Annotated in this window: 230 protein-coding genes, 1 tRNA gene and 1 other RNA gene (1 of these 232 cut by a window edge); 135 read left to right on the top strand and 97 right to left on the bottom strand. The window is 32.7% G+C overall.

Translation table 11 applies throughout. The features are described from left to right. A protein-coding gene (locus tag NZ853_07720; protein ID MCS7205570.1) for a hypothetical protein crosses the window boundary here: on the top strand, positions 1 to 417 show its 3' portion. Its footprint begins 48 nt before the window's first position; the window shows 417 of its 465 coding nt (coding positions 49-465); its start codon lies off the left edge, out of view; its stop codon occupies positions 415 to 417. Then, the gene (locus NZ853_07715) at positions 414 to 1,280 is read left to right on the top strand and encodes a hypothetical protein (GenBank protein MCS7205569.1); all 867 of its coding nucleotides are present in this window, start codon (positions 414 to 416) and stop codon (positions 1,278 to 1,280) included. The genes NZ853_07720 and NZ853_07715 overlap by 4 nt, the downstream gene beginning before the upstream one ends. A 3-nt stretch (positions 1,281 to 1,283) precedes the next feature. Here NZ853_07715 and NZ853_07710 read toward each other — a convergent pair whose 3' ends face one another. Then, on the bottom strand, positions 1,284 to 2,012 hold the full coding sequence (locus NZ853_07710; protein MCS7205568.1) for a hypothetical protein: 729 nt from the start codon (positions 2,010 to 2,012) through the stop codon (positions 1,284 to 1,286). Between NZ853_07710 and NZ853_07705 the strand changes: the two genes are divergently transcribed. After that, the gene (locus NZ853_07705; GenBank protein ID MCS7205567.1) at positions 1,987 to 4,182 is read left to right on the top strand and encodes a hypothetical protein; all 2,196 of its coding nucleotides are present in this window, start codon (positions 1,987 to 1,989) and stop codon (positions 4,180 to 4,182) included. The two genes, NZ853_07710 and NZ853_07705, sit on opposite strands and share 26 nt — an antisense overlap. Here NZ853_07705 and NZ853_07700 read toward each other — a convergent pair. Beyond that, positions 4,157 to 5,359, bottom strand: a complete 1,203-nt coding sequence (locus tag NZ853_07700; GenBank protein ID MCS7205566.1) for an ATP-grasp domain-containing protein — start codon at positions 5,357 to 5,359, stop codon at positions 4,157 to 4,159. The genes NZ853_07705 and NZ853_07700 overlap by 26 nt on opposite strands. A gap of 42 nt (positions 5,360 to 5,401) precedes the next feature. On the opposite strand from NZ853_07700, the gene NZ853_07695 reads away from it, so the two are divergent. Beyond that, positions 5,402 to 6,262: a flagellar hook-basal body protein gene (locus NZ853_07695; GenBank protein ID MCS7205565.1), complete on the top strand. Its 861-nt coding sequence runs from the start codon at positions 5,402 to 5,404 to the stop codon at positions 6,260 to 6,262. 9 nt (positions 6,263 to 6,271) lie between these two features. Here NZ853_07695 and NZ853_07690 read toward each other — a convergent pair whose 3' ends face one another. The 18 genes from NZ853_07690 to NZ853_07605 all read right to left on the bottom strand — a co-directional run bounded on the left by NZ853_07690 (position 6,272) and on the right by NZ853_07605 (position 22,784). Next, entirely contained in the window at positions 6,272 to 7,579 is a 1,308-nt protein-coding gene (locus NZ853_07690) for a PQQ-binding-like beta-propeller repeat protein (protein ID MCS7205564.1), read from the bottom strand. Further along, on the bottom strand, positions 7,525 to 9,837 hold the full coding sequence (locus NZ853_07685; protein MCS7205563.1) for a transglutaminase domain-containing protein: 2,313 nt from the start codon (positions 9,835 to 9,837) through the stop codon (positions 7,525 to 7,527). The genes NZ853_07690 and NZ853_07685 overlap by 55 nt, the downstream gene beginning before the upstream one ends. A 3-nt stretch (positions 9,838 to 9,840) precedes the next feature. After that, positions 9,841 to 11,091, bottom strand: coding sequence for a DUF58 domain-containing protein (locus NZ853_07680; GenBank protein MCS7205562.1), 1,251 nt, complete (start codon positions 11,089 to 11,091; stop codon positions 9,841 to 9,843). Further along, positions 11,091 to 12,086 (bottom strand): MoxR family ATPase, encoded by a 996-nt coding sequence (locus NZ853_07675; protein ID MCS7205561.1) that lies wholly within the window; start codon positions 12,084 to 12,086, stop codon positions 11,091 to 11,093. The genes NZ853_07680 and NZ853_07675 overlap by 1 nt, the downstream gene beginning before the upstream one ends. Position 12,087: 1 nt before the next feature. Further along, on the bottom strand, positions 12,088 to 12,288 hold the full coding sequence (gene rpmE / locus NZ853_07670) for a 50S ribosomal protein L31 (GenBank protein MCS7205560.1): 201 nt from the start codon (positions 12,286 to 12,288) through the stop codon (positions 12,088 to 12,090). A 73-nt stretch (positions 12,289 to 12,361) separates the two neighbouring features. Beyond that, a complete protein-coding gene (locus tag NZ853_07665) occupies positions 12,362 to 13,756 on the bottom strand; it encodes an MFS transporter (protein ID MCS7205559.1) in 1,395 nt (464 codons plus the stop codon). A gap of 45 nt (positions 13,757 to 13,801) precedes the next feature. Then, complete coding sequence (locus tag NZ853_07660) at positions 13,802 to 14,302, bottom strand: hypothetical protein (GenBank protein ID MCS7205558.1); 501 nt, start codon at positions 14,300 to 14,302, stop codon at positions 13,802 to 13,804. Then, the gene (locus NZ853_07655) at positions 14,274 to 15,734 is read right to left on the bottom strand and encodes an acyl--CoA ligase (GenBank protein MCS7205557.1); all 1,461 of its coding nucleotides are present in this window, start codon (positions 15,732 to 15,734) and stop codon (positions 14,274 to 14,276) included. The genes NZ853_07660 and NZ853_07655 overlap by 29 nt, the downstream gene beginning before the upstream one ends. Position 15,735: 1 nt before the next feature. Then, entirely contained in the window at positions 15,736 to 16,176 is a 441-nt protein-coding gene (locus NZ853_07650) for a PAS domain-containing protein (protein ID MCS7205556.1), read from the bottom strand. Between the two features lie 9 nt (positions 16,177 to 16,185). After that, a complete protein-coding gene (locus NZ853_07645; protein ID MCS7205555.1) occupies positions 16,186 to 16,401 on the bottom strand; it encodes a hypothetical protein in 216 nt (71 codons plus the stop codon). A gap of 209 nt (positions 16,402 to 16,610) precedes the next feature. Next, on the bottom strand, positions 16,611 to 17,060 hold the full coding sequence (locus NZ853_07640; GenBank protein MCS7205554.1) for a PAS domain-containing protein: 450 nt from the start codon (positions 17,058 to 17,060) through the stop codon (positions 16,611 to 16,613). Between the two features lie 6 nt (positions 17,061 to 17,066). After that, on the bottom strand, positions 17,067 to 17,339 hold the full coding sequence (locus NZ853_07635) for a hypothetical protein (protein MCS7205553.1): 273 nt from the start codon (positions 17,337 to 17,339) through the stop codon (positions 17,067 to 17,069). A 94-nt stretch (positions 17,340 to 17,433) separates the two neighbouring features. Beyond that, positions 17,434 to 17,877 carry an SRPBCC family protein gene (locus tag NZ853_07630; GenBank protein ID MCS7205552.1) on the bottom strand — a complete coding sequence of 148 codons (444 nt, stop codon included), beginning with the start codon at positions 17,875 to 17,877 and terminating at the stop codon, positions 17,434 to 17,436. Further along, positions 17,837 to 18,607: a hypothetical protein gene (locus NZ853_07625; protein MCS7205551.1), complete on the bottom strand. Its 771-nt coding sequence runs from the start codon at positions 18,605 to 18,607 to the stop codon at positions 17,837 to 17,839. The genes NZ853_07630 and NZ853_07625 overlap by 41 nt, the downstream gene beginning before the upstream one ends. After that, on the bottom strand, positions 18,591 to 19,880 hold the full coding sequence (locus NZ853_07620) for a cyclopropane-fatty-acyl-phospholipid synthase family protein (protein MCS7205550.1): 1,290 nt from the start codon (positions 19,878 to 19,880) through the stop codon (positions 18,591 to 18,593). Before NZ853_07620 ends, NZ853_07625 begins: the two co-directional genes overlap by 17 nt. Then, a complete protein-coding gene (locus tag NZ853_07615; GenBank protein ID MCS7205549.1) occupies positions 19,849 to 20,697 on the bottom strand; it encodes a DUF1365 domain-containing protein in 849 nt (282 codons plus the stop codon). The genes NZ853_07620 and NZ853_07615 overlap by 32 nt, the downstream gene beginning before the upstream one ends. Then, a complete protein-coding gene (locus NZ853_07610; GenBank protein ID MCS7205548.1) occupies positions 20,672 to 21,964 on the bottom strand; it encodes an FAD-dependent oxidoreductase in 1,293 nt (430 codons plus the stop codon). The genes NZ853_07615 and NZ853_07610 overlap by 26 nt, the downstream gene beginning before the upstream one ends. 10 nt (positions 21,965 to 21,974) lie before the next feature. Further along, positions 21,975 to 22,784 carry a MerR family transcriptional regulator gene (locus NZ853_07605; protein ID MCS7205547.1) on the bottom strand — a complete coding sequence of 270 codons (810 nt, stop codon included), beginning with the start codon at positions 22,782 to 22,784 and terminating at the stop codon, positions 21,975 to 21,977. 111 nt (positions 22,785 to 22,895) lie between these two features. On the opposite strand from NZ853_07605, the gene NZ853_07600 reads away from it, so the two are divergent. Next, a complete protein-coding gene (locus NZ853_07600) occupies positions 22,896 to 24,311 on the top strand; it encodes a DNA photolyase family protein (GenBank protein MCS7205546.1) in 1,416 nt (471 codons plus the stop codon). Next, entirely contained in the window at positions 24,298 to 25,788 is a 1,491-nt protein-coding gene (locus NZ853_07595) for an aromatic amino acid ammonia-lyase (protein MCS7205545.1), read from the top strand. The genes NZ853_07600 and NZ853_07595 overlap by 14 nt, the downstream gene beginning before the upstream one ends. Here the strand turns inward: NZ853_07595 and NZ853_07590 are convergent. Both NZ853_07590 and NZ853_07585 read right to left on the bottom strand, forming a co-directional pair. After that, positions 25,778 to 26,797 carry a class I SAM-dependent methyltransferase gene (locus tag NZ853_07590; protein ID MCS7205544.1) on the bottom strand — a complete coding sequence of 340 codons (1,020 nt, stop codon included), beginning with the start codon at positions 26,795 to 26,797 and terminating at the stop codon, positions 25,778 to 25,780. The genes NZ853_07595 and NZ853_07590 overlap by 11 nt on opposite strands. Continuing rightward, positions 26,794 to 27,615: a DUF1295 domain-containing protein gene (locus NZ853_07585; GenBank protein ID MCS7205543.1), complete on the bottom strand. Its 822-nt coding sequence runs from the start codon at positions 27,613 to 27,615 to the stop codon at positions 26,794 to 26,796. Before NZ853_07585 ends, NZ853_07590 begins: the two co-directional genes overlap by 4 nt. A gap of 181 nt (positions 27,616 to 27,796) precedes the next feature. Here NZ853_07585 and uvrA point away from each other — a divergent pair, with 181 nt between their 5' ends. Then, on the top strand, positions 27,797 to 30,583 hold the full coding sequence (gene uvrA / locus NZ853_07580) for an excinuclease ABC subunit UvrA (protein ID MCS7205542.1): 2,787 nt from the start codon (positions 27,797 to 27,799) through the stop codon (positions 30,581 to 30,583). A 1-nt stretch (position 30,584) separates the two neighbouring features. Here uvrA and NZ853_07575 read toward each other — a convergent pair whose 3' ends face one another. Then, the gene (locus NZ853_07575) at positions 30,585 to 31,619 is read right to left on the bottom strand and encodes a M23 family metallopeptidase (GenBank protein MCS7205541.1); all 1,035 of its coding nucleotides are present in this window, start codon (positions 31,617 to 31,619) and stop codon (positions 30,585 to 30,587) included. A gap of 217 nt (positions 31,620 to 31,836) precedes the next feature. On the opposite strand from NZ853_07575, the gene tpx reads away from it, so the two are divergent. After that, positions 31,837 to 32,334: a thiol peroxidase gene (tpx, locus tag NZ853_07570; GenBank protein ID MCS7205540.1), complete on the top strand. Its 498-nt coding sequence runs from the start codon at positions 31,837 to 31,839 to the stop codon at positions 32,332 to 32,334. Between the two features lie 69 nt (positions 32,335 to 32,403). Here tpx and NZ853_07565 read toward each other — a convergent pair whose 3' ends face one another. From NZ853_07565 to NZ853_07555, 3 genes are all read right to left on the bottom strand, one after another. Further along, on the bottom strand, positions 32,404 to 33,345 hold the full coding sequence (locus tag NZ853_07565; GenBank protein ID MCS7205539.1) for a site-specific DNA-methyltransferase: 942 nt from the start codon (positions 33,343 to 33,345) through the stop codon (positions 32,404 to 32,406). After that, positions 33,330 to 33,974 (bottom strand): ThaI family type II restriction endonuclease, encoded by a 645-nt coding sequence (locus NZ853_07560; GenBank protein ID MCS7205538.1) that lies wholly within the window; start codon positions 33,972 to 33,974, stop codon positions 33,330 to 33,332. Before NZ853_07560 ends, NZ853_07565 begins: the two co-directional genes overlap by 16 nt. Positions 33,975 to 34,063: 89 nt before the next feature. Continuing rightward, positions 34,064 to 34,315: a hypothetical protein gene (locus tag NZ853_07555; GenBank protein MCS7205537.1), complete on the bottom strand. Its 252-nt coding sequence runs from the start codon at positions 34,313 to 34,315 to the stop codon at positions 34,064 to 34,066. A 94-nt stretch (positions 34,316 to 34,409) separates the two neighbouring features. On the opposite strand from NZ853_07555, the gene galE reads away from it, so the two are divergent. The 4 genes from galE (at position 34,410) to NZ853_07535 (ending at position 39,401) form a co-directional block, all read left to right on the top strand. Further along, positions 34,410 to 35,387, top strand: a complete 978-nt coding sequence (gene galE / locus NZ853_07550) for a UDP-glucose 4-epimerase GalE (GenBank protein ID MCS7205536.1) — start codon at positions 34,410 to 34,412, stop codon at positions 35,385 to 35,387. Continuing rightward, on the top strand, positions 35,380 to 36,252 hold the full coding sequence (locus NZ853_07545; GenBank protein ID MCS7205535.1) for a hypothetical protein: 873 nt from the start codon (positions 35,380 to 35,382) through the stop codon (positions 36,250 to 36,252). Before galE ends, NZ853_07545 begins: the two co-directional genes overlap by 8 nt. A 287-nt stretch (positions 36,253 to 36,539) precedes the next feature. After that, a complete protein-coding gene (locus NZ853_07540; GenBank protein MCS7205534.1) occupies positions 36,540 to 37,706 on the top strand; it encodes a MaoC family dehydratase in 1,167 nt (388 codons plus the stop codon). A gap of 3 nt (positions 37,707 to 37,709) precedes the next feature. Next, the gene (locus NZ853_07535) at positions 37,710 to 39,401 is read left to right on the top strand and encodes a glycerol-3-phosphate dehydrogenase/oxidase (GenBank protein ID MCS7205533.1); all 1,692 of its coding nucleotides are present in this window, start codon (positions 37,710 to 37,712) and stop codon (positions 39,399 to 39,401) included. Here the strand turns inward: NZ853_07535 and NZ853_07530 are convergent. Beyond that, entirely contained in the window at positions 39,391 to 39,687 is a 297-nt protein-coding gene (locus NZ853_07530) for a 4a-hydroxytetrahydrobiopterin dehydratase (GenBank protein MCS7205532.1), read from the bottom strand. The two genes, NZ853_07535 and NZ853_07530, sit on opposite strands and share 11 nt — an antisense overlap. A gap of 102 nt (positions 39,688 to 39,789) precedes the next feature. Here NZ853_07530 and rpsP point away from each other — a divergent pair, with 102 nt between their 5' ends. From rpsP to NZ853_07475, 11 genes are all read left to right on the top strand, one after another. Continuing rightward, positions 39,790 to 40,122, top strand: coding sequence for a 30S ribosomal protein S16 (gene rpsP / locus NZ853_07525; protein ID MCS7205531.1), 333 nt, complete (start codon positions 39,790 to 39,792; stop codon positions 40,120 to 40,122). Continuing rightward, positions 40,103 to 40,369, top strand: a complete 267-nt coding sequence (locus NZ853_07520) for a KH domain-containing protein (GenBank protein ID MCS7205530.1) — start codon at positions 40,103 to 40,105, stop codon at positions 40,367 to 40,369. Before rpsP ends, NZ853_07520 begins: the two co-directional genes overlap by 20 nt. Position 40,370: 1 nt before the next feature. Beyond that, positions 40,371 to 41,006, top strand: a complete 636-nt coding sequence (locus NZ853_07515; GenBank protein MCS7205529.1) for a PRC-barrel domain-containing protein — start codon at positions 40,371 to 40,373, stop codon at positions 41,004 to 41,006. Then, a complete protein-coding gene (gene trmD, locus NZ853_07510; protein MCS7205528.1) occupies positions 41,006 to 41,755 on the top strand; it encodes a tRNA (guanosine(37)-N1)-methyltransferase TrmD in 750 nt (249 codons plus the stop codon). The genes NZ853_07515 and trmD overlap by 1 nt, the downstream gene beginning before the upstream one ends. Next, positions 41,748 to 42,197: a 50S ribosomal protein L19 gene (gene rplS / locus NZ853_07505; GenBank protein ID MCS7205527.1), complete on the top strand. Its 450-nt coding sequence runs from the start codon at positions 41,748 to 41,750 to the stop codon at positions 42,195 to 42,197. Before trmD ends, rplS begins: the two co-directional genes overlap by 8 nt. Then, positions 42,198 to 42,941, top strand: a complete 744-nt coding sequence (locus NZ853_07500) for a ribonuclease HII (protein MCS7205526.1) — start codon at positions 42,198 to 42,200, stop codon at positions 42,939 to 42,941. Positions 42,942 to 42,989: 48 nt separating this feature from the next. Then, the gene (locus NZ853_07495) at positions 42,990 to 43,190 is read left to right on the top strand and encodes a hypothetical protein (GenBank protein MCS7205525.1); all 201 of its coding nucleotides are present in this window, start codon (positions 42,990 to 42,992) and stop codon (positions 43,188 to 43,190) included. Between the two features lie 25 nt (positions 43,191 to 43,215). Beyond that, positions 43,216 to 43,491 (top strand): hypothetical protein, encoded by a 276-nt coding sequence (locus NZ853_07490; protein MCS7205524.1) that lies wholly within the window; start codon positions 43,216 to 43,218, stop codon positions 43,489 to 43,491. Next, the gene (locus NZ853_07485) at positions 43,439 to 44,647 is read left to right on the top strand and encodes an HD domain-containing protein (protein MCS7205523.1); all 1,209 of its coding nucleotides are present in this window, start codon (positions 43,439 to 43,441) and stop codon (positions 44,645 to 44,647) included. Before NZ853_07490 ends, NZ853_07485 begins: the two co-directional genes overlap by 53 nt. After that, positions 44,644 to 45,075 (top strand): YraN family protein, encoded by a 432-nt coding sequence (locus tag NZ853_07480; GenBank protein MCS7205522.1) that lies wholly within the window; start codon positions 44,644 to 44,646, stop codon positions 45,073 to 45,075. Before NZ853_07485 ends, NZ853_07480 begins: the two co-directional genes overlap by 4 nt. An 86-nt stretch (positions 45,076 to 45,161) precedes the next feature. Continuing rightward, entirely contained in the window at positions 45,162 to 45,401 is a 240-nt protein-coding gene (locus NZ853_07475; protein MCS7205521.1) for a hypothetical protein, read from the top strand. Here NZ853_07475 and NZ853_07470 read toward each other — a convergent pair. After that, entirely contained in the window at positions 45,382 to 46,878 is a 1,497-nt protein-coding gene (locus NZ853_07470; protein MCS7205520.1) for an ATP-binding protein, read from the bottom strand. The two genes, NZ853_07475 and NZ853_07470, sit on opposite strands and share 20 nt — an antisense overlap. A 14-nt stretch (positions 46,879 to 46,892) precedes the next feature. Between NZ853_07470 and NZ853_07465 the strand changes: the two genes are divergently transcribed. The 15 genes from NZ853_07465 (at position 46,893) to NZ853_07395 (ending at position 59,205) form a co-directional block, all read left to right on the top strand. Beyond that, positions 46,893 to 47,297 carry a type II secretion system-associated lipoprotein gene (locus tag NZ853_07465; protein ID MCS7205519.1) on the top strand — a complete coding sequence of 135 codons (405 nt, stop codon included), beginning with the start codon at positions 46,893 to 46,895 and terminating at the stop codon, positions 47,295 to 47,297. A gap of 21 nt (positions 47,298 to 47,318) precedes the next feature. After that, positions 47,319 to 48,383 carry a M23 family metallopeptidase gene (locus tag NZ853_07460; GenBank protein ID MCS7205518.1) on the top strand — a complete coding sequence of 355 codons (1,065 nt, stop codon included), beginning with the start codon at positions 47,319 to 47,321 and terminating at the stop codon, positions 48,381 to 48,383. Positions 48,384 to 48,390: 7 nt separating this feature from the next. After that, positions 48,391 to 49,251 (top strand): hypothetical protein, encoded by an 861-nt coding sequence (locus tag NZ853_07455; GenBank protein MCS7205517.1) that lies wholly within the window; start codon positions 48,391 to 48,393, stop codon positions 49,249 to 49,251. A 37-nt stretch (positions 49,252 to 49,288) separates the two neighbouring features. Beyond that, entirely contained in the window at positions 49,289 to 51,079 is a 1,791-nt protein-coding gene (locus NZ853_07450) for a type II secretion system protein GspD (protein ID MCS7205516.1), read from the top strand. Positions 51,080 to 51,097: 18 nt separating this feature from the next. Beyond that, complete coding sequence (gene gspE / locus NZ853_07445; GenBank protein ID MCS7205515.1) at positions 51,098 to 52,759, top strand: type II secretion system ATPase GspE; 1,662 nt, start codon at positions 51,098 to 51,100, stop codon at positions 52,757 to 52,759. Further along, positions 52,759 to 53,985, top strand: coding sequence for a type II secretion system F family protein (locus NZ853_07440; protein ID MCS7205514.1), 1,227 nt, complete (start codon positions 52,759 to 52,761; stop codon positions 53,983 to 53,985). The genes gspE and NZ853_07440 overlap by 1 nt, the downstream gene beginning before the upstream one ends. A 26-nt stretch (positions 53,986 to 54,011) precedes the next feature. Continuing rightward, positions 54,012 to 54,470 (top strand): type II secretion system protein GspG, encoded by a 459-nt coding sequence (locus NZ853_07435; protein ID MCS7205513.1) that lies wholly within the window; start codon positions 54,012 to 54,014, stop codon positions 54,468 to 54,470. Beyond that, positions 54,455 to 54,991 carry a prepilin-type N-terminal cleavage/methylation domain-containing protein gene (locus NZ853_07430; GenBank protein ID MCS7205512.1) on the top strand — a complete coding sequence of 179 codons (537 nt, stop codon included), beginning with the start codon at positions 54,455 to 54,457 and terminating at the stop codon, positions 54,989 to 54,991. The genes NZ853_07435 and NZ853_07430 overlap by 16 nt, the downstream gene beginning before the upstream one ends. Next, positions 54,975 to 55,499, top strand: a complete 525-nt coding sequence (locus NZ853_07425; protein MCS7205511.1) for a hypothetical protein — start codon at positions 54,975 to 54,977, stop codon at positions 55,497 to 55,499. Before NZ853_07430 ends, NZ853_07425 begins: the two co-directional genes overlap by 17 nt. Further along, complete coding sequence (locus NZ853_07420) at positions 55,462 to 56,100, top strand: type II secretion system protein GspJ (GenBank protein MCS7205510.1); 639 nt, start codon at positions 55,462 to 55,464, stop codon at positions 56,098 to 56,100. The genes NZ853_07425 and NZ853_07420 overlap by 38 nt, the downstream gene beginning before the upstream one ends. Positions 56,101 to 56,163: 63 nt before the next feature. Further along, positions 56,164 to 56,814, top strand: a complete 651-nt coding sequence (locus tag NZ853_07415) for a hypothetical protein (GenBank protein MCS7205509.1) — start codon at positions 56,164 to 56,166, stop codon at positions 56,812 to 56,814. 61 nt (positions 56,815 to 56,875) lie between these two features. Beyond that, entirely contained in the window at positions 56,876 to 57,142 is a 267-nt protein-coding gene (locus NZ853_07410; GenBank protein MCS7205508.1) for an EsaB/YukD family protein, read from the top strand. Further along, complete coding sequence (locus NZ853_07405) at positions 57,126 to 57,569, top strand: hypothetical protein (protein ID MCS7205507.1); 444 nt, start codon at positions 57,126 to 57,128, stop codon at positions 57,567 to 57,569. The genes NZ853_07410 and NZ853_07405 overlap by 17 nt, the downstream gene beginning before the upstream one ends. Next, complete coding sequence (locus NZ853_07400) at positions 57,570 to 58,706, top strand: ThiF family adenylyltransferase (GenBank protein ID MCS7205506.1); 1,137 nt, start codon at positions 57,570 to 57,572, stop codon at positions 58,704 to 58,706. It abuts the gene before it with no gap. Further along, positions 58,657 to 59,205, top strand: a complete 549-nt coding sequence (locus NZ853_07395; GenBank protein ID MCS7205505.1) for a Mov34/MPN/PAD-1 family protein — start codon at positions 58,657 to 58,659, stop codon at positions 59,203 to 59,205. Before NZ853_07400 ends, NZ853_07395 begins: the two co-directional genes overlap by 50 nt. Here NZ853_07395 and ppcA read toward each other — a convergent pair. Beyond that, positions 59,202 to 60,680, bottom strand: coding sequence for a phosphoenolpyruvate carboxylase (gene ppcA / locus NZ853_07390; protein ID MCS7205504.1), 1,479 nt, complete (start codon positions 60,678 to 60,680; stop codon positions 59,202 to 59,204). The two genes, NZ853_07395 and ppcA, sit on opposite strands and share 4 nt — an antisense overlap. A 496-nt stretch (positions 60,681 to 61,176) precedes the next feature. On the opposite strand from ppcA, the gene NZ853_07385 reads away from it, so the two are divergent. Genes NZ853_07385 through NZ853_07375 form a run of 3 tightly spaced genes read left to right on the top strand, consistent with a single transcriptional unit; the run spans position 61,177 to position 64,964 of the window. Then, positions 61,177 to 62,439 (top strand): cyclopropane-fatty-acyl-phospholipid synthase family protein, encoded by a 1,263-nt coding sequence (locus NZ853_07385; GenBank protein MCS7205503.1) that lies wholly within the window; start codon positions 61,177 to 61,179, stop codon positions 62,437 to 62,439. Next, positions 62,436 to 63,488: an NAD(P)/FAD-dependent oxidoreductase gene (locus NZ853_07380; protein MCS7205502.1), complete on the top strand. Its 1,053-nt coding sequence runs from the start codon at positions 62,436 to 62,438 to the stop codon at positions 63,486 to 63,488. Before NZ853_07385 ends, NZ853_07380 begins: the two co-directional genes overlap by 4 nt. 3 nt (positions 63,489 to 63,491) lie before the next feature. Next, positions 63,492 to 64,964 (top strand): UDP-N-acetylmuramoyl-L-alanyl-D-glutamate--2,6-diaminopimelate ligase, encoded by a 1,473-nt coding sequence (locus NZ853_07375; protein MCS7205501.1) that lies wholly within the window; start codon positions 63,492 to 63,494, stop codon positions 64,962 to 64,964. Here NZ853_07375 and NZ853_07370 read toward each other — a convergent pair. The 3 genes from NZ853_07370 to NZ853_07360 form a co-directional block, all read right to left on the bottom strand. Beyond that, positions 64,951 to 69,330, bottom strand: a complete 4,380-nt coding sequence (locus NZ853_07370) for an NAD-glutamate dehydrogenase (protein ID MCS7205500.1) — start codon at positions 69,328 to 69,330, stop codon at positions 64,951 to 64,953. The two genes, NZ853_07375 and NZ853_07370, sit on opposite strands and share 14 nt — an antisense overlap. Positions 69,331 to 69,382: 52 nt before the next feature. After that, complete coding sequence (locus NZ853_07365) at positions 69,383 to 71,539, bottom strand: SpoIIE family protein phosphatase (GenBank protein ID MCS7205499.1); 2,157 nt, start codon at positions 71,537 to 71,539, stop codon at positions 69,383 to 69,385. 70 nt (positions 71,540 to 71,609) lie between these two features. Continuing rightward, positions 71,610 to 72,779 (bottom strand): aminotransferase class I/II-fold pyridoxal phosphate-dependent enzyme, encoded by a 1,170-nt coding sequence (locus NZ853_07360; protein MCS7205498.1) that lies wholly within the window; start codon positions 72,777 to 72,779, stop codon positions 71,610 to 71,612. Positions 72,780 to 72,915: 136 nt separating this feature from the next. Between NZ853_07360 and NZ853_07355 the strand changes: the two genes are divergently transcribed. The 7 genes from NZ853_07355 to NZ853_07325 are packed head-to-tail and all read left to right on the top strand — an operon-like array spanning position 72,916 to position 76,740. Next, positions 72,916 to 73,188, top strand: a complete 273-nt coding sequence (locus NZ853_07355) for a cupin domain-containing protein (protein MCS7205497.1) — start codon at positions 72,916 to 72,918, stop codon at positions 73,186 to 73,188. Continuing rightward, a complete protein-coding gene (locus NZ853_07350; GenBank protein ID MCS7205496.1) occupies positions 73,166 to 73,732 on the top strand; it encodes a lipocalin family protein in 567 nt (188 codons plus the stop codon). Before NZ853_07355 ends, NZ853_07350 begins: the two co-directional genes overlap by 23 nt. Before the next feature lie 11 nt (positions 73,733 to 73,743). After that, complete coding sequence (locus NZ853_07345; protein ID MCS7205495.1) at positions 73,744 to 74,136, top strand: TM2 domain-containing protein; 393 nt, start codon at positions 73,744 to 73,746, stop codon at positions 74,134 to 74,136. A gap of 48 nt (positions 74,137 to 74,184) precedes the next feature. After that, positions 74,185 to 74,517, top strand: a complete 333-nt coding sequence (locus tag NZ853_07340; GenBank protein MCS7205494.1) for a hypothetical protein — start codon at positions 74,185 to 74,187, stop codon at positions 74,515 to 74,517. 9 nt (positions 74,518 to 74,526) lie between these two features. Continuing rightward, complete coding sequence (locus tag NZ853_07335) at positions 74,527 to 74,994, top strand: hypothetical protein (protein ID MCS7205493.1); 468 nt, start codon at positions 74,527 to 74,529, stop codon at positions 74,992 to 74,994. 56 nt (positions 74,995 to 75,050) lie between these two features. After that, positions 75,051 to 75,839: a hypothetical protein gene (locus tag NZ853_07330; protein MCS7205492.1), complete on the top strand. Its 789-nt coding sequence runs from the start codon at positions 75,051 to 75,053 to the stop codon at positions 75,837 to 75,839. Then, positions 75,829 to 76,740 (top strand): patatin-like phospholipase family protein, encoded by a 912-nt coding sequence (locus tag NZ853_07325; GenBank protein ID MCS7205491.1) that lies wholly within the window; start codon positions 75,829 to 75,831, stop codon positions 76,738 to 76,740. The genes NZ853_07330 and NZ853_07325 overlap by 11 nt, the downstream gene beginning before the upstream one ends. Here NZ853_07325 and NZ853_07320 read toward each other — a convergent pair whose 3' ends face one another. The 5 genes from NZ853_07320 to NZ853_07300 form a co-directional block, all read right to left on the bottom strand. Then, positions 76,741 to 77,352 carry a methyl-accepting chemotaxis protein gene (locus tag NZ853_07320; GenBank protein MCS7205490.1) on the bottom strand — a complete coding sequence of 204 codons (612 nt, stop codon included), beginning with the start codon at positions 77,350 to 77,352 and terminating at the stop codon, positions 76,741 to 76,743. Beyond that, positions 77,349 to 77,861: a hypothetical protein gene (locus NZ853_07315; GenBank protein MCS7205489.1), complete on the bottom strand. Its 513-nt coding sequence runs from the start codon at positions 77,859 to 77,861 to the stop codon at positions 77,349 to 77,351. Before NZ853_07315 ends, NZ853_07320 begins: the two co-directional genes overlap by 4 nt. Further along, complete coding sequence (locus NZ853_07310) at positions 77,851 to 78,867, bottom strand: hypothetical protein (GenBank protein ID MCS7205488.1); 1,017 nt, start codon at positions 78,865 to 78,867, stop codon at positions 77,851 to 77,853. Before NZ853_07310 ends, NZ853_07315 begins: the two co-directional genes overlap by 11 nt. 153 nt (positions 78,868 to 79,020) lie before the next feature. After that, positions 79,021 to 79,653: an alpha/beta hydrolase-fold protein gene (locus tag NZ853_07305; GenBank protein MCS7205487.1), complete on the bottom strand. Its 633-nt coding sequence runs from the start codon at positions 79,651 to 79,653 to the stop codon at positions 79,021 to 79,023. Continuing rightward, complete coding sequence (locus NZ853_07300; protein ID MCS7205486.1) at positions 79,650 to 79,781, bottom strand: hypothetical protein; 132 nt, start codon at positions 79,779 to 79,781, stop codon at positions 79,650 to 79,652. The genes NZ853_07305 and NZ853_07300 overlap by 4 nt, the downstream gene beginning before the upstream one ends. A 28-nt stretch (positions 79,782 to 79,809) precedes the next feature. Between NZ853_07300 and alr the strand changes: the two genes are divergently transcribed. Genes alr through pyk form a run of 6 tightly spaced genes read left to right on the top strand, consistent with a single transcriptional unit; the run spans position 79,810 to position 86,830 of the window. Then, positions 79,810 to 80,964 carry an alanine racemase gene (gene alr, locus NZ853_07295; GenBank protein ID MCS7205485.1) on the top strand — a complete coding sequence of 385 codons (1,155 nt, stop codon included), beginning with the start codon at positions 79,810 to 79,812 and terminating at the stop codon, positions 80,962 to 80,964. After that, complete coding sequence (locus NZ853_07290; protein ID MCS7205484.1) at positions 80,961 to 81,929, top strand: ABC transporter ATP-binding protein; 969 nt, start codon at positions 80,961 to 80,963, stop codon at positions 81,927 to 81,929. Before alr ends, NZ853_07290 begins: the two co-directional genes overlap by 4 nt. Beyond that, the gene (locus tag NZ853_07285) at positions 81,922 to 82,971 is read left to right on the top strand and encodes an ABC transporter permease (GenBank protein MCS7205483.1); all 1,050 of its coding nucleotides are present in this window, start codon (positions 81,922 to 81,924) and stop codon (positions 82,969 to 82,971) included. The genes NZ853_07290 and NZ853_07285 overlap by 8 nt, the downstream gene beginning before the upstream one ends. 45 nt (positions 82,972 to 83,016) lie before the next feature. Continuing rightward, positions 83,017 to 84,327 carry a UDP-glucose/GDP-mannose dehydrogenase family protein gene (locus NZ853_07280; protein ID MCS7205482.1) on the top strand — a complete coding sequence of 437 codons (1,311 nt, stop codon included), beginning with the start codon at positions 83,017 to 83,019 and terminating at the stop codon, positions 84,325 to 84,327. Between the two features lie 2 nt (positions 84,328 to 84,329). Beyond that, positions 84,330 to 85,376: a GDP-mannose 4,6-dehydratase gene (gene gmd / locus NZ853_07275; protein ID MCS7205481.1), complete on the top strand. Its 1,047-nt coding sequence runs from the start codon at positions 84,330 to 84,332 to the stop codon at positions 85,374 to 85,376. After that, on the top strand, positions 85,373 to 86,830 hold the full coding sequence (gene pyk, locus NZ853_07270) for a pyruvate kinase (protein ID MCS7205480.1): 1,458 nt from the start codon (positions 85,373 to 85,375) through the stop codon (positions 86,828 to 86,830). Before gmd ends, pyk begins: the two co-directional genes overlap by 4 nt. Here the strand turns inward: pyk and NZ853_07265 are convergent. Then, the gene (locus tag NZ853_07265; protein MCS7205479.1) at positions 86,824 to 87,945 is read right to left on the bottom strand and encodes an aminotransferase class I/II-fold pyridoxal phosphate-dependent enzyme; all 1,122 of its coding nucleotides are present in this window, start codon (positions 87,943 to 87,945) and stop codon (positions 86,824 to 86,826) included. The two genes, pyk and NZ853_07265, sit on opposite strands and share 7 nt — an antisense overlap. Before the next feature lie 101 nt (positions 87,946 to 88,046). Here NZ853_07265 and NZ853_07260 point away from each other — a divergent pair, with 101 nt between their 5' ends. Both NZ853_07260 and rsmA read left to right on the top strand, forming a co-directional pair. Next, entirely contained in the window at positions 88,047 to 89,777 is a 1,731-nt protein-coding gene (locus NZ853_07260) for a ComEC/Rec2 family competence protein (GenBank protein MCS7205478.1), read from the top strand. Continuing rightward, the gene (gene rsmA, locus NZ853_07255) at positions 89,774 to 90,601 is read left to right on the top strand and encodes a 16S rRNA (adenine(1518)-N(6)/adenine(1519)-N(6))-dimethyltransferase RsmA (protein MCS7205477.1); all 828 of its coding nucleotides are present in this window, start codon (positions 89,774 to 89,776) and stop codon (positions 90,599 to 90,601) included. Before NZ853_07260 ends, rsmA begins: the two co-directional genes overlap by 4 nt. Here rsmA and NZ853_07250 read toward each other — a convergent pair. After that, positions 90,588 to 91,202, bottom strand: coding sequence for a DUF2062 domain-containing protein (locus tag NZ853_07250; GenBank protein ID MCS7205476.1), 615 nt, complete (start codon positions 91,200 to 91,202; stop codon positions 90,588 to 90,590). The two genes, rsmA and NZ853_07250, sit on opposite strands and share 14 nt — an antisense overlap. Positions 91,203 to 91,283: 81 nt before the next feature. On the opposite strand from NZ853_07250, the gene NZ853_07245 reads away from it, so the two are divergent. Continuing rightward, on the top strand, positions 91,284 to 91,838 hold the full coding sequence (locus NZ853_07245) for a histidine phosphatase family protein (GenBank protein MCS7205475.1): 555 nt from the start codon (positions 91,284 to 91,286) through the stop codon (positions 91,836 to 91,838). On the opposite strand, the gene NZ853_07240 is transcribed toward NZ853_07245, so the two are convergent. The 3 genes from NZ853_07240 to pgk form a co-directional block, all read right to left on the bottom strand. After that, a complete protein-coding gene (locus NZ853_07240; protein ID MCS7205474.1) occupies positions 91,833 to 92,588 on the bottom strand; it encodes a slipin family protein in 756 nt (251 codons plus the stop codon). The genes NZ853_07245 and NZ853_07240 overlap by 6 nt on opposite strands. A gap of 47 nt (positions 92,589 to 92,635) precedes the next feature. Further along, a complete protein-coding gene (locus NZ853_07235) occupies positions 92,636 to 93,994 on the bottom strand; it encodes a nodulation protein NfeD (GenBank protein MCS7205473.1) in 1,359 nt (452 codons plus the stop codon). 63 nt (positions 93,995 to 94,057) lie between these two features. Then, positions 94,058 to 95,140: a phosphoglycerate kinase gene (gene pgk / locus NZ853_07230; GenBank protein MCS7205472.1), complete on the bottom strand. Its 1,083-nt coding sequence runs from the start codon at positions 95,138 to 95,140 to the stop codon at positions 94,058 to 94,060. A gap of 128 nt (positions 95,141 to 95,268) precedes the next feature. Between pgk and NZ853_07225 the strand changes: the two genes are divergently transcribed. The 8 genes from NZ853_07225 to NZ853_07190 all read left to right on the top strand — a co-directional run bounded on the left by NZ853_07225 (position 95,269) and on the right by NZ853_07190 (position 102,395). After that, positions 95,269 to 95,856 (top strand): DUF3365 domain-containing protein, encoded by a 588-nt coding sequence (locus NZ853_07225; protein MCS7205471.1) that lies wholly within the window; start codon positions 95,269 to 95,271, stop codon positions 95,854 to 95,856. A gap of 6 nt (positions 95,857 to 95,862) precedes the next feature. After that, positions 95,863 to 96,882 (top strand): ferrochelatase, encoded by a 1,020-nt coding sequence (hemH, locus tag NZ853_07220; GenBank protein ID MCS7205470.1) that lies wholly within the window; start codon positions 95,863 to 95,865, stop codon positions 96,880 to 96,882. A 41-nt stretch (positions 96,883 to 96,923) separates the two neighbouring features. Next, complete coding sequence (locus tag NZ853_07215; protein MCS7205469.1) at positions 96,924 to 98,054, top strand: septal ring lytic transglycosylase RlpA family protein; 1,131 nt, start codon at positions 96,924 to 96,926, stop codon at positions 98,052 to 98,054. Between the two features lie 71 nt (positions 98,055 to 98,125). Then, entirely contained in the window at positions 98,126 to 98,935 is an 810-nt protein-coding gene (locus tag NZ853_07210; GenBank protein ID MCS7205468.1) for a M23 family metallopeptidase, read from the top strand. Continuing rightward, complete coding sequence (locus NZ853_07205; GenBank protein MCS7205467.1) at positions 98,932 to 99,801, top strand: HAD-IB family phosphatase; 870 nt, start codon at positions 98,932 to 98,934, stop codon at positions 99,799 to 99,801. Before NZ853_07210 ends, NZ853_07205 begins: the two co-directional genes overlap by 4 nt. Further along, entirely contained in the window at positions 99,794 to 100,486 is a 693-nt protein-coding gene (locus tag NZ853_07200; GenBank protein MCS7205466.1) for an SAM-dependent methyltransferase, read from the top strand. Before NZ853_07205 ends, NZ853_07200 begins: the two co-directional genes overlap by 8 nt. A 21-nt stretch (positions 100,487 to 100,507) precedes the next feature. Further along, complete coding sequence (ruvB, locus tag NZ853_07195; GenBank protein ID MCS7205465.1) at positions 100,508 to 101,467, top strand: Holliday junction branch migration DNA helicase RuvB; 960 nt, start codon at positions 100,508 to 100,510, stop codon at positions 101,465 to 101,467. Next, positions 101,454 to 102,395 carry an energy transducer TonB gene (locus tag NZ853_07190; GenBank protein ID MCS7205464.1) on the top strand — a complete coding sequence of 314 codons (942 nt, stop codon included), beginning with the start codon at positions 101,454 to 101,456 and terminating at the stop codon, positions 102,393 to 102,395. Before ruvB ends, NZ853_07190 begins: the two co-directional genes overlap by 14 nt. 1 nt (position 102,396) lies before the next feature. On the opposite strand, the gene NZ853_07185 is transcribed toward NZ853_07190, so the two are convergent. After that, positions 102,397 to 102,738 carry a hypothetical protein gene (locus NZ853_07185; protein MCS7205463.1) on the bottom strand — a complete coding sequence of 114 codons (342 nt, stop codon included), beginning with the start codon at positions 102,736 to 102,738 and terminating at the stop codon, positions 102,397 to 102,399. Further along, the gene (locus NZ853_07180) at positions 102,714 to 104,777 is read right to left on the bottom strand and encodes a hypothetical protein (GenBank protein ID MCS7205462.1); all 2,064 of its coding nucleotides are present in this window, start codon (positions 104,775 to 104,777) and stop codon (positions 102,714 to 102,716) included. The genes NZ853_07185 and NZ853_07180 overlap by 25 nt, the downstream gene beginning before the upstream one ends. On the opposite strand from NZ853_07180, the gene NZ853_07175 reads away from it, so the two are divergent. The 4 genes from NZ853_07175 to NZ853_07160 are packed head-to-tail and all read left to right on the top strand — an operon-like array spanning position 104,731 to position 110,792. Next, positions 104,731 to 107,751, top strand: a complete 3,021-nt coding sequence (locus NZ853_07175; protein ID MCS7205461.1) for a hypothetical protein — start codon at positions 104,731 to 104,733, stop codon at positions 107,749 to 107,751. The two genes, NZ853_07180 and NZ853_07175, sit on opposite strands and share 47 nt — an antisense overlap. Before the next feature lie 54 nt (positions 107,752 to 107,805). Further along, a complete protein-coding gene (hflX, locus tag NZ853_07170) occupies positions 107,806 to 109,455 on the top strand; it encodes a GTPase HflX (GenBank protein ID MCS7205460.1) in 1,650 nt (549 codons plus the stop codon). A 15-nt stretch (positions 109,456 to 109,470) separates the two neighbouring features. After that, entirely contained in the window at positions 109,471 to 110,547 is a 1,077-nt protein-coding gene (locus tag NZ853_07165; protein ID MCS7205459.1) for a DUF1574 domain-containing protein, read from the top strand. Continuing rightward, positions 110,544 to 110,792 (top strand): hypothetical protein, encoded by a 249-nt coding sequence (locus NZ853_07160; GenBank protein MCS7205458.1) that lies wholly within the window; start codon positions 110,544 to 110,546, stop codon positions 110,790 to 110,792. Before NZ853_07165 ends, NZ853_07160 begins: the two co-directional genes overlap by 4 nt. Here the strand turns inward: NZ853_07160 and NZ853_07155 are convergent. From NZ853_07155 to NZ853_07100, 12 genes are read right to left on the bottom strand one after another with little or no spacing between them, the layout of a single operon-like run. After that, the gene (locus tag NZ853_07155) at positions 110,782 to 111,621 is read right to left on the bottom strand and encodes a hypothetical protein (GenBank protein ID MCS7205457.1); all 840 of its coding nucleotides are present in this window, start codon (positions 111,619 to 111,621) and stop codon (positions 110,782 to 110,784) included. The two genes, NZ853_07160 and NZ853_07155, sit on opposite strands and share 11 nt — an antisense overlap. Beyond that, the gene (locus tag NZ853_07150; GenBank protein MCS7205456.1) at positions 111,572 to 111,859 is read right to left on the bottom strand and encodes a hypothetical protein; all 288 of its coding nucleotides are present in this window, start codon (positions 111,857 to 111,859) and stop codon (positions 111,572 to 111,574) included. Before NZ853_07150 ends, NZ853_07155 begins: the two co-directional genes overlap by 50 nt. Before the next feature lie 29 nt (positions 111,860 to 111,888). After that, positions 111,889 to 112,518, bottom strand: coding sequence for a 3-isopropylmalate dehydratase small subunit (gene leuD, locus NZ853_07145; protein MCS7205455.1), 630 nt, complete (start codon positions 112,516 to 112,518; stop codon positions 111,889 to 111,891). A 40-nt stretch (positions 112,519 to 112,558) separates the two neighbouring features. Further along, positions 112,559 to 113,098: an rRNA maturation RNase YbeY gene (ybeY, locus tag NZ853_07140; protein ID MCS7205454.1), complete on the bottom strand. Its 540-nt coding sequence runs from the start codon at positions 113,096 to 113,098 to the stop codon at positions 112,559 to 112,561. Further along, a complete protein-coding gene (locus NZ853_07135; protein ID MCS7205453.1) occupies positions 113,049 to 114,068 on the bottom strand; it encodes a PhoH family protein in 1,020 nt (339 codons plus the stop codon). Before NZ853_07135 ends, ybeY begins: the two co-directional genes overlap by 50 nt. Beyond that, positions 114,065 to 115,303 (bottom strand): hypothetical protein, encoded by a 1,239-nt coding sequence (locus NZ853_07130; protein MCS7205452.1) that lies wholly within the window; start codon positions 115,301 to 115,303, stop codon positions 114,065 to 114,067. The genes NZ853_07135 and NZ853_07130 overlap by 4 nt, the downstream gene beginning before the upstream one ends. Next, a complete protein-coding gene (locus tag NZ853_07125; GenBank protein MCS7205451.1) occupies positions 115,304 to 115,663 on the bottom strand; it encodes a response regulator in 360 nt (119 codons plus the stop codon). Positions 115,664 to 115,677: 14 nt separating this feature from the next. Then, on the bottom strand, positions 115,678 to 116,523 hold the full coding sequence (locus NZ853_07120; protein MCS7205450.1) for a protein-glutamate O-methyltransferase CheR: 846 nt from the start codon (positions 116,521 to 116,523) through the stop codon (positions 115,678 to 115,680). A gap of 2 nt (positions 116,524 to 116,525) precedes the next feature. Further along, positions 116,526 to 117,599 carry a chemotaxis-specific protein-glutamate methyltransferase CheB gene (gene cheB, locus NZ853_07115; protein MCS7205449.1) on the bottom strand — a complete coding sequence of 358 codons (1,074 nt, stop codon included), beginning with the start codon at positions 117,597 to 117,599 and terminating at the stop codon, positions 116,526 to 116,528. Further along, positions 117,600 to 118,016: a chemotaxis protein CheW gene (locus NZ853_07110; GenBank protein MCS7205448.1), complete on the bottom strand. Its 417-nt coding sequence runs from the start codon at positions 118,014 to 118,016 to the stop codon at positions 117,600 to 117,602. It lies immediately after the preceding gene. Between the two features lie 4 nt (positions 118,017 to 118,020). Continuing rightward, complete coding sequence (locus NZ853_07105) at positions 118,021 to 120,501, bottom strand: chemotaxis protein CheA (protein ID MCS7205447.1); 2,481 nt, start codon at positions 120,499 to 120,501, stop codon at positions 118,021 to 118,023. Then, positions 120,498 to 120,782, bottom strand: a complete 285-nt coding sequence (locus NZ853_07100) for a hypothetical protein (protein ID MCS7205446.1) — start codon at positions 120,780 to 120,782, stop codon at positions 120,498 to 120,500. Before NZ853_07100 ends, NZ853_07105 begins: the two co-directional genes overlap by 4 nt. Before the next feature lie 103 nt (positions 120,783 to 120,885). Here NZ853_07100 and pssA point away from each other — a divergent pair, with 103 nt between their 5' ends. Then, a complete protein-coding gene (pssA, locus tag NZ853_07095; protein ID MCS7205445.1) occupies positions 120,886 to 121,647 on the top strand; it encodes a CDP-diacylglycerol--serine O-phosphatidyltransferase in 762 nt (253 codons plus the stop codon). Here the strand turns inward: pssA and NZ853_07090 are convergent, their stop codons facing one another. Further along, positions 121,648 to 122,916, bottom strand: coding sequence for a hypothetical protein (locus NZ853_07090; protein ID MCS7205444.1), 1,269 nt, complete (start codon positions 122,914 to 122,916; stop codon positions 121,648 to 121,650). An 89-nt stretch (positions 122,917 to 123,005) separates the two neighbouring features. Between NZ853_07090 and NZ853_07085 the strand changes: the two genes are divergently transcribed. From NZ853_07085 to metW, 10 genes are all read left to right on the top strand, one after another. After that, positions 123,006 to 123,554 carry an RNA polymerase sigma factor gene (locus tag NZ853_07085; GenBank protein MCS7205443.1) on the top strand — a complete coding sequence of 183 codons (549 nt, stop codon included), beginning with the start codon at positions 123,006 to 123,008 and terminating at the stop codon, positions 123,552 to 123,554. 312 nt (positions 123,555 to 123,866) lie between these two features. Continuing rightward, the gene (locus tag NZ853_07080; GenBank protein MCS7205442.1) at positions 123,867 to 124,691 is read left to right on the top strand and encodes a FecR domain-containing protein; all 825 of its coding nucleotides are present in this window, start codon (positions 123,867 to 123,869) and stop codon (positions 124,689 to 124,691) included. A gap of 25 nt (positions 124,692 to 124,716) precedes the next feature. After that, entirely contained in the window at positions 124,717 to 125,847 is a 1,131-nt protein-coding gene (locus tag NZ853_07075; protein MCS7205441.1) for a FecR domain-containing protein, read from the top strand. Between the two features lie 32 nt (positions 125,848 to 125,879). After that, positions 125,880 to 126,092 carry a (2Fe-2S)-binding protein gene (locus tag NZ853_07070; protein ID MCS7205440.1) on the top strand — a complete coding sequence of 71 codons (213 nt, stop codon included), beginning with the start codon at positions 125,880 to 125,882 and terminating at the stop codon, positions 126,090 to 126,092. A 57-nt stretch (positions 126,093 to 126,149) separates the two neighbouring features. After that, positions 126,150 to 126,767: a MotA/TolQ/ExbB proton channel family protein gene (locus NZ853_07065; GenBank protein MCS7205439.1), complete on the top strand. Its 618-nt coding sequence runs from the start codon at positions 126,150 to 126,152 to the stop codon at positions 126,765 to 126,767. Next, positions 126,764 to 127,168 carry a biopolymer transporter ExbD gene (locus tag NZ853_07060; GenBank protein ID MCS7205438.1) on the top strand — a complete coding sequence of 135 codons (405 nt, stop codon included), beginning with the start codon at positions 126,764 to 126,766 and terminating at the stop codon, positions 127,166 to 127,168. Before NZ853_07065 ends, NZ853_07060 begins: the two co-directional genes overlap by 4 nt. Further along, positions 127,137 to 127,628: a hypothetical protein gene (locus NZ853_07055; protein ID MCS7205437.1), complete on the top strand. Its 492-nt coding sequence runs from the start codon at positions 127,137 to 127,139 to the stop codon at positions 127,626 to 127,628. Before NZ853_07060 ends, NZ853_07055 begins: the two co-directional genes overlap by 32 nt. A 55-nt stretch (positions 127,629 to 127,683) precedes the next feature. After that, complete coding sequence (locus tag NZ853_07050) at positions 127,684 to 128,976, top strand: O-acetylhomoserine aminocarboxypropyltransferase/cysteine synthase (GenBank protein ID MCS7205436.1); 1,293 nt, start codon at positions 127,684 to 127,686, stop codon at positions 128,974 to 128,976. Position 128,977: 1 nt separating this feature from the next. Continuing rightward, positions 128,978 to 130,138, top strand: a complete 1,161-nt coding sequence (locus NZ853_07045; GenBank protein ID MCS7205435.1) for a homoserine O-acetyltransferase — start codon at positions 128,978 to 128,980, stop codon at positions 130,136 to 130,138. Continuing rightward, positions 130,128 to 130,715, top strand: coding sequence for a methionine biosynthesis protein MetW (gene metW / locus NZ853_07040; GenBank protein MCS7205434.1), 588 nt, complete (start codon positions 130,128 to 130,130; stop codon positions 130,713 to 130,715). Before NZ853_07045 ends, metW begins: the two co-directional genes overlap by 11 nt. A gap of 2 nt (positions 130,716 to 130,717) precedes the next feature. On the opposite strand, the gene dgt is transcribed toward metW, so the two are convergent. Further along, positions 130,718 to 131,869 carry a dNTP triphosphohydrolase gene (dgt, locus tag NZ853_07035; protein ID MCS7205433.1) on the bottom strand — a complete coding sequence of 384 codons (1,152 nt, stop codon included), beginning with the start codon at positions 131,867 to 131,869 and terminating at the stop codon, positions 130,718 to 130,720. A gap of 102 nt (positions 131,870 to 131,971) precedes the next feature. Between dgt and NZ853_07030 the strand changes: the two genes are divergently transcribed. Further along, positions 131,972 to 132,406: a hypothetical protein gene (locus NZ853_07030; GenBank protein ID MCS7205432.1), complete on the top strand. Its 435-nt coding sequence runs from the start codon at positions 131,972 to 131,974 to the stop codon at positions 132,404 to 132,406. Here the strand turns inward: NZ853_07030 and NZ853_07025 are convergent. The 3 genes from NZ853_07025 to NZ853_07015 form a co-directional block, all read right to left on the bottom strand. Then, positions 132,403 to 133,512: a hypothetical protein gene (locus tag NZ853_07025; GenBank protein ID MCS7205431.1), complete on the bottom strand. Its 1,110-nt coding sequence runs from the start codon at positions 133,510 to 133,512 to the stop codon at positions 132,403 to 132,405. The genes NZ853_07030 and NZ853_07025 overlap by 4 nt on opposite strands. 73 nt (positions 133,513 to 133,585) lie before the next feature. Further along, a complete protein-coding gene (locus NZ853_07020; protein MCS7205430.1) occupies positions 133,586 to 133,999 on the bottom strand; it encodes a response regulator in 414 nt (137 codons plus the stop codon). Continuing rightward, positions 134,000 to 136,054, bottom strand: coding sequence for an ABC transporter ATP-binding protein/permease (locus NZ853_07015; GenBank protein ID MCS7205429.1), 2,055 nt, complete (start codon positions 136,052 to 136,054; stop codon positions 134,000 to 134,002). A gap of 246 nt (positions 136,055 to 136,300) precedes the next feature. Between NZ853_07015 and NZ853_07010 the strand changes: the two genes are divergently transcribed. From NZ853_07010 to NZ853_07000, 3 genes are all read left to right on the top strand, one after another. Continuing rightward, positions 136,301 to 137,788: a hypothetical protein gene (locus NZ853_07010; GenBank protein MCS7205428.1), complete on the top strand. Its 1,488-nt coding sequence runs from the start codon at positions 136,301 to 136,303 to the stop codon at positions 137,786 to 137,788. Then, positions 137,785 to 140,136 (top strand): hypothetical protein, encoded by a 2,352-nt coding sequence (locus tag NZ853_07005; GenBank protein ID MCS7205427.1) that lies wholly within the window; start codon positions 137,785 to 137,787, stop codon positions 140,134 to 140,136. Before NZ853_07010 ends, NZ853_07005 begins: the two co-directional genes overlap by 4 nt. Positions 140,137 to 140,169: 33 nt before the next feature. Continuing rightward, positions 140,170 to 140,241 (top strand) — tRNA-Pro (locus NZ853_07000). Positions 140,242 to 140,261: 20 nt separating this feature from the next. Here the strand turns inward: NZ853_07000 and NZ853_06995 are convergent. Beyond that, positions 140,262 to 141,557 carry an ATP-binding protein gene (locus NZ853_06995; GenBank protein MCS7205426.1) on the bottom strand — a complete coding sequence of 432 codons (1,296 nt, stop codon included), beginning with the start codon at positions 141,555 to 141,557 and terminating at the stop codon, positions 140,262 to 140,264. Between the two features lie 131 nt (positions 141,558 to 141,688). On the opposite strand from NZ853_06995, the gene NZ853_06990 reads away from it, so the two are divergent. The 3 genes from NZ853_06990 (at position 141,689) to NZ853_06980 (ending at position 144,063) form a co-directional block, all read left to right on the top strand. Further along, positions 141,689 to 142,234 (top strand): DUF4416 family protein, encoded by a 546-nt coding sequence (locus NZ853_06990; GenBank protein ID MCS7205425.1) that lies wholly within the window; start codon positions 141,689 to 141,691, stop codon positions 142,232 to 142,234. 105 nt (positions 142,235 to 142,339) lie between these two features. Beyond that, positions 142,340 to 142,945 carry a DUF151 domain-containing protein gene (locus NZ853_06985; GenBank protein MCS7205424.1) on the top strand — a complete coding sequence of 202 codons (606 nt, stop codon included), beginning with the start codon at positions 142,340 to 142,342 and terminating at the stop codon, positions 142,943 to 142,945. Between the two features lie 74 nt (positions 142,946 to 143,019). Further along, positions 143,020 to 144,063: a methyltransferase domain-containing protein gene (locus NZ853_06980; protein MCS7205423.1), complete on the top strand. Its 1,044-nt coding sequence runs from the start codon at positions 143,020 to 143,022 to the stop codon at positions 144,061 to 144,063. Here the strand turns inward: NZ853_06980 and NZ853_06975 are convergent. Further along, a complete protein-coding gene (locus NZ853_06975; protein ID MCS7205422.1) occupies positions 144,060 to 145,700 on the bottom strand; it encodes an AAA family ATPase in 1,641 nt (546 codons plus the stop codon). The two genes, NZ853_06980 and NZ853_06975, sit on opposite strands and share 4 nt — an antisense overlap. On the opposite strand from NZ853_06975, the gene NZ853_06970 reads away from it, so the two are divergent. From NZ853_06970 to NZ853_06885, 18 genes are all read left to right on the top strand, one after another. Then, a complete protein-coding gene (locus tag NZ853_06970) occupies positions 145,690 to 146,595 on the top strand; it encodes a hypothetical protein (protein ID MCS7205421.1) in 906 nt (301 codons plus the stop codon). The two genes, NZ853_06975 and NZ853_06970, sit on opposite strands and share 11 nt — an antisense overlap. Before the next feature lie 40 nt (positions 146,596 to 146,635). Continuing rightward, positions 146,636 to 147,607, top strand: a complete 972-nt coding sequence (locus NZ853_06965) for a CHAD domain-containing protein (GenBank protein MCS7205420.1) — start codon at positions 146,636 to 146,638, stop codon at positions 147,605 to 147,607. A gap of 123 nt (positions 147,608 to 147,730) precedes the next feature. Next, a complete protein-coding gene (locus tag NZ853_06960) occupies positions 147,731 to 148,105 on the top strand; it encodes an NADH-quinone oxidoreductase subunit A (GenBank protein MCS7205419.1) in 375 nt (124 codons plus the stop codon). Beyond that, positions 148,096 to 148,617, top strand: coding sequence for an NADH-quinone oxidoreductase subunit B (locus tag NZ853_06955; GenBank protein ID MCS7205418.1), 522 nt, complete (start codon positions 148,096 to 148,098; stop codon positions 148,615 to 148,617). The genes NZ853_06960 and NZ853_06955 overlap by 10 nt, the downstream gene beginning before the upstream one ends. 8 nt (positions 148,618 to 148,625) lie before the next feature. Beyond that, positions 148,626 to 149,177 (top strand): NADH-quinone oxidoreductase subunit C, encoded by a 552-nt coding sequence (locus NZ853_06950; protein MCS7205417.1) that lies wholly within the window; start codon positions 148,626 to 148,628, stop codon positions 149,175 to 149,177. A 1-nt stretch (position 149,178) separates the two neighbouring features. After that, entirely contained in the window at positions 149,179 to 150,420 is a 1,242-nt protein-coding gene (gene nuoD, locus NZ853_06945) for an NADH dehydrogenase (quinone) subunit D (GenBank protein ID MCS7205416.1), read from the top strand. Positions 150,421 to 150,438: 18 nt separating this feature from the next. After that, positions 150,439 to 150,921 (top strand): NAD(P)H-dependent oxidoreductase subunit E, encoded by a 483-nt coding sequence (locus NZ853_06940; protein ID MCS7205415.1) that lies wholly within the window; start codon positions 150,439 to 150,441, stop codon positions 150,919 to 150,921. 10 nt (positions 150,922 to 150,931) lie between these two features. Then, a complete protein-coding gene (gene nuoF, locus NZ853_06935; protein ID MCS7205414.1) occupies positions 150,932 to 152,239 on the top strand; it encodes an NADH-quinone oxidoreductase subunit NuoF in 1,308 nt (435 codons plus the stop codon). A gap of 9 nt (positions 152,240 to 152,248) precedes the next feature. After that, a complete protein-coding gene (locus tag NZ853_06930; protein ID MCS7205413.1) occupies positions 152,249 to 153,919 on the top strand; it encodes a 2Fe-2S iron-sulfur cluster-binding protein in 1,671 nt (556 codons plus the stop codon). A 3-nt stretch (positions 153,920 to 153,922) separates the two neighbouring features. Continuing rightward, complete coding sequence (locus NZ853_06925) at positions 153,923 to 155,224, top strand: NADH-quinone oxidoreductase subunit H (protein ID MCS7205412.1); 1,302 nt, start codon at positions 153,923 to 153,925, stop codon at positions 155,222 to 155,224. 16 nt (positions 155,225 to 155,240) lie between these two features. Then, positions 155,241 to 155,816: an NADH-quinone oxidoreductase subunit I gene (locus NZ853_06920; protein ID MCS7205411.1), complete on the top strand. Its 576-nt coding sequence runs from the start codon at positions 155,241 to 155,243 to the stop codon at positions 155,814 to 155,816. Between the two features lie 98 nt (positions 155,817 to 155,914). Next, the gene (locus NZ853_06915; GenBank protein ID MCS7205410.1) at positions 155,915 to 156,418 is read left to right on the top strand and encodes an NADH-quinone oxidoreductase subunit J; all 504 of its coding nucleotides are present in this window, start codon (positions 155,915 to 155,917) and stop codon (positions 156,416 to 156,418) included. An 11-nt stretch (positions 156,419 to 156,429) separates the two neighbouring features. Then, complete coding sequence (nuoK, locus tag NZ853_06910; protein MCS7205409.1) at positions 156,430 to 156,732, top strand: NADH-quinone oxidoreductase subunit NuoK; 303 nt, start codon at positions 156,430 to 156,432, stop codon at positions 156,730 to 156,732. Between the two features lie 13 nt (positions 156,733 to 156,745). Then, positions 156,746 to 158,734: an NADH-quinone oxidoreductase subunit L gene (gene nuoL, locus NZ853_06905; protein ID MCS7205408.1), complete on the top strand. Its 1,989-nt coding sequence runs from the start codon at positions 156,746 to 156,748 to the stop codon at positions 158,732 to 158,734. 13 nt (positions 158,735 to 158,747) lie between these two features. Beyond that, positions 158,748 to 160,208 carry an NADH-quinone oxidoreductase subunit M gene (locus NZ853_06900; GenBank protein MCS7205407.1) on the top strand — a complete coding sequence of 487 codons (1,461 nt, stop codon included), beginning with the start codon at positions 158,748 to 158,750 and terminating at the stop codon, positions 160,206 to 160,208. A gap of 4 nt (positions 160,209 to 160,212) precedes the next feature. Beyond that, positions 160,213 to 161,637: an NADH-quinone oxidoreductase subunit N gene (locus NZ853_06895; GenBank protein MCS7205406.1), complete on the top strand. Its 1,425-nt coding sequence runs from the start codon at positions 160,213 to 160,215 to the stop codon at positions 161,635 to 161,637. A 3-nt stretch (positions 161,638 to 161,640) separates the two neighbouring features. Then, positions 161,641 to 162,441 carry a 1-acyl-sn-glycerol-3-phosphate acyltransferase gene (locus NZ853_06890; protein ID MCS7205405.1) on the top strand — a complete coding sequence of 267 codons (801 nt, stop codon included), beginning with the start codon at positions 161,641 to 161,643 and terminating at the stop codon, positions 162,439 to 162,441. Positions 162,442 to 162,467: 26 nt separating this feature from the next. Next, a complete protein-coding gene (locus tag NZ853_06885; protein MCS7205404.1) occupies positions 162,468 to 163,631 on the top strand; it encodes an MFS transporter in 1,164 nt (387 codons plus the stop codon). Here NZ853_06885 and NZ853_06880 read toward each other — a convergent pair. From NZ853_06880 to NZ853_06870, 3 genes are all read right to left on the bottom strand, one after another. Further along, positions 163,611 to 164,867: a DUF1574 domain-containing protein gene (locus NZ853_06880; GenBank protein MCS7205403.1), complete on the bottom strand. Its 1,257-nt coding sequence runs from the start codon at positions 164,865 to 164,867 to the stop codon at positions 163,611 to 163,613. The genes NZ853_06885 and NZ853_06880 overlap by 21 nt on opposite strands. Next, entirely contained in the window at positions 164,845 to 166,296 is a 1,452-nt protein-coding gene (locus NZ853_06875) for an MBOAT family protein (protein MCS7205402.1), read from the bottom strand. Before NZ853_06875 ends, NZ853_06880 begins: the two co-directional genes overlap by 23 nt. 144 nt (positions 166,297 to 166,440) lie before the next feature. After that, entirely contained in the window at positions 166,441 to 166,776 is a 336-nt protein-coding gene (locus NZ853_06870; GenBank protein MCS7205401.1) for a hypothetical protein, read from the bottom strand. A 91-nt stretch (positions 166,777 to 166,867) separates the two neighbouring features. Between NZ853_06870 and NZ853_06865 the strand changes: the two genes are divergently transcribed. Genes NZ853_06865 through NZ853_06850 form a run of 4 tightly spaced genes read left to right on the top strand, consistent with a single transcriptional unit; the run spans position 166,868 to position 171,670 of the window. Next, positions 166,868 to 168,079 carry a bifunctional 3,4-dihydroxy-2-butanone-4-phosphate synthase/GTP cyclohydrolase II gene (locus NZ853_06865; GenBank protein ID MCS7205400.1) on the top strand — a complete coding sequence of 404 codons (1,212 nt, stop codon included), beginning with the start codon at positions 166,868 to 166,870 and terminating at the stop codon, positions 168,077 to 168,079. Position 168,080: 1 nt separating this feature from the next. Beyond that, positions 168,081 to 169,949, top strand: coding sequence for a glutamine-hydrolyzing GMP synthase (gene guaA / locus NZ853_06860; protein ID MCS7205399.1), 1,869 nt, complete (start codon positions 168,081 to 168,083; stop codon positions 169,947 to 169,949). Beyond that, positions 169,940 to 170,803 carry an SAM-dependent chlorinase/fluorinase gene (locus NZ853_06855; GenBank protein MCS7205398.1) on the top strand — a complete coding sequence of 288 codons (864 nt, stop codon included), beginning with the start codon at positions 169,940 to 169,942 and terminating at the stop codon, positions 170,801 to 170,803. Before guaA ends, NZ853_06855 begins: the two co-directional genes overlap by 10 nt. Before the next feature lie 3 nt (positions 170,804 to 170,806). Continuing rightward, entirely contained in the window at positions 170,807 to 171,670 is an 864-nt protein-coding gene (locus NZ853_06850; protein MCS7205397.1) for a peptide chain release factor N(5)-glutamine methyltransferase, read from the top strand. On the opposite strand, the gene speE is transcribed toward NZ853_06850, so the two are convergent. Further along, positions 171,654 to 172,520 carry a polyamine aminopropyltransferase gene (speE, locus tag NZ853_06845; GenBank protein MCS7205396.1) on the bottom strand — a complete coding sequence of 289 codons (867 nt, stop codon included), beginning with the start codon at positions 172,518 to 172,520 and terminating at the stop codon, positions 171,654 to 171,656. The two genes, NZ853_06850 and speE, sit on opposite strands and share 17 nt — an antisense overlap. Before the next feature lie 81 nt (positions 172,521 to 172,601). On the opposite strand from speE, the gene NZ853_06840 reads away from it, so the two are divergent. The 3 genes from NZ853_06840 to NZ853_06830 are packed head-to-tail and all read left to right on the top strand — an operon-like array spanning position 172,602 to position 175,958. Beyond that, positions 172,602 to 173,069, top strand: a complete 468-nt coding sequence (locus NZ853_06840; GenBank protein MCS7205395.1) for a VOC family protein — start codon at positions 172,602 to 172,604, stop codon at positions 173,067 to 173,069. Between the two features lie 2 nt (positions 173,070 to 173,071). After that, complete coding sequence (locus NZ853_06835; protein ID MCS7205394.1) at positions 173,072 to 174,328, top strand: DUF1015 family protein; 1,257 nt, start codon at positions 173,072 to 173,074, stop codon at positions 174,326 to 174,328. Between the two features lie 40 nt (positions 174,329 to 174,368). Further along, the gene (locus NZ853_06830; protein MCS7205393.1) at positions 174,369 to 175,958 is read left to right on the top strand and encodes a 2-isopropylmalate synthase; all 1,590 of its coding nucleotides are present in this window, start codon (positions 174,369 to 174,371) and stop codon (positions 175,956 to 175,958) included. Here NZ853_06830 and NZ853_06825 read toward each other — a convergent pair. Beyond that, positions 175,953 to 176,774, bottom strand: coding sequence for a hypothetical protein (locus tag NZ853_06825; protein MCS7205392.1), 822 nt, complete (start codon positions 176,772 to 176,774; stop codon positions 175,953 to 175,955). The two genes, NZ853_06830 and NZ853_06825, sit on opposite strands and share 6 nt — an antisense overlap. A gap of 78 nt (positions 176,775 to 176,852) precedes the next feature. Between NZ853_06825 and NZ853_06820 the strand changes: the two genes are divergently transcribed. Continuing rightward, the gene (locus tag NZ853_06820; GenBank protein ID MCS7205391.1) at positions 176,853 to 178,157 is read left to right on the top strand and encodes an MFS transporter; all 1,305 of its coding nucleotides are present in this window, start codon (positions 176,853 to 176,855) and stop codon (positions 178,155 to 178,157) included. A 15-nt stretch (positions 178,158 to 178,172) separates the two neighbouring features. After that, on the top strand, positions 178,173 to 178,403 hold the full coding sequence (locus NZ853_06815; protein ID MCS7205390.1) for a DUF2905 domain-containing protein: 231 nt from the start codon (positions 178,173 to 178,175) through the stop codon (positions 178,401 to 178,403). Positions 178,404 to 178,416: 13 nt separating this feature from the next. Here NZ853_06815 and ppk1 read toward each other — a convergent pair whose 3' ends face one another. Genes ppk1 through NZ853_06775 form a run of 8 tightly spaced genes read right to left on the bottom strand, consistent with a single transcriptional unit; the run spans position 178,417 to position 189,553 of the window. After that, on the bottom strand, positions 178,417 to 180,675 hold the full coding sequence (gene ppk1 / locus NZ853_06810; protein ID MCS7205389.1) for a polyphosphate kinase 1: 2,259 nt from the start codon (positions 180,673 to 180,675) through the stop codon (positions 178,417 to 178,419). A gap of 52 nt (positions 180,676 to 180,727) precedes the next feature. Beyond that, the gene (locus NZ853_06805) at positions 180,728 to 181,396 is read right to left on the bottom strand and encodes a hypothetical protein (protein ID MCS7205388.1); all 669 of its coding nucleotides are present in this window, start codon (positions 181,394 to 181,396) and stop codon (positions 180,728 to 180,730) included. 48 nt (positions 181,397 to 181,444) lie between these two features. Then, positions 181,445 to 182,170 (bottom strand): SPOR domain-containing protein, encoded by a 726-nt coding sequence (locus tag NZ853_06800; protein ID MCS7205387.1) that lies wholly within the window; start codon positions 182,168 to 182,170, stop codon positions 181,445 to 181,447. Further along, positions 182,167 to 182,847, bottom strand: coding sequence for a dephospho-CoA kinase (gene coaE, locus NZ853_06795; GenBank protein ID MCS7205386.1), 681 nt, complete (start codon positions 182,845 to 182,847; stop codon positions 182,167 to 182,169). Before coaE ends, NZ853_06800 begins: the two co-directional genes overlap by 4 nt. Then, the gene (locus NZ853_06790; protein ID MCS7205385.1) at positions 182,844 to 183,581 is read right to left on the bottom strand and encodes a hypothetical protein; all 738 of its coding nucleotides are present in this window, start codon (positions 183,579 to 183,581) and stop codon (positions 182,844 to 182,846) included. Before NZ853_06790 ends, coaE begins: the two co-directional genes overlap by 4 nt. Then, complete coding sequence (locus tag NZ853_06785; GenBank protein MCS7205384.1) at positions 183,560 to 185,263, bottom strand: phospholipase D-like domain-containing protein; 1,704 nt, start codon at positions 185,261 to 185,263, stop codon at positions 183,560 to 183,562. Before NZ853_06785 ends, NZ853_06790 begins: the two co-directional genes overlap by 22 nt. Positions 185,264 to 185,272: 9 nt before the next feature. Beyond that, entirely contained in the window at positions 185,273 to 186,673 is a 1,401-nt protein-coding gene (locus NZ853_06780; GenBank protein ID MCS7205383.1) for a hypothetical protein, read from the bottom strand. A gap of 9 nt (positions 186,674 to 186,682) precedes the next feature. After that, entirely contained in the window at positions 186,683 to 189,553 is a 2,871-nt protein-coding gene (locus tag NZ853_06775; protein ID MCS7205382.1) for a hypothetical protein, read from the bottom strand. A gap of 47 nt (positions 189,554 to 189,600) precedes the next feature. Between NZ853_06775 and NZ853_06770 the strand changes: the two genes are divergently transcribed. Genes NZ853_06770 through NZ853_06750 form a run of 5 tightly spaced genes read left to right on the top strand, consistent with a single transcriptional unit; the run spans position 189,601 to position 197,420 of the window. Beyond that, positions 189,601 to 190,752, top strand: a complete 1,152-nt coding sequence (locus NZ853_06770) for a glycosyltransferase family 4 protein (GenBank protein ID MCS7205381.1) — start codon at positions 189,601 to 189,603, stop codon at positions 190,750 to 190,752. Positions 190,753 to 190,754: 2 nt separating this feature from the next. Continuing rightward, positions 190,755 to 192,248 (top strand): hypothetical protein, encoded by a 1,494-nt coding sequence (locus tag NZ853_06765; protein ID MCS7205380.1) that lies wholly within the window; start codon positions 190,755 to 190,757, stop codon positions 192,246 to 192,248. A 23-nt stretch (positions 192,249 to 192,271) separates the two neighbouring features. Continuing rightward, positions 192,272 to 194,506: a cation-translocating P-type ATPase gene (locus NZ853_06760; protein ID MCS7205379.1), complete on the top strand. Its 2,235-nt coding sequence runs from the start codon at positions 192,272 to 192,274 to the stop codon at positions 194,504 to 194,506. Beyond that, the gene (locus NZ853_06755; protein MCS7205378.1) at positions 194,503 to 195,429 is read left to right on the top strand and encodes a metallophosphoesterase; all 927 of its coding nucleotides are present in this window, start codon (positions 194,503 to 194,505) and stop codon (positions 195,427 to 195,429) included. The genes NZ853_06760 and NZ853_06755 overlap by 4 nt, the downstream gene beginning before the upstream one ends. Then, the gene (locus tag NZ853_06750; GenBank protein ID MCS7205377.1) at positions 195,426 to 197,420 is read left to right on the top strand and encodes a hypothetical protein; all 1,995 of its coding nucleotides are present in this window, start codon (positions 195,426 to 195,428) and stop codon (positions 197,418 to 197,420) included. Before NZ853_06755 ends, NZ853_06750 begins: the two co-directional genes overlap by 4 nt. Positions 197,421 to 197,676: 256 nt before the next feature. Here the strand turns inward: NZ853_06750 and NZ853_06745 are convergent, their stop codons facing one another. After that, entirely contained in the window at positions 197,677 to 199,422 is a 1,746-nt protein-coding gene (locus tag NZ853_06745; GenBank protein ID MCS7205376.1) for a hypothetical protein, read from the bottom strand. A gap of 61 nt (positions 199,423 to 199,483) precedes the next feature. On the opposite strand from NZ853_06745, the gene NZ853_06740 reads away from it, so the two are divergent. Beyond that, positions 199,484 to 200,713 (top strand): hypothetical protein, encoded by a 1,230-nt coding sequence (locus tag NZ853_06740; protein ID MCS7205375.1) that lies wholly within the window; start codon positions 199,484 to 199,486, stop codon positions 200,711 to 200,713. Here the strand turns inward: NZ853_06740 and NZ853_06735 are convergent. Then, positions 200,708 to 201,598 (bottom strand): hypothetical protein, encoded by an 891-nt coding sequence (locus NZ853_06735; GenBank protein ID MCS7205374.1) that lies wholly within the window; start codon positions 201,596 to 201,598, stop codon positions 200,708 to 200,710. The two genes, NZ853_06740 and NZ853_06735, sit on opposite strands and share 6 nt — an antisense overlap. 157 nt (positions 201,599 to 201,755) lie before the next feature. Beyond that, a complete protein-coding gene (gene thiL / locus NZ853_06730; protein ID MCS7205373.1) occupies positions 201,756 to 202,682 on the bottom strand; it encodes a thiamine-phosphate kinase in 927 nt (308 codons plus the stop codon). 87 nt (positions 202,683 to 202,769) lie between these two features. On the opposite strand from thiL, the gene NZ853_06725 reads away from it, so the two are divergent. Together NZ853_06725 and NZ853_06720 are read left to right on the top strand one after the other, a co-directional pair. Further along, positions 202,770 to 203,198, top strand: a complete 429-nt coding sequence (locus tag NZ853_06725; GenBank protein ID MCS7205372.1) for a Rieske 2Fe-2S domain-containing protein — start codon at positions 202,770 to 202,772, stop codon at positions 203,196 to 203,198. Positions 203,199 to 203,237: 39 nt separating this feature from the next. Then, positions 203,238 to 205,049, top strand: a complete 1,812-nt coding sequence (locus NZ853_06720) for a hypothetical protein (protein MCS7205371.1) — start codon at positions 203,238 to 203,240, stop codon at positions 205,047 to 205,049. 3 nt (positions 205,050 to 205,052) lie between these two features. Here the strand turns inward: NZ853_06720 and NZ853_06715 are convergent, their stop codons facing one another. From NZ853_06715 to ubiA, 6 genes are read right to left on the bottom strand one after another with little or no spacing between them, the layout of a single operon-like run. Further along, entirely contained in the window at positions 205,053 to 206,222 is a 1,170-nt protein-coding gene (locus tag NZ853_06715) for a hypothetical protein (protein ID MCS7205370.1), read from the bottom strand. 22 nt (positions 206,223 to 206,244) lie between these two features. Further along, positions 206,245 to 207,840: a serine/threonine-protein phosphatase gene (locus NZ853_06710; protein MCS7205369.1), complete on the bottom strand. Its 1,596-nt coding sequence runs from the start codon at positions 207,838 to 207,840 to the stop codon at positions 206,245 to 206,247. A gap of 8 nt (positions 207,841 to 207,848) precedes the next feature. Further along, the gene (tyrS, locus tag NZ853_06705; protein ID MCS7205368.1) at positions 207,849 to 209,102 is read right to left on the bottom strand and encodes a tyrosine--tRNA ligase; all 1,254 of its coding nucleotides are present in this window, start codon (positions 209,100 to 209,102) and stop codon (positions 207,849 to 207,851) included. A 14-nt stretch (positions 209,103 to 209,116) separates the two neighbouring features. Beyond that, positions 209,117 to 209,728 (bottom strand): UbiX family flavin prenyltransferase, encoded by a 612-nt coding sequence (locus NZ853_06700; GenBank protein ID MCS7205367.1) that lies wholly within the window; start codon positions 209,726 to 209,728, stop codon positions 209,117 to 209,119. Positions 209,729 to 209,737: 9 nt separating this feature from the next. Further along, positions 209,738 to 210,394, bottom strand: coding sequence for an LON peptidase substrate-binding domain-containing protein (locus tag NZ853_06695; protein ID MCS7205366.1), 657 nt, complete (start codon positions 210,392 to 210,394; stop codon positions 209,738 to 209,740). Positions 210,395 to 210,401: 7 nt separating this feature from the next. Then, positions 210,402 to 211,313 carry a putative 4-hydroxybenzoate polyprenyltransferase gene (gene ubiA, locus NZ853_06690; GenBank protein MCS7205365.1) on the bottom strand — a complete coding sequence of 304 codons (912 nt, stop codon included), beginning with the start codon at positions 211,311 to 211,313 and terminating at the stop codon, positions 210,402 to 210,404. A gap of 56 nt (positions 211,314 to 211,369) precedes the next feature. Between ubiA and NZ853_06685 the strand changes: the two genes are divergently transcribed. Beyond that, on the top strand, positions 211,370 to 211,993 hold the full coding sequence (locus tag NZ853_06685) for a hypothetical protein (GenBank protein ID MCS7205364.1): 624 nt from the start codon (positions 211,370 to 211,372) through the stop codon (positions 211,991 to 211,993). On the opposite strand, the gene NZ853_06680 is transcribed toward NZ853_06685, so the two are convergent. Then, positions 211,971 to 212,777, bottom strand: coding sequence for a menaquinone biosynthesis protein (locus NZ853_06680; GenBank protein ID MCS7205363.1), 807 nt, complete (start codon positions 212,775 to 212,777; stop codon positions 211,971 to 211,973). The two genes, NZ853_06685 and NZ853_06680, sit on opposite strands and share 23 nt — an antisense overlap. Before the next feature lie 85 nt (positions 212,778 to 212,862). On the opposite strand from NZ853_06680, the gene NZ853_06675 reads away from it, so the two are divergent. From NZ853_06675 to NZ853_06660, 4 genes are all read left to right on the top strand, one after another. Continuing rightward, the gene (locus NZ853_06675; GenBank protein ID MCS7205362.1) at positions 212,863 to 213,426 is read left to right on the top strand and encodes a hypothetical protein; all 564 of its coding nucleotides are present in this window, start codon (positions 212,863 to 212,865) and stop codon (positions 213,424 to 213,426) included. After that, a complete protein-coding gene (locus NZ853_06670; protein MCS7205361.1) occupies positions 213,427 to 214,134 on the top strand; it encodes a hypothetical protein in 708 nt (235 codons plus the stop codon). A 68-nt stretch (positions 214,135 to 214,202) separates the two neighbouring features. Continuing rightward, complete coding sequence (locus NZ853_06665) at positions 214,203 to 214,580, top strand: hypothetical protein (protein ID MCS7205360.1); 378 nt, start codon at positions 214,203 to 214,205, stop codon at positions 214,578 to 214,580. 83 nt (positions 214,581 to 214,663) lie between these two features. Next, positions 214,664 to 215,491 carry a rhomboid family intramembrane serine protease gene (locus tag NZ853_06660; GenBank protein MCS7205359.1) on the top strand — a complete coding sequence of 276 codons (828 nt, stop codon included), beginning with the start codon at positions 214,664 to 214,666 and terminating at the stop codon, positions 215,489 to 215,491. Here NZ853_06660 and NZ853_06655 read toward each other — a convergent pair whose 3' ends face one another. The 3 genes from NZ853_06655 to NZ853_06645 are packed head-to-tail and all read right to left on the bottom strand — an operon-like array spanning position 215,492 to position 217,047. After that, positions 215,492 to 215,833 (bottom strand): STAS domain-containing protein, encoded by a 342-nt coding sequence (locus NZ853_06655; GenBank protein MCS7205358.1) that lies wholly within the window; start codon positions 215,831 to 215,833, stop codon positions 215,492 to 215,494. Between the two features lie 12 nt (positions 215,834 to 215,845). Beyond that, the gene (locus NZ853_06650) at positions 215,846 to 216,193 is read right to left on the bottom strand and encodes a hypothetical protein (protein ID MCS7205357.1); all 348 of its coding nucleotides are present in this window, start codon (positions 216,191 to 216,193) and stop codon (positions 215,846 to 215,848) included. Positions 216,194 to 216,201: 8 nt separating this feature from the next. Continuing rightward, a complete protein-coding gene (locus NZ853_06645; protein ID MCS7205356.1) occupies positions 216,202 to 217,047 on the bottom strand; it encodes a hypothetical protein in 846 nt (281 codons plus the stop codon). A 118-nt stretch (positions 217,048 to 217,165) separates the two neighbouring features. Between NZ853_06645 and dapF the strand changes: the two genes are divergently transcribed. From dapF to NZ853_06630, 3 genes are all read left to right on the top strand, one after another. Next, complete coding sequence (gene dapF / locus NZ853_06640) at positions 217,166 to 218,035, top strand: diaminopimelate epimerase (GenBank protein MCS7205355.1); 870 nt, start codon at positions 217,166 to 217,168, stop codon at positions 218,033 to 218,035. Positions 218,036 to 218,101: 66 nt separating this feature from the next. Further along, positions 218,102 to 219,043: a hypothetical protein gene (locus NZ853_06635; protein MCS7205354.1), complete on the top strand. Its 942-nt coding sequence runs from the start codon at positions 218,102 to 218,104 to the stop codon at positions 219,041 to 219,043. Between the two features lie 76 nt (positions 219,044 to 219,119). Next, positions 219,120 to 219,755 carry a hypothetical protein gene (locus NZ853_06630; protein MCS7205353.1) on the top strand — a complete coding sequence of 212 codons (636 nt, stop codon included), beginning with the start codon at positions 219,120 to 219,122 and terminating at the stop codon, positions 219,753 to 219,755. 13 nt (positions 219,756 to 219,768) lie between these two features. Here NZ853_06630 and NZ853_06625 read toward each other — a convergent pair whose 3' ends face one another. Then, positions 219,769 to 220,734, bottom strand: coding sequence for a lauroyl acyltransferase (locus NZ853_06625; protein ID MCS7205352.1), 966 nt, complete (start codon positions 220,732 to 220,734; stop codon positions 219,769 to 219,771). Positions 220,735 to 220,737: 3 nt separating this feature from the next. Beyond that, a complete protein-coding gene (locus tag NZ853_06620) occupies positions 220,738 to 221,625 on the bottom strand; it encodes an ROK family protein (GenBank protein MCS7205351.1) in 888 nt (295 codons plus the stop codon). A gap of 104 nt (positions 221,626 to 221,729) precedes the next feature. Between NZ853_06620 and NZ853_06615 the strand changes: the two genes are divergently transcribed. Then, a complete protein-coding gene (locus tag NZ853_06615) occupies positions 221,730 to 222,212 on the top strand; it encodes an SRPBCC domain-containing protein (protein MCS7205350.1) in 483 nt (160 codons plus the stop codon). A 155-nt stretch (positions 222,213 to 222,367) separates the two neighbouring features. Here NZ853_06615 and NZ853_06610 read toward each other — a convergent pair whose 3' ends face one another. The 3 genes from NZ853_06610 to leuC are packed head-to-tail and all read right to left on the bottom strand — an operon-like array spanning position 222,368 to position 225,460. Next, positions 222,368 to 222,973 (bottom strand): hypothetical protein, encoded by a 606-nt coding sequence (locus NZ853_06610; protein ID MCS7205349.1) that lies wholly within the window; start codon positions 222,971 to 222,973, stop codon positions 222,368 to 222,370. Next, the gene (locus tag NZ853_06605; protein MCS7205348.1) at positions 222,970 to 224,019 is read right to left on the bottom strand and encodes a hypothetical protein; all 1,050 of its coding nucleotides are present in this window, start codon (positions 224,017 to 224,019) and stop codon (positions 222,970 to 222,972) included. Before NZ853_06605 ends, NZ853_06610 begins: the two co-directional genes overlap by 4 nt. Before the next feature lies 1 nt (position 224,020). Beyond that, positions 224,021 to 225,460 (bottom strand): 3-isopropylmalate dehydratase large subunit, encoded by a 1,440-nt coding sequence (gene leuC / locus NZ853_06600; protein MCS7205347.1) that lies wholly within the window; start codon positions 225,458 to 225,460, stop codon positions 224,021 to 224,023. A gap of 156 nt (positions 225,461 to 225,616) precedes the next feature. Between leuC and NZ853_06595 the strand changes: the two genes are divergently transcribed. Both NZ853_06595 and NZ853_06590 read left to right on the top strand, forming a co-directional pair. Then, positions 225,617 to 226,645, top strand: coding sequence for a hypothetical protein (locus NZ853_06595; protein MCS7205346.1), 1,029 nt, complete (start codon positions 225,617 to 225,619; stop codon positions 226,643 to 226,645). A gap of 20 nt (positions 226,646 to 226,665) precedes the next feature. Beyond that, complete coding sequence (locus NZ853_06590; protein ID MCS7205345.1) at positions 226,666 to 227,022, top strand: hypothetical protein; 357 nt, start codon at positions 226,666 to 226,668, stop codon at positions 227,020 to 227,022. A 1-nt stretch (position 227,023) separates the two neighbouring features. Here NZ853_06590 and ssrA read toward each other — a convergent pair. From ssrA to rpiA, 3 genes are all read right to left on the bottom strand, one after another. Beyond that, positions 227,024 to 227,368: a transfer-messenger RNA gene (gene ssrA / locus NZ853_06585) on the bottom strand. Between the two features lie 69 nt (positions 227,369 to 227,437). After that, positions 227,438 to 228,340, bottom strand: coding sequence for a fructosamine kinase family protein (locus NZ853_06580; protein MCS7205344.1), 903 nt, complete (start codon positions 228,338 to 228,340; stop codon positions 227,438 to 227,440). Then, positions 228,333 to 229,025 (bottom strand): ribose 5-phosphate isomerase A, encoded by a 693-nt coding sequence (gene rpiA, locus NZ853_06575; GenBank protein ID MCS7205343.1) that lies wholly within the window; start codon positions 229,023 to 229,025, stop codon positions 228,333 to 228,335. The genes NZ853_06580 and rpiA overlap by 8 nt, the downstream gene beginning before the upstream one ends. Before the next feature lie 87 nt (positions 229,026 to 229,112). Here rpiA and NZ853_06570 point away from each other — a divergent pair, with 87 nt between their 5' ends. Both NZ853_06570 and NZ853_06565 read left to right on the top strand, forming a co-directional pair. Next, on the top strand, positions 229,113 to 230,222 hold the full coding sequence (locus tag NZ853_06570) for a fatty acid desaturase (protein ID MCS7205342.1): 1,110 nt from the start codon (positions 229,113 to 229,115) through the stop codon (positions 230,220 to 230,222). A gap of 184 nt (positions 230,223 to 230,406) precedes the next feature. Continuing rightward, positions 230,407 to 230,686, top strand: a 280-nt coding sequence (locus tag NZ853_06565; protein MCS7205341.1) for an ABC transporter substrate-binding protein, incomplete at its 3' end; no start/stop codon positions are given.

The raw sequence follows: 230,686 nt of genomic DNA, 5'->3' as shown, positions 1-230,686 counted from the left end.
AGTTTGTCTTATTTAGAAGCAGGACCAAAAGAAGGAGTCATGAGTGAGTTTCGAGCAGTAGAAGAAGGGATACGAAGAAAATTCCGCTCCGAAAAAGAACAAATGCAGACTCTACAAAATAATCTTCTTCGTGCCATGAAGATGGCAATTCAAAGAAGATTTTTTTACGAAGGGGACAAATACCTAAAAGACTTGACCATAGAAAACCTAAGTTGGGAAGCACCTCTCGGTCCAAATATTTATTATGTGAAGTATAAATTTTTTATTGTTAGGTTTGATTTTGCAAATGACCCAAGATTTTTCATTCAAGCACCTATTTATGAAAAGTTTTTAATCATGGATGAATTTTCAGAAGAAGACCATGATAAAGAAAAAGATAGAAACACGGCCCCGCCAGCTCCAAACCAAACTCGGTGAAAGTTTTATCTTTGATTGAACCACTTATTATAAATTTAGAAGAAGTTAGTAGAATTTTAGTATCCTTACAAAGAGAGAAAAATTTCAGCATTGATTATAAAGGTAACCACCATCCAATTACGTCTGCGGATATTTTAGTGAATGATTTTTTGAAAGAAAAACTTGGTTCTCTTTTCCCAGAAGCTTATTATTTATCTGAAGAATCGAAAAGTGAAGAAAAAAGATTCGCTTATGATTACTTATGGATAGTTGATCCCATCGATGGAACTCGAGAATTTATGAATCATACCTCTGAATATGCCGTATCCGTTGGACTCGTTTATAGAAATGAAGCCATCTTAGGAGCTGTAGCTTTACCAGCAGAAGGTTGGATTTTTTTAGGTGTTCAAGGAAAACTTTTGGATTCTGAACCTTTTTTGATAAAATACAATTATTTCGAAAAAATGCAAGAGACAATCAAAAGCTTCAATTACTTTAATAAAGAATTGGATCAAGCCAAAATCCTTGTGAGTAAGACGGAGTTCAAAAAGCATGGCTTTTCCCAATTTTCATCAAGCTGGAATATCTTTCCAACAGGCTCAGTAGCAAGAAAGTTAGCCAAAGTCGCGATTCAAGAAGGTGATTTATTGATCTCTTTAGTTCCTAAGAATGAATGGGATATTTGTGGTGGGGTAGCTCTATTAAAGGCAGTTGGACAGGTGGCTTTATCGAAAGTTCACTTATTAGAAAAAGAATTTTCGGAGGTTTTGTTTAATAAACCCAACCTTGTTTCCTATGGTTTAGTGGCTGGAAATCGTTATTTAGTAGAAAAATACCTCGAATTCCACGAAACTCATCAAGTTCTTATTTTTGACTCTTATTAAAGATTAAAAAGTTTCTAATAGGGTTCTTTCGACTTTATAGTTGGCATCTTCTAAATCAATTTTGAATTTCTCTAAAATTTTTGGACGATTAGCTTCTTCTTCTAATCGTAATAAAGTTATGATGCCGATGATTTTCGCATTACGATAAAGTTCTATCGCATCAGCATATTGATGGATTCGAGTCAAGTAATTAGCTGTATGGATTTTATCTTTGAGTACGTTAAGGTTGTGCTCTGAGTTTAAGTAATTAAAACTTCCCATTAAAAATTCTTTTGGATCCTTCAGTAGGATTTTGTTGGAAACTTCATTGGAAATTTCTAAAGCTCTTTTTTGATAAACCTCTCCATATTTTTGTAAGAGTTCATTTGAAATCTTTCGACTTTGCAGGAGGTTTTTATAAGCCTCTAATATATCATTGGAAACAAATGACTCCATTGCTTTTTTATAGTGGTTTAGAGCTTCTTCATATTGCTTTTGGGATTCGGGGATGTCTTTTTCATAATGCTTTAAGATTCGATTGAGTTTTCGTAAGTTTTTTTCTGCATCTTCTTTTACTTTTGGGAACTTCTTGCTTGCGATGTGTCTTTCCAGATAATCTGAAGAATGGATTGCTATTAAGGGGTTTTCTGTTAGAGTGATTTTATCACCAGGATTTGTGGTTTTCTGTTGAGCTTGAGGGAAAATAATATTTAAAGGTAAAATCATAATGAAAAGAAAGATTCTTTTGTTCATTATTTTACTCTCTCTCATTTCTTTTTCTATTACAAGTAATGACTTTTACTTTGAGAATCAAGAAATTTTTAGTTTAAAAGAATACAAAAATCAAAAAAGATTTTCAAAAGAATTTTTAAGAAATTTAATTGCTTACTATTACTATGACAAACCAAAGCAGCTGGAAGTAAAAGAATTCTTACGACAGTTTCCTGAATTTTATTGGATAGTAGAACAGTTATGGGAGCAAAATCCAAAACCTTCCTCTAATCCAGCTTTGAAGGTATGGGAAAAATATCTTTCAGTCCTAAAAACTCAAGAATATGATTACAAAGACTTGATAAATGATTGTCATTATTTCGGGGAGATGTTCTGTTCATGGCTAACATCTTTGCAGGAAATATATACAAAATATTATAAAATCAAAAAACCGTTATCGCTTGAAGATTATACGCAAATCTATATAGTGTTAGAAGATTTTATCAATAAAAATTATTACATTCCCTTTATGTATCAAACCGGGAAATGGCTACCTGATTATCTAAGAAGTATTGGTCTAAACTTGGAGGCAGCTTTGCTCATAAAAAATATGATGTATCGAACTGATCCCAATATCCAAAAACAATTACGTAGTGATTTTTATCTATCGCTGTTATATGCAGGCGATATAGAAAGTTTTATCAAAAAGTATTGGAGTGATCCCAAAGAAAGTTCTCAACAATTTCCTTTGGTCTCTATTTTCAATGTGATGATATTATCAAAAAATTTTTCTTTTTTGATTAAAGTACTTCAAAATGAACAAAATATTGAATTTCTAAAAAAACAAAAGGGAACTGACTTATGGACTGGATTACCAATCACCGAGGGATTGATTCGAATACGTCATGCAGAATTATATTTTTGGGGAACGAAAAACGAGAAAGAAACTTTAATTCTTTTAGATAAGATCCAAAAAAATAAATCCATAACAGAATTAGAAAAACAATATGCACGTTTGATTCAATCCCGAATTCTCTACGGATCCAATATAAATTTGGCTCAAAAAATTGCAGAAGATGTTCAGTTCAAGTCTCAAGAAAAAGGTTTTTATCTTTTAGAATACTATGCCACACTATGGAATGGTTGGTGCCTATACAAAATGCAGAAATACTATCAGTCTACGATTGAGTTTGTCAAAGCCGCCAATATCCATAAAAAACACCTGTCAAACAAAAGTCAATATGGAGTCCTTTTAGGACTACTTTTATCAAAAAGAAAATTTGGTATCACTGAATCAGAAATCCTTGAAACCCTCGAGAAAATTCATCAACAATACATTCCTGATCCTTATTTTTTTAGTGTGATGGAATGGATACCGACAGATATCCATTATGACATCTGGAAGGATATCTATATTGATTTTTTGTATGAGCAAAAAAGATATAGAGAATTATTAAATTTAATTTATAAAGATTATATAAAATCAATTTTCTTTCATGATAATCAAAATCCGAGTTCTGTTTTGGGGATGTATTCTTCTTATTTGTATTGTAAATATCTGCAATGTGCTAATGTTGTTTCTCCAATAAGGTTTTATCAGTCTGAGTCTTTTCCTTCTTTTTCGAATTCTACTCCCATTGTGCTTTTTCTTCAAACAACGAAATATTTACATGGCTTTATAATTCAAAACTCAAAAATCATAAGAAAACGAATAGAAAACAAAGAGAATAAAAAAAATTTCGTTCAAATGATCTTGAACGAAAAACGCCCTTTAATATTCATCTTAAATCCTCATGTGGAGCTGACCCATAAAGAGTTCGATACGAATTCCGATCAACATCGTTTTGTGCTGCTTTATCGAAATCCAGACGGTATCTCAGCCATCAAATCAAAACTTTCTTTTCAACAAGAACAAGAAATTTGCAAACAATCAAGTAAAACAAAAACAGGCATTTTTATATATCAGAATTGGTTTATCAACGAAAACTATCCTTTGTTAAGCAAAATCCAATGTTCTCAAGAAACCATACGCTTATGGGATTTGCAGAGATTTTGGCAGGAAAACCAAGTGTTTTACTACAAAGAAATTTCTCATCCCAAAATGCTTCGAATGTTGTATTATATTTCCATGATAAAAAATTGGTATCTGATTGAACAAACAGATCAAGAGATTATTACTTTCGAACCTATAGAGAATTTTCAGAATAATTGATGATGGTTTTTTTGAGTATGATGTCTTTTTCTTTTTGAAGAATTTCTAAAGGAACCTTTCCACTCAAAACAAAAAATCCTAAACGATCTTGGTTTTTATTTTGGTAATAGGTTTTTGTGTTTGGATCTTTTAGAATTTCAGAATAGTAATAGTAGGGAGACATATAGAGTTCCTTAGGAAAAATCAAGTTTTGAAAATAGCTCTCTTCTTGAAGAATAAATTGTATAAGCATTGATTTTTCTTTTTTTTCTAAAAGTTTTTTATATAAGAGTTCTTTGTAAAAGTTTTTATTCTTAATAGGTTTTTTTGAATAAAGGTCGACAATCATTTCGAAATAAGGTATGTTTAAGATTTCAGGAAACATAAAATCAGGAATACCTTCTCCTCCGATTTCAGGAGCAGCTTCGATGAAAAAAATTTCATTTTTTGAAACCACAAATTCCGCTAAAAAAGGTCCTATTTGGATTTCTGTTTTTTTAACGATATACTGGCAAATTTGAAAGATTTTGTATTTTGTTTCTGGATCCAAATCATTTGGAAAAAAATGAGAAAAATCACAAAAGATTAGTTCACCTTCTAAGATACGTTCTTTTTGGGTTATGAGTAAAGGATAGAGTTGTCCATCGATCACAACTCCAAAAAAAATATACTCACTTCCTTCATAATAGGGTTCAACAATAAAGTTTTCGTTTTGAAGGTAAGGTTGAACTTTGTCCCAGTTTTTTTCGAGAATGATGTTTTTTTTTGCATAGAAGCAATAACTATCTTTGGGTTTGATGATCCATGTTTTTGCGTTGTTTAAGTTTTCTATCATGTTTTTTTGGGTTTTTAGGTCTCTATGATGTAGAGCGATCTTTATGATATTTTTTTTATCTTGATACTGTTGGATAGCATTGATGGGATTATGGGGTAGTTCCAGTAAAAAAGCCAATTCATTTGCTATTTGAATTGCCTTTCCAAAAGAACGTGTATATATCCCTAAAAGTTGATTTTTGTAAGGTCTAAGGAGCTTTATAATCTTTTCTTTATCATAGATGGAATTCTGATAAAATACATCACAATATTTTTTTCCAATGGAGTTGGGATTCTGGTCGATGCCAATCACCGGGATTTGGAGGTTTTTCAGAGCTGTTATGAGAGGGATTTGATTTTTTCCTGCGCCTAAACTGACAAACATAAATCGATTAGCCAAAATGAAAAAACAACCGAAAGAATCAATATGTTAAGAGGTATCTACACCGCAGCAACGGGCATGATTATGAACCACTACAAAATGGATGTGATTGCCAATAATCTTGCCAATGTCGATAAAACAGCCTTCAAAGCAGAAGATGCAATCTTTAAATCCTTTCCAGAGATGTTGATTCGAAGAACGAGGGATGATGGATTAGGTTGGGTTCCCATAGGAAGCTTTGATTTGGCACCTATTGTGGGAAAACTTGGAACGGGTGTGGAGTTGAATGAAGTCTTTATCCGTTTCGAAAAGGGAGCTCTCAAGAAAACCGACAATCATTTTGATCTTGCCATAGATGACAAAAGTATGGAGTCTCCTGCTTTTTTTGTGGTTCTTACGGATCGAGGTGAGAAGCTTACACGAAGTGGAAATTTCACATTAGACAAAGATGGATTTCTTGTGACTCATGATGGTTTTCCTTTGTTGGGGGAAAAAGGACCCATCAGAGTTTCTCGTTGGAACTGGATTGTGAAAGAAAACGGAGAGATTTGGATCAATCGAAAGTATGGAAATGACCCTTTAATTGGCACAAATGAAACACAGAACCAATGGGAAGAACCCGTGCTTCTAGATCGTATCAAAATACGAACAGTGGAATTTCCAAGAGAACTCAAAAAAGAGGGGAATAGTTTTTATTCCATTACTCCTGAATCAGGACCTATGCTTGAATTTAAAGAAGAATTTTTTCCCAAGATATTACAGGGATATTTAGAAGCATCGAATGTCAATATCGTTCGGGAGATGACAAAAATGATCGAGGTCCAAAGGGAATACGAAGCCAATCAAAAATCCATTACAACACATGATAACCTCTTAGGAAAACTTATCAACGAGGTTGCGAGGTGATTATTTCTATTATCTCAAGAAAGGAAAAATCTCAAAATGAAACACTTCCTCCAAAACGTAAAATACGTTTTCATCAGTCCCTAAAATGATTTTCCCATTCGATATCAAAGGTGAGTTTAAAACTGCACCCTCTGTGGGATATTCCCATAGGGTGGTTCCGTCTTTTGCGGAAAGACAAACCAGTTTTGGTGCTTGAACAAACAAACCTGAGTCCGTAGCCTCACTAATCCCATTGACCCCAAAATAAATCCGAGCCCCTGCAACTGTTGGAGCTGAAGAAGAAGGAAAGTCTAATTTTTTGGTCCAAACGAGATCCCCTGAGTTTTTATCAAAAGCACGAACTATCGTATCTCCACTGGTGTAAATCACTAAATTTTCCCATAAAGTTGGAGCCAGATAATCCAAGAGTTCTACGTGATCCAAAAACAAAGTATATTCATTGACAGGATAATACAGACTATGTTGATATGTATCAGTATATTGCCACTTTAGCTCACCTGTAAATCGATTAACAGCATAGTAGTTAAATTCCACTTCATAACCCTTGTAGAAACTCGAGGAAAAATAAATATTTTCATCATCAATCGCAGGGAATGAATACCATAATGGGTAGGGGGCTGTAACATCAACATACCAAAGAAATCTTCGTTGATTGATGTCATAAGCGCCAAATCTTCTTCCTTGAGGTGCCCAATAAACAATATCATCTTGAACTTGAAAAGTATGATGAGACCACACAGGATTAGGGAGTTGAAAGACCGGCTTTCCATCTAAATCCAAAAAATACGTAGCTCCTGTATCACTTGTAAAGATAATATAGTCTTTGTATCGAAGAACTAAGGATTGCACGGTTTTTCCTGTGTAAAAGGACCAAACTTCTTCGCCAGTTTTTCGATTTACGGCATAGACATTTCCATCATTAGAACCGAAGTAAACATTTTGATCATCTGCAAAAGGAACAGAATTCACTGCTCCTTTGGTTTTAAAAATCCACTTCATATAACCAGTGTTCAAATCAAAAGCATAGAAGTTGCCATCAGGAGATCCAAAGTAAATCACATCATCGATCACAATGGGGGGATTAAAAGCCCTTTTGGCTCTCATTCGTTCTTCTTGGATTTTGATCTTCCACTTTAATCCTAAAGGCGGAAAAATGTGTTCGGAAGTATAACCTGAACCTTGATGACCTCGATATTCAATCCAATTGTATTGTTTCGAACAATTTACTATCAATAAAAGAAACAAAATTGAACTTATGGCTTTCATTGCTTGTAGAAAATCCCTTTCAGAGAGAGTAGATACTTGAGTTTTTTCCATATCGTTTTTGGTTTTAGGGTTTGAGAAAGCATTTTGTATTCGTCAAGTAGTTCTTGGTATCGTAGCTCTTTTTCTTGTTGAGGTAGACTGATACGAAACTTTAATTCTGTAATCAATTTTGCAAACCGTTCAGTTTGAGGAACTTTTGAGATATAATCCAATGGAGTTTCATAGATTTTACGCTTGGGGAAACCATAATCATAAAGCTTCATGTAAAGAAGTCGGTTAAGGTAATTCGTAGCTCTGGGGTTGTATCTTCGTGTTGCAAAGAAGAGAAAAGTATATAAAAAGACTTTATAAAAATACAAAACCATTAAAGTCAGAACGATCAAACTTCCAACAAACGTGAAAAATAACGTAAAAGGGAAATCGAATTTTTCTTTTTTGAGAGGGATGGGCTCGTCAATCAACGGGATCACCACATCTTGAGCATTGGGATCAAATTCAGGATCAGGAGGGATAGCAAAAGAAGTAGTTTCAATATCCACCCATCCAAATTTGGGAAAATATACCTGCACCCAAGCATGTCGATGTGCTGTGGTTACTAAATAAAGATCTTTTAATTCATATTTCTGCAAAGAAGGGATCTTTTTTCTTAAATGATAGACTCCTCCTACATGAGCTGGGGTTTGTAAATCCCGGGAAGCAATCCAACCATGAACTACTCTTGCTGGGATGTTGGCACTGCGAAGTAGTAGAGCTGTTGCTGCTGAGAATTCCGTGCAGTCGCCTTCTTTTGTCTTGAAAAGAAAATCTTTGATTTGATTGAAATCAGTTTTTTCTTGGAAACCTAATTTGTATTTATAAGTTCGATAACTTTCTAAGATGGAATTCAAAACATCAAAATAGTTTGAAGGATTTTTCGAGGCAAGGAGAGATTTAACATGAGATTTCAAAAGTTGTTCCTCTTCTTTGCTTAAATTCAACGATAAATACTTTTCTACTGAGAAGTTAGGTTCTTGGGATAAGTCTTGTAAGGTCAAATTTTTCCAATCCTCAGGTTTGGATATACTGACTCCACTAATAGCGATATAAGAAAACTCAAAAGGGTAGTATCTTTCATCTTTGATTGTAGGTTCGATTTGAAAGGGTCGATAAGCGATAACACGATCCTTTAGAGTTGATAGATAAAAAATTGAATAGGGAGATCGTTTTTCATCCAAAGGTTTTTCTGGATCATTCCATGTAGAAATCAGGTGAAGGTTTTTAAGTTGGTTCAACATTTCTTGTTCATCAATCAAAAATCCAGTTTGGGGTTCATACCTGACTAAATAACTTTCTGCTGCGTAAATGGGTTGGATTTCTGATGCAATCACCATCACAGCTATTTGTTTTCCTTTTGAATGTTGGGAACTTTTGAATTGTTCCCACATCTCAGAAGGAACCCCCTCTAAACGGTTTTTCTCTCTTGGCTGTGGGTTTTCTTGTTCTGATCTTGAGGATTCTCCTCCTTGGTTTTGTTGATCAGGATTAGGATTGTGTAATTCCGAGGGAAATTTTTCTTTGCGTTTTCCAAGTGGTTTTCCGTTGCGAAAGTTCTCTTCTTGACCTCCACCTTGTCTTCTATCGAAGAAACCATCCCCCTCCATCGGAGTTAATGGAGGCTCAGGCTCTAATGGGTTATAGACTACTTGATGTTTTACGAAATCAGGAGGTATCATGAAGGCAATGAACAAAAACAACGGAATCCCAATGACAGCAAAAAGTGAAAGTTCTTTTTTGTATTTCGAAATACTCTTTCCACCAAAAAAACTGATGTATAAAGTCAAAGAATGTAAGATAAAACTAAAAAGTAGTATGGCTATCAGTAAATTATTGATACCTTCACTCGCTTGTGCTACTTCTTCAGAGGATCGACTATATTGTAAGAGCTGATAATAAATCGTTATCAAAAGAAAAATCTCCAAAGTAGCAAAAAAAGGAAACTTTCCTTGAGATTGAAAAATTAACAAGGTGCTAAAATACCCCCATAATACAACAGCAAAAGGAAAAAGTAAGCTCATATCAAAAGGAAAGAAAATGAGAGAAGTCACAAAAAAAATCACCATCAAAGTAATTAGGCTTTTTTTGAAATCCCATCTGGGTGGTATCAAGAAATAACCAAAGATCATCGAAAGGGGAAGAAGAAACAACAACGTAATCTTCGTATAAAGATCATGGGAAACGGCAATGGCAGGATGGAAAAAAGGAAAAATCAATGCGGTTATGTATAAAAAAAACCTTGTGATAAACAGGGCATGTTCTTGTAAAAACTTCATATTCTAAATTATAACAGCTTTTAGGGATTCTTCTATTAATTTTCCTATCATAGGTTTGGGGGGTTGGGAGTTTAATCTTTCCTTACGAAAAACCCACAAACCAGGAAGAACATTCAAACTTGGAGTTTTTAAAACACCTACTTTTCGTTTTTCCCCATACCCAACGTGAAATAGATAGATTTTAGATTTCGCATTTTGAAGATAATCATGAAGATGGATATCAAAACTCGTGGAAAAAATAAATTTCTCTAAGGAATTTGAAGGATCAATCAAGCTTGGCTGAGTTATGTATTCTAACTCTGAAAGCTTTCTTGAGAGGATTTCTATGTCGTTGTCCTCGTTTACGTGTAGGATTTCTTTTCCTGTGTTGACATGAAATTTGTATTTTGGGTTTTGTTGTTTCCATGCTCTTATGAATGAGAGCACCCAGCTCTTTAGGTAATTGATTTGCAGGATGGCGTTAATACCATCTTTGTTTTTGTGATAGTGATAAGGACGGATTTCGATGTGAATGGTTTTTGACTCTTCTGGCGATAAAGGAGAGATTTTCGTGATTAGTTCATTTAACTTGATGGAACTCTTCCAGTTGATGTCTTTTAGTCGATCCCCAGGAATGTATTCCCTCATGAAGTATTTTTCTTCATCTGAAGTTTGTATCTTCTTTGTGCTTTCTAAAGTTGATGAAGGCATGATTTGAATTTGAGGTTTTTCTGAAAACAACGGTGGATGGATGGAAATTTTGATTTCATCGGGTTTTTTCAGGGGAATTTTGATTAGATTCAAAATGTCTTTGATGAAAGCATAACCTTTTAAATTAGCTATCCCACAAAAAGGAAAATAAACAGGAATTGAAACAAAATTCTCAGAGGGAAGTTTTGAACCCTCAAAGTAAAGATAAAAAAAAGCCTTTCTTCCAACTTTGATTTTCCCCTTCAGGATATAATGCATTCTTAAAAAAAAAGGAACGCTGATACTTTCAGCTGAAACTTGGATATGTTGATTGATCAATCGAGAATAAATAGTTTGCTGTAATTCACAAAGAACATAGCTTTCTTGATTTCGGATTTTTGAAATGAAACCTACTATCATCACAAAAACCAGCCAAAAAATCCCCAAAATAGAAAAGATTAAAGCAAACATGTTTAACGTCCCCCACGCAATTCCCAACAAAAATAAACTGATCACTAAAAGAAAAGTGCCATTCCACGTAAAAGGATAGTAAAGAGAAAAACCTTCATAGAGTTTTTGAAACATCACACCTTCGTGGGAACTTCTTTTAGAACCTGAGTAATGATTTCATTAGCATCCATCGCTGGGTCCTCTAACTCCAAACGATGAGCCAGCACTGGAACTGCCATCTCTTTTACAATGTCGATCGATACATAATCCATTCCACGAATGAGGGCCAAGGCTCTACTTGCCCTTGAGAGTTTAATACCCGCTCTTGGACTTGCACCAGTTATAACACCTGGATGATGACGAGTTTTTCGGATGATTCTGGTTATATAGTCGATGACTTCTCTCGATAGGCTAACATGATCCACTAACTTCTGCCAAGCCAGTAGTTCTTTATCTTCAATAACGGGTCCAAATCCATCCCATGAATTTTCTTTTCCGTGTTTTTCGATAATGGAACTTTCTTCGTTTTCTTCTGGATAACCCATAGAGATTCGAATCATGAATCGATCTAACTGAGGAGCAGGAAGTGGAAACAAATGAGCTCCTTTTAGGTTCATGGTAGCAATGATGAAAAAAGGATCAGGGATTTCGTATGTTGTTCCTTCGATGGTGACGGTTTGTTCTTCCATTACTTGGAAGAAAGAACCTTGAGTTTTGGGGGTTAGTAAATTAATTTCGTCCGTGAGGATAAAATGAGCAAAAATAGGTCCTTTGTTGAATCGATATTGATTATTCTTAATGTCAAATTGATTGAAACCCAAGATGTCTTGTGGGAGCAAATCCACTGTGCATTGGATACGAGAAAAACTTTCGATCGGAATGCCCTGACGATTGATGCTTGTGTGATTCCAACGAATTGAACCTGCTAAAGCTTTAGCAAGAGAAGTTTTTCCCACACCATGAGAGTCAGCCAAAATTACATGACCTCCAGCAATCTTAGCAGCTAAAATATATTCCAACTTTTGGGTTTTGATGGTGATAACACTTTTGATGTTCGCCATGAGGCGAAAAATGCCTTCTCTTGCAATCTGAAAGTATTCAGGAGGGATCCTTTCTTCTTTTGGTTGCATGTTATTTGAGTTTGTATTTACGTTTGAATTTTTCTACTCTTCCAGCGGAATCTACAATTTTTTGAGTTCCAGTGTAAAAGGGATGACAATTCGCACAAATTTCAACGTGAAGGTCTCCTTTGGTGGTTTTGGTTTTATAAACAGCTCCACATACGCAACGGATTACCGCATCTTTTAGTTCGGGATGGATTCCTGCTTTCATTTTCCAACTCCAGAGGGATTTTTTTCTAAACAACCAAGAATTTTTGATTTGAACTCTTAGTCAAATCGAATTTTTAAACTATTGATTTGGAAAGGTTTTGGGGAGCTTCTTTCAGCTTTTGGTAAGTTTGTATAATCCGAATCACCTTTTCGTGTTTTTTGCTATCATAATCAAAACTCAAAAAAACTAACGACGACAAAATCAAAAAGAATCCCACTCCATATCCAAAAATATAAGATATGTTTCTTGAGACTTCAAAAGATAAGGGATTCTCATGAAAACCAATAAAACCCAAAGCAAAACTTGAGATCAAAATAGAAACAGCTCGAGAAACTTTAATGATCATTTTTAGAAATCCAAAAAATAAGCCATCTCGTTTTTCTCGAAATCTTAATTTCACGAAATCGTAATTAGTTAAATCAGCAATCAAAGTATCCATTAGAACAATACTTGCTGCAAGGATACCTCCAACCACAGAAGCAATCAAAGGGTAGATCAAATCTCTTTCTGGAAAATTGGGATACCCAAGAACAGTTCCCAAACCTAATGAAAAAATAGCTAAAAGAATTAAGTGTTTTTTTTCAAATCTTTTGGCTAACCAAATCCAAACAGGAACTGAAAAGGTCCAAACCAACAAAAATACTAAAAGAATAAGAGACGTTTCTTGTTCTGAAAACTTTAGAGTATATTCATAATAGAACAACGCAATAGCAGAGTTGATCCCGATACCCACAAAAGCGATAAAATAGCTGAGCACCAAAACAAAAAGATATTGGTTTTTTAGTAGAAATTTAGTTGTTCGAAAAACATCAAAAAAATAAGATTTTGGAGTAAAAGTTTTTTCGTGTGTATCAAGCTGAAAACCAACTAAAGATGATACCCACACACTTATAAGAATTACTGCTGCAAATAAAATATTTTTTATCACACCTTCTTGATTCAAGGAAAAATAAGTGGGAAGAAGAATCCCCAAAATCAATCCAATATTTCCCCAAATTAATCGAAATCCAAAAATCCAATTTCTATCATTGGGATTAATAGAAGCTTCACTGCAAAGAGCTGAATGCGGAACGGACATAATGGTCAGAAATGTATTAAGAAAGAAATAATTAACTAACAAGTAAAAAAATTTCTCAACTTGGCTTCTTTCTTTTATAAAATCCAGAAATAGAACGATAAAAAATAAAGAAGTAAAAAGAGACCCCAGAATCATGTAAAAAACACGCTTCTTCTTCCAAACTTGATTTTTAGTCCTTATCACCAAAGGAAAATGATCAGAAATATAGCCCATAAGAGGATCGGATATAGCATCCCAAAGAAGGGATATTGAAATCGCAATACCTGCTAATTTCGGATCGAGTTTTATCTCATCAGTATAATATTTTAAGAGATAGAGTCGAATTATAATTTCTACGAAAAAGAAACCTAATTCTGCAAAACCCAAAAGAATATAATTAAATTTTGCCATGGATTTTGGGTTATTTAAAGATTGATAATGAAATATTGCAATTTTTTAGCTTCTTTGTTTATTTCTCTTTTTTATAACAACCTTTTTGGGTTCAAAGATTTTGATTTCTTTTGGCTCAATGATGAGATCATTGTGGTTTAAGGTAACCAAAAATAAGCTGGCATTTAGAATCTCATTATAATTAGAAAGAAATGTATCTATAGATTTCTTTTGAGTTAGTTCGAGGTATTTCTCAATAAAACCAATAAACTGGCTCATGATGTAAGCCTTCATAACCAATTCCTCATGGACGGTTCCATATCTCAAGTTATGACTTTGTATTCGATTATTTAAAATTATCCACTTTGATTTCAAGATATTATATTGCAATGCAAGATGGATTTTAATTTCGTCGGTAGATAAAGCATCGTTAATTATATTTTCAATGTCTTTTTTCATTTTTGTAATAAAATTATCATAGTCAAATGATAGATTTTTATAATTTCTTGCTATATCTTGTTTTAATGTTACTTCAAACTCATTTAACTCGGTAATCATGTAATCCATATCGTCCTACAACATATTTATAGATTTTTAATCGGTCATAATCTCCCTTGTTTGTTTTAAAAAATTCTTCTTTCTGTATCGTTATTATAGCTTTTATGTATGGACGAATAGCATACAAAAGCGTTTTTTCAATCAAGGGAATTAGATAAGTTGTTCTTATATCATTAGAAAAAATAACAATCAAACCGACGTGGTTATCATTCAAGATAATACAATGGTCGATTTGATATTCTCTTTTGATTTGCTCTTCTATTAATAATGGATTGAACCACCTGCCATTTTTCAATTTAAAAATATATGATTTTCTTCCTTCGTAATACAATCGATCGTCGATAAGAAAACCCAAGTCTCCTGAGGAAACCCAACGATTGGAATCGTATTTTATAATACTTCCATCTTTTAATTCATATTGGTACACATTATCGCCATGATATAGGATTTCGCCATCTTCAGAAATCATTACATCACATAGAATTCTACCAACATAATTATTTTCCCAATCTCCAGGTTCTCCAATGCTAATGCCTGGTCCTGCTTCTGTTTGACCATAACCAACTCTTAGTTTTGTATTTTTTAGTAGAGGTAAATATTTCGAAGGAATTTTTGCTCCGCCGATAATTCCTGAATTTAGGTGAAATAAAATAGATTCATACCCATTTTCTATTAGTTTTTCTAACGTGAGAGGAACCATGCTTAAGTGGCGGAACAAAAACTTTTCAAAAAGGAAGTCAATATATTCAATGTCTTTTCCATGATTTTCATCAATGATAATATATGACTTTTTTAGAAAAGTAGAAAGTAAATCCAAGATCAATCCAAAAGAATGGAACCAAGGAAGGATAGAAAGAACTATCGAATATTCCTCGAATATTTTACTATGAACATTAATATTAAAAAAAATTTCACGGTTAGTTAAACCAATCCATTTTGGTGAATGAGTTCCAGAAGTCCTTAGAAAAAAAACTACTTCTTCAATATTATTTCCTTCTGGAAGATGTATGATTACAAAGTCTTGGTTTAAAACACGAATAAACTCATATTGTTTTTCTTTCATGAAATGAGAAAAATATTCAAAGTTATTTTTGTCTGTGATGATAATCTTTGGATTTGTTTGTTTTTTGATTTCCCATAAATCCCATTTTGGATTGGCTAAAATCAGAGGATAACTTTGGAAAAGACCGTTGATAATATTCGCTAATAGATGCTCACTTTTTGGAAGGTGAAGTAAGATAGTATCTCCTTTTTTTAGTGAAAATTTAGCAAGAAGCTCTTTCCACAGCCGACTTAAGGTCCAAAGAGAATCGGCTGTGTATATAGTTTCTTTCGTTATCAAAATAGGATTACTTTTATACTTTAATAGATCAAAGAGAATATTTCTCCATGGGTTCATCCAGTTCAAACTATGATGATATATATCGACGTCAAAGAACATTTTATCTCCTTAGGATAAAAATAAAATTTCTTCTTTGTTTAGTTCGATAGAGATGGACTTTTACATGAGTAGGTGCCATACGATATGTAAATGTGTAAGGAAAAAGATGATTTAACTCGTTCTTTTGAACGCCATTTTCAAAAGTTCCTTTGAAGATAAAATTGTTGGTGCATGGTGCTACTTCAGTAAAGAAATTTTTTCCTACTGCTTCTTCTTTGCTCACCCCTGTGAGTTTTGACTCTGTGTTATTGAAGAATATTACTCTTCCTTTATCATCTAACTCAATTATCCCAAATGAAGTATCCTCGAGCTCTGATTTGTTCATGAAATCAATATTCTCGAGTAGTGTATCTGGAACGAACTTTTGGGAAGAATCAGCCCAAAACTTTGCTTGCTTTTGAAGTTTTTCCAAAATTTCATTTTGATATTTTGTAGTTTCCATTAAAACCTCCTATGAACTTTTTTTACGAATGATTATTTTCTTTGCTCCTTGAATGATGATTTGATTGGCATCAATTACTAAATAATTTCTTTTTTCTTCATAAAGTTCTTTTAACTGTCTTTCCATATTCTTAATCATGTGAACAATTAAGATTGGGTTTGATGTATGAATTTCTCTCTCTAAGAATTCTTTTTCTGAATACAAATCAATCAATTGTTTTTCCATACTATCAATATTCATCTTCATTCTATATAAACTCTCTTCAAATGAATTTTTTGTTTCCATAGTTAAAATAAAAAACATTTCTTAATGGTTGTCGATACTTTTTTATAAAGTTTCGACAAAAAAAGAAAATTTTTTTCGAATTTGATAAAAAAACATAAAATTATATTTTTGATTTGTTTTGATAGTTTTATAATATATTGAATGTATTTTTAATCTCTCTTAATCAAGATGAAATTTCTTTTTGTTTTTGTTCGATACAAATGGATTTTTACAAATATTGGATCCATTTTGTAAGTAAAAACATAGGGAAGTAAATGATTCAAATGATTGTCCAATACACCTTGCTCAAATATACTTCGAAATAGGAGATTATTTGTGCATATTGCGACTTCTGTAAAAAAATTCTTATTCAAAACCTGTTCTTTTTTTAATCCAGTTTGTTTAGATTCAGTATCATTAAAGTATAGAATTTTACCTTTGTCATCTATTTCTATGATTCCTATACTTTGTGTATCTAATTCTTTATGATTGATATCCTCTAGTCTCTCTAAAAAATCATCACTGACGAATTTATGTTGATGTTTTGCCCAAAAGGCAGCTTTTTCGTGGATACTTTCGTGGATACTTCTGAAACTTGATAATTTATTGATTTCATTCATATTCTACTAACTATTTTTTCTAACGATTATTTTTTTTGGTCCTTGTATCACAATCTCTTTCGTGTCAATATATATAGCTTCTTGTCTTTCCTTATATAGATCAATGAGTTGCTTTTCCATGTTTCTTATCATTTCTACTATGATAACAGGATCTGATACTCCGATTTCTTTCTCTAAGTATTCTTTTTCAGCATATAAACTCACTAATTGGGCTTCTAAATTTTGGATAATTTCTTTTATAGCATCTGGATTGCCATTAAGTTGTGTTAATATATCCATCTTAATTTCAATTATATCTGAGAGTTTAATTTTTTCAATCATTTTTTTAAAAATTAGCATAGAGAAATTTTTTTTATCGGATTTTTGAATTTTCCTATGGGAAAAGTTCTTTGATCTTATTATAACGATAATTGAAAATTTCCTTTAATCGATTTTCAATCAATGGCAATATGATATTCGAAATTGGTGAAAATGGTAATTCATAATATACAATATCTTTCATTAAAACACCATTATCTTTCTTCTCGAAGATATGAGTATGATGCCATAATTTATAAGGACCAACCTTCTGTTCATCAATAAAATACTCTTTCTCTTTTATATATGATATTTCAGAAATCCATTTTAAGGGAATGTTCAGAAGTGGAGATACTCGATATTCAATCAAAAGTCCTTCATACATTTTCTCAGGCACTTCATTTATGATATCAAATCCCATGTAAGGGGGTGTGATGATTTTTAAATTTCTGGGATTGCTAAAAAAATCCCAGACTTCATCAATATTTCTTGGTATATGTTGAACTCGTTGTAATATCATATCCATCTCCTTCATGGTCAAAAATGATTTTTACTTTATATGGTTTATTGTTTTCATCGTATAAATTGGATATTCCAATGTATTGAACTAATTCTTTTGTTTGTATGTCATAATCGAGGATTACTGGTTCTACGAGAAATCTAAGAAAAAAATTATCAATTTCTAAGATTAGTCTTACAGTTTTTCTCTCTTTTAAAAACCATTCTTTTTGCTTATATAGTCGAAATTGCAAGATATCCAATTGAGAAGGGACAGCAAAATTCAACTTGATTGATTTCCCTTTTAATAGATCATCAAAATGCATTTGTATCTTAGGATGTAATCCAGAGTCTAATGAAATGTTTCTATCAAAGGGAAAGAGTTTAGAAACTTTCTTGGGTTGTCCTTTGTCTTGATAAAAAACCCGAAATCCATTGTCCTCGTACAATGAACCTTCTGTGTAACCATTTCTGTAGTACTCTAGTTGGAACAAAGGTATAGTGGGATATCTTTGGTAATTAGATACTTTTTTTCCAATTACTTGATTCTGGATATCTGTATAGATCACAACGATAGTTGTCAATCTTTGATTTTCATAGGTTACGATATATCTTTCTTTGTATAGAAATTGATTGGTTTTCAAATCAAAAGCATAACCAAAGAATTCTCTTTTCTTCACTTGTGATAAGACGGGATTAGAAATAATCATAAATATCAAAAGACCAAAGCCTAATTTAGAAATAAACACCATCGATAAGATCTTTGTTCATAGGTCTTGATAGAAGAATCTGACTTACATTAACATATCTTTTTCGGAAACCTACTTCACAATAAATCAAGTAATACAACCACATTCGAATGAATTTATCATCAAACCCTAAAGCTTTGATTTTTTCTAAGTTATTCAGGAAATTATTCCTCCAAGACTTTAAAGTTTCAGCATAGCTTAAGCCAAAACTTTCTAAATCATACATACAAAGCTTAGTTTCTTGAAGAGCTTTTAAAACTTCGTAATGTGAAAGTAACTGCCCACCAGGGAAGATATATTTTTGTATAAAGTCCGTTGTTTTTAAATATTTTTTATACGCATACTCAGGATAATTAATATATTGTATTAATGCTAAGCCATCGGACTTAAGCATTTTCTCTATTGTTTTGAAGTATTCTGGAAAGTACTCGTATCCGACAGCCTCCGCCATTTCGATTGAAACTACTCGATCATACAGACCAAATTTTTTTGGATCTAATAAACGATAGTCCAGAAAATAAACACGTATTCTATCAGAAAGAGAATTTCTTTCAATTAACTCTTTTACGAACATATATTGCTTTTCAGAAATAGTAATCGTATCTACATAACAATGATAGTTTTCTGCTACGTATTTAGCAAAACCACCCCAACCCGATCCTATTTCTAAAATATGCATATAGGGTTTGAGGTTGAGCTTTCTACATATTTTCTCATATTTTGATATTTGTGCACTGGTTAAATTTTTTGTATCGTTTGGAAAATAAATACCACTTGAATAAGTCAAAGTCTCATCTAACATCAATTGATAGAATTCATTAGACAAATCATAATGATAAGCAATATTTTCTTTTGATTTTTTTAAAGTATTTTTTCTAAATTTATGGAGAACAAAATTAAAAATTTCAAAGATATTAATAAGTGAGTTCTTAGCATTTGATAAAACAAAGATAGGTATTGAGTCAGCATTATCGAGAAACCACTCTAACAAACGGTACAGGTCATTTGTTTCAAATTCACCATTCATATAGGCTTCGGCAAATCCAATATCACCAAACCACAATACTCTTCGAAAGAAATTGGGATTTTTCACGAATAGAAAAGCTGGCTCTTTTTCATTTTTTTCACCGAAAACAAATCTTTCATTATCATTCAATACTACATGCAACTCACCATTTTTAGCGTATTTTAATGTATGATAAAAAAATTTTTGAGATATGGTTTTAGGCTCTATGATTTTGTATTCATTTTGGACCATAGTTTTTAATAGGTTCATATGTATAACCTCCATTTTTTAAATAAATTTTTCTTAGGATTTGATCGGTTTCTCTTTTTGTGAAATAAGGAGTTTGCTTTAACCAAAGAAGTAGTGCATGGTAATGGATCCCAAAAATGACTTTAAAAGTCACAAAAGGATATTTCATTGTGAGTTTTATCAATTCTTTATCAGTCAATTTCTTTCTTTTCCCATACATTGTAGCTATGACGTGATGTTCTTGTTTGTTTTGATTGAAATAACCTGAATCTACTCTCATAAGTAAAGTTTCAGATGGTTCAGTAAAATAAAAAAGCAAATCAGTATCATATTTTACAAATGGAGAGACATAGAAATCTTTTTTGTTTTTATGAAAGTACAAGAATGCATTTTTCTTCTCAGAATGACTAATAGGGATAAGAATTGGTTTTTGTTCATTAAAGGTATTGTTTACTTCAGAAAGAATATAAAGTAGTTGGTTGTCTTTGTAGCAATAATAAAAAGACACGGGATTAAAAACATAATTCAAAAACCTCAAGTTAGTTAACAAATAGATTTTGTCTGGAATGATGAGTTGCTTTTCTTTGAAGTATCGTTCTAGATTTTCTTTGATAGAAGCTTTTGACTCATAGAAGTAAAAATGATCTTTGTCATATAAAGAATAAATATTTTTTCGATTATATGAGAATAGTTTGATCTTTTTATCTAATTGCTCAATCTCATCAATATCAATATAAAACATGAAAATACGATACTTAAGTAAATGTTGGGTATAACGAACTCTTCGATGGACAATCGTTACCTCGTATAAACTAGATTGAAATTCTTTTAGCTTCATAGACTTCTAGTTTTTTTCTTAAGCTTTCACGGGTTTTGATTCTTTTAACGACATCAAGAGCTGAAATTAATCCATCTTCGTGAAACCCATAACGAAAATATGCTCCACAAAAATAAACTAAACCGTTGGTATTGAGTTCTTGAAGTTTTAATTGGTTTTTCAAAGCCTTGGAGTCAAATACAGGATGTTCATATTCGATTACTTTATAAATGAATTCTTCTCTGATTTCCTGAAATTCATTTACCGAAACGAAGATATCTTCTTTAAGCCATGGTTGTAATTTAGTCATATAGTATGTGGTTGAAGTTTTATTCCCCTTTCCGATTTTGTAATTCCATGCAGACCATATTTTTTTGTTTTTGTTCATTACGCTTACATCTCTGTGGAGAATTGCTATGTTTTTTTGATACTTGAAGTTCTGTAAGACATCTATTTCTTTTGGTGTTGCATCTTGTAAAATCTCAAGAGCTGTAGGAGCATGAGTTGCTATGACCACGTAATCAAAGCGTTCTTTCCGATTTTTCGTTTGAACCCATACATTTTGTTCTTTGTAATTTCTTATGATGGAAATTATTGGCTCATTGAGAAAATAACGAATTTTAGTTTTATTGATGATTTTTTTTATGTAGTTATATGACCCATTTTTTACAGTATACCACTGGTGTTGTCCATTAATACTTGATAATCCGTGGTTATTAAAAAACTGAATCAAAGTTCGGATGGGGAATTCTAAGATTTTTTCAGGGTTGGTCGACCAGATGGCTGAAGTCATAGGTATGAGATAGTTTTCTATGAAACTCTTGCTGAAATGATATTCCTTCAAAAAGTCTCCCAAGGTAAAATCATAATCCCATTCATATATAGATGTGTCATAGCAAATCTTGTTGAATCTTAATATCTCTTTTATGGCAATAAGGAAACTGGGATTAAATAGATTTTTTCTTTGAGCAAAGATGGTACTGAAATTCTTAGTAGAGTAATAAAGGTTTTTGTTTTGATTCCAGACAGAAAAGCTCATATTCGATGGAACTGCTTCTACCTCTAATTCTCGAAAGAGATTTACAAGGTTGGGATATGTTACAAAATTAAAGACGATAAATCCTGTGTCCACAGGGATTACTTCTCGATCATTAGAGATTTCTATCGTATTCGTGTGACCTCCTAAGTAATTTTCTTTTTCGAAAATCGTCACATCGAATTCTTTGCTTAGATAGTAAGCAGCACCTAATCCTGAAATTCCACTTCCAATAACGGCTATCTTTTTCATTTATTACTCCTTAAGTTCGAATGTTTTTTATTGTTTTTTTGGGTTTTTGCGTTTGTTTGAAACCATACCCACCAAATAAAACCTTTGCATTGCTGATTTTCTGAATCTCTTTTCTTAGATTTTCTAACTCTTTCCATTTTTTTGGCAAAACGACGCTGATACTTATTTTTCTATATGAATTTTGTCGGATTTCTCTTAATAGTTCGTGCTTGGGCAACATGCCTACGAATTTAGCTGGAACTTTGTAATATAGCAATTTTGCAAAGTGTAGCATTGCCCCCAACTCATGAGTATCTCCAGGAAATACACAAACCAACCAAACAGGTTTTTCGAATTTCATTTCTTTTAAAAGGTGTTTCGCAATATAACTTCGAATCCAGTTAGAAATACTGTGTTCATCAGCAACGGATAGAAAGTTTTTTTCCCAAGCTCTTCCAACTAAAATCAAAAGATTACGAATCTCGCTTATCCACTTTAGAAATGACTTTTTATAAATTGAGTCTAAATGTTTTTGAATCTCATGGTATTGATAATTTGAAATATAATTGATTAATTCTAATTCCTTTTGTGTGAATTCATGGAGATAGAGATTTTTATTTAATACTTGCTCTCGAGATATGTTGAGTAATTCTTTGAGGGTTTTCCCATTGGAAAGTTGATTTTTTATGAAAAGTAAAACTCGCAAATCGTCGTTGTCGTAATAATAATATCCATTATGAGCTTGTGTAGGTCTTAAAATATTATAGCGTTCTTGCCACTTTCGAATTCTTGCTGGAGAAAGCCCTGTCATTTTAGATAAATCCTTTATCAAGTACTTCATATCTTTATATCTTTCTAAAATAAAATGCAAGAATCAGATTCGTCAAAACTTTTTTGTAAAGATACGACAAAAGTTTTTGACTTATTAAAAGAATTTTTCTTTTTTTGTTTTATGTTTAATCTATTTTGGTTTCGAAGGGACCTACGATTGGATGATAATGTAGGATTATGGGAATGTTTAAAAACTCAAACTCCTTCATTACTATTATTTATCTTCGACACAAATATTTTAGGAGAATTAGAAATCAACGATAAAAGAGTAAGCCTTATCTTTGATAGGGTCTTGTTTTTAAAAACTGAATTAGAAAAAAGAAATTCATCTTTGATGGTTTTTTATGGTGATCCTGTTAAGATTCATCAAAGTATTTTAGAAATCCTTCCAATCCAGTGTCTATATTTCAATCATGATTATGAACCTTATCCATTAGAACGTGATGATAAGGTAAAAAATCTTTACAAAAGTTATAAAAGAAAAGTTTTCACCTTCAAAGATCATGTAATATTTGAAAAAGAAGAAATCCTAAATCCCCAACAAGAACCTTACAAAGTATATTCTCAGTATAAAAAACAATGGTTTAAAAAGTTTGAACTTCAACAACTCAAGATTTATCCTTCTCAAGAGCTTTTGAATTTTGCCATTTCCAAAGAAATGATCAAACAAAACAAAGATTTATTCAAAAAACTCTTCCAGCAACAAAATCAAATCTACGAGGATTTAAATATCATCGATGAGGGTCGATTTCCGAATCCGGTATTAGAAAAAATGCATTTCCAAAAAGTTTCTTATGTTCTTCCTAATCCAAATCTCGATGAAGTTTTATTGAAAAACTACGCAAAGAATCGTGATTTTCCCTTTTTGGAAAGTGGGACTTCAAAAATCAGTGTTCACCTTCGCTTTGGTCTAAGAAGCATTCGAGAAATCATAAAGACAACTTTTAATTTAAGTATCAAATATATCGAAGAATTAGTTTGGCGTGAGTTTTATATAATGATTTTGTATTTTTTCCCTGAGTCAGTAAATAAAGAGTGGAACCCAAAATACCAATACTTGAGGGATATATGGAGAAATCCTGAGTTGGACGAGAAAGCCGAAGAAGATTTTCTTCGCTGGTGTAGTGGAGAAACAGGCTATCCTCTCGTAGATGCGGGAATGAAAGAACTCAATGAAACAGGATACCAGCACAATCGAGTTCGTATGGTTTGTGCCAATTTTCTTGTAAAGGATTTATTGATTGATTGGAAGTTTGGGGAAAGGTATTATGCAAAAAAACTCATGGATTTTGAGTTGGCATCGAATGTAGGAAATTGGCAATGGTGTAGTGGAACTGGTGTTGATGCGGCACCATACTTTCGGATTTTCAATCCCTTATTACAACAAAAGAAATTTGATCCAAATTATCAATACATTAAAAAGTGGATTCCTGATTTTGATGAAAATAATTATCTCAAGCCAATCGTTGATCATGAGGTTTCAAAAGAACAAGTCCTCAAGCTATTCAAAAAAGTAGAACAATATGCTCAACATTGAGGATATATTTCACTGGGAACACATTCGCTATGAGGAATGCATAGAAAATCTTGCTACCCTCAATCAAAAAGAAATCCTAATTTCAAACGAACAAAGAAAAAGAATCCAAGAATCTTTTTATAGGTTTTTGGAGCTCGAGAAAATCCAAAAGATTTACGGGATCCACACTGGCTTAGGACCTTTTGTTAAATTCGATAATCAAATGAGTTCAGTTGAATTTTTAGACCACTTGATTGTAGGAACTGGAAACCCTATCCCAGAGGAGGTTATCGAATATTCTTTGCTTTTTCGTGTGTTAACGATGAGTAGAGGTTTTTCTGGAGTGAGAACTGAGTTTTTGGATTTTATTTTATTTTATTATCACCATAAGGCTTTTCCTGTTGTTTTTGAACGAGGAAGCTTAGGAGCAAGTGGGGATTTGATCCCATTAGCAATGATTCTAAATTCTCTCATTGGAAGGTCTAAAAGTTTCATAAAAAAAAATAACAAAATCTATCCATCAAAAAAGTTTATAAAAAAGTTTCAAATAAAAGTTTTAGAACTTCATAAAAAAGAAGTATTGAGTTTTATTAATGGAATAAGTGTTTCAAAAGCCTATTTCTTTTTTTCTTTATATCGTTTTTTTGAGTTATTAAAAATTATTCATGAGCTTTTTCTTTTGAATTACATTCTTTTGAATGCGAACGAAGAACATTTCGATAACGAACTTTTGAAACTTAATCGCTTTATGCATCATGATCTAATCAAAGAAAAAGATGAACTATGGAGGTTTTATAAACATCAAATATCATTAGATTTTCCAAGACCATTACAAGAAATATATTCTTTACGATGTGGATATCAAATCTTAGGAGCTGTCTGGGAGCAGTTCCAACATGTTGCAACTTCATTCCAAAAAGAACTGTTTTCAATTGATGATAATCCTCTAATCATACGTGATAGGGTAGTTCATGGGGGAAACTTTTTCGGACAAAACTTAGCATTTTTATCGGACCAGTTGAATCTTTTGATGGTTCAATTAGGAGTTTGGATTGAACGTTTGATGAAGACTCTGCTTTATCCTGATATAAACCCAATTACGTTTTTGGGAAGTCATGAACCAAAAGAATCTTTTGGATTGGCAGGTTTGGAGCTCTTGTCATCGTCTCTTATTGCGGAGTTGCGGGCAAAGGGGAATTTTCATTCTACTTATTCTGTTCCTACAAATGGAGGCAATCAAGACATTGTTCCTATGGCTAACCTCAGTGTTCGAAAAACCTACCAACAACTGGATCTACTACTCGATTTAGTGATTTCGTATTTTATCGTGATCTTAAATTTTAATCAACTTTTATCAAAAACCCATTCACAAAAAGTAACTCATTTTTCATTTAGAGTAAATCAATACTTTAGTTATATAATCAAACATTTTGGAAGCGAAAATCTTAGCCATTTAATTCAAAAAGTGAAAAGGAAATTTTATCAAATCACTTCTTAGCAAAAAGATAATGAACCACAAACCATTCGGTTCCTTTGTTAGTTTTGAAAAACTCTGCCACAGCTAAAAAGAAAATTTTCCATCGGATCAACCACAACTCGGGATCATCATAGACTCTACGGAAAATCTCAAGGATTTTATCTTTGTTTTTCGTATAATTTTGAAGCCAAGCTAAAGATGTATAATAGTAGTGCCTACCATTAACATACCATTCTTTTTCAATATATAAATCCTTTTGGAAATAATGGAGTAAGTTCGCCGATGGCATGATGCCATTTGTAAAGAAATATTTTGCCATCCAGTCGGTTTCATCTCGAACCACATAAAAGTAAGGAAATTGACGATGAGCAAAAATATGAACGAAAAGTTTTGCATTTTTGTTCATAAATCTTGAGATTTTTTCTAAAAGTTTTTCGTAATTTCTCATATGTTCAAACATTTCGACAGAGATGACTCGGTCGAATTTTTGTTTTGTTTCAAATACATTCATATCAGCTTTTATGACTTTTAAATTTTTGAGTTTTCGGATTTTTATTTGATTGTCGATGTATTCTTTCTGGAGCTTTGAGTTTGTTACAGCAACCACTTTGGATTTAGGGAACTTCTCAGCTATGTAAAGAGAAAAAGAACCCCAACCACAACCTAGATCTAAAATTGAATGACCATTCTTCATCTCACCACGTTCGATATATAAATCCAACATCTTTTTTTCTGCTTCATCCAATGAAAGATTTGGTGAGTCATAATAACAACAGCTATATTTTTTGTATTTACCTAAGACTAGTTCAAAAAATTCATAAGGTAATTCATAATGTTGTTGATTGGCAAGTTCAGGAGTTAAAGCAATCGGAGACTTTTTGAGTTCATCGATTATTTTTAAGAATTTTTCTTGGTTTTTTTCTAGGTCTTTTAGGTCTTCTTCTCGAATGCGTTTTTTATTCAAGTAGTTGATGATGATTTTTAGTAAAGACTCAGGTAATTTCTCTGCAATGTGGGCTTGATCCTTCATAGCTTACTCCTAAAAAGGGATTTCCATTTTTGGTACTTTTGATACATTGCCGGCGGCATGGGAATTAATGGAGATGTTGTTGCAATATAGTCTAAATATTCTTTTCCTTTGGATTTGAGGTTTTGTTCTTCGGTAGCCGGAATTCCGGTTACATAAAGTATAAAATACAAAATGATAAAAAAAGAAAGAAATCCTAAATACCCCAACGGTGCATTCATATGATAAATTCCATAAGATAGCCAGATTCCTAACTCAAAAAAATAATTTGGGTGTCGTGAGTATCTCCATAGCCCCGTCCTTAGGGTTTTGTTGTGGTTGGAGGGCTTCCTTTTGAAAAGAAATAAATGAAAATCAGAAATTGACTCACCAATCAGGCTCAAAGTAAAAACAAATATTCCCAAGTAATGGTTAAAAAGAAGGCTATTTTCTTGGGAAAAGATCAAAAGAAATGGAATGGAAAGAATCACATTCGTCAGGGCTTGAAATTGATAAAAAAGAAAAAACTTTAAATTAAGATGATCTTTCCAACTTTCTCGAAGTCGGACATACCTTCCTTCTTCTGGCTGGTTGATGATACGAGCAAAAAGGAGATAGAAAGCTAAACGAAGACTCCAAAGGGAAACCATAATTAAGAAAATCCCTTGAACAGGATTGATTTCTTCTAACTTATTGAAAAGATAAACACTAATCAAAAAGAAATTAAAACTCCAAGTAAAATCTACTACGGCAAAATTATGAATAATTTTCCCAACTAGAAAAGAGATCATCATGCTTAATGAACTAAGAATGAAAATTTCTAATAATATTATGTAATCCATAATAATTAAAATAATGATGAAATCTTTAAGGGCGAAGATTTTTAACGCAAATTTAAAAATTTGATTTCGTTTATAAATGATAGTTCTTCTTAATATACTAAGTGTTATATAAGCTTTAAGTTTCAGAAAAAACAAAAAAGTTTACAATCAAATTTAAATTAAAAGATGATAACATCTACCTATGCGAGATTACATCTATATACAAGGAGCAAGGGAACATAATTTAAAAAACATTACGTTAAAGATTCCAAGAAACCAATTGGTGGTTATCACAGGGGTTTCTGGTTCTGGAAAATCTTCTTTGGCTTTTGACACCATTTATGCAGAAGGTCAAAGAAGATACGTGGAATCATTAAGTGCTTATGCAAGACAATTCTTAGGGCTAATGAATAAGCCTGATGTGGATGTGATTGAGGGTTTAAGTCCTACCATTTCGATTGAACAAAAAACCACTCATAACAATCCTCGCTCTACCGTAGGAACCATCACAGAAATTTATGATTATCTTCGCTTGCTATTTGGAAATGTAGGTGTTGCCCATTGTCATTTGTGCGGTCGTGAGGTACAATCGGTATCTGTGGATCAAATCATTGAAAATATTTATAAATTTCCTTTAAATTCCAAGTTGACGGTTCTTGCTCCCTTAGTGATCAATCGTAAAGGAGAACATAAAGAAATCTTCCAAAGTATTAAGAAAAATGGATTTTTACGAGCAAGGGTTGATGGAACCATTTATCAAATCGATGAAATTTTGGAAAATATGAAATTCAAACTGGATAAAAATAAAAAACACAGCATTGACTTGGTGGTGGATCGAGTCATCTTAAAGCATGAGAACCGAAGTCGTTTATATGATAGTGTAGAACTTGCCCTCAAAGAAGGAAATGATACAGTAATACTTTTACATGAACATGACCATCAAATCCACGAAGTTGTGTTTTCATCGAAGTTATATTGCCATCATTGTGAGGTTTCCCTTCCAGAACTAAAACCTGTGAATTTTTCATTTAACTCTCCTTTGGGAGCATGTTCTCATTGTAGTGGTTTAGGGTTTTTGTTGGAATTCGATGAAGAATTGATCATTCAAAATCCCTATAAATCCATCCTTGATGGAGCCATTGAGCCTTTTGGAAAGATTGATGAGTCTCGGTATATCTATGAAAAGTTCGAAATCTTAGCAAAAAAACTCAACTTTCAAATCAAAGAACCTTGGTGTAATCTATCCAAAGACATACAAAAAGCTATTTTGTATGGTTATTTTGAAAAAGGATTTCCTATTTTTGAAGGAGTAATTCCGATTCTACAAAGAAGATTCAAAGAAACCAAATCAGAAGACATTCAAGAATGGTACAAAAGATTCATGGTAGAAAAGACCTGTCCGGTTTGTCATGGGAGGCGACTTCGTCCTGAGTCCTTGGCAGTAAGGTTCCATCAAAAAACCATTTCAGATATCGTGGATATGCCTATTGAAAAATGTTTAGAATTCTTTAAAAATGTTTCTTTGACTGCATATGAAGAAAAAGTTGTTGGAAGGGTTTTACAAGAAATCATCAAGCGTTTGGAGTTTTTAAACAACGTAGGGGTGGGGTATTTGACATTGTCTCGTTCTGCAGGAACCCTATCAGGTGGGGAGCTCCAAAGGATTCGCTTGGCAACTCAAATTGGTTCGTCCTTAACAGGAGTGATCTATATCTTGGATGAACCATCGATTGGACTACACCAACGGGATAATGACAAACTCATTCAAACCTTAAAAAATCTCAAAGAATTAGGAAACACTGTGATTGTGGTAGAACATGACGAAGATACTATGCTCCAATCAGACTATATCATTGATTTAGGACCTGGTGCTGGGATACATGGTGGAAACATAGTAGCTATGGGATCTCCAGAAGAAATCAAAAATCATCCTGAAAGTTTGACGGGGAAGTATCTATCCAAAAGACTGAAAATCGAAGTTCCAAAACAACGAAGAAAAGGGAATGGCAAATTTCTCAAACTCTATGGAGCTCACTTGAATAATTTAAAACATATCGATGTAGAATTTCCGTTGGGTATGTTTATTTGCATCACGGGAGTTTCGGGCTCAGGAAAGTCAACTTTAATCAATGAAGTTTTATATAAAGGTCTAAGAAAAAAACAAGTAGAGGGTGGCGTTGGATTTCGAAAGATTGAAGGGTTAGATCATATCGATAAAGTAATAGCAATTGATCAAGAACCCATTGGAAGAACTCCCCGATCCAACCCTGCAACTTATACGGGGGTTTTTACTCCCATCAGGGAATTATTTGCGAGTCTGCCTGAAGCAAAGCTTCATGGATATAAAGCAGGAAGATTCAGTTTCAACGTCAAAGGGGGAAGATGCGAGAATTGTGATGGTGCAGGAATCATTAAGATTGAAATGCATTTTCTGCCAGATGTTTTTGTGAGTTGTGACGTGTGTGGTGGGAAAAGATTCAACAAAGAAACACTACAAATCAAGTACAAAGGCAAATCTATTTATGATGTGTTAGAAATGACGGTCGAAGATGCTTTTAGCTTTTTTGAAAATATCCCAGTCATCAAAAACAAATTAGAAACCCTAATCAGAGTAGGGCTTGATTATATTAAGTTAGGTCAACCTGCCACTACTCTCTCGGGAGGTGAAGCTCAAAGGATCAAGCTTGCAACAGAACTGTCCAAGCGAAGCACAGGGAAAACTGTGTATATTTTAGATGAACCAACGACAGGACTACATTTTCATGATATCAAAAAGCTTTTGGATGTTTTGCATGAACTTGTAGATCGCGGCAACACCGTGATTGTGATTGAACATAACATGGATGTGATCAAAACAGCGGATTGGGTGATTGATCTTGGACCTGAAGGAGGAGAAAGAGGTGGCTTTGTTGTTGCAAAAGGACAACCCGAAGAAATCATGAATGTCAAAGAAAGCTATACGGGTTTTTATTTGAAAAAATACTTGTGAGTTAATCTTCTTCGAAGTTTCGATTGTATCTTTTACACTTGGAGGTTAACAAATCCGTTAAACAAACAAACGAAATGGGATTGACACGATCTTGGTTTGGGAGTTGAACCTCGTAGTGAAGATGAACTCCTGTGGTTCTACCCGAAAGTCCCATTAGGGCGATTGCCTGTCCTTTATAAACCCTTTGATTGGTTTGAACCAATGCTCGAGAAAGATGAGCATAGAGGGTATAATAACCCGAGGGGTGTTTTAGAATGACGGTATTTCCATAACCGGGATCGTAAAAAACTTTATATACATATCCATCGGCTGTAGCAAGGATGGGATCTCCATAAGAGCCCGCCATATCCATACCTGTGTGAAATTCAAAGTGATTTCTTGTTACAGGATCCAAACGAATCCCATACCCGGAAGTGTCATTCACTCTATAAACGGGTCTACCGTTCGGAATGGAATAAACAAAATCAATCTTTTTGTCTTGGAGTTTTTCGATTTTTCTTAAAACATCGGTTTGAAGTTGAAGGAACTCTTTGATGTTGTAAGCTATATAAGTAGCTTTGATATATTTAAATCCAGTTGGGAGTTCTTTTTTTTCACTTATTTCTTTGTTGATCTTTTCTTCTACGATTTCTGAGATATCAGAAAAATCCACCTTCAACTTAGAAGATGGGATTTGGATGACTTCATAAATATTTTGTATATTTTTATTGATTTGGTGTTTGTTATAGTTTTGGATTTCCATCAATGCTTTTTGTAGATAAAAAATAAACTGATAGTTTTTTCCGTAGAGGTGTTGTAATTCTTCAATTTTTTGAGATATTTCTTTATATCGTAGATAAGCATTCAATCCTACGATAATCAAGAAAACAAATAAACCCAACAAAAAGACGAGAACCAAAAAGCTAATGTGTATGCTATAGATTTTTTCATTTCCATGAGGTATCAACATGATGGTGAGTCTTTCAGAAAATTTCTTTTGGAGACGTTGCTTTATTTGGTCTGGATTAAGTTTGGGAGTTTCAAAATTTTTCCACATAATAGCTAAATGCAAAATTAGAATAAAGATTTTTTTGTCAAACAGATATTGTTTTTTGTGTTTGGGAGATAAAATTCTTTTCCTTTTCATTTTGATTTCAGTTTTTTTCTTTTAAAAAGATTGGAGTTTGACTTATTTTGAGGGTTTGAAAAAAAATCGATTTGAGTTTTATGGCTTTGTTTTTATTTGATTTTTATCCCTACTTTAAGGAGTTTTTATGAGCGCAACTGTAACCCTCAAAGGAAATCCCATACAATTGATTGGAACCCCCCTTAGACCAGGAGATACAGCTCCACCATCAGTGGTTGTTACAAAAGACTTAGAAGAAAAAGTGATTGGTATCCCAAACGGAAAAAAGCAACTTGTGATTACTGTTCCATCGTTGGATACTTCCGTATGCGAAAAAGAAACCAAAACCTTCAATGAGAAAGTAGTGACGTATCCAAATGTTGATGTCTATGTTGTTTCGATGGATTTGCCTTTTGCCCAAAAAAGATTTTGTGATAGTTTCAATATCAAGAATCTTGTTGTGGCATCGGATTTTCGCTATCGAGACATGGAGAAATGGGGTGTTGTGATTGCCGAAGGTGGGTTAAAAGGTTGTTTAGCAAGAGTGGTTTTTATCGTGGATGAAAAAGGAAAAATAACTTATACTCAAGTTGTGCCAGAGATTGGTCAAGAACCTGATTACGATGATGTTCTAAAAAACTTGTGATTTTTTAGAATGCAAATTAGTTTGACATAATTGTATTTTCTAAAGTAAAGAATTGTTGGTTATAATAAGTCAAACAAATAATTCTCTTTGAGCCAATGATGGGTTTTTGAGGAATTCTTTGATTCTTATGTTTGCTAATTCTACATATTCGGGGTGGATTTCATAGCCGACGTAATACCGATTTGTCATGAGGCTGGCAATGGCGGTTTGTCCACTTCCCATGAAAGGGTCAAGAACAACATCTTGAGTGTAAGAGAAGAGCTTGATGAGTCTGACGGGAAGCTCAACTGGGAAAGGAGCAGGATGTCCTATTTTTTTGGCGGATTCGGGTTTTATGTGCCAAACGCTTTTTGTGTAGTTTAAAAACTCTTCTTTGGTTAAAGTGTCTTTTTTGTCTTTTTCTTTTTTTCTTGTGTATTCGCCTTTTGAGAAAACCAATATGTATTCGTGTTCATCTCGAAGAATGGGATTTTTTGCTGACTGCCATGTGCCCCAAGCAGTGGAGGGAGCACCGCCTCCTTCCTTCACCCAAATAATCTCTCCCCGCATCAAAAATCCAAGTTCTAACATATCTTGTATGAGAAATGCATGTAATGGTATGTAGGGTTTTCTACCAAGATTTGCGATATTGATACAAATCCTTCCACCCCATGTAAGAACTCTATAGCATTCCTTAAAGACTTGTTTTAAAAAATTTCTATAATCATCGAAACTTATATCTTGGTCATATTCTTTGCCAACATTATAAGGTGGTGAAGTTATGATAAGATGAATGCTTCGATCTGGTAAATCCTTCATATTTTCTGAGGATTGGTTTAAGATGGTATTTTTCAAAAAGGGAGGTATTAGGTTTTCAGCAACAGAAACATTTTCTTTGAGATTTTCAAAATGATATTTTTCTTTGAAGCTCTCGATGATTTTCCTTGAATAGAAGCTCTGAGAATTGTGGGAGATCCTCCCCTTAGAACCAAAGCTGTGGGTAGAAGTTTTTGTCTTTATTTTTTTTTCCATAATTCTATCCATTTTATATAAGGATTATATTCTAAATCATGTGGTATAAACCAGTTAACAGATATATAGTATCCCATTTGTATAGACTTGTCAACACATATTTTTAATGCATTTGGATTAATTTCAATCCCACGAGGGTTTGTTCCTTTTCTTGGTTTATTAATATACTTGTCTCTACCAAGAGAATTAAAGACTTCGATTTGGTTATCTTTTGGTATATAACAAAACATACCTTCAGAGCACCATTTTATTGTGATTAGTATGATATCGGTTTTGGGTTCATAATTTTCATAAAAGTATTCTACTTTACTCCAGTCTACTGTCCAAATCAACTTAACACTGCGAAACGAAGTATTTGTTTTTGTCTTTATGGATATTGGATTTTGATGCCCTACTATTATTACATCTGTTTCGTGTTGTGTGATTGGAACTTCTTGAACACGTTCGATACCAAATTTATACATTAAAAGAGCAATTATCATTTTTTCTCTTAAAGTTCCTACTTCCATTCCGACTCGTCCACCTTTCGAAACTTCTATTTCAGCAATTTTAAATAAATATGGGAGTTTCTTTTGTATCTTTTGAATTAGCATTTGATCTTTAAAGATTTCAACTAGAAGATTTCCCACTTTAAAAATTTCGTCATCTGTATCTATTGCTTATAGTTTAAAATTTAAAGTTTTTTTTTGTGAGTCTTTTAGTAAGTTTAAATCATTCTTCATAAATCGTGAGGGCGGATGGTGATTCTTTTGTTTGCCTTGGTTCGATATATGGCTTGGTTGATGAGTTCATATACTTTACGATCAATAGCATCGATCGTTTCTTCGCTGATTTCGCATTTTTGTTTTCGTATGTAGTCTTTGATTCGGGAGACATTGATTAACCTTTTACGTTCTTTTCGCACTTTTTCGTTTCTTTCTTCTATGAATTTTTTAAGTTCATCCAAATCAGAGATACCATTTTGTTCCATGATAAAAAAGAAGATTGTTTATTTGCGTTTTCATTTTCAAGCAGAAAAACTTTGACAAAAAATAAGTAAAATTTTTTTTCGGATTTTTGTTTTTATGAAGGCTTTGGTAATTGGAGGAGCGGGTTATATAGGTTCCCATGTAGTTTGGGATTTGTTGGAAAGAAATATTGAAGTGATAGTTTGTGATAATTTTTCTACTGGAAACCGAAAAAACATCGTCCAACATCCTAAGTATTATCTCGTTGAAGGAAATTTCCAAGATTTTGAGGTTTTGCAAAAACTAATCTCGTATAAACCTGATGTGGTTTTTCATTTCGCAGCAAGTAAAGCCGCAGGTGAATCCATGCTCCAGCCCACAAAATACTCAAGCAACAACATTCGAGGTACTTTGACTCTTTTAGAAGCAATGATTGAGAATCATATTCGTTTTTTTATTTTTTCATCGAGTGCAGCAGTTTATGGCGAACCCAAGTATCTACCTGTTGATGAAGAACATCCGCGTGAACCAACGAACTATTACGGCTTTACAAAGAAAATTATTGAGGACAATCTGGAATGGTTTTCAAAATTAACGGATTTACGTTATGCTTCCCTTCGATATTTTAACGCAGCGGGTTATGATGTGAAAGGAAGGGTCTTGGGTTTAGAAAATAACCCTCAAAACCTTCTTCCTGTTGTTATGGAGACTTTGATTGGCAAACGTGAAAAGATGCAGGTATTTGGAAATGATTACCCCACACCCGATGGAACATGTATTCGAGATTATATTCATGTGAATGATTTGAGCTCTGCCCATTTGTTGGCAATGGATTATATCATGAATACAAATCAAAATATTGTCGTTAATTTAGGTTCAGAAAAGGGTATGTCGGTTTTAGAGGTTCTTCAAATCACAGAGAAAGTTACTAACAAAAAAGTTCCTTATGAAATCGGTTCGAGAAGAAAAGGAGATGCAGTAAAACTGCTTGCCTCATCGCAAAAGGCAAAAACCATTTTGAATTGGAATCCACAGTTTTCAGATCCAGAAACTATTATAAGAACAATGTGGGAAACTTATCAAAAAAATGCATAAGTTAATATTCATTTTAATTGTTTTCGTTGTTAGTTGTAGTTTTCAGACTTCTCGAAAACTGGAGATGTATTTTCAAAAAGGAGAGTGGAACAAAATCCTACAAACCATCTACGAAGTGGAACTCCAACAAAAATCTCTCAAAGAAGAAGAATACTTACTATGGAAAGCAAGGATTTACTCTTTGCATAAGGAAACCTATGGTTTGGCGAAGGATTTTTACATTTCTCTGTTAGAGAAAAAACCCCAGCCTGAATATTATTATGAAGCTTTTTTGTTTCTTTTGGACATAAACGATGATGACACGATGAAGTTTTTGTTGAGTGGAGATACCATTCATCCTTCTATTATTTTTGATCCTTTGATCGTTGATCTACGAAATTTTTTGGATTGTAAGCAAACAATCAAAAATCAAATTTGGCTACAAGCAAGCATTAAAACCCAGTCAATTCGAGATCCATTTCTTTCTTTGTTTTGTAAATTTTCGTTAATCAATGGAATGTTGGAAAAAGTTCAGGTAATTACGAAAGAAAATTTCTTTGATATGACAAGGCCTGATCTTTTACAACTGATTGCTCAAGAAAAAGAAAGACTTCTCCAAAAACAAAACGTAAAAAAAGAAGATAGGGAATTGGTGGGTGTTTTTCTTGATACTCTTGAAGGTATCATCACAACTCATCGTAATGATCATAAGATGTTGTGTTTAACCCAACCCCATTTCCATAAGTTAAAAATTTCTTTTTTTTCATCTGAGGATTGTTTGAAGAAATTCCCCCAACTTTTGCCACTTTATAGAGAAAAAGTTTCAAAATCCTTCAAAACCTCAAAAGAAACTCCACTCTTTTCATCGAGTGTTTATCAGCCTTGATTATGTCTTTTTTCTTAACATAAAAATTATGTATATAACCATACCTACCGCGAAGGCAATGGTAAAAAATATAAGTAAATCCACTAAGTCTCCTCTAAACATAATTCACCTCCTTTTAATGATCTAATGCAATTAAAATTGAATTCTCTTAAAAATCAAATCAAATTTTTTTTGTATCATAGTCCATCATAAATTTTATTGAGATTCATAATCATTTTTTTGTTAAATTCTGAAACAAATGTAAATAAAATAATTGATTGTTGAATTACTTAGAAAATTACGCATTTATGATAAAAATAAAATATCCTGAAATCCAAGAAAAATCCAAAAGTGTTCCCTTTTCCAAAGAAAAAATCATACAAAAGGAATATGGAAGGTATTTGGATGATTATCATGATGGGGATGTTTTCATTCATCCAAGAGGAATCACAATAACTAAAAGTTTTGCTATCGAATATGCTACTACCTTTCATGAAGCTTCTCCTCTATTTTTGAGTGAAGTTTATGCGAGAGCTCATGGTTTTCGTGATCTGTTGGTTCATCCTCTTTTGGTGTTTAATATTACTTTGTCGTTGGGAGTTCAAAACGACTCAGAAAAAGCGATTGCTAACTTGGGATACTACAACGTTCAGTTTTTGAAACCAGTATATCCTGGGGATACCCTTCGTGCTAGAACAAAAGTGATCTCCAAAAAATCAAAAGAAGACAAACCCGGAATTGTTCATGTTAAAACAATTGGCATAAATCAGAATGGAGAAGTAGTAATACAATACGAGCGAAAAATCATGGTAGCTCCATCCAAAGAAAAAACCAATATTGTAGAATATCCTAAAGAATTTCCTGAGGTTCTTGATCCACAATTAGAACTACCAGAATTGAAACTTCAGAATATTGATCAAAGCATTATTGCTAATTATACTTTAAATAACACTTATTTTGAAGATTTTGAGGTAGGTCAAATTTTCGTTCATAAAAACATGAGGACGATCACAGAAGAACACATTGCATGGACCTATCGGGTAGGAAATACTCATCCCTTACACTATGATCGCTTATATTCAACAAGTCTGAGTGGACCAATGAGTGGTGAACCGATCGTATATGGAGGATTGGTCTTTGGTTGGTTGGTGGGACTTGCATCCCGGGATCTTACGGAAAACATGATTTGGGATTTGGGTTACACAGAAGGATATCATACCCAACCTTCTTTTGCGGGAGATACCATTGGAGCAATATCACGAATTATAGGAAAAGAAGAAGGACCCATTCCCGGAACAGGAATACTTCAGATACAGCTCATAGGGGTCAAAAACATCAAAACAATCGAAGCTTTAGACAAATATGGAGAAGACTTGTTCATAAAAGAGAATGACAAAAAGGATTTAGGAAAAGAAAAAATCCCCAACAAAATTTTCGAGATTGAAAGAAAAGTTTTGATTAAAAAGCGAATGTAAGTCATGTTTTCTTTGAAAATCAATACGGCTATTCAAGGTTCGGAAGACTTTGACATTTTGATCATTGGTGGTGGGATTTTAGGTTTAGCAATTGCTAGGGAAGCTGCTGAACGTGGGCACTCTGTGGGACTAATTGAGAAAAATGACTTTTACTGCGCAACCAGTGCTTCGACTTCAAAACTCATTCATGGAGGATTACGTTATCTAGAAAATTTTGAGTTTGATCTGGTTCGTGAGTCATTGAAAGAAAGAAGGATTTTGATGCTCTCGGCTTCTCATTTGGTAAAGCCTCTTTCTTTTTTAATCCCAGTGTTGCCTTGGACGAAACCAAATCCTTTTTTTCTCTTTTTGGGATTAAAAACTTATGATCTATTGTCTTTTGATCGAAATCGATATTTACCCGAAGAATCCTACATACCGAATTCAAAATTTCTTGGGAAAAGCGAAATCGACCAAATCCTCCCAGAATTAAGAGAGTTAACTAAGGGAGGGTTTTTGTATTATGATGCCTTGAATATCCATCCAGAAAGACTTGCTTTGGCGTTTCTAAAAAGTGCCCATGAAAAGGGAGCAAAGTTTTATAATCACGTAGAGATTGAAAATTTTCTTGTTGAAAAGAATCATCATCTCTCTCAATTAAGAGGGGTCGAAGTAAAAGATACCCTCACGGGAAAAACTGCTACCTTCAAGGCAAAGGTATTTGTAAATGCGACTGGTCCTTGGGCTGATTTGTTGTTATCAAGAATATTTGGCCAGCCCGTCAAGATTCTGAAAAGATCGACGGGGATACACTTTCTTACAAAACCTATTTGGAACGTAAAATCAGCCGTTTTACTTCGAACAAAGTCCAAAAGGCATTTTTTCATCATACCATGGCTTGATTTTTCGTTGATTGGTCCAACGGATACTCCTTTTGATGGAGATCCTGATGATCTTCAACCGACAAAAGAAGAGATTGAAACATTCATTCAAGAAATCAATCAGACCTTCGAAAAAAAAATGATCACAAAAGAACAAATTCAAGATGTCATCATAGGGATTCGACCTTTACTTTACTCTCAAAATCAAACCTATTTAGCGACAAGAAAACATCAAGTTTTCAGCCACAAAAAAGATGGTTGGAAAGGACTTTTCAGTGTCGTAGGGGGAAAGTGGACCACCGCAAGAAAAATCGGAGAAGATGTTCTTCAAGAAATCTACATGGAATTTCCTGAATTCCAAAGAACATCGAAAAACGTTGATACCTCCATTCTTCCTCTTTTTGGTTCGCCTGGATATTCGAATCCATTTTCAGTATATGAAGATTTTGCTTTGAAAGAATTCAAAATCAAAGAAATTAACTCTGAACAACATAAGTATTTGATCTCTCTCTATGGGACTGAGCATATTGAAATATTGAAGCTCATCCACGAAAATCCAAAATTGGCAAAACCCATTGATGATTCATTTCCCAATCGTGAACTTTATGCTCAGGTCCAGTTTGCTTTTGAATATGAAGGAGCTCGAACCTTAGAAGATATTGTAAGAAGAAGAATAGGCTATGGAACCTACGGAGTCCCCGATAAGAATGTTTTAACGAACATAGCAGAATTTGTAGGAAAATCCCTTAAATGGACCAAAACAAGAGTCAAAAAAGAAGTAGAAAATACCCTAAGTAGTTATCCCACTGAAGTATTAAAGCAAGTCAAGGCATAAACTTTTGATAAACTCCTTCCATATATTTGGCTAATTCGACATCTTTTGAAGAAATTCCATTTAGCGAATGTGTATAAAGTTCTATGAAGACTTTGTTGTAGACATTTTTCCAATCGGGATGGTGATCCATCTGTTCACATTTTAGTCCGCACAATACCATAAAACTCAAAGCATGTTTAAAATCTTTAAAATGATACGTGCGTATTAAACGATCATCTTTCCATTGCCATTGTTTTAGTTCAGTTTGTAAAATTTGTTCTATCTCTTGGTTATGAAGTTTCTCCATGAGTTTAATAAATTAAAAATAAAGAAAAAAACATTCAATTATCATGAAAATACAAATTTGATTTTGTTTGACATAAGATTACCCATATAATCTATGGTTTTTGTGGTAAAGATACGATTGCATAGGTTTGGAAAAAAGAAAAAGCCCATTTATCGAATTGTAGTGGTGGATTCGAGAAAAAGAAGAGATGGAAAATACATTGAATCCGTCGGATTTTATAACCCTTCTGCGAATGAAAAAGAAATTCTTTACAAAGTTCAAAAAGAAAGAGCTGAATATTGGTTAAATCAAGGGGCTTGGCCAACTGAAACGGTATTGGCAATTTTCAAAAAAGCAGGTGTTGTTATCCCCAATTTTGTATTAAAAAAAGAAGAACAAAAATACCAAGCTCGGTTGAAATCCAAAGCAAATCAGAATGAGAAAAATCAATCCTAATGCAGTAAACTTAGAACCCGTAAAGTATTTGGATTACGTAATTAGAGGATTAGTCCAACATCCTGAAGAAGTGAAAATTCAAAAAGTCGAGGGAACACAAGAAACCATCATAGAAATTCGGGTTCATCCCGACGATGTGGGAAAAATCATTGGAAAAAATGGAAGTGTGATTAGAGCCATTCGTATGATTATTCAAGCAGTTAATAATCGGGACAAAAAAAACTATTCTGTTGAAATCATAGACTAAATTGAGCAAAATTGGATTAGAGTCTTTGATCCCTATTGGATTTATCCAAGATTTTTTCGTAAATAAAAACGAACTTATTGTTTCAACCAAAGGTGATTCCCTTCAAGAGATTGAAATTCCTTTTGATGCTTTTGTAGTTCAGTTATTGGGAAAAGGACGAAACTTCAAAACCAAGCAAGAGAAAAAAAACATTCAATATGATGTTTCTTCTGAAGGTTTTATAAGAACTTCTCAATTACTAAAATATCGAATATTTAAAATTCGAATTTTGGAACGTGTTATACGAAAAAAACGCATGGGGTTATTCATCGAGTTTTATGAACCCTTGCCTGATACAATAATTGGAAGTTGGGTTTGTATTCCTATTCAGGTTTTGGAACAAAAGGATGAATTATATTTTTTCAAAATCAAAAATAAAGAGGTTTATGATACAAAAGGGAATCTTATTGGTAATGTATTTGATTACATGGAAACCTCGGCTCATGGCATACTAGAAATCCGACTTATACCACAACTAAAAAAGAAAAATATTTTAGTTCCATTTGTAGATGAATTTTGCCAAATCGTGTTTCATGAAGATACCAAAGGAGTGAGTAAAATCATTATTAAAGATTGGGAATACTTTCTTGAGACTTAATGTTTTTATTTCAAATCATAACGCTTTTTCCGGAACGTTTTGAAGCTTATTTCCATACAGGTCTGCCCAAAAGAGCCCTCAAAAATCAAATCATTAATTATCGCATAGCCAATCTTCTTGATTTTGCCATAGTCAAAAACAAGAAAAAGATCATTGATGGAAAGCCTTTTGGCGGTGGCACGGGGATGATCTTAAGAATTGAGCCAGTAGATCGAGCTCTACGATCATTTGAGAATTCTTACCCAGTGATTGCTATGACACCAGGGGGAATTTTGTTAACCCAGGATTTTATCTTATCTTTGCATGATGAGTTAAAAAAAAACCAAATCCATGGACTTACTTTTTTGAGTGGTTATTATGAAGGTTTTGATCAAAGAATTTTAGATCACTTGGTTGATCTGGAGGTAAGTATTGGTGATTTTGTTTTGAATTCAGGTGATTTAGCAATTCTATGCTTTATCGATGCATTTATGAGGTATTTACCCGGTTTTGTAGGAAAACCTCAAAGCTTAGAAGAAGAAAGTTTTTCTTTAGAATACAAAGAAGAAAAAAAATTGTTGGAATACCCTCAATATACAAAGCCAAGAGAATACAAAGGTTGGAAAGTTCCAGAAATTTTGTTATCTGGAAATCACAGTCTTATTGACAAGTGGCGTAAAGAAAAAAGTTTGGAAAGAACCAACAGAAGAAAACTTCGATGGAATCTCAATCTTAGGGGTCTTAAAAATGAACACAGAACCAATGAATAGTCAACAAGAGGTGAATAACCAAGAACAATTATCTGAAGGAACTCAAGAAGACACTACAAAAGAAAAAACAGAACATTCTAAGATTTTCATCAATGGAAAACCCATCAAAGTTAAAAAATCGCCCTTATTTGAAAAAAAGAAATGGGTTGATTTTCGTCCTGGGGACACTATCAGGGTCCACACCATTATAAAAGAAGGAGACAAAGAACGAATCCAAATATTTGAAGGAACCGTTATTCGCATAAGAGGTGAGGATCTTAACAAAACTTTCACAGTTCGTAGAATATCACATGGTGTGGGGGTAGAAAGAACATTTCCCTATCATAGCCCATGGATAGCTAATATTGAATTAGTAAAAAAAGGAAAAGTCCGAAGAGCAAGACTATATTACTTACGAGAAAAAATAGGAAAATCCGCAAAAGTGAAAGAAGTTTATCAATAATTGAATTTTCATAGTCAACTGACTTTTTCTTTTGAAAAGAGTTTTTTCGAACAATATGACATTGTTATTGGTATTGATGAGGCAGGACGTGGAGCAATTGCAGGTCCTGTTTTCATCGGTGGGGTGGGTTTTTCGAAAAGCTTCTTCGAGAAACCCGATTTTGATTGGGTATCAAAAGTAAGGGATTCAAAAAAATTAACACCTTCAAAAAGAGAAGAACTATACGAAAAAATCAAAAAAACTGCTTTTTTTTCTAAAAGTTATTCTGTCTCATCTGATTATATTGATCAAAACGGGATTAACTCTGCCATCGAAAAGGGTATTCTGTTTTTGATAAATGATGTGATTGAACTTGATGACATAATAAACATTAAATTTCTTATTGATGGTAATTATCGCTTTTCGTTTGGCAAATTACATGAAGATTTAGAAAGTTTAAGAATATCTCAGACTAAATTAGTAAACGAAATCAATTTAGAACTTTATAAAAACACAAAAACGTATCGAATTTCAATTTCTAATATCATAAAAGGGGATGATAAGGTATTTTCCATTGCTTCTGCATCAATCCTTGCAAAAGTATCACGAGATTTGTGGATGATGGAATTAGCCAAACAATATCCCCAATATGGGTTCGAAAGACATAAGGGCTATGGAACAAAATCCCATTTTGAAAAAATACGGATTCATGGGATTTGCGAGTTCCATCGCAAAAGTTTTTTAGGATCATTTAAGGCATATTAAGTTATTTTTTTGAATTCCGTTTTTTTTTCCATGAAAATTCAAGCTTGTGTGAACAATTATTTCAAAGATACTTTATTCCAAAAAGAAACGAACTTAAAACACTTTAGTTTTGAGATCCGAGATATTCAGCTCAGAATTTCTATTTTGTATAATGAACAAAAAATTCACAAAATAATTCTACATGATCCTAAAGAAATACTGAGTGAAAAAACCAAAAAGAAAATTTTATCAATAACATCTGACTTCTGATTTAATTTAACTAAGAGAGTCTCAAATGAAAAGAAAAAAGTTTATTGGATTAAAGTATGAACCCGATGTTGATGTAGCTCCAAGAATTTGCTTTAAGATCCATACATCAAATTCCGATTTTTTTGTTAAAGTGTTAGAAAATTATAAAATTCCCTTAATAAAAGATGAAATCCTAACGTCTATTTTAGATAAGATTCCCTTAAATTGGGAAATCCCGAAGGAATTGTATTTTACAATAGCGAAGATTTATGGTATATTATATAAAGATGGCTACCTCAAAAAGAAAAGTAATCAAAATTGAACAACTAAAATCGGGAATGTCGTTTACTGCACCTGTTTACATTGACGAGAATAATGTATTAGTTCGAGCCTACGAAACCATCAAGAAAAGTGATATTGAAAAACTACTGAAATGGGGTATCGATAAGGTTTATACAGATGGGGAGGAAGTTTCTGTTGTTGAAGAAAAAGTTCAACTACCTCAGGGTGGAGCAAAAGATTTAGAGAACGTAAAGATTTCAAAAGAATTCGAAAAGGCAAAAGAATATCGGGATGAGTTCCAAAAGCAAGTTTTCGAAATTGGAAAAAAGCTACAAAAAAACATTCGTTCTCTTGTAGAAAGAAAGCACTTTAATAATCACGAAGTTCTATCGGATGCGTTGTATCTTGCTGGTGTTGTTATGGATTATCGTTTTTTCCCCATCTTACTATTGGGAATTCGGATATCTGATGATATCTTGATACAACATTCAATTCATGCAGCATTATATGGAGGATATTTAGGCAAGTTGATCAATCTAGGTAAAATTCGAGTGCATGAGCTGATTTTTTCTATGATGATAATGGATGTTGGGATGTTTTTTATCCCTATAGAACTAAGAAAAAAGAATTATCCATTAACTGAAGAAGAAAAAAAGATTTTTTACAATCATACTTTATTTGGTTTTAAAGTTTTAACTCAAGATGCTTATGTTAAGCAAAACTTAGCAATAGTTTCTTTGCAACACCATGAGAACTTCGATGGAACAGGTTATCCAAAAAAATTACAAAAAGAAGATATCAACCTGATGGCTCGCATAGCCGCTATTGCAGATCGTTATACTGCCATGTTGGAGGATCGATACCATCGAAAAGCCAGAATCCCTTATGAAGCCATGAAAATTTTACTTTCAGAAGAAGCCTCTCATCTGGATCCAAGGATTTTACGTTTTATGGTAGGTGGACTTTCCATTTATCCGATAGGAAGTTTGGTGGAATTATCTAATGGTTTTAAGGCAATTGTTGTTGAAGGAAACCTCAAATCCCCACTACGACCTTTAGTGAAATTAGTTTTTGATCCCAAAGGCAAACACATCGAAGAGAATTACTTTTTGGATCTTGCAAAAGAACATCAGATCACCGTTATCAAGGTATTGGATGCAAAAGAAGAAAACATAGACATCCTGAGCTTAATGTGAAGGAAAAAAACTCCTTTAAGCATGAGTCCGAAAAAATAGCGATTGATTATTTAAAAAATCGTCAATATGATGTTTTAAAGCATAATTTTCTGATACAAACTGAAAAAAGAAAAGTTGAAATTGATATCATCGCTTTTCATCAGATGGAGAAAAGACTGCACTTTGTTGAAGTCAAACGTTGGAAAAAGAATTTTTTCATTCATCCGCTTTTGAGAGAAAATTCCAAAAGAAAAGAATTACTTTACGAAGCTTATAAAGTTTTTTTGAAAATGGTTAGGCAGAATTTGGAGATGTATCAAGATTTAAATGAGTTTAAAAATTTTATAAATTTTCTTAAAGAAATGTCGGTTTGGGATGTAGGTGTTTCGTTTGATTTGATTTGGATACAAGATCGAGAAATCAAGCATTACAAAAATATTTTCTTTTAGTTCGAAAAATTCTATTCAAAATCCTACAACAGGTCGAATGATTCAGTAAATCCAAGGATGGAAATCAAGTTACAAGGATGTAACGTATGGAAAAAGCATTACCTCAAAAAACCCATTTTTCTAAAGAATCACAAGAAAATCATTCCCTAGAACCAGAAAAAGATAATTACGAAGATCCCCTTTTACTGAGAAAACAAGGACTAAACTACATAAAGAAAAAAGACATAGAATATTATAGAAAGCTACTTTTGGATGAAAAATATCTAGATCACGCTATTCGAAGAATAGCGATGGAGATCTCTCACTTTATTTTGAAGGATCGGTGATGGTTTTCTGGATTTTGGGCTGTTCAAGAAACAAAAGTGTATTTCGAAAAGAAAAAGCAACTTGTAGATCATCAGCAGTTATCCGAGGATTGCCATTGTAGTCGGCGATGGTTCTTGCAATCCTTCGGATGATATTTTTTTCATTCTCAGAAGAAAGCATTTTTGTTTTTTCTTTCCAAAGTTTTGAGGTTTGTTCGCTATCGAATGACATAAATTCTTCCATTCTTTCATTGGGGGCATGAGAGTTGTAGAAAAAACTTTCTTTTTGGTATCGTTCAAATTGGATTAACATTGCAGATTTGATTTTTTCTTTGTACTGTGTAAATTCATCCATCGTGATTGAGATAACTTCATGATCAACAGGCATGATGATATCAACAAAGTTTTTGATGTAGAGTTCAAACTTACTATGGTATTTTTTGATTTCTTTGTAGCTACAGATACATTCATCCACTGGATGAAGAAAATTTCCACAAGGACAAGGGTAAGAAAAAAACGTCAGCCAAAACGAATTTCTTAGTCGAAAGTTTTCGGAAGGATAATCAATAAATTTTTTTTCTAATAGGTCCTTAAAGATCAATACTTTATCTTTGCTAAATGAAGGAAAATCATCAATCAAAAGAATGCCAAATTGATTACGAAAAAGTAGACTTTCGAGGATGCTTTTTTTTGATCCTATGAGTTCGTTTTTTGTGATATTACTATTGATGATTGCCATAGGGAGTTGATCTTGAAAGTTTTCGTTAGAGTGCAGTTGCTCCCATTCAGTTGGATGAAGAGTGCTAATCAAACGGGAAAAGGCATAAAGAAACTCCCATTTGTGGATTTTGGTTTTTTCTATCAGAAACACAGAATGCTTTCCAGCAATGATTGGCATGATTTCGAAGAGAGCTTTTGGAAGTTGGATTTTGGATGATTTGGTTTCATTTTGAAAAAAAAATACTTTTGGGGCTTCAGGTTCATAAATTTCCCATGTCTTGTTTTTTAAGTCTTTGATGGTTTCAATCAAATAAAATCGAACATCCTTGATGGGATAAAGAAAACTCGAGCAGCGCCTTGATAGGACCATCGTTTCAAAGTTTATTTCTTTTGCGGCAAGAATGATCTTTTTATAGGACTCATCGCATATGACTTCTCCAAAAAGATTCAGCTCTCCTAAAAAAAGAGTATTTTCGAAATCAAACGTATCAAGACCAAGACTAGGATACAAACTTTGAAAAAGACAAACAAATAAACTCAAATCTAAATAATTTTGGTAGTCTATTCCATTTGGAGTAATGTTGATTTGGATGTTTTCGTAGGGTAGTTCGATTTGATTGCTAAGAAAAATGGTTTGTAATTTGATTGCCATATCAGAGCTTTTTTGGGGGGAGATTCCTAAAATCTTGATCTGTGGAATTCCTTTTTTGATGAAGCTCTGGATTGAAATTCTTCTTGATGTTATATTTTTATCGAAGATTAAGGATTTGATTTCCATATATTCTGATTTATATGAAGTTTTTTCAATTTTTACTGATGTTTTTTTTGGTGTATTGGGTTTTTTTCTGTAGGACGACTCTGGTTTCGAAAAAAGAACTTCAAAATTGGAATCAGGATTATCAGAAGCATGTTTATCTTACAACAAGTGAAGTTTTTCTTTCGGATTATGACTTTGAAACAAACTCTTTTGTAAAAGTTCAAGACCAACCCCTAATACAGAAAAATTCAAAAGTCACATTGAAAATTGAAGCTGTGGATGATTGGGTTCGGCTTCGAGTTTTCGAAGAAAATAAAAATCGCATAGATTATTTTGGAGTAGTGGTTCTGTACTTGCATCCCGCAGATGAAAAAAAGAAAAGTAAAGAACTGAAAAAAATCATTGATGAATATATTGAAACTCATTTCAAAAAATTATAAACACAAACCGATATTTTTTTTATGAAAAATTGGGTTTTGTTGATTCTTTTTTTTGTTTTTATTTTTAAGATTCATGCTGATCATGGTACCCAAGAGCTAGATGAAATTGACATTGAATTACAAAAGTATTTACAACTTCTTCAACAACATGATACCGATGAAGAAAAGCTCAATCAAATCTTTGGTTCATCTACAGAAGTAATCAAAAACGGGATTGTGTTTTACAATATATCGGAAGCAGAATTAGGAGAAAAAATCAATAGCCTACAAAGAAAGACGGAGTTATATAGAATTAAAGAAGGAGATACATTATTTTCAATAGCAAAACGCCATCAAATGAACTTGCAAGAAATCATAGAGCTCAATCCAAATCTAAAAGAAAAAAGTTCAATTTTTGTTGGAGATGAGATCAAAGTATACACTCTTGAGGACAATCCAAATAAAGATTCTTTTTGGAGAAACAAAGAAGACGTTCAAATCATAGAAAAAAAATATAAAGTCAAAAAAGGGGACACTTTGACCAAGATTGCAAAAGAAAATCGAGTGGACCTAAAGAGAATTAAAGAACTAAATAAACTTGTGGGTGATAAAATCAAACCTGGGGATGTTTTGATTCTGGATCGCTATAAACTCATTCAGCAGTATCGGATTCGCAATTTATTCATCATGCCAGTGGACGGGTATATCACTTCCCATTTTGGTAGTAGGGTGAATCCTTTTGTTCACAAAATGAGGAGTTTTCATAAAGGGATTGATATAGCTGCTGAAATGGGAACTCCCATACGTGCAGCTCGTGATGGGATTGTGATCTTTTCGGGGAGAATGGAAGGCTATGGTAATAGCATTTTCATACGACATCAGAATCAATACATCACAATCTACGCTCATAACAAAGTGAATTACGTTAAAGTGGGAGAAGTAGTAAGGCAGGGTCAGATCATCGGAGAAGTGGGAAGAACGGGTTATGCAACAGGACCACATCTTCATTTTGAAATCCGAAAGTGGGACAAACCCATCAATCCCTTAACTCTTTTGAATAAAGAAGAAAGAATCCCAATCTCTACTCAGAAAGTTGCATTGAAATAAAATGTCTATGTTGGTTTATTTATACAAAAACACTTTTTTTTTACTTTTGGTGGGAGTCATTTTTTTATCGTTTTCTCTTTCTTATTTTGTTTCTGTTTTATTGAGTTATATATTATCTAATCAAATTCAAAACCAAAAATTACAGAAAGAAGCACCAAGAACTTCCATCACTTTGACTTTGCCAAGCCCCAGACCCTATGAAGAGTTTGATGGAGTGCTTTCGGGTAATTTGTTTCAACTTTCTACTGAAAGACAGATGGCAACAGAAAGTGCTCCAGTGGTAACGAAAGACATTGAACTTTTGGGGGTTTTAGCGGGTTCACCTCAATTTGCGAGAGCTCTTATCAAAATCAAAGATGAAAATCTCATCCAAGAGTATGCCATTGGTGATACACCAGGTGGAAATAAAATTATCAAGATTTTATCTCATTCGATTGTAATTTCTCAAGGAGCTCGAGACATTGAATTAGGGGTAGGTGAAAGTCTATCCAGTGCAAAACAGGAAAAGCCAGCCCAAACAGAGAAACAAGAAAAAAGTTCTCAGAATGTTCAAAAGATTACTATTCCTAGAAGCCGAATTATCCAACTCACAAAAAATCAAACCCAGCTATACGAAAACAAATTTGCTCCCATTACCAAAAACGGAAAAATCTTGGGAATGAAAGCCATCTTTATTCCAAATCATAGTATTTTGTATGAATTAGGGGCAAGAACAGGAGACATTTTTAGAAGAATCAACGGTCAACCCATCAATGACGTAAATAAGCTTTTAGAACTGTGGCAAAATGTTCAAACCTTGAATAAACTGACAGTAGAAGTAGAGCGAAGCGGACGCATTTTTTCTTACGAGATACTCATCCAAGATTAATTTAAAATCAGATATCAAAAACCGATAATTTTTTAAAATGAGAATAAGAGTTTATTTTTTTGTGATTTTTTCTTTTCTCTTTTTAAATCAGCTATTCTCTCAAGAATCAAAAGAAGTTCCAAAGGGGTTTTTTGTTCCGAATTTTCGTGATGTGGAGATACAGGATTTTCTCAAAACCATGGCACAAATAACTAGACATAACATTTTAGTAGACGATACTGTGAGAGGAAAAATCACTATCGTTGCCTACAAACCCATTCCCGTAAGTCGAGCCTTGGAGTTTTTAAGATCGGTTTTGGAAGTTCGTGGATTTACTGTTGTGGAAGATGGTGGTTTATTGAAGGTTTACAAGAAAAAAGAAGCGGAACCCCTTTCAGAAGTAAAAAAACAGGAACCCGCCAAGTCAGAAAATGATATCATCACTATGATTTACAAGGTCCCAAAAGTGATAAGTGTTCGAGAACTTGCGGATTTATTTCGTAAATTGGGAGGTAATGATGTAACAGTTCATGAGTTTCCATCTTCGTATTCTATTATCTTGACTGGGTATGGACCCGTGATCAAAAGAATCCTAGAAGTAGCACAAGAAATCCTTCCTCAAAAAGAAGAACAACTTGGGGCAGATACTACTGACACAGTTCATATTTATCACGTTAAGCATTTGCAGGCTGAAAGTTTAGCGAATGTCTTAGTAAAGCTTGATGCTCCAATTGTGGGAAAAGAAGAAAAACCGACTCCTGCTCCTGTGGGAAAGATCAAAGCTGTTGCGCATAAAGAGTCCAACACATTGATTGTGACTGCCAATCGAGAAGAGTGGGTAGAAATCCGAAGAATCATTGAACAATTAGATATACCCCGAAAGCAGATTCTTTTGGAGGTTCTGATTGCAGAGGTATCAGGTTCTGACATCAATGATTTTGGGATTGATTGGCGTTATATAGGACCTGATGCCGGATATACTCAATTCAATACGGGACTTGCCATAGAAGGCAATCTGATTGATGAAAAAGGAAACATCACAGGAAACAATACTTTGAGTGGTTTTAGCATTGGATTTTTACAAAGAGGAGGAGACCTTTTAGGGATTTTGAATGCTAACGTCTCGAGAAGAAATTTTAATGTTTTATCAGCTCCCCAAATTTTAACGTTAGATAACCAAGAAGCGGAAATCAATGTAGGACAAGATGTTCCCGTGAAAACTCAGGAGAGAACCACAGGTGGTGGAACGGCTGAAGCTACCATCAATTCTTTCGAATATAGACCTGCTGGGATAAAACTCAAGTTTACACCCCACATCAACCCAGAAGGAAAGATCAATTTAGAATTGTTCACGGAAGTTACAAATATCGAAGGAGGGATCACCTTAGGAGTGAACCCTGTTTTTAGTAAAAGAAACGTCAGGACATTTATCACCGTGGATAACAAACAGACAATTGTGATAGGAGGTTTGGTCTCAACAGAAAAATTAAAAGCTATCCAAAAAGTGCCTCTCTTAGGAGACATTCCTTTGCTTGGTTTTTTGTTTCGAAGAACAACCTTCACGACGAAAAAAACCAACTTGATGGTATTTCTTACTCCTACTATTCTTGATAACAAAGAAATTGCGGATCACATAACCAACTCAAAGCGAGAACAGCAAAATTTAGAATACAAAGAAGCAACAGAAAAAATACATCTATGGCCTCAAGATAAGCCCAAAACTGACGAAGAAATTCACCAAAAACAAATCAAAAAAGAAAAAATCCACGTAGACGAAAAAAAGCAAAAAAATAAAGGTCAAACATTTAACCCAAAACCAAAAAATGCTATTGACAAAGCAAATCCCTGATACAGAATTTCTGATGTTATGAAAAGACCCTTAGGAGAGATCTTATTAGAAGAGGGAATCATCAATCAAGAAGAATTAAACGAAATCTTAAAAATCAAAGAAAAGTCTCAATTAAAAATCGGTCAAATCCTCCAAAAAAAAGGCATTGCCACTGAAAACGATATTCTAAAAGTCATAGCGAAACAATATGGCTATGAATTTTTCCCTAAGTTGGAGTTCAAAAACTCCGAGGTCTTCAAAAGACTACCATTGAACTATATCGAAAAGTATAAAATTGTTCCCTTTGAGTATGTTGAGAAGAAACGTTTGATTCGGTTTGCCATATCAAACCCAGAAAACATTCACTTCCAGGATGATATAAGAAATCACTTCAAGGATTACCGAGTCGAATTCGTTTTGGCACCAGAAAGTGAGGTTTTGAGGATTTTTCATACCCATTTTCAAAAAGTGGATGCTTCTGATGTTGTTGAGGGTCTCGAGGAAGAATATTCAGAGTTTGCCCAAATGGAAGATACGTTGGATTTAGCCAATGAAGCTCCCATCATTCGAATGGTGAATGCAATCTTATCGCAGGCTGTTCAAGAAAGAGCTTCGGATATACACATTGAGCCTTTTGAAAAAAACTTTGTGGTTCGTTTTCGGATTGATGGGATTTTACACAAACGAATGACTCCTCCCAAAGTGATCCACTCTGGAGTTGTCTCGCGCATCAAGATCATGGCGAATCTGAACATTGCAGAAAATCGATTACCACAAGACGGAAGAATCAAACTCAAGCTTACGGGGAAAGAAATTGATATCCGGGTTTCTACTCTTCCAACGAAATATGGAGAAAAAATTGTGATGCGTCTTCTCAACAAAAGCGATATTGAATTTCATCTTTATAATTTAGGACTCTATGATGACATCCTACGAGAAATCAAAAAGATCATCGCACAGCCCAATGGAATTGTTTTGGTAACCGGTCCAACGGGTTCAGGAAAATCCACAACGCTATATTCGATTTTGAAAGAACTCAATAAAGAATCAGTCAATATTATGACTGTTGAAGATCCAATTGAATATGAGTTAGAGGGAGTTTCTCAGACACAGGTTCATGAGAAGATAGGGCTTACTTTTGCTAATGTTCTTCGCACCATGCTACGTCAGGACCCTGATATCATCATGGTGGGTGAGATCCGGGATCAAGAAACAGCCCGCATTGCGATACAAGCTGCATTGACAGGGCACTTAGTTTTATCAACTTTACACACAAATGATGCTCCTTCGGCAATCACACGATTAGTGGATATGGGGATTGAACCTTATTTGATCACGAGTAGTGTTCGAGCTGTCATAGCCCAACGACTCGTTCGAGTGATTTGTCCAAAGTGTAAGGTTTCGTACTCTCCTCCTGTAGAAGAGCTGATGGATTTAGGTTTAGATCCTACAAAACAAAAAAGGCTTTATCGTGGGGAAGGTTGTGAGCATTGCGTTCATACGGGGTACTACGGTCGAACTGGAATTTATGAATTCATGAAAATCACACCGGCAATCCAAAGGGCAATCCTAAAAGGACATGATGCCGAAACCCTAAAAGAAGTTGCCCTTAAAGAAGGAATGATCACACTCTTTGAGTATGGAAAGCGAAAAATTTTGGATGGTATCACAACTCCAGAAGAGGTCCTACGAGTCTGCTAATGCCCGTTTACAAATACACAGCCATTGACAAAAAAGGAAAGCAAGTAAAAGGTATTTTAGACGCTCAAAATGTTGCTCATGCAAGAAAACTACTTCGAAACCAAAACTTATACGTAAAAACCCTAAATGAAGACATAGAAAAAAGAGAAAGGGAATTATTTCCTTTCTTGGCAAAGATACTCTACCGAGTTCCCCGAAAGGATGTTGCTATTTTTGCAAGGGAGTTGGGAACGCTTTTGGATGCGGGTATCCCTTTGGATAAGTCATTAACAAACATCATCGAACAAACGGAAAATATTTATCTAAAAAAAGCCATCATACAAATTAAAACCGATATCTTAGAAGGAGATTCGTTGTCCAAGGCAATTTCGAAACACAACCAGATTTTTCCTGAGATCTATCCCAACTTGATCCAAGTAGGAGAACAAACGGGTAATTACGAAAAATCATTACTGCGACTTGCTGACCTCGAAGAAGCCTCCCTGAAGCTCAGAAACAAAGTAACTACGGCTATGTTCTATCCGTTGATTATGCTTTTGTTTTTGGGGGGGATTATGATTTTTCTTTTGTCTGTTGTGATACCGCAAATCCAAGAAATGTTCGTTCAATTGAATATGGAACTCCCTCTGATTACGAAAATAGTGATTGGTGTTTCGAATCTGTTTTTTTCTTATAGGATCTTATTTGTTTTTCTTTTTTTGGGTTTGGTGGTTTTTGGTTTTTTCCGATGGTATCGAACGGAAAAAGGAAGAGAAAAAACAGAAACTTTTTTGCTAAAAGTTCCACTTTTGGGAAGTATCATAAGAAAAGTAATCATTGCGAGGTTTACTCGGAATCTGGGGGTTCTTTTGGAAAACCGAGTATCACTTCTTGTGTCTTTACAAATTATTTCTAAGCTTGTGAATCACAAAATCTTCGAAAAAGAAATCCTGAATGCCATCGAAAAAATCAAAGAGGGAGCAAAGATTTCTGAAGCATTTTCGGACTCGAAGATCCTTACTTTCATGGTAAAGGGTATGATCTCGGCAGGAGAATCCACAGATACCCTAGCCCATATGTTATTGAAAACAGCAGAAATCACCGAAGATGAAATTGATGCCACCATTCAGCGTTTTTCCACCTTGATTGAACCAGCTATGATTGTGATCATGGGGCTTTTGATTGGAGTCATCATGTCTGCTATTTTACTTCCCATCTATAATCTGACCCGATACATTGAGATGTAAAAAAAAGAATTGATTCTTTTGTTAGCATGGTTTTTCTCATAATTATGAAAAAGTTTCGTTATCGTAAAGGCTTGACTCTTTTTGAGTTGGCATTGGTTCTTTTAGTTTTGGGCATCATTATTGGCATCGTCTATGCGAGTTTAGATTTGGGGGTAGTGGATAAGGCAAAAGTTTTGAAAGTTCGTGATGTTCAAGCAAAGCAACTTCCGATTTTGGTTTCTCAATTTGAAGAAGAAGTTTCTCCCTTAAATGAAGGAGATACTCTGGAGCTCCTTACAAAACCTCATCCCGAAACCAGCTGGAAGCCTGTTGATGAAGATACCGTCAAAGATCCTTGGAATCGCTTTTATGTGATATGTAGTGATAATGAAGGAAACTTGCATATTTGTAGCTATGGAAAAGATGGGCAAATTGGAGGAGAAAAAGAAAATCAAGACTTCTATTTAGATGACAAAAATACCTGGCCTGAATGGTTAAGAAAATAACTAAAGGATTAACCATCATTGAACTATCAGTCGTTTTATTGATAATCTCTCTTGTGTTATCGATACTTTTTTCGATGGTGAGTCAGTTTTCTATCTTCAAAACCAAGCAAGATGAAGCAGAGATTTTAAAGGATATTTACCGCTTTGCGAAAAGTTCTTCCACTCGTTCAGGGCAAATCATCTATGTTGAATTTGATTTAGAAAACCAACGATATTCAATCTATCGTAAAGTTCGAAATAAAGAAACTATAGAAAATCAAAATCTTATAGAAAGAGAGTTATTCCTTACAAATCGAATACTTTTCATTCGAAATCCTTATCAAAATGAAGTGAGTTCTGGAATTTATACCATTCAGTTTTTTCCCAATGGAGTCAATGACGAAGTTTATATTTATCTTGGTGGGGGTGATAAAATATCAAAAACCATCATCTTCCCAAGATACGGAAAAGAAGCCATCATCAAAGATCAAAACTATCAGGAACTCCCACAGGAAGCTATTTTGAATGAAAAAGAAAGTTAAAAAAATTTACAAATTTTTTAAAGGATTGTCTTTGATAGAGATTGCTTTTGCCATTGCGGTGGCATCTACTTTTTCTATTAGTGTTCTAAATTTAGTTTCATCTTCATACCGTATGCAAAAGAACTCACAAAATTTGGAGTTAGCATCAACCCTGGCAAGAATCAAAATGAATCAAATTCTATCTCAATTGACGTTAGAACCTACCCAAAAATCAGGAGAGTTAAACGTTGAACTTTATCAAGGCTTTAAGTATGAAATCCTAATCAAAGAAGAACAAGTGGATTTAGCTAAAATTTCCGAAACTGGTAAGATTGAAGCTAATGTGGATGATCTATTACCCACAAGTGTTCAAAATTTCAAAGGAAAAGAAAAACAAGGACAGAATATCACAGAAACGGGAGGACTCATTCCCATTTATCGTATTATTGTAAGAATTCATTATCCCATTGGAAAAAATGAATTAGGAACTTATGAAGTTCAAACTTTCAAAGCTGCGAAGGGGACTTAAACTTCGTGGCTTTACTTTGATTGAACTTGCTTTGGCTATCACAGCTCTGTCGGTTTTATTTGTTGTATTATTTGGGGTGAATTTTACTGTGTCGAGGATTTCCAAAAAAACCTCAACCATAAGTCTAAAGCGTTCAGAAGCAATCCAAGCATTAAACATCCTCCAAGATACTATACGTATGGCTTACTTTTCTCAAGAAATCAATAAAACATTTCTAATAGGAAAAAGCGTAGGAATCACAGGAAACCGAAGAGATCAATTGACCTTGACATCTGTATCAAAAGGTTCTGTTGCAGGTGGGGTTGTGAAAGAGATAGCTTTTTTTGTGAAAGAACAGTTTAATGATACAGGTAGTTTATTCATTAGAGAAGATTTTCCTGATGAAGATCCTTTTGACGGTGGGGTAAGTTATCAATTATTGGAAGGTGTGAGATCCTTTCAAATCCAGTATTCCCTCAATGGAGTAGAATGGAGGGAAGAATGGGATACAAAAAAAAACAAAAGATTGCCTAAGCTCGTTCGAATTCAAATCCAAATCCAAAATGGTGGGAAAATAGAAACCTTTGAGACCGTAGCCATGCCAGGTATGTATATTAGATAAAATTTTATATTCGAAAAAAGAGTTGACGATTTTAGAAATTTTTTTTCTAATTGTGGAAACCCTATGCCCGGTCGCAAAAGAAAAATAACCCATTTTCGAGATCTTTCAAACGAAGAAAACTCAGAACTAACAAAACATCATGAAGAAAAAGAAGAACCAAAAGAGAAACCAACTAAAATCATAAATCCTTGGGAAGACATTTATGATCCATTGACGGGTGAACTTATTGTTTTTGATGGCAGAAAACCAGTATATTACTGCAAAAGGTGTTCAGTTTTTTATCAAGAGGAATCCTATCAGTTTATTTTATCTCAAAATGAGGGTTGTTGTGTCGTTTGCCGCCAAAAAGTGATAATTCCGTATGATAATTTTGAAAAAATACCTGTCATCCAAATGAACCCTGACTTGGTTACCCTTGATGATTTACCTGCATATGTTGGAAGGGTGATTAAATTCAGAGGTATGGTTCAAAAGATTCTTAAAAGTCGTAGGGGGGATTACGCTTTGATGTTCGAAGACAAGCCGTGGGTGGAAGGTTTCAAGCTGGTAATATTTTATAATTTAATAAATAATACAAATACTGGACTTAGCCAAAGTTTTTTAGACTCATTAGACAAAAAGACAATTACGGTCAAGGGATTACTGCAAAACCATGAAATTTTTAGATATGAAATTTTGGTTTTCAATAGGAATATGATTCTTTCCATTGAGTAATTTTTTTTCGATTTTTTGAAACTTTTTTTGGTTTTTTTACCTATTATTATAGGAGGAACATATGACACAACTAATGTGCTACGTTCGAACTGCTGATAAAACAAGAAAAGCGGAAATTGGAATTTCACCTGAGGTAACAGTTGCTGACTTGATTGATACCTGCGTAAATCGATGGTCACTGCCAACGGAAACTGCCTATAACCTTGTGATAGTCGATCGAAATATTGTGCTATCTCCCGATCAAACTTTGATTGAAGTTGGATTGCAAGAAGGAGAAATATTAGAACTTCAGCCAATTTTAGAGGCTGGAAATGAATCCCATCTATAAAAGAAGAGAAAATGATTTAAAAAAAATCCAAGAACTGGAAAAGAAATATAGTTTTTTAAAAATCGTAGAAGTTAAAGGTGAGCCAATCACAGAAATACAAATAAAGCTGGATTTAACGTTGCCTATCTCTGAAAAAGAAAAACAAAAAGAATTCATATTGAAAATTCTTCTGTCGGCTAATTATCCTATGAGCTCACCTCATTTTTCCATTTCTCCGCCCGTTTTTCATCCTCACGTATATGAATCAGGCAATATTTGTCGAGGTGGAAAGTGGTTAGTTTCTACCCCTTTAGATCAAGAAGTAGAAAGAATCATCAAGCTTCTTTTGTTCTATCCTGAGCTCATCAATACGAAATCCGTTGCTAATGAAAAAGCAATCACTTGGTTTCACAAAAAGAAAGCAAAACTCCCTCTCATGAGGATTTAAATGGAACGTATTTTTTTAGATAAATATCTAAGGCACCAATCCATCCATTGGTTGGATCAGAAAGAACTCTTCTCGAAGAAAGTTTTGCTAATTGGAATTGGAGCAATTGGTAATGAGCTTTTAAAAAATATGCTTCTTATGGGTATCGGTGAAATTACGATCGTTGATTTCGATAAAATAGAAATCCATAATCTTACAAGGTCGGTTCTCTTTCGAGAAAAAGACCTTGGCAAAAGTAAAGTGGAAGTAGCAGAAGAAAGGGCAAGGGAAATCAATCCTGACTCAAAAGTTATTTCAATCTATGGAGATTTTTATGACCATTTTGGAATCGAAGAATTAAAAAAATTTGACGGGGTTTTTGCCTTAGTGGATAACTTTGAGGCTCGTATTCGTATCCATAGATTGTGTTATTTGGCGGGGGTGGATTTTTTCAATGTTGCTATGGATAGTCAATTTGTGAGTGTGGAATATTACCCTTATGGAAGTAAAAAACATCTTCTAAATAACTTTGCTTGTTTTGAGTGTGGCTTAAATGAAAAAGTCTACGAACAGATAGAAATACGTTATTCTTGTGGTTGGATACAAAGATCAGCCTATCGAGAAAGAAAAATACCAACGACAATCATTACATCTTCTATCGCAGGGGCTTTTGCTTTGTCGGTGTTTCTTCATAAAAACCATTACGAGAGACCTACTAAATTATTCATCGATACGATTCATGGATCATTACAAAGATTGGATCTTACAAAAAACGATCATTGCCTTTTTTGTCACAACTGGAACTCTCTAAGTATTCTATCATGGGAGGATTTTTTAAAACTCCAAAAAGAATTTGAAAACATTACTTTGTTTCTAAATGAGCCTATTTTGATACAAGGTGTTTGTGGGAAATGTGGCTTTAAAGTTGATTATTATGAACTCTCCAGAAAATACAAAGACTCAGACTTGGTTTGTAGTCATTGTCATGGAACTTTAGAACCATTTGTCAAAGACCATTTTGAATTTTCAGAAATTAAGCACTTAAAAAATATTTCTTTTAAGTATGCATATTTTTTTAAAAATGAACATACGTATTTAGTGGTTAAAAATGATAAGTTGGAAGGAAACGGAATCGGACCTCAAGCTTCAGACGTTTGAAGCTTTACCTTGGGGGAAATTGAAATTATCATATCAAGAAGTCAAAGATTATGTTCAGCAAGGTTATTATATTTTTTTTGATGAGGTATCTTGGGAACTCATGTGGAATTATGGAAAAAGTCATGCAACAGAAGTGGGAGGTTTATTACTGGGCTATTGTTTTGAAGGATTTGGCTTTTATGTTTGGTTGATTGATGATATTGTTTGTTCAGAAGTTTATGAAAGTAGTGAATTCCATTTGGTGATGTATCCTGAGATTTGGCAGGAAGCAAATAAAAAAATCAAGGATACCGAAAGAATCATTCTGGGTTGGTTTCATACTCATCCTAATTTCCAACCCTTTTTTAGTGGAACCGATCAAGCCACACAAAGAGAATATTTTCGTTTCCCTTTTTCACTGGGATTTGTTTTTGATCCTTTTTCAGGGAGTTTTTCAATCTATTATAGTTTTGAGTCTTTGGTTTTTCCTCATAAAGTTCTCGTTAAAAGTTTTTCTTAACCTAAAAACTTACGTATATGCGCAGCTTCGACTAACTTATTTTGTATCTCTGAGGTAGTTCCGCTCAATAGATCGTTAATAATGGAAGATGTAATTTCTTTGTGATTTAGATCTGGTTCATATTCAAAATGATCAATGATTTTCATGATAGATTGAAATTTATTGCCAAGTAGTTTTAATGAATCAGGATTAAAATATCGTAGAGCTGCTTTTGTATCCTCTTCAAAATTTACGTAGATATGTTTAATTTTAGAATAATCTTCCTCATCAACAGACATTATACTTAACAACTCAGGTGGAAACCCAATAGAATACCCACTTGCACAAAATCCAATCACTCTTGGTAATTGGATATCCCCTATACTTCTTGAGTATCCAAATAAACCTGTGTGGGTTTTTCTTCGTCGTCTTCTTGGAACATGTTTGGCAACTTGATTGATTACACTACTAATTTGTTCAAGTTTGGCTCGATATTTGTCTGAGATTTTTTTGATTAGATATGTTGCTTCTTCTTCGTCGATTTCATGAAATGGTCTTCGAGGAAAATTTTTCAATTTCTTGATGGCTTTTTGAACATCCTCAAGGGGGTTATCATACTTGAAGGCTGATTGAACCGTGAATGTATATACTTCTGGGTATTCTTTAATAACATTATCTACGTTGTAGGGTGTGAGGTGTCCTCGGAATGGTGGTGAACCCACGCCTAATATGGGATAAAACTTTACTCCTGTTTCTTCTGAAAGTTTTCTCAGCCTTTGCAGTGCTACTTTATTTGCTAAGATTGCACTGATATGGCTACTATACATGGCTGGATCAGATCGAGCGAAAAAAACTCTATGATAGACAAAATGTTTATTTTCAATGTATTTTCTTATGACATTATGTGAGTTCAAAATATTTTCTACATTCTCAAAAAGAGGTATTACATTGATGGTTTCTGGTAGAAATTCTCCAACCCAGTCTCTGATTAAAATATCCCCGTATGTGATAGGGTAATGTTGTTTTCCTGAAATATAGTTTTTATAGAAATAATAAAGTCGATTTAGTTCAATATCACTTGTTGTCATAGGGAGGATAATTTCAAAAATAGGAGCATAATCCCCATCGCCGTAAAATAACTTGGCAATATCGAAACTACGAGGTATACTTTCTAAAGTCTCGACCACAATTTTGGCTTCGTCCTTTTCAATCGAGGGATTGGGAATTCTAAGAGTAATGAATTTGTCTTTGCCTATACGATTTTTCTTGAAGTAGTTTTGGTATTTTTGTAATAACTTCCGTATGACATATTGATCAATCTCTTTACCTTCACTGTCCCACATTTGTTCGTCACAATTGGCATGAGAAAACATATAATACGCTTCTTGGATTTCATCATCTCCTGAAAAATCAGAGGTTTTACAAAAAAAGGGGACATCAACGTTATCGGGGTGTTGTGTCGACATGACTTTGGGTATTTTTCTTTCTTGTTCCATACGTTATTACCAAAGTGATCAAATATGAATTTAAGAAAACTATAATTTATTTTATTTCCTTACAAATTGATTAAGATTGAAAATTTCTTTACTTTTTCGTATGTAAAGTTAGTATAAATGAAAAAATTTTTTATTTTTAACCTTATCTAGTATTTTACTTACATACATATTCTGCAAAACGCTTCTTTCATTATTTTGATAGTGCTCTCTTGACGAACAATGGATTTCGAAAATAATCTTTGAGATTTGTGAAATTTATCTCATTCATCATTTTTTGTCATTAGTTCATTTGATTTAATGAAAAAAGATTTTGAAAATGTTTCTTTTTTCTTGCAATTAGCTATTTTTTTCCTTTTGTTGGGTATGACAATTATGAAAAAATTCAATTATAATTTTTTTTGTGTAAGTTTAAACAATGGTTGATTTATTGTGAATTCATAATAATAATGAAAAAAAATTATACTTTTCCACTATTAAAATTAAATAGGAGTTTTATATGAATAAAATTGAATTAATACAAAATTTTCTTAAGCAAATTGATTTACAAAAAGTAGATTTTGGGTTTGAAATTCATTTTCCTAATGGAGAAAAGTTTGTTTTTGATCAATTTCCTATAAAACTGAAAATTTATTTCAAAAATGAGCAAGCAATCGATGAGTTTTTGGCAAAAGGAAATTTAGGTTTTGCTGAACAATACATGGAACAAAATATTGATATCGAGGGAGATTTGTATTATCTTACCTATTTAGGTCATGTGATTGAACTTCAGGGGTTTGAACCAAATTTTATTGAAAAACTCAAAATTTTATATCATCGTCTCACCCATAGAAACACACTTGTTGGTTCGAGAAAGAATATCCGACATCATTATGATGTAGGTAATGATTTTTATTCTCTATGGTTGGACAAAAACTTACAATACACATGTGCCTTTTTTCGTAGTCCTAAGGACAGTTTAGAAAAAGCACAACTTCAAAAAATGGATTTGGTTTGTCGCAAACTTCAATTTCGAAAAGGAGATTTCGTAGTTGAGGCAGGATCCGGATGGGGTGGCTTTGCGATATATGCAGTAAAGAAATATGGAGTTCGCATGAGGTCCTATAACATATCAGAAAAACAAGTGGAATATGCAAGAGAATGGCAAAAACGTGAAGGGATCTCAGAAAAACAATTAGAATTTGTCTTAGATGATTATCGTAGTATAAGAAATGATGGGTATAAATACGATAAATTTGTATCAATTGGCATGTTGGAACATGTAGGACCGGAAAACTATGAAAGCTTTTTTGATTTGATTTATCAAAAGATTCCTTCAAAAGGATTGGCATTGGTTCATACGATATCACGAGTTCGACCAAGAGAACCAGATCCATGGATTAATAAATACATTTTCCCTGGAGGTTACATTCCTTCTTTGGGGGAAATCATCACATCCTTAGAAAGAGCCGTAAACAAACCCAAAAAACAATATCTTTTTGTCATGGATATAGAAAACTTGAAATACCATTATGCATTAACTTTAGATCATTGGGCAAAGCGTTTTGAAGAAAACGTAGAAACCATCCGACAAAAATATGGTGAATCTTTTGTTCGTATGTATCGAATGTATCTTCGTGGTTCTGCCAGTGGTTTCAGAAGAGGAGAACTTACTTTGGTTCAAATACTATTAAAGAAAGATCAGAATCCTGATTATCCATTAACTCGTGAACATTTCATTTTACCAACAACAGAAAAACGAAAGGTACAGAAAGTAAAGTGATAGAAAGAGAAGTCATCATCGTTGGTGGTGGTCCCGGAGGAAGTTCTACAGCTCTACGTCTAAGCCTTTTGGGAATCCCATCTACCATTCTTGATAAATCCACTTTTCCAAGAGTAAAATTATGTGCAGGTTGGATCACACCAAGAATTCATTCTCTCCTGAAGATGGAACATTACCCCTATGGCATTTTGGAGCTTCGTAAGATTAATTTTACTTTTTACACTAAGAAACAAAAAGAAATTTCATTTTCTGCCAAGACCAAACAGTATTCCATTCGTCGATATGAGTTTGATCATTGGCTTTTGGAGATGAGCCGAGCAGAATTCTTTCAACATCAGGTAAAAAATATCGAAGTTGATGAAGATGGCTACTTTGTGATTGATAACGAATATCGAGCCAAATTCCTTGTGGGAGCTGGTGGAACTTATTGTCCTGTATATAGAAAGTTTTTTCATGAACAAAATCCAAGATCAAAAGAAGTTCAAATTGCAGCTTTAGAAATCGAATTTCCTTATGAGTATCAAGATCAAAATTGCTACTTATGGTTTTTTGAGAATGGACTACCCGGATATTCTTGGTATGTACCCAAAGCAAACGGTTATTTGAACATAGGGATTGGTGCTTTTTCTCATTTTGTAAAACCATCTTTGCATTGGCATTTTGATCACTTTATCACAAAATTAAAAAAACTAAAATTATTAAATCACTTCGAACAAGAACCCAAAGGGCATACATATTATTTAAGAGAAAAAACAAAAAATATCCAAAACCACCGTGTCTTTCTTGTTGGCGATGCAGCGGGTTTGGCAACGTTTGATTTGGGTGAAGGAATTGGTCCTGCAATCGAAAGTGGTTTTCAAGTAGCTGGTGTCATAGCCAAGCATGACGCTCTGAATTTGAATAAAATTCCTTTTAGTAGCAATCAAGATTTTGGAAGGCTATTTTCTTTTTTGATGAATCAAGAAGTTTATGAAAGGTTTTATGCTTTCCCTTGGAACTGGAAGGAAAAAGTTGTTTATGCTATTTTGAAGCTACTTCAGATCGTTTAAAGAATGGATTTTGATCGATTGATTTCTCAACTCAAAAAACGCTTTCCAAATCACATTCAAGTTTTTCAAATAGAAAATCACAAAGCCCAAGAGCTACTGATTTTACCCAAAAATCAAAAAGTAGAATTAACAGATGACACTCGAAGGATTCAATCAAATAGTTTTTATTTTTCCACTCATTTTGCGAAGCCATATTTATCTGATGCCATCAGTAAAAAACCTTTTGCTATGTTCCTTTCTCGTAAAGAGCTGAGATTTCTAACTGAACATGGTGGATACCAAGGAATAGTGGTTATTGGCAAAAGAATACCTGATTTTTATTTGGGTCATGCTTCTTCAATTTATTATGAAGATCTTTCACAATCCTTGAATCTAATAGCCATCACGGGAACCAATGGAAAAACTACAACTTCGTTTATGATTTATCACCTTTGGAAAAAAAAGAACCTACCCTGCGCTGTAGTAGGAACCTTGGGGATTTTCTATTGGGATGGTCAAAAAGAAATGTATGAACCCTCAGGTTTTACAACTCCTAGAGCATATGAATTACAAAAGATTCTGAAGTATTTTCTTGATAAAAACATAAAAAACATTGTCATCGAAGCTTCTTCGGAGGCATTGGCATTACGTAGGCTCGAAGGACTACATATTCAAAAAGCAGTTTTTACAACTTTTGGAAGGGATCATTTAAATTTTCACATGACACTTTCAGCTTATTTCTTCGCAAAACTCCATCTTTTTTTTCTAACTCTTCGAACCTCAAAACAACGAATGTTCATTGTAGTACCTCAAGATCAAACAAAAATCCTTTTTCAAAAGTTTGAAGAAAAAACAAAGTGTTCTATCCATTACTTAAAAAAAGAAGAATTAAATTCCCCATTCGTGAAAAATCAACCTTTCCCAGTCAAATTTAACCAATGGAATGCTTTGTGTGCGTTCTATGCAACACAAAATCTTTATAACCTAAATGAAACTCCTCTGGAAGATTTTCCTAATGTGCCGGGTAGATTACAAAAAATTTCAGTGAATGCTTTTGTAGATGCCATTATCGATTATGCCCACACCCCTGATGCTCTTGAGGTTGTGTTGAAAGAGTTAAGAAATTTTTATGCGAATATCATAGTTGTATTCGGCTGTGGAGGGAATCGAGATCGAGAAAAAAGACCTCAAATGGGATCAATCGCAGAAAGATTGTCAGACTTAGTCATTTTGACAGATGACAACCCAAGAGACGAAGATCCAGAATTCATCCGTCAAGAAATCAAAGCCGGCATCAAAGATTTTCATAAAGTCTTGGAAATTGGAGATCGAAAAAATGCCATCATCACAGCCCTTAAAATAGCAACAGAAATGAATCAAAAACCTGTATGTGTTTTGGTTGCAGGGAAGGGTCACGAAGAATATCAAATCATAAAAAAGCAAAAACTTCCCTTTTCTGATAAGCAGGTAGTTTTGGAATACCTCAACTCGAAATGAGCTCTTGAATATCAGCTAATAAATTATACATAAATAACAAATCTTTTTGTTCTTGATAAAAAGTTTTTAAAATCAAATGATTCCATTTTTCTTTGTTTTTGTAGAGCATAATTTTCGGAAATAGTTGATAAAAAGTTTTAAGCATCTGGTATTGAAATTTATATTCTTGATGGTTTCTGATATTTAGGTTTAAAAGAGTGTTTTTGATTTCAAGTAAGCTTTTTTCATTAATTGATACATAAAATTCTTTGTATTTCAATCCATTTCCAAAAAAGTCATAAAGTAAACTCAATTCAAAAGCGGATAGAAAACTTTCGTGCTCTTTTTGATTTTTCGAAGGTTGGAGCTTCAGGAATGATTGTAGATGATTTTTGAAATCTTTGATGGATTTGGGGATGAGTTTTTCTTTAGGAATGGGATGAAAGTATATTAAAAGGATTCTTTTGGTTAACTCATACAAAAATTGATATAATTCGACTTTCGGAAGGGAATAAAACTTCTCGTATAACTGGAGAATATCAAATTCAGTTAAATATAAAAAATGAACAAACTCGAGAAGGATTTCAAAAAATGGTCTGTTTGACATCTGGTGTATGAAATAAAGATGTCCACTCCCTAAAGTATTGATCAGCTGATTCAAAAAATAAGCAATGAAAATTTCATATCTCAAAGGATGTTCTATGATAAAGTCAAGGTATTCTTCATATAGAGCTTTAGGAAAATATTTTTTTAAGGCAAATTGAATATAAAAATCAGAAAGTGGAATTCTTTCTTTGTAAAAATGGTTTTTGAAATAAAGTTTTGTCCTTCCCATGATGTAGGCGATTTCAGGATTTGTTGGAGGAAGATTGGGATTTTCTTGATGAGATAAAACATTTTGTTTCGACAAATAATCTAACCATTGTATAAGTAGTTGCGATTCTTTTTGAAGTCGTATTTTTTCTATGGATATAGCTATGTTGTTCATCTTGTTATTCGAGAGAACTCGCTTGATCATTTCGCTTTCAAACTTTCGTATAAGTTCGTTTCTTTTTTTGAGATTGATTACTTTTCTTTGAACAAGAGAATTCAAGAGGATTTTTAGATTGACCTCATGATCGGACATGTCAACTCCACCAGAATTATCAATAAAATCAGTGTTAAGTAAAATCCCTTTCTGTGAAGCTTCGATGCGAGCCTTTTGGGTTAAACCTAAATTTCCTCCTTCGGCTATTACTTTGACTTGTAGATCCTTTGCATCCACTCGAACGTGGTCATTGATGGGGTCCTGAACTTCTCCATGAGTTTCTTGAGAAGATTTGATATAAGTTCCAATGCCACCGTTCCAAAGTAAATCTGCTTTGCTTTTTAGGATATATTGTATGAGTTCTTCTCCTGAAACTTCACTTTTTGGAATAGAAAAACGTTCTTGGATTTCTTTTGAAAGAACAATTCGCGCAGCATCTCTCAAAAAAACACCTCCACCTTGTGAAATCAACTTTGGGTTGTAATGATCCCAGCCTTTGACTTCTCGAAAAAGACGTTCTCTTTCTTTAAAGCTGATTTCGGGATCTGGATTGGGATCAATAAAGACATGTTTATGATTGAATGCAGCGATGAGTTTTATGGTTTTCGAAAGAAGCATTCCATTCCCAAACACATCTCCACTCATATCTCCAATGCCAATCACAGTGATTTCATCTTTTTCGGGATCAATGTTGATTTCTGAGAAATGCTTTTTAACAGACTCCCAAGCTCCTTTTGCTGTAATACCTTGCTTTTTGTGATCATATCCATAAGTTCCTCCTGATGCAAAAGCGTCAAATAACCAATAATGGAATTCTTCTGAAATCTGATTTGCTAAATCGCTAAAAGTAGCTGTTCCTTTATCAGCAGCAACAACCAAAAAGGGATCATCGCTGTCGTAACATATAACCTTTTCTGGTTTTTGGATTTGTTTTTGCTTTAGGTTATCCGTTATGGAAAGTAGGTTTCTTATAAATTTTTTATAAATTTCCTTTACTAATTCTGGTTGTGGTGTTAAAGGTTTTTTGATAATGAATCCTCCTTTGGCTCCATTAGGCACAATCACAGTATTTTTAATCATTTGGGTTTTCATTAGGTCAAAGATTTCTACTCGAAAATCATCTACTCGATCCGAAAATCGAATTCCCCCTCTTGCGATAAAGTCGCTTCGGATATGGACTCCTTCGAAGTTCGAGGAATAAACAAATGTCTCAAAAAGAGGTTTGGGTTCTTTAAGAAAACTTAAGTTTTTTGCTAAAACTTTGATAGTAATTTCTTCGTAATTTAAAAAGTAATTTGTCCTTACGATGTTTTTTAAAATTTCAATCAAATGTAGGGCAATTGTTTGTTCTGAAATGTTTGTGATTTTTAAAGCATATTTATTTAATTGTGTGAGGATTTCATTTTGTTTTGTTTTATCTTGATATTTGTTTGGATTAAAAGAAGTATTTATAAATTCCATCAGCCATTCACAAAACTCAATATGTTTTATGGTAAATTCCTGAAGATAAATTCTTGAATATTGCTTATGGACCTGATAGTAGTATGCTAAGATAGTTTTAATCCATTGGATTTCTCTTATGGTTAGTTTACTAAGAATAAGTAAAGAGTTGGTTTTTTCGATGGTGTGTTTTTGATAAAGAAGTTCTTCTAAACCACTTTCAATTTTTGTCATGTATTCTTTTGGAAACTGATTTTGATAAAAAAGAATCATAAGATAAGTTTTTGTGCCTTGAAATTCAAAATCAAAAGTAACTTCACTTGTGATTTGAAAACCAGCACTTTCCAAAATGGGAAAGACTTCTGATAGATAAAAAGGTTTCAGAGAATAAATATTTAAAGTGATTTCATCATTTTCTGTTATGGGTGAGATGGAATTTCCAAATCTTACATGGAATATTTTGTTTTTCTCTGTTAGGAGATACTCAAAGGTCTTCCAAATATGATAGGCCTCTTTTGGCTTTACGTAATTAGGTAGTGCCTCTGGTAAAATTTTTAGTAAATAATCTATAGAAAGCTTTTTCTTTTTGATGTCCTCATCTCTAAGTAAGATATGATTAATCAAATCATCATACCAAGAATAAAAAATTGTCTTTATGTTAAGGTTAAGAAATTGATAAAGTTGATGTAAAGATAAATCATCGCTTTTAAGAAAAAAGAAAGAGTAATAAAATTGATTGTAAGTTCTACGAAAAAAAGTATGAATTTTGATATTGTGATTTTCTAAATTCTTTTGGATTTTCAATTGTCTTACTGCGTATTTTTGTGGTTCAATTACAATCACCCATATACCTTGATTTTCATAGTCTTTTGAGATATGGATTTTTTGTTCTGAGGTGAACAAGTATCGGAGAAAAAAGCTCATCCATTCCAAAAGGATTTCCTTATTTCTTGTAAATAATATACCCAAAGGAATGAGTTGGGAAATTTTATAAATTTCTTTGTATTTAAAATTATTCACAGGTGCATTCAACTGTTCTGCAATTAGATCAAACTTTTTTTTCATAGGTGGGATTAGATAGCGGGGTGAAATTTCTCCTTTACTCGCAAAACTGCCGATAACAATCAATAGGGAATTTTGATTGTAAAAAAATATCAAAAGAAGTGGCTTAAATCTTTTTACATTACTTATTAAAGAAGATTCTTTAAAATGTATCACTTCATTTTTCAATTTATTATTAAAACTATTATAGTATTGTTGAATCGCATCCGATATATGTCGTTGCTTAATGATACCAAATCGTTCGTTTTGTTTCTTTTTGAAATCAAAAGCCCATAGTCCCATCAATATGAAATGTTCTGAAATCCATTTTTTTTCTATGTTGAATTCTTGAGATTGAAAAGAAAATGACTCGATTCTTGTTTTCATTCTCAAGAAATCGTCAACCATCAAAGTAAGTTCTTTTAGGTTTTCTTGGATCTTCTTTTCAATTTCTTTTAGTTTTTGGTCAGAGATTTTTTCTATTTCAATGTAAATGTAAGACTCTTCTGTTTGGGAATTTTCTTTTTTGTTTGAAAGAGAAATAATTTGCCCTTTTATTCTTTGGATTTCGAAAATAAAATTAAAAAATTCATAGATTTTATATCCCTCGGATTTTAAATAATCCAGAGCTGTATCAACAATAAAAGGAATATTTTTTAAGTTAATTTCAATAACACTCGTATGAAAGGGCCAAACCTCGTATGAATTATAACATCGAACCTGGATTTCATTTTTTCTGAATTTCAAAAAGTTCCATCTTTCATATAAAAATTTTTCTAAATCATGCTGATGAAAAATTTCAGTATACTCTGAAGGAATTGTATTTAACATTAGATTTTTAAAAGTAGAAAATAATTCATGTTCTACTTTTGATTTCATAATGGTTCATTTCTATTTTTCTAAAATTATTTGTTATTTTATAAAAGCTAACTTATTTTTTATTGTTTTGTTTGTTCAGAATTTCGATGTATTTTTTGATTTTTTCTTTTTTGATGTAGTTTTTTATGGGTAATATCCATTCTATGGCTTCTTTGTATTTGTTTAATTTGAAGTAAGAATATGAAAGATAGTAATAATCCATAATGTGATTAATTTCTTTTGTTTTTTTATACAAAGATATGAGTTCTTCGTATTTTTTGTTGTGGAATAATTCTTTGTAGTTTTCGAAATTGCTTTTTATTCTTTTGTTTGTGTATGTAATTTTTAATAAACATATGTCATCCGTTAATTCAGCTATTTTCGTTATTTCTTCATAAATTCTTTGCAGATCTCCTTGTGCACGATTGACAATTTCCAAAAATAAATCATCGTCTTCATTTTTTCTTTGGGTCTCTTTTAGTAATATATCATCTCTTCCGTCCGAACCTACAATCAAGATATCTTGATTTTGTAGAAACGTATGAAGTATTCGAAAGTCCATTTGAAGTGGTGAACCTAATTTGAAATTTAAAAAATCTAAACTTTCTTCCAAAAACATAGTTGTATTATTTCGATAAACGGCAGTTTTAGGGAATTCAAAATTTAAATAGATCAGTTCACCACTATTTTCATTGATAAGCCCTGTAGCTGCACTTATCATCATGCTTCCTTCGAATTTCAAAAACACAGAATGTAATTCAAAACTCAAATCCAAGAGCCATTGTTTTGGTTTTTGCGATAAAATGCGATTTTTCTCTGCTGATCTGGCGATATAGGCATTGATGATAGAACCAGCAGTGAGGACTCCACCAGCTCCTTGTAAAGACTTCCCCATAGCATCTCCAATAAAGAAAAAGATCCACTTATCGATGCTTTTATCTTCATTCAAGAAACGTAGATTCCCCGTAATGGCAAAATCACCACCGATTTGATGGGTTTTATTTTTAAAGTCGAATTCTTTTTTTTGTTTAATCAAGACCTCAGTAGTGATATTTTGGCTTTTATTCCAGTTTTTGAGTAGTGGTTGTAATAATAGGCTTGTGAGGAAATAATCACCATCTTGTTGGATCTTGAGTTTTTTTATGGTTTCTAATGAATCTTGAAGTTCTTTTGTGCGTTTCTGGACAAGCCCTTCTAAGTTTTGTGAATATTCTCTGATTTCGTGAACCATGAAGTTGAAATTTTTGGTTAGTATGCCAATTTCGTCATCAGTAGTCACAGGAAGTTCTTTGATTTGAAAATTTCGATTTGCTATTTCTAAGCTCGCTTCGGTTAATCGAACGATAGGTTTAGTGATGTATTTTGCAATTAAAAATGAAGTTATTCCGATAATAATACTTAATAATGCTGATAATATAAAAAATAGATTTTTTAATTTATTTAAGGTATTATAATCCGAACGAACATCTAAATCCAACCCCATGACTCCATAGAATTGCTCTTTGTAATCAAAGATTGGAATAAAGCACGAAAGCCAAACTCCCCATTCATCTTGATAAAATTTTTCATCACAAACTGGTTTTTGTGTTTGAAAGGTTCTTTGGATATTAATTAATTCTGAAATATTCCAAATTGTGCCAATCTTTAATAACTCTTCATCATTAGAAATGACTCCATCATTGTTGTTATCTAATTCTTCCATATCAGTGTTAAAAGAAAAATAAACTAAGTTGTAATCTTTCTGGTTTGGAAGAGCATTCAGGATGTAAACGAAGGTGATGAAAGGTTTTGATGTATCATCATAGAATTTTTGTTCATAAAAGTCTTTTAGTATGATTGTTTCTGAACTTCCAGCTTTGATTTTCCTTAAAATTTGGATGACACTTTGGTAATCGTTTTCTTGATAAAGTTTTTCGTGTTCTTCAAGAGAAATAATTTCAAAAGTGTTCCAATCTTTTGGAAAGTTAAGTTTATTTTGCTTTTCATAGTCTATGATTCTTTCTTCGATGATTTTTTGATATTTAGTAATAGCTTTGTAATGATTTTCCTGGAAGAATTGCAAGCCTGTAAGACCAATATTTAAGATTTTCTTTTGTAGTGATTGTAGGATTTTCTTCTCAGCAAAATAAAATAGTAACCATAACGCAAAAAAACCTAAAATAAAACTAAAGAAACTATAGAACAAAGATATTTTAAATGCAAAACTCTTTCTCCATTTTTTTATTCTCATTTTTATGATTTTTATATTTTCTTATGGTTTAAATCAAAAAGATAACTACGAAATGTCAATTTATTAAATTCTATTGTAAATTTTTTACTTTCTCCAGAGCTTGAACTAAGTCCTTTATCAAATCTTCTTTATTTTCTAATCCGATAGATAAACGTATTGTGGTTTCTGTGATGTTTAATAATTGTTTTTCATTTTCGGGAATATCCCAGTGAGACATGATGTAAGGTGGATCAATTAAAGATTCTGAACTACCAAAGCTGGGTCCGATTTTGAAAATTTTAAATGAATTACAAAAAGTTTTTAGCGTTTCCAAATTTCCTTCTAATTGAATTGTGATAAGTCCACCGCCACCTCTTAGATATTTTTTTGCTAACTGGAAGTGAGGATGAGATGGCAGAAAAGGATAATAAACTTTTTTTACTTTTGGATGTTTTGATAAAAACTCTGCTATTTCTAATGCTACTTGATTGAGATATTCCATCCGAATACCTAAGGTTTTCATACTTCGTTGAATTTTATAACTAATTTCTGCTGGAAGGATTGATCCTATCTCCCCTTGAGTTTCCCGGATTTTATCAAGAAGTAGTTTAGGTCCTGCAATGACTCCAGCTATCAAATCGTTTTGACCACTAAAATACTTTGTTAACGAATGGATAACTATATCTGCACCCCAGGTTATCGGATTGAAGTTATAAGGGCTTGCTAAAGTAGCATCAACGATTAAAAGAATTCCTCGTGGTTTCAGGTAGTGACTTAGAGCTTCTATGTCAACGATATAAAAAAATGGATTCGTTGGTAGTTCTGTGAATACTATTTTTGTATTCGGTCGAATTGCTTGTTTAATAGCTTCATAATCAGGAAAAACCATCGTATATTCTATTTGAAACTTTTTTAGTTTTTCTATGAAAAATCGTGTCTTCAAGTATATATCCGATGTGAAAACAATATGGTCTCCTGATTGAAGAAATGTCAATAACGGAATTGTACATGCAGACATTCCTGATGATACAAGAAGAGCATCTTCAGTTTTTTCTAAATGAGCGATTGTTAATTCTAAATTTCTGTTCGTGGGGTTCCCGTATCTTCCATATTCGAAACGTGGTTTTTCTTTGGCTTTAACAAATTCAATTAGTTCTTCAATTGAGTTGAAAGTATAAACTGAACTTGGATAAATAGGTGGAATCAAACTGTGATATGGATCTTGGATAGCAGAAAAGTGAATTAGCTCTGTATTAAACATAAAGAAAAAATTTTTCATAAGCTCTTTTCTTTCAAATTTTTTCTTAGAGTAAGAATATAACTTGTGATTTTTAATCATGTGGTTTAAGTTGATTTTTCATTTGACAAATGAAAACGAATTCCATATCGTAATTATCATGAACCTTCAAGAACAAATTGATTATTGGTCAATGAAAGGATATGGGGATTTTTATGTATGGGAAGATTCCCCTGGAACATATTATGATTGGCATACCCATCCATTCGATGAGCTTCGGGTTGTACTAAAGGGAAGCATTTTGATTGGAACGGAAGAAGGACAAGTCTTATTAAAGCAAGGGGATTACTTAGAAGTTCCATCAAATACAAGACACTGGGCAAGAACAGAAACAGGAGTATCTTATCTTTGTGGGACGAAAAGAAATTATTAACACTTTATTAATACTTTTTATTATAGATTGTTCTATTCCCAAAGTTCCACCATTAAAAACGGCTAATTTTGTTTCGTTAGAAAAATACGTTGGGGAGTGGTATGAAGTAGCAAGACTTCCCAATCGTTTCGAAAAGAGATGTAAATCCCAACCTCGTGCTTATTATCAAATAGATAAAGAAAATGTCCTTAGGGTTCGAAATGAGTGCTTTGATGGGAAAAACAAAAAAATTGAAGTCCATGGGAAAGCAAAAGTCGTCGAACCAAACAATTCTAAATTAAAAGTTAGTTTTGTTTTGATTTTCGGGGTTCCTATTTACATTTTTGGTGGGGATTACTGGATTTTGGAAGTTGATCCAAATTACGAATGGGCTATTGTGTCCTCACCTGATCGAGACAATGCGTGGGTTTTGAGTCGAACTCCAGAGATTCAAAACAAAGAAACATGGTACAAAATCGAAGATGTACTAAAAAAACAAAATTTTTTCATCTGTGATTTTCTTTTGGTAGAAAGTTCAGGTAATTTAAAAAAGTTTTGTGAATAGGGAGAAATCTTATGAGGTCGAATACCCATAGTATTGTTTTTGGGTATATCCTGTGGTTGTTTGGTTTTACTGGTTCTCATCGTTTTTATTATGGAAAGCCTATTAGCGGAACTATTTACTTTTTTACTTTTGGATTGTTGGGTATCGGGTGGCTTCTGGATATTTTTTTAATACCTTCATTAGACAAAGGAGCTGATAGAAAATACGTTGGAGGTCCCATCAATTATTCAATTGCTTGGATTTTGTTAACGTATCTTGGTGTCTTTGGATTACATCGTTTTTACTTGCGGAAATGGTTTTCTGGTCTATTGTATCTAATTAGCTTGGGATTATTTGGATTGGGGATTTTATATGATTTTTGGACACTAAATTCACAGATATCTCAGCAAAATCAGTATCTATAGCTAATTTAAAAAAGGATTGATGATTATACTCAAATCAGAATTTTTCAAATGATGTATTACGTGGGGCTATTGTTTGTTTTGATTTTAACATCTTGTGCAACCAAAACCAAAAAGGAAAGGATACAACCAACTCAAGGGGAAACAAAACCGCAAGCTATAATTCTTCAAGAACAAGAAGAGCGGATTGATTGTAATTATTTTTGGGCAGCTCGTCAGGTTCATGTTTGTATAAAAAACATCCCCAAGTCCGAATGTGAGAGTTTATTTGCCTCAGGACAATTCATTCAAGAAAAGGATTGTTATTGTGATGCATATCAGAAGTCCATAAGAAAGATTGAAACCCAAGGCTATATTCAGTATGATTGTCGGCATCAATGGTAAGGAGATGTTATGAAAATATTATTTTGGTTCATGGTTGTTTTGATTTTTGTGAACTACTGTAAAACTACAGAAAAATCACAAAAGAAAGAAATCAAAAAAGTAGAAATTCGCTGTGAGAAAGAAATCCCAATGCGATATCATTATGATACCGAAACAGGGGATATCTTAGAAAAAGGACCCATCATTCTTCCACAGAATCTTTCCTGTGATCAAGCCCGGAAGTTGCCAGAAAACGAAATCATGAAGTTCCAACGAGATGGTTATTGGTATCTATATCATCTGGGAGGAAAAGTCATGGCGGAAGGTATGAACAAAAAAAACAAACGAGAAGGTGAGTGGAAGTTCTATGACGAAAAAGGAAATCTAATCAAGATCATTTTATATAGTGATGGAAAGAAAAATGGCAAAGAAATAGGCTACTTTGCTGGAACAAACATTGTGCGATATGAAGGTCAAAATCAAGACAACAAAAAGTAGGTTTATGGAAAGAATATTCTGACCCTACTCATCAATGCATCACACAAGGAAACTATGTGGATGACATGAAAACCGGCGATTGGATTGAATGTAATTATGACGAAAGGACAAAGGATCATTATGTATTTTTCAAAGGAAGGTATGTAAAAAATTTAAGAGATGGAATGGTGGAAACCTATTATCCAAATGGAAAATTATTATCAAAAGGTGCCTATAAGGCTGATCTTGGTTGTAAAGAAAATCCTCCTCCCGAAGGAGAGAAAGCATGCGAAAAAAAAGTAGGAAAATGGCTCTTTTATTTTCCTAATGGAAACCTCATGGAAGAAGGAAATTACGATGAAAATTCAGGAAAAAGAATTGGAATCTGGAGGGAATACTATCAAACAGGTGAACTACGTGCTCAAGGAAACCGCGAACATACAAGAAAAGATCGATGGACCTTCTATACAAAAGATGGGGATATTTTAGCACAATTTGATTTTCAAGGAAATGATTTCATGGCTAGTTATTGTGTGGAATATCAGCAGAACAAAAAAACAGCAGAAGGTCCTTGCACGGCTAAAATGGTGAAATACGAAATGGAGACCGATAGTATGAAAATCTCTCCGGGCATGAAGCAAGGACGATGGAAAGGGTATCATCCAAATGGTAAATTGGCTTGGGAGGGAGAAATTTTAATGGGCAAACGCCAAGGACCATGGAAAATTTATGATGAAATAGGAAGACTAATCGAAGAAGGAGAATACAACATGGATAAAAAAACGGGAATTTGGAAAGAATGGGAAAACGGAAAATTTGTCCAAAAAGAATACGATATGTTTGGTCGAATCAAAAATGTTCAATAAGCCTAAAAGAGCTCTTATACTGTCAGGTGGAGGTGCGAGAGGAGCTTACCAAGCAGGAGTATTAAAATTTCTCAAAGAAATGAATTGGGAGCCTGATTTGATCTGTGGAACTTCCGTTGGGGCCGTGAATGCTGTGGCACTGGGATGTGGTTTGAACATAGAAGAAATCATTTTACTTTGGAAAGCCATAGAAAAGAAAAAAGTTTATCGAGTTTCTTATTGGAAACAAATTCAGTATTATCTTTTAGAAGATAGTTTTGTTCCCATCATGGATACAACTCCTCTGAGAAATTTATTAGAAGAATACTTTGACATACGAAAACTGCGTTCATCAAAAAAAGAGATCATCATTACTGCTGTGAGTATTTTAAATTCTCAATTAAAGTTTTTCAATAATCATGAAATTGATATAGAACATATCATGGCATCAAGCGCTATACCAATTTTTTTTCCATGGCAGTATATCAATGGAGAGCCCTATTGGGATGGCGGAGTTATGGCAAATACTCCTATTCTTCCTGCATTGGAGAAAGGAGCAAAAGAAATCATTGTGGTGTTACTTTCTCCCGTTGGAGGACAAAGACTTCCCTTACCAAAAAATAGAAAACAAGTTTTAGAGAGAGTTTTTGAACAGAGTTTGATCGGTTCATACCAAGCTTTCCTTGCTCAATTAGCATGGCAGAAAAAGATCCGATGGCAGAAAGGAATATTGGGATTTATAGCAAAAAAGTTATTCAAAGCAGAAGAAATAAAAATTGCTACTGTAGCTCCTGTTCGTATGTTGGGGTTTGGTTCTTTATTACGTTTTACACAACAACAAACAGAAATTCTATTACAAGCGGGCTATAATGATGCTCGATATCAATTGGCAGAATTTTTCGAACTCACGAAAAAGGCATAATTAACTTTTATTATCCAACTCAAATTGATTTAGAAGAGTATTCAATTTTAAAATATTTTGTTTGGAGTTTTCTTCGATGGTTTTCAACTGCTCAATCAAATCTAAGATAGGAATGATTTTTAATGTAATATTTATGGCTTTTATATTCACATTTTGTATGTTTTCTACGTTTTCTTGCATGTGGATTTTTAAGTATTCAAACATTTCTTCTAATTGTTTTAGAACATCATCTGTATTTTCATTGAGTTTTTGAATATGGTCTTTAGATGATACTAACTCTTCAATTACCTCTTGTATAGTATTTGTATTTACCAGGATGCGATTATATCCATGACTGGTTTGAGAAATACTTTCAATGGCTTGAGTACTTGTGTCTTTATTGTTTTGTATGGTTTCCTTGATTTGCTTTAAGTTTACGTTTATGGTGTTTGATAGTTGAGAAATTTCATCAGCTATTACTTCAAAAGCCTTTCCTTGGCTTCCAGCTTTCGCAGCTTCGATTGAAGCATTCAGAGCTAGTAAGCTAACTTTTTTGGAAATATCTTGGAGAAAATCAAAGGTCTTTTGTAATTTTTCTGAGTTTTCTTTGATCTGTGTGATTAATGAATTCAAATGATGAATGAGTTTTTTTCATGAAATATCTCATTTCTGTAATCATGATATAAAGTAGATAATTTTGAGATGGTTTGATTCATAGTATCAATTTCTCTTGATAAACTTTTGAGAACAGAGATAAATTGAGTTGTATAGAAAATTCTGTTTATTATGTTTTTATAATTTTCTTCTAAGTGATCCTTTGAGGATTTGATAATGACATTGATTTGAGCAATTTCTTCTTTGATTTCATCTGAGCTATTGTGAAGATTTTGTGAAATCTGAAGTGAGGAAGTAGTGATGTTTTCTAAAAATTTTCCTACTTCAAAAACCTCTCTGAGAAAAAGAATCACTTTTTTTACAAAGTTATCGAGTTCTAAAATGAGAACCCCTATGATGTTATTTGGGATTTTACCATCGTAAGAAAAGACCTTACCCATGTAAATCTTGTGGATGTAATCTTTGATGGTTCGTATTTCAGAAAGTTCTCTTGCAAAAGAATAAGAAATCATACCATTAATGGACATAGCCACAAAAAAAACCAATAATTATGATGATTGAATACGTTCGATTGATGGGAGCAAGTATATTAGAAATAGGAGTGAGTATCCAATAACTATAAATTTGGGGAAGTGTAGAAATGTGATGATAAACCAAATGAGGTTCTTCATTAATCCATACTGTTGTCTCAGGAAGAAAAAAATTGAATGTTTCTGTAATTCCTTGGGGAGGTTGAGTGTTACTTATCATGGAATTATATAAATAATTCGTATATTTTCGATGTTTTTCGATATTTTCTACTTCGTTTTGCATAAGTAAAGATATCAAATGGATTTCTCTTTGGATTTCTCTTTTATAGGAACTCACGGAAATATTAGTGATATAGATGTAGGATATCGAAATAATGATACCAAAAAAGATCTGAATATAAATAAAAACATAGAAAAAGAGTTTATATCGAAATTTAGGATATTTAATTTTTTCAGGTTCGATATGAAGAAATTGGTTTTTTGATAAAAACTGAGAATGTAATCGATTGATATAGTATTTTTGGAATACAAAGTAAAAACCACTGAAAGTTAAAAAAAGTGCATGAAGCAACGGATAGTAGTAAACAAATACCTTTTTCCATACAACATTTAAAAATATAATCAACAATAAAAACAAAAAGAGTAATTTAAGTAAATAAAAAACAAAAAGAGGGTAATTTATATTCAAAAAGAAATTAAACGAGCGACCTAAGTTTTGACTTTTTGATACGGGATTTTCGTCTTGCTCATTGAAGATTTCATATAATGGCGATAATTTTTTTAAAAAATAAAGTTTCCAACCTCCTTCATGAAAAAGAAATTCAAAAGAAAGAAAAAGAAGGTAAAAAATTAATAGATGAATCCATGGTAAAGAATTGGCAAAATTTTCGATCAGAAAGATGATAAAAACAAAAAGAGAAGAAAAAAGAATAAATATCCCTTCCAAACCAAGACGAATTTTATTTAGATATAAAAAGAAAAATTCTTTATTTTTGTCTTTCATAAATAACTCCTAAATAATTTTTTTACTTTAAAATTGTTTTTAAAAAAATTATTACAAACTAATGAATTTCTTTCTTCTATTTTGATTTTGAGACACAATATCAATTAAAAAATTTAGTGAAACTGCTAAGTTTTATAGTTTTTTTAAAAATTTTCAAAACTTCATAATGGTTTTTAACCAATCACGTAGGTCTTGAATCTCTACGTAAGAAATTGTGTGTTCGATGGGATATTCCTTCCAAGTGATGGTGTAGCCTAAGTGGTTTAGTTGCTCTGCTTGTGTTTTTACCCAATCAAAAGGAATCAAAGGATCGTAAAGTCCATGGGCAAGAAAAATGGGGGTTTGTTTTGATTCTTGGGATAATTCTTTGTAATCTCCATAGAAATACCCAGAAAGTGAGATAATCCCTCCGTAAGCTTCTCTTGAACGTAATCCCGTGAAAAGCGAAACCACACCTCCTTGACTAAAACCGGATAAAATAATTTTGTTTTTTTCGATTTTTAGTTTTGTTTTTAAAATTTCGATGGTTTTTTCTAAAAGGTTTTGTGAGTTTTTTAAACCAATTTCTTGGTTGCCTTCTAAATCATACCATTTCCAACCTATTACGTATGGTTCAGGAGCGTTGAGTAAAATGTAATTCACATTGGGAATGGCTATGAGCTCGGGAAAATCTCTGTAAGACTCCATTTGATCCCCTAATCCATGCATGATGATCAGGGTGTAAGTTTGCCAACCAGAAAAGAAAATGTAATTTCGTAAAGGTAGATCCCAAGATTCAATCTTCATTCTTCTGTGATTTCTTTATAACCGGGTCCACGTCGATGAGTTCTTTTTTGTTTGCTTCGTAAATTCCTTTTTTCTCGCTTTTTTTGGATATTGATTCGGACTTTTCTGGATGTTTTTAGTTTCTTCACGAAATCCAGAAAAAATTGTAGTTATCAAGTGGCAATCCTCTTTTTTGGGTATGTGCTTTCTTGGATTGAGATTGATTCTAAGGCATTAAAATTCAATATCGAGAACTTCAAAAGCATAGTATCAAAAAAAACGAAGCTATATGCGGTTGTGAAGTCCAATGCGTATGGGCATGGGATCAAAGAAGTCGTATCTGTAGTCAAAAATGACGTTGATGGTTTTGCATTGAACCACATCAGTGAGATACAGCCCATTTACGAAATGACGGATCGTCCTTTTTTAATCATGGGAGGTTTTGAAAAAGATGATTTAAAACTTTTACTCGATAAAGATCCAAAAAGAATTTTTCTTGTTGTTTCGAATAAAGATCAAATCCAAATGATAAAGGAATTAGCGCCCGAGGTTTGGGTTTATCTGAAGGTGGATACAGGGATGTCAAGATTAGGTTATCGACCAGATTCAAAAAAGTTCACTCAGACTTTAGAATACCTAAAAGAAAAAAACTTAAATTTTGTTGGATTAATGACTCATTTTTCTAACGTAGAAGATGTAACAGAACAAAACTATGCCTACTTTCAGTTAGAATTGTTTGAAAAAGCAAAAAAGATTTTGTATCAAATCTTTCCAAAAAAAAAGTTTCTTTTTCATACCGCAGCAAGTGCTGCAACGATGTTGATCCCAGAATCACATCAGGATTTGGTCCGAATTGGAATTTCTTTATACGGACTTTGGCCATCACTTCCAACAAAACTCTCAGCCTATAACATTTACCAAGATCGATTTAATTTAAAAAGTGTATTGACATGGAAAACCAAGATTGTTCACATCAACGAAGTTCCTGAGAATTCAAAAGTGGGGTATGGATGCACCTATCAAACATCGACAAAAACCAAAATCGCAGTGCTACCCGTGGGTTATAATGAAGGTTATGATCGTAGTCTCTCAAATCGCTCATCCGTAATCATAAATAATAAAAGAGCAATGGTGATTGGAAGAGTTTGTATGAATATGATCATGGTTGATATCACTCACATTAAAAACGCAAAAGTAGGAGATGAAGTTATCTTGATAGGAAAATCAGAAAATGAAGAAATCACGGCAGATGAATTGGCAGAAATTACAGGAACCATCAACTACGAGATCGTCACTCGAATACATCCAAGTATACCACGCATCGTCATATGAAATATGATATCGAAGCTTATAACATAAAAAAGCTATATCAAAATTTTTGGGCTCTCAAGGGAGTAAATTTTCTTGTTCCAGAAGGTAAATTTGTCTCTTTGCTTGGACCCAATGGAGCTGGTAAAACTACTCTCTTAGAAATTTTAGAAGGTTTACAAACTCCAACAGAAGGAAACGTTAAAATCTTGGGAAGGGAATGGAACCCGAAAAATGAAAGGTTTTTGAAAAGTATGATTGGGATTACATTACAAGAAACAAGATTTCCCGATAAACAAACTGTTAGGGAAATCCTTACTCTTTTTGCCAGTATCCATCAAGTAAAAAAAGAACGCATTGATGAGGTGCTTTATTTACTCGGATTAGAAGAAAAGCAACATACTCTGATTGAACATCTTTCTGGAGGACAAAAACAAAGACTTTCCCTTGCCATTGCCATTCTACATCAACCCAAAATTTTATTTTTGGATGAACCCACAGTAGGCTTGGATCCTGAAGCAAGAAAAAACATCTGGAACATTCTTATCCAACTCAAAAACCAATCCAAAAGTTCCATTGTTTTAACAACTCACTATATGGAAGAAGCTGAAGTTCTCTCGGATTATCTTTATTTGATTAACCAAGGAAAAATCATCGTAGAAGGAACCTTAAGTGAAATCTATTCGTCTTATCAACAATTTACAAGTTTGGTTTTTCAAGTTTCTGATTTTTCTTTTGAAAGCAAACTTCTTCGATACTTAGAAAAAGAAATCCAGATCATTCATCACTTCATGGATAAACAACATGATAAAATCCACTTCATAATAAAGAACGAAAAGGATGTTTTGCCATTGATTAAGAATTTGTTTTCGTTTTTTCAAAAGCATTCCATCGATATTAAAAACTTTGAGATTCATAAACCAAATCTCAATGATGTGTTTTTACAGCTCTCGGGTCGTGGCTTGAAAGATGATAACGAATATGATTAAGTATTTTCATTTCATTTCAATCAATCTTCAACAGGTCTTACAGTTATTTCTTATGAGTATTCGGGAGTTCATAAGAGAGCCTGAGGTTTTGTTCTGGGCTTTTGTGTTTCCCATTGGAATTGCGATAACGTTAGGTCTCGCCTTCGACACCCAAAAAGAAATCCAATATCCAATTGGGGTTTTGAACCATCAGACCAATCCCAACCTCCAACAAGAGATTCTCAAAAAACTTCAAGCCCATAATTTTCATATAAAAATCCTTTCTGAAAATGAAATCGAAGACTCACTGAAAAAAAGAGAAATATTTTTATACCTAGAATTCCATTTGGATCAAATCCTTGTTCATTATGATCAGCAAAATTCAGAAGCAAAGGAAATACTTTTGGAATTATACAGAATTCTTTCACCGAATATTCTAATAGAAAAAGAAATCAAAATCCCTGGCACAAGGTATTTGGACTTTTTAATCCCGGGTTTGATTGCCATGGGGATTATGAATAGTGCCTTATGGGGTATTGGCTGGTTTTTGATCCAAATGAGAATCAAAAAGTTATTAAAAATTTTCAGTACAACACCTTTAAATAAAAATCATTTTTTTATCGCATTTACATTGGCTCGAGGGCTATTGAGTGTGATTGAAAATCTGTTTTTAGTTTTGGTTATACGCATTTTCTTTCCAATTACTTTTGTTGGGAGCTGGTTGGATTTGATTTTTGTGTATTTGGTGGGGTATTTGAGTTTTGCAGGGATTTCGGTTTTAGCCAGTTGTAGAGCAAAAAACACTTCTGTTGCCAATGGGATTATGAATGCCATCACCCTTCCAATGATGTTGCTTTCGGGGATTTTTTTTAGTTATGAGTATTTTCCTCAAGAAATGGTGATCATTATTGAATACCTTCCCTTGACGCTACTTGCAGATTTACTAAGGGAAGTTTTTATACAAGGATCAAGTTTTTTTGATTATTACCTCAAACTCATTACCCTTTTTTTTGAGGGATTGATTTGTTATGTTCTTGGTAAAAGATATTTTCTATGGAAATGAAAAAGAAATTTTGGTTTTGTAATTAACTTTCTTGAGGAGGGAAGTTTGAAAGTCACTATTGTTGGTTCTGGTTATGTAGGGTTGGTTACCGCAGTTTGTTTTTCTGACTTGGGGCATGAGGTTCTATGTGTTGAAAAAGATGAAGACAAACTAAAAAAACTCCAAAAAGGAATGGTTCCCTTTTATGAACCCGGTTTAGATGAATTGTTGAAGAAAAACTTTCAAGGGAAAAGGATTCATTTTTCCCGTTCCATGGAAGAAGGAGTAGAATTTTCTGATGTGATTTTTCTTTGTGTGGGAACACCGCAGGGAGAAGATGGAAAAGCTGATTTGTCTCAGATTGAAGAGGCATCACGACAAATTGCTCAGGCGATGAAAAGCTATAAATTGATTGTAGAAAAATCTACCGTGCCAGTAAATACCCATCAATGGGTAAAGAAAACCATAAAAAGATATTTAACCATAAAAGACATTGAATTTGATGTTGCTTCCAATCCTGAGTTTTTGAGGGAAGGAAGTGCTATCTTCGATTTCATGAATCCCGATAGAATCATTATAGGAGTGGAAAGCCAGCGTGCAGAAAAATTATTAAAAGAACTTTATCAATATTTTATAGAGAATAATTTTAAATTTATGGTCACGTCACCTGCTGCTGCCGAACTGATTAAGCATGCATCCAATTCTTTCTTAGCAATGAAAATTTCTTTTATTAATATGATTGCCGATTTGTGCGAAAAGGTGGGAGCAGATATACAAGAAGTTGCTGACGGCATCGGAGCCGATAAACGAATCGGTCGTTCTTTTTTGAATGCAGGAATTGGTTATGGAGGGAGTTGCTTTCCTAAGGATGTGAAGGCTTTTATCAAAATTGCCGAAGAACATGGGCTTGACTTTGGGCTTCTGAAGGAAACTGAAAAAATAAATAACCAAAGGAGACTCCGATTTATCGAAAAGATTGAAGATGTCCTATGGATCAGCAAAGAAAAAAACATTGCCATATGGGGTCTATCCTTCAAACCCAATACCGATGATATTCGAGAAGCACCATCGATTGATATTGTAAAAGAGCTCAATCGACTGCAAGCGAATTTGTTTCTGTATGATCCCAAAGCCATGGAAAACTTTAAAACAATTTTCCCAGAAAGTGAAAACCTTCATTATGTAAAGGACCCTTATGAGGCAGTTCAAAATTCCGATGCTTTAATCATACTTACTGAGTGGGAGGAATTCCAATCCGCCGATTTGAGAAAAGTCAAAGAACTCATGAGGTTACCAATCATCATCGATGCAAGAAATATTTTTTCAAAATCACTTATGCAAGATTTAGGATTTGAGTACTATTCCATAGGACGGTGAACATGAAAACAGCATTGATCACAGGAATTCGTGGGCAAGATGGGGCATATCTTTCCCAATTCTTGTTGGAAAAAGGATACAAAGTTTACGGAGCGGATCGTAGGAGTGGTGATTCTTCTTATTGGCGATTGAAAGAACTTGGCATAGAAAGAGAAATTGAGATTCTGTATTTGGATCTTTTGGAATTTGATAACATTTACCGGGTTATTGAAAAAATCCAACCTGATGAAGTTTATAATTTAGCGGCTCAAAGTTTTGTTGCCACTTCTTTTGAACAACCTATATTGACCGCAGAAGTAGATGCCATTGGTGTTTTGCGCCTTTTGGAGGTAATCCGAATTGTTAATCCAAAAATTAAGTTTTACCAAGCATCTACCAGTGAGATGTTTGGTAAAGTTCGGGAAATTCCTCAAAATGAAAAAACCTGTTTTTATCCGAGAAGTCCTTATGGGGTTTCTAAGGTTTTTGGACATTGGATTACGGTAAACTACCGTGAAGCTTATAATCTATTTGCATGTTCGGGGATTCTTTTCAATCACGAGTCACCTTTGAGGGGGATTGAATTTGTTACGAGAAAAATTACTTATCACCTTGCCCAAATCAAATATGGCTTAAGGGATAAACTTGTTTTAGGAAACATTAATGCAAAAAGGGATTGGGGTTATGCAAAAGAGTATGTAGAAGGAATGTGGATGATGCTACAGCACGAAAAACCCGATGATTATGTCTTAGCTACAGGGGAAAGTCATAGCATTCAAGAATTCGTTGAATTGGCTTTTTCGTATGCAGGATATGAATTAGAATGGATTGTTGACGGAGATCAAAAAAAAGCGATTGATAAGAAAACAAAAAAAGTATTAGTAGAAACCTCAAAGAAACTTTATCGACCTGCGGAAGTAGATTTCTTGATAGGTGATTATTCAAAAGCGAAAGAAATATTGGGTTGGACCCCAAAAACCACATTCAAAGAATTGGTCTATATTATGGTTGAAGCTGATCTAAAAAGAATTTCCAACGAAGTAAGTTACAAAAACTTAGATTCAAAATGAAGCACATAGAAACCATCACTGATATAAGCTTACAGCGAAGGGATTTTCGTCATACAAAAATCATTTGCACTATCGGTCCTTCAACCAGCAAGCCCAGTGTCATTGAACAATTAGCAAAGGCAGGGATGAATATTGCAAGGATCAATATGTCCCATGGAACCCAAGAAACCCACTTGCAAGTCATCAAAACCATCAAAGGATTGAATCGAAAATTGAATCATCCCATAGCAATACTTATAGATTTGCAGGGACCAGAAATTCGCACAGGAGATGTATCTAATCGAATTCAATTACATCCTGGTGAGATTTTCACTTTTACCATCATACCTAATGTGAATGTAGAAGAAAAAAGTGTTTTCGTAAACTACAAAGATATTATTAAGGATTTAAAAGAAGGAGACCGAATAACCGTTGATAATGGATTAATCAATCTACAAGTTTTGGAAAAAGACCTTCACTTAGGGACTTTGAAATGCTTAGTTTTGGAGGGAGGAGAATTAGGTTCTCGAAAACACATCAATCTTCCTGGAGTTAGGGTCAATCTTCCTTCCATCACAGATAAAGACAAAGAAGACATCCTTTTTGCGGTCCAACAAGATGTGGATTTTATAGCATTGTCTTTTGTTCGTAGAGCTGAGGATGTTCGTCAAGCTAGGGAAATCATTGAAAAAGCAGATGGTCATGCTCAAATCATTGCCAAGATTGAAAATCAAGAGGGGTTGGATCATTTTGATGAAATCCTCGAAGAAGCTGATGGCATTATGGTGGCAAGAGGAGACCTTGGAGTTGAAATTGAAATCCAAGATCTACCCATTGTTCAACGAGAAATAGTTCAAAAGTGTATAAAAAAAGGAAAACCAGTGATTGTGGCTACCCACATGTTAGAATCCATGATTCAAAATCCATTTCCAACAAGAGCAGAAGTTACAGATGTTGCCAATGCCATTTATGAGCAGGTTGATGCCATCATGCTATCAGGAGAAACAGCCGTTGGGAAATATCCCGTGAAAGCCGTAGAGATGTTGGATCGAATAGCAAGAAGGATGGAAAAAGAAAAAAACATTGGTTTTCATTTAGAAAGGGAACCAACTTCAATACGAGAGAGTTTAGCAAAAGCTGCATGTATTTTAGCAGATAATATCAATGCACCTGCCATTGTTGTGATCACCCGTAGAGGTCTATTTGCAAGACAAGTAGCTTCTTTTCGTCCCAAAAAAGCAATCATCTACGCTTTCACTAACATGTCCAGCACTAGAAGAAAATTATGGTTGATACGTTCCGTCGTTCCGTTCGTATTGGAGTTTTCTCAGGACCCAGAAAAAACCATCCGGAAAGCCTTCGAAAAATTAAGGGAACGCAATCGAGTTCTACCAGGTGATCCCATTGTGGTATTATCTGATGTTGAAGCAGGGCACGAAAAAGTAACAACAGTTCAAGTGCGGGTTTTTCAATAATCTTTATAAAGTTTTTCTAATTTTTGTATCCCTTCTTGTAAGACATCTCGATCTACTGCATAAGATATTCGAATCCACTGGGTTTCATTACAAAAAATTCTACCCGGAACCAAAATCAAATTTTCTTCTAATGCTTTTTCAGAGAATTCCATATCAGAATATTTACTTGGTACTCTGGCAAAAACGTAGAATGCACCTTCTGGTTCATAAAAATCTGTTAGCTGTTTTAAATGAGTTTTGAGAAGATCGCGGTTTTCATGATAATACTTGATGTAATCTGATATATCTAAATCAAGGGCGGTTATACCCGCATATTGAACAGGAGTGGGCGCACACACAACTGTATATTGCTGGAGTTTGATCAAACCTTCAATAATGGATTTAGGACCTGTTGCAGCAGCTAAACGAAGACCTGTCATGCTATAGGATTTTGAAAATCCCATCAAAGTTAAAGTGTGAGGATAAATCGAACCTGGGCTTATGAATTTTTTTTCATAGTCATATAATTCATAGATTTCGTCGGAGACGAGCAAAGCACCAGTCTTATCGGCTAATTCTGCTAAGGCTTGGATTTGATCTTTCTTGAGGATATAACCCGTAGGATTGGAGGGTGTAGAAAACAAAATTAGTTTGAGCCTTCGAAACTTTAGATTTTCTAAATCTGCTTTTTGAAAGTTTTGATTTAAGAGAATTTCATTTGCTCGAAAAAAAGAAGTCAATCCTCGATAAATCAAAAAGGCAGGCTCAATCAATAAAACATCATCACCTTCATCAATCAGAGACATGAAAATCAAAAAAAGTAAGCTTGACACACCAGAACTGACGATGATTTTATCTGAAGAGGTTTGTATTTGGTTTTTTTGGGAAAATTTTTCTACAAGTTTTTCTCTCAGTTCTTTGATTCCTTGAGTGATTGTATAAGAGGTCTTTCCATCTTTTAGGGCTTGATACATGGCTTCAATGATGGGTTGTGGAGTAGGAAAGTGAGGTTGTCCAATCGATAAATTGATGGGATTTCGAAGCCTTTGAGCTAAATCAAACATTTTTCTTATAAGAGAAGTATCGATATAATTCATTCTCATTGAAAAAAGCTGCTTTACGTATGAATCTAGCATGAGTTCAGTTTTTTCATTCAGAAAAAGTTTGAAACTAAAACTTAATATTTCGAAAAGAAATTTTGCATAAACTCAAGATTTCATAGACATATATACTTAGAATGAAACCAACATTACTTTGGAAAATAATTTTGATATTTCAATATGGCATTTTGTATTATTTTCAGTTTGATTTAAAACTAAGTTTTTATTTGTTTTTTTCTACGTTGATTCTGGTTTTGGTATTATTGTTCTTACAAAAAAAAGTGGTTTTTATTAACGAATATCTTATTCCTAAAAGAAAAGGAAATCTTCTTTGGATAGTTTTCTTTATGTTGTTTTTTGTGGGAATTTCTTATTACAAGGATCGATTTTGGACCCAACCAAAAGAAACTCAGAACTCAGACCTTTCTTATGAAGAATATGAAATAATAAAAAATTATCGATTTGGTTATACTTATTATGCGACCGGAAAAATCCAAAAAGTTCTTTATCCCGGGATGTATTTAACAGAGATCAGTCTTGATAAGATTGAAGTATTTTATAAAAAAAATAAAACTTATCAAAAAGATGATACTTATAAAAACTTCATTGGAAAGACTTTAAAAACATCCTTACAATCAGAAAGAAAGGATTTATGGGAGGGATGCCAAGTTCAACTTTGGTTTTATGGAAAAGTATTTTTTTATCCTCTCAAAGATAATCATGCCTTTTTTCAGTATCTAAAAAATCAGGGAGCTCAATATTACTTCAAAATCAAAGAAAAAAACATTCAAAGTGTGGATTGTCCCCAAAACATCAGCATTCAAGTAAAAGATGCTCTTATTGACATGATCGAAACGAAAGTTTCAGAAAAACATCATCAAGGCATCATCTTAGGATTGATCTTAGGAAACTCTAACTGGATGGAAAAAGAAAAAAAAGATCAAATCAAAAAATTAGGACTTATGCATTTATTTGCTGCAAGTGGTTTACATTTGGGAATTTTGTTTTTTGTGATTTATTTTCCTTTGAGTAGACTTTTTGGTAGAAAGCATTTTTTAAGTTTTTTGTTGCCACTACCCATTTTGTTTTTTTATCTTCACGTTTTGAATTTTCCCTATACGTTAGTTCGTGCTTATTTGTTTGTTATAATAGTTTTTGTATTGACCATTGTCCACAAAAAACAATCTGTTTATGATTTATTGACTAATACTTTTTTATTGATGATATTGATTTTCCCTTATTCTGTTTTGAATTTGTCAACTGGAATGTCCTTTGCTGCAGTTTCAGGTATTTTAATCCTTTATAAAAAGTTAGAGGATTTGTTCTTGGATGATAATATTTTTCCCAAATACAATCGCTTACAAAATCTGAAGTATTTTGTCATCAAATTTGCAATAGTTCAATTCCTGATTGGATTATCTGCTTCTTTTTTTATTTTGCCAATTCAATTTTTTGTTTTTAGAGAGTATTCGTTGCTTTCTCCTGTCTATAATTTCGTTATGGTTCCAATTGTGGGTTTTTTTCTTCCCATTGTTTTTAATGTTTTGATTGTGTCTTTGATTTTTAAAGATGTATTTTACATTAACTCTATAATAGATTTTTTGTGGGATTTTATTAACATTTTTATGATTGGGATTGACTTTTTGATCCAAACATTTTCCAAAACCATCCTTTGGATGAGATTTTCTGAATCTTGGAATCTAGCATTTTATCTATCAATAGGATTTATTCTTGCATTTTTATATTTGTTGAGGAACGAAAACCATCATTTCCTATCAAAACTTCATCAGAGAAATAAAATAATCACACTTTATCTTACATTCCATTCCCTGCTATTTGTTTTATATTTCTTTCATGCTTTTGTATGAAATTTCCTTTTTATAGTGTGACTCGTATTTTAGAAGAGATAAAGAAAAGAAAGGGAAATATCCGAAAATCTTTAGGACAAAATTTTCTTATTGATCCCAACTACGTAGAAAAGATTTATCAAATCATAATAAAAGAAATACCTAAAGGGTCGTTATTATTAGAGATCGGTCCTGGCTTGGGAGCTCTTACCCATAAATTACTTTTTGATTATCAGATGCATTTAGTAGAAATTGATCCTTTGCTCTGTGATATATTGAAATCAGAGATTATCAAAAATGAATCTGTGATACTTAACAATCAAGATATTCTGATTTATCTAAAAGAAAATCCTTCTAAATATGAATTCCTCATAGGTAATCTGCCTTATTACATTACAACAGACATATTTACCAACTGTGTTCAGTATGCAAAGAAGCCTGCAAAATTGATTTTTTTAGTTCAAAAAGAGTATGCCGATAAGCTCATTATGAAAAATAACTCTATTTCAATATATTTACATAATTATGGTCGCATCGAGAGATTCTTTTCTATTCCTAAAGAAAGCTTTTATCCAAAACCAGAAGTTCATTCTTCTTTGATCTTATTTGAGTTGTGGGAAAAAACATATTCAGATCCAGAAGTTTTACAAAAAGTTCTGCGAATGAGTTTTCGTGGAAAAAGAAAAAAACTCATAAACTCTTGGAAAATGGCAGAAGAATTCATATCAATCTCTTTGCTAAAAGAAGGAGCAAAAGAACTTTCTATTGATATTGAAAAACGAGCAGAAGATATAGATTTTCGTCTTTTTTACGAATTAGTTAATTATGTTGTTAAAAATTCTTAGGTTTATCCTTGGAGAAAAAGATTTCTTTTAAAGTATGTATGTGTCTTTGTTCCCATTCTTCAAGGGTAATTCCTTCTTTTTTTGCTAATCGTTCTCTATGTTTGGTAATGAAACGAAAAACTAAAGGGTATGTTATAATTGAAAAAGGGACAGCCCAAATCAGACTGCCTATTAAGGCTGGTATGCCAAAATCATTAATCAAAAATTCAATCCAATAGACTAAACCATCAACCAAACTCATACTGATTGATTTTTCAATTACAAGTTTAAAAGAATCAAATGACAAAAATTCATAATGTAAGTTGAAGATTTTGAGTGAAAAAATTCCCGTTACATAAAAGCTATAATAAAAAAATGGGAGTGTCAAGGGATTAGTAATCCAAACCATGGCAAGCGCTATGGGTAAATGAAATCGAATTTTAAAAAACTTTAAAATTAGCCAGTTAAGAGTAACAAGATACATTTGAACCCCCACAAGTGGGTTGAGAGCCCAAAACATCCCAATAGCCGCACCTAAAGCAATTTCGCTTCTCGGGGAATGGGCTTCTTTTAAAGGATAAATGATTTTTTGGTATATGACATTATAAATTCTATTAAACATCAACTTCAAATTCCAAGCATTTTTTGACGAGTAAATAAAATTTTCTTTTCAATTGATAGAAAGTTTCTAACGTGTTGTTCTATGAAATTTTATTGTATTCGACATGGTATAGCTGAAGAACCAAACGACGAGAAAGAAGATTTAGAACGTAAGCTCACAGAAAAAGGAAAAGAAAGGATCAAAGCATTAGGGAAAGTCATTTCGAAAATTTTTAAAAAGCCAGATTTAATATTGACATCTGAAGCTTTACGCTCTTTAGAAACGGCAGAAGTTTTAAATTCCTATTGGAAATCAAAAAAGATTGAGACCTTCTCCAAGCTAAATCCGGGTGCTACAGTAATGGATTACGTGTTTGTTTTAGGAGCTTATATAAATAAAGATATCATCAAATCCAATTACAAAATTTGTCTTATTACCCATGAACCCGATCTAAGTCATTTCATCACAGCCTTTTTGACAAAGCAAATCGAATATGACTTTCAGACTGATGAACTTGTGTTTAAAGAAAATTTTATCAATATTGATTTTCCTTTGAAAAAGGGTTCAATTTTTGTCTTTGATTGGGATGGTGAGAGTATGGAAGTAGAATGTTACCTCACCCCCTCCATCGTAAAAAGAATTCGTAAAAATTTATGAATTTTTAGAATTTTGATCAAAAGCTTTTAATAATTCAATTGGTATAGGAAGCACTACTGTAGAATTTTTGTCAGCTGCAACTTCGACCAATGTTTGTAAAAATCTCAATTGGACTGCAATGGGATGTTTTTCGATCACTTTTGCAGCTTCGGCTAACTTTTCTGAGGCTTGGAATTCACCTTCAGCTGAAATCACTTTTGCCCTTCTTTCTCTCTCTGCTTCTGCTTGCCTTGCCATAGCTCTTTGCATTTCTTGGGGTAAGTCAATATGTTTGAGCTCAACTAAAGAAACCTTTACACCCCATGCATCCGTTTGTTTATCTATGACTTCTTGTAAATGAGCGTTAATTTTTTCTCGATTGGCTAAAACTTCGTCTAATTCAGATTCTCCCAAAATGGATCTCAATGTTGTTTGACATAGTTGGGAGGTTGCATAAAGATAATCTTCAACCTCGATGATGGCTTTTTGAGGATCCATTACCCGAAAGTAAACCACCGCATTGACTTTAATTGTAACGTTGTCTTTCGTAATCACATCTTGTGGAGGAACGTCCAAAGCTACAGTTCGAAGACTCACCTTTTCCATTTTATCAATAATAGGGATTAAAAGTATTAAGCCTGGACCTTTTACGCCACTAAAACGTCCCAACCGAAAAATTACCCCACGCTCATATTCTTTTAGAACTCGTATAGCTTGAGATAAAATAAAAATTGCCAACAGAATAATAAAAAGTATCGAACTAAATGCCATATATCACCTCTTTGTAGATTTCTAAATCATTGTATGATTTTGCTTTTTTAATTATCGTCAACTTTTTTTACTATCAACGTCATCCCTTGTCTTTCAATCGGTCTTATCTTTGAACCTTTAGGAATGATTCCTTCTTTCGTAATGGCATTCCAGTATTCACCATGAATAAAAACTTTTCCTTTTTCTTGGTTAATATCTGAAGTGGCTTCTCCAATCTCTTTTAATAAAAGGGTATCTCCACTGACTACTTCTTTTTTTGATGCTTGTATGACTTTGTAAAGAATAAACATCATTAATATTACAATAAAAAGTGTTGAAGAAATCATGATGGCTAATGAAGTTTGTTCTACTTCTTTCATGGAATCAGCAATCCAAATAGTTCCCAGTATGATAGAAATAATACCTGCAATTGCTAATAAACCATAAGACATAAGTTTTAGTTCTAAAATCAGAAAGATAATTCCTAATGCAATCAAAAGAAAACCAGTATAATCTACGGGTAGGGTTTGCAAACCATACAAACCTAGCAAAAGCGAAATAGCTCCAATCACACCAGGAAAAATTAATCCCGGGTATTGGATTTCAATCATGATACCTGCCATACCGATCATAATCAAAAGATAGGCAATGTTCGGATTGGCAACTAAACTCAAAATTTTATTTCTTAGATCATCTTTTAACTCAACAACTTTGATGTTTTTGGTTTTTAAAATTTTTTCTCCTTCAATCGTTTTTACTACTTTCCCATCGATGGAATTGAGTAAATCTGCTTCTGAATTCGCTAAAACATCAATTAGCTTAATTCTCAGTGCTTCATTCGATGGGATATTAGCAGCTTCTGTGATGGTTTTTATGGCAAATTCAGAGTTTCTGCCATAATATTCAGCTATGGATTTAATTTTGGCTATAGAGTGATTCATGATTTTTTTTCGGAGGGCTTCTTCATCTTCTTTTGAGGGAGTTTCTTGTGTTCGACCCATTGTAATGGGAGTAGCTGAACCTATGTTGGTTGCAGGAGCCATTGCGGCAACATGACTTGACATTAAAATAAAAACGCCCGCTGAACCACAAGTTGCCCCAGGTGGTGCTATGTAAGTAATCACAGGTACCTTTGAGTTCATGATGGATTTTACCATTTCGTCCATCGAACTCATTAAACCTCCAGGTGTATCCAATTGAAGAATAATCGCATTTGCTTTTTCTTGATTTGCTTTCTCTATCGCTTTGATCAACTTTTCCATTGAAGCTGGTGTTATAGCATCACTTATGACTACTTTATAAATAAATTCTTCGTTTTGATGTTGGGTAATTTGTTCTTTTTCTTTGTCCTCAGCTTTGAGGAATATGGGTATTACAGCAATGATTGATAGTAAAATTAAAATCAGTTTATTTTTTTGCCTTTTCATTTATTTTCAAATTAAATTAAAATGACACAAAGTAAACTAAAAATTCTTTTGAAAAAAATTACGTCAAGTAATCAAGTGGTAACGGAAAAATTCAAATTCAGGGACGATTTTCAAAGAAAAGTTTTCTTTTTTCGCAAAGTTGGTTAACTCATAACCAGTTAGAAGTGTAGGTTTTTTGGATTTGTTTAGGATTTTCAAAATCTCGTAGGTTCCTTTTTTTGATTTTTCAATCTCAATGATTCCTAATGGACCGTGCATGAATACCAAATTCGCATTTTTAATTTTTTCTTCATAAGCCTCAATAGTTTTAGAACCAATATCAATCCCCTGATAGGGAGAACGTATCTCTCGAGGTGATGTTTTTGTCTTTGCTTTAGAAGTGATTTTATCGGTGATAATATGATCAAACGGAAGAAGAACTTCACATTCTTCTGAGTAGGCTTTATTGATGATATGAAAAGAATGACTGATTTCTTCTCTTACATATGCACTATTTCCAATTTCAACTCCATTGGCTTTGAGGGTGTGTAACCCAACACTTCCTCCAAATAAAAGTGTTTGAAAATACTTAACACAAGCCTCTAAAAAAAGATTCGTTTTTTCTATTTGATTTCCGCCAAAAATACCTACTTTCTGTTTGATGGTTTGATTCTGCAAGAGCTCAATGAAATACAAAGTTTCATACACATCTGAAGTAATACAAAACTTATTATTTTCAATATTGGTTAGTGTATTATTTTTCTTTAGTTCAGTTAAAAATCGATAGCTTTGAATAATAATGAAATCAAAATATTGAATGATTGGGATGAATTCCTTTGTAGGGTTGATTATGTATATAATTTCATTTGATGGTTTTTCAGGTGTTTTCTCAACATGTTGGAATTGTAAGTGATTATTTTGTTTTTTAAGATTTTGAATCAAAGTTTCTATGTTTTCATGAAAAAAATTGCTTGATTGTTGTATTTGATTATTGATTACAGGCATTAAAAAGAGAGTTGTGGGTTTTAGTTTCAGAAAATCTAGTAATTCTGAAATAATTTCGATCTGAGCTCTCAATAAGAATGGATATTGATGATTATCGTACCAATCGAAAAGTATCAAAGAATTCCCAGAAATATTGGTGTTTTCTATCCTTAAAAACTTCATGAAGCAAAACAAAAATTATGAATTTTTTTGCAAGTCAATTCTTTTCTTAAGTTCAAAACAGATGAGAAGAAATACAGTACTCCTGTATTGTGTGAAAAAAAATTGATTTTTTTGTTCACTGTAATATTATGAAAACCATGAAACTAATAGTTTTTTTAGCTTTGGTTTTTGCTTTTAGTTTAGTTGCTAATTGTCGGACACAGGCAGTTAAGATACAAGAGGTGCAGGCTGACTCTGATGCAAAAGTGAAAGAAGCGATTCGAATTTTTGATGAGTTTTTTGATAATCTAAGAGCTGAGCTCATGAAAGCTATTCAAAAAAATCAATTTGATGGAGCGATATCTGTTTGTAAAGAAATTTCACCTGCAATGGAAAGATCTTATTCTGAAAAATACAAAATGAAGATCTATCGAATTTCTGATAAATATCGCAATCCAGATCACAAGCCAACACCTGACGAAATGGAAGTTCTCAATTACTGGCAAGAAAAGATGAAGCAAAATCAAGAACTTAAAGCTGTGTATTTCCAAGTAGGCAATAAAACCAAAGTCATGAAGCCTATTAAAACCTTTGCTGATTTATGCCTACAATGTCATGGCGATCCAGCTAAAATGAATCCCGCTGTTTTAGAACGGATCAAAAAAGAATACCCAGATGATAAAGCCGTTGGATATAAATTAAATGATTTACGGGGTGCATTTGTTGCTGAATTTTAGCAATGGATGAAGAATCAAAAAAATGTAGCTGTTTTGTTCATTAACTTAGGAACACCAAGCCAACTAAAAGAAAGTATAGTCAAGAAATACCTATCTGAATTCTTGATGGATGAACGAGTGATCGATATTCCCTATTTATATCGATCACTCCTTGTAAATGTCATAATTGCTCCGCATCGAGCAAAAAAGTCATTAGAAAAATACAAAAAAATTTGGAACTACGAAAAAAACGAATCTCCATTAATTACCATTACAAGAAGTTTTATAAGTAAGTTAAAATCAGGATTACCAGATATTCTGATTGATTTTGCTATGAGGTATGGAGAACCAAGAATTGAAGAAAAATTAAATTTTTTTTATCGTCAAGGTGTTCGTTATTTGTATGTTATTCCCTTGTATCCTCAGTACGCTACCTCCACTATTGGATCGAGTTTAGCAAGTGTTTATAAGATCAATTCAAAGTTCTGGGATCCTATGATGATTACTGTTCATCCGGTTATTTATAATGATCCAGAATTTATTGATTTGTGGGTGAAACATATTCAAGATGAGCTCCCAGAGTTTCGGAATTATTATTTTATTTTTTCTTTTCATGGTGTTCCTGTTAGGCATATAGAAAAATCAGATCAAAAAAACGTCTGCTTAAAAGACAATTGTTGTGAAATCCAACAGCCTGAGTATTGTTATCGAGCCCAGTGTTTTTATTTAGCAAAACAAATAAGTCATCGATTAGGTTTAGATGATTATCTCGTTGCCTTTCAATCACGACTTGGGAAAGAAAAGTGGACCCAACCCTATTTAGAAGAAGTAATCATTGACGTAGCTAAAAAACACGATCAAATTTGCGTTGTGCCGTTATCCTTTGTGAGTGATTCTTTAGAAACCTTAGAAGAACTTCAAATTACGATAAAAGAAATGTTAATGAGTCATAGAATAAAAAATTATAAAGTAATTCCTGCCTTGAATGACAAAAATGAATGGATAGAGTATTGGAAAAACAATATCCTTAAGTTCTTAGAGAACTAATTTTTCTTTTCTTTTGTTTTTTCTAACCGAAAATGAAGTTGATGAGAAAAGGATTAATTGTTAGCTTATTTTTTTTATCAAATTGCATAAGTCTAAACATCAATCAACCACCTTCAGTTATAGAAAACACATATCCAAACAAATTTTTTTCAACCGAAAAAAAACAACCTCAAGAAGAAGATAAAACCCACCAGACAAGAAGCCATTCTTATAAAAAAGAGATAAATCCACAAGATCAAAGTGAAGAAGAACTCTTTTTCGAAGAGTTAAGCAAACAAGACCCCTATCTCGATAAGATCTGCAAAAAATGTAAGCCTGATAATCAACCACCAGGTTATACAAATCAAGAAAATGAAAAAGAATCGACGACCACAAGCAATCAAAATCCTTATATTGGGGAATTACCAAAACCAATCATAAATCAACAAAAAGAAGAAGCGATCGTAGTTGTTAGTTCAAATACTGGCAGTGCAACCGAAAACCAAGCATATCCAACATCAAGTTCTTTGGAGAATTTTGATGAAGAAGGGATTGCTTCTTGGTATGGGAAAGAATTTGATGGAAGACCTACCGCATCAGGAGAAATATTTGATAGTAAAAAACTAACGGCAGCACACCGAAGCATTCCCTTAGGATCAACTATTCTTGTTCAGAATTTGGAAAACCAGAGAGAAGTGATCTTGAGAGTCAATGATCGCGGTCCTTTCGTAAAAAATCGAATCTTGGATGTTTCCGAACAAGCAGCAGAAATATTAGGCTTCAAGCATAAGGGTTTAACTCGTGTGAGAATCAAACTTTTACAAAAGGGCAACCTCAAAGATAAGGGAGAAGGAACTACTGCATTTTTCTATAAAACTGCAGAATTAGGTGTTGGTGCTTCCCCTCAAAATGAAAATTTGATTTCCAAAGAAAAAAGCCTTCAAAATCAGATAAAAGACATCAAAGAAGCTCAATTTTACTCGATCCAAGTGGGGGTTTTTACGGATATAAAAAACGTAGTTCGTTTAAAAGAAGAAATTGAAAGTAAATTGCCTTATCCTGTTTTCGTTTTTAGGCGAGGTCGAGAATTTGTAGTTCGAGTAGGGAATTTTTCAGAGAGACACACTGCTGAGGTTATAAAACAAAAACTAGAAGAAGCAGGTTATTATGGATTTATCGCCTCACCTGAATGAGGCTTTTGCTTGCAAATTTTCACTTGATTTTTAATATGACAACGGATTTGTTGACAAAATAACTAAAAATTATGGGTAAAAAGTATTTATTTTTCTTTTTTTTATTTCTGTTTTTGATGGAAAGTTCGATTTCTCATACGAAGTTGATACGTGTTGCAATTGATAATAAATATATTCAAACTTACCGAAATACTCAGGGGAAATGGGTTCTCAATCAAGGGTATCAAAATCCCAAAAAATTGCAAGAACTTGCTAATGAATACCAAACCACCGTCCAAGCAATCAGAAGTCTTAATGAAGATTTGACAAAAAAGTACATTTTTGTGCCATATGGGGATGATTATTTAAAAGAACTCCTAAGACAAGGTTTTGGGCGGAGGATATTTAATATTGATCCAAGAAGTTTTTTATGGCCTGTTGAAAATCCCGATTTCACTTCTCGTTATGGTAGAAGGTTTAATGAATTACATCAGGGTTTGGATATGGCTGTTCCGATTGGAACCCCAGTTGTAGCTGCTAGAGACGGGATTGTGAAAAAAACAGGCTGGATGGGAGGGTATGGATATACAATCGTTTTACATCATCATCAAGATGGGAAAGAAACCCTTTATGCTCATTTGTCAGAAATTTTGGTTTTCGAAAATGAAGAAATCCAAATCGGACAAATTATTGGCTTTTCAGGAAGCACAGGTAGATCAACAGGACCTCACTTACATTTTGAGGTGATTTTTCAAGACATCAAGTTGAATCCAGAGGATTTTTTACCTGAAAGTTTTTTCCGAACTGATGTCATCATCAAAGAAAGTGTTGATGGAGTAATCATTCAGGAGACGGTTCCTAATATCGAAGGATCTCCTTCCCATGTTCAATTGTCTTTATGATTTTACGAAAATGGAATCCACAAATCCAAGAAATCTTAATCAAACTCAAAGAACATAAGCAAAATTCTTTAGCGGTTTTTGATTTTGATCATACCTTGATTTATGGAGATCAGGGTTTTAATTTGATGAACTACTTGATTGAAAATCTTTACATTAAAGCCGACGAAGAATGGTTTTGGGACGAAAAGCATTGGTATAATGTTCCAGGCGAAAAGATAAGAAAAATCAAAGATTTGTTTTTTTCCCTAAAAAAAAATCCCACAAAAGAACATATAAAAGCATTACTTACCGAGATTTTTCAAGTTTATGATCAAATCGAAAATCAAAATCAAGAAATTGCTTACCGATGGACGAAGATCTTTTTTGCAGGCTACAAAGAAGAAGAATTGGAGAAACATTCTGTTCAATCGTTTGAACAAGCAATGAGAGTATATTCTAAAAATGATCCCTCAAATCAAGAAACACAAATCGCCATCCACACCGCATTGCATGATTTGATTCAATATCTAAACTCCTCTGGATGGGAAATTTATATCATCACAGCATCGCCTGAGGTAGCCATTCGTGCCATCATTCACCATTGGGGTCTAAAAAAAAGCCAAGTATTAGGGATGAAGTTGCAAATAAAAAAAAATTATCTACAACCGGAAATCATCGAACCATATCCTTACGGAAAAGGAAAGTGGGAAAGATTAAGACAAGTAACCCACAAACCCATCATTCTTGCCGTTGGGGATTCTCGGTCAGACTTTGATTTATTAGAAAATGCTGAATATCCCGTTTTTATCAATCGAAACCAGAACAGCAATGTTCTAAAAGAAGCAGAAAAAAAAGGCTTTTTCATACAATCATTGGTGAATGAATAAAAAAAAAACCATATACTTCATAGGAGCTCCCCTTTCTAATCTTGATGATATAACCATAAGAGCTCTAAACATTCTCAAAGAATCAGACTTGGTTTTAGTAGAATCTTATCGCAACTTCACTACTTTGATCAAACATCACAAGATTGACATTCCCAAAGAAAAGATCTATCAATACGATGAAGAAAAAGTCAAAATCAAAGATCTTCGTTCTGTTTTACTGCAAAATCAGACGATTAGCTATATTAGTGATGCAGGTATGCCCGTTTTTATGGATCCCGGAAAAGAATTAATTCATTTTGCCGAAGAACATCAGTATTCAGTTCAGGTAATTCCAGGAATTTCTGCATTGAGTGTTGCTTTAGTTTATGCAGGTATTGACGAAGCCTTTTATTTTGCGGGTTTTCCACCCCGTGAGACGTATCTACGTCTTCCATTTATTAAAAATTTGGAAAAGTATAACGTTGTTGTTTTATACGAAACCCCCTATCGTAATAAAAAACTACTTTCTGAATTAAAAAAGCACTTATCTTCTGATTGGATTTTGTTTGCATTTTTTGATCTTACGGGAGATCAAGAAAAGATTTTAAAATTTCCTCTAAAGGAATTCAAAGACATAGGGGATGCAATTGATAAACTCCCAGCTGTATTTGTTCTAAAAAAGCAAAAAAAATTTGTAAAATCATAAAAGCTCAATTATCTTTAACCTGTGAAAGAATTCTTCAAACCCAAAAGCTTGGATGAGTTCATAGGTCAAAAGATCATTAAAGAACGCTTGAAGGTAATGATTGATTCTTCGAAAAAAAGAGATCAAGCTTTGGATCATATCTTACTTACAGGAGCTCCTGGTCTTGGGAAAACCACCTTAGCTAATGTAATTGCCAATGAGTTGGGAGTAAAACTACATGCGGTTTCTGCTCCAATGCTAACAAAACCAGGAGATGTTGCAAAGATACTCTCTTTTTTAGAAGAAAAAGAAATTTTGTTTATTGATGAAATCCATCGGCTTCCCAGATCATGTGAAGAATTATTATACACGGCGATGGAAGACTTTTACGTCGATATTATCGTAGGAGAAGGAGTCACAGCAAAAACCATACGCATGCAATTACCTAAATTCACGTTGATAGGAGCTACCACGAGAGCTGGTTATATCAGTAATCCTTTTTATTCGAGGTTTGGGATAGAAATGAAATTTCAGTTTTATGAGAAGGAAGAAATAAAAAAGATTCTACTTAAAGTTGCAGAACATCTAAATATAGAACTACAAGAAGAAGAAGCAGAGTTTTTGGCGGATTATTGTCGTATGACTCCGAGAGAAGCCATTCGACTTCTGAAAAGGATTTATGATTATGCAGTTGTTTCAAATGTCAAAAAAATTCACAAAGATTTCTTGAAGAAAACATTAGATCAATTAGGAATTTCTTTGATGGGGATAAATGAATTTGACAAAAAAATTTTAAATTTGATTTATACACGATACCACGGAGGACCAGTTGGCATACGAACTCTCTCTTCTTTGCTTGATGAAGAAGAAAAAACCCTTTTGGAGAACTATGAACCGTTTCTTTTGAAAATGGGATTGATTGAAAAAACCTCCAGAGGAAGAATCATCACTCCAAGGGGAATAGAAATTTTAAAAACTGAAGAAAATTATGCGAGTAAATAAATCCAAACGACAAGTAGAAAAAAACGAATTTATTTTTCTGAAATATGCAATTGTTGTAGTATTACTTCCTTTTTTTTCTCTTTTGAATGCTTTGTTTTTACCCAGTCATGTAAGTATTTTGTTGGAACAACTGAACCTCGAAAGTTCAATCGTAAAAAATTTTTATAAAGTTTATCCAGTAATTGTTGAACACTTTACATATGCTCCTTTTAGAGAAAATCAAATCCCTGTCTATTCTTATAGAACATCTGGAGGTAAAGGGGGAATTACGAAAGAATATGGTTTTCATACACTGACTAATAGTGATACTTTTTTGGTATCCTACTCTTTGCAAGAAAAAGACACAACACAACCTATACAAAAAGGAGTGCATCAAAACCAACAAACCACAAAAAGTTCAAATAAAACAGAAAAAACAGGTTTTGATGAAGAGATTTACCTAAAGAAAAATTATCAAAAAAAACAAGATGCGACCGAAGATAAAAGTTCGTCAGAAAATTCAGAATCAAAACTCCCAACAAAAATTCCCGCCAATTATCGTTTTCGGAATGATTTTAGTCTAAGGTGGGATGATTCTCCTGATATCGCCATCGCTAGTGTGGAATTAAAAGGCTACAAATACTTTCGAGATATGTTAAGACAGATACGGGATAATTTTTCTCCTCCGGGATTAAATTTAGTTTGGAGGGATAGTGCTGGAGTTGTTATCAGTCAGCCCATCAAACCACAAGTAGTTCGAGTTCTTTTTCTTTTGGATTATGATGGAACAGTAAGAGATGCAAGGATTGTGTCGAGTATGGGGCAGAAGCCAGTGGATGAGGCATGTATACGAGCACTTTTGAATCAGAATTTTGGAACTCCACCACCTGAGGTTTTCGAACATGGCAATATCTTCGGAATTAATTTTGTTTTCCCTCCTTTGCATTGAATTATTCTAATTTCCGTAAAAAACGAACTTCTTTCTTCCAAACGCCACGAAGAAGGTTTTCTTTAGATAGTAAAAAAACACCAAGAATTTCGTTTTTTTCGCTTTGAAAGATGTGAAGTTGATCATTCACCACATGGTAGGAGCAGGTATGGAGTTCATCCTTTATGAGAATTTTGCATTGGTATTCTGGTTCGAACTTGATTAAGATCCTTTCGTAAGAAGGATAGACTTCATAGATGCCTGTTATGTCTTTTTTGGATTGTTCTTGGATTTTGAGTTCTTGGTCCTTTTTACAACTCAAAAAAGAAAAGATAAGGATCAATAAAAGTATGAAGGTATCCATGCTCCGTCTTTACGCAGCTTGATCAAAAAATTTTTATTCAAGAGTTTTTGTTTATCGTAGAAATGAAAATTGATTTCTCCCCCCACATAGATGTTAAAGTTTCCTGTGCCTCGTAAGAGAAACTGAGAATTTTCAATCAAAATGAAAACGGGATGAAAATAAGCCCCAGCACTTGAGTATTCGAGCTTCATTCGAACAGGGTCTTGAATTTGGATTTGAAGAAGTTTTTCAATCATTTCTTTTCGATAGTCATTTTTTAAAATCACAGAATCTACATCAAGCCTTAGGCTACTGGAATTATTTAAATAAAAATCTTGTTGTTTTAAGCCTCGAGCACTTGTAGTGTATTGGAATTCTAATTTTTTGATGCTATTTGCGCAGAGATTGCATAAGAACGGGATTTCGATTTGCGGTTCTTCTGCTTGGGTAAAAAAATTAAAGTGTTGCTGTGGAATATTCGTAAGAAAATTCACGGAGTAATTCATCTGGATTTTAGAACTTGGTTGGTTTCCGTATAAATCTAACCTTGCCTCGAGTTCGTTCATGATGAATTTCCCTTTGAGTTCAGGTAGATTCTGTTTTGGTTGAAGAAATTCAATTTGAATTTCTATTTTTGTATTTTTGATTACGTTTTGATAGAAATCAGTTTTGATGAATTTGTCCTTCCAAGGTTTTGTATATTCAATGGTTTTTAAAGAATCTTCTTGGAATTTGTTTCTTTGATGATGAATTAGCTTATAAGCAATATCGAAAACACTCTGATAATCAAGTGAAGAACCACTTAGACTTCCCTTAAACACCCATTTGGGGAATGATTTGGGAGAATAAAAAAGACTCCCCACGAAAGAAAAAGGAAGAGTATCTATTTTTCCTTTTAATAGGAGCTCCCACTGATTATCAATAATAGGTTTTAATTCTACACTTTCAATAAAAACCAAAGGCAATTCTTTGGAATGAAGTACAATCAAATTCCTTCCGCTAAGGGTAGATTTTATGGTATGGATGAAATTTTTTTCAATCCAATCAATTTGAAAAAAGACATTTCCTTTGGTGTTCCACTGGGTTTTGATCTTTTGATTGTCTATTGGGATTTCCCCTTGAATTTTGATTTCTTTTTGATCTTTTTGAATTAGCTTGGAAAGTTGGATTTCTTTTGATTGGATTTGTATTTTGTATTCTTCATGAAAAATGCTTTTATCATAATTTGAAGTTGTGGTATAGTGCAAGTTACCATTGATATCATTGAGCTCTAAAAAACTCATATTTCCCTTTAAGTTATGGTATTTGCCTATTACATTAAAAGAAAAACCCTTAATTGATAGGTCTATTGAACCTCTTCCGTTGAAATAAAAATGGAGTTTATCATTCAAAAATTGGGATTGTTTTTCTGTTTTGATTACATCAATAAACTCTTCAAAGAATCTTTCTTTTTTGAATGCATGATTTTGTATTGTGAAATGGATTCTATTTAGATCTGATTTTGTGTCCCAGTTTCCATGAATTTTGATTGTTTTGTTCACACCTTCTATGAAAAAACCTGTGATTTCTATATAGTCTTCCTTTGGAGTGATTGTGATTTCAAAATTTTGTAAATCAAGTTTATGATTTATTAATTTTAGGTTTTGGAATTTCCAAGTTATGTTGTGTTTTTTTATGTTTTCTGCTATACTTTGAAGATTATTGTAATTCAATAAGTCTTTTTTTTCAGAGCAACTAAGTTCTTTCATTATGATTTTTTTTGGGGTATTACTTAGTTGAAAAAGTTGAAATTCTATCAACACTGTTTCGATATTACATTCAAATTTTTCGTTTTGGATTTGGGCATGATTGATCTTTAAACCTCTCATGATATGAAAAGTTGCATACTGATAAGTAATTTTCGTGCTATCCAGAAAACTGAACTTTTTGAATAAATTAGTTGTAAGTTCTTTGTTTTGAAATTTCTTATTGATTTGATAGTTGATGAGGAATATTCCAAATGAAGAAACTAAAATGAATAAGAAGACATACAAAAAAACCTTTGTGTATTTTTTCATCATAAAAAAGAAGTTTTGGATTTCATTCTTTAATTTAACTACGTATTTTCTTTATTTCGTATTGGGAAATTCTTTTTTGTATTCTCAAAACAAAATTCTCTCCGATGAATCATCGAACTGGCGGAAATTAGAATCTTCTTATGTAATACTATATTTTCCTGAAAATTATAGTTTATTAGGACTTAAGGCATTTCATGTGGCTAATCAAACTGTTGCTGAGTATTCGTTGTTATTTCGCCATAACTTGACTCATCAGGTGATCATTTTTTTATATCCTTCATTTCGGGATTTTCAATCGAGCCACATAATCGAATTTTATTTGCCAGAGGGAGTTGCCGGGTATACAGAACCCTACTTTGAGCGAGTGGTTCTTCCCTACAACGGAAACGAAGAAGAAACTTTCCATACACTACGACATGAATTAGTGCATTCTTTTCAGTTTGACATAGTGTTAAACTTGATGGAATCAAATGATTTTCCCATACCTTCTTGGTTTACTGAAGGGATGTCAGAATATTTAAGTATTGGGACAGAAGGAGGGATGGATGAATTTCTGCGAGATTTGGTGATCTCCAACCGACTGCCTGACTTGTATTCACTTATTGACTCAGAAATTGATTATAGCTATTATAAAATAGGTCAGTCCGTGATGTATTTCATCGATAAAAAATGGTCAAAGGATCATATCATTCTTCTTTTTAAGAATATGCTCATGACGAAGAATTTACAAAAAAGCTTCTATTTAACTTTTCAAATGGATTTTTTTGATTTTAACATTCTTTGGAAGGAATTCGTTTATGAGCTTTATCGAAAAGATGTTTCTTTCTCCAAAGACATTGAAGGACGACTCACTTTTCGTTATTGGAGTTTATCTCGTTTTGATAATCCTTTTTATTTCAAACCTTCTTTATCTTCTGATGGACGATATATTGCTTATATTACGTTTGATAAGATTTATCCCGTTGTCGTAATACAAGAACTCAAAGAATTCGTCGGATATTCAGAGCTTCCACCAAAGAAAAAGATAATTATTTCTTACCTAAGAGATGAAAATTTTGAAGAATGGCAGCCATTAACTACTCGATTGAATTTAGATGAAAGATTTATTTACATACCCACGAGAAGCCGCTCAAAAATGGCTATCATCAAGTATGATTATCTAAAAGAAAAAATAGAAAGTGTTTATTACTTACCATTTGATACTTTTTGGGAACCCTTTCTTTCGAAAAACCAAAAAGATAAAATCGTTTTTACAGGTTCACTTCGAGGCTTTTCAGATGTTTATCTTTTGGATTTACAATCAAAGCAGATGGAAAAGCTAACGAATGATTTTGAATATGAGTACTCTCCTGTTTTGAGTTTTCAAGAAGATGAAGTTTATTTTGTAAAAAAAGAAAAATCAATTTTCCACGTTAAGTCCATAAACCTAAAAACAAAAGAAATAAAAACTTTGTTTTTCTTGGAAGAAGAAATCAAATCTATCCAGAGTGGAACCATCAACATTCGTGGAAGTACCAAAAAAGGGATTTATTATATAGCCAAAAAAAACCAAAAGTTTCAGTTGTTTTTCTATGACGTAGAACAAAAAAAACACTACAAAATCAAAGAGCACTCAAGGGACATTCAATATTTTGATTTTTATCAAACTACCAAAGAAGATTCGGAATCGAAATTGATTTATACCGTAGTAGAAGAGGGGATCCCCGAAATCTACTTAATAAAAGACAGCAAACGAAAAGAAGAAGCTCACGAAATCTATGGTTATAATAAGACAAATTATTTTGAGGAAATCACCTTTCTCCAAAAAAAAGAAAAAAACTTTCTACCTCAAAAACAAACAGTTGTTTTTGAGGAACCAAACATCAAGCCCTATGAATACACTTTTTATCGAAATTTTTTTCCCTTTATAGCTGTCAGTGGAGCTTTTGATAACAGAGGAAACAGCAATGTGGTCTTTCTTGGTTTTGGTAGTATGGCAGATTTACAAAAGAGGCATCAGTTAGATGCCTTCATTACGTATCAGTCAAGACCAGTGATTTTAAACGGAGAAATTCAATATACCCATCGTTGGAACCGGCTTGAATGGCAGACTGGATTATATAGTTATAGTGGAGTCTTTGTGGTATTGAATCCTTTGGATTTGAGTCTAAATAACATTTTGTACAATCCTTTCCAAAGGCTTCTTACAAACATCAATTCTGGGATATATAGTGGTTTTCGGTATTATCTTCATGGATATAGCTCTGCTGGAATCCAATTGGATTTAGGGAGATTAGAGCAAATCTATTTACCAAGACTGCCTGAACAACGTCCCAATGAAGATGTCTTTAAAAATCACTTGTTTTTGCGTTGGTTTTATGCCTATGATAATGCCAAATATACGATTTTCGGTCCTTTGGATGGATATGCATTAGTGGTTGGTTATGAATACCCAATCAACCGAAATAACTACTATCGAGAAGTTTATCAAACCTTCTTTGAGTTTCGTTATTATCATTTGTTTAGGAATTTTTCTTTGTTTGCTTATCGATTTTTTGTGGGGATGTTAACAGGTAAAGAGGCAAAAAACTTTCCATATCGGATTGGTGGGTATGCAACCATTCGAGGTTATGATTTTCAAAAGTTTGAGGGTCAGTATGCTTTTTTGATGAATCTGGAATATCGTTTTACTTTTCTTGAGGGAGCTTCTTTTGGTTTTCCCTTTCGTTGGAATTTGGGCTTGATTCGAGGTTCTTTGTTTTTGGATTTGGGTTCTGCCTTTGATGATTATCGCAAATTTCAAGCTTTCAAAAAGGGAAGAACTTATGACCTAAAAGCTTCGATTGGGGTGGGTTTGCAATGGCTAAATTTTTTATGGTTTCTTCTACCAGTTCCAGGAGCTATCATGAAGGTTGAATGGGCAAGTCCTTATGATGGCGTAAAGACTTTGCCTTTTTCGAGATGGCAGGGTAGATTTTCTATTGGATTTAATTTTTAAAAAACCGAATTGACTTTCATAAAATTAAGAATAATATGAAATCAAAATCAAACCATCAGGAGGAAACGTATCCAACTTACGGGTAATTTAGAAGGGCTGAGTCACAAAGAACTCAGTCAACTTAGAAGACTCACACGAAAAAAGATTGATGAAGACGTAATTGTATCAAACGACATCGCAAAAGAACTCACAATATTGTCTCAACAGCTCTTCCGACAAATAGGGATATTAGTTGATCGGAAAGGAAAGATTCATCACGTTATCGTTGGAGATGACAAACGAATTGTAATACCTGAATTGGAAAGAGAGCGCTCAGCAAGATTGAGGGAACTACGACTGATTCACACCCATCTAAAAAAAGAACCACTCACGGAAGAAGACTTATACGATTTGACCTTACTGAGGTTTGATACCATAACCGCCATCACGATAGACCGACTGGGACTTCCTGATAAGTTTTATTCTGCTAGGTTAGCTCCTGAGTCAGAAAGATATTACGAAATCTTAGAAACCGAAAAACCTGGGCAACAAAAATACAAATTCAAAGAACTTGTTGAGTTAATTGATGCTGAATTCAATCGAAATTTACAAAAAACCAAAGAGGCAGGCAACATCCCCCGAGCAATATTAGTGGGAGTTTACACATTAGAAAATCGAAAAAAGAGAAGTCCAGATCATTCCATGGCAGAACTAAAAGAATTGTGTAGAACAGCGGGAGTTATGCCGGTGGAAGTTGTGATCCAAAATCGTGATAAAATCGAAAGTAGCACGGTTATAGGAAGTGGAAAACTAAAAGAAATCACTTTTTTAGCCGTTCAGCGGAATGCCGAAATGTTAATTTTTGATAAAGAACTTACCCCGGCTCAAGCCATCAAAATTTCAAGGGAAACTGGTTTAAAAATCATCGACCGAACCCAATTGATTCTAGACATCTTTGCAAAGCATGCAAAAAGTAGGGATGGTAAACTTCAAGTGGAATTAGCTCAACTTCGTTATCTAAAGGGAAGACTCAGTGAAAAAGATGATAACATGTCTCGATTGACGGGTGGCATTGGGGGACGAGGACCAGGTGAGACAAAACTAGAAATCGGAAGACGTAGAGTAGAAGAACGAATCCATCGCTTAGAACAAGAACTAAAACGTATCAAACAAAGAAGAGAAGTCAACCGAAAAGTAAGAAAAGAAGTTGGGATTCCTTTAGTTTCAATTGTGGGTTATACAAACTCAGGAAAATCTACCTTACTCAATTCTTTGACGAATTCTCAGGTTTTTGCCGAAAATTTACTTTTTGCTACTTTAGATCCTACGACGAGACGAATTCGCTTTCCTGAGGAAAGGGAAATCATTATTGCCGATACGGTAGGATTTATTTACGATTTACCACCAGAGTTGCAGAGAGCCTTTGAAGCAACCTTAGAAGAATTACAGTTTTCGGATTTGTTGATTCATTGTGTTGATGCAAGCGATCCTTTGAGAGAACAAAAGATTCGGGATGTAAATACAATTTTAGAAAACTTAGGTCTTATGAGAATTCCACAAATTCTTGTAATGAATAAGATTGATTTGTTATCTCCTGCTGAACAAAATGAACTACAAAATTCCAAAAATATAGTTCCAATCAGTGCTTTGAAAAAGATTGGATTAGAACAACTCCTAAAAAGAATAGAACTACAATTATTTTACTCAAAAGTAGAGATGTATTGATATTAAATTTTCTTCATGAAAAACAAAGAATTCTATTTTCCTTTTGTGATTTTTCTTGGTGCTTTTTTGTTGGATAAGGTTTTCATTCTTGGGAATTTTCCTTTATATTATTTGACTACGATTTCTTTTGTTAATTTTGATCAAAAAGAAACATTACTCATAGAATTGAAGGATTATCTAAATCAAGATAAAAGAAGTAATGTTTTGGTGGTTTTGGGAAATTCTCGAACCATGGCATTTGATAATCGTTATGTGAAGTCTAAATATCCAAACTGGATTTTCTATAACTTTTCTGTTCCTGGTGGGAAGCAGGATTACTATTTATATCTTTTGGAGAAGTTTTATGAGAAAAAAGTTCAACCAGAAGCTCTTATTTTCGCACTAACTCCTCAGGCTATGAATGAAAAACCCTTGGTTTTGACGGATGAGGTCATGGTATTTGGTTTATCTTTCGATTTTATTCTTCGCAATTTTTATTTATATGATGTTAATGAAATCACTAACTACATCGGAAAAAAATTATTTGTAAGTTATCGTTTTAAACCAAAACTCAGGATCATCGGAGAGCGGCTTCATGAAGAAAAAATGTTGTATTTTGTAAATGTGATTTTAAGGACTCATGATTTATTAGAAAAGTATCAAGGAAGTATTCCTTACTTGCATGCTGAAATCCCGAACGTCACTCAAGAAGATTTACAAAAAAATGCCAATTCCATATGGCAGGATTTTTTTACTCCTTTTGTCTTTGATCCAAATGCATTCGTTTTTTTGGAAAAAAGTCTCATTCTAGCAAAGAAATTACAAATACCCAAAATTATTTTTCTTTGGCCACCAGTGAGTAGAGAGCTCCGGTATAAAAAACAAAAAGAGTTAATAGCTTTAGAAAAGACCCAAGGGATTACGATAAAAAAAACAGTTTATGAAGTTTGGACACCCAAGATGAAAGAATTAGCAAATCGATATAACGTTCAATGGTTGGATTTAAATTTTGAGTCTCCCTTGGATTGTGAATACTTCTTTGATGCAAGTCATATTTCAGCTTATTGTTATCCAGCTTATACGGATGCAATCATGAGAGTTGTGTTAAAATGAATAGGTTTTTTTTATTCACACTTATTCTTTTTTCTTTTGTTTTATTTTGTAGAACAGAATCCCCAAGAAAAGAAAAACCCATACCTTTGATTCATCAAAATTTTGAGGGTTGTGGTGAGTGTTTGGATTTAGATACTGGTAGAGTCTGCACAACCGAAGGAACGTATTATAATAGCTGTTTGGCGATTTGTAAAAGAGTAAAAATACTATGTGATGGTGAGTGCCCTTGCCCAGTTAAGGAATAGTTCTTCTTGTCGATGTTTTTATGATGAATGTTGGTTCTTTGATGGTTAAATTCAAAGGTTTTTTCGTAAATACAAAATCTTCTAATACATTTTCAACTTTTAAGAAAACCTGATAAGGAAGTAAAATAACCCCTTCGTCTTTTTTCAGATGTCGATTGGCTTCATACCCAAAAAAAATCCAATCTTCTTCTTTTTCGTAGATCCATTTCCCATACCATTCGGAAGTATAAAACTCAGGAAGAACTCGAAGGGTAGAAGCTAGAAACCATTTGGTCCATTGTGTTCGAGAGTCTTGGTGTTCTTGAGGCATTTTCCATTGGATTTGATCTTCATGTAAACTCAGCTGAAAAATCAAGTGATCACACTCCCATCCATCAATCACATACCATCTGTCTTTGAAATTGCGTTTTCCTAACACATAACATTCATCACTTTGCAGATCCAGCCATTGCTTCGAGGGATGAATAAAAACTGTTCCTTGATAAGTTTTTAGTCTTAGGTGTCCATGAACGTTCTCACTTATGATACGTAATTGGAATAACAAATGGGAAGCTCTAACACGCTGATTTTGAAAGGTATCAACATAGGTTTTTTCTAAAAATACTAACTCACCAGTAAAAGGGTTTTTATTGGGATAAAAGTAAACAGGAAAAAATATCGAAATAGTGTCTTTTTTGTCAGAGATTTTCGGAAAGATATCTTTTAATTCACCGACGTTTTTATAAGTTTCAAAGCTCGGACCAGTTGCCGTCAAGCACTGAAGAAATATCAAAACTAAACTAATGCTTTTTAGTGGAATGTGCTGAAATACGGCAAATTTTTCCATCATGGAAGAACTCAACACGTTCAATTTCAATTGTGATTCCATCGTAGATTTTCTTCTGTAATTCTACCTCTAATTGTAATCGTGCGGCTTCAAGACAACTAATTTCTTTCATAGTTTTGTCTCTTTTTTGTATAGCAGTCTCAGAAGCTTTTGCGGTGGAATGGAATTTCCATGAACCATTTTGTTTTGATACAAAAACACCGAACAAGAGTTCTTCTCTTGCTTTTGAACAAAAAGTCAATAAGAGTAAAAATATAAAAGTGATTTTTTTCAATCTTTGAGTCCTGAAAAAAGAAAGTCAAACTTCCTTTCGTACTCTTTTTCGAATCTTTCAATTTCACTTAAATGCTCTAAGGTTAACCCAATGTCATCCCAACCATTTATGAGTGATTCCTTTCGAAAAGGATCGATATCGAACCTATAAACTCTTCCATTGTCAGTAGTGATTTTCTGTTCCGGTAGATCAACTTCCAATTGTGCACCTATATGATCTTCAACATAATCAAAGAGTTCTTGAATCTGATCATTAGGCAGAGTAATCGGTAACATACCATTTTTGAAGCAATTATTATAAAAAATATCAGCAAAACTTGGAGCTATCAAAACTCGGAAACCGTAATCCAACAAAGCCCAAGGAGCATGTTCACGACTACTTCCGCAGCCAAAGTTTTCTCTTGTGAGGAGTATCGTAGCACCTTGATACCTAGCTTGATTCAAAACAAAATCAGGATTAGGGATATTACCCTCAGCATCCAGAAATCTCCAATCATGAAAGAGATGCTTCCCAAAACCAACCCGATCAATTTTTTTCAAAAATTGCTTAGGAATAATTTGATCCGTGTCTACATTTGATCTATCCAAAGGAACTACAATCCCTTTGTGTTTTATCAAAGGTTCCATATAGTCACAAGAATTTTTCGGTAATCAATGGCAATCAAAATCAATCACTCACATGTATATATTTTTTGATTTCGCTTATATTGAGTAAATGTGTCATAAGTTCTCTTTCTTTTTGGTTCATGAGCTCTTCGTCCTCTTTGCTTCTTTCGTGATCATATTGAAGCAAATGATATAAACCATGAACTAATAAACGTTGAATTTCGTAATAAAAGGAATGTTGTAGTTCTTTGGATTGTTCAATGGCTTTTTCGAAAGAAATTACAATATCACCAAGGATGGTGTAATCATGGTTAGGAATGAATTCTCCTTCTAATTGGGAAAAACTCAAAACGTCCGTTGGATCATCTTTCTTTCGATAAGTAAGATTCAGTTTTTGGATTTCTTGGTTATCGGTAACCGTGATAGAGATTTCAAAAGGTCCTTTTATGCTCTCTGTTTCTTGTATGTATTCTAAAGAATGTTTGAGGATGACTTTGATAAAATTTTTTAAATTTTTAATCGGACATTTTGGGTTTATAGAGATATCAATTCTATGTTGGATTTTTGTTTTTTTCTTTTTTTTCGTAGGTTTCGAAGGCATGGATGATTTTTTCTACAATGGGATTTCTAACTATGTCATTTTTGTTGAATTCAATTACTTTTACCTCTGGAATGGGTTTTAGGATTTCTAAAAGCTTTGCTAAGCCTGATTGACCAGGCTTTAGATCACTTTGTGTGATATCTCCACTAATACACATTTTGGAGTTTTTTCCTATCCGTGTTAAAAACATTTTTAGTTGGGATAATGTGCAATTTTGTGCTTCGTCTAGTATGATCATTGAGTCATTCAAAGTTCTTCCTCGCATGTAGGCTAAAGGAGCAACTTCAATTCGGTTTGATTGGATGAACTGAGTTGTCTTTTCGGTTCCAAGGGATTCATATAAAGAATCATATATGGGGCGTAAATAAGGATCGACTTTTTGAATGATATCCCCAGGAAGATACCCTAAGCTTTCTCCTGCTTCTACTGCAGGTCTTGTGATGATGATACGTTCAATATCACCTTTCAGAAGGAGTTTACTTGCTACAACAACACCAAGAAAGGTTTTCCCCGTTCCTGCAGGTCCTATGGCGATTGTGATGGGGTTTTGAAGTAAGGATTTTATGTATTCTTGTTGATTGATGGTTTTTGCAAATATTGGTTTTCCTCTGTGAGTTATAAAAAATTTTTCTTGTTCAATAAAGGTTTTAGTACTGGAATCATCGAAGTTATCTTGATTCGACTCGTTGTTGAAATGATTATTCTGGAATAAATTAAATAAATATTTTGCATCAAAAGTTTCAATCTCTCGATTATGTAAATAAGCCTCAAGAGTTCCAAAGAAGGCTATTGTTTTTTTAATTTTTGTTTCATCGGTTGATTGTATTATAAAAGAATCACCACGAGGTATTAATTCTACATCTAGTAATTTTTCAAGTTCTAAAAGATTCTGATCTGCTACTCCACACAATAAACGATAGAGCTTGGTATTTTCAAAAGTATAATGTTTTCTCTTTTTTATAATACTCATTTTACAAGGGTGACTCCACACAAAATTCTTTTTTTGGAATCTCGATTATGATCAATAATTTCCTTCAAATAAATATGCCCATCAAAATACTTTAAATACAACTTTACAATCGTTAAACCAATACCTAATGTAAATTCTTCTTCAAGGAATCTTTCATCGTAAAAATGATTTAATCGCATCATCGGTTCGAAAACTTGAGTTTCGTACTCCTCAGGAATTCCACTAATACCACCCATGAATTCAAGGATGTCATTAACGACACCAAATAAAATATTTTCTTTATTATCAATTAATATGATATCGATGAATGAATTTTCTGGGGAATATTTTAAAGCATTAATAAAAATTTCTTTGAAAATTACTAATAAAGCTTGATGGTTTGAAGTGATTTCTCCTTGATAGTAGAGATTTCCAATACAGAATTTTTGGTTTTTGATTTTTCTAAAAGACTCTAATTCATGTATACTTTGAAGTAAAATTTCTTGAAATTGATCGCATGATATTTTTTCAATTGGAAACGTTTTATTAAAATAATGAATGATGTTTTCTAATTTTTTGAACCAAATTTCTAGTTTATTTACATTTTCTTTTAATTTTGAGTACAAATGTTTAGGTATGGCTATTTCTTCATTATGCACTTCTTTTTTTTTTATTTCAATCAGTTCCATATAAGAGATCAAACTTCCAATGCCCAAACCTTGAAGCATAGAGTTTCGTATGTTTTCAATCAATTTCTTAGAGAAATTTGTTTGATAGATTGTTCTATGGTATTCCTTCCAGATATACCATTCGATTTGCTTTGCCCATTGGAACTCAAATTCTTTTAAATATTTATACAAGTTATTTTTTTCTTTTATATATCGTTTTGCTGCCTCAAGAGTTGTTATCATTATTTCTTTTATGTTGTTGGATAGATAAAGAATTTCAAAAATTTTTTCTTTGGGAAGTTCTAACGTAAGTCGAAATTCTTCCTCATTCTCTACTAATAAAATCATGATTGGTGTATAATTAGTATCAATCAAGGTATAGAATAGATCTTTGTTTTTTAACAATCCTTTTGCCTTTAGAGAAGTTATGATTATTTCTGGATGAATTTTATTTTGAATCAAAAGAGCGAATTGGGAAGTTGTGCAAGCGTAAACCTTGTATTTATTTTCTTTTAAAAAACTTTTGATTTCCCTTAATTGTTCAAAGTTTTCATGTATTAATAAAATTTTAAATCCTTTTTTTTTCACTTAACCCTCTAAAATTTGCTTTATAATATCTAAGAATTGAGCTGGTTTAAAAGGTTTGACAATCCAACCATCAGCTCCAGCGGCTCTTCCTTCTTGTTTTTTTGTTTCTTCTGATTCTGTTGTTAAAGTAATAATAGGGATGAACTTATCAATTTTTCGAATTTCTTTTATCATTGTAATTCCATCCATCACTGGCATGTTTATATCCGCTATCACTAAATCATATTTATTTTTTTTGAATTTTTCCAATCCATCTAAGCCGTTTTCAGCCACTGTCACTTGGTAACCAACGGACTCAAGGGTTTCTTTTACTAAGTCTCTCATGGTTTGGGAGTCGTCAACAGCCAAAATGTGAGCCATAATACCTCCTATTGTTAAAATTTTTTAAAAAATGTAACTGATTTACTAAATTCATAATACCTAGCGATCCCAAATTCACGTATAATGTAATTATCTGCTAAATTCAATAAATTTTCAGAAGAACCCAAAATCAATGTACCCTCTTGATTACGAAGTGATTGTATCATTTTGTCTATGATGATTTTTCTTTGCTCCATATCAAAATAAATCAAAACATTCCTAAAGAAAATAATATCAAAACCTGATGGATAGGGATCTTGAATCAAATTATGAACTTGAAATTGGATGTTCCTTTTTACTTCATCTTTGATTTTGAATTCCTTTTCATTGATAGCTACGAAATACTTTTGTTTAATGAACTCAGGAACACCTCTTTGAACTTCAAAATCTGTAAAGACTCCTTTTTTTGCACGTTCAATAACATCTTTACTTATATCCGTAGCCAAGATTTCGGTATAAGGAAAAAGATAGGGATGATGCTCCAGAAGAGAAATGGAAATAGAGTAAGGTTCTTGTCCATAAGAACAACCAGCTGACCATATTTTTAATGGTTTTTTTATTTGAGTTTTTGTATTTCCATGCTTTTCCATCCATTCTGGTATGATTTGTTTAACAAAAGCATCAAAAATGCTTTCATCTCGAAAGAATCTCGTTTCGTGAGTAGTAATTCGATCGACCACTTTATGATAAAATTCTAAATCATCTTTTGTTATTAATTTTAGGGCTACTTCATCGTAAGATTTTAAATTGTAATCTTTCATCAATTGATTTAATCTAGAGTCTAATAAATATTTCTTTTCTTCTGTCAGATAAACCCCCGTGAGGTTTTGGATGATATCGAAAAGTTTTTTATATTCCATGTTTAGCAAATTGTTTTTTTCAAAAAGTTAGATATCTCAATTGGAGATAAGATTTCATAAACTAGATTTTCTTCAATTGGTTTTTTTGGCATCCCGTAGACAACACAACTTTCGGGACTTTGGGCAATGGTATAGCAACCAGCACGATACATCTTTTTTATGCCTTCATAACCATCTATTCCCATTCCTGTCATAATGATACCAACAGCTTTATTGCCAAATTTTGATAATGAGTCGAAAAGAAAATCTACAGAGGGTTTGCAATTATTAATCGGTGGATCATCATAAAGCCTTGCTATATAATCGTCATTGTTCTTATCTATTCCTAAATGAAAGCCACCTGGTGCTATGTATATACAACCTTCTTCTAATATCATTTGATCTTGTGCCTCTAAGACCTTATTTTTTGAAATTTTATTCAGGGATTCAGCTAATTTTAAAGTAAAAAGAGGTGGCATGTGCTGGACTATAACAATTATTTTTTTTATTCTAGGTAGGTTTTTGACAATTTCATGTAATACAATCGGACCACCAGTTGAGATACCTATTCCAACAATTTCTATTTTACTTAAATCAAAAGAAAATCTGTTTATAAGAATTTCTTTATCTAAGAGTTTTGTTTCTTTTTTTTGTTCTTGTTTTTGTTCTTTTTGTTCTCTTTTTTTTTCAATCGATAGTTCAATGATCTTTTGAATTAAGTTTTTTTTGATATAATCAACGATTTCTTGTGGATGTGCTTTGAAATTTGGTTTGGAAACGAAATCGATAGCTCCTTCTTTTAGAGCTTCTAAGGTGACTTCAGCTCCTTCGTATGTATAAGCACTAAACATGATTATGTTGGTTTCGATATTTTGCTTTTTGATTTCTTTTATGGTTTCTATTCCGTCCATTAAAGGCATTTCATAATCTAAGATCACAAAATCAGGCTGATAAAACTTTATCCTCGGTATAGCTAATTTACCATTTGAAGCATAAGATATGATTTCAATGTTTTGTATATCAGAGAATGCTTGAAATAAAAAATTTCTCATCGTAAGAGAATCTTCGACAATCATGATTTTTATTTTGTTGCTCATCTATAGCCCCATTACGTTGATAACTAATATGGGTTCATGATTATATAAAATCGTATAATCTATATAGGGTATTAAGTTAGGGTTGATGTGCCCCTTGGAGTAATCTTTTGATTTATTATCTATTGATATGATGTCAAAAACTTCATCTACAAGTATCGATACTTTCGCTTTTTTGACGGTTAAACGAATAATCAGATTTCCTTCTTTAATACTTGTCTCTTCAAGCTGAAATAACTTTTTTAAGTTGATTAAGGTTATGATTTCACCTCTAAGGTTCGTAATCCCTTCGATATAGGATTTGAAGTTTTGGCTATCATAATGCAGTATAGTGAACTTTTCTAATAAATCAATTTCTTTACAATATTGAAGTTCAATCCCATATTTTCTTTGATTCAAATAAAAGATTAAGATTTGCATGAGTCTATGAATTCATTTTATGGTTTGCTTTATTTAATTGCAATTTTGAATTTTTCCAATGCAAGAAAATCCTATCAACATCCAGGAGAATTAAAGTTTGACCATTATGGATGGCATAGCTATCAATAATTGTCTCTTTTTCAATTTCTTTCGTAATACTATCAAATTCATCTGTGATGTTCAATATGGTCGTTGCTTGTAAGGAAATATATTCCTCATTTTGATTTCTTAATATAATTGCATAAATCGATTTCCTATCAAACATCATCATTTTGGTTTCAACATTCAAGATCTTGTTTACGTCTAATAAAGGAGTGAGGTGATTTTGGTATTTAAAAGCATGGAAATTTAATAACGTTTCAATCTCTTTGATAGGCACTTCAACAACTCTCGGTTTATTTTCTATGGATATACCATAATAATAACCTTCGGATTCAAAAATCAAATATTTTTTAGTTTGTGTTTGTTTTCTAGCTTGCTCTTGGAGACTTAGTTCAATTTCTTTTCGATTTGATTGGATATGAAAACTCTTTGCAATCCCTAAAACATCTAAAACCAAAATGGTATCACCATCTCCTAAAATAGTTCCTCCTGAATAAAAAGGAATTTCGTTGAACTCCTCGCCTAAAGGTTTTATCATCAGTTCTTCTGGGCTCAAGATATCGCTGGTTAATAAACCATAAATATGTTGATCTGTTTCTAAAAAAATCAAATATTCGAAATTTGATTTGTGTTCTATATGTTTGTTTTCATAATTAGATCGAACTATAAAGTAAGGATCGATCACGGGTATGATATAATTTCGCAATTCATACACAAGACTACCATGCAAATTAGTTAAGTATTTATGATCGATTTTTATGATTTCTCTAATCTGGTTTTGAGGGATAGCGTATTTTCGATCATAGATTTGGATTACTAAGCATGTTATAATTGATAAGGTTTGAGGTATGGTTAATATGATTGTGGTTCCTTGATCTATCTCTGTTTCAATATCAACAAAGCCTTTGATGGAACGAAGGGAATTCTTAACCACATCCATGCCAACACCACGTCCCGAACGTTCTGTGATTTTGTCAGCTGTGCTAAATCCAGGCAAAAAAATAAGATCAATAATCTCTTTTTTCGTAAACTTTTCTGCATCAGAAGGGGTAATAATATTTTTTTCTATTGCCTTTTTTACTATTTTTTGAGGATCAATTCCTCTTCCATCATCTTGAACGGTAATGATGACATTTCCTCCTCGAAAGAAAGCCTTTATGGTGATTTTTCCTTTTGGTGGTTTTCCTTTTCTGATTCTTTCTTCTTGTGTTTCGATGCCATGATCTACGGCATTTCTGATGATATGAACAATAGGATCTCGTATGGCATCAATTAAAGTTTTATCTAATTCGATCTTACCACCATCAATTTCTAAATCTATTTCTTTTTGAGTTTCTTTGGATAGTTCTCTTGCTATCCTAGGAATCCTTTCAAACAAAACGTTTAACTCTTGTAGTCTAAGTTTCATTAATTTTTCTTGAATTTGCGAGATTAACAGACTTACTTTCTTGCCTGAGCTCCATAACTCTCGGTGTTCTTTATAGGAAGTGGAAAGTCTTTGAAGTAGCTCATTCCTTGCAATAATGGATTCTCCTGCTAAGTTTATTAATTCTTCAATTAAATTTGCAGGAACTTTTAAGAATGCTTCAGTTTCCATGAATGTGGTTTCATAATAGGGTTTTTCCACTTCTTTATTCCGTTTTTCATCAGAACGAGAATCTTGGATGATGGTCTGCTTTTGATATAAAATTTTGTAAGGAATATTTTCTGGTTTGTTGACTATCCAAAAAGGGTATATATGATTTTGGAATTCTATAAAATCATGAAAGAGAATTTTGTATTTATTTTCAAAAGTTTCTATGACTTTATGATAGTTTGACAAAAGTTCATCCTCAGGTAGATTAATAATACAAAAATAAAACTCATTTTCTTTGAATTTTCTTTGCAAGTCCAAGAGAATATTGTATATCCTTTCATAATGGTTCAGATATATTGATTCGAAAGAAACTTCAGTATTTCTTTTGATTTCTTGGTTTGTTTTTAACGCTTGTGATTGAATCTTTTCTAATTGTTCGATTATATCATCAATATAAGTTTCTTTTTCGTTAGTAAGATTTTCGATCATAGATCGAATTCTGTCGATAGCTAAAAGAGAAACGTCAATAAATTCCCTTGTGATACGGATTTCGTTATTTCGAATCTTTGTTAAGATATTTTCAAATACATGTGTTAAATTTTTTACTTTCTCTAAGTCAAATAGACCTGAATTTCCTTTAATAGTGTGAATGGCTCGGAAGAGACTATGAACTAATTCTTTTTTTTCTTTCGGAAGCTCCTCCATTGAAAAATTAATATAATCTCTTTCCAACACCAAAAGGTTATTTTCTGCTATGAATAATAAATCTAATGATTCTTGAATGAAATTTTGAATTAAATTGCTCATGTTATTTTATAAATCAAACTTGTTTTTTCTAATAAGCTTTTTAATTTTTCATCTATATTTAGTTTAATTTTGATATTTCTTTGTTTTGCTTCTTTTATGAATAAAATCAAAGAAAACAAATTCTTGATTTTTATGTCACTTGCATCTATAAAATTAAGGATGATGCTGATTCCTTCCTGCAATTCGCACTCTTTGAGTATATCTTGGATTTCTCTCTTTGTCAAATCTTCATCATTAAAACTTATAACATATTTGTTATTTCCATAAAAAAAACTACTCATTTTTATCAATATCGTAATTCAAAACATTGTGGTTTATTCCTTAAGTCAAATAATTAAAAAATTATTGCTTTTAAATATAATAAAAAATATTCACAACGAGTATATGAAGTCTTTTTTTCATTTCAAGTGGATTCCCAATCTTTTTACGTTTGGTAATTTACTATTAGGTTTTTATGCAATTTTAATAACTCTAACATATCACCATAACCCTGAGTTATTGAAAGTGGCGGGATTCTTGATAATTCTTGCAGCACTTTTAGATGGGATGGATGGTTTTTTCGCAAGGTTGTTACGAGCTTCTTCTGAAATTGGAGCTCAGTTGGATAGTTTAGCCGATTTAACCACATTTGGGGTTGCACCTGCTGTGTTATTTTATAGTATTTTTTTTCAAGACATGCATGTTGGATTTCAATCATTCTCGATTCCTTTGGGGATTTTACTTGCCGGGATTTATCCAGCTTCAGCAGCTTTTCGTCTTGCAAGATTTAATGTTCATCATAGTGAAGATAGTTTCGATGGACTTCCTTCACCTATTGCGGGACTTGTTATCGCCCTGATACCTTTGATGACCTATGAATTAGAGGTTCCTATCCCTAATATTGTTTTTATTGTGATATTCTTTTTATTATCTTACCTGATGGTAAGCACCTTGAAGTATTCGAAAATTCAAGTTTCTATCTTTCGCAGATTCACTCGTTTTCGTGCTATTTTATTTTTGGTTTCTTTTTTTATGATTATGATGTTTATACATATTAAATTTGGCACAAATATATCTGCATCGGTTTTATTTATTTTGATTTTGATTTACGTTTTCTCAGGAATTATTAGTTTTGTTATCCATTTGATTCAAATCAAGAAATTATAGCTAAAAAAACATACGAATGCTTGTTTCCAATGATTGTTTTTCTTTCAAGCTGGACTGTAAAATTTTTTTATAGTAAATGTAATGAAAATCAATCGTAAAATTTTTGGATTGATATTGGTATTCAACTAAAGCTCCCAAATAACAACGATCAAAAAAAATAACATCTTTTTGCTCATCAGAGGTTTCGATGGATAGAAAATAAAATCTTTCATTTAAATCCTTATAGCTTCCATGATGGTAGATAATTCCCATTGAAAAATAATGCTTGTTTTGTTGAATGGAAACTTTTGGGATATAATTCAAGCTTTTTGGGAAAAAGACCCACTTCATACTGATCCAAAAGCCATCGTTTATAGGAAAAATAGGCTCAAAGAAAAAACTGGTTTTTTGTTTTCTTAGTTTTTTTTCTATATCTTGGCTATAAATGTTGATGCCGACAAATAGATTAATGATATCGAACTTTCCCATTGAGAATGCCAAGTCATTTTGTAAAAACATGTAATGACTCTTTTGAAACAAGTAAATAGAAGTAAAGAGATTAAGATAATTCAATTTTACTTCACTCAAAAAGGATTGGGTATTAGAAGTCTTTTTGTTTTTATAAGTATCTGAAAAATAATCATAGCGATCCCACGTTATTTTCCTCATTAGGAAAAAATCTGCCTTTTTGTTTGAGTTTTTATAATTTAAACTAACGTATCCTGATACCTCATTATTTTCTCCGTTGGTATTTATCAAGTAGAACCAATTTTGAAATTGTTTTTTAGAGAAGAGAAGCCATCGTTTTTTCTCAAAGTCATAAAGGAAAATATGATTTTCTTTTTGAATATAGAGTGCTTTTCCTTCATCTTCAAAATAAGCAAATCCGATGATGGGTAAGTTTTGAAAAAGCTCTAAGCCAATCTGATGAAACTTAAGTCTTCGCTTTATAGGAAAGTTCTTTCTGTTCGAATACTGGGACGTAAGAAAGGTGGTTGCATTCCACAAGGGATTTAAGTAAATTATCCCACCCATAAAATAGATGCGAAAGTCCTTTATTGGAAATGATAAGTCATAATTCCAAATGAACTTTTTCTGGTTTTCCCAAAAAATTCCTGTAAAAAGATGGAAACCAAAAATAGAATTTTTTAATGTGAAAAAATGATCAATCTGACTTTTTTGATGATTTTTATTTTCTATTTGATCATTAAAAGTAAACAAATTTCCGTAAGTAAAGTCTATAGTTTGTAAAGGATTTAACAAAAAAAATAAGATGGATAAATACCTCATCAATATGTTATATCTTGAAAACCAGAAAAGATTTCTAAAAGAAAAAATAGACAAAAAACAATTGTAAAATATTGCAAAAATAATTTTTTATGAGGGAACTTACTTTAGAACAAAAAATACAGAAGATAAAGATTTACTATGAAAAATATTCTCAAGAAATCATTAATTTTATCTATCGTTCTACTCAAGATTATCCATTATCGTGTGATATTTTACAAGATACTTTTGTGAATTTCCTTAAAGTATTCTCAAATAAAGCACTAATTGATGAAGAAAAAGTACGTTTTTATCTATTTCAAACAGCCAAAAACTTACTAATTAATCACTATCGAAAGTCAAAAAGAATCTTTTTCATTGACTTTCAAAATAAAACCCTTATGAAATCAGAGATGGAAGAAAAGTTAAGTCAAGAAGCTTTTTCCAATTCTGAGTTACAAGAGAATGAAAAAAAGGTTCAAAAACTCCTAAGTTTCCTTTCTATCGAAGAAAGAATTTTGATTTTACTGAGATATCATTCGAACCTCAAACTCGAAGAAATTGCCGAGTTAGAAAAAACAAGCATATCTACGATATCAAGAAGGATTGAAAAGATCGAAAAAAAACTCAAAGAGATTGCAAAGAAAGAAAAGATTTTATAGAATTCATGCAAAAAAGAGCAAATAGTTTGTTTTAATAATAAAGAAAATAAAATAAAGTTTATGCATAAGGATTTAAAACAAAATGAAACTCAAAAGAAAATAATTGAACTTTTGAAATTAGAACCTTCTATATCACCTCCACCTTTTAAGGAAGAATATTTTTTTCAAATTTTATCCGAAAAAGAGGAATATTCATTCAGTCAGTTTAGTATCAATACTTATGCTATTATAGCTTCAATATTATTCATTTTCATAATTGGATTCTTTCTATATAATACATATATTTGGAAGCCCAAGAACCTTACTACATTCATGTTAGAGAAATATAAAGAGAAAAAAGGATATAATCAGACTGCAATTAGTGGAATTATCATAAATATAAATGGTGATGTATGGATTAAGAAAAAAAACAAAAGTGAACAAAAAGTCTTTATTGGTAATTTAATAGAAATCGAAGATTTGATACAAACAAGTGATGATAGCTTTGTCGATATAATGTTTGAAGATCGTTTTCAAATAAGGGTACTTTCTAATTCTTCCTTACAAATTAATCTTCAAAATCAAGTTTGGCACATAAAGCAAAATTTCGGTAGGGCTGTCTATATGGTTAAAAAGGGCATAGATGTGCCATTACTTGTAGAAGCAAGTTCTTTTTTGGTTCGTGTTGTTGGCACTTTTTTTTATGTTGAAAATGAAAAAGATCTTCTCGTTGAAGTGGTGGAGGGAACAGTAGAAATTCTAAAGCATGATCCTAACACTAAAGAAATACAATACTTGGATAAGCTAGATAAACACGAACAAATTTTATTCGAATCAAAAAGAGAAGAATTTCAAAAAAAAGTTTCAAAAAATTCAGAGTTAGTTGTTATTTTTAGTGAAATGAGTAAGCAAGCTGAAATCTACAATAACGATGAAATTTGGGAAAGTTTATCAAAAATTCCTAATATAAAAGACAAAAAAGAAATAGAGACTCTCTACAATAGAACTTTAGAGAAGATAAAACTAATAGACGATCGAATTGTAGAAGGTATCATAGTGTCTCAACATGGTGATATTGTTATCCTTCACACAACAGATGGTGTAAAAGTAATCGAATTGGACAAGATTAAAGAAATCATTTATGAACATACTCAATGAAATTGCACTCATAGGAGGTAATAAAATGAAGAAAGCTATAACTATATTACAAATTTTCATGATGCTTGTTTATTTAGGATATTGTAAGCAAGCATCTGATAAACAAAAAGAAAAAATTACAATGCTTATTACATACTCAACAGGCGAAGTCAAAGTGATCCGCAAAGACACAAAAGGCAATGAAACCGTTCTTCCAGCAAAAGTAGGAATGTTAGTGTATGAAAATGACATCATTAGAACTGAAAATGGAAAGATTGATCTTCAAATGAAAACAGGTTCTGTAATTAGAATAAAAGAAATGACTGAAATATCCATTGCCTCTTTGGCAACTCAAGCAGGTGGAGATAACAAATTGGTAGTGGATCATGGAAGTGTGATAGCGAGTGTCAAACGTTCTTCTGATAAAGAAGGATTCAAAATTGCTACACCGACAGCTATTGCGGGTGTTCGTGGAACAGTTTTTGTCGTTGAAGTTGATCCATTTGAAAAAACAAGTTCTGTTCAAGTTGTTGAAGGAAAAGTTGCACTAAAGCCTCGAATCTTAGCTTTAGAAAAAGCTTCTGCAGATGAGATCCAAAAGAAATCAGAACTTGCGGCTCTGAAAAGACTTGAAGAAAATGAGATTGTGATTGAAAAAAATCAAGCAGGTCGTCTCAATCCTGAAATTGAAAGAAAAATCGTAAAAGTTAATGAAAAAGTTGAAAAAGCAGAAAATATTGAAGTAGTCTTAAAAGAAAAAGAAGTTCAAGAACTTGCAAAAGTGGAACCTCAGAAAGTTGCTGAAGTAAAAGCATTTGAACCTTCTCAAGAATTATTGATAGAAAAAGAAACATTAGTAAGATTAAATACTGAAGAATTTTCTCAAGTAGAACAAGGAAAAGATGTAGATAAAATCCTTCAACAGAAAGAACAAGAAATGAAACTAAAGCAAGAAGAAATACTTAAGAAAATTGAAGAGGAAGCATCAAAAAAAGAATTAAAAACTGAAAAAGAAATTCAAAGACATTACAACAAATTAGAAATCATTACCTTGCATGATGGAAGAAAAATCACAGGAGCTGTGATTGCTCAAACCGATGATATTCTGGTTATCCATACGGCTAAAGGTATCATCAGAGTCAAAAAAGAGGAAGTAGAGTCACAAGAATTTAAATAAAATAGCGCCATCGAGCGCTATTTTTTTGGATAGTGGAAAATATAAACCCTTCAATTTTCAGACCTACAAGAATTTGTATATGCTTAGGTTTAACTAGAGAAGATTTAATTGACGCAATACGAAGATATCAAATCCTAAACTTCGAAGAATTACAAAAATACACAAAATGTTCCACAGGTTGTGGAACTTGTGAAGACGAAATAAAACACTTTTTAGAGCAATTTAAGTCAGCTACAAATTCATAATTTCATTTACATTATGAAAGTTAAAATTTTTTTTAAATTGATTCAGTTGTTCTTTATATGGATTGGAAATTTTATTTTATTCAAGGCGGTCCAGTTGTATGGTTTTTGATGTTTCTTTTTTTGGTGGTTATTATCATTATGATCGAGAGATACTTGTTCTACAAAAGCTATCAAAATTTTACAAATCTAATCAAAAGGAAACTTCAAGAAAATAAAATTGACATTTCTAAGACACATAATGAAATTTCTACGCTATTAACTTATGAAAAAATTCCTTATCTAAAAAATTGGTTTTCTGTTTTTAATCATATAGAAGAGTATCTTAAATCTTCGAATTCTTTGTCAATGGATGTAGAAGAATTAAAAAAGCAACTTATCTATCAAGATTACAAATACTTGGAAAGATATTTGATTTACCTAGCCACACTTGGAAACCTTAGTCCTTTTATTGGTTTATTAGGAACCGTGTTGGGAATTATTCGTTCGTTTGCGAATTTGGGTGATGCGAATATCCAAGAAATTAATAAAGGGATCGCAGAAGCATTAGTGGCTACGGCTTTGGGATTACTTGTTGCTATACCATCATCTTTTGGTTATAATTTGTTTAGAAAAAAAGTTGATGATATTATATCTGATATAGATTATATTTTTAGCTTATTAAAACAAAAACGATGAGTAACGGAATCCAAAAACCGAAAGAATACATAAGTACTATCAACATCACTCCCTTTACAGATGTTATCTTAGTTTTGCTAATCATTTTTATGATATCTATACCCAATATTTATCTCACTTCTTATCAGATTCGATTACCGAAGGGCACAAGTGATACTACTTTGAAGTCTTATACAGAAATCATAGCAATTGATCAAAATGGAAATATTTATTATAAAAACAGACTCATAAACAAAACTGAATTAGAAGGTTTTTTTTTCCAAAAGAGTGAACAAGAAAAAAAACAGTCAGTGATTTTAATCAATGCAGACCAAAACACAAAACATGGTCAAGTTGTTGAGATCATCAGTTTATTAAAAGATTTAGGTTATGCCAACGTCCACATTGGAATATCAAAGTAAGGCAATCTATCAGTATTTAGTATTTAGTATTATTAGTTTTGTTTTTTTTGGTTTGCTATTATATTTAAAATCAAACGTATTTCTATATTATCTATTTTATTTAGTTTTTCCGATTCTGTTTTATATATATTATACCTTTCATAGATACAAAGAAAAATTTCTTACCTATAATCGAATCATAATTTTGATTTTTTTTCTTCCAATATCAATTGTTCTTTTTTTTTATCCTTATTCGTTTTATTTCTTTTTTTTTGGTATGTTTATTTTGATCTTACAACACTATCATTGGAAATTCTTTATTTTTTTTAATATTTTGTTTTTCTTTGGAATTTTGTTTTTGTTCACAATTCACGGAGAGTTCGATATGAAATTTTTTATTATAAAAAGCTTAGAAATCCTAACTTTGGAATTGTTGTTAGTGATTATTAAATTATTAGAAGTGAAAACAAAAGAATTATGATTTGACAAATCTCCTTTCAATGAATTATTGTGTAAACTTAACAAGGAGAAATGGTATGTATCAAGAAACTTTATGCTTACATGCTGGTCAGGTTCCTGATCCCACAACGAAGTCAAGAGCTGTCCCCATATATCAAACTACTTCGTATGTATTTGATAGTGTCGAACATGCTGCTAACTTATTCTCACTAAAAGAATTTGGAAACATATACACAAGAATTATGAATCCAACTACTGATGTATTGGAAAAACGAGTTGCAGCCTTGGAAGGTGGTGTTGGGGCATTGGCTACCTCTTCGGGTCAGGCTGCCATCACTATCTCTATTTTGAATATTTGTAATGCTGGAGATGAAATTGTATCATCAAGTAGTTTATATGGAGGAACATATAATTTATTTCATTATACTTTACCACAAATAGGAATTAAGGTTCATTTTGTTGATCCAGAAGATCCAGAAAATTTTCGAAAAGCCATAACACCAAAAACAAAATTGATTTTTGCGGAAACTATGGGAAATCCAGGATTAGATATATTGGATTTCGAAGCAGTAAGTTCCATTGCTCATGAACACCAAATCCCTTTAATTATTGATAATACTGTGCCTACTCCTTATCTTTGTCGTCCTTTTGATTTTGGAGCAGATATTATTGTGCATTCAACAACAAAATTCATTGGAGGACATGGCACATCCATTGGTGGGATAATTGTGGATTCTGGTAAATTCGCGTGGAATCAAGGGAAGCATCCAATGATGACTGAACCCGATCCCTCCTATCATGGTCTTCGCTACTGGGATACGTTTGGAAAGTTTGAACCTTTCGGTGGAGTCAATATTGCTTACATTATCAAAGCAAGGATTCAATGGCTTCGAGATGTGGGAGTAAGCATGAGCCCTTTCAATGCTTGGTTATTCTTGCAAGGACTTGAGACCCTCCATCTACGTATGGAACGTCATAGCCAAAATGCACTAAGAGTAGCTGAGTTTTTAAAATCTCATCCAAAAGTAAAAAAAGTAATCTATCCTGGCTTAGAAGATCATCCCACTTATTATCTAGCAAAAAAATATTTCCACCGTGGGTTATATGGAGCTCTGGTGGGTTTTGAACTTCATGGTGGAGTTGAACAAGGAAAAAGGTTCATTAATAACTTAAAGTTGATATCTCATTTAGCAAATATTGGGGATGCAAAATCCTTAGCCATTCATCCAGCTTCTACCACACATTCCCAGTTAACCGAAGAAGAACAACTATCCGCAAGAGTCACACCTTCTTTTATTCGTTTATCAGTAGGACTTGAGGCTTATGAGGACATTGAAAATGATATTAAACAAGCATTAGACAAGGTATAAAATGCCAAAGAAATATTCATCAGATATTGGTTTTGTTTCAACAAAGACAGTAAGACTTCCAGGTTTTACAACTTATTTTGGTCATACCTTCCCTTACGTTGATATTAACTATTTAACTTTGGGAACATTGAATGAGTCGAAAAACAATGTGATTTTAGTAGCCCATGCTCTTTCTGGAAATGCCCTAGTTGCAGGAATGGATGAGCAAACAGGAGCAGTGGGATGGTGGGAAGATTATGTTGGTCCGGGAAAGGCAATTGATACCAACAAATTCTATGTAATTTGTTCCAACGTCATAGGTGGATGTAATGGTTCTACGGGTCCAACGTCCATCAATCCTGAGACAAATCAGCCTTATAACATGAGTTTCCCCCCCATTACCATTCAAGATATGGTAAAAGCTCAGGCTTTATTGTTGGATTATTTGGGGATACAAAAATTATTTGCTGTTATTGGTGGTTCTATGGGAGGAATGCAGGCTTTAACATGGGCTCTCCATTATCCTGATCTAGTTCACCTTTGCATTCCGATTGCAACTTGCATGGCGCATAATGCCATGCAGATAGCATTTAATGAAGTAGGACGTCAAGCAATCATGTCAGATCCCAATTGGAATCAAGGTAATTATACGCCTGACAAAAGACCTGAGCATGGATTAGCCGTAGCCAGAATGATAGGTCATATTACGTATCTAAGCGCAGAAATCATGGAAAAAAAATTCGGTAGGAAAATCCAACGTAATCCTCTGCCAACGGATATATTTCCTGTGTTTTTTTCGGTTGAAAGTTATTTACATTATCAAGGTGAAAGTTTTGTGAAGCGTTTTGATCCAAATTCTTATCTTTATATCACTAAAGCATTGGATATGTTTGATTGGTTTCAGGGAATTGAAAACCCCGAAGATGCCTTAGATAAAATCAAAAGCAAATTTTTAGTGATTAGTTTTGACTCTGATTGGTTATATCCACCAGAACAATCCAAACAAATTGTTCGTCTTTTAAAAAGAGCAAACAAATCCGTAACCTATATGAACTTAAACACAAACTATGGACATGATTCCTTTTTGATCCCAAATAAAGAATTATCCACTGTTATTGCTTCCTTTTTGGATTTGGAATTTAATCTATACTCTAAGATGGGAGAAACCCTTCATGCTCTATGAATCCCTCTACAAAAGAGTAAAAGAATGGATACCCGAAAAATCAAAGGTTTTGGATTTAGGAACCGGAGATGGTACCTTTCTGAAAGAGCTGATTGTTGAAAAAAACGTTATTGGCGAAGGTGTGGAAATCAACCCCGAATATGTATCTTTGTGCATCCAAAAAGGTCTTGTCGTGCATCAAGGTGATATCATGGATGGTTTAGATCAATATGATGATTTGTCTTTTGATTTTATTTTACTTTTAGGAACCATTCAGGAGCTCAAAGATCCTAACAAAATCTTAGATGAGGTATTTCGAGTTGGGAAAAATCTCATCATCGCTTATAGTAACTTTGCCCACTGGTTTATACGATATCAATTGATGTTTTTGGGAAGAACCCCCATAACTCCATCTATGCCACTTCCTTGGTATAAGACACCAAATATTCATTCTTTTTCAATTAAAGATTTTCATGATTTTTGTCAGGAACGTAAATTTAAAATTATCAAAGAAGCTTTTTTTGATAAACATGGAGAGGTTCGTTGGTTTCCCAATTTATTTGCCGAACAAGCAATTGCTTTGATTGTAAAAAATTGATTTTATCGAAGTTCTTTGTATAACTTGATGGCGTATCGGTCTGTCATCCCAGAGATGTAATCGCATACAACTCGATGAATACCGAATTCGAGAATTTTTTCTTGATACTGAATTGGAAGCATTTTGGGATGATTTAAAAATTCCTCAAAAAGTAGTTTTAGGATTTTTTCAGCTTTTCTTTCCATCAAAGCAATCTCTGGGTGATAATAAAGATTTTTCTTTAAAAATTCAAAAATCGTATCAGAAATATGTCGAAATTCATCTGAGTTTCTAACGGGATTTTGTTTTTTCTGCAAGGAATACACATCTTGAATAGATCCTAATTGCAGGGAGTCTAAGTTTTTTTTTGAAGTTTCGACGAAATCCCTAATGAAAAGATTCAATGAATGTCTTATCATCATTCTCACTTTATATGAAGTTCTTGCCTTTGTGAACTTTGTATTCCATTCTTTTTCTAAGTAATGATAAATGTTTTTCCAGTATTCCAATTCCAGAACTTGGTCCAAGATTAAATATCCTGAGTCGATACCATCTTCTAAATCATGATGTAGGTAAGCAATCCGATCACAAGTATCGACGATTACCCATTCCAAAGGTGGAAATTGATTTTTCTTTTCTTCAAAAAGTTCTTTTAGATGAGTATCTTCTTCATAGATTTTATTATATTTCATCAGACCTTTGATGGTTGCTTTGGATAAATTAAGACCTCGACAGTAAGGATATCGATCTTCGAGAACTGTCACAATTCTTAGATTTTGTTTGTTATGTTCGAAGCCATTGTGATTTTCCATGATTTTATCTAATATAGATTCACCTTGATGACCGAATGGAGGATGACCTATATCATGAGCTAAAGCAATTGCTTCAGCATAATCTTTATTTAGTTTCAGCATTCCCGAAATGGATCTTGATAATTGGCTTACTTCTATACTATGTGTCAACCTTGTCCGAAAGCTATCGCCTTTGTTGTTGACAAAAACTTGGGTTTTATAGCCAAGTCTACGAAAAGCCTTCGAATGAATGATTCTGTCTCTGTCTCTTTGAAAATTGGTTCTGTAAGGATCCTCTTGTTCTTGATAAAATCGACCTTCGTGAAGTGTATTTTTTAACGCATAAGGTGCAAGAAATTGATCTTCAAATTCTTCAATCTTCATAGCTTTTTTATCTATGAAAACAAAATTTATTTTTTTAATCAACAATTTAATAATATGATTGTTTTCTCTTGATTGCTCTTTCAAAAAGAAAAATTTATCGTTATGAAGAACTCTTTCGGGATGATTTTTTTTGTTTTATTTTTCATAAATTATTGCACGTTCTTTTTTAAAGAAAAGGTTCATCAGTTTGGTGTTGTGAAAGTTTATAAAAACCAAATACCAATGCAATGTGCAGAAATCAAAGGATTAAAAATCAATGAAGTAAAATTAGCTTACTCAGAGGAGGAATTGATACAACATTACAAAATGACTTTTCTCGTACATTTTCGTGATGGTATAAGTCCCATTTTGTATGGTTCTATTTATCATTTTGATTTTGATCAGAACTTCTTTTGTATGGCATTGCCTAATGGTTCTATTGCTTCTTTTTATGATCATTACATCAATGGCAAAAGTAATGTAATTCAAGAAATCTGCTACCCTATCAAAACATGCGAGATTTATAGTGATAACTTTATTCTAAGAAAAATGAATTAGCCCTCTTCTTCTATGCGTCTTTTCTCTTGTTTGAAAATAGCATAAATCCTACGCTTTTCTGAGTTAAAAAAGTTAGGTCCTCCAATTTTCAAAGTAAGGTCGAAATATTTTTGTGCTTCTTCCATATTACCGCTATACCAATGGGCAATGGCAATGTTCCAGAGAGCTGACTTAGATGTTCCACCAGAGTAGGTTAAAGCTTCCTCCCATGATTTGATGGCTTGTTCTACATCTCCTGCTTCAATCCAGCGGATTCCATCAACAAGCAATTGATTAATCATTTTTTTGTCACCTATTTTTACATTATCTTTACTTTCAAGTGGTATATCTAATGTAATGATTTGTGGTGATAATACATTTGCTATCTCAGTTGTTGCTAAATCAAGAGCTTGATTAAAAGCAACTAATTCCGAAGGACATTGAATATTACCCGCTTGATTTGCTAACCTTACTGGCTTTTGAACAGAATGACTAATAGATTTACCTGTTTCTACATTTACAATAGTTCCTTCCAGAAATACGGTTAAGTAAAGCACACCTGTTGGACGAGACGTTGTTGTATTGTCTATTTTTACTTCAACCCCACTAGCCGCCAATGCGAGTTGTAATGCTACTGCTGCGGCAGCTACTGCGTCCGTGATTAATTCCACTTTGCATTCAACCCTTGGAATGGCTGTCATGTTCACAAATATAAGGTGATCCACTTCTAATTCCAATCCTAAACGCTTTTGTGCTTGAGTAATACCTGTTTGCGTTCTTGCTAATTCTTGATATCTTTCGTTTCTGCTATCAATATCAAGAACAGTATAATATCCGTATTGTTGGAGTTTAGTTTTCATTGCTGCTCTCATTGTTTCATTAAGCTCAGAAGCTAAACCTAAACGATCAAAACTTCTTCGTATGGCTGGTGGAGGTTCCTTTGCTATTACCGCTACTTTTTTCTTTCCATCTAATACAGAGCGTAATTTCTGTCCTTTTGTTCCTTCAGGAAACTGAGGAAATTTGATAGAAACCGCAGTGGCACAATAAGAAAATGTAAAAACTATAGCTGTTAAAGTTAAAAACCTAACGATAGAACCTATATGATTGTAATGAAATGAAAACATAATTCTTGTGCTGAAGTTTTCATCACTAATATAAAATTACTTTATTTTTTTCAACTACTTTTTTTGTTTTTATTTAAAACTCAATTTTACTTTTTTGAGTGGGAAAAATTTTGTTTTCATAAAACTTAAAGTCTTTTTTCAAAATGGAATCTTTGGGTATGAGATAATCAACTTTCAAAGAATTTAAAAAAATTGGAGCTAGGTAAAGAACAATCGAGTAATTAAGTCCAGTGCTGGCTATAATAATTTTCCCTGTGAAACCTAATTTTCTTGCTTCTTTAAGGAAATTCAAACCTGCTAATTGACTTTCCATCGTGATATCGGTGATAATCATGTCAAAATAATCTATGTCGAAATTTTGTAGTTTATTTAAACCATCTTTACCTGAGTATGCTCTTTCTAAACGATAACCCCTTTGTTCAAAATATTCTTGGATTAGCTTTGCATATTTATCGTTATCATCAACAAGTAAAATTGTTTTTTTCATTTAATTCTCCTTTCTGATTTCAGAAGTGACAAGTATTTCTCTGCTGATTTCTTGAAGCTTAGAATATAAACCTGTTTTATTCATCAGGTCTTCATGAGTTCCCATATCGATGATTTTTCCTTTGTTTAGAACTATGATAACATCGGCTTTTTCAATCGTAGATAGTCGGTGAGCTATAATAAAAGTCGTTCTGTTTTTAAAAAGTCTTTCTAATGCTCTTTGAAATAACCTTTCACTTTTAGGGTCTAATGCTGAAGTAGCTTCATCAAAAATTAAGATCTCTGGGTTGTAATAAATGGCACGTGCGATAGCGATTCTTTGTTTTTGACCACCTGAAAGATTGATACCTCTCTCGCCAATCACTGTGTCATAACCTTCTGGTAAAGATTGAATGAAATCATGAACGTACGCAAGTCTTGCTGATTTTTCTATTTCTTTTAGGGAAAAATTAGGAGAACCATAAGCAATATTTTCTTTAATGGTTCCGTAAAACAAAAACGTATCTTGTTGAACTATGCCAAATCGACTACGATGATCTTTTATACGAAATTCTCGAATATCGATACCATCGAATAGTATTCTACCTTCTGTAGGATCAAAAAATCTAGCTAACAAATCCATCAAGGTGGATTTTCCACTTCCACTTTCTCCAACAATTGCCACAGTTTGACCTACTTTGACTTCAAAGTTGATATTTTCTAGAACTTTCTGTTCTGTTCCTGGGTATTGGAAAGAAACATTTTCAAATCTGATATAATGCTTTAAGGGCTTTTTAATCTTTGGATTGAGGGGATCTTTGATTTCTGGAAGGATACTAAGAAATTCTTTGATTCTTTGAATTATAGTTGAAGCTTGTTGGAGCTTCCCTATCATGCTGGAGAATTGGATTATCGGTCGAATTATGAATAACGTAGTTAATAAAAAGGCAAAAAACTCACCCGTAGTGAAATTTTGATGATCTATGTAATATATCCCCAATCCTATCAAAAACAAAGTATATAATGTTGATGTAAGTTCAATGATGTTCGGTCCCATTTTTAAATAGTAAATTTCCTTAAAACTCCTCCAAGTAAACCTATGGTTTTTTTGTTTCAACTGTTCTAGGACTCTATCTTCTAATGAGAAATAGCGAATTGTTTTGATCCCATTTATAAATTCTTGCATAATTGATGAAAGTTCTGCTAATAGATTTTGACTTCTTTCTGTTGATTTTCCAATTTTTTTTAGAACTAACATCATGGGAAATAGAATAAATGGAAAAGAGAGAATAGAAATTAAGAAAAACTTATAATTTAAATAAATGAGTAAAAAGAGGTGAGTAATCAAGTAGAAGATATTGGTTATGGTATCTCTTATATTACTTGATATTATTGGTGTTAAAAACTCAATGTCGTTTACTAAACGACTAAGCAATATACCTGATTTTTCTTTGTAAAAATAATGCAAGGGAAGTTCGTGAAGTTTTTGGTATATTATTTTCCTTATGTCTCGAATGACTTTATATCCAGAACCAGCAATGAAACGTATCGAAAGTAAATGGAGCAATAACTTTAGAATGTAAAGAATAAAAATCAAGATAGAGCTCAGTATTACAATCTTCAATGCACTAAAACCCATCATATTGATATTTAGTTTGGTTCTAACTATTAACTGAAGTTGAATTATTTCGATGGGAGTAAATTTGCTCCAATGATGATCAGACAATTTATTTAGATAGTATAAATATTCTTTCGATAGTTCCTTATCTATTTTTTTCACATTTGAAAGTAGAGTTCCTTTACTGATTGCGTCTTTTTCGTTTTGATTCGTAAATGTTTTAGAGTTGTTTTCATCATGATAAATCCTTATTGTTTTTTCAAGTAGGTTTCTTTCTTTTTCACTTATGGGAAAATAAAACTCCTGTGATTTTGAACCGAGAGCATCAAACAAGGGGATAAACAAAGTCAAACTAATCCCGTTGAGGATAGAAACAAAAAAGGCTAAGATCAACCCAATAGTTAATGGAATTCGATAATGTTTAAAAAAGGAAATTAACCAAAAAAAATTTCCTATCATCTCAGATTATTTAAAGAGAGTTCTAACGATTACTTTTTTACGTCAAGTTCAATCTCCATGACTAAAACATTAATGTATTAATTTTTATTGATTTTGAATGTTATTTTTTTACTTTTTGTTTTTTTGATAATTTGATAAATGAATTCTAAAAGTTTATATCTACATGTATGAAATAAAAATTTTTTACGTAAATAAATTAAACGATGATAAAGGATAATATAATGAAATTTTATGTAAGGCTTATATATGGAACAAAAAAAAGAATATAAATTATTTTCTTTTACCCCCGAGATCATGCAGCAAATCTTAGAGACGAAAGAAATTCCCGTTCATTTTTACAACAAAGAAGGACAAATCATAATTTACAAGAAAAAAGATGCAACTGATGTAGAAATTGAAAGATTATTTCGGTATACCCAGCAAGGGAAGTTATACTATGATGTTGATGATAGTGAAACTCTTGGATTAAAAAAGGAAACTCGAGAGATCCCAGAAGGTTTTACAGACACAAAGTTATTAACAGAAAAAACAGCAAGAGACTTAACTTTAGAAACAAAACAAATACTTGCTAGTCTGCGAAAAACAGCTATTACTTCAATCCAAGTTCGAAGAACAAGTGAAAAGTTAACTCAGGTCTTTAAGGATTTCGAAAGTAATCCTGATTATTTAAATGGATTAATCAATATTATTGAACTTTTGACAGATAGCAAAAATGAGTATGAAATAGAACTCGCTACTAAGAGAGTCGTTGTTGCGATGGCAATGAAAACTCGAGGTGTTAGTGCACAAGGTTATAGAGATGATGGAACTTTCTATCAAAGAGTAAATCACTTAATGATGAGTGCTCTTTTGTGTGATGTTGGTTATCAAAAAATGGTAATTCCAAAGGATTCTACTTTAAGTGAAAAAGATATGAACTATTTACGAACTCATCCATTATTATCTTATATTTTGATAGCTCATGAGCAAAGTATTAGTCATCAAGTGAAAAGAAATATCCTTTATCACCATAGACCTATGAGGTATGATCCTGGAACTAATAACTATCCTTCAAAATCTTTTTTAGTTCAAGAATTAAAAAAGATTTACGAGAGATTTAAGTTTGATTTGAACAAAAAACCACTATTAGATGATATAAGAATTCAATTAAAATTTTTGTCAGAAGACATACCTTATGATGAAGATGCTGCAATCTTAGCGGTTTCTTCTGAGTTTGCTTCATTAACATCAGATGTTCCTTGGAGGAAGGCTTTTACTCCAATACGAGCTATCCAAATGATTGTAAATAATTCTTATTTTACATATCCAGAGCGTTTACTTCGTGAGTTTTTAGATTATACTTCTGTTAGCTTAACTGATAACAAAAAAGCCTTTCGTGAAGGAGATTTCGTTGTGATGGCTAATACTACAGCAAGCGGTAAAACTTACTTTGAGGCAGGTATCATAACTACAACCAATCGATATATCAGTAGACCTGGAATTGATCGACTTGCAACAATTAATCCTATAGTAAAAAAAGTTCCGAAGTTACATTTTGCTGGTTTTGATTTTTCGACAGCTATATTGGATAGGCGTTTCGCTCATTTTGAGCTCCTACAGGACGATACCCGAAGAATAGTATATATTGTTAATCCTGATTACGATCCAGACTTGTATGAATCTCTATTTCAACTAATTAAAGGAAGAAAGACTCGAAGAGAAATATCCACAGGAAATGGAAAGCCACCAATATGAAAGAAGTTTTAGATGCCGTTGAAGAAGACAAGCAAGCTGGATTGCACAAAGATATTGATGGACGCTTATACTTTGTTCCAAGAAAAGTAAAGTTTAAGACGATTGAATTCAAAGAAGAATATATCTTTTCTCACTCCTGGGGAATTTTCCAAGAACCTTTGGTTCCCATCGATTGGAAATCAAATGAACATGACCTAGATAAAAAAGTGATAAATTTTTCAAAAGAATGTTCCCTTAGATTCCATCATCTTTGGTATAGATATATTGATATCATGATTGCAAGAAGCCTTTCTTTAAATGATAAAAACATCTTTATAAAAGATTTTATAAAACCTTCAATCTTTTTAGATTTAGGAGTTCCAGAGAATCCTGAATGGTCAAATGTTCCGTATAACATTCAACAAAAGATCATCCAAGAATATCGAATATCATTAAAATATGAAAGAAGAAAGCGAATCTTTTATTTGTCTGAATATCTACAAGATTTAACCAAAGATTTGATTGATTATCTATCACCTTATGAACCTTTTTGGAAATTACAAGAAGAAAAGTTGAAACAATATGAAAACCTTAGAGAATCAATTCAAGAATTACATAAATTGCAATTTTTTCAGTTTTTAAAAGGTACCTTAAATGAATTTCTAAGAACCAAATTAATAAATGCCAACGTTTTGATCCAAAACAAAATGATTGCTAATATACAATATCAATTAATGCAAACAAAAAACTATATTTTAGGATATTTTGAAAGAAAAGCAATCATTGAATTCTTAATAAAAAATCAACTTATAGACTCAAAATATAAAATCTTATATATTCTGAACGAATATACCCAATTTCCTAATGAAGTTGAAAGATTCATGAGAAAAATCTACTATCTAGAAGCTCAAATCAACAAAGAAAAACTCAAAAGATTAAAAAAAATATACAATGAATCTCGAAACTCACCTAAAGACTTTGTATTTTTAGAAAAAGAAAAAGTGCTGGAATTTGCTACTACCTCAAGAGAAGAAGAATTAATCCAAGAGAAGATTAATACCATTTATAAATTAACAGAATTCTTAGATTTACTTCACAATCAACTAATAGAATTTTTCATTCAAAAACACCAAGAAAATCAAATTCGAGCTTTAGATGATTTTTTTAAATTCTTTTCTTCAGTCAAAGAAGAAGTTTTTAATAACTCATATGAAGTATCCCCTTTAAAAAGAAAGATCTTGGATCAAATCCGAGAATTTTCCAAAATCAATAGCGAGATTTACCAGTTTTACAAAAATAATCTTTTTAATGAAGTGAAGTTGTTTATACCTAATCCAAAATATAGAAATCACTATGAAATCCCAAATCATTTTACAGTTGGAAATCCCTTTCAAGAAAGAGAAATCTTAGATTTTTGTAAAAAAATCATTCAGGAAAGACTAAAACCCATTCGAATGGCATCAAATGATTATTCCCTTTTGCACACCGAAAAACACGGGATTCTAACACTCAATCCTGTTCTTAAACTTTGGAAAAACCAGATTCAAATCCAAAAAGATTTACCTGAAATCATTCAACTTGAGTTAAATACCCCTATTGTTGTTGAATGTCTGTTAGAACTGGCACAATTAGTTGATAAGGATTTACCTTCTCGAGAAATCAGAAGAGGTGCTATCATCAAACAAGCAAGAGGAGTTGAAAATTTAGAAAATTTGTATATTATGATCATTCCTGGTTCTTGTTATCCAATAAAAGAGATACCATCATCACACTTTCCTGAGTTTCAAAACAAAATTATTGGTGAAAAACGTAGTTTTAGTGAAGTAGGAGTTGATGAAACCCATTATATTTTAACTGGAGCTTGGTACAATAAAGATAAACACACATTGTATTACCCCATAGGTGGAGATAATGCAGAACTATTAAAACGAATTTATCTTGGGATTCGAGAAAATGTTGTTCCTGCTTTTTTCTTCGCATTGGGACAGTTTGTTTTTGAATGTCTGTCAGAAGATGTTCTCTACTATAGAACTACCAAAAAAACCTTTCGTGAAATTTTACTCAAAATCTATCAATCTCAAGATTTAAAAGAAAGCGAATTAAAACGAGTTCGATTATTCTCGAGAGAAGAAATCAAATTCCAATTTGCTATTTATTATTCCCAATTAATCATGGAAAATCTCACAGGTGGGTTGCACATTCATAAAAAAATACCAGAACTCTACAAATGGTTTTTTGAAAATTTAAGCATCCAAAGTATTTTTTCTTTGGATAGGGAACATCGTAGAGAAATACGTCTGCAAGCACAAAATATCATTTACAAATATAATGAAAAGTGGCTTGAACTAATCAATCAAAAATCGAATTGACTCAAGACTTAATTATGAAAACTTGAGATTAATCGGGCTGTAGCGCAGGGGTAGCGCACACGTCTGGGGGGCGTGCGGTCGCTGGTTCGAATCCAGTCAGCCCGATGAAAAATTATTTTTGAAATTCATTTAAGTCCCTCCCAAAGTTCTTTTTCTTTTTGCTTTCGATGAATCACTTCTTGATAAATTTCTTTAGGTGGTGGAGAAACTTCATTTCTTTGGTGGATTATCAGTCTTGACCATTTACGTTCCGCCATTTCACATACATCTTTAATATTTCTTCCTGAAAATCCCTGACTGATTTTTGCTAATTCTATCACTTCTTCGTTTTTGAGGTGCTTGATGTATTTTCGAAAGATTTTATATCTCTCACTAGCATCAGGCAAGGGAAAGTGAATGATCACATCAAAACGAGAAAGTAATGCATGATCCAAATCTCCAGCTCTATTTGTTGCTCCAATGGTAATAATATTTGGATTGTTTTCTAATCCATCAATTCTTCGAAGTAGAACTGATAATAATCTTCGAGTTGCTTCAACAATCCCTTGATCACGAGACGTAGCTAAAGAGTCAATCTCGTCTAAAAACAGAATGACTTTTTCGAATTTTTCTGCGTGATCAAAAACTTCTGATAAATTTTTTGCTGACTCTCCATAATACTTACTAAGAATGTTTTCAATTGGCACATATACCATTGGTATTCTGGCTTCGGATGCTATGATTTTTGCCATCGTGGTTTTTCCTACACCTGGAGGTCCTTCGAATAAGATTGCTGATGGGTAGTTGGGGGTTCTTTTCCCACGTGATAATTCACTCACTTTTAAAAAAACATCTTGATGTTGTAATGGCAAAAGAATAGTTTCTTGGATTTCTTGTTTGATTTCTTGATACCCACCTAAAGTTTCCCAATCTTCATCAATTGCAGTGATGAATTTTCGATCCTCATTTGGGATATTTTCTATGTGAGAGTAAATTTTTGTTCCTAATTGAACCAACTTTTCTATGTGATTTATTTTTTGAGTTTTTTTGAGAAAATATTTTAATACCTCGATGATAGCATAAATTTCTTCTTGTTGTAGATTTCCTATTTTTGTGATTTCTACACGGTTGATGTTGAAAAACACGAATTTGAATTTGATTTCATGAAGAAAATTCTTAACTTCGTAAAGGTTTTTTCCTAAAGATTGAAAGATGATATAATTACTATCAAAAGTATGGATACGTATATTATCTATGTATTTTTTTATGATACCTATGCATTCAAAGATATGTTCTTTTTTAATGTAATGAACAAAAAAGTTTAACTTGAATTCACCTTTTTCGAAAGTGATCAAAGGAAGTTCTAATTCAGAATTATCGATTTCTTTTTGGATTTCGTCTTCGATTTGTTGCTTTGCTTTAAAAAAATCGATTTCTGTCATTCTTAAACCTAAAAAAATCATTAAGAATGAAAATCAATGATTCTTAAATTTAATACTTCATGCAATTTTGTTCGTAAGAGTTTTTCTAATTCCATTTGACGATTATTTTTTTAAGTTTTTTCTGTTTGTTTGTGAATAAGCGATGGAAACCACCCTTTGAAAAGGAAAAATTAGCGAGATTATTCATTGTTGCTATATATGATGAAGAGAATCAATTTCGAATAGAGAAATTCAAAGAAAAATTTCAAAATTTTTTTGGAAAGATTGACTTTGAGCTGAATATTCGACCATTGTTAGCGATTCCCTCAAATTACATATCCAATAAAGAATATGGGATTTTTCATTTGTTTAGTTTTGAACGACCTATATCCAGAGAAGAAATTGTTGATATAAAATACAAAGTTTTGAAGTTAGAAAACCATTACCAAAAAGAAGGTTTCCCCATCATAGAGCTAGATGTAGGTTATGTAACAGAAATACAAGCAATACGAACAACAATTTCAGAAGATATCCATCGAATATACTTGTATAAAAAAATATACTCTGAGACTCTTTACTTTTTCGATAAGAATACCTATAAACCTTTTATTCATACACCGAAATTTTATCGTAGCCCTGACATCATTACGTTGTTTAATGATTTAAGATTGATATACGTTAGTAATATTCCTCAATAGGAACGTTATTTTGATTGTATTGATTTAGAAATAATTTTTTTGTATTTTTTAAATTCGAAAAAAACATTATTGAAAATTCTTCAATAGAAAATAAATTGTATGTATATGAGGGATGATGAAATATTTGAAGTTAAAATCGTCGATATTTCTGTGACGACGGTGGGATTTGCTCTGATTTTCAAGCCAGCTCATTTTTCTACGAAGGAAGCTGTTCCCATTTTTATCGGACCTTTAGAAGCTTATTCAATTTCGAATGAACTCCAAGGTATTAAAAGCCCTCGGCCTAATACCCATGACTTAATGTCTAATGTTTTGAATTTATTAGGCGCAAGGATACTGCGTGTCATTATCAATGATTTGATTGGCAGTATTTTTTATGCTACCATCGTCCTACAATTCGAAGATCGGATATTAGAGATTGATGCTCGTCCGTCTGACTCTGTTGCATTGGCAATAAGACTGGGTTGTCCAATCTATATGCATAAAAAAGTCTTTCGAGAAAGTGCGGTTGTCATTACAAATGAAGATGATGATGTAACTTCACCTCAACCTCAGGAAGATGTAGTAACTCAAAAAGAAAATCCTCTAAAACAAAAATCAAAATTAGAGATACTACAAGAACAACTGCAAAAAGCTATTGAAGAAGAAAACTACGAAGAAGCTGCAAGAATCCGAGATCAAATCAAAGAACTCCAACAAAGAGATAATTAAAATTTACTTTTCATGCAAACAAACTTCTTTTTTTTGTCAATATACCATACCATAGTATTGTATCAGGAGAGAAAATGGATTTCATAGCCTCAGTCCAGAAATACTATAGCGAAGAGGTCCAAGACATTAATGATCTCAAAACAAAAGCATGTTGCACAACAGAAAGTTATCCTAAATACGTAAGCGATGTGCTTCCGTTAATTGCTTCAGAAATCAAAAACAAATACTATGGTTGTGGTTCGCCAATTCCTACAGTCCTAAAGGGCTTGAAGGTTCTTGATATAGGTTGTGGAACAGGAAGAGATGTTTATGTTCTTTCGAAACTTGTGGGAGAAGAAGGTTTCGTTTGGGGGATTGATATTACCAAAAGTCAAATTGAAATTGCCAAAAAGTATATTGATTACCATACAGAAAAATTTGGTTATAGAAGACCCAATGTAGCTTTTATCAATGATTTGATTGAAAACATAGAAGACTACTTCGAAGAAGAATCTTTGGATTTAGTGATATCCAATTGTGTATTTAATTTGATTTTCGACAAAGAATCAGTTCTAAGATCAATCTATAAGATTCTAAAACCGGGTGGAGAGTTTTATTTTTCTGATAATTATGCGGACCGAAGAATCCCCGACCATTTGAAGGATCATCCTGTTTTATATAATGAATGTCTTAGTGGTGCTTTGTATAAAAAAGATTTTATACGACTCGCACGTAAAGTAGGTTTCATGGATCCAAGAGTGGTATCTGAAAATACTATTAATCTTAGTAATCCCGAAATCGAAGATTTGGTAGGAAACATACAATTTTATTCCATAACATATCGCTTATGGAAAATTCCAGGGCTTGAGGATGCATGTGAAGATTATGGACAAATCGCCATCTATAAAGGAGGAATTGCAGAATCACCTCATAAGTTTGTTTTAGATGCAACCCATATTTTTGAAAAAGGAAAACCCGAACGTGTTTGTGGTAATACGACTTTAATGCTCAGTGCTACCAGATTTCGACCTTATTTCGAAATTATCGGAGATTTCAGCACTCATTATGGTGAATTCAAAGAATGTGGCACAATCACAACAACTACAACAAATAGTTCTGGTTGTGGATGTAGCCTCTAATAGGGTTCACGATATTGAAATCGATGAATAAGGATTTTTTTCAGTAAAAAAGAAAATACGTTGTCAATTGATCTTTCTTTTCGAAGTTTGAGGGTGATTTTTTGTTTTTGTGGGATTTCGTAGGGTGGTTCATAGAGATCGTAGAAATCTAAAAATTCTTTCACTCCCGCATCACTTATTTCGTTTTCGGAATTTTCTCTTTTTTTGAGTCGTTCGATTATGATTTCTTTTTTTGTGTCAACTTCTATGAACCAGCACTGAACATTTTCCTCAAAAGTAGCAAAAAGAACCATATTTCTTAGCTTTCGGGTAGCAAAAGTAGCATCTAAAACAGAAACGCCTTTTTTCAATGCTTGATCAATACCATCTCGTATCATCTTGTTATAAACAACCTGAGTAATCAGTCGATTGTATAGTTTTTGTTTTTCTTCTTCAGGAGTTCTTTTGAATTTGTCTAAGTAAAATAACTCTTTTCGAATCTCATCTGAAGAAAAAACTCTTGTTCCAAGTAGCTCTGCGAGCTTTCTTGCTAAGGTGCTCTTTCCTGAACCAATCCTTCCCATAAAAACAAATACGGTCGGATGAATGTTCTTTAAAGCATAACTCAAACTCAGCTGAAAGTATTTTTTTGCTAAAGATATGGCTTCTTCTTTTTCTGTTTGATTTATATCTTTATGTAAACTTTTCAGAGTATAAACTTTTCCTCTTACAAAAGCACGATAACATCGATATAGATCCTGTAGAAGAATGATTTCATAATTATGAAAAAATTTATAAATATTTTTTATAAAATAATATGACTCACGATAATATCCTAAGAATTCTAAATCCATGCAAAAAAAAGCGATATCACTTGCGATGTCAATATAACGAAAATCAGGATTAAATTCAATACAGTCAAAAATACAAACCTTTCCGTTTTGTATTATGATGTGTTCGATATGTAAATCACCATGGCATTCTTTTACCCATCCATCTAATTCTCTTTTGCGAAGCAAAGAGTAAAATTTTCGAAAATAAAGAAGATTAAATCTTTTAATGATTCGAAATGCGATAGGAGTTATGGTGTAATTCACAAACGAAGAACAATCATCAAGATTTTGAAAAATAATTTCTTTTTGGGGATTTTTTGGAGCTCTAGGAAGAGTCTGATATATCTCAATCAAACGTTCAGTGATCTTGTTTAGTTTCTGATAATGAATTACTTGATTCCTAAGAAAGTCTTTCTCTTCGACATAATACATCTTGAGCGCAAACTCAATCTTTTGGTTTTGGAATTTATTTTTGAGTTCGTGGAATTTGTGCATGGGTTGCAAGTTATCGAGATTTTCTATTTCTTCTTTGGAGTATACGTCTAAAAACTCTAATTTATGGCTATTGTGATCATAATGGAGTAAAACAACGTTGATGTAGAGCTCTGGACAAAATCTTTTGTTAAGCCGAAGTTCTTCTGATAAGTAAAAAAAACGTTTATCTAATGTGGAATAATCTAAAAAACCATAATTTACTGGTTTTTTGACTTTATAAACAAAAGGTTTTGTGATGAATATGAACGAAGCATGGGTTTGTTTGATCATTACTTCTGTTTTTAAAAAAGGATATGTTTCTTTTTTAGATAGAGCTTCTATGATATACATTTGTTTAAATGGATGTGTTTTTTTATGTTTTTTGTCAATAGAAAGTTGGATTGTAGTTGAAGGAATTTTGGTTTTATTTGTTGTAATTTCTATGAGTCTTATTGAAGAACTCAAGCAAATTCGATACAAACCCATTTTCATTCCCCCAGAAAAGGGAATTTGGGGATTTGTGATTGAAAGTTTGATTTTGGGACTTGTTATTTCTGAGGGAGTGGGAAAGTATTTTTTAGCGATTTTATTAATTACATTTCCTTTTGTAAAACAAAACCTAAAAATTTTTTTACAGGACGTTTTCTCGAAAAGAAAGTTTCTAAGAAAACATGTAGCTTTTTTATTTCTGATTTTGTTTTTGATTTTCTATCTTGTTCTTTTGTATTTTACTTATCGATTCTCTCATTTTCCTTTTTGGATATTTGTTCTCATAGCGTTTGGTTTGGGGTTGTTGTTTGTGGTGCTGGAAATCAAAGGTTTTTATCAGCATTTACTTTTAGAAATAGCGGGAACGTTTTTGTTTGTTCTCATCGCAGCTTCGATGTCTACTACCATTGAGTGGGATACCTCAAAAATCGAATTGATTTTTATGATTTTAGGATTTCGGAACCTCACATCTATTCTTTTGACCAGAGAATTGATAGATTATATCAAATACCGAAAAACTGACATGTTTTGGTATATCCTCATTGCATCCGTGATTGTTTCATTGATGTTGTATTTTTACTACTTCATCCATTTACCACTTCTTACTATTTTTCTTTTTTATTTATTTGTGTATGTGATCATTTATCAATTGATCAAAATACAAAAAATCTATAAGATTCAAACGTTGGGTTGGGGACAAATCATATTGGGGATTTTATATGTAATTTTGTGTTCTTTTTTTTATGATAAAGTTTAAAATTACTTGTAAGTATTTAGTTTTTCACTAATTTTTTCTTATGACAAACAACAATTATCTTCAAGAACTCGTAGAAAAACGCCTAAAAAAACAGCTAAAAAAGTTTTTGAACTTTCATGAAAAAAAAATCAAAGAAGAAAAACTTGATCCAGAAACAATTCATGAATTCCGGGTTCGAATCCGAAAAATTCGCTCAATTTTAGAAGAATTCGTAAATGAAATTCGTTTTGATATCAGTATTATCGAAAGCCTAAGAAAAGTTTTTCGAAAAGCAGGAAGGGTTCGTGATTATGATGTTCTTATTGGACATTGGATAGAATTAAGAAATGAATATCATGAAACCAAAAAAAAAGAAAATGAAAATTCAAAGAAGTATAAAGAAATTTTAGATTTCCTTAAAGATTGGGAAAAACACATAGAGAAAAAAAGAGAAAAAAAATTCGAAGAATTTAATGAATATTTAAACTCGGATAAATTCGAAGATTTACTTAAAGAAATAGAAAAACTCAAAGAAAATCTAAGTTTTAAAAATTTTTACCTTTCTGATATGAAAACCAACTCAATTGCTAACTTGGTATTATCAAAGTTCTTCAAACTCTTTTCTCATAGTTATTTTTATGTGGAACATGATGATATCTATGAAATTCATCACTTTCGAAGACAAGTAAAACGAACAAGATACTTTTTAGAGTTTTTTAAGAAATTTTATAAAAAATCTCAATATAAAGATATTATAGAAAAGCTAAAAGAACTTCAAGATACAACAGGCTTATTGGTAGATTATTATGTTCTTGAGAAGGAATTAGAAAAATTTGAAAACCAATTCATCAAACAAAATGATCTTATTTTAGAAACACAAAAAATTTATGGTATGATCGAGTCAAAAAAAGATGAATTATTAAAAAAACTTTATAAATTAAAAAAAGAATTCCTTGAGCTCCAGGAAGATTATGTTTCCATCATCAAAAATGAATGTAATTTAGAAAATATTAAAGTAAAAGAAATCGAATGAAAAATAAAAATGTGAGGAATATAAAAATATTTGAGAGTTTTTATTTAAGTAAAATATTAAATTTCATAAACAATCCAAAAAGTAATTGTCATTTTTGTATTAAAATTTTTCTTATTCATCAATATGGATTCTACTTTTCTTAGTGCTTTACCACTAATTATTACTCTTTTTTTAGCTACCTTGATCCCAGCTGTATTTTTAGTGGCATCTCACTTTCTTGGTCCTAAGAACAACCATCCTTCGAAATTATCTCCTTACGAATGTGGTATCCCTACGAAAAAAACCATCGGTGATGCAAGACATCGTTTTCATGTGAAGTTTTATCTTGTTGCTATGTTTTTTTTGATATTTGATGTGGAAGTTTTATTTCTTCTTCCTTGGGCAGTATGGTTTCAAGATCAATTTCTCTATGGGATCATTACAATGTTTATTTTTATATTTGTCTTATTCTTTGGTTGGTTTTATCTATTAAAACGAGGAGGTTTAGAATGGGAGTAAAAACTTACAATCCAAATGAGCAATTACCTTATATAACTACGCGAAGGGAGGCTGTCTTAGCATGGGGAAGAAAAAACTCTTTATGGCCCATGCCCTTTGGAACTGCTTGTTGTGCGATAGAATTTATGGGAGTCGTTTCATCAGTTTTTGACATATCGCGTTTTGGAGCTGAATTGGTTCGTTTTTCACCAAGACAATCGGATTTGCTGATAGTTGCTGGGACAATCACTTACAAGATGGCACCAATCCTTAAGCAAATTTATGATCAAATGTCAGAACCGAAATGGGTGATTTCAATGGGGGTTTGTGCCTCCTCAGGTGGGTTTTATAATAACTACTGCACCATGCAAGGAATTGATCATATTATTCCTGTGGATGTTTATATTGCAGGTTGTCCCCCAAGACCAGAAGCCATCTTAGATGCTGTTATGAAAATTCAAGAAAAGATTGAAAATCCAAAAACAAAACCACCGGCTCAATTCAAAGTAAAAGAACCAAAATTTGATTATTAGGATTTATTATGGATAATCAAAGTTTACTAGAGCATATCAAAACAAAACATCTGAGCGAAATCATTGATGCTTATGAGGAATATCAATATCTAAACGTAATCATCAAGCCAGAATTCATAAGAAATATCATTAGTTATTTGCGAGATGATCCAAATTTAAAGTTTGAAATGCTTGTGGATTTGGTTTCTATTGATTACAGTAAGTATCCTGAAAAGAAACTTGGGCGTTTTGGGTTGGTTTACCATATGAAGTCTTTAACCCATAATCATAGGGTAGCCATTCGAGTGTTTTTACCAGAAGAAAATCCAGAGATAGATAGTATACATGACTTGTACAAAAATGCCAACTGGTTGGAACGAGAAGCCTGGGATCAAATGGGAATTCGATTTCGAAACCATCCAAACTTAAAACGTATCTTGAATCACAAAGATTTTGTTGGTCATCCACTACGAAAAGATTACCCCATCGATCGAAGGCAGTGGTTATCAGAGCCAGATGATTTAATGGATGAAATGGAAAAACGACTAAAAGAAAAAGGTATCATACTCAGAAGAGGATAATATGGAAAAAACAATCGGTAAAATCATAGACTTCGATGAGGAAGCAGCTGGGATACAATTCACTACAGGTATTGATCCAAAAGAATTAGTATTTGTAAATATTGGTCCTAGCCATCCAGCCATGCACGGAACCTTACGGGTTCTAACAGCACTTGATGGAGAAACCATCATAGCGGCTGTTGCCGAGATGGGGTATCTACATCGAGGTTTTGAGAAAGACTGCGAGATACATGTCTACCAGCAATGCATACCCTATACAGATCGTTTAAATTATCTATCAGCAATTATGAACAACATTGGCTTTGCAAAAGCCGTTGAAAAGATGTTGGGTATTACCATACCAGAAAGAGCTAAAGTGATTCGAGTGATTACTGCTGAGTTGAATCGAATCATCGATCATCTTGTTTGTGTGGGAACGAACTTAGTGGATTTGGGAGCTCTTACAAATTTCTGGTATTCATTCAATGTTAGGGAAAAAATTTATGATATATTAGAAAAACTCTGTGGGGCAAGGCTTACTTCCAATTACATAAGAATTGGTGGTTTATCACGAGATACATATCCAGGATTTGAAGATGAGGTTTTACATGTTTTAGATGAAGTATTGAATGCGGTTGGTGATATTGAACGTTTGACGGAAAAAAATCGAATTTTCTTGGATAGAACTCAAAATGTAGCTATAATCAGCGCCGAAGAGGCAATTTCTTATGGCTGGACGGGTCCTACCTTGCGGGCATGTGGTGTTGATTATGATTTACGAAAAGTTGAGCCATACTATGATTATGAAACCTATGATTTCGATGTAATCATAGGAACCAAAGGTGACAACTTTGATAGAATCTACGTTCGAATCTATGAGATCAAAGAATCCATAAAAATCATTAAACAAGCCTTAAAGCGATTAGTGCCAGGACCTATTATGACGGATGACAAAAGAGTAGCACTACCACCAAAGCATCATACATATGGAAACATTGAAGGGTTGATGCAACACTTCAAAATCATCATGCATGGTATTCAACCACCTATGGGTGAAGTTTATGATTTCACTGAGTCATCAAACGGTGAGTTGGGATTCCATATCATTTCTGATGGAGGAAAGTATCCCTACCGGGTGAAATGTAGACCTCCTTCGTTTATGAATTGGGCTGCTTTCCCTGATTTAATAGAAGGTGGTATGATTGCTGATGCCATCGCAACTTTGGGAACCATCAACATCATAGCAGGAGAACTCGATCGCTAAGCTGTTAAGGAGATAGTTATGGCAGTAAAATTCTCAGAAGAAGCTCTAAAAGAATACGAAGAAATTACAACACATTATCCAGATAGAAAAGCAACTTTACTTCCAGCACTGTGGATAGCTCAAAGAGAGTTTGGATATATCTCAAAAGAAGTTATGGAGTATGTAGCTGAGTTGGTGGGAGTTCCGTTTGTGAGGGTTTATGAAGTTGTAGAATTCTACACCATGTATCATAAGAAAAAGCCTGGAAGGTATCATTTACAGTTATGTCAAACCTTATCTTGTTATTTGGCTGGAGCAGAAGAAATTCGAAAATACATCGAAGAAAAACTCAATCTTAAACCCGGTGAAACAAGTGAAGACGGACTCTTTAGCTTTCAATTAATGGAATGCTTAGGTTCATGCCACACAGCTCCCGTTGTGCAAATCAATGATGATTATTATGAAAATTTAACTGTCGAAAAGTTTGATGCCATAATCCAAGATTTAAAAAAACATAACTAAGGATGTATTTATGGAAAACATATTAATTCTTACAAAAAGATTTTCAATTCCCAATGCAAATCAATTAGAGGTCGCATTAAAGCATGGAGCTTACAGCTCGTTAGAAAAGCTTTTTTCCATGAAGCCAGAAGATGTGGTAGAAGAAGTAAAAAAATCAAACCTAAAAGGAAGGGGAGGTGCTGGATTCCCAACAGGCTTAAAGTGGAGTTTTATTCCAAAAGACACAAAAAAACCCATCTATCTTTGTGTAAATGCTGATGAAAGTGAACCTGGAACCTTTACAGACCGCTATATCATGGAATACGATCCCCATTTGTTGATTGAAGGGATTATCAACACTTCTTATGCCATTAAGAGCCACACTGCTTATATTTACATTCGAGGTGAATACGTAAAACAATATCAGATTTTATCGAGAGCTCTAGAAGAAGCAAGAAAAGCTGGATATGTTGGTAAAAATATCTTAGGTTCAGGGTATGATTTGGATATATGGTTGCATCGAGGTGCGGGAGCTTACATTTGTGGTGAAGAAACAGGCTTAATAGAATCCCTCGAAGGGAAAAAAGGTCAACCCAGAATTAAACCACCATTCCCAGCAGTAGAAGGTCTTTTTCGTAGTCCAACGATTGTCAATAACGTAAAAACTATTGCCAGTGTACCATGGATTGTGCTTAATGGTGGAGAGGCTTACGCAAAAATAGGAACGAAAGACTCAACGGGAACAAATATCTTTGGTGTATCTGGACATGTGAACCAACCTGGTTATTGGGAACTTCCTTTTGGGATGAGGTTTTTGGAATTTTTGGAGAAATACCCAAAAGGAGTAAAAGGTGGAAAACTTAAAGCCCTGATTCCCGGGGGGTCCTCGACGCCAGTGCTTACTGCTGAAGAATGCGAGGATCTTTATTTATCTTATGAAAGTATGCTGGCACATAAAACCTTCTTAGGAACGGGAGGAATGATCGTTATGAATGAACATACGGATATGGTAAAAGCTCTTAAGACTCTCACGAGATTTTATTCTGAAGAATCTTGTGGTCAATGCACGCCATGTAGAGAAGGAACGTCATGGTTGGATCGGCTATTGGATAGGATCTTAAACAGGGAGGCAACAACGAAAGAACTGGATCTACTCATTGAAATATCAGACAACATGGAAGGAAAAACCATTTGTGCTTTGGCTGCTGCTTGTGCTATGCCAGTTCGAAGTTTCGTGACAAAGTTTCGTTCAGATTTCGAAAAATACGTAAAACCTATTTCCATACCTGTTCATAAAGTTGCAGAAAAAATCATCCAAAAAGAACCAATTGCTTCGTAGGAGCATAGAATGACTCAAAATATCCACGACATCCAAGAAAGAAAAAAAATTAAAATCAAAATCAACGATAATGAATATGAAGTCCTTGAGGGAATGAACATTGTTGAAGCCTGTGATGCCTATGAAATCCCTTTAGAGAGGTTTTGTTATCATCGCTACCTTCCTGTTGATGGGAATTGTCGAACATGCATGGTAGAAATTGAAACACCTCGTGGAAGAATGCTAACCATTGGATGTAATACAAAAGTTCAAGATGGGATGGTTATTTATACCAACTCTGAAAATGCTATAAGAGCGCAAAAGTCTGCCTTGGAATTTTTACTTTTGGATCATCCATTGGATTGTCCTATTTGTGATAAAGCAGGGGAGTGTTCTTTACAGGATAACTACATGGATTTTGGTAGGTATGATTTTCGAAGGATTGTTCCGAGATATTTCAAAAAAGGAAAAGCAATCAATGCTGGGGATCATATTGTTCTAGATCAAGAACGATGTATTTTATGCACACGTTGTATTCGATTTTTGGATAACATAACACAAACATCTGAGTTAGGGATCATTCATAGAGGTCATGCCTCAAAGATTTCCACTTATCCGGGAAAGCCCATTTCCAATGACTACTCTGGTAACATCACAGATATTTGTCCAGTAGGAGCTCTTACTTTAAAAGAATTTCGATTTAAGCAACGTGTCTGGTTTTTGAAGAAAACAAAATCCATTTGTGTTGAATGTGCTCGTGGGTGTTCTATAACAATGGAACAAAACTTTAATAAAATCTGGCGTTTCATGCCTCGAGAAAATCCTCATTTGAATCGAGTATGGATTTGTGACAAAGGAAGATTTTCTTTCAAGAAGTATCATGAAAATCGATTGTGGAATCCAATTTTGAATCAAAACGAAATTGATTTAACACAAGCAACGTTAGAATTAGAAAATGTATTAAAGACATACCACTGGAACGAAATAGGATGGATTTTAGGTCCGTACTCTTCAATGGAGACGCTTTACATCGCAAAAAAATACTTTGGTGAAAATGTGTATGCCTTGATACCACCAGCTACTGGTAAAAAAGACGAACTCCTTCAACTCCCGCAAGAATATCCCAATGAGCAAGGAATACGATTCTTCGGTATGAATGTCCATCAGCAGGAACTTCAATCTAAAATTGAAAAAGAGCAAATTAAGCTTTTGTTCATCGTAGAAATCGACATTTATCGTTTCTTGGCGAATTGGAGGGAGCTCATAGAAAAAATTCAAGCGTTGCCTTATAAAATCTATTTTACCTCTTTTCAGGACGAAACCAGCAAACACATGGATTTAGTAATCCCCGTTAGAAGTCACGCTGAAATAGAAGGAACATATATTAATGCCACTTCACTATTACAGAAATCAGAAGCATCGATTGAGCCCGAAAATTCTTTTATCTCTAGTAGTGCCGTTTTACTTTCTCAAATAGCCTATTTAGCGGGAAGAATACCAAGAATCTTCTCATCAAATTCAGAAATATACAATGAATTTAAAAACGAATACGAAGAATTAAAACAATATAGTTTTTCGAATATCCCTGATTTTGGTATCAAGCTAAGTTTACCTAAAATAGCTAATGAACCATTTCAAGGAGTGAAGGTTGATTTCAATATCTTCATGATACCAGAAACACAACTCACAAAAATGAGGTAAGGTATGGATCCTATTACTTTTGAAGTGATTAATATTGTTATTGTGGCATTGTTGGCTTGGGGAATACCTCTTCAGTTTATACCATTAATGATATGGTTGGAGCGAAAAGGAGCTGCCATCATACAAGATCGAATTGGTCCTATACGAGCAAATATTGGTGGGATTCGCTTGTTTGGTTTTTTACATAATATCGCAGATGTAATCAAACTTCTATTCAAAGAAGATGTGATTCCTAACCATGTTTATCGATTTTATTATTTTCTTGCACCTTTTTGGTCCATGACCATTGCTTTGATACCTTTGATGCTGGTTCCCTTTGCTGCCCCTATCACAATTGGGGAGAATGTCTTTCGTTTTCAAGTTGCTACTTATCAGTCGGGGATTTTACTTCTTTTTGCTATCACTGGTTTAGGTGTTTATGGTATCATTTTAGCTGCATGGTCCTCTAACAATAAGTATTCTCTTCTAGGAGGATTACGTTCCTCAGCCCAAATGATTTCTTATGAATTGGGAATGGGATTATCAATTGTGGCAATTTTGATGACTTACCAAGATGTTCAAATACAAAATATCGTAGAAGCACAATCAGGATTTTTAAAAGTTTTTGGGATTACTTTTCCGCTTCCAAATTGGGGAATGTTTTTACAGCCTATTGCTTTTATCACTTTTGTTGTTGCCGCTTTTGCTGAAACAAATCGCACACCTTTTGATTTAGCGGAAGGAGAAGCAGAAATTGTCGCAGGGTATCATACGGAGTATTCAAGTTTTAAGTTTGCTTTGTTTTTCATGGCAGAGTATGCTAATATGGTCGTTGCTTCCATTGTGATTGCTACGTTGTTTTTAGGAGGTTATCAAGTTCCTTTCTTTACAACAGAAGAACTAAGAGCAAATCCTCAATACACCTTAACAGCAATGCTGGTTTTGGGGATATTGACATTCTTGATTTTGGGATTCCTCGTCTATAAAAGAGCAAAATACATTAGTGTTCATTTTCCTGAACCCTTGGGAAAAAAAGAATATTTTTTTATTTCATATGCTCTATTTGTTTTAGCAATTTTGTTTGTAATATTGATTCCTGTTGTATTGAATCTCGAATACAATGACTTAGCTTCTCAAATCATTGTGGCTGTGTTTCAATTAACTATGATCTTAGCAAAGGCTTCGATATTTTTGTGGTTGTATGTTCATGTTCGATGGACACTACCACGATTTCGTTATGATCAGCTAATGAACATGGGATGGAAGCTAATGCTTCCTATTTCTTTGCTAAACGTTATCATAACAGGAATTGTCATAGCTTTATAAAAAGTTGGAGGTGGTTATGGTAAAAGTAGTAAAAAGACCCGAAGTCAAAGGTCTACGACAGTTCTACTTAGTGGAGGTATTGATAGGACTATATACCACACTACGTCATGTGATTAGAAATTTGATTTATCCTGAAAAACTTCCTACAGTCATTTATCCTGAAAAACCCAAACCTATCCCAGCTGCTACCAGAGGACTTCATCGCTTAATGAAACGAGAAGATGGTTCACCTCGATGCACAGCTTGTATGCTATGTGCAACAAATTGTCCAGCATTTTGCATTCATATCAAAGCAGCTGAAAGCGATGATCCTTATATAGAAAAATATCCAGAAAGATTTGATATTGATCTTTTACGTTGTGTTTTTTGTGGTCTTTGTGTGGAAGCTTGTCCTCTTGATGCCATCCGGATGGACATGCCTATCATATCATTCACGGGTTATACAAGGCAAGACTTCATTCTCACAAAAGAAAAATTATTGGATCATGACAATAGTGATTTTCCTCATGCACCTAATTATAATCCTCCTAAACCTTTAGACATCACTCATGGACCACACCATAATGAGTTTTTATCGAGAATTAAGAAGTAAAAATCATTCAGTTAAAAAATTTATAAAAAATCTATATGATTTTTAAACAAGCAATGAAATTTACTTTATTTTTTTGAACTAGTGAAAATTTTAGTAGTATGTTTGAAATTCTCTTTTTCTCGTTTTTGAGTGTTGTATTGATTGTATCTTCATTTCTTGTAATCACCCGTGTTAATCCCATATCATCAGCTCTATATCTTGTGATTGTCTTTTTGGCTTTAGCCGGACTTTATGGTATGTTATCAGCAGGTTTCATCGCCGCCATTCAGATTTTGGTATATGCTGGGGGGATCTTGGTTTTGATTATCTTTGTAATCATGATTATGAACCTTACGATGCAGGATTTGTTACCATTAAAAACTGATTATCTACTTTTAATATCTTTAAGTCTTGTGATTTTAGGTGGTTCATTGATTCCTATTGTTTTAGCCTTTTCGAATTTCTTTCATTTACGCACAAAGGAAATCTCTGATGGATTTGGAAGCATCAAAGAAGTAGCATCCATTTTGTTCACAAAATTTATTTTTCCCTTTGAAATGTTATCTATTCTTTTATTGACTGCCATAATTGGAGCTCTGGTAATAGCCAAAAGAAAGTTATAACGGAGGAAGATGTGGTAACACCTTTTCATTATATCATAGTCTCCCTCATTGTTTTTTCGATTGGTATCTTAGGAGTTCTTTTGAGGAAAAATATTTTTATCATTCTGATGTCGGTTGAACTTTTATTGAATTCAGCAAATTTGGCATTAATTGCTTTCTCAAGAATGAATGCTGATCTTACAGGGCAAATATTTGTCTTATTCATGATAGCGATAGCAGCTGCTGAAGTTAGTGTAGGGCTTGCCTTGGTGATTGCTCTATATCGTCACAAAGAAGAAATCAATATCGATATATTATCAAAACTAAAAGGATGAAGGAATCAAGATTATGACAGAACTAAACATAATAGAATATTCATTGTTGGGTTGGATTTTATTACCTCCTTTATTGGGTTCATTGATAAATGGCATATTACACATATCAAACATTCATAAAGAAGAAAAACCAAAAACCCTTAGTTCACTAATTGCGATAGTTGCATCAGGTTTGACGTTTATTTTGAGTGTTTTTGCCTTTTTTGAGCTCATCAAGCATCCTGAGGGCTCAATCCTAAAACACAAATTGTGGGATTGGATTTTTGCGGGTGATTACCAAATCTCATTTTCTTTACAATTTGATGCATTAACTGCAGTGATGTTATTATTCATTACCTTCGTTGCAACCGTCATTCACATCTATTCTGTTGGATACATGCATGAGGATGAAGGATTCATTAAGTATTTTTCTTATTTGAATTTGTTTTTATTTTCAATGCTTACTTTAGTTCTCGGTGATAACTTAGTTGTTTTGTTTATTGGATGGGAGGGGGTTGGACTTTGTTCTTATTTATTGATTTCTTTTTGGTACTCGGATGAAGAAAAAGCTGAAGCAGGGAAGAAAGCCTTCATCACAAACCGGATCGGAGATGCAGGTTATTTAGTAGGAGTCTTTATTTTATATAACGTAGTTGGAACCGTAACCTTCACGGAACTTCTTCAGAAAAAAGAAATTTTGTCTTCAATCGCTACTCTTGTGGGTATAGCGTTATTCATTGGTGCAACAGGAAAATCTGCTCAAATTCCTTTGTATGTTTGGTTGCCTGATGCTATGGCCGGTCCTACTCCTGTGTCTGCATTAATCCATGCTGCAACTATGGTTACAGCTGGGGTTTATTTAGTTGCCAGAATGAGTTTTCTTTATGAATTGTCTCCATTAGCATCTACTGTTGTTGCAACAACAGGAATACTCACAGCATTATTTTCTGCCACCATTGCCATCGCTCAGTATGACATCAAAAAGATATTAGCTTATTCCACGGTTTCACAATTAGGATTTATGTTTTTGGGAGTAGGAGTAGGTGCACATAATGCAGGTATCTTTCATGTAATGACTCATGCATTTTTTAAAGCTTTATTGTTTTTGGGAGCTGGATCAGTAATTCATGCACTACATCATGAACAAGACATTCGCAAAATGGGGGGACTATTGAAAAAAATACCCATAACTGGTTGGACCTTTCTGATTGCATGGCTGGCAATTGCAGGTATTCCTCCACTATCGGGATTTTTCAGTAAAGACGAAATCCTTTGGAAAGCCATTTCCATTGAAAATCCTCTCGTTCCTTGGCTTCCGAATTTTTATTTTACAATTGGGATTATCACAGCTTTCTTGACAGCCTTTTATATGACTCGCTTAGTAGTTTTTACCTTTTTTGGAGAATATAGAGGTAGCAAGCCACACTTTCACCCACATCGCGAAGAGCATGAACATAAGCACGACCACGAAATCAAAGAATATCCCATCATGTATATACCCCTAATTGTGTTAGCTTTTTTTTCTGTGATTGCTGGCTTTTTGGGAGTTCCTCATGCTTTGGGTGGGCACAATTATATCGAAGAATTTTTATCTCCAGTAGTGGTTATTAAACAAGGACATCATGTTCCACATGAATGGGAAATCCCTTTGATGATTCTTTCTGTTTTGGTGGCAGTTGTTGGAATTTTATTCGCATTCTATGTATTTCTCTGGAAGGAAAAAGTTTCAGAAGCTTTTGTTCATAGATTCCCACAAATTCGATATTTTCTTAATAATAAATATTTCGTTGATGAGATTTACGAAGCTCTTATTTTAAAGCCCATAAGGGGTTTTGCTAATTTTGTTTCTTTTAGAACTGTTGATATGCTCATCATTGATGGTTTTGTAAATAATGTGGGAAATGTAATTTATAGTTTAGGAAGATTTTTGAAGATTCTTCATAATGGTAAAGTTCAAACTTACGTAGTGCTTATGTATTTGGGTTTTGTCCTTTTGTTGTATTTATTATTAATACAGAATTGATACGAGGTGAGTTGTGATAACATTACTGATCCTCATACCCATCTTGAGCATTCCTTTTTTGTTGGTATTTAAAGATAGAAAAGCATTAGGGGTGATAAGCTTTGGGTTTGCTTTAGCAAACTTTTTCGTATCTGTTTATCTACTTCAGCAATTCGATTTTCAAAAAACAGAATTTCAGTTCGTTGAAAGTGTTTTATTAGTTCCGAATTTTAGTTTTTATTACAAAGTGGGTATTGATTCCATCTCCCTTTGGATGGTTTTATTGACCACTTTTTTATTTCCCTTAGTGATTACAGGGGCTTATGATAGTATAAAAGATAAATTTCAAGGTTACTATATTTCTTTGATGATTTTAGAATCATCCATTATAGGGGCTTTCGTTTCTTTGGATTTATTTTTGTTTTATATCTTTTGGGAGTTGATGCTCATTCCGATGTTTTTTATCATTGGGTTATGGGGTGGTAAAGATCGCATTTATGCTACGGTAAAATTTGTGCTTTTTACCATGGTAGGTTCACTTTTGATGTTGATTGGTATCATTTATTTTATTGTAGCTTACAATACCTTTGATTACGAAAAACTTTTACAAATCAAACTTAGTTTTACAGAGCAAGCTTATTTGTTTTGGTTATTCGCTGCTGCGTTTTTGATTAAAGTTCCTGTAGCCCCCGTTCATACATGGTTACCGGATGCTCACACAGAAGCACCAGCAGGTGGTTCTGTCATACTTGCAGGGATTTTACTAAAGCTTGGCACTTTTGGTCTCATACGATACAATCTACCACTCTTTCCCGAAGCATCTCTTTATTTTGCAAATTTATTGGCTATCATAGCGGTCATTGGTATCGTTCATGGTGCCTTTGCCGCTGCGGTTCAACCTGATATCAAGCGGTTGATTGCTTATTCTTCTGTTTCTCACATGGGGTTTATTGTTTTGGGGATCTTTTCTTTCACAGTAAGTGGTATTCAAGGAAGTATCCTTCAAATGATTAATCATGCATTATCCACGGGAGCTTTGTTTTTTCTTGTGGGTATGATTTATGAACATACCCATACAAGGTTCATTGCTGATTATGGTGGTGCTGCTAAGTGGATACCCTTATATGCAGTTTTTTTTATGATATCTACTCTTTCATCGGTGGGGCTACCTGGACTTAATGGTTTTGTGGGAGAATTTACTATTCTGGTTTCTTCTTACAAAGTTTATCCTGTTTTAACAATTGTTGCTGTGAGTGGTGTTGTTTTGGGAGCATGGTATCTTTTGAAGGCTTATGGAAAAGTATTTTACGGTGAATCACGGAATGAAGAAGTAAAAAAACATTTAAAAGACATGAACTTAAGAGAAATGCTTACGTTAATTCCTATGGTAATTTTGATGTTTTATTTAGGACTTTTTCCGAAGCCATTTTTCCAATCGATTGAAGCATCTGTTAAACAACACTTAGAACATCTACAAAAAGTGAATAAGGAGTAACCATATGTCAAATGAATTCATTTATCTACTTCCCTTGTGGATTATAGTGTTTGGTTCACTTTTGATTCTTCTTATCGAAATGTTTTTTCATGAAAATGGAAGAAAAATTATCCCTTCGTTTTCTGTTTTGATCCTACTTACGGCAATAGTGATTGAGGTTTATAATTATATCCAACATAAAAAATTTTCTGTTGAGATTTTACTATTCCATGAAACAGCAAAAATTGCTATTTCAACCCATATCTTTATTTTGGGTTCACTATTCTCGGGTTTACTTACGGTTTTATTTTCAGAGCAGTATCTTAAAGAACAAAGAGCATCTACTGGGGAGTATTATGCCATTGTTTTAGTAGTTGTATCGGGGATGATCAATCTCATTGTTGCTGATGAATTTTTGACATTTTTCGTTGGATTGGAGTTGATGTCTATCGGTGGTTATATCTTGACCGCTTATATCAGAACCAAAGAAATTTCCATTGAAGCAGCCATAAAATATTATTTGCCAGGTGTATTTTCAACTGGTTTTATTTTAATGGGAATAGCTTTTGTATATGGTATTTCTGGAACAACATTTTTTGAACACATCAAATTTCAACTTCCACAAAAATCCCATTCCATATATTTGTTTTTAATTGGAATTGTTTTTATTCTGATAGGTTTGTCCTTCAAGATTGCTTTAGTGCCATTCCATGCCTATGCACCCGATGTTTATGAAGGAGCTTCTGCCCCTATCAGTGCCTTTCTTTCTACTGGTATTAAAATTGCAGCTTTTGCTAGCATGATTAGAATATTAGGAGAATCATTTCTGATGGAAGGCGATTGGAATCAAATACTTCCTTTGTTATCATTAGCTACCATGATTGTGGGGAATGTATTGGCTTTTAACCAAGAGAATGTAAAAAGAATGCTCGCATACTCCAGCATTGCTCACGCTGGTTATGTTTTGTTGGCAATTATTACCCTTCAAAAAGCAAATCTGAGTGATATCTATTTTTCTGTGGGTTTTTATTTATTTGCTTATACTTTCATGACTGCTGGTTCCTTTGGACTTTTAGGATACTTATCCAGAAAAGAAGAGAAATACACGAACATACAAGATTTCACCGGGTTTGCCAAAGATCACCCTTGGTTGTCTATAGCCATGGCAGTTTTTATGTTTTCATTGATTGGTTTTCCACCAACAGCGGGTTTTTTTGGAAAATACTACGTTTTTCGATTAGCTCTTCAGGAAGGTTATATCTTTTTAGTGGTTGTAGGAATCATCAATAGTTTTCTTTCTGCTTATTATTACCTTCGAGTTGTTGTCTATATGTTTATGAAAAAAGAAGAATCAATTGAATTAAATCCGATGCTTCCGACATTGAAATGGGGAGTGGCTTTAAGCGTGATTGGAACCGTGGTTTTAGGATTTGTCCCATTTTTTTACTGAGTCATGAAGCCATATGAATTGAGCTTCCCTATCAAACTGAAAATCTTTTTACAAAGAATTTTGGGGAATATTGCCTTTTTAATCTATGGTGTTGTAATTCTAATTCTTATCAAATTTGTCTATAAATATAAGGTCCTTAATCACAAACAACATAAAGAATTTTTCCAAAGTCTATTTAAAGAAAAACAAAGGATTTTGATTTGCTCTAATCATTTGACTATGATTGATTCTGTTATTTTACAATATGCTTTTGGAGACTATTGGACATATTTATTTCTATTCCGAAGGTTTCCTTGGAATGTTCCAGCAAGGGAGGTCTTTTTTCGAAATTTTTGGATCAACTTATTTCTTTTTCTTTCAAAGTGCATTCCCTTGGATCGTAAAGGATCCCCAGAACATCATGAATTAATTCTAAATCAGACAAAATATATTCTTTCTCAATATGAACCGTTCATTATTTTCCCAGAAGGAGGAAGAAGCCGAAAAGGTAGATTTGACATAGAAAACATAACATACGGAGTAGGAAGAATCCTTCTGGATTTGCCGGGAACAAAAGTCTTATGCGTTTATCTACGTGGAGATAAACAGGAACACTTCACTAATTTTCCTCCAAAAGGATCTGTGTTTTATTTATCTTATAGATTGATTGAACCAAAAACCAGTTCAGAAAAAAGATTAGTTGCAGAAAAAGAATTAGCTATGCAGGTTGGTCAGGTAATCAAAGAACTCGAAGATGAATATTTTGAGAACTACAAGAACATAATAACTAATAAAGTTCATCAACATTCCACTGCTAAAACCTAATTCATAAATTATTCAAAAATAAAGTCATGAATCAAGTTTGGAAATTAGGATTTGTAAGTTTTTTCACAGACATTAGCACAGAAATGGTCTTTCCTTTTATTGGGATTTATCTTTCTTTGATAGGAACTCTTCCCGTTGTAATTGGATTTATTGAAGGTTTAGCAGAAAGTTTTTCTTTTGGTTTTCGGATTATTTCAGGTTTTCTCTCTGATTATACAAAAAAAAGGAAACTACTTTTGGTTTTAGGGTATGGTTTTTCTATTATAGGGAAAATCCTTTGGTTATTTCAAAGTCAAATTATTTTTAGCATGGGTCGATTATTTGAACGATTTGGAAAGGGTATTCGAAATTCTCCCCGTGATGCACTGATTTCAGAATCTATTTCTGATGAAAATCGAGGTAGAGCTTTCGGAATTCATCGCTTTTTGGATACATTAGGAGCATTCATAGGTGTTCTTATCGCATATTTTGTTTTGACGTTTTTTTTCCATGAAACAAACGATAATGCCAAAAAAGAAGTCATCCAAGCTTTATTTATTTTTAGTTTGATACCTGCTGTTTTGGGTTTTTTAATTTTATTTTCTATCAAAGAAAAAATTCAAAAATCCAACCAACATTCTTTTTTTGATTTCATTAAGCAGAGCTTTTCATATATAAAAACGCAAAAAAAAATAAAACTCTTTTTAATAGTTAATTTTCTTTTTGCTTTGGGTAATTCTTCAGATCAATTTCTCTTCATCAAGGCTCATCATTTGTCAATACAGTTAAATGAAATTTTGTTGGGATATTTGGTCTTTAATCTTAGCTATGGATTTCTTGCTTATCCAGCTGGCAAACTCTCCGACAAAATCCAAAGAAAATATGTAATCGCTCTTGGATACGGTATATTTTCAATAACTTATTTTTTTATCTCCAAAATCCAATCCAAAGAAGAGTTTTTCATTAGCATGTTCTTTTATGGTGTCTACAAGGGGTTAACGGAGGGTGTTGAAAAAGCATATTTAACGGATATAGCTGGAGACTGGAAAGCAAGCGTTTTGGGTTATCAATCTTTTCTTTATGGTGTAGGACTTTTCTTTGCTTCTTTGATAGGAGGAATCTTTTGGAATTATGTTTCTTTAGATTGGGTTTTTCTTTTTGGGAGTGTAATGGCGTTGGTTTCTTTAGCTTTAGTGTTGATTTTGATTTGAGTAGAGTTCTACGTATCTTTTTTCGATAAACTTCACAATCTCTGGGAGAGTTTCGTTTTGTAGTTCTTCGTTAATCAATTGAGCGCCTTCACAAAGCAGATGAACCTGATCAGAAAATAAATTTTCGTCCAAAAACTGATTCTTGAGATAATATATTTTTGCATGGGGATAATCTTTAAGGAACGCTTCAAACTCTTGATAAAATTTTTTTAAATACTTTCCGTTTTGGAAATACTTAGGAAACGGAGCGGTAAGGTATATATACAAAATTTGATTTTGATTAAGAAACTCAAGGAATTCTTTTGTATATGAAAAATCCATTGGTGGTTCAGAATTTGCAACATTGATTTGACGTTCTTTCATGATTTGGACCTGAGCCTGCCATTGTAATATTTTGTCTTTGGATATTCGGTCAGAGATATTGTAAAACCCATGATGTTTTTCGATGTTTCTTTTCATGATCAGGTTATCTTGTAGTCCTGACTTTGGTGGTTGGCATTCGGTTTCATAGATTCGATTACAGCTACAGTTAGGAGTTCCATACTCATTCTTTTGAAAAAGATAAGTCTCAAGCTTAAATAGATTCAAAATTGCATCACGATATTTAAAAGTGTGATAGTTTAACGGTATGCTTTGAGACACAATAAAAAACCACTCAGGTCCTCGATAAATTTCTGAGATTTCCCACGTGCTGAATAAAAACAAAAATCGATGGGAAAAAAACTCCCACCAAAACTCTTCGTTATATTTTGGTTGTGGACTCATGAATTCTTGCTTGAGGTTTAAGACTCGCTTTATCGTCCTTACGTAGATATATTCTTTCAAAGGCATATCAGGATAAACAAAATTCACCAAACGTTGATCGACCAAAGGATTCCCTTTACCACTATGGACTAAAGTTGGAGAACCCGCAAAGATGACAGCTTTTGGTTTTTTATTGTAATGTAGATATTTTTTCATAAAGTATTTATAATACCTTGTGCCCATGGCGGGCAAAGAGAAATTATAAATATTACGGAAATTCGATGGATTAAATGACATGCTTCTTGAATCACCCAAGATTATGATGTCGTATTCGTTTTTCCCTCTTTCGATTTTTTCACGAATATAAGTGATAAGAAACTTTTCTGGTTTTTCAAAATAGTAAACTGGAAAAACTCTCACAAGAATTTCGATCAAAACAATGAAAACAACAAACCAAAAGAATAACTTTTTAAAAGGCGAAGTAAATGACATCTTTTCCAAAAACCCCATTGAGGATAATAGTGAAATAGAGAAATATAAAAACGATTAGTTGAAATCGAAGTTTTTTTTCAAAAATCCATTCCGGGTTGTTGGTTTTCCAACGAAAATAATCCAATATCAAAACTGGAAGAATTATTTTTAAAATCTCCCATAAGTAGGTTCCAAAATCAGGAAGTTGATTGTGTTTTTCCCAAATATCCCAATTAGTAAAAAAATCAGAATATAGTATCCAAGAGTGTTGAAAATCATACGCTCGAAAAGAGATTGCTGCAAATCCAAAAAATATAAAAGTAATCAAAATAGAAAGAAAGGTTTTTATGAAATCTGGGAGGAAACGTATGACCTTTATATTCGAAACTTTTTCCTTCCAATGTTTGCGATAATATACATAAAATATTGCATAAAGACCATTCATGAGTCCCCAGTTAATGTAGGTCCAGTTTGCACCATGCCATAATCCTGAAATAAAAAATACAATCATAATATTCCGATACTGATACCACTCTCCTAAGCGATTCCCACCAAGGGGTATATAAACATAATCCGTAAACCAGCGGTTCAAAGTGATGTGCCAACGGTTATAGAGCTCAATGGGGTTTCGGGAATACTCAGGGCAGTTAAAATTTTCACTGAGTTCAAAACCCAAAAGTTTTGCTGAACCCTTTGCGATATTCGAATATCCGGCAAAATCACAATAAACTTGAAAGGCAAATGCCATCCCTCCTAATAGAATATGGGCACTACCATTCCCTTTTGCCAGTTCAGGATTGTTAAAATACAAAAAAGAGTTATCCAAAAATACCTTATTGACTTGAGCACTCAAATGATCCGCAACGCCAACTTTCAGAAAATATCCATATAGCAAATACCAAATCCCTTTCATGATTTGATCAAAAGGGACACTCCTTTTGTTTCTGATTTGAGGTAGAAGATCCTGAGCTCTCTCAATAGGTCCAGCAACGAGTTGGGGAAAAAAACAAACAAACAAAGAAAAATGAATGAAATCCTTTTCGGGTTTAATGATCTTTCGATAAACATCAATTGTGTAGGACATGGTTTGGAAAGTATAAAAGCTAATCCCTACTGGCAAAATCACATTGAGTAAAAGTTTATTCTTTTCGACGAGAAAAATGTCTAATCTCGTTAAGTTATAAAGAGTATTCAAAATCTCAACAAAGTTTGTGATGAAGAAATTAAAGTATTTGAATGTAAATAAAATCAATAAATTTCCAAAAATGGAAATAGATAATAGTAGTTTTCTTTTTTTTGGATCTTCTGTTTTACCTAAAAGATTTGATACAGAATAATCCAATAATGTGCTAATAAAAATCAAGCTTAAATAGATCCAATCCCACCAACCATAGAAGAAATACGAGGCTACCAACAAAAATAGGTTCTGCCAGCGAACATTAGATTTCACAAATAGCAAAGTCCAATAAACAATAAGAACAAATACAAAAAAATAAAGATACGTATTAGAGTTAAAAATCATTGATGAAACAACGAAATTTCAATCAAGCAAAAGGTCAAGATAAAGATAAATCAGAGTGTTGAAATCCAAAAGCTAAGCAGCAAATTGTAAAGATGGCTCTCCAGTAGGTTTTATGAGTTGTATATAAACAAAAAAATGTATAATCTCCGAAGGTCTGACATTAATTCTATAAGCACTAACTCTTATAAAATCATAAACGATGTCTTGTATTTCTATTTTTTTCAAAATCAAATCTTTTTGAATCATATTCCTTAAGGTCAAAAAGTTGATTAGGTCTTTGGGGTTATTTTCTAAATGGTAATTCCATAAAAACCAATTATTCCAAAGGAATTCATCAAATTGAGAACGTCGTATCAATTCATCCACGAATTTCCATTCCCAATTCCTCATACCTATGAGAAGTTTCATACTATCCTCCCTATAACGTTATATCGCTATTTTTAAAGTATGTTTTAAAAAGATTTGATTGGAAAGATAAAAAAAAAAGATTGAATTATGTATGCTCGAAGATTATGAATTCCCGCCCATTGAAAATGCGATTGAAGAGCTAAAACAAGGAAAGATGATCATTCTCGTTGACTCAGAGGATCGAGAGAATGAAGGGGATCTCGTTGTTGCGGGGGAGTTTGCTACACCAGAAGTGATCAACTTTATGGCAACTTACGGAAGAGGTTTGATCTGTGTTCCAATGGAAAGTGAAAGGATCAAAAAACTACAATTAGAACGAATGGTAAAACAAAACAATGACATATATCGCACAGCTTTTACTGTTTCTGTTGATGCAGCGAAAGGAATTACAACAGGGATTTCTGCTTATGATCGAGCAAGAACCGTACAAGTTCTCATCGATGATAATGCAAAACCAGAGGATTTAGTCAAACCCGGGCATATTTTTCCCTTAGAGGCGGTTCCTGGAGGAGTCATACGAAGAGCTGGACACACAGAAGCATCAGTTGACTTATGCAAACTTGCGGGCTTGAAACCTGTTGCTGTGATCTGCGAAATCATGAATGATGATGGAACCATGGCAAGGCTTCCTCAACTCATTACTTTTGCAAAAAAGCATAACTTAAATATTTATAAGATTGAGGATTTAATACGTCTCCGCTTAAAGACTGATACGTTGATTCATTTAGAAGTTTCAGCAAAGTTACCTACTGACTACGGGGAATTCCAAATCTATGCTTTTTCAACCACAATTGACGATAAAATTCATTTAGCTTTGGTCATGGGGAATGTTAAAAATCAAAGCAATGTTTTAGTTCGAGTTCATAGTGAGTGTCTTACTGGGGATATCTTTCACTCAAGAAGATGTGATTGTGGACAACAACTACATGCAGCATTAACATTGATTTCTAAAGAAAAAAGAGGAGTTTTGGTATACATGAGGCAAGAGGGTAGAGGTATTGGTTTAATCAACAAACTCAAAGCATATCGATTACAAGATGAAGGATATGATACTGTCGAAGCCAATGAACGATTAGGTTTTAAACCGGATTTGCGGGATTATGGCATTGGAGCTCAAATCCTACGTCACTTTGGATTATCTACCATACGACTCATGACAAATAATCCAAGAAAAATCATTGGTTTGGAAGGACATGGATTAAAAATCGTAGAAAGGGTTCCACTGATTATCCCACCAGAAGAAGAAAACCGATTTTATTTAGAAACAAAAAAACTGAAATTAGGACATTTGTTGGATTTATGACATGTCATCGCAAAAATATCAAACTCAAGGTTCCATTGCTGTGATTGATTTCGGTGGGCAATACGCCCATTTGATCGCCTCAAAGATTCGACGTTTAGGTGCTTATAGTGAAATTTTCCTTCCAGAAAATTTTTTTGAATACTTCAGACCCGATGTTCACAAAGGAATCATTCTTTCAGGAGGACCAGAATCTGTTTATGATGATCATTCTCCTAAGATTGATAACAAGATTTTTGAACTCAATATTCCCATTCTTGGAATTTGCTATGGTCATCAATACATGATGCACAACTTGGGGGGAGAAGTTCAAAGAGCTCAATACAAAGAATATGGTAAAGCAGAACTTAAACAAGTATCAAAAGAAACCAAAATCTTAAAAAATGTTTCTGAAAATTCGTTGGTTTGGATGAGCCATAGCGATGAGGTGATAAAAATCCCTGAGGGTTTTCATTTAACTGCTTCTACGACAAATTGTAGATTTGCCGTTGTTGAGGATTTGGTTCGAAATCGATTTGGCGTTCAATTCCATCCTGAAGTCAGCCACACCATCGAAGGAAAACAAATCTTAAAAAACTTCATTCAAATCTGTGGGCTAGAGGGCACATGGGATTTGAAGTTGTATTTAGAACATCTCATAGAATATTTAAAAGAATTTATCAATGATAAAAACGTTTTTTTCTTTGTCTCAGGTGGGGTGGATTCTACTGTTGCCTTTAGTATTTTATACAAAATTCTTGATAAGCACAAAATTCACGGAGTCATGATCGATACAGGCTTTCTTCGCAAAAATGAGACCAAAAAGGTTCTTCAAAACCTAAAGACCTTGGGAATCGAAATTAAAATCGAAAACTATGAAGCTCTTTTTTTAGAAAGACTCAAAGAAGTTGTGGATCCGGAAATAAAACGAAAAATCATTGGGGATTTATTCATTGAAATTCAAAATCAAATCCTTCAAAAACTAAACATAGAAAACGAACCTTGGCTTCTTGGGCAAGGAACCATTTATCCTGATACAATAGAATCAGGTATGACAAAACATAGCCATAAAATCAAAACCCATCATAATCGTGTCCCCATCATCCAAGAATTGATAAAACAAAACAAAGTCATTGAGCCACTAAAAGAACTCTACAAAGATGAAGTTCGGGAGATAGGTTTAATGTTGAATCTACCAAAAGAGTTGGTTTTCAAACAACCTTTTCCGGGTCCAGGATTAGCTGTCCGATGTCTTTGTAATGATACTTATCATGGACAAATTGAAAACATCACAAAAGAATTAGATAATTCAATACAAATTCAGCTCAATGAATTAAAAGCAGAAGTTTTTCTTTTACCCATAAAAAGTGTTGGTGTTCAAGGAGATCAAAGAAGTTATCGTCAACCGGCTTTTCTGTGGATTCATGATGAAGATTTCTTTCGAAAAAATTTTCGTTGGCAGATTCTTTTGGATCTTACTACTAATATTATTAACACCGAAGGACGTTGTAATCGATTGTTGCTTTATATTCCCGATTTTGATAATAAGCATACTTACGACTTCATTTTAGCAAAAAAGAAATTCCTTACAAAAGATAGAATAGACTTGCTAAGAGAATTGGATGAACTCGTAAATGATTTTGTTCAAAAGAGAAATCTTTTATTTGAGATATGGCAATTCCCGGTGGTTTTGATTCCCATTGAGAATCAAGAAAAAAAAGAATCCGTTGTTTTGCGCCCTGTTGTTTCTTTGGATGCCATGACGGCTTCTGTTTATGAAATGAAGCCTGATATTTTTTTGGAGCTTTCAGAAAGAATCTACAAAACGAAATTAGTTTCTCATGTGTTTTATGATCTCACTTCAAAACCTCCAGGAACAATCGAATGGGAATAATTTACTTAATGACTGATTATGGCATTCAGGATCCATACGTAGGGATATTGAAAAGTCGTGTGGGTGTAGTTAACCCCAAAGCACTTCTTGTGGATTTGAGTCATTCGTTAAGGCAGTATGATGTTTCTTTTGCAAGCTGGTTTTTGTATCTTTCCTACGTGAGTTTGGAGTCTCCCTCATTTGTTTGCGCTGTTGTAGATCCAGGTGTTGGAACTGAAAGAAAACCCATCATTGTAAGAATACAAAAACGATATTTTGTTTTACCAGACAATGGATTAATCACTCTGATTTACGAAGAAAACAAAGAAAAATCAGAAGTTTTTGAAATTGAACCAAAAAAATTAGAAAAACTTTATAAAAATTTTTTACAAAAAAAGAAGATCCAACTTCAATACGAATTAAGCACAACCTTTCATGGAAGGGACCTTTTTGCTCCTGCAGTTGGATTTTTATCGTACGATGTAAAACTAAGAAAAAAATTCACAAAGAGTTGTGAAAGCATATATACCCTCAAAGATATCATTCATCCCATCAAGATCGATCTTTCCCAAAAAGGAAACTACAAAGGAAAGTTCGTTTATTATGATCATTTTGGAAATTTATTTACGAATTTCAAAATTATTAACAAAAAAACTCAAAATCAAATCCAATTAAAGATTTTCGAACAAAAAAAAGAAATCATGCATTTAGAAAATTTATTTTCCACTTATGGAGAGAAAGAAAAAGATTCTTTTTTGTTTTATGTTGGTTCTTTTGGATTTTTGGAGGTAGCGATGAATCAAAATTCGGCTTTTTCAAAGTGGGGGAATTGGGATCAAATCAAAAACTTTGATTTAGAATTACGTGTTTTATAATGAATGAAAATCTCTTTGAATACGTTATGGCAGGAGACAACAAAAAAGTTATCGCAATTAGATGATCCTAAAAGAGAATCGTATTACTTAATAAAAAATTTTTTCTCTTTGGATGAGAGGGATTTTCTCTTACCAACTACAATTGATGTCAGTTTACAGAGTTTAAAAGAATTTTACCACAAAGTAGAATTACGAAAGAGAAATTATCCCTTTGCCTATCTTTTTCGGAAAAAAGAATTTTTTTCCTTGGAGTTTTATGTGGATGAGCAGGTTTTGATCCCTCGTCCTGAAACCGAATTACTTGTAGAATTTTTTTTAAACGAAGTTAAACAATCAAAAGAAAAAATCCTTTGTTTGGATATAGGAACTGGCTCAGGTTGTATCGCCATCAGCGCCATCAAACACACAAACGAACAAGTTTGTTTCATAGGGATTGATATTTCAAAATCAGCATTAAAAGTTGCTAAGAAAAACAAAGAAGCTCTATTAACAAATAAAGAAAAAAAACGCCTCAAGCTCATGCGAATGGATTTTTTGACGGAACATCAAAAACTTTCAAAGTTTTCTTTTGATTATATCTTATCTAATCCTCCATATGTCTTGAAAGAAGAAGTAGAATACATGAATAAAGAAACTTTTTACGAACCCGAAGTAGCTCTTTTTGTGGAAAATCCTATTTGGTTTTATCAGATTTTTTTCAAGAATTCCCTTTTGCTTTTAAAAGAAAAAGGAAAAGTCTTCTTAGAAACTTCTCCTTCTTTGATTTCTATTCAAATAGAAATCTTGCGTGCGTTCCCTCAAGTTGAATGGGAAATAAAAAAAGACTACCAACAACAAGAACGTTTTTTGTTCATAAAGAAATTTTAGGAGTTTTGAGGGTTTCTTGAACATGCTTTGGTAGTATGAAGCTTCCTTTGTGGATTTCTGGGGTGTAGTATTGCAGATTCCATGATTCTATATTTTCCTCTCTCCAGCGTTGTTCTAAATTTTCAAAGGGAGTATATTTCTTTGAGAAAAAAGTAAAACCGATGAAACCACCAGGATATGTGGGAACTAAGGTGTTGTAATAATAGGCAATAGGGAAATATTTTCTTCCAAAACTGAGTAGTTGCAAGATGATGTCTGTGAACATTAACATATGTTCTGCTTGGTTGATCAAAATCCCATCTTCTTTTAGAGCTTCAAAACAAAGGCGAATGAACTCTTCTTTGAACAAAACTTCTGCTGGTCCAACAGGATCACTTGAGTCAACGATAATGACATTGTATTCGTTTTTGTGTTTTTTTACCCATTCAAAACCATCTTCAAAGACTAATTTGACTTTGGGATGTTCTAGTTGATGAGACATAGTAGGAAGGTATTTTTTTGAAACTTCTACAACTTTTTGATCAATTTCACACATGGTCACTTTTTCTAAGACTTTGTGTTTTACGATTTCTCTTACAGTACCACCATCACCACCACCAATCACTAGCACGTTTCTAGGTTCCTTATGAGCAAACATGGGAACATGGGCAATCATTTCGTGATAGCCAAATTCATCTTTTTCGGTGCACATAATTACGTCATCAAGTGTGAGCATTCTTCCAAAGCCTGTGGTTTCATAGACAGCTATTTGTTGAAATGGACTTTGTTCTTCATGAAGTTTTCTTGTGATGGAAACTTGTGTTTTTATATGTTGTGCCATGTTTAATTTTTCCACAAACCATTCTGACATAACCAACCTCAACCTCGAAAAGTAGATTTCTGAACAGAAAAATGTAAAGACAATAGAGGTAAAGATAAAAACTTTGATGTTATGGAAGATCGCCCTTTTAAAGTTTTAGGGATTCAGCAAATAGCAATTGGTGGAACAAGCAAAGAAAAACTCAAGGAATTCTGGGTAGATATTATGGGACTGGAGAAAGTTGGAACATTTCGCAGTGAAAAGGAAAATGTCGATGAGGACATACTTCGGATCGGAAAAGGACCTTTCTCTGTGGAAATCGACATCATGGAGCCAATCGATCCGGAAAAATCCCCGAAGGTCCACATCCCACCTTTAAATCACATTGGATTATGGGTTGATGATATTGAAAAAGCTGTTGATTGGTTAACAAAAAAAGGGGTTCGTTTCGCACCAGGAGGTATCCGAGTAGGAGCAAGTGGTCATAAAGTGGCATTCATCCATCCCAAAGCCAATGAAGAATTTCCCTATTCAGGAGAGGGAGTTTTGATTGAATTAGTACAAGCTCCTGAGGAAGTCATAAAAGCCTATCGTGAGTGAATATGGTAAAAATCAAGCCTTTTCGAGCTTACCTACCCAACCCAGATTTGGTTGAGTCTATAGTTTCACCTCCCTATGATGTAGTAGAGATAGACGAAATTAAAGAGATCATCAACCGAAAGGGAAAATACTCTTTCTTGAGGATCACTCGTTCAGAGGTGGATTTCGAAAAGATTGATCCATATGATGTAGAAGTTTATCATCAAGCAAAAAAAAACTTAGAAGAATTTATAAACCAAAACGTTTTTTTCCAAATTCAAGAAGAAACTTTTTTTATTTATCGTTTGCAATGGCAGGATGTGGATCAATCTGGCATTGTGGGACTTACTCATATTGACGACTATATGAATAACAAAATAAAAAAGCATGAACTAACTCGCCCAGATAAAGAAAAAGATCGCTTTGATCACATTGATATTTTAGGATTCAATTGCGAACCTGTTTTTTTTGCCTTTAAATCCGAAGAGTCCCAAAAACTCACTGAATTTCTCGGAAATCACACCCAAAAAGATCAAAATTTACTCTACGACGTAATTGATGATCAGGGAATAAGGCACAGAGTTTATATCGTAAATAAAAGAGAAGATCAACAATTAATTCGAGATGCGTTTCGAGAACTCTCATGTATCTACATAGCCGATGGACACCATAGAACAGCATCGACCGTCAATGTGGGGTTGAAAAGAAAACAAAACGATCCCAACTATCATCCTGAGAAGTCTTATAATTATTTTTTAAGTGTAACTTTTCCGTCTCATCAATTAAAAATACTACCTTATAATCGAGTTGTTACGGATTTGAATGGTTTGAGTGAAAATGTTTTTTTGGAAAAACTAAAAGAAAAGTTTCATGTTTTCGAAAAGAAACAACAACTTTCTTTGCATAGCTTCAATATGTTTCTTGAAGATCAATGGTATCATTTGAAACTAAAACCCGAGTTTTATCGAGAAAAAGAAATAGATAGATTGGATGTTAGTTATCTACAAGATTATGTATTAAAGCCACTTTTGGGGATTGATGATCCACGAACCTCAAAACGAATTCATTTCATTGGGGGTATCAAAGGAGAAGATGAATTAGAAAAATGGGTTCAAACAAAAAAAGGAAAGGTGGCTTTTTCACTTTATCCAACCCCAATTTCATCTTTATTTAAAATTGCTGACAATGAGGAAATCATGCCCCCGAAATCTACATGGTTTGAACCCAAACTAAAATCAGGCTTTTTTCTTTACGATATTGACGAAGATTTAAAAAAATAGTTGGAAATTTCAATAAAATTCACTATTATGGAAATGTCTTATGAATGTGAATAGAAACTATGATTACGTGGAAATCATGGATACGACTTTACGTGATGGAGAACAAATGGATGGGGTTTCTTATTCAACTTTTGAGAAGCTCCAAATAGCAAAATTCTTATTAGAAAAACTCCAAGTTGATCGTATAGAAATTGCAAGTGCTCGTGTCTCCAAAGGAGAGTTTGAAACTGTTAAAGAAATCTTTGATTGGGCAAAAACCAAAAATCTACAGGATCGCATTGAAATTTTGGGTTTTGTTGACTATAAATCCAGTGTTGATTGGATTGAAGAAGCTGGTGGAAGAGTCATTAATTTACTTACAAAAGGTTCAAAAAAACACTGCGAATACCAATTAGGAAAAACCCTTCAAGAACATTTAAAGGACATCGAAAAAACAATTCAATATGCTTATGATAGAAATTTTATTATCCATGTTTATTTAGAAGATTGGAGTGGTGGATATTTATATTCACGAGACTATGTGGAAGAAATGTTAAGGGCGTTAATTCAAATGCCCATCAGTCGATTTATGTTCCCGGATACTTTGGGTATTATGGAGCCTGATGAAGTTCGAGAAGGGATTGATTGGGCACTTCAGTTGTTCCCAAAGTTAGAAATTGATTTTCATGGTCATAATGATTACGATCTAGCCACTGCCAATTCCTTAGCCGCCATCAAAGCTGGTGCCAAGGGAATCCATGTAGCTGTCAATGGCATGGGTGAAAGAGCAGGTAATACTCCCTTAGAAGCTGTTGTCACTGCCATCCATGATAAGCTAAAAAAAAGAACTCGCATTAATGAAAAAGCCATCACTGATGCCTCACGCTTAGTGGAGACCTTCAGTCGTAAAAGAATCGCTCCTAATCATCCTATTGTGGGACAGGATGTTTACACTCAAACAGCAGGTATACATGCTGATGGGGATAAAAAATATAACTTATATGCCAATCCGATTTTACCCGAGAGATTTGGACGACAAAGGTATTATTCTTTAGGAAAACTGTCAGGTAGAGCTTCGATTTCAAATAATCTAAAAATGTTAGGGATTGAACTTTCACCAGAGAAAGAATTGATTTTACTCGAGAGAATCAAAGAACTTGGAGAGAAAAAGGCGACTGTCACAATAGATGATTTACCATTTCTTATTGAAGATTTATTTGGTGGAATTCAAGTTATTTATATTAAAGTGAAAGAATTAGAAATAGTCACAAAACTTCATGATAACCCTATTGCAAAGGTCCTTTTGAATTACTTAGAAAATGATTACTATGCCGAAGCCAGCGGTGATGGTGGTTATGATGCTTTCATGAATGCCATAAGAAAAATCTCCGAAATGAATCAAATGTCGATTGCAGAACTCACAGATTATGAAGTTCGTATTCCCCCGGGTGGAAGAACTGATGCTCTAGTTGAAACCGTGATCACATGGAGGAGTCCTTTTGATGGAACGATCTTTCGGACAGTAGGCGTCGACTCCGACCAGCTTCTTGCGGCTGTGAAAGCGACAGAAAAAATGCTAAACCGCCTGTATTTGATTTCGCAAAACCAAAAATCAATGAGTCCAATCAGTGAAGAGATAAAATTGTCATAATGATTTTTTCTTGAATCTAGGTATAGGAATTTCTAAGCTAAAAATCGTGTTTTTTGAAGCTGAACGATATTGAAGTAATTTTGTGTAAATGATGTCTACATCGAATGGTTCAAAACCAGACCTTAAAAAAAGAATGATACTTCGTAAACCCGCACCGAAGCCACCACCCAATGTATCCGCTTCCTTTTGATACAAGTGCAGTGTAGCTTCAAAAGGATTTTTGTTGGCATTGATGAGATCTTCTTTGATTTTGTTTAAATTATATTCAACCCTTTCTTTATCGATGACTGTAATAGGACAATTATTCAGAACATTTACAATGAAATATTCCACTTCATTTTTCTTCTGTATCTTCAGTGTAACTACGATCTTTTTATTGAATTTTTCTGACAAAGCAAAAGAATTTGTTTTATATTTTTCAATCAAATTTAGAATTGTGTTCGTCAAATCGATATTATCTAAACCATACTTTTTCAAAATATCGCTTTGACTAAACTCGATTGCTTCTTGTATATCTTCTTTGATTTTTTCTTGATCTTTGTCGGGATTTTCTTTTGTGATTCTTTGAAATAACATATTCTCTAAAATTGCCCATCGATTATTGGCTTTGTTGGCATTATTTATCAACTCACCAATAGACCAAAAAACTGCTTCTGCAAGCATATAGTAGTCAACATCTAAGTGGTCAGTAGGATTTTGGAAAATTTGAAAAATCAAATTTCTTAAATGGAGTTCACCATCAGGTATATAATCCTTCCCAACAAGAATTACTGTATCTTTTTTATAGATATCTTCTAATTTTATGTTTTGAGTCATTTTGATGATTATAATATTAATGAACTAAAGTTGCAAGTTCTTTTTTGACATGATAACAAAAGAAAAAAAGTAGTTTTAATGGTGAAAAATACAAAAAAAAACTTACTCATTCTTCTTTTAATTGTAGCTTTAGATTTTATCAGTTTTACATTGATATTCCCTTTGATGCCTGATTTATTGATCTTTTACTCGAATACTTTTGTTTATGACTCAGACATTAAAATCATCAACTTTTTCATATTTTTGAGTGGTTTTATTCCCACTAATGTTCATCATTTCATTCAAAACGAAAATTACGTAGTTGTTTTGATGGGTGGGTTTTTTAGTTCACTATTTTCTTTTCTGCAATTTCTTTTTTCTCCCTTATGGGGCAAATTTTCAGACCTGAAGGGTAGAAAGTTAGTGTTAACTTTATCAAGTTTGGGTATGGCAATTTCGTATTTGATTTGGTTTTTTTCGAATAGTATATCATTCTTTTTGGTATCAAGGATTTTAGCCGGAGTCATGGCTGGAAATTTGAGTGTTGCTACAGTTGCGATTTCCGATTTGGCCAATCATCAAAATAAAACCTTCTATATGGGACTTTTGGGGATGGCAATGGGGATTGGCTTCATCTTAGGTCCTCTTTTAGGCGGTGCCCTGTATTACTTAGGGAAACACATCTTTCAATTGGAAGGAGCTCATCCCTTTGCGGTTTGCGCTCTTGGTGCTTTTTTGTTATCAATGTTAAGTGTCATTTTGAATATCTTTTTTTTTGAAGAAACTAAAAGTTCATTAAAAATAACTCAGGAAAGTCAAATTTTCCTTACTCAACAAAAAATGAAAAATAAATTAATTCGCTATCTAATCTTTTTGAACTTCATTTACATGCTAATTTTTACTTCATTTGAATTCACCTTCACTTTTTTTTACAAGTTTTACTTTCACTTTTCACCTGAAACAATCGGGCTAATATTTTTTTACTTGGGATTTCTTTTAGCTTTCAGTCAAGGTTGGATTACAAAAAAGATCTCAGGTAAATTCTCAGAAAAAGAATTATTAGTATTAGGTATTTTTATGTTGTCGGTTTCATTTCTGTTCTTGTTTTTTAGTGTTTCCAATGTCTATTTTTCTTTAATAGCACTTATTCCTTTGGCTATTGGGAATGCCTTTTTTCAACCCTCAATAGCGAGCTATGTTAGTCAACTCGCTCAAATGGAAAAGAAAGGATTAACTATAGGAATTTTGCGTTCCACAAATTCATTATCAAGGGTTTTTGGTCCACTAATTGGTGGTTTTCTATTTTGGATTTTCGGTTCAAAAATTTACATAATTTTCTCATTACTAATGGTCTTTTTATTATTGATTTTGCTTTGGACAAAAAAAGTTTTCAAAATAAATTGACATTATATTATAGAAATGATGGACTTAGGAAAACTTTTTTTTACAATAGGCATAATTTTCATAGTTTTAGGCTTACTATTTAGCTTGTTAAACAATGAGAGTTTTCCTTTCAGATTTTTGGGAAATCTACCAGGGGATATTCGTATCGAAAAAGAAAACTTTAAATTTTACTTTCCCCTTACAACGTCGATTTTCATTAGTCTACTCTTAACGCTAATTTTTTATCTAATACAAAAATTCCGTTGATTTTTATTTCAGACTATACATTTGTAAGTGGTTGAAAGATGGTCTTTATTTTTTCCTCTTTTGTTTTTTCTTTTTTTTCAAATTCTTTGATTACTTCTTCTCGAAAGTATCTCTGCGAAGAAAATCTTGTTTCTCCTTTTTGGGGTCTCAATCTTATATAACTTCCATCAGGTTGTAAGATTCTTGCATTGTGATTATCTCTAAAGATGGCATCTAAAAAGCTTATGATTTTCTTCTTCAATTCAACGTTATCGATGGGAAAAAACGTTTCTACTCTACGATTCAGATTTCTTGTCATTAAATCTGCTGAGGATAAATAAATCTTTGGATTACCATCATTATGGAAGTAATAGATTCTACTATGTTCTAAAAACCTACCCACTATTGAAATCACTCGAATATTTTCACTAATACCTTTTAATCCTGGTTTCAAACAACAAATACCTCGAACATTAAGATCAATTTTGACCCCTGCCATAGAAGCTTTATATAACATTAAAATTACTTCAGGATCAGACAAAGAATTGATTTTGATTTTGATTTCTGCCTTTCTTCCTGCCTTAGCAATATCAATTTCATTCTCAATTAGCTTATATAAAGTCTGCCTTAGGTTAATTGGTGCTAAAGCGATTTTATTAAATTTTGGAACCTCAGCATAACCAGTTAAGGCATGAAATAAATTTGACACATCATCATTAATCTCAGGATCAGCTGTTATTAGTCCTAAGTCAGTGTAGATTTTAGCAGTGATGGGATTATAATTACCAGTTGAAAGATGTACATACGATTTGACACCATCTTTCTCTCTTCTGATTACTTGTAATGCCTTTGCATGAATTTTTAATCCCACTAACCCATAAACCACATGAACACCATGCTTTTCCATTTCTCTTGCCCAATTGATATTTCGTTCTTCATCAAAACGAGCCTTTAATTCTACTAATGCAGTTACTTGTTTCCCTTTTTCTGCGGCTTGGATAAGTAATTTGACAATAGGACTATCACCACTTGTTCTATATAATGTTAATTTTATGGCTAAGACATTTTCATCTTCCACAGCTGCAGTCAAAAAATCTATGACGGTTTGAAAAGAGTCATAAGGATGATGAAGGAGAATATCTTTTTGTTTTATGATATCAAAAATTTCTTTTGGTTCCTGTAGTGATACGGCATTTCTAGGAATGAAAGGTTGATCTTTTAGTTCATTTCGATCTTGGATTTTTTCATAAATTTCCCACAAATTGTTAAGATTCAGCATGCCAGGACGTTCATAAGTTTCGAATGGTTTTAAATCAAGTTGCTTCATCAAAAACTCAACTAAATCCTTTGGCATTCCTTTTTGATAATTGAGTCTTACTGCTTCCCCCCATTTTCGGTTTTTTAATTCCTCTTCGATGGTAGACAGTAAATTTTCTGAACTAACTTCTTCTATTGATAGTTCTGAATTTCTAAATATAGTAAAACCATGTATGCTTATGATTTCATTATTTCCAAAGAGTTCATTGATGTGGAGTTTTATGATTTCTTCTAAGGGGACAAAACGATAGAGAAATATGTTATTTTTCTTCTTTCTTGGAAGTTCAATAAAACGAGGTAGGACATCAGAAGGAACTTCTATGATTGCATAAGAAATCTTATTTGGGTTTTTTACTAATCTTAGCTTTATTGCTAAATTCAATTTTCCATTTAGGATTTTAGGAAATGGATGGGAAGGGTCAATGGCTAATGGAGTTAGTATTTTGAATAACTCTTTTTTAAAAAAGTCCTTCAAAAATTTTTTATCTTTATCATCTAAGGATTTTTCCAATGTTTTAACCTCTTGATATATTTCTATTCCATGATTTTTTAACTGACTTAAAATTGCATTCAATACTTTATACTTCAAGTTCATGAGTTTATGAACTTTGTTGTGAATCTCAATCAATGTTTCATCAGCAGTTTTCCCATCCAATTGGATCTCGTTGATAGAAGAAGCCACGATTTGTTTCAAACCAGCCACTCGAACCATAAAAAATTCATTCATATTGGATTCATAAATAGCAATGAACTTCAATCTTTCTAGTAGCGGATTATCTTTTCTCATTGCCTCCTCTAAAACCCTGTAATTGAACTCAATCCATGATAGCTCACGATTGAAAAATAAATCATAATTGTTAATACTCAAAATATTTTGGTTTTTGAATTGATTTAGTACTCTATGTTTATTAGCAATATTTGCATTGTTTTTGTCTTCGTTTAATTTGAGTTTTTTTACTTTTATCTCACTGTTCAAATTTTTTTGTTCTAACATATTTAAAAAAATTAAATATAGTCAAAAAATAATGTCAATTCGATTTCGTGTACTTAAGTTTTATAGACTCAAGATATTCCATTTCTCGTTTATAAAAATCGTTTATGAATGGTTTCATATCTTTGATATTCTTAGAAATTCTATAACCTTCTTCCATAGTTTCAATGAGAATCTCAGCTCCTACTAAACTAGCAGCAACTTTGATTGGTGCCATCACTAGTTTTACTAATGGGAGTTTGGATAAATTAAAAAAAAAGTTTAGTGTTTCACAGACAAGAAGGATTTGTCTTTTTCTTTTTTCATACTGATCTCTTTTATGAATGATTTTTTCTATTGCTTGTAGGTTTATATTATATGTAGTGTGATTCAATCGTTTCTTAGTATGTGCTTGGTCTTTTAATATTTCTTCTGTTATCTCGAAATCTAATTCATCTGATAATTTTACCAATTCAATCAATTTCTGAATATTTTCGACTAAATCCTGACCAACAATGGTCTTTAGTTTGTGGTAAAGTTCCACTAAAACTCTATCTCTTTCTTCTTTATTCGCAGGAGAATATAAATAGTTTTTAAAAAAAGAGGGTATTTCCTTGAAGCCTTCTTGGTTTTGAATATAATCTTGGTAAGTCTCCTCTAACTTTTTGATGATGAGATTTACAACTATCTCTCTTACCTTTCTATATTCTTCAGAATTGTAATTCACATGAAAAAGAATGAAGTGTATATTCTGAATGCAAGTTTTTTTTTGAATTTACTGAATTGATTTTTTAATCAATAAATCTTTGTAGTTCATGCTAATAAGTTTCTTTTTTATTGTATTCATTTCTTTTTCAGAGTCGGCAGTGGTATAAAGAATAAAATACTTATTTCTTTTTTTGATATACGTTTTTATATTATTTTCTCTTAGTGAGTTTTGTATATTTTTTGCTTCAATCTCGCTTTTGTAAGCACCAATTTGAATGTAAAAATCAATATCTTTTTCAGTTTTTTCTGTACTCCTTAAGTTTTCTTTTTCTCTGAATGGCTCTTTATAATCTTTCCATTCAATTTGATTATTTTCTGATTCAACATTTATAGATAAATCACTTTGTTTTTCGTTTTGCAAATTAATCTCATTAGTTTGAGCTTTATTTAATTTGATAGCCTCAGCTTCTTGAAGTTCATCGATTGAAATTTTAGATTCTTCTCTTACTTTCGTTTTTTGATTTAAGGTTTTTTTATCATCCTTGTTGTTCTTTATGTTTATTTTTGTGTCCATTTGAGAACTTTGATTTGGGATAAAATTTTCACTTTTAATAACTTTATCCGAATTTACTGCAGTCTCAACCTTTATTGAATTATTTGTTTCATTGTTATCTTCTTTCCCGAGCTTATAGCCAAACAAAAACGAAAACAAAGTAATGCTCATGCCAATGATAGATAAAAATAAAATTCTTTCCTTGTCTAAATGTATGATATAAAATAATCTTTTTCTCATGAATTAGCCTCCATTTTAAGTTTTGAAGTTATAATCTTTTTTGATAAAAAATCAACTTTTTTATTTAATTTTTCCAATGTAGAATCATTCCAGATTACGCAATCTCCAAGTTTCCTTTTGACTTCTGGTGAGATTTGGAATCTCTCTCTATTAAGAATTTCATCTTTACTCCAGCCTCTTTGTTGAGCTCTATCCATTCTTTGAGATGTAGGTGCATCGATTACCAGAATTAAATCAAAATCATAACTTTTTTGTAGATCACTTTCAAATAGCAAAGGAACATCATAAACCAAAACTTCTCCTTCTTTTAAACATTTTAAAAAAATGTTTGTGTATCTACTAACTTCTGGATGTATAATAGAATTAATCCAATCTACATATTTCCTATCGCTAAATATGGATTTAGCAAGAAAGGCTGTATTTACCTCCCCATTGTCATAGTAAGATTCCTTACCGAATTTGTCAATAATCTTTTTTTTTATCTTTGTTTTTTTATACATTTTCTTTGCTATTAAATCTGCATTCCATACTTTAAAACCTTTTTTTCGAAATAACTCTGCTACTGTAGTTTTCCCAGAAGCAATCGTTCCTGTTAAACCTATGAAAAAGTATTTTTTTTTCCAATAAATTTTCTCTGGAATTTTATCATATTGATTAAATATTTCTTCTTTTATCATTGACCTCTAAAATCCAAAAAATTGCTCTCTATATTTAGTAATAATCCTTCTCGTAGCTTTAGAGTCAAAAAACAAATTTTATCGAGGCTATAGCAATAAAATATTTTTTTTTGTTTATAAAAAGATTCCTTTTTTTCTGACATAAAAAAGATAACCACTGCTTCATCAATCCATTCCATAAAAATATTTAATTCACTACATTCTTCTTTTGAGGAAATAATCCATAAATTAGTATCTTTATGCATATTCAAGAACTTTTCTAATTCTTTTTCGTTTTGTCTGCAGTCCCGAAAATGTAAAATCCCTATTTTGATATTCTGAAAATTCAAAAATTTAAATTTTGAGTAGAGATAGCTAAATCGCTCCGAGCAATTAAAACAAATGAGCTTATCTTTGTATTTTTTAAGTTCACTTTCGTTTTCTTTTATGATTTGTTCTTGTTCAATAAAATTTCCAAAATCAAACAACACATTACTTAAGATGTGATAATATTCTTTCTCTTTATACAAGCTTGGATTATTGTTGATGGTAAAATCTAAAAAGAATAACGAGAATTCTTTACCTCGTGCATGAAGTTCTTTTTTGTTTTTATAAAACTTATTAAAAAAATCAATATTACTTTCTTTTTGGAAGTAGTTCGAGTTCAAAAAATAAAGATTCACAAAGGTATCAGCATTTAGAGCAAAAGAAAGAAAAAACACAACAAAAGGAATTAATGTTTTTGTAAGGCACATTCTTTTTCTAATGCTAAAAACTTTTCTTGATACCATTCAAGTAAATTTAAAAAAGTTCTTAGGTTTTTTCTTAAGTTATTTTTATAGAAGCAACCTATGAATAAGTTATTCTTGCTTTTTAGAAAGATAATACCGTCTGAAATTTTACCAGAAAATTGTTTTTTTCCCTCAAGTATATCAAACAAATAATAATAATGATTGAATTTAATAATATTTTTGACTTTCAAAGCAAACCATCTTTGACCATCCCAAAGAAAAGAGGACTCAATAGGTTCAATGAGTTCTTTTGAAGTAAAATATTTTCCATTAAGGTTTATGCTTTGTATTTTGAATAAACTACAATCAAAAATCTCACAAAAATCACATTCAAAAGAACAACCCCATAGATTTTCTTTATAAGTTTGTTTTATCTCTTGAAAATTCTTGATAGAAACTCCTTCTAAGAATGGAAATCCATCAGAAGGATTACCCACAATGCCACTGGAGTAGGAACTATAAGTTGTTGGGCATTCTGAGTCTTTTATGTGTATCATAAACAAAAAGGCATTTTTGTTTTGAAAATACACACTACTTCCAGATGATTTCTGACATATGTTATCCGTAATTTCTATGTCATTAATTGAGGGTTTCTTTTCATTTAGAAAAATTGGCAAAGATTTTTCGTATAACGTTTGGTATTTTTTTTGTACTTCTAAAAAACCCTTCGGATCTTCAATCACAAAAAAAACTTCATGATTATTATCTTTAGCATTCAAGCTTAGATTATAAGAACCTGTCAAAATCAAATTATCTACAAGCAAAGTTTTATGATGGATTTTCGCTCCTCTCCTGATACCTTCTTCGTCAATATATTGCATGTGAAAATTATCTTGATAGACAAAAAACGAATTTCCTTGTTGGTGAGATATGAGAAGTCTGATATTTTCATTGTTAGTTAGACTTTGCTGATCAATAATGCCTGATACCAATACACCTTGTTGGCTTTTGTAATATAATGAATTCATGATTGTAGGATCAAAGAAACTAAAAACAAAAAAATCTATTTTTCTTTTTGAACGTAATATCGTGTTATTCATGATGCTTTGAATGGAGTCGCCATTTTCTGGAGATTTTAGAATTTTTACTTTATAAGAAGGACCTTGTATTGTAATAGGTGAAAGGTAATCGAATTCATAAAATTTTTTGATCAACAAATTCCCAGTCATTTCATTGATGGGTATCTCAATAAAGAGATTCGAATTATAAAAAATATCACTCTGGGTAAAATTCCCTGTGCCAGAAAATAGAACTTTTTTATCTGAAAGAATCATTTTTATATGTTGTAAGCCTGAGCCTGCATTGGTTTTGTAAGGAATTTTCCATTCATTGAATTCACTGTATTTTTGGTCATTTGAACCAAAAATATAGATTTTTACTCCTTGTTGGTACTTTTTGAGTATTGCCTGCAAAATTTCTTTTTCGTTGATTTCATAAACAAAAAGATATAATTCCACTTGAGTTCCCTCAATGATCTCAAGGATTTTATCTCGAACTTTAATATTATTGGGTAGATCATATGGATCTGTAAAATAATAATGAATCCTTGGTGTTGAAGTCAAATGAGAAATTAAAAATAAATCTTGTTTCGATTTTTGATTACAAAATAAAAGAAAGCCTAAAATCAATAGGATAACCTGTCTCATAGACTACCCTCACATCAAAAAGAGAAATGAAAATAAGAAGTTTTTTGATATTTCATTATAGGGTTTTTTTTGTGGATCCTGATGTTTTTGGTAAAATTGAGAATAGTTTATATGCATAAGAAATCGTTTGTATTTCAAAATTACCTGGAGAAATGGTTCAATATAAATCCATCTTTGTTGAGGTTTCTTGAGAATCAATGTATCCCATAGAGCTGTATCAAACCCAATTTCAATAGGGTTTTTTTTGATTTTAAAGAGCTCTATGTATCCAACACCCACAGCAAGCTGAAACGAATAATAAAGAAATTTTAATTTCATATAAAAAGTATCCGCTGGTTCATTAAAAGAAAAGTCACTATGATAATACAAAATCCCTTCACATGGGTTTTTCGATTCAAAGCAAATTTGATAATGTGGAATCAAATCATACGTAGAACTTAATTGCGGTGATGGCACATATTCAGAAAAAAAAGAAGTATAACCAAAGTATTTATATTTTTGGGTCCATGGATCAAACTTGGATTTCGTGGTTTTACTGCCATCAAAATAGAGCTGAAAAGGATAAAACTCCAGAAAAAGCGAAAATTGATATTTATAACCGAATATAGGGTAAATAACATTCGAATTCGAAAAACTTCCTTTACTGTTTGCTATTCTAAGTCTTAAATTGATATTTTCACTGAAAAACAAAGTTCGAAAGTCATAGTAATCAAATCCAATAAAGTTTTTTTTGTTGGAGTAGGGGTTTTCCTGCTCATATCGATAATACCCAAATTGCAAAGCAAAAAAATCAAAAAGAAAGCTATAATGTAGTTTATATTGATGATTTGATAATTGAAAATTTATATCTTTTTTGATTTGATGAATGAAATGAATGTTATTGTCTTCGAAATTTCTTTCATACCTTTGGGAAAGTTCGGTCCAGTAAATGGGGGAAAAAACAAAGATATGGCGCTGGGTTTGAACACGAACATCCAAAGAGGGAAAAAACGTATCTCCAAAAATGGCTCTATTTTTATCAAGAGTAGAATGATAAGGATCAGCATATCCAAATGTTAAAAACAAGTTTTCATAATATGCGCCCATCAAAGTATTCTGAAAGCTAAAAAATTTTATTTGAGATTGCTGTTTTTCTTTTTTGATAGGATTTAGAAATTCATGGTCCTCTTTTCTATACACAGGAAAAAGTATAATCTGGTGAACATCTACAATCGTATGTTCATCGACATAATTCACTACCAAAGGAATGCCAAAATATTGAAATTCTTGAACTTTTCGGTTTTGATTCTGTCCTTCATTGGTTGTAGTAATAAAGAAATTGCTATAAAAACCTGAAGTTAACTTTCCATCACTTCCAAATAACACATAGAAGTTTATAACAAAAATAAACAAAAGTAAAAGAATTCTCATATTTCCTCCCTATGGGATATAAAAGTGAAAGTTTCCGAACGCTTTGCCATTTTTTCGAATTTGATTTAAAACTACTTTTCCATCTGGAATACTAAAAGGAGAAATTTTCCACTCAGGAACTCCATAGGAACACAAAGAAATCTTTTCGAACTGGTTAGAGCTTTTTCTAATTTTCCAATAAACTTCTATGTATTCGTTTTCACTTAAACCATTACCGATTCTTGTTCTATTTGATGTTGTAAGAAATTCATCAACAAAACCCGAATGCGGTTCTATAACAGAAAAATTTGGTATCGTTGGTTTGGGTTCAACAAGGATTATACATCGATTCTTTTTGGCAGAAAATGTATTTTTTTCTAATTGGTTTAGATATTCGTTTTCAATTATGATGGGTTTTGTGGCAATAGGCTGTATTTGTATTTCTGTGTGATTATCTTTAAGAAAGAGAGCTCGGTTTTGATCATCATTTTCTAAAAAACAAATCCGTAAGTATTCAGGAGTATGAATATGAAGTAAATCGATAAAACAAAAAGGCTTTTCTAAAAAGAGTTCATCATAAATGAGAAATTTTGAATCGATAACAATTCGCAACAATTGACGTTCATGAGGTTTTAAAGGGATTTGTGGATTCCAATTAAAATCAGTAAAAGAATCTTGAGTCCAATGGGATAATCGTTGTCCATTTTGTTCGTAAACTTCTATTCGATTTTGATTTTGGGAAGAAATCAAACGAAAGTGCTTCTGTTGGTATCCATCAATTTCCAGAACGGGGATAAATTGATTCTGTTGATTTGGAGTTGCATTGCCTATGCAGTGGGTTAACTCTTGATCATCACTTGTTAGGGTGAGGGTCGTGCCCGCAATGTTTATCGACTTTGGTTTCTGAGAATTTACAGCATTTGAGTAGATTCTATAGTCAAGCTTTATGTTTTGTGTTGGTGTTGTGAGTTCTAATCTATAGTCATTAGGTATCTTTAAATTTGAGAAAACTACGTTGTTTTCGTTAATCAAACAAACTGGCTTTTCTGCAAACAGGGAAAATCGATTTCTTTTGGGGGTTGGAAAGAAGTATTTATAAGTTTTATCGTTATTTTTGATTTTAAAATAATGAAGTTCTACTGTATTTGAGTTTTTGCATTCTATCTCGATGAATTCATCTGAGCTTAGACGTTTATTTTGATGATTGTAAGGACCTCCGATGAAAATTTCTGAGATCCTACATTCTTGATGCTCAAGAACTTTTGGATTTTCATATCCTGGACTCATGCCGTATTGATGGCAATCACTAAGCCCCATACAATCATGGGAATGAAACCCCCAATCTTGGTTTTCTAAAACAAGGGAATGAACATCTTTAAAAATACCATTTTGTTTATCACCATAGATAAAGTAATTTTCTTCGCTTGAGTTTTCAGGATGTATTCCAGAAAATAAAGTCCTTCGTTTGTAAGGAAAAAACTGCACCACATCGATTTGAGAACTTGGCTTCAAAGAAACAACTGAAACGTCTTGAATTAAGTTTTCATAAAGAATATATTTATCAGAAGGAGCAAAAACATAATAAGTCTCTAACAAATTATCAGGAAAAGGTACAAGAACGTTATCAATCGATAAATAAATTTTATTTGAGCATTTTTTGTTATTATAAATTTCAATGAATTTGCCATAGGCATTAACTCTATCATTACTATACAAACCAAAAGGGTTGAGTTCTGTAAGAATAAAAGAACTGAGATCACAGTCTTGAATGGAATTAGAGTCTTCGAATTCGCTGTGATTTAAATCATTCACACTACAAGGAGTATTCCAAAGGCATATGCTTAGGGGCACGTACCCAGTTCCATCATTTACAAGCCAATGATGATGAATGTTTCCTTGAGGCTGATGAACCTTCATGAAAAGTGAAGGATTAGTAAAAATTTCTAATTGGTTATTTTTATATGTATAATCAAACTCATCTAAATCAAAGACAATATTTGTATAGGGGAAAAAATAGCTCACTTTTTGATTTTTTGGATTTTCTAAAATCACAAAATCTTCTTGAGAAGACAAAGTAATCATCTTGGGTTTTTTGTTTTGAAATAATAACTTATCGATTTTTAAAGAATTTGACGTTGAGATTTCCATGAGCTTTTTAAAGGGAAAATTTGTAAAGAAGCTAATTAATTCTTTTGCAAAGGATTTATCTTTTATGGTTATGTTGAGAAAATTTCTTTTGAGCTTGTATAGAAAATGAACTCGCTCTTCTTGTATAAGCAATCCATATTCCACCTCAAAGAAGCGTTTTGGGATAAAAACTTGAGTTTCTTGATTTTTATCAAAAGACTTATCCGAGAAGAAAAAGAGTTCTGTTGGAATTTCTTCAAATTTCTTTTGTATTTTTGGATCAAGAAAAGAGTGATATACAATCAGATATGATTCTTTTGTTAACGAATCCAACGTCTTTTTATTAAAACTAATTATTTCCGTAGGAAGATGAATTTGAATGTCTTCATCGATTCTATGAAGATATTCTTGTATTTGCTGATAATTTTCTGTTATTACCGATGAACAATACTTAATTGCTAGTCCAAATTCATTATGGAAATAAAAGGGATCTGAAGAGTAAAAACACCCATCCTTCTGAAAAACAGGAAAGTAATTTGTTGGATTTCCTTCTTTTGTATATTCAGAAACAAATTTCAGTTTAGAGAGAAAATCATCATTTTTTTTGAGTTCTTCGTGGCTTTTTTTCAAGAACAGAATTTCAAAATTAGAAAAAGTTTGCTTGAGAGTATCTAGAGGAGCTGTCTTTTGTGGGTCTTTTTTTTGGCAATGAAACGTTCCTAAAGCCAAGCCGAATATGCTGATGAGTATCAACCATTGTAATTGATTTTTCATACATAGGATAATATGTGGATTTTTGAGGATTCTTTTTAAAAAATTTTATGAAGCCTTATGTGGTGTTCATTACAGATTTTTTCGGTCCTTATCCTGGAGGAATCGAAAGCTTTCATTTGGGTTTGGTCAAATTCTGGCCAGATGAGTATATCATTACTTTTTTTTTAGATAGCTATCCTGAACCAAAAAAAAATGCCGATTACGAAGACTATTTGTCTAAAACGATTTATCATCACATAATTCCGAATCGTTCTTTTAAAAAAAAGAATCATATCAAAGAAATAGTCATCCAATTAGAAAAGTTAAAAAAAGAAATCCCAATAAAACATATTTTAATCGGTAATTTATATTCGAATATAAAATACTTGTACCCCTTTATTCAAGGACTAGGTATTCCGTATTCCATCATTTTACATCCTGTGGATTTAGAAAAAAGCCCTTTTTTTCATTTTGGATTGAATCGCTTTCTTCGAGAGTCAAAATATATTTTTACCTATACCCATTATTTTTATGAATTGGCTTTGATTAATGGTTTTCCTCGAGAAAAATTAATATTAATTCCTTTGGGGTTATTTGCGAGATGGGAGCATACAAAAGATCATCCAGTCAACGAAAACTTCAAAACCATTCTCAAAAAACAAAAAGATCAATTCAAGATATTGACAGTCGGTCCTTTAGTAAAAAAAAAACACATTCATAGGGGGGTTTTCGTTCTCGAACACCTTATCAAGTTAATTCAAAAAGAAAACATCCATTGGTTCATCGCAGGAAGTGGAGAAGAGTTTTATTTTCTAAAAGAGCTGATTCATTCCCATAACTTAGAAGATTATATAACTTTGTTAGGGTTTTTAAGTGACAAAGAATTAGGGATGATGTATTTCCACTCAGATGTATATTTTCATCCTGGTGGTGATGGTAGGGATCCTTTTTCGGGTTTTAGTATTACGCTTTTAGAAGCTGGATATAGTTCCTTGCCCGTGATTGCTGGGAATGGAGCTGCCATTCATGAGTTAGTTCAAAATAACGTCACAGGATATATTGTAAGCTATGACGATTTTGAATTGCTATCCTATAAAATCTGGGAGTTATACAAAGACTCAAAACTGAGAAAAAAAATGGGAAGAAACGCAGAACAAAAAGTTCAAAAAGAATTCTACATACAACGAAGTATTCATAACATCTACGAAAGGATCATGTAATTATGAAAATCTTTTTTTTAGGGCATTCTGAAGTTATGATAGAGTTCCAAAACAAAAAAGGAAAACCTATTAGGATTTTAAACGATGCTTGGCTAACAAACTATGCTTTTGGAGATTTTTTACAAAGAAACCCTACTTGGTTTCACACAAAAAAAAGTTCTTTGGATTTTTTAGGTAAAATTGATTTGATCTATCTTTCTCACCCTCATTCTGATCATTTCGATCCGTATAGTTTGTTTCTTATCTATCAACAACAGAATCCTAAAATTCTTTTACCAGAAAACTTGTCATGGGTAAAAACGCTCTTAAAAAAATACTTACCAAATACAGAAATTCTGATACTCAAAAACTTTGAGCCAATATCTTATGAGGATTTAAATTTTTTGGGAGTTACATTTCAGAATCATTTTGAAACCAATGAAAAAGATGTGATGAATTTATTTATCGATAATGAAAGAGAAATTCTTTTTTTCGAGGAAGATGTAGCCATTCCTGATACAAAAGAAGCTTACGATATTCTGTTTCGGGAATTTACGAAAAATAATTTTCAACAACGAATTTATGTTTGTGTTCGAAATGAGCTCGAAGGGTTTTTTCTTTCCACTGATGAACCTAACGGCAAAAAACGCAAAGAAAAGCTTCAAAATTATTTTCAAAAAAGACAACAAGAAATCGAATGGGATTATTACAAATTTGAAGAAAACTTAGAATTAAAAAACATATATCGTTTAAAAAACTTTGTAAAAATCTATACAGGTCAAGGTATGATTTATCCAGTGGATTTTTTTTCTGAGTTTCTTAAAATTTCAGGAGTTTTGCCTTTCTTGAAGATCACGGAGTGGGAAAAAGAAATCCAAAAAGAATATCAAAATCAATTTCTTGTTTTATCACAAGAACCTGGAATGTATTTCGAGCTCGAAAAAGGCAAACTCACGAAAAAAGAAAGTTTTTCGAGCGAGTTCAAGTTTTATCCCGTTGGATTAGAAGATATTGATGTTTCAAAAACAATCAAAGATCAGCCTGTGTTTGATGAAGAAAGGGATATTTCTAAACAAGAACAATTGATAGAAAAACTTTTAGACAGACTTTACATTTACTTAACGACTCAACCAGAAATTCCTATCGTGAAATTACTCAAAGAGAACTATACAATCAAGATTCTCTATGGAACATCATCAAAATTTTATGATAAAAACTATTCAATTGATTTTGAACATTTTAAATTTTATCCTAATCCTCATCCACAGAAGATATTTGAAACCTATTGGGCTAATGATTTAGAAGATTATTACTTTGGCAGATTGGATCAATTTTCAAGTGTATTGCTTGATTTATCAAAGTTCGAGACATTCTATCTTTGGACCATGATGGGAATTCCTTTTCTGAATAATGATATTGTTTATAACAAAATAGAATTCCATTTTGAACGGGCAATTAAAGGACTTACTCCTGATGATTACGTTCTTCCTATCATTCAAAAAAAATTCATTTTTTAAAATTTTTACGTTTATTTGAAAACATGGATCAAGAAAAAGAATCAGAAATCTTAACGTTAGCAGTTGAGGGTATGTATTGTGTAGGTTGTGCCCAACGAATAGAAAATGTATTGAAAAGAACTCAGGGGGTTGAAGAAGCTAAAGTCAATTTTGCCACTTCCGTTGCTGTAGTAAAGCTCAATAAAAATCAAAACCACGAAAAGCTCATACTTGAGAAAATCCAAGATTTGGGATATCGAGCCCGAGTTCGAGAAAATCTTTTCGCAAGGGAACAAATCCAACGTTTAATTGAAAACAAAAGGTACGAGAGAAATGAATTTTTACTTCTTATTGTGGGTGTCTTTTTTTCAATTCCGTTTTTGGTGAGCATGTTTTTCATTCATCTTCCTCATTGGGTTCAATTGCTTTTGGCAATCCCAGTTCAGTTTGGAGTAGGTTTGAGATTTCATCAAAGCGCGTGGAAATCAATCCTAAAAGGCGGACTCAACATGGATGTATTGGTTTCATTGGGAACAAATGCTGCGTTTTTTTATAGTTTATTTGTGATGTTTTTTGCTGAAAAGTTCTCAATCCCTTCTTTTGTGTATTTTGAGTCTTCGGTGTTGATTATAACGTTTGTCTTGTTGGGTAAAGTCTTAGAAAACATTGCCAAAAGGCGTGCAAAACGAGCCCTTGAGGATTTGGTTTCCTTACAACCTTTAGTTTGTCATCGGGTAGATGGCAATCAAATCAGAGATATTGACATTTCAGAAGTTCGGGTTGGAGATGTGCTTTTAGTGAGAGCTGGCGAAAACATTCCTGTGGATGGAGTAGTGATTGAAGGCATAACAGAATGTAATGAATCCTTACTAACAGGCGAAAGTCTTCCTGTGAAAAAAGAAATTGGTTCTACGGTATTTGCGGGAACCACCAATCTTTCTGGGATAATAAAAATCCAAGTTCAAAAAACTCCAGAAGAATCAACCTTATCAAAAATAGTCGAATTAGTAGAAAAGGCACAGAACTCAAAAATGAAACTTCAGAAGATTGTGGATAAGGTATCTTCTCGCTTTGTATTCATTGTGATAATCATAAGCTTTTTTTCTTTTGTTGGTTCTTTTTTCGTTTTTGGCTTAGATTTAGCTCAGTCAATCCTGAGGGCGATTTCGGTTTTGGTGATTTCTTGTCCTTGTGCTTTGGGTTTGGCAACACCGATTGCCATTTTGATTTCCACAGGGATTTCCGCTAAGTATGGAATTCTATTCCAAAACCTACAAGCAATGGAATTGTTAGGAAAACTTCAAGTGCTCGTTTTTGATAAAACAGGAACTCTCACCAAAGGACAACCCCAAGTTCTAGACTCAAAACATTTTCTACTACAAAATGACTTAAATCTTGGTGAAATTTTCGAAATACTTTATCAATCTTTTTTACTTTCAGAGCATGTTTTAGCAAAACCTATTGTTGAATATTTATCAAAACAAAATTTAAAAAACAATTCTCAATTTCAGTTCATAGAATTTAACCATCGTCCCGGAAAAGGTTTTTTTGTTAAATCTTTATATAAACAAAACCAATACGAAATCTATGTAGGAAATGAACAATGGATTTTCGAAAACAAAGCCTCCAACGATAGTTTTCTGATACCGCAAAGTTCAAATGAAAGTGTGGTGTGTTATTCTATTAAAAATCACGCTTACGGATATTTTTTATTAAAAGACTCCTTTAAAAAAGAAGCTTTTGAGGTGATTTCATTTTTGAAAAGAAGCTTTTTTGTTGTGTTAGCTACGGGTGATCGAAAAGAATCCACAAAAGATCTTTTGGTTTTGCCTTTCAATCAAGTGTATACCTCTTTGAAGCCAGAAGAAAAACTCCATTTAATACAACAATTTCAGCAAAAAAAACAAAGAGTGGGTATGATAGGGGATGGAATCAATGATGCACCGGCTTTATCAAAAGCCGATGTATCTTTGTCTTTTGGTGATGGAACTTCTTTAGCAAAAAATGTTTCTGATATTGTGTTGATTCATCCTGATTTGTGGAATCTCCCTTTTGCGATTTGGATTTCTCAAAAAACCATTCGCAAGATTTATCAAAATTTGTTTTTTGCTTTTGCTTACAATGTCATAAGCATCCCTATGGCTTCTTTGGGTTATTTAAATCCAACCGTTTCAGCATTAGCTATGGCAATGAGTTCGGTTTCAGTGGTGGTTTCCTCTTTGAGCTTATATTCTTTATCGAAAGAGCGTTTTTTAAAAAAAATCAAAGAGACAAAATGAAGCTTGCTCTTTTTGGTGATTTGCATGGACATTTTGATGATTTTGATGTAGAATATTTTAATCAATCTGACTATGATTATTTATTATTTACGGGTGATTTGTTGGGTTTGATTTCATTGTCCCATAAAGTTTATTTTCATCTGAGTCAGCTGAAGAAAAAATCATTTCTGATTTGGGGTAATCACGACGGGTTTAGGCTTCATGAACTATTGGCTGAAATCTATTCTAAAAAAAAGTGGCAAGTAAAAGAATCTGATTGGATCAAAGTAAACCAGAGACTTGAGGTGATTCAGAAAAAATTGGGAAAAAACTTCCACTGCGGTGGATATCAGATTTTTTCTTTGGATGAAGAGACTGCCATCTTTTTGGTTCGTCCCCACTCAATTGGAGGAAAAACCATAGGCTACAAAAACTTTTTGAAAATGAAGTATGGTGTAGAAACATTTGATGATTCTATCAAAAAAATGAAAAATCTACTTCACGATTATTTGCAGAAAAAACCAAAAACAAAAGTTTTGATTTTCTTAGGACATAACGGACCTATGGGATTGGGTGATCTTCCTATGGATATTTGGGGATGTGATTTTCAACCCGATTATGGCGATTTTGGAGATAGTGACTTTGCTGAAATCATTTCTTTTGCTCAAAGCATAGGGTTATCTATTCCATTGGTTGTGGCAGGGCATATGCACCATCGAATTTCAAAAAAAGCTTTTAGCTATATCAAAAACTTAGAAAAAAAAGAACGAATCCCAATCAAAAAAATTCACGATACATATTACGTAAATCCTGCTAAGGTTCCAAGAATCATTAAAGATAAAAATCAAAAGTTGCACTATTATATTTATGTCGAAATCCTAGAAAAAAAAGTAAAAGAAATCCAAGAAAAATACGTCCAAGATAAAGAAGAGAAAGAAATATGAAATCACAGGACTTTGTTTCATCGACTGAATTAAGTGCTGCTATCATTGGATTGAATCCCTCCGTAGAAAGAGAAATTAAATTCATTGAGCAAGCAACTTATGCTGCTTTAAACATAACAGGAAATCCTTTAAGCTTAAGGCTCTTAAATCAAGCTACAAATTTTGACTCTAATGTTTTAAGGATATTAACTCAAAGGAAGGTTTTGATTTCTTACGAATTTTTTGATTATGAAAACTCAAAACTACAAAAGAAAATAGGATTAATCCGTCCACCAACATTAAAACAAGATGACGTAGAAAAAATTAAAAAAATTTGTAATGAGTATTCTTTAATCAGCTTGATTAAGTTTCTTATTGATGATGAAGTAAAAGGCTATGAAACTTTTTTCGAAATCTATCGAAATTTATTGAAACTACTTAACCAAATAGAAATTCCAACAAGAAGTCAATTATTGGATTTAATACAAAACTTTTATGAACTAAGTTTCAATGCTTTTATTAAGAAATTGAATCTGCATATTGAATTATATCAGTACTTCATCCAATTTCTGACAATGACTAGCATTGATATACATAATTACTTTGCAACAAGTAAATTTCTCACAGAGGATATAAAGATTTATTTGTTCCAACGTGGAAATCATCCACTGCTTGTATCCATCGATGAAGAATTTCACTTGTTTTATCCTACTATCTCGAGCTTAACTTATGTAGCAGATCAGCATTATTTTTTCAAAAAGTCTAATATTGAATCTACTTTTGAAGTAGGTATGGAAATTCTAAAAAAAATTATATCATATTTCGACTTCATCAAACCAACTGAAATAAAAACTTATGATACCATATTCGATTTTTTTATTCAACATTCTTCCCTGCAGAACGAAGATAGTTGGCCAGGTTTAAAGAGAATGGTTTCTATATTAAGTAAATTAACAGGTATTGTCGAAAGCATCCTAAACCAAAAGAAATCTTATTTCATGGATTTATTTACAAATGAGTTTTTGAAAAAATTCAACATGAACTTCGAGCCTTATTATGTATCAGAAAATATGATGGAAGTTCCTGTGGAATTGGAGAACTTATTAGATGAACTTAAAATCACAAAAAAAGAGCTCTTTGAAAATTTAATTTTAAATTTAAATAAAAATCCAGAGTTGATTATTTATCAATCTAAACAATCAAATCCAGAGAGAGGTTATTATGTCATCTATAAATATAACATACCAAGAGCATTCATAAGAAACAAAGACAAAAGAAGTTTTATCCACATAATGCTCAAAGGAAGTAATTATTCTAATGGAATTTATGACTTTGTAATTCCCGAATCTTCTATACCTGCTCCCCTAAAAGAAGATCAGCAACTACTCAGAAAAGCAATCAAAGAATGGGAAAAAGAGATACAGAAAAAGAATAAAAAGAGTTTGGTTAGTCTAATTATTGATTTCTTTTTTTTACTATGGGAGTTCTTCCAAAAGCTTGGAAGTTCTTCCGTAAAGCAAGCTACAGTAGAAAACATAAATAAAAATAAACAAGAAAACTTCAATGTCAAAACTTTCAACAACAAGCCCAATGAAAACAAAATCGTAGAAGAAACGAACGAACAAAAAAAAGAAAAAAAACTCAAACTTAAAAGACCCTATATCCCAAAAGAAAAATTGAAAACCATACCTGATAGAATCGAAAGGGCAATTGAATATATAGAACGACAATACCAAGATTTGATTTGGATCGATGAGTTGGCTTTTGCTCTAAATTACAAAGATGACATTGAAAAACTAAGTTCATTGCTTTATTATGATAAGTTACAAAGATTTGAAGAAATCAAATCTTTGAAAGACATCAAACCCTTGTATATACGTAGAGAAAATTTAATGAATGAAAAATGGATCGAAAAAACCATAAACTATCTTAAACAGAGTTCAAAATTACCACACCAAGTAGCACTTTTAGAATACTTAGAGAAGTTCAGAGAAATAGTTGAACAAGATTAATTAAAAACGTCAAGTTTGAGCCATTCACTCTTTGGACCAAAAGATACTTCTTATTTTTTTAGTTGATCTTATTAAGCTGACCTTTAAGCTTTTTGCAAAAACGGAACTTTTCAGCTATTTCCATTGAAGTAGTTATGTTTTTTTTTTCTAATTTTTGCCATGTTATTAGAAATGAACTAAAAATTAAAAACTCAAGTTAATCCAATTTCAAAAGCTCAAAAGCTCAAAATGAAATGTTTACTTATCTAAAACATTTTTACTTATCTAAAACATTTTGAAGTTTCTGACGTTCATTTTCTAAGTTGAGGGGTTTTTCTTCTGGTTTCAAGAAATTTGGAGATATTTCGTTTTGGATTTCTTTTTGAATTTCATTGGGAAGAATATCAAAAATTTCTTTTTTCTTTGAGAGATCTTCTTCGCTCTCGATGAATTTTTCTGCTATAGTTTTGATGGTGTCAAAATTGGTATTTTTTTCTTTGAAATATAATATGATAGACTTCACTAATTGTTGATGAGTTGGGTATTGGGCATAAAGTTCAGAAAAAATTTCTAATACTTTTTTTTCATCGTATGCATCTTGTTGTAAATAAGAACTAATAAGAAGCAATCCATCCTCAACCTTTTTTGTTTTTTGGTAAATTTCTTTTAAAATCGATTCACTTTCTTTCCATTCATGGATTTCCAAATACGAATAGGCAATGATTCTTAGGATTTGAATATCTTCTTTATGGTATAAATAAAGTTTTTTTAACACGGACTTTAAAAGATCATGCTCTTTTAGTTCTTTGTAAATCGATAATTGCAGTAGTAATGCATCTTTGTGACTGGGATTTTGATAAAGGTTTTTTGAGTTATAATGAAGTGCTTCTTTAAGTCGATTTCTTTCGAAAAGGTAGGAGGCATAAAGATAAAGCGCATTGGGATTGTCTTTATCAATCTCAAGCCATTGGTAAATAGTATCTTCGAATGCTTCAAAATCTTTTTGATTGTAATAAATATTTGATAAATAAGCCAAAATTTCTTTGTCGAGTTCATAAGATAAAGCTTCCTTACATTCTCTTTCTGCCTCTATGTATGCCTGGTCTTGATAGTAATGAAAGCATAGATATTTTCTTAATAAAAAGTTTTCTTTTCGAGATTTTTTTTTGTTCTTTTCTATTTTTAAAAGAATTTCTTTTGCTTTTTGGGGTTCTTTGGTTTTGAAATAAAAGTATTCATGCCAAAGGTTTTGTTCTAATTCAGGTAAGGTATCAAGATCCATTTGACTAATGGTTGGTAAATCTTCTAGTTTTTTTGGCTTATAAGGTTGATTTTCAGTTCTGATTAAGTTTAGAGGATCTAATACCTTTTTTAAAGTCAAGGAATTTTCGTCTTTGAATTCTAATTTTTGGATTAACAATTGAACGTTTTGAAGTTCTTTTTGATATAACTCTGGATTTTGTAAGGCTTGGTTTTGAAGAAATGTTTGATATTTTTTTAAGTTTTCTATTGCTTTTTCCCTGTTTTTATATAATTGAATTTCAATTAATCCTAAATAAAAAAAACATTGATGAAATTTTGGCTCTAGTTTGAGAATTTCATTACAATATTTTTGAGACTTTTCTAATTGATTTAGTAAATAATATAACTGAGCTATCCGAAATAATTCTCTAATTGGATGAATTTTAGTTTGATTTGTTTTGTTTTGATTTTGCAAAAGCTCTTTTGCTATAAGAGAATGTTCTAGTGCTTTTTTAGGATCATCAAGATATAAATAGATATCCCCTAAATAGGAATGTGCATAAGGATGATCAGGATTTATTGATATGAGCTTTTCAAAAAACAATTTAGCTGTTTGATATTGCTTTTTGAAAAAATATTCTTCTCCTTTCTGAAAAAGTTCAATTTGGGATGATATATAATTTTCCGAAAAAGTATTAGTTTGACCGCTTTTATTTTCAAATATTTGTTGACTATACAAAATAAAAGAGTAAAAAAAAAGTAAGATGATTAACAATCTCATAAATTTAATTTAAATTATATTCGAAATTAAATTGAAAATTTTTATATAAACTTCAAAAAATATGGAAATCGAAAAAAGATATAATCTCAAAGAAATAGAAGAAAAATATAAGTCAATACAACCAAAGAAACCAGAAATTGAACTACCTTCATATGTTTTTTTGACTCCTATCGGATTAAAATTCTTAAGCACAACTGCCAATCCTTTAATTGTGATACGAAGATATCAAAATATAAATGGATATACAAAAGAAGGTTTTGTTACTAAAAGCTTTAATGCTCAAGTAATGCAAAAAATGATCATGAAGTTTTATGTGGACGAAATCTATTCAGCACAACCAGAATTATTGCCATTAAGAAACGAAATCATCAGCACAAATAATTTAATCGTTTATGCAATATTGTATAGAAAATTAACACCCACACTGGCAAAGTCTTTATTTGAGTCAAAAGTTGTCAAAGAGTTCAATCGAAAGCATCCCAAAGAATCAATGACTGAGTTAAATCACATATCAGAACAGAAAGTAGAGTTACTCTACAAAAAATATGGTCATCTATTAGAAGGTATCAAAGCAAGAATTCGAGAAGAAATAACACAAAAAATTTTAGAAAACCATCAATTGAACGAAGAAGATCAGTTCACAAGAATTCGAGCCTTACCAAAATTCATAGATTGGATCGATAAAAGGGTATGGTTTTTATTTTTTATAATCTACCAAACCGAATTTCGAGATAGAATGTTGCAGAATTTTCAAAGCTTGATCTATCACTATTTAGAACATACTGTTATAGCAACACACTTAAGTAATTTGATCATGGAATTTGTTCAAAATGCAGAAAAAGCTCATTTTTTATTATTAGCAAATAAGTATTTTGGGATACCTATAAACAAAGCTGATAGCTTTATTCGCAATAGAGAAAATCGATTAAAGTTAAGAAATATAGCTTTAGAAAAAAAACAAAATCTAGAGATTTCATGGATACTAAACCCTGAAAGGTTGATTTCTTTTAGTTTATCGAGACTGCAAATTGTTATTTCGAACTATGGTTTGATTGATGAAGCAACCACTCAAAAATTAAGAAAAAAAATGAAAACTGATGTAGAAGGTATTAGTATTGCAAGCTTTTATGAAGATATTGACGACGCAGAAAAATTAGGAGCAGGATTGGGATTATTATACAACTCTTACTTAGAGCAAATTTGTAGAAAAGAGGGGATTCAATACAAATGTGTGATCTATCCTGAACCAAAAACCCAGAAAACAACTGTAAAAATCGATTTGGTTCTATAAATTCTCATGTTCTTGGACTAAGCCGAAGAATTCAAGTATTTGAGAATTCAATAAAATTGCGAAACTAATGAACATACCAACTAAAAAAATACTTAATATAATGATGGAAAAAAAGAAAAAGTTATTCAAAAAACGATATCCCAAAAACAATACAGCATGATACCAATGTGAACTACCTTCTTTTTGTTTCGAAACCATACTATATGTGCGTAAATAAAACCAAAATAAAAATAACAAAGATACAATAACAATCATGCCAAATAGACTATCATAATGGATTTGAAAAAGGAAAAGGGGAAAAAGCAAAATATTTACAACTACTAAAGCTATGAATATGATTATTGAAAAATCTCTGAAAAGTAATAGATATTGTTTATTGAGGTTAAAAACAAAAACATCTTTTTTGAGTAGAAAATCTAAGTATTTTTTCTGGGGAGTATGAGGTTCTTTTTCAAAAATATAAAAAGTTGTCATGAACAAAAACAGACTATCAAGGACGTTAGAAAAAAATTTCAAGTCCAAGAAGAAAAATTCCGTAGATGACTCTACTTTCCTAATCAAAAAGACATCTATAAGCAAAACAACTAAAATTAAGATCAATAACAACTTTCTAAACTTTATACTAAATGATAAACCATTTAAATATGAAATTAAATACAAAACAATCAACATATCCAAAAAAAGAAAAGTCAAGATTAACGTAAGATTCTTTCTAAATTCCATTGACATCATCTGAAAAGCTCTTTGTGGTATAAACTCAGAAGATATTTCATTTGATTGTAGTTCTTCTTTGAATTCCATCAAGAAAAAATATTGAACGATTAAACCATTCAAACTTATAGGAAAGTCTTGAATTTGATTTTGAGATTTTATTTTCTCTTTCATTTCTAGATTATCTAGATTGTTAAAGGATAAATCAATATCAAAAACCAAAGGAAAGTTAAAATAAGTTAATATCAAAAGAAAATAAATGATATACTTAAAAAAGCTATTATTAAACATGAAACCATAGAATATAGTGTTGCTAAAACTACAAGTGAATTCAATCGAAATGCAGGTATCCTAATTTTTGTGGTTTATATTTTTTTTTGTTTAAAAAACAAATGACTGGATCAGAGTTTTTTTTTAGTTTTTTACCACTTACGTAACCAATTTTTTTTATACCCGAGAGTTTTAGTTCCCTGTCAGTAGTGAAAATCAATTCGTATTCTTCTCCAGAGATGAAAGCATCTTCAAAAGATATATAATTTTTGAAGTTAGGATGAATGGGAATTTCGTCTAAATAAATTACAAATTCATAGCCTGAGGTTTTTGCCATTTTTGTCAAATCTTGGTATAATCCATCCGAAACGTCCATCATTGAAATAGCATAAGGATAGATTTTTTTTACTATATCAAACCTTGCTTTTGGTGTTAAGTGTTTTTTTATAGCTATTGATTGAAGGTTTTTGGGTAATGCAATTTCTTGATTTAAAATTTTATATCCTAACAAAGATAGCCCGAAGTTTCCTGTTACGTAAACGTAGCTATTGGGTTTTGCTTGTCTAGTTATGTGTTTTTCTGCATATCCAATCATCGTCAGAGACAAAGTCAATCTTTCAGAGGCAAAGGTATCTCCACCAATAATTTCGCATTGGAATTTTTCACATTCTCTACGAAAGGATTTTATTAGTTTCATTATGTAATTTTCCTCTAGGTTTTTAGGTATTCCAATTTGGATCAGGCACCATTTCGGTACTCCACCACTTGAGATTATATCAGAGAGATTCACATGAAACAATTTTTTAGCCAAAAGATTAGGAGGATGCCAATCAAGGCGAAAATGAGTATTTTCTACCATTGTATCGCAGGTTATAAGGGTGTTTTTACGATTTTGAAGTGGCAAGACTTCACAGTCATCGTTATGAAAATTTTTGCTTTTTTTCGTGAAATTTTTAATGATTTCTTCTTCTGTGAGTTTTTCTCTCATAATTATACAAAAACAAAGAATTTTCTTTGATAGCGAATTCCTATTCTTTTTTATGGGTTTTGTTATTATTATATTGTGGATGCAAATTTGGAATCAAATCTTCACCAAATTACTTTTGATAGTGGATTTTGGTTCTATATACCAGAAATCAAGATTCATTTAAAAACAAAAATACCCATCTTTGATAATGAAGATCCATTAAACTTCAAAGCTTATACTCTGGAACTTCCCTTTTTTGAAAACCAAACAAAAGAAGCATTTTTTTATTTTTACAATCATGAACTACTTGGATTTTTTAATGAATGTAGTCATATTAAGGTTCCTATGGATTTAGGAGATCATAGATTTTTTGATCAAAATGGAAACCTTATTTGTAGAGTCCACGGTGCCACTTTTTGTCCAAAAACAGGTTTAGTCAAACGAGGTCCTGCAAGAAAACCTTTACTAAAAATTCTCTTGAATTTTTACCAAGAAACAAATATCTTAGTGATTAGAGGGTTTTATCATTCATCATAGTAACTTGCTTAAGTAAAGTGGGCTAGTTTATAAAGTTTTATGAAATACATAGAGAAGATACTTAATGGCGATCAAAAAGAAGTCCACTTCAAGATTGAGTCAATTTTTAACGAAAAAAAAAGACGCATACCTGATCGCTATCGGATAAAAAGAACCCAAGAAGGGGATGTCTTATTTTGCATTGAGACTCCTAATATTACAGTAAAAATACAAAGAGATTTTGTAGTCACTTTACAGGAAGCGAAGAAATTCCCAGAGAGAAGTATTTTTTTAGATGGAGCTGCAAAAGGAGAACCTTTCTTAGACAATCAAAGGCAAATCTATAATTTGGATCACCATGAAGATTGCGAAAGAACCTTTACTCTATCTACATGTGAACAAGCACTGATACTGATTCGCAAGGGATTAAATCTCAAAGATAAGAATTGGTTTATCTATGCGAATGAACCAGACTTAGATACTATCTTTGCCATATGGATACTACTCAATCATAATTATATGAATTCCGGAACTTCAAAGCAATACAAGAAGATCGTTCCCTTAATCCGTCTGGAGGGTGTAATTGATGCCTTGGGATTAGAACTCATTGACATTACGGCTTTCCCTCAGGAACAAATAAAAAAATACAAAAATCAATTAGATAAGCTAAGGGAATTAGAATTATCTTTAAAAAGCAAAAATATTTGGAATACGACAAACTTTGTAGAATATACACATCAAATCTTAAATCTTATTGATCAAATAGTTTTCGAATTAGAAGATTTAAAGAATCTCAAAAACGTAATAGAAATTCTTCGAACTGATATTACAGATGATGATTCTGTTGCAGTTTTTGAAGGTGAGTTGGGGATTTATGAATTAGAAGAATATCTCAATAAAGTCTATCAATCAAAGCCCACTTTTGTTATATTGAAAAAAAATCATAACACATACACAATAAGAAAATCAAACATATTTAGTCCTTTGGATTTAGAGAAAATTTATGAACGACTCAACATCTTTGATAAAAACGCAAATAGTAAAGAAAACCGATGGGGTGGTTCTAACCAAATTGGTGGTTCACCAAGGATAACTGGAACAGCGTTAACACCAAGTCAAATTATTGAAATTTGCAAAAATGCTTTTTACCATCCTTCACGTCTTGATATACTCAAAGTATTAACTTTCACATTGTTTATTAGTTTATTACCGAACATTATTTCGTGGCTTATCATTTCAAGTGCTATACTGTATTCTAATTTTTTACATTTAATAACCTTGCCTTTAAGTATAAGAATTGATGTGTTTTATTTTCTATACTTTGTTGTGATTTTTATTTTTGGATACAAGTATTTTTATAAGAACTATTTTGTTTTAGGATTTCGAGTTCCAGTGGGATTTAAATGGGTTGCCTTTTTTCCATTTGTGCTAATTGTGAGTTTTCTGGGTGGTATTTGGCTACCTAAAGAACTTCTCATTGATAAAAATATCTATAATTTTATTGTGGGGAGCCTACTCGGCTCAATTGCAAGTGGAGTTCTATTTTTTTCCATAATCCATAGTATTTTTCTCTTTTATTTCCCAGTCCAAAGAGCTGAAGGTGTGTATTTTATATCAAAACCTTCTATCTTCACATCTATACTTTATACATTAACAACCATTACTTTACCTTTTTATCATATGGATTTTCCAACCCTCTACGAAGACTGGAATAGTTTAATCCTTGCAATAATGAGAAGTCCCTTTGTATTTCTTTATGCATTACTTTTAACTTTCATAAAAGAAAGGGCTGAAAGTGTATTGCCGTCATTAGCAATACACACATTACTTCATATCTTATGGGGTATCATTTTCGTTTTTTTCAAAAATTAAACTTCACTCAAAAGCATATCGATAGCCGAAATTAATCCAATAATAGGAATTTGGAAGCTTTTGTCTTGGAACATATTTGTAAGGAATTCCAAATAAATTCGCTATATCTTCATTGATTTTTTTATTGATGTATTCATTTATGGGACCTGTGGTTTTAGATGGATCTGCAACTTTTCCATCATAAATTGAACTGAAGCCATTTATTTCAATAGGTAAGTCTGTTTTATATACAGCATTCATAACTTTCTGTTGGTTTGGATCAAATTCTGTGTCCAATGGATCGCCCGAACCAAAAAAGTAATCTTGAAAGGTACGATCAGGAGTATAAGTAGCGTTAAAGCCAAGATAAAAACCGCTATCATGCACAAATCGATAGGTAAAAGTAATATCACTTATGCCTTGAATCTCGTGAAGAACATAATATCCAAATTGTATTTCATATTCAGAAAATAATTCATTAGTAATATAAAAACCATTATCAAAAGAGATAGAATAATAAATTGTATTGACCACGATGTCTTCATGAATTCCAAGTTCAATGCCTTCAAGATTTGGAAAAGAATATGTAAGAAAAATTTCAGTTCCATAAGGTATACCCACACTTAAAGGGGATGCGTATTTGAAATGCATGATACCAAATCCTATTTTGCCCATTTTGTTTTCTGAATCATAACCTATCGTAATATCCAATTCATTAAAACGACGTAAACCTACTGGTTCACGATAAAAATTTGGTAAGTTTTCATAATCCAGTATAAAGTTAGAATTAGGCAATGTATTTTGGAGATCATCTATTATATTGAGTGAAGAATCAAATATATAATCCAACAAAGAAGTTCGGTTTTTAATAAATGGCATTCTTGGATTTGTTTGTAATCTTTGATCGATATCTTTGTCATTTTGTCCTACTAATGCAAAAGAAGAAAATAAATTTACATATAACCCATTCAATGGAGTATACCATGTTATACTTGGCTGAAAGGACCATGCTCCATTAATTGATTTATAACTTTCTTTTTTTTGGATATTATAATCCCTATAAAAGTTATGCCCTCTCCAAATGTAGTCAGATGAAAATTGAATATCGATTTCAATCCTTGGATTTTTTTGAGGGTAAAGATTAAAACTAAAAGATAAAATCAAAATTATTAAATATCTTTTTTTGCTTTTCATAAAAACAAAATTCTTTATTTTTTTATGCTTTCAATTTTAATTTGAGCCGTTTTTGGATTTTTTGAATCATACTTTCATTTTTATGAAACTTTATAAACTCTTCGATTAAAGATTCCACTCGTTCTTGATTTTTTAAATTTTGATAACAATAAAGTAATCGTATGAAATTTTTGATATGGGATTTATTGAAGTTCCAGAGCCGTTCCCCGATTTCGATTTCTTCTTCGATTCTGTTGAGTTTTCTACAACTAACAGAGTAAAAATACAAAATATTATCACTAACAGGATATTCATGAGCATAATGATGAAAGTTATCGACAATCTCGTTGTAGCGCTTTTCTTTGTATAAACGAAATGCTTTCTTTTCTACTTCATCTTTAGATACTAATGCTTGAGATTCTTCAGATTCTTTTTTGATGGTAATTTTCAACATAGAAAAATCATCTTGGAATTCAAAGTTTGATTTCAGTGATTTGTAAAATTTTTTTATATCACCTTCTGTCTGTCTTAAGAGCTCAAGGCTGAGGTTTTCATTTTGGTTGACTTGACCGTTTATTAGCACTTCATCTTTTCCATCTGAACCAACATAGATGCTATCACTTTTATTCAAGAATAGTCTATGAATCTCAATTACTTCTGTAGAACCAGGAAAACCTAATTTTTGATAGATTTTAGATTCAATAAATTGATATTCATTCCCTCTTTGAAGGATAATTCTGGGATGATCTAAGTTGATGTAATACATACAATAATTTCTCTCATCAATTAATCCAATCACAGCGGAAATTAACATAGAACCATTGAAGGTCTCAAGAACCTCTTGAATTTCAAGGTAAACATATTTTAACCAAGTATCAGGAAATCTTTGTTTTTCGATTTTTCTTTTTTGAGTTCTTCTCAAAATGGCAATCAAAACAGAAGCCAAGACAAGTATACCCAATAAACCTTTCAAGGACTTTCCCATCGCATCAGCATTAATGAAAAAAACATAAGACCGATTTCTTAATTCGATTTTGTCTAAGTAGATATAATCTCCACCTAAAGTTAAGATTGTATTTTTAAAAACAAACTTGGTAAACTGCTGAACTATATATTGATATTCGATATTTTCTGAATGTATAGAAAAAACCTTTAAGGAATCATAAAGCTGAAACAACAAAAAATAATCGGTTTGCCTCTTTTTTTTATGTTGTAGTATTTTTGATAGATACGTATTAATTGAAATAAAAAATATTGAAATCAAAATAATACTAAACAAATTAAACCAACCAAAATCTCTCAAAAGAAAAGAAAATACAAAGATTAAATTCAATTCTTGGTTTTGTAAATTAAATTTTCTTCTAAATTTGATATCAAAATGATAATCCAGAATTTCATTTTTTTTAAAAAAGATGACTTCCTGGTTTCGATAGATTGTGAGACTTTTTAGATCATGAAAGATTGATTGATATGTGTTTACTATATCATCATAATTATTTCTTGTCAAAACTACTTTACTGATATTTTCACTGATCCTATAAAACTCCCAGTATTCATGCACAATATAGATGACATCAAAAAAAGTCAAAATAAAGAAAATATAAAATATGTTATTTCTTAGAAAGGTCTTAAAATTCATGTAATAGTTTAGCCTTTTACCAATAAATATTTCTTCTTTCCGATTTTGATTTTGTATTCTCCTGGGAATTTTAATGTGTAATCTCTTGCGGTGATGGTTTCTAAATTATCACCTATTTTGATGGCTCCTGATTCAAATAGTTTTTTGATGGAGGTCATACTTTCTTCGATTTTTGCCTCCAACAAAACTTGAGCTAATTTTATTTCTTTTATATTTTCTGGCACATGATACACGGGTGTGTTTGGTGGAAGTACTAATTGGGATTGTTTTGCAGAGCTCTTTTCTTTTTCCCAAATCTCTCTTGCTTTTTCTCCGGATCTTTCTGGAAGTGGGTGCAATTGATTTATGATTTCAACTGCTAATAACTTCTTCGCTTCAAAAGGATCGTTTTTTCGTTGTTGGATTTCTTCTTCTGGAACATCTGTTAGTAGTTCGTAGTATCTCCACATTAGCTCATCTGATATGGACATGATCTTGGCAAAGATACTATAAGGTTCTTCATCAATGCCAATGTAGTTTTGATAGGATTTTGACATTTTTTGAACCCCGTCTAATCCAACCAATAATGGCAGTGTAATGATGACTTGAGGTTCTTGCTGATATTCCTCTTGAAGTGCTCTACCAACGAGAAGATTGAATTTTTGATCCGTTCCTCCTAATTCTATGTCAGCTTTTAGAGCAACTGAGTCATATCCCTGGACTAAAGGATACATGAATTCAATCAAGCTTATGCTTTCTCCTGACTCGTAGCGTTTTTTGAAATCATCACGTTCTAGCATTCGAGCCACAGTGTATTTTGCTGTTAGGTTCAAAACTTCCTCGAAAGTAAGCTTTTTCAACCAATGAGAATTAAAAACAATTTTGGTTTTTTGAGGATTAAGAATTTTAAATACTTGTTTTTCATAGGTTTTAGCATTTTCTTTGACTTCTTCTTCCGTTAGTCGTTTTCGGGTTTTGGATCTTCCCGTGGGATCACCAATCATGCCCGTGAAATCCCCAATCAAAAAATAAACCTCATGTCCAAGGTCTTGAAATTGTTTAAGTTTTCTCAAAAGAACGTAATGCCCCAAATGTAAATCTGGAGCTGTTGGATCAAAACCCGCTTTTACTTTTAGGGGGGTTTTTTGGGTATGACTTTTCTCGAGTTTTTTTAAGAGATCATATACAGGTATGATTTCTTCTGTACCTCGTTTGAGAACTTCAAAATCAGAGATAGTCTTTTCAGAAAACTCTTTTAATAGTTTATCGTCCACGAAGGTCATGGTATGCAAAAAATTTATCCTTTCCAAGAGGAAAACACATTTTGAGGAATCCCAAGTAGATTCAAAATTTTTCCGCTTATGAAATTCAACAAGTCCTCGATGGTTTTGGGCTTATGATAAAATCCTGGGGAAGCAGGAAGAACTATCCCACCTGCCAAAAGGATTTTTCGCATATTTTCTATGTGGATCAAATTCAATGGTGTTTCTCTGGGTACAACAATCAATTTTCGTCGTTCTTTCAAAACCACATCAGCGGCTCGTTCTATTAAATTATTACTATAACCGTTAGCAATTCCACTAATGGTTTTCATGGAACAAGGAATGATGATCATGCCATCATGAAGATATGAACCACTTGCCGGTTTTGCCCCTAAATTTTTGTTATTCTCAAGAATAAATTCATGTTGAGGTGTAGTAATATCTTTTAAACAAAATTCAATGAATTCTCTATCTGACTTAATGGTAATTTCCATTTCTTTTGCAAGGACCAGCTTTGCTGCTTCTGAAATAATCACATGGCTTTCTCCTTTAACATGACTTGCTAAAGTTTTCAAAAAATGAACACCGTAGATTATACCACTAGCACCACTAATGCCAATTACAAAACGAAAGGAGTTTTTTTCCATGTAATGTGATTAATTGAAAACATCTTCTTGTTGAAACCGATGGGTTTTTTCTATTTGATGAATGATTTGATTTTTGTACTTCAGGATTTGTAGAGTTCTATTCCACCGTTCTTGAAATGAAGATAATTCTAAGAGTTTTTGTTTTTCCTCAAGGGGGATGTTCAAAAAATGCAAAGTCAGGTGGCACAATAGCACAACGTTGTTGGGGTCAATTCGATCTAAATTTTCAAAACTTTGATGTTTTAAATAAAACTTCGCCTCAGAAAAAAAATATTCTTTTTCTTCTGTGCTGATTTGAACATTATGTAGATATTCTTCATCAATGATTACATTTCCAATATAATACTTTTCTACCGACTCGTAGTAGTGGATGAGTTTGATTTTCTTTAAACCCATTACGCTCATGCGAAAAACACTATTTTTGCTATATAAGTTTTCGATTGGATCATGCTGATAGATCTGACCTAAGGTGCCGTATTCATAAGGAATAGGTAAAGGTCCGTGAGCTTCAATACCTTCTTTGATACAAAAAATCCCAATTTGCTTGTTGGTATTCAAAACGGAAACGACCATTTTTTTGTATCGTTCTTCAAACACTTGAATATCAATACTTACTCCCGGAAAGAGGACTGTGCTTAGCGGAAATAGGGGTATGTATCTTTCCATTGAATTTTTAAAAAAATAACCAGCGGTCTAAAAGCAAACCAAAAAATAAAACAGAACTAATCACAGAATTGACATGAAAAAAAGCAACAGGGATTTTCTCTAATCTTCCACCACGTACCAGAAAATGTTCAAAAAAGAACAAAAATCCCACAATCAAAATCGTAATCAAAAAAATCAAGTTGAGTGAACGAGTGAAATAAAAACCTAACAAAAACAAAAAAGACAAAACGTGATTTACTCTTGCAACAATTAGTGCCTTTGAAATTCCCAACTTTACAGGAATGGAATGCAAATTCATTTTTTGATCAAACTCATAATCCTGACAAGCATACAAAATGTCAAAACCTGCTATATAAAACATAAGAGCCAAAGATAATAGAACAGTATAGAGTTCAATCTTGCTAAGGAGAGCTACACTTACCGCCATCGGAGCTAAACCAATCGCAAAACCCAAAATGTAATGACACAAAAACGTAAAACGTTTCGTAAAAGAATAAAAGAACGTAAGAAACACCACAATTGGAGACAAAAAGCCCGCAATAGGATTAATCAAAAACGCAAATAAAATAAACAAAACTGAAGAAATCAAAACAAAAGCATAAGCTTCATTTAGCGAAATTTTCCCCGAAGGGATTTCTCGATTTGAAGTTCGCGGATTTAGAGCATCAAATTTACGATCTACAATTCGATTGAATCCCATAGCTGCACTTCTTAACGTAATCATGCACATAATGATGCCAAAAGTTTTTATCAAGGTATCTTGAAGGCTCCATTGTAAATGGTTTTCTTTAAAGTAATTCCAATAAAGGATTTCTACAAGAGCTATCCCAGCAAAAGGCAAAGCAAAAATCGTATGAGAAAACTTAATCATTTGTAGGTAATTTTGAAGGATTTCCATCAAAGAATGAGAATTTTTCATATAGAATAAAAAATTTCTTTTATGGGTTTTTTCCTATTATTTTTTGAACAATCGATATGAATTATTTTAAAAAATCATTCATCGTTTTCTTTTTGGTAATTTTTTCTTGTTTTGAGTATAGCGAAACTTTGATACTTTATCCCAATTTATCGGGAAGAGTTCAAATTGAATACAAAGTTCCCATTTCAAAACAAACCGGCAAAAGCTTGATTTATTTTTTGCCTGTTATTAAAAGTGAATACGAAAAGATTTATGACATAAAGCTAAGTAATTTTATGGTTCAAGATACAGAAGCACTGAGTGAAAATTTTATCTATAAACAAGTGAATTTAGAATATGAATTCCGATACATCATGGATTTAGAAAAGCGTCTCTATGGATTAGAAAACATTGTTCGCAACAAAAATGAATTCCATCTCTATCGAACTTTTCCTACTGCTGCTAATTATAATTCTCAAGATCAAATTTTCAGTTGGGTTTATAATTTCATCTACGAAAAATTCGCAAATAGAAGCTTAAAGTTCAAAATTTTGGTTCCCACTCATTTTAGTATTGTCTCGAATTTGGGGAATCTTCCTGCACCCGGGGTTTTGAATTTCCATTTTCCTTTGGAAAGAACCCTTGATTCAAAAAATCCAACAACATGGTATGTTACTATCACATTAAACCCAATTCCATGAGGTATTTTGAGAAAAGCTGAAGGGATTCCCATTCTTTTTTTGTGATTTGATAGTGTAAGATTTTTGTTAGATACTCAAAAGAAAATTCTTTAGGGAAGGGGGATTGCTTGATGATTTGTTCGAGGGATTGACGACCCAGTTCATAAGATTCTTGAAAGATTTCTTTCTGGAATATGAGCTCCTTCGAGAAGGACCACAGAGCAAAAACAAAAGGAAGTTGTGTAAATTCATACCACCACTCAGCTAAATCTTTAACGAAAAACCCATAAGAATTCAAAAAAACTTGTATGGCAGGGTCTCCGATAATAAGACCTGCAGTATCGGGTGAGTTCTGAATCTGCTTGATGATTCTATCGGGATGTTCGTAAATAAATTCCGGCAGTTCTTGAAAGGTTTTGTAATAAAGAACTTTTAACAAGGCAACAGAACTTCTTGAGCTGATGTCTAAGTAGATTCTTTTAACTGGTCTATCAAAAAAAAATTCTTGTTTCAAAAACAAAATTGAAGCTACCCTTTTATGAGCGCATACACCCAAATGGGGGTAGTAATCAAGAAGGTCTTGATTTCTTAATACCTCAACAGAACTGATAAGACCAATATCAATTTTTTTTTCCAATAGCATATTCACTAAAGTAGAAGGGATATCTTCGATGATTTGATAATCATAAAGTGGAAGAAAAGAAACATTTTGCCATTTTTCTTTATGCAAGAAACCATAATCTAAAGGCTTTGCATTGAGAAACTTCACAGTGCCTATTCTTAAAGGAGTTTTTTCTTTTGGCATTTTTATTCACTTTTTTAAAGAAAGTCTTAATGCATATCATTTTATGATTTACAATAAGAATTCATTATTTTTGATATTTTTGCATATGTTACATTTACGGACGATACTGATGGTATTTCTTTTTATTTTTTCTATTAACTGTAAAACAGAACAGATTCTTTCAATTGGAGATACATTAAAAGACAGTTTAAACATCCTATCAAGTAAACAAACCTTTATCGATGAGGAAAGAGTCATATCTTTGGAGCTAGAACCTAATTTTCGAAACACTATCACAAAAATAGGTTTTAGTAATATTTATGATTTTGAGTGGCTTTCGAAATCATCTTCAACAGACGAAAAGCTTTTATATCGAATTCAAATAAAAGTTAGTAGAGAAGGAGATACTCAGTTCAAAGACATAAGAAAGCCTGACTTTGAATTCGATTTTTCGAAAGAGTGTCAAGGTTGCATAATAGAAAAAAAAGGATGGATTTTTGTGAAAAACAAAAATGCTCGCCTATTTCAATACAGACAAAGCAATTGGTTTTTTCTTTCCATCCACCTCAATCATCAAAGCCATTATGTAGAAATATTGATTTCATCTGAAGATAAAGAAAAAACTACTGAAAAATGGGAAGATTTAAAAAAAGACATTCAATTTTTATAAATGTTCATCGAAAAATTAAACATCAAAATTAAAAGATTTCTTGGAACAGGTTATTTGAGGTATCAAAATAATATCTATCATTACTTTAATTCCACTCAAAAATACGGAAAGGAATTCATCCTTTTACAAAAGTTCGAATATGTTAATTTATTCTTTCTCAATTACAAACAAGACGAACAAATCAAATTTTCTTTTATTTCCTTTCCCTATGAAAAGTCTTTTTTAGAATTAAACAACCATCATAAAATTGCTTTAGAAAACACATCTTTGTATCAAAAATTTCTTTCAGAAGATAATCCATATGGTTTAATCAATGAATTAGAACAAATACACAAACAAAAAGAAATCTATTTTTATTTTTGTTATTTTACCATTCAATCCAACTTGCAAGAGAATTACTTTATTGATGATATTTTTCAGATAGGTCAGTTCTTTTCTTTTGGTTATCCTCCTTTGATTTTGATCCACAAAGACTCCTTTCATTTCCCGACCAGATCAGGAATCCCCATTGGTGTTGCTGAAACCCAAATAAAAAAACAATCCATTGAAATGCCTATTAATTCAAAGCTTTACGTTCATACTCCTGTTTTTAATGAAAAAATCAATCTAAGAGAACTACATTACAATATTCATAAAAATAACTTGGAATCCTTACCTAAAAATATGATTCTTTTGGAATATCATTTAACAGATTTCGAGGTTCTTTAATGAAAGAAATCTTTTCTAAAATACAAAAAAATCATTGAATTTAAAAACCCAATAAAAAGTCCAAGCCAATGAAAACGTGGATGATTTATGTTTTTCTTTTGATTTCTATTTTTTTTGGTGCTTTAGGTCAGATCTTCATGAAGATCATGATGAATTCCTTAGGACCTTTCCCAATCCATCAAATTAGCAATTGGTTTATTTATTTTCTGTCTGCGATAAAATCCTTTTATCTGTGGTTGATTTTTTTGAGCTATGGGATTTCTGTTATACTGTGGTTAATAACGCTAAGTTATGCAGACCTATCTTTTGTTCGACCCCTCATGTCGTTGGGTTATTTGATTACTTTACTCTATGGTATCTACGCTGGAGAAAACGTAACAACAGAAAGATTTTTGGGAACGATCTTTATCTTGATTGGTGTTTTTTTGATTTCCAAATCCTATTGAAATAAAATTCTTCTTACTTTCCCATAAATAAAGCTAAAAAAATATTTACAAAAAGAAAATTTCTGAATTTATTAAAAAACATAATGCAATATCGAAAGAATCCTTTAATCACAAAAACATTAATTTTTCTGAATATAACCATTCACTTGTTTATTTTGATTTATGGAGTTTACATTAAATCCGATCCACTATGGCTACAAGAGTTTTACTTTCAGTTTGGACTTGTTCCTGTGGAATTTTGGAATGGTTCTTTTTGGCAACCTTTCACTGCTATGTTTCTTCATGGCTATCAAGGATTATCATTACATCTTTTAGTCAACATGATAGCTTTGTGGAGCTTAGGCTCCGCAATTGAAGTTACTATTGGTTCGATTCCATTTACTTGGCTTTATTTTATTTCTGGACTTTTTGGCTCTCTTTTTGTAGTGCTATTTCAGTCGGATTTGACCATTCCAACCATAGGAGCTTCTGGTGCTGTGATGGGGTTGCTTGCTGCTTTGGCAATCTTTTACCCAAAGTCCACTTTGTTTGTCTTTTTCTTTCCCATGAAAGCAAGAACTGCTGCTCTCATTTTTGGCCTTGGCTCTCTGGTTTTGGCATTCATTGACTCATCTTCGAATATATCCCACATCGGACACTTTGGTGGTTTCATCGGTGGCTTTTTATATACAAAATTGGCACTACAACTCAAAATAGGAGATAACCAATTATATACTTACAAAGATCCATATGAAGAATTAGAAGAAGAAATAGAGGAAAGAATAAAAAACATAGAGGAATTACGACAAGACCTCAGAAAATATCCATTTACTTTTGACTCGTGGGATGAACGTGATGAGCCTACTCCAAAGACAAGAACTCGTAAAATCTACTTTGATCCAGAAACAGGCAAGTTTTATATCATTGAATGATCAATCTTCGAAACTTTCCAATGCTTCATCTAAAGTTTTATAAATTTCAAAAACATTCGAAAGTTGGGTTAGATTCATTAAGGACTCAATATCAGAGTTCAATCCACAAAAAACTATCCTTCCCTTTAAATAATCTATATGTTTGTAAATATGTAAAAAAAGCCCTAATGCTTGAGAATTAATAAAAGGTACTTTTTTCATATCAATGATGAACTTTGGAGCTACGTTTGGTTTGATGTATTGTTCCATTCTTTCGGCTAATTGATATTCATCACCAGATTTGATGGCACCTTCAATAGACACTATAACTACATCATTCTTGGTTGTGATTTTTAACTTCATATAATTCTTCCATCAATGTAGGTTAATACCTAATATTTCTTTTGTTTCTGTTCCTTTTCGAAGTAAGAATCTATAATTTCCACTACTAACTTTATCTAAATTGAATGTCAATTCTTTTTTGATTTCATATATCTGTATTTCTTGTTTTTTATTTTTGTTTAGAATGATGAGCTGAACTAAGTCTTTACTCAAACTTTCTTGGTAAGGACTCAATGACTTCTCACCGACAAATAAAAGTTTATCTTGATAATCAATTTTTGTAAATTTCAAAAACCTTTCTTCTGATGAGTTTTTGAATATTTCTATTACAACTACAATATTTTTGAATTTAATAATATCTGAGTAGATTGTGATTTCCATAATTCTTTTTAGGCTGCTAGAGATGAAAAACCATTATTGTTTTTGTACAAACGTAAATATTCTTTTAGATGCTTTTTCACTTTGTTGATTGTATAGTGGATTTTGCTCTGGGATACATTCAGTAATTGAGATATATCTTTGAATTTGGGTCGGTAATCAATCCTAAATATTGTTTTTTGTGTGAAGTTAAAATGACTTTGCAAGAAAGGATTCTCTTTATCATAAAACTTTTTGTAATATTTTCTATTGAGCCTGATTTCGTTTTTGAAGTTTTTTTCGATAAACCTTTCTTTTTTTGCTCTATAATTTCTTAAGAATCTTTTTGTTTTTTCATATCCTAATCGTTGGATCAAGTAAACCAATTCATCGGTATTTAAGGGGATATCATGGCTTAATTTGAAAACCAAAACATCTTCTAAATTCAATTGTTTGAGTGCTTGGCTAAGGTAAAACCAGAAATCAGAAATTTCATTTTTGTTTTCTTCAATATTACGTCGAAAAGGGATGATTTTTTCTTCTTTTGATGAGAATTGAATATACTCTATCGATTGCCTTTTGGCTTTTCTATCAAGGGTATAAATATGGTTTCTTATGGCTTTGTATAAATACCGATAAAAACTCACATCATCATTTAAATTTTGATAATAAGCAATGGTTTTTTTTAAATCATTTTCAATGAAATCAACAATAGTATCGTAAACAAAATCATAGTTTCTGTAATACCGAAGAAGAATCTTTGGGAAAACCTGATATATCATCTCAAAGAGAGGAGCTAAGTTATTTGTTTTCAAATATTCTTCGTATAAAAGCTGCATTTGTTTTTCGATAGAACTTTTATTTCTTTCAAATTTCATCCTATCCTCCCCCAAAGGTTTTTTTATTTTATTTATCTTTAAAACTGATACTTTTTTAAAATTTTTTTTCTGTGATGGAATTTTGATTTCGAACTTAAAAGAAATTAGAAAATTCATCATGATGGATTTGAAGCAAGTTTTCTTCAAAATGGAGGCTACTGGAAATGATTATATCTACTTTGATTTTCTTGATTTGGAATTTCATCCTTCAAGAGTGAATGAAAAAGTCATACCCCTGATTTGTGATCGAAGGTTCGGTGTTGGAGCTGATGGGATTGTTGTTATTGCCAAAAGTGATATAGCATTAGCCAAAATGTGGATGTGGAATTCTGATGGTTCATACTCAAAAATCTGTGGGAATGCCTTAAGGTCTGTAGGTCTTTATTTATTTAAAAAATACCATCAAAAAGATTTTCTTGTTGAATCTGGAGTTGGGATTCATCAAATCCAAATTCTTAATGATTTTGATACCTTTGGGATCATCAAAGTTGACATGGGAGAACCCATACTTGATGTAGAGAAAATTCCCTACAAAAGCACGATGAACCAAGAACAAAATCGCTTTTATGATCCAACCCTCATTGATAAAGAAGGGATCGTTGTTTCTATGGGAAACCCTCATTGTGTCTTTTTCGTTGAAGATGCAAAAACGATCCCACTAAAAGAAATCGGACCAAAAATAGAACATCATTCTTCGTTCCCTGAAAGAACCAACGTGGAATTTGTGGAAATCTTAGAGGACAAAACCCTGTACCAACGAACATGGGAAAGGGGCTCAGGAGAAACCTTAGCATGTGGTAGTGGTGCCTGCGCAGTTTTAGTGGCAAGTGTTATAGAAAAGGGCTTACCCCGAAAAAACACCATCCATTTAGATGGTGGTGATCTAGAGATTGAATGGAACGAAAACACAAATCATATCTACATGACAGGCAAAGCCAAATTCGTCTACAAAGGCGAACTCATGAGAGACTTTTTTTTGTTTTGGTGAAATCTACGAAATTTTGTATTTTATAGAAGAAAAAAATTGACCTAAGATGCAAAAAAAAAAAAACATATGAACCTGAAAATTCTAAATTACAAGAAAATTGATTGGTTTAGTGTGGTTTTTCCCTTCATAATAATAGTTTACGGACTACTAATTGTTATCAATGCAAATTTTAGTGCAATTGATGATTATGTTTTCGTTGATAATCTATTAAAAGGAAAACCTTTACCAATTGATTCTTTTGTATTGCCAGAAGTTGGAAGATTCTTTCCTCTTCTTGGTTTTGAATACAATTTTGTAGCTCTGTTTTCAACCTCTCCGTATTTCTTTTTCGGATTTAATTCTATACAGTTTTTTATCGTTGTTTATTTGATTTATTACCTGTTAAAAGATTATATAAAAGATAAAAAAGTGATTTTTTTTGTGATCCTTATTTTAATTTTTCTACCCTCCTTTGTGTCTTCATGGCATAGATTGCTTCTCTCAGAAAGAAATGTGTTTTTTTTATTGATTTTGTTTTTGATCTTTTTTCTCAAATATCAAAAAGATCAAAAACCTTTATATATAATTCTAAGTCTGATTTTTGCTAACATAGCACTCTATTATAAAGAGCCAGTTTTTTTGATGCTTGGTAGCTTTGCTTTTTTTCATCTTCTATTTGGATGGAAAGAATTGAACCCAAAGCAAAAGCTTTTAGATTATTTACTTATAGTTTCATCTTTTATTTTTATTGTTTTGTATTTTTTCATTGTCTATATAAATAAAGGTGAAACTCCATACGGTGCAACGGAAGCACAGTGGATTTTGAATTTTTTAAAAAACTCTTTTAGATATAGCATGTATGAACCCATAATTTTCTTTATTATCCTACCTGCAATCATCTTGAGAATCCATGAAATATTAATATTAAAAGAAAAAAAACCAGATATATTTCATGACTCCTTACTTTTTTCTACTTTTTTCTACTTTTTTTTATTTGTCTATATTTCTTTTTTATCTAAAGTTTTTTAGTCATTATTATTTACTGCCCATCTATGCCTTTGGATTATTGCCTATTTTGTATTATTTTAAAGAATTATACAAAAAAATGTTATTTAAATTTTTGTTCAGTTTAACATTACTCATTATTTTAATAAATGGTATTCCAACAACCCTACATTTATTATCCCTTTACAAAAGCATGCAAGTAAATTTTCAAAATACAATAGATTTTCTTGTATCTTATATCAAAGATAACTCTGGTAATGAAAAAAGGTTATCAATTTTTCTTTATAACACTGATTTTAGTAGTGGAGCACATAATTTTACAAGTTATGAAAAGTTTTTAGAATTCAGAGGTCTTAATCACCATGAATTCGATTTAAAAGCTAATGTTGGTGGCTTTCAATTATTAAAATATATAAAAGAGAATAAAAATAGCCCATATACTTATGCAAGAGAATTCGAGCCATCAACAATAGAATCTGGTGATATTGTAATCATTACTCCTTTTATGCAAAGTTTTGTTAGCCTTGATAAAAGAGAAATTAAAGAAATGCTAAAAGATTATGATTTACTATTTCATGCCGACTCAATCCCCGAAATACCAGAATTAAATATAGTTTCTTTAGCTAAATACTATCTATACAAAAAATACGAAAAAGAATTAAGAGATACTAAGGTTATGTCCAATAGTAATGTATTTTTCTACCCAATTGATTTTTATGTCCTAAGAAAAAAATAGAGAATTCATTCCCTTACTCCTTTTTCTGTAGGTATCCGCGTTTTTTGAGTTTTTGTTCTTCGAAATACTTCATGATTTCGGGGGTGGTTTTCCATCGTTGGTGGACCCAAAAATATTGCTCAGGATAGATTTTGATAAACGTCTCTAATGATTTCATCCACTTTTTTGTCCATTCTTCTATGATGTATTCTCGATTTTGTTTGTCACTTTTGGGGATTCGTCCCAAGTATTGATAATGTAGTAAAAGTTTTCCTTTGTCTTTGTGCAGCATGGTGATGAAATACAAATTTGCATGGCTCATGGTTCCCATGAAGGCGGGTCCTTTGTAGGTAGAGGCTGGACGGTTCAAAAAAGGGATCATAATCCCTGCTCCACCTGCATTTTGATCGGCAGCAAACCCCAAGAGATTCCCATTTTGAAGAAACCTTACGGCAACAATTGCTTCTTCCATCTCGAAGAGTCTTGCTCCCGTAAGGGTTCGAGCCTTCAAAAACCATCGATCCAAAAATGGATTCTTGATGGCTTTATAAATAATCCCAGCTTTGGGATAAAATCGATAGCCTACATATTGAGCAAGATTTTCCCAAGTTCCTAAATGCCCACTAATGAGAATTACGGGCTCATTATTTTGTAGTTTTTCTTGGATTTCTTTTTCTATTTGATGAGTTTCTTCGGTTTTCAATAGGTGTTTTTCGAACCAGTCTTTATTCATTCTTTTTTTTAAAAAAGTATCAGCAAGTAGTCTTCCCAAGTGCTTAAGGTTTTCTCTGTAAATTTTTTGATAAAATTCTTTTGTTTCATTTGGAAAAGCAAACTCCAAGTTTTGTAGGATGATTTTTTTGTATTTCTTCACAATGAACGATAAAACTAAAACTACGAGATATCCCAGCCTCTGAGCTTGCTTGTAAGTCAGAATTCGAAATAAAAAACCGACTCCAAGGAAGATTAAATACAAAATAAAATTTACAAAGTTTTTCATATTTTAAATCCCTAACCAAGCAGCACCAAAAACGCCAGCGGAGTCTCCCAGTTGGTTTTTTTTGATGGGAGTTTTTACGTTGTGATAAAAAGTATATTTTTTGACTTTTTCATAGCCTATGGTATAGAGTTCTTCGATGTTTGATAAGCCACCACCCAATACAATCACATCCGGATCAAAAGTTGAAATGATACCTCCCACAGCTCTTCCATAGTCATCAAGAAATTTTTCAAAAACTTCTTTTGCCGGTGAGAGACTCTTTTTTGCTCTTTCGACAATCTCTTTCATACTGATTTTTTCTTTTGTGAGTTTGTAGTATTGATTTTCAACTCCACTTCCTGAAATCAAAGTTTCGATACATCCTCTGTTGCCACACCAACACTGTTCCCCTGAAGGATCGATGGAGAAATGTCCCCATTCTCCTGCTATTCCATGTCGTCCCCGATGAATTTTTTTATCCATCACAAAACCACCACCACAACCTGTTCCCATAATCACACCAAAAACAAAAGAAAATTCCTTTCCAGCTCCAGCCATAGCTTCTGCCAAAGCAAAACAATTGGCATCGTTTTCAATAAAGATGGGATGCTCAAGGAGAGCTTCGAGGTCTTTTTTTAAGGGCTTTCCAATGAGAATTGTAGTGTTGGCATTGATGACTACATCAGTCTCGGGATCAATTATACCAGGAATTCCCATGCCCAAAGTAAATTCTTTCCCAGATGGGATGTGGCTTAATGCTTTTTTGTATAAATTCTGGATGGTATGAAGGATACTTTCATAAGAAGACTTATCGGTGGGGATTCTCTCTCTGAGAAGAACTTCTTGATTTGAGTTGAGAAGAAGGATCTCGGTTTTGGTTCCACCCAAATCAATTCCAACACGATATTCCATATCTCAAAATAAAAATATGGTTTTTTTGATATTACCTTATTCTCAATCGTTTTTCATGTTTATTGATGTTTATTTGTGGTGGTTGTTTCATCGATAATTAGATCATGAAAACTGTTCTTATCTCCTATGAAGAAGAAAAAAACGAAGACATCATCAAAGAAAATGAATGGATCCACGCACCACGGGAATGGGTGTTTAAAGGGATTACCGATTCAGAATACATCAATGAATGGGGAGGTGGTCCATCAAAATTTCATTTAAAAGCCGGAGGAAAGTATCACCTTTGGGACGGAGAAATCTATGGGTTAGTTTTGGATTTCGTGGAAAATGAAAAGATCGTCATGACTCTTCGCGAAAAAGACTGGAAACCCGATTGGAAAGATTCCATTGTAGTCATAGAGTTATCCGATGAACGAAGCGGAACAAGGCTCAAGCTCTCTCATTCCCAATTTCCTGATAAGAAAATCAAAAAGAAACATGAATACGGCTGGGGAGAGTATTACCTTGGACCACTAAAAGCATATCTTGAAAATCTCTACTTTGCCCAACAAGTCCAAAAAAAAGAAAAAATCAAGAAGAAGAGCTAAAATAAAAAAGATTTTCCCTTCAGTCTGTTTAACTGAGTAAGAACTTTTATCGCATATCACAAAAGAAGATGTATTAAACTAAAAAAAACCTAAAAACGTGATGATATTACAATCACCCGAGAAAAACCACTATAAAGAAAAAGAAATAGAATTTTTCAGTCATCTTTTAACAAATCTAAACCAAAAATCCCAAAAAGAAAATCAAAAAGCTCAAAGACATGAAGTCCAAACGTAATTCCTCCATAGAGTCCAAAAGTAAATCGCACATCTCCAAAAATCTCAGGATTGCTAAAAGAACCTTTTTCTTTTAAGAAAAAATTCGATCTTCTATGTGGGTTTCTTGTGCCCCAAGGAAAATGAGCTTGGTAGAGTTTTTTTCTTCTCTCGAGCTCTTGATTTTGTTGCAATGCCTTCTGTATTTTTTGCCAGTATTTAATATATCTTTCTGGGATTTGGTTTGGGATTTGGTTTTGAACTTCGTTTTGGAATTCTTTTTCTAACTTAGGATCATGGGGATCTTTTATGCCTTTGAAATTCTCTGAGCCGAGAAAAATGATTTGAAATTCTTGGGATTGGACTTGTCCCAAATTAGCATTTTGAAATCCAAAACTAAACTTATCTTCATCTTGATAAAGTAAACCGAGTTTGAGAAAGCTAATTCGTGATGTCACTCCGTAGGTGTCAGTATGAACCTGAAGTGTGATGATGTCTCCGAAGTCATGAGCTCGTTTTTGTAAATAACTCTTACAAGAAAAACTCAAAGAAATAACGAATAAGACTGATACAAATGATAGATTTTTTTGAAGAAGCTTGTGTAAAGATAATGTTCGATTTTTTCCTTGGTTACCCATATGAAATCTTGGTTATTATTGAAATATTTTTGGAATCCTTCATAATCAACGAAAAAAACATTCGCATGGACCTCGTAATTCATGATATGATGTCGGATATTTCCTAAATGAACTACATTTTCGAGTTCTGAGAGTTTTTTCTCAAAAAAAGGAAAAGAGTAATGATGTTTAAAAAATAGATTTTGGTTTTTTACTAAGAGAAACTGGTCCTGTTTGGTTATAATATAAACGTAAAGTTGTTTTTTGGTTTTTGGGGTTTTTTTGTTTTTCGGGATGTTTTGGATCACTTCTCGTGGTAATGATGTGGCATCACAATATTCTTTCACAACACAAACACTGCACTTTGGGAATTTTTGGATGCAAATCGTAGAACCCAGTTCCATCAGAGCTTGATTATACAAAGAAGGAGTAGGTCGATATTCTGTAAGTATGAACTGAGAAATTTCTTTTGCTTTTACGTCCTTCCATTCTTTAGCGTAAAAATAAAAAAAACGAAAAATCACTCTTCGAACATTCCCATCAAAAACCGCATAAGGAAGATCGAAGGCAATACTCAAAATCGCAGAAGCTGTATAATCTCCAATCCCCGGAAGTTTTAGAAGTTCTTGGTATGATTTTGGGAAATTACCTTGATACTTCTCTACAAGGATTTGCGCTGTTTTATGAAGGTTTTTAGCTCTCTGATAATAACCCAAACCGCTCCATGCCCGATATACTTCTTCTACGGGAGCTTGTGCCAATGAGAAAACATCAGGAAACTTTTGAATGAAAGAGTCATATTTGCTTTGAAAAGAATTCACAACACTTCCTATGCGGGTTTGTTGAAGCATCACTTCTGCAATCCAAATCTTGTATGGTTCTTTTGTGTTTCGAAATGAAAGTCTTCGTTGATGATTGGAAAACCATTGTATCAGCTTTTTCAAAAACTCTGGGATGATTTCTTGTTTTGGGATCAATTTATGGTTTTGCCATCAAGACTTCTTTTTTTACATATTCTCTAATATCTACGAAATGACCTTCTAATGCAGCAGCTGCTGCCATTTCGGGACTTACCAGATGGGTTCTTCCTCCTCTTCCCTGTCGTCCTTCAAAATTCCGATTCGAAGTAGAAGCACAACGCTCTCCTTCTAAAAGATAATCATCATTCATTGCCAAACACATAGAACAGCCGGCAAATCTCCACTCAAACCCAGCTTCTTTGAAGATTTGGTCCAGTCCTTCCTCCACAGCTTGACGATAAACTCTACCCGAACCAGGAACAACGATTGCCTGAACCCTGGGATGAACTTTTTTTCCTTCTTTTAGTTTTTCTTTTACAATGGTTGCCGCTTTTCGTAAATCTTCAATTCGTGAGTTTGTACAAGAACCTATAAAAACTTTGTCTATTTTAATATCCACTATAGGGGTTCCTGGTTTTAAATCCATATATCGTAAAGCTTGCCGTGCGGATTCTCTTTCTATTGGATCTTTGAGCTTTTCTGGATCAGGAACCACATCCCTCACAGAAACTACTTGTCCTGGATTCGTTCCCCAAGTCACCATAGGCTCAATGTCTTCAGCTCGGAATTCAAACACTTTATCATAAACAGCATCTTGATCGGATCTCAAGTTCCTCCAGTATTCAACGGCACGTTCAAAGTCTTTGCCTTTTGGAGCATAATCTCGATCTTTTAAGTAAGCAAAGGTTTTTTCATCGGGAGCTACAAGTCCTGCTCTGGCTCCAGCTTCTATGGACATATTACATATCGTCATACGAGCTTCCATAGATAGTAATTCAATCGTGCTTCCTGCATATTCTATGACATATCCAGTTCCTCCTTTTGTTGTGATTTTTCCTATGATGTATAAAATCACATCTTTTGCTGTCACACCAAAGGGAAGTTCTCCATCAATTTTGATTAGCATGTTTTTAGATTTTTTTTGCTGCAAGGTTTGTGTTGCTAAAACATGTTCTACTTCACTTGTTCCAATACCGAAAGCCAGAGCTCCAAAAGCACCGTGCGTGCTGGTATGAGAATCCCCACAAACAATCACCGTTCCAGGTAGAGTAAGCCCCATCTCGGGACCAATCACATGAACAATTCCTTGATCGGGATGTTGGATATCGAATAGTTTGATGCCAAATTCTTCACAGTTTTTCTTTAAGGTTTCCATTTGAAGTCGGGAGATTTCTCCTGCTCCATTCCAATCACGGGTTCTCGTGGAAACGTTATGATCCATAGTTGCAAACGTTAAATCGGGTCTTCGAACCTTACGTTTGTTAATGCGCAACCCGTCAAAAGCTTGAGGAGATGTAACTTCATGAACTAAATGCCTATCAACAAATATCAAGCTTGTTTTTCCATCATCATAAACCAAATGGGATTCCCAAATTTTGTCATATAAAGTCTTAGGCATAAAACCATAAAAATAAAAAAACTCTCAATGACAATTGATTTATGTTTACTTAATATCAATATTTTTTTTCTCAACATACTTATACCATGTATAAGTATATAGTTTGACAAACAAAAATGATCGTTTTTTTTTGTTATTTGTTAAAAGGAGGAAAATATGGCAATTAATCGAAATCAAGTATTGAGTTTTTTTCAATGGGTTAGAGAAAATCTAAGTCTATTGATTGTTAGTGCATTGGTATTGGGGGCAGTAAAGGGCTATTTTTATCCTATGGAATTTAGTAGAGTCATTTGCGGTGCGGCTATGTTTTTTATGGTATATCCCATTATGATCAACTTAAAGATAGAAGACTCTTTTAAAGAATTCAAAAACTTTTCGAAAGTTTTGTGGGTGAGCTTCCTTGTGAATTTTCTTATATCTCCTATTATTGCCATTGGTATTATATTATTGTTTTTGCAACAAAATGTATACTTAGCCATTGGATTACTTTTGATTGGAAGTATTCCTACAAGTGGTTTGACTTTGAACTGGATCCATCAATTCAAAGGAAATATGAAGATGGGGATTTTACTTGTTTCGTTTAACATCATCACAGCATTCCTTTTGGTGCCAATATTTGTTCCTATCTTGTCTAATTTTATCTTGAAATCAGACTTCACTATCAACAGCTGGGTCATCATAGAAAAAATTTTCTTTATCATCGTTGTTCCTATGATTCTTGCATATCTTACGAGACTGTATTTTAGAAAAACCAACAACACTGAATTCCTACAAAATAACAAAGAAATTTTCTCGGGTATATCTAATTTAGGATTGATGCTTGTAATGTTTTTGCTTATGAGTCTAGAAAATAGTCAATATGTGTTTCAAAATGTTTTGAATACTCTCATCGTAATTCCTGCTATATTCTTATACTACATTGCGATGTTTTTTGTTTTTGTTTTTGGAATCAAACGCTTTCTTAAAGATGACGAAGTAATTCCATTATTTCTTTCCACGTTTTTAAGATACCATATCATAAGCTTAGGAATTGCTATTTCTGCTTTCGGTGAAACTCAAGAAGGCATCTTAGTGATGGTTCCCATCATTTTGGGCATTTTGATCCAACCGACAGTGGTATCTTTACTGGGCAAAAAATACGTATTAGTTCCAAAAACTCAAAGTTTATTTCCGTCAAAAGTTTAATAACAAAAAGGGAAGGGAATATGAAAATTGCTATTACGAGTCAGAACTTTCAAACCATCACTGGACATGCGGGAAAAACCTTTCGCTTCTTGATCTTTGAAGTTGAAGGAAACCAAATAACAGATCAATACCCTCAAGAAATTCCCAAAGAGTATGTTTTTCATAATTTCTTTCACAACATAAATGCAACTCCAGAAACTCCTCATCCTTTAGATGATGTAGATGTTTTCATCACAGGTTCTGCTGGGCATGGCTTTGTACATCGGATGGGACAGAGGGGGAAAAAAGTAATCATCACTTCTGAGACTGATCCCAAGTTGGCAGTGGAAAAATTTCTTCGAAATGAGCTAGAAGAATTAGAATCTCATCATCACTGATTTTTGGAGACGGCGGGATTCGAACCCGCGTCCTACCGTGCGCCTCGTAGCCATCTACATGCTTAGCCTATGCTTCATAGTGCCAGAAAGATGGTGCATAGGCGACCTCCTTTCTGGACCTGAGCACTTGATACTTTGTTATTAGCTGCTCAGTACTAATAACAAAGCCCTTCTTTCTTTTGGCACCCACATGCAACCCAGAAGGGTAGGTTGTAAGGGGCGCTCACTGCCAATTAGGCAGCGAGAGCGTATTCGTTGTTTGCACTTTTTTTGGGGGTTTTTAGGAGTTCCCAACTCCGCATGCAGGCTACGATACGCTCCCAGCAGTCGAAGCCAATTCGTCCCCCTTTTTTTATATATTCTAAAAAAATTCGAGTAGATGTCAATCTTTTTTTACTTTGATCTTCGGTTTTTTTCAAGAATTTTTTTTGATATAATTAATAACATCTCTTTTATAAAATGTTCCAAAAATATTCACATGAACCAGCAAGGGGTAAATCTGGAAGAACTCAATCATTTCGGGATGAACTCGAAATTTGCATTCTAGTGCAATTTCTTGATAATCAGAGAATGACAAAGGACTTCCAAAGAGCTCCAACATAGCAAAATCTTGCATCGGATGAGAAAACCCAAACGAAGGATCAATGAGATAGGCAAACTCCTCAGAAAAAAGTAAATTCCCACTCCAAAGATCTCCGTGCACTGGTCTTGGCATGTCTTTGTCTAAATTCCAAGATTCTACTTTAGTTTTTATAATCTTATAGAGTTGCTCTTTGTGAAGTTTTTGAAAATGTCCTTTTTCGATGGCTAAATCCATCATGGGTTCAATACGAGTTGCCCACCAAAAATCTAAAAATGATTTTGTTTCCTGATTTACTTGTTGTAAAACCCCCACATAGTTATTTTTATGATACCCATAGGTGATATTTGTATTTTTATAAAGATTTTTTAAAGAATGAATCAGGTCTCGTTTTGACTTCACATTGATTGATGTTTTTGGGACGAATTCCATCACGAGTAAAGAAGTGTTAGAATCCATTAGAACTACAATAGGGTCTGGCACTCGGGCACCAAAGGATTTTAGTTTTTCTAAGCCGTCGAACTCTGCTTCTGCCATCGTAATAGGATGGGTATCTTTAATGGCAATTTTTTTGTAATTGAGTTTCTTGCCTTTGAGTATAATTTCATTTTTTGTTTCCAACAAAAAAAGAGAAAATAAGTTCGTTGATAAATGAGAAAATTTGATTTCGTCTTTTACTTCATCTAAGTTATCGATATGTTTAAATACCAAATCTCGGATGTGGTTGATTTTAATCACGTTTCAGTTCTTTTCCCCCCACAATTACGTAATGAGGTCGATATATAGCAAATATCCCATTTTCCACTACACCGGGAATAGATTTTATTCGTATTTCTAAATCCTTCGGATCAAAATTATCAAATCGAACATCGAGAACAAAATTTCCGTTATCAGTTATCACTGGTCCGTCTTTTTTTACTGCCATTCGTAGTTGAACGTCTCGAGCTCCCATCTCAAGTAATTGCTTTTTTACAGAAGAAATTGCTTCAGGAAGGATCTCAACTGGGATGGGGAATTTTTCTCCCAACTTGGAGACTTGTTTCGTTGAATCCACAATACAAACAAAGGTTTTACTCATGGAGTGAACAATCTTTTCCATCGTATGAGCTGCTCCACCTCCTTTGATAAGTTGAAAATTAGGGTCCACTTCATCAGCTCCATCAACACTTAAATCCAACTCAGAAAAATAAGATACAGGATAAACAGGAATACCTGCTTCTTTTGCTAAAAGAAATGACTGAAAAGAAGTAGTGCAGGTAAGAATATTGAGATTTTCTTTTTGGATTTTTTCTCCTAGTTTTTTTATAAAAATTGCTGTGGTGCTACCCGTTCCTAAACCAATGGTTTTATTTCCTCTCACAAAATCCAAAGCTTTTATGGCAGATAATTCTTTTTCGCTTACATTTATAGATACATCCTTCATGACTGCATTTTTGTTTTTTTCTATTTTTTCTGCGATCAAGTTTAAAATTTTTGCAACCCTTTTAAAAGTGATTTTTCTAATACAAGCATGAAAACAATCAAACAAACAATCAAAGAATTAAACATTCCAACAACTTTGTATTTAGTTTTAAGTCCTTTCTTTGCCACTGGTGTGTTGATCTACTTTACTATCTATGATTTATGGAGATGGGAAACGGTAGTTCTTGCGATTTTTATGTGGGTTGCCTCTGGTATGTCAATAACAGTAGGATATCATCGACATTTCTCTCATCGAAGTTATAAAACCAAAAAGTGGATTGAATATTTATACATTTTATTTGGTAGTTCCGCTCTTGAGATGTCAGTTGTTGAATGGGCATTTGATCACCGAAATCACCATCGATATACAGATACCGAAAAAGATCCATATTCTATCAAAAAAGGTTTTTGGTATGCACATATTTTATGGCTTTTCTCCAAAAGAGGTGTAGAACCAGGAAAGCCAGAAATCGACTTCAAAAAAGTGGGAGATTTATGGAAAGATCCCTTCATACGTTTTCAGCATAAGTATTTTATTCCGATGGCAATTTTTATGGGGTTCTTATTTCCAGGCTTGATAGCTCTTTTATGGAATGATTTCTGGGGTGGAGTTTTGATTGCTGGATTGGTTCGCTCTGTGATTGTTCATCACGGCACTTTCGCCATAAACTCGGTTTGCCATGCTATTGGAAAACAACCTTATTCTTTGAGTGAAACAGCTCGCGATAGCTGGATTTCTGCTCTGTTAACTTTCGGCGAAGGTTATCACAACTTTCATCATAAATTTCCTGGAGATTATCGTAATGCCATTTTGCCATGGCAGTATGATCCCAGTAAGTGGTTTATTTGGATTCTATCGAAATTAGGTCTGGCATGGGATTTACATATCACTCCAGAAGAAAGAATTTATCAAGCCAAACTGGAAGTTATAGAGCAAAAAATAAAAAATCTCAGTGAATCAAACCTTGTAGAAAAAATCAAAGAAAAAAAACAACAAGTAGAAGCAATCATACAGCAAATCCTTTCTCATAAAGATCAAGCAATCGAAAACTCGAAAAAAATCATCGCACAAAAAAGAAAAGAACTCAAACAAAAATTCCAAGACCTCGAAAAGGAGTTCAACCATTACTTTTATAAAAAACTTCAATTCCAAAACTAAGTAGGTTCATCCTACTTAGTTTAATCAAGTAAATTTAGTTTCCTACATACCCTAAAAAAATCTTTTTTGTTTGAATTTAATTTTTCTTAAATCTTAAACAATATAGTTGATAATTACCTAAAAAAGATTTCTATGGTAATTAAATTAAAGAACTTAGAACCAAATCCAAACCAAGGAGAGAGTTATGAAAATATCAAGGAAAGACATGCTGAAACTTATCCCTGCATCTTTAGGCGCATTGGCATTAGGAACTCAATGTAAACCACAAGGTCAAGCTGGAGGTGGCGATAATCTTCCTGAAATCAACTGGAAACTTGCATCGAGCTTCCCAAGAAGCTTGGACACCATCTATGGTGCTGCTGAGGTGATGGCAGAATATGTTCGCAAGATGACCAACGGAAAATTCAACATCAGAGTCTATCCAGCAGGTGAACTCGTCCCAGGTCTCCAAGTCATGGACGCTG

The sequence above is a fragment of the Leptospiraceae bacterium genome, assembly GCA_025059995.1.
In the GTDB taxonomy this organism is placed as follows: Bacteria; Spirochaetota; Leptospiria; order Leptospirales; family Leptonemataceae; genus SKYB61.
The sequence above is the reverse complement of the archived record's forward strand: the minus strand, read 5'-3'. Positions and strand labels throughout refer to the sequence as shown.

Bases quoted from the DNA above. Each gene is read 5' to 3' on its own strand.
- NZ853_07310 (MCS7205488.1), bottom strand. From the start codon at position 78,867: ATGAAAGACAAAAATAAAGAATTTTTCTTTTTATATCTAAATAAAATT.
- NZ853_07705 (MCS7205567.1), top strand. From the start codon at position 1,987: ATGAAAAGAAAGATTCTTTTGTTCATTATTTTACTCTCTCTCATTTCT.
- NZ853_06920 (MCS7205411.1), top strand. From the start codon at position 155,241: ATGGTAAAAGTAGTAAAAAGACCCGAAGTCAAAGGTCTACGACAGTTC.
- rpmE (MCS7205560.1), bottom strand. From the start codon at position 12,288: ATGAAAGCAGGAATCCATCCCGAACTAAAAGATGCGGTAATCCGTTGC.
- NZ853_06960 (MCS7205419.1), top strand. From the start codon at position 147,731: ATGGATTCTACTTTTCTTAGTGCTTTACCACTAATTATTACTCTTTTT.
- NZ853_07245 (MCS7205475.1), top strand. From the start codon at position 91,284: ATGAAATTTTATTGTATTCGACATGGTATAGCTGAAGAACCAAACGAC.
- NZ853_06775 (MCS7205382.1), bottom strand. From the start codon at position 189,553: ATGAAAAATCAATTACAATGGTTGATACTCATCAGCATATTCGGCTTG.
- NZ853_07425 (MCS7205511.1), top strand. From the start codon at position 54,975: ATGAAAAAGAAAGTTAAAAAAATTTACAAATTTTTTAAAGGATTGTCT.
- nuoF (MCS7205414.1), top strand. From the start codon at position 150,932: ATGGAAAACATATTAATTCTTACAAAAAGATTTTCAATTCCCAATGCA.
- NZ853_06995 (MCS7205426.1), bottom strand. From the start codon at position 141,557: ATGACAGAAATCGATTTTTTTAAAGCAAAGCAACAAATCGAAGACGAA.
- NZ853_06660 (MCS7205359.1), top strand. From the start codon at position 214,664: ATGCAATATCGAAAGAATCCTTTAATCACAAAAACATTAATTTTTCTG.
- leuD (MCS7205455.1), bottom strand. From the start codon at position 112,518: ATGGAACCTTTGATAAAACACAAAGGGATTGTAGTTCCTTTGGATAGA.
- NZ853_06745 (MCS7205376.1), bottom strand. From the start codon at position 199,422: ATGAGATTGTTAATCATCTTACTTTTTTTTTACTCTTTTATTTTGTAT.
- NZ853_07215 (MCS7205469.1), top strand. From the start codon at position 96,924: ATGAGAAAAGGATTAATTGTTAGCTTATTTTTTTTATCAAATTGCATA.
- NZ853_06970 (MCS7205421.1), top strand. From the start codon at position 145,690: ATGATATACATTTGTTTAAATGGATGTGTTTTTTTATGTTTTTTGTCA.
- NZ853_06765 (MCS7205380.1), top strand. From the start codon at position 190,755: ATGAAAATCTTTTTTTTAGGGCATTCTGAAGTTATGATAGAGTTCCAA.
- NZ853_06695 (MCS7205366.1), bottom strand. From the start codon at position 210,394: ATGGAAAGATACATACCCCTATTTCCGCTAAGCACAGTCCTCTTTCCG.
- NZ853_06620 (MCS7205351.1), bottom strand. From the start codon at position 221,625: ATGGAATATCGTGTTGGAATTGATTTGGGTGGAACCAAAACCGAGATC.
- NZ853_07360 (MCS7205498.1), bottom strand. From the start codon at position 72,779: ATGTTTAATACAGAGCTAATTCACTTTTCTGCTATCCAAGATCCATAT.
- NZ853_06655 (MCS7205358.1), bottom strand. From the start codon at position 215,833: ATGAAGTTAAAAATCACAACCAAGAATGATGTAGTTATAGTGTCTATT.
- uvrA (MCS7205542.1), top strand. From the start codon at position 27,797: ATGCGAGATTACATCTATATACAAGGAGCAAGGGAACATAATTTAAAA.
- NZ853_06830 (MCS7205393.1), top strand. From the start codon at position 174,369: ATGAATGTGAATAGAAACTATGATTACGTGGAAATCATGGATACGACT.
- NZ853_06595 (MCS7205346.1), top strand. From the start codon at position 225,617: ATGGCAATTAATCGAAATCAAGTATTGAGTTTTTTTCAATGGGTTAGA.
- NZ853_07190 (MCS7205464.1), top strand. From the start codon at position 101,454: ATGCGAGTAAATAAATCCAAACGACAAGTAGAAAAAAACGAATTTATT.
- NZ853_07575 (MCS7205541.1), bottom strand. From the start codon at position 31,619: ATGTGGAAAAATTTTGAAACTCCCAAACTTAATCCAGACCAAATAAAG.
- NZ853_07530 (MCS7205532.1), bottom strand. From the start codon at position 39,687: ATGGAGAAACTTCATAACCAAGAGATAGAACAAATTTTACAAACTGAA.
- NZ853_06780 (MCS7205383.1), bottom strand. From the start codon at position 186,673: ATGAGAATTCTTTTACTTTTGTTTATTTTTGTTATAAACTTCTATGTG.
- NZ853_07065 (MCS7205439.1), top strand. From the start codon at position 126,150: ATGGATTGGAAATTTTATTTTATTCAAGGCGGTCCAGTTGTATGGTTT.
- NZ853_07265 (MCS7205479.1), bottom strand. From the start codon at position 87,945: ATGCTAGATTCATACGTAAAGCAGCTTTTTTCAATGAGAATGAATTAT.
- NZ853_07435 (MCS7205513.1), top strand. From the start codon at position 54,012: ATGGTTTTTCTCATAATTATGAAAAAGTTTCGTTATCGTAAAGGCTTG.
- NZ853_07520 (MCS7205530.1), top strand. From the start codon at position 40,103: ATGAGAAAAATCAATCCTAATGCAGTAAACTTAGAACCCGTAAAGTAT.
- NZ853_06735 (MCS7205374.1), bottom strand. From the start codon at position 201,598: ATGAAAGAGAAAATAAAATCTCAAAATCAAATTCAAGACTTTCCTATA.
- NZ853_06685 (MCS7205364.1), top strand. From the start codon at position 211,370: ATGAATTATTTTAAAAAATCATTCATCGTTTTCTTTTTGGTAATTTTT.
- NZ853_06820 (MCS7205391.1), top strand. From the start codon at position 176,853: ATGGTGAAAAATACAAAAAAAAACTTACTCATTCTTCTTTTAATTGTA.
- NZ853_06890 (MCS7205405.1), top strand. From the start codon at position 161,641: ATGAAGCCATATGAATTGAGCTTCCCTATCAAACTGAAAATCTTTTTA.
- NZ853_07200 (MCS7205466.1), top strand. From the start codon at position 99,794: ATGAATAAAAAAAAAACCATATACTTCATAGGAGCTCCCCTTTCTAAT.
- NZ853_06625 (MCS7205352.1), bottom strand. From the start codon at position 220,734: ATGAAAAACTTTGTAAATTTTATTTTGTATTTAATCTTCCTTGGAGTC.
- NZ853_07290 (MCS7205484.1), top strand. From the start codon at position 80,961: ATGAAATATGATATCGAAGCTTATAACATAAAAAAGCTATATCAAAAT.
- NZ853_06680 (MCS7205363.1), bottom strand. From the start codon at position 212,777: ATGCCAAAAGAAAAAACTCCTTTAAGAATAGGCACTGTGAAGTTTCTC.
- NZ853_06665 (MCS7205360.1), top strand. From the start codon at position 214,203: ATGAAAACGTGGATGATTTATGTTTTTCTTTTGATTTCTATTTTTTTT.
- NZ853_07460 (MCS7205518.1), top strand. From the start codon at position 47,319: ATGAAAAATTGGGTTTTGTTGATTCTTTTTTTTGTTTTTATTTTTAAG.
- NZ853_06930 (MCS7205413.1), top strand. From the start codon at position 152,249: ATGACTCAAAATATCCACGACATCCAAGAAAGAAAAAAAATTAAAATC.
- NZ853_07660 (MCS7205558.1), bottom strand. From the start codon at position 14,302: ATGGATTACATGATTACCGAGTTAAATGAGTTTGAAGTAACATTAAAA.
- NZ853_07205 (MCS7205467.1), top strand. From the start codon at position 98,932: ATGATTTTACGAAAATGGAATCCACAAATCCAAGAAATCTTAATCAAA.
- NZ853_07595 (MCS7205545.1), top strand. From the start codon at position 24,298: ATGCTCAACATTGAGGATATATTTCACTGGGAACACATTCGCTATGAG.
- NZ853_07185 (MCS7205463.1), bottom strand. From the start codon at position 102,738: ATGGATACCTTCATACTTTTATTGATCCTTATCTTTTCTTTTTTGAGT.
- NZ853_07440 (MCS7205514.1), top strand. From the start codon at position 52,759: ATGCCCGTTTACAAATACACAGCCATTGACAAAAAAGGAAAGCAAGTA.
- NZ853_07060 (MCS7205438.1), top strand. From the start codon at position 126,764: ATGAGTAACGGAATCCAAAAACCGAAAGAATACATAAGTACTATCAAC.
- NZ853_07455 (MCS7205517.1), top strand. From the start codon at position 48,391: ATGTTGGTTTATTTATACAAAAACACTTTTTTTTTACTTTTGGTGGGA.
- NZ853_07210 (MCS7205468.1), top strand. From the start codon at position 98,126: ATGGGTAAAAAGTATTTATTTTTCTTTTTTTTATTTCTGTTTTTGATG.
- ppcA (MCS7205504.1), bottom strand. From the start codon at position 60,680: ATGGAACAAGAAAGAAAAATACCCAAAGTCATGTCGACACAACACCCC.
- NZ853_07615 (MCS7205549.1), bottom strand. From the start codon at position 20,697: ATGAAGCTAAAAGAATTTCAATCTAGTTTATACGAGGTAACGATTGTC.
- gspE (MCS7205515.1), top strand. From the start codon at position 51,098: ATGAAAAGACCCTTAGGAGAGATCTTATTAGAAGAGGGAATCATCAAT.
- NZ853_07120 (MCS7205450.1), bottom strand. From the start codon at position 116,523: ATGGAATATAAAAAACTTTTCGATATCATCCAAAACCTCACGGGGGTT.
- NZ853_07315 (MCS7205489.1), bottom strand. From the start codon at position 77,861: ATGTCCATTAATGGTATGATTTCTTATTCTTTTGCAAGAGAACTTTCT.
- NZ853_06710 (MCS7205369.1), bottom strand. From the start codon at position 207,840: ATGAATTTTAAGACCTTTCTAAGAAATAACATATTTTATATTTTCTTT.
- NZ853_06700 (MCS7205367.1), bottom strand. From the start codon at position 209,728: ATGGAAAAAAACTCCTTTCGTTTTGTAATTGGCATTAGTGGTGCTAGT.
- NZ853_07485 (MCS7205523.1), top strand. From the start codon at position 43,439: ATGGTATATTATATAAAGATGGCTACCTCAAAAAGAAAAGTAATCAAA.
- leuC (MCS7205347.1), bottom strand. From the start codon at position 225,460: ATGCCTAAGACTTTATATGACAAAATTTGGGAATCCCATTTGGTTTAT.
- NZ853_07345 (MCS7205495.1), top strand. From the start codon at position 73,744: ATGAGGTCGAATACCCATAGTATTGTTTTTGGGTATATCCTGTGGTTG.
- NZ853_07585 (MCS7205543.1), bottom strand. From the start codon at position 27,615: ATGGATTACATAATATTATTAGAAATTTTCATTCTTAGTTCATTAAGC.
- NZ853_07180 (MCS7205462.1), bottom strand. From the start codon at position 104,777: ATGATGAAAAAATACACAAAGGTTTTTTTGTATGTCTTCTTATTCATT.
- tpx (MCS7205540.1), top strand. From the start codon at position 31,837: ATGAGCGCAACTGTAACCCTCAAAGGAAATCCCATACAATTGATTGGA.
- NZ853_07645 (MCS7205555.1), bottom strand. From the start codon at position 16,401: ATGGAAAAACAATTGATTGATTTGTATTCAGAAAAAGAATTCTTAGAG.
- NZ853_07710 (MCS7205568.1), bottom strand. From the start codon at position 2,012: ATGAACAAAAGAATCTTTCTTTTCATTATGATTTTACCTTTAAATATT.
- guaA (MCS7205399.1), top strand. From the start codon at position 168,081: ATGTCATCGCAAAAATATCAAACTCAAGGTTCCATTGCTGTGATTGAT.
- NZ853_07610 (MCS7205548.1), bottom strand. From the start codon at position 21,964: ATGAAAAAGATAGCCGTTATTGGAAGTGGAATTTCAGGATTAGGTGCT.
- NZ853_07080 (MCS7205442.1), top strand. From the start codon at position 123,867: ATGTTAGAGAAATATAAAGAGAAAAAAGGATATAATCAGACTGCAATT.
- NZ853_06815 (MCS7205390.1), top strand. From the start codon at position 178,173: ATGATGGACTTAGGAAAACTTTTTTTTACAATAGGCATAATTTTCATA.
- NZ853_07335 (MCS7205493.1), top strand. From the start codon at position 74,527: ATGAAAATATTATTTTGGTTCATGGTTGTTTTGATTTTTGTGAACTAC.
- rsmA (MCS7205477.1), top strand. From the start codon at position 89,774: ATGAAATTTCCTTTTTATAGTGTGACTCGTATTTTAGAAGAGATAAAG.
- NZ853_06965 (MCS7205420.1), top strand. From the start codon at position 146,636: ATGACAAACAACAATTATCTTCAAGAACTCGTAGAAAAACGCCTAAAA.
- NZ853_06570 (MCS7205342.1), top strand. From the start codon at position 229,113: ATGAAAACAATCAAACAAACAATCAAAGAATTAAACATTCCAACAACT.
- NZ853_07260 (MCS7205478.1), top strand. From the start codon at position 88,047: ATGAAACCAACATTACTTTGGAAAATAATTTTGATATTTCAATATGGC.
- NZ853_07635 (MCS7205553.1), bottom strand. From the start codon at position 17,339: ATGGATATATTAACACAACTTAATGGCAATCCAGATGCTATAAAAGAA.
- NZ853_07535 (MCS7205533.1), top strand. From the start codon at position 37,710: ATGTTTTCTTTGAAAATCAATACGGCTATTCAAGGTTCGGAAGACTTT.
- NZ853_06955 (MCS7205418.1), top strand. From the start codon at position 148,096: ATGGGAGTAAAAACTTACAATCCAAATGAGCAATTACCTTATATAACT.
- pyk (MCS7205480.1), top strand. From the start codon at position 85,373: ATGAAGCACATAGAAACCATCACTGATATAAGCTTACAGCGAAGGGAT.
- NZ853_06825 (MCS7205392.1), bottom strand. From the start codon at position 176,774: ATGACTCAAAACATAAAATTAGAAGATATCTATAAAAAAGATACAGTA.
- NZ853_07305 (MCS7205487.1), bottom strand. From the start codon at position 79,653: ATGAAGATTGAATCTTGGGATCTACCTTTACGAAATTACATTTTCTTT.
- NZ853_07430 (MCS7205512.1), top strand. From the start codon at position 54,455: ATGGTTAAGAAAATAACTAAAGGATTAACCATCATTGAACTATCAGTC.
- ubiA (MCS7205365.1), bottom strand. From the start codon at position 211,313: ATGAAAAATTCTCATTCTTTGATGGAAATCCTTCAAAATTACCTACAA.
- ybeY (MCS7205454.1), bottom strand. From the start codon at position 113,098: ATGCCTTCGAAACCTACGAAAAAAAAGAAAAAAACAAAAATCCAACAT.
- NZ853_07395 (MCS7205505.1), top strand. From the start codon at position 58,657: ATGATAAGTTGGAAGGAAACGGAATCGGACCTCAAGCTTCAGACGTTT.
- NZ853_07155 (MCS7205457.1), bottom strand. From the start codon at position 111,621: ATGATGGAAAAATTTGCCGTATTTCAGCACATTCCACTAAAAAGCATT.
- NZ853_07005 (MCS7205427.1), top strand. From the start codon at position 137,785: ATGAAAGAAGTTTTAGATGCCGTTGAAGAAGACAAGCAAGCTGGATTG.
- cheB (MCS7205449.1), bottom strand. From the start codon at position 117,599: ATGAGCAACAAAATAAAAATCATGATTGTCGAAGATTCTCTTACGATG.
- NZ853_06650 (MCS7205357.1), bottom strand. From the start codon at position 216,193: ATGGAAATCACAATCTACTCAGATATTATTAAATTCAAAAATATTGTA.
- NZ853_06915 (MCS7205410.1), top strand. From the start codon at position 155,915: ATGTTTGAAATTCTCTTTTTCTCGTTTTTGAGTGTTGTATTGATTGTA.
- NZ853_06675 (MCS7205362.1), top strand. From the start codon at position 212,863: ATGTTACATTTACGGACGATACTGATGGTATTTCTTTTTATTTTTTCT.
- NZ853_07160 (MCS7205458.1), top strand. From the start codon at position 110,544: ATGAATAGGTTTTTTTTATTCACACTTATTCTTTTTTCTTTTGTTTTA.
- NZ853_07605 (MCS7205547.1), bottom strand. From the start codon at position 22,784: ATGAAGTACTTGATAAAGGATTTATCTAAAATGACAGGGCTTTCTCCA.
- NZ853_07135 (MCS7205453.1), bottom strand. From the start codon at position 114,068: ATGAGTATTATAAAAAAGAGAAAACATTATACTTTTGAAAATACCAAG.
- NZ853_07325 (MCS7205491.1), top strand. From the start codon at position 75,829: ATGTTCAATAAGCCTAAAAGAGCTCTTATACTGTCAGGTGGAGGTGCG.
- NZ853_07470 (MCS7205520.1), bottom strand. From the start codon at position 46,878: ATGGAAATCAAATCCTTAATCTTCGATAAAAATATAACATCAAGAAGA.
- NZ853_07075 (MCS7205441.1), top strand. From the start codon at position 124,717: ATGAAGAAAGCTATAACTATATTACAAATTTTCATGATGCTTGTTTAT.
- NZ853_07285 (MCS7205483.1), top strand. From the start codon at position 81,922: ATGATTAAGTATTTTCATTTCATTTCAATCAATCTTCAACAGGTCTTA.
- NZ853_07110 (MCS7205448.1), bottom strand. From the start codon at position 118,016: ATGCAAATCTTAATCTTTTATTTGAATCAAAGAAAATATGGGATTGAA.
- NZ853_06630 (MCS7205353.1), top strand. From the start codon at position 219,120: ATGTTATTTAAATTTTTGTTCAGTTTAACATTACTCATTATTTTAATA.
- NZ853_07695 (MCS7205565.1), top strand. From the start codon at position 5,402: ATGTTAAGAGGTATCTACACCGCAGCAACGGGCATGATTATGAACCAC.
- NZ853_07400 (MCS7205506.1), top strand. From the start codon at position 57,570: ATGGAACGTATTTTTTTAGATAAATATCTAAGGCACCAATCCATCCAT.
- rplS (MCS7205527.1), top strand. From the start codon at position 41,748: ATGAATAGTCAACAAGAGGTGAATAACCAAGAACAATTATCTGAAGGA.
- NZ853_06865 (MCS7205400.1), top strand. From the start codon at position 166,868: ATGCTCGAAGATTATGAATTCCCGCCCATTGAAAATGCGATTGAAGAG.
- NZ853_06895 (MCS7205406.1), top strand. From the start codon at position 160,213: ATGTCAAATGAATTCATTTATCTACTTCCCTTGTGGATTATAGTGTTT.
- NZ853_06835 (MCS7205394.1), top strand. From the start codon at position 173,072: ATGGTAAAAATCAAGCCTTTTCGAGCTTACCTACCCAACCCAGATTTG.
- NZ853_07655 (MCS7205557.1), bottom strand. From the start codon at position 15,734: ATGTTCTTTGACGTCGATATATATCATCATAGTTTGAACTGGATGAAC.
- NZ853_06670 (MCS7205361.1), top strand. From the start codon at position 213,427: ATGTTCATCGAAAAATTAAACATCAAAATTAAAAGATTTCTTGGAACA.
- NZ853_07685 (MCS7205563.1), bottom strand. From the start codon at position 9,837: ATGAAGTTTTTACAAGAACATGCCCTGTTTATCACAAGGTTTTTTTTA.
- NZ853_06760 (MCS7205379.1), top strand. From the start codon at position 192,272: ATGGATCAAGAAAAAGAATCAGAAATCTTAACGTTAGCAGTTGAGGGT.
- NZ853_06950 (MCS7205417.1), top strand. From the start codon at position 148,626: ATGGATAATCAAAGTTTACTAGAGCATATCAAAACAAAACATCTGAGC.
- NZ853_07240 (MCS7205474.1), bottom strand. From the start codon at position 92,588: ATGGCATTTAGTTCGATACTTTTTATTATTCTGTTGGCAATTTTTATT.
- NZ853_06645 (MCS7205356.1), bottom strand. From the start codon at position 217,047: ATGAAATTTGAAAGAAATAAAAGTTCTATCGAAAAACAAATGCAGCTT.
- NZ853_07565 (MCS7205539.1), bottom strand. From the start codon at position 33,345: ATGGAAAAAAAAATAAAGACAAAAACTTCTACCCACAGCTTTGGTTCT.
- NZ853_07690 (MCS7205564.1), bottom strand. From the start codon at position 7,579: ATGGAAAAAACTCAAGTATCTACTCTCTCTGAAAGGGATTTTCTACAA.
- thiL (MCS7205373.1), bottom strand. From the start codon at position 202,682: ATGAGAGAAAAACTCACAGAAGAAGAAATCATTAAAAATTTCACGAAA.
- NZ853_06880 (MCS7205403.1), bottom strand. From the start codon at position 164,867: ATGTCATTTACTTCGCCTTTTAAAAAGTTATTCTTTTGGTTTGTTGTT.
- NZ853_06635 (MCS7205354.1), top strand. From the start codon at position 218,102: ATGAACCTGAAAATTCTAAATTACAAGAAAATTGATTGGTTTAGTGTG.
- NZ853_07100 (MCS7205446.1), bottom strand. From the start codon at position 120,782: ATGAGTAGTTTTTTTTATGGAAATAACAAATATGTTATAAGTTTTAAT.
- NZ853_06785 (MCS7205384.1), bottom strand. From the start codon at position 185,263: ATGAGACAGGTTATCCTATTGATTTTAGGCTTTCTTTTATTTTGTAAT.
- NZ853_06790 (MCS7205385.1), bottom strand. From the start codon at position 183,581: ATGTGCCTTACAAAAACATTAATTCCTTTTGTTGTGTTTTTTCTTTCT.
- NZ853_07555 (MCS7205537.1), bottom strand. From the start codon at position 34,315: ATGGAACAAAATGGTATCTCTGATTTGGATGAACTTAAAAAATTCATA.
- NZ853_07600 (MCS7205546.1), top strand. From the start codon at position 22,896: ATGTTTAATCTATTTTGGTTTCGAAGGGACCTACGATTGGATGATAAT.
- NZ853_07620 (MCS7205550.1), bottom strand. From the start codon at position 19,880: ATGAACCTATTAAAAACTATGGTCCAAAATGAATACAAAATCATAGAG.
- NZ853_07590 (MCS7205544.1), bottom strand. From the start codon at position 26,797: ATGAAGGATCAAGCCCACATTGCAGAGAAATTACCTGAGTCTTTACTA.
- NZ853_07385 (MCS7205503.1), top strand. From the start codon at position 61,177: ATGAATAAAATTGAATTAATACAAAATTTTCTTAAGCAAATTGATTTA.
- NZ853_07175 (MCS7205461.1), top strand. From the start codon at position 104,731: ATGAATAAGAAGACATACAAAAAAACCTTTGTGTATTTTTTCATCATA.
- NZ853_07105 (MCS7205447.1), bottom strand. From the start codon at position 120,501: ATGAGCAATTTAATTCAAAATTTCATTCAAGAATCATTAGATTTATTA.
- NZ853_07490 (MCS7205524.1), top strand. From the start codon at position 43,216: ATGAAAAGAAAAAAGTTTATTGGATTAAAGTATGAACCCGATGTTGAT.
- NZ853_07375 (MCS7205501.1), top strand. From the start codon at position 63,492: ATGGATTTTGATCGATTGATTTCTCAACTCAAAAAACGCTTTCCAAAT.
- NZ853_06720 (MCS7205371.1), top strand. From the start codon at position 203,238: ATGAAATACATAGAGAAGATACTTAATGGCGATCAAAAAGAAGTCCAC.
- NZ853_06715 (MCS7205370.1), bottom strand. From the start codon at position 206,222: ATGAAAAGCAAAAAAAGATATTTAATAATTTTGATTTTATCTTTTAGT.
- NZ853_07340 (MCS7205494.1), top strand. From the start codon at position 74,185: ATGATGTATTACGTGGGGCTATTGTTTGTTTTGATTTTAACATCTTGT.
- pgk (MCS7205472.1), bottom strand. From the start codon at position 95,140: ATGAAGTTTTTAAGGATAGAAAACACCAATATTTCTGGGAATTCTTTG.
- nuoL (MCS7205408.1), top strand. From the start codon at position 156,746: ATGACAGAACTAAACATAATAGAATATTCATTGTTGGGTTGGATTTTA.
- NZ853_07545 (MCS7205535.1), top strand. From the start codon at position 35,380: ATGCATAAGTTAATATTCATTTTAATTGTTTTCGTTGTTAGTTGTAGT.
- NZ853_07475 (MCS7205521.1), top strand. From the start codon at position 45,162: ATGGAAAAAGCATTACCTCAAAAAACCCATTTTTCTAAAGAATCACAA.
- NZ853_06755 (MCS7205378.1), top strand. From the start codon at position 194,503: ATGAAGCTTGCTCTTTTTGGTGATTTGCATGGACATTTTGATGATTTT.
- coaE (MCS7205386.1), bottom strand. From the start codon at position 182,847: ATGATAAAAGAAGAAATATTTAATCAATATGATAAAATTCCAGAGAAA.
- dgt (MCS7205433.1), bottom strand. From the start codon at position 131,869: ATGAAGATTGAAGAATTTGAAGATCAATTTCTTGCACCTTATGCGTTA.
- gmd (MCS7205481.1), top strand. From the start codon at position 84,330: ATGAAAACAGCATTGATCACAGGAATTCGTGGGCAAGATGGGGCATAT.
- NZ853_06870 (MCS7205401.1), bottom strand. From the start codon at position 166,776: ATGAAACTTCTCATAGGTATGAGGAATTGGGAATGGAAATTCGTGGAT.
- NZ853_07050 (MCS7205436.1), top strand. From the start codon at position 127,684: ATGTATCAAGAAACTTTATGCTTACATGCTGGTCAGGTTCCTGATCCC.
- NZ853_07370 (MCS7205500.1), bottom strand. From the start codon at position 69,330: ATGAAATCAAAAGTAGAACATGAATTATTTTCTACTTTTAAAAATCTA.
- rpiA (MCS7205343.1), bottom strand. From the start codon at position 229,025: ATGAAGGATGTATCTATAAATGTAAGCGAAAAAGAATTATCTGCCATA.
- NZ853_07355 (MCS7205497.1), top strand. From the start codon at position 72,916: ATGAACCTTCAAGAACAAATTGATTATTGGTCAATGAAAGGATATGGG.
- NZ853_06850 (MCS7205397.1), top strand. From the start codon at position 170,807: ATGAAAATCTCTTTGAATACGTTATGGCAGGAGACAACAAAAAAGTTA.
- NZ853_07665 (MCS7205559.1), bottom strand. From the start codon at position 13,756: ATGGCAAAATTTAATTATATTCTTTTGGGTTTTGCAGAATTAGGTTTC.
- NZ853_06740 (MCS7205375.1), top strand. From the start codon at position 199,484: ATGGAAATCGAAAAAAGATATAATCTCAAAGAAATAGAAGAAAAATAT.
- NZ853_07030 (MCS7205432.1), top strand. From the start codon at position 131,972: ATGAAGAACTCTTTCGGGATGATTTTTTTTGTTTTATTTTTCATAAAT.
- NZ853_07465 (MCS7205519.1), top strand. From the start codon at position 46,893: ATGAAGTTTTTTCAATTTTTACTGATGTTTTTTTTGGTGTATTGGGTT.
- NZ853_07020 (MCS7205430.1), bottom strand. From the start codon at position 133,999: ATGAAAAAAACAATTTTACTTGTTGATGATAACGATAAATATGCAAAG.
- NZ853_07625 (MCS7205551.1), bottom strand. From the start codon at position 18,607: ATGGTGTTTATTTCTAAATTAGGCTTTGGTCTTTTGATATTTATGATT.
- NZ853_07540 (MCS7205534.1), top strand. From the start codon at position 36,540: ATGATAAAAATAAAATATCCTGAAATCCAAGAAAAATCCAAAAGTGTT.
- NZ853_06840 (MCS7205395.1), top strand. From the start codon at position 172,602: ATGGAAGATCGCCCTTTTAAAGTTTTAGGGATTCAGCAAATAGCAATT.
- NZ853_06975 (MCS7205422.1), bottom strand. From the start codon at position 145,700: ATGTATATCATAGAAGCTCTATCTAAAAAAGAAACATATCCTTTTTTA.
- NZ853_07090 (MCS7205444.1), bottom strand. From the start codon at position 122,916: ATGAGGTATTTATCCATCTTATTTTTTTTGTTAAATCCTTTACAAACT.
- NZ853_06980 (MCS7205423.1), top strand. From the start codon at position 143,020: ATGGATTTCATAGCCTCAGTCCAGAAATACTATAGCGAAGAGGTCCAA.
- NZ853_07055 (MCS7205437.1), top strand. From the start codon at position 127,137: ATGCCAACGTCCACATTGGAATATCAAAGTAAGGCAATCTATCAGTAT.
- NZ853_07420 (MCS7205510.1), top strand. From the start codon at position 55,462: ATGAAGTTCAAACTTTCAAAGCTGCGAAGGGGACTTAAACTTCGTGGC.
- NZ853_06770 (MCS7205381.1), top strand. From the start codon at position 189,601: ATGAAGCCTTATGTGGTGTTCATTACAGATTTTTTCGGTCCTTATCCT.
- NZ853_07085 (MCS7205443.1), top strand. From the start codon at position 123,006: ATGAGGGAACTTACTTTAGAACAAAAAATACAGAAGATAAAGATTTAC.
- NZ853_06855 (MCS7205398.1), top strand. From the start codon at position 169,940: ATGGGAATAATTTACTTAATGACTGATTATGGCATTCAGGATCCATAC.
- NZ853_07025 (MCS7205431.1), bottom strand. From the start codon at position 133,512: ATGTTTTCATTTCATTACAATCATATAGGTTCTATCGTTAGGTTTTTA.
- hemH (MCS7205470.1), top strand. From the start codon at position 95,863: ATGAAGAATCAAAAAAATGTAGCTGTTTTGTTCATTAACTTAGGAACA.
- speE (MCS7205396.1), bottom strand. From the start codon at position 172,520: ATGTCAGAATGGTTTGTGGAAAAATTAAACATGGCACAACATATAAAA.
- NZ853_06925 (MCS7205412.1), top strand. From the start codon at position 153,923: ATGGATCCTATTACTTTTGAAGTGATTAATATTGTTATTGTGGCATTG.
- NZ853_07415 (MCS7205509.1), top strand. From the start codon at position 56,164: ATGCCCGGTCGCAAAAGAAAAATAACCCATTTTCGAGATCTTTCAAAC.
- NZ853_07235 (MCS7205473.1), bottom strand. From the start codon at position 93,994: ATGAAAAGGCAAAAAAATAAACTGATTTTAATTTTACTATCAATCATT.
- NZ853_07010 (MCS7205428.1), top strand. From the start codon at position 136,301: ATGGAACAAAAAAAAGAATATAAATTATTTTCTTTTACCCCCGAGATC.
- NZ853_07630 (MCS7205552.1), bottom strand. From the start codon at position 17,877: ATGATATTACAACGAGTTCAACATATACCAAGAAATATTGATGAAGTC.
- NZ853_07250 (MCS7205476.1), bottom strand. From the start codon at position 91,202: ATGTTTAATAGAATTTATAATGTCATATACCAAAAAATCATTTATCCT.
- NZ853_07405 (MCS7205507.1), top strand. From the start codon at position 57,126: ATGAATCCCATCTATAAAAGAAGAGAAAATGATTTAAAAAAAATCCAA.
- NZ853_06985 (MCS7205424.1), top strand. From the start codon at position 142,340: ATGAGGGATGATGAAATATTTGAAGTTAAAATCGTCGATATTTCTGTG.
- NZ853_06615 (MCS7205350.1), top strand. From the start codon at position 221,730: ATGAAAACTGTTCTTATCTCCTATGAAGAAGAAAAAAACGAAGACATC.
- metW (MCS7205434.1), top strand. From the start codon at position 130,128: ATGCTCTATGAATCCCTCTACAAAAGAGTAAAAGAATGGATACCCGAA.
- NZ853_06885 (MCS7205404.1), top strand. From the start codon at position 162,468: ATGAATCAAGTTTGGAAATTAGGATTTGTAAGTTTTTTCACAGACATT.
- NZ853_06750 (MCS7205377.1), top strand. From the start codon at position 195,426: ATGAAATCACAGGACTTTGTTTCATCGACTGAATTAAGTGCTGCTATC.
- NZ853_07165 (MCS7205459.1), top strand. From the start codon at position 109,471: ATGAAAAACAAAGAATTCTATTTTCCTTTTGTGATTTTTCTTGGTGCT.
- NZ853_07125 (MCS7205451.1), bottom strand. From the start codon at position 115,663: ATGGCTCACATTTTGGCTGTTGACGACTCCCAAACCATGAGAGACTTA.
- NZ853_07700 (MCS7205566.1), bottom strand. From the start codon at position 5,359: ATGTTTGTCAGTTTAGGCGCAGGAAAAAATCAAATCCCTCTCATAACA.
- NZ853_07225 (MCS7205471.1), top strand. From the start codon at position 95,269: ATGAAAACCATGAAACTAATAGTTTTTTTAGCTTTGGTTTTTGCTTTT.
- NZ853_07410 (MCS7205508.1), top strand. From the start codon at position 56,876: ATGACACAACTAATGTGCTACGTTCGAACTGCTGATAAAACAAGAAAA.
- NZ853_07640 (MCS7205554.1), bottom strand. From the start codon at position 17,060: ATGAATGAAATCAATAAATTATCAAGTTTCAGAAGTATCCACGAAAGT.
- NZ853_07015 (MCS7205429.1), bottom strand. From the start codon at position 136,054: ATGATAGGAAATTTTTTTTGGTTAATTTCCTTTTTTAAACATTATCGA.
- NZ853_07680 (MCS7205562.1), bottom strand. From the start codon at position 11,091: ATGTTTCAAAAACTCTATGAAGGTTTTTCTCTTTACTATCCTTTTACG.
- NZ853_07650 (MCS7205556.1), bottom strand. From the start codon at position 16,176: ATGGAAACTACAAAATATCAAAATGAAATTTTGGAAAAACTTCAAAAG.
- dapF (MCS7205355.1), top strand. From the start codon at position 217,166: ATGATGGATTTGAAGCAAGTTTTCTTCAAAATGGAGGCTACTGGAAAT.
- NZ853_07045 (MCS7205435.1), top strand. From the start codon at position 128,978: ATGCCAAAGAAATATTCATCAGATATTGGTTTTGTTTCAACAAAGACA.
- galE (MCS7205536.1), top strand. From the start codon at position 34,410: ATGAAGGCTTTGGTAATTGGAGGAGCGGGTTATATAGGTTCCCATGTA.
- NZ853_06940 (MCS7205415.1), top strand. From the start codon at position 150,439: ATGGCAGTAAAATTCTCAGAAGAAGCTCTAAAAGAATACGAAGAAATT.
- NZ853_07450 (MCS7205516.1), top strand. From the start codon at position 49,289: ATGAGAATAAGAGTTTATTTTTTTGTGATTTTTTCTTTTCTCTTTTTA.
- nuoD (MCS7205416.1), top strand. From the start codon at position 149,179: ATGGAAAAAACAATCGGTAAAATCATAGACTTCGATGAGGAAGCAGCT.
- trmD (MCS7205528.1), top strand. From the start codon at position 41,006: ATGTTTTTATTTCAAATCATAACGCTTTTTCCGGAACGTTTTGAAGCT.
- tyrS (MCS7205368.1), bottom strand. From the start codon at position 209,102: ATGACCTTCGTGGACGATAAACTATTAAAAGAGTTTTCTGAAAAGACT.
- pssA (MCS7205445.1), top strand. From the start codon at position 120,886: ATGAAGTCTTTTTTTCATTTCAAGTGGATTCCCAATCTTTTTACGTTT.
- NZ853_06590 (MCS7205345.1), top strand. From the start codon at position 226,666: ATGAAAATTGCTATTACGAGTCAGAACTTTCAAACCATCACTGGACAT.
- NZ853_07675 (MCS7205561.1), bottom strand. From the start codon at position 12,086: ATGCAACCAAAAGAAGAAAGGATCCCTCCTGAATACTTTCAGATTGCA.
- NZ853_07365 (MCS7205499.1), bottom strand. From the start codon at position 71,539: ATGAGAATAAAAAAATGGAGAAAGAGTTTTGCATTTAAAATATCTTTG.
- NZ853_06800 (MCS7205387.1), bottom strand. From the start codon at position 182,170: ATGAGAAAAAGATTATTTTATATCATACATTTAGACAAGGAAAGAATT.